We start from the raw sequence: 230686 nt of genomic DNA on the forward strand, positions 1-230686 counted from the left end.
GAATTTACGTTAAGAGCTTTCTTAAACGGGAAACTTGATTTATCTCAGGCTGAAGCTGTTGCCGATTTAATTTCGTCTGATAATGAAGCGTCTCACCAAATTGCCATGCAGCAAATGCGAGGTGGTTTCAGTAATGAAATTGCCAAATTACGTGAAGAACTTTTGAATTTTGCGTCTTTAATTGAACTGGAATTAGACTTTGCTGAAGAAGATGTTGAATTTGCAGACAGAACACAGTTTCATGAATTATTAAACCGTATTGAATTTGTTTTAAAACGTTTAATAGATTCGTTTGCGGTTGGAAATGTTATTAAAAACGGAATTCCGGTTGCCATTGTCGGTGAGCCTAATGTTGGTAAATCGACTTTATTGAATGCTTTATTAAATGAGGAACGTGCTATTGTTTCTGACATTGCCGGAACAACGCGTGATACTATTGAAGACGAATTAGTAATTGGCGGGGTTGGTTTTAGATTTATTGATACAGCGGGAATCCGCGAAACTAAAGATGTTGTAGAAAGCATTGGAATCAAAAAAACTTTCGAAAAAATTGAACAAGCGCAGCTAGTTATATACTTAATGGATAGTTTAAAGTTTCAAGTTTCAAGTTCTTCATTTATAGTTGAAATCGAAAGAATTAAAAACAAATATCCTGGAAAAGAAATTTTAATTGTCTGCAACAAAATTGATCAGCTTAATCAAAACCAACTTCAAAATGTTCAGCGTGAACTTGAAACTTTAAACTTGAAACAAATATTTTTAAGTGCAAAAGAAAACATTGGCGTTGATGAATTAAAGAATAAACTACTGTCTTTTGTAAATACCGGGGCTTTACGCAACAACGAAACTATTATCACAAATACAAGACATTATGATTCTTTACTAAAAGCTTTAGATGAAATACAAAAAGTAAAATTTGGTCTTGAAATCAATCTTTCCAGTGACTTAATTGCTCTTGATATTCGTGAGGCTTTATATCAATTTGGACTTATTACAGGTCAGGTTTCTAACGACGAGCTGTTGGGGAATATTTTTGCTAATTTCTGTATCGGCAAGTAGGCTTCACAAAACATCACAAAACAAAGAATCCCCGTTAAAACATTATAAAACAAAATTTTAACTGGGATTTATGTTTCTGTTCATATAATTTTATTTACAGTTATTGAGGACTTTAGGGAACCAGAAGAAAACTGACAGGCTCTTGACCTTAGCATTTCTGAGGAAGTGCTTGAATTCTTAGCTGAAAAAAGAATGGACAAAGAAAAAATCTTTCACAATTTAAAAAAATGGGATTTTGACCGCTTGATACCTATCTGGGTAAAAGATGCAGCTATTGAAAAACATATCACCTTTCACTGTTTTCGACATACTTATTCAACATTTTAAGTTTAGTTCAGTTTTTTTTAGAATCTCAGCTTCGATTTTCGCCAGTTGAGTCACTTTTTCAAAAACACACGCTGGCTCTTTAGCCATAGAATATATTCTACTCCCCTTTGTAGCGGCTAAAAACTGCAACGATACATAAAAGCCTCTCAAATGACACATTTAGACCCTATGTTCTTTTACATTAAAGGATACTTTTACCCCCAGCTTAATTAGTTAGCAATACGGCCCTCAATGAGCCACTTGCAATCACAAAAAATGCAGATTGCTATTTGCCTATTTACAACAGCAGAAAACAGCTGTAATAATTTTAAAGAAACTTAAAAATCAGTCCAAAGGGATAGTACATTGTATAGATCTCAAAAAACTACAAAATCACAAAACTTCTAATTATCATATAAACTATCCTTAACCAAAAAACATGAAAAAAACCACAATAGCTTTAGGTCTCTCTGCCGGATTGCTCTTGGCATCATGCGCTGTTAAAAATTACACCAAAACAGCTGACGGTGTGTTCATAGACTTGAACCCAGATATGGAAAACCAATTAAGCGGGCTGCGTCTGCAGGTTTTAGGCAATGATTTGATACATGTTGCTGTTTCAGCCAAAGAATTTCAAAAAGATTCCAGTCTAATTATTGTTCCAAACCAGAAAAGTGTTCCATTCCGCATCAATGAAATAAATGATTCCATTAAACTCTCAACCAAGACTCTGAATGTCATGGTTTCAGCTAAGGACGGCGGCATTAGATTCAAAGATAAAAACGGCAAAATACTGCTGGCTGAAAAAGCAGGCGGCGGAAGAACTTTTCTTCCTATAGAAGCCGAACAGACAAAAGGCTATACTGTGCGTCAGATATTTGAATCACCTCAGGATGAAGCTTTTTACGGACTGGGACAGCATCAGTCTGATGAGTTTAATTACAAAAATAAAAGCGAAGAACTTTTCCAATATAATACAAAGGTCTCAGTTCCATTTATTGTATCAAATAAAAACTACGGGCTTTTGTGGGACAGCTATTCCTTAAGCCGCTTTGGTGACAGCCGTCCTTATGAGCAGTTAAACAAGGTCTTCAAATTATATGGAAAAAATGGTGAGCCGAATTTCCTGACGGGAACCTACAGTACGCCGGATAAGAAAAATATGCCGCTGATTCGTGAAGAGCAGTCTATTTTCTTTGAAGACATAAAAAGCATTAAAAATCTGCCAGCGGATTTACCTTTAAAGAATGCTAATGTTACTTATGAAGGAGAACTTGAAGCTCCACAGGATGGAGAATATAAATTTACTTTATACTATTCCGGTTATGTAAAAGTCTACTTAGACAATCAATTAGTTGTTCCCGAACGATGGAGAACGGCCTGGAACCCTAACAGCTACAAATTCTCTATGAATATGAAAGCAGGCAGACGTACTGCTCTAAAAATTGAATGGAAACCAGACGGTTCAACATCCTATTGCGGATTAAGGGTTAGAACACCACAATTAGCCGAAGAAAAAAACAGCCAGGTCTGGTGGAGCGAAATGAACAAAAAAATTGATTACTACTTTATTCATGGCACTTCTATGGACAGCATAATTAAGGGATACCGAACCTTGACGGGAAAATCCCAAATCATGCCCCGATGGGCGATGGGTTATTGGCAGAGCCGTGAACGATACAAAACCCAGGAGGAAATACTAAGTACTTTAAAAGAATTCAGAACCCGCCAGATTCCAATTGATAATATAGTGCTGGACTGGAATTACTGGGAAGATGATGCATGGGGAAGCCACAAATTTGATCCTGCACGTTTTCCTGATCCAAAAGCCATGACAGACTCCATTCATTCGATGAATGCTAAAATGATGATCTCAGTCTGGCCTAAATTTTATAAAACCACAGAACACTTCAAAGAGTTTGACCAAAAGGGATGGATGTATCAGCAGGCTATTAAAGACAATGTCCGTGACTGGGTAGGTCCAGGTTATACAGGCTCATTCTATGATGCTTATGCGAGCGGTGCGCGCAAACTATTTTGGAAACAGATCTACGAAAATTTATACCCTATAGGTGTCGATGCATGGTGGATGGATGCCAGCGAACCCAATGTGCTGGACTGTACCGATATGGAATACCGCAAAAAGCTGCAGGGACCAACAGCTCTAGGGCCTGCAGCCCAATATTTTAATACTTATGCCCTAATGAATGCAGAAGCAATATACGATGGACAAAGAGCTATAGATCCAAATAAACGTGTATTTCTTTTAACAAGATCAGGTTTTGCAGGGCTGCAGCGTTACTCAACAGCAACATGGAGCGGCGATATTGCTACAAGATGGGAAGATTTAAAAGCGCAGATTTCGGCAGGTCTTAACTTTGCGGCAAGCGGTATTCCATACTGGACGATGGATATAGGAGGATTTTGCGTTGAAGACCGTTATGTAAGCGCACAGCAGCAATACGACAAAAGTGGAAAGGAAAATTCTGACAGCAAAGAATGGCGTGAATTAAATACGCGCTGGCATCAGTTTGGGGTATTTGCTCCGTTATACCGCTCTCATGGACAATTTCCTTTTCGCGAACCTTGGAACATTGCTCCTGAAGGTCATCCCGCATACGAATCTATTGTATTTTATGACCGTCTGCGTTACAGATTGATGCCTTACATTTATACGATGGCAGGTATGACGCATTTTAACGATTACACCATTATGCGTCCTTTGGTAATGGACTTTCAGAACGATAAAAATGTCCTTAATATCAGCGACCAATTCATGTTTGGATCTGGTTTTATGGTTTGTCCAGTTTACCAATATGGAGTCCGAAAAAGAGAAGTATATTTTCCTGCAGACACAAACTGGTATGATTTCTATACAGGGAAGCATGTCACGGGAGGACAGACCCTACAGGCAGATGCACCCTACGGTTTTATTCCCCTATTTATTCCTGAAGGAGCTATAATTCCTGTCGGTCCCGAGATCCAATACACCGATCAAAAACCTGCTGATACTCTGATACTGCATATTTACAAAGGACGCGACGGAAGCTTTACCCTGTATGAAGATGAAGGTGTTAACTATAATTATGAAAAAGGCCATTATACTGCCATAAGCTTCAATTACAATCAAAAAAATGAGACCTTAACCATTAGCAATCGCAAAGGAGATTTCAAAGGCATGCTAAAAAACAGGAAATTTATAATAGTAGCCGTGGACAAATCCAATCCAAAAGCATTTCTATCTAATACTTCCGGAAAAGAAATCAACTATAACGGAGAGTTTCAAATTATTAAAATTTAATCCTCTGAAAATAATCGTATCCTGCACCTGTCTTCAGGATAAACTATAGAGCAGCCCTGGATGCGATTAAAAAAACGTTCTTGAAATTAAAAAATTACATCTTTTATCTGCTTCTGCCATTTTCATATGGCATGACGGTTTGCAGATCGCTGTAAATTATTCTTCAGAAGATTACCAGATAGAAAAAATATCCAGCACTGCAAAAATGTTTTAATTGGCAGCAAAATTGTACCGCCAGGAGGCGTAACGGTTTGGCGGCAATAAAATATCTTTTTCTAAGAGGCTATGATGCTATAAGATTTCTGCAGCTTCTGCTACAGGTTTCGACACTAACTAACTATAAAATTTAAACCAATCAAAAATGAAAAAAAAATTAATCACTTTGCTTTTTGCCTTGAGCTTATGTGCAAACGCAAATGTAAAAATGCCGCTGCTTTTTAGCGATGGAATGGTCTTGCAGCGTAATAAGCCTATATCTGTATGGGGCTGGGCCGATTCAGGAGAAAAAATTGAAGTTGCTTTTAATAAGCAGATCCAGAGAACTAAAGCAGACAAAAATGGAAAATGGCTTCTCCAGCTGAAACCTGAAAAGGCAGGCGGTCCTTTTAAAATGTCTATTAAAGGAAACAATAGCATTACCATTGAGAACATCCTAGTTGGAGAAGTCTGGATATGCAGCGGACAGTCCAATATGGAATGGACTGTAGGTCAGTCACAGAATGCTGATTATGAAATCAGTCAGGCAGATAATCCTTGGATACGCCAGTTTTTAGTGGAAAAAGATTTAAGTTCGACGCCTAAAAAAGATCTGAAAGCTGGAAATTGGAAAGAAAGCAGTAAAAATAATACAGGAGCCTTTACAGCGGCAGGCTATTTTTTCGCAAAAAAAATATACAGTGAATTAAAAATCCCTGTAGGAATAATAAATGCCACTTGGGGAGGTACCTGCTCAGAAACCTGGACCAGCAGAGAAGCCTTTGAAAAAAGCCCTGAATTCAGTCCCATGTTTTCCGATCTGCCAAAAGTTCCAATGGATTCACTGCTGAAAAATAAACTGGAGGTACTGAAAAAAAATATTGAGAATATTCAAGGATCTAAAATCACTTCAGACTTGGAAAGCCAGTATAAAACTGCAGGCTTTGATGACAGCTCGTGGCCTGAAATCCATACGCCGCAGCTTTGGGAAAACCAATTAGGCAATTTAGACGGCACAGTATGGATGCGCAAATCTTTTATAGTTTCAAAAGAAGATGCTAGCAAAGAAGCTTTACTGGAACTAGGCAAAATAGACGATTCAGATCTTTCTTATGTAAATGGAATTGAAGTGGGAAAGAATACCCAATGGAACAAAAAAAGAATATACAAAATACCTGCCGGAACGCTTAAAGAAGGTATTAACGCTATTGCAGTACGAGTGACGGATTACAGTGGAGGAGGCGGAATTTTTGGCGATGCGGCTGATTTAAAATTAACTGTAGGCAATACCCAAGTACCGCTTGCAGGAGAATGGAAATTTCAGGTTACAGAAATCAAAACAGACCTGTCTCCCAACAGCTATCCTGCCCTGCTTTACAATGCTATGATCAATCCCTTGATTCCTTATTCTTTTCAAGGCGTGCTATGGTATCAGGGAGAAGCCAATGCCGGCCGTGCTGAACAATATAAAAAAGCTTTTCCTTTATTGATTAGTGATTGGAGAAGCAAATGGAATCAAGGTGATTTTCCTTTCTTTTTTGTGCAGCTTTCTTCTTTTAATGAGTTTGGCGGCACCAGCAGCATTGGGAGCTATTGGGCAGAATTAAGAGAGGCTCAAACTTTTACTCTGCACAATGTTGTTAATACTGGTATGTGTGTTACTGCCGATATTGGAGACCCAAAAGATATTCATCCAAAAAACAAACAGGATGTAGGATATAGACTGGCTGCTGTGGCATTAAATAAAGTTTATGATAAAGGAAATGTTTTCAGTGGACCAGAGTACAAATCCATGGAGATAAGAGACAATCAGGTACTCTTAACATTTGACAATGCCACAAGCGGATTAACAGTTCACGATAAATACCAATATGTAAAAGGATTTGAAATTGCAGGACCCGATCACGTTTTTCATTACGCCAAAGCCCAAATAAAAGGCAGTCAGCTTTTGGTGTGGAGCGATCAGGTACAAAACCCTGAAGCGGTCCGCTACGGCTGGGCAGATGACGCCAGCGACTGCAATTTGTATAATGTCGAGAATTTTCCAGCAATCCCTTTTAGAACCGATAACTGGAAAAGCATTTCAACTGCCATAAAATACAGTTTTGAGAAATAAGTAATTATAAAAATAGCCAAGTTCTAACGCACAATTCAATTGTCAATATCGATTCTAAAAAAATAGAATCGATATTGATTTGAAAGATCTTTACATAAAGGTGTTTTCTACTTCTATCCTGAGAAAATAGCACAAAGATGTCCCATCAATTTAAAATGTAAAAATAAAGGCTCAATATAAACAACTCTGATCTCAGATAAAAAATAGTGCAGCATATACCGCAGCTGCAGATAAATGATTAATTTAGACCGGATGAAAAAGCATAAAATCCTCCTATTGTTTCTTGCTGTATTTGGAATAATTTCTCTCCAGGGCATTCTAGCGCAGTCCAATTATATTTTTCACCAGTTAAAAACCAGTGAAGGATTCTCCAGCACCAATGTCAAGACATTTCTCAGGGACAGTTACGGATTTTTATGGATTGGTACGGAATCGGGGCTTAATCGTTATGATGGTTACGAATTCAAGCTTTACACCACAGATTCTAAAAACCCAAACAGTTTAATTTCCAATGATATTTTAGGCCTGCAGGAAGACGGCATGGGTAACATCTGGGTTAATTTTGGATATCATAATGCTATATACAACAGAGATAAAGACTGCTTTATAAACGATATAACTTTTCTGTTAAACAGATTACGTATCCGAGCTGATAGCAACTGTAAAATTTACGTGGATAAAAAAAAGAATTTATGGGTATTAAATAAGAAAAAAATATTTTTCTATGATGTGAAAAAAAAGCATACCTCAATCTTTACCGGCATCCGCATTGAAGACCCTTTCTCTATAAATATAACAGATAACGGCCAGTCAATATATTGCATTGAAAATTCTAAAAAATGCTGGCAGTTAAACAGTGCTACAGGCCGTTTTACAGCCATAAAGCTGCCGGATTTCAGCAGGACGAATGGAGCCGATGAGTGGCACAAAATTTTTCTGGACAGTAACAGCGGATTATGGGTCTATTTCAGTAATTTTCCCAATGAAGTTTCGTACCTGAATCATCAGACAAAGAAATGGAGCGCAGTACTTTTAAAATCCAGCATAGACAGCGGAATCAATTTTGTTACGAGCATTACTGAAAATAAACCTGGAGAAATATGGATAGGTACAGACCATAAAGGGCTGTTTATTTTTGACAAATCAAAAAACAGTACAACAAATTGTATTCAATCCCCAGGCAAAGATAATTCCTTATCCTCCAACAACATAACTTGCCTCTATCGTGACATCGACAGCACCATCTGGATTGGGCACAGTAAGAAAGGACTTTCCTTTTTTAATGAAAGCTTTAAAAATTTCATCAGCTATAGACATCCTGAATATTCCGATATAAGCACCCTAATGGAGGACCACAACGAGGACCTCTGGATTGCCACAGATGGGAAGGGGCTTTTTCGAAAAGAAAAAAAATCAGGAAATACTACTCAAATCCCTTTTCCAAAAGCAGCTATTACCTGTCTGATGGAAGACCGCAGCAACCGCGTCTGGATAGGCACTTATCAAAAGGGGCTTTTTTGTTGGCAAAATGGCATTATAAGCCAGTATACCAAGAAAAACAGTAAGTTAAGCAGCAATAATATCTGGAATTTAAAGCAGGACCGCTATGGAAATATCTGGATAGGGTCCTTGGGGGGAGAAGTACAGCAGCTTCCCTTTGGCTCTGCTGATTTTGATTCCCTGCTCTCCCCTTTTAAAAATGAAATTTTTACCCTTGACATGTTTTATGATTCAGGCGATGAGCTCCTGCTGGGCACCGGTTATGGGCTTTTAAGCATCGATATTACCAACAATAAAAGTGTCGTATCTTATGGCAATAAAAAAGGGACACAAAAATTCAAAAACTTTCAGATCTCTACTGTCTACAAGGATAAACATGATATTCTATGGATCGCTCACAATGATGGACTCAATATATGGGATCCTAAAAAAGACACCATTTATTACTTTAACAAATCAAACGGCCTTTGTGAGAATTCTGTAAGCGGCATCGTGGAAGACAATCAAAATAACATCTGGGTTACCACCACCAATGGGCTTTCGATTTTAACTGTTAACTATGATAAAGATGACAAATTATCCATAAGCAGTAAAAATTATTCCGTTAGAGATGGTCTGCTGGATAATTATTTTAATAAGCACTCAATATTACAATTAAGAAACGGAGATATCCTACTTGGAAATCTCGACGGATATACCATTATCAATCCAAATAAGCTGTTAAAAGAAAACAAGCCTGTTTCAAAAATTATTTTTACCGGATTAACCTTGGGAAATCAGGACATAAAAGTGGATTCTCTGTATAATGGACATAAATTGCTGCAGCATTCGACAGAGCTTCTCTCCGAGCTTACCTTAAGACACGATGACAAGCTCATTACCCTTAAGTTTACCAGTACAGATTTATTAAATGCTGATAAAGTAAGGTATTTTTACAAGATCGAAGGTTTTAATTTGGAATGGATTCCTATTCAGAACAACAAAATTATAATTTCTGCACTACCTGCAGGCAATTACAAACTTTTAGTAAAAGCATATGATAATGCTTCAGGATGGAACGAGAATATTAAAGTATTGGCGCTGCGTGTACTGCCTCCCTTTTATCTGACCCTATGGGCCTATTTAATTTATGGTATACTAATCATAATGATTATATGGTATACCGTGCGCAGGTCAAAAATCCGCCAGCATTTAAAATTAAAAGAACAGATAAACGAAATGAAACTTAATTTTTTCACCAACATAAGCCATGATCTGAGAACTCCCTTAACCCTTATTATAACTCCTCTTCAGGTGCTTCTGAATGATCCCATGGATGAGATCATGAGAAATAAAATAAATGTTATTCATAAAAATGCACAGCAGCTGCTTTCCTTAATCAACACCCTGCTTGATTTTCGTAAACTGGATGCGGGATTCGTCGGCTTAAACTTAAAGGCGGCAGAATTTGTTAGTTTCGCCGAGGATATCTGCAGTTCGTTCAATGTTTATGCCGCTGAACGTAATATCCGCTTATCTTTTCAAAGTGAAACTGATAGTCTGCTTATGGAATTTGATAAAGATAAGATGCAAAAAACACTTACCAACCTGCTTTCCAATGCTTTTAAATATACCCCTGACAGAGGAAAAATTCAGGTAGAGGTTAGTACTGACCACAATCAGGTTTGTGTCAGGGTTCGCGACACAGGATCAGGAATCAGCGATAAGGATAAACTGCATGTGTTTGAAAGATTTTATCAAGGGGAACAGAGTCAAAATGAAACCGGCAGCGGTATTGGGTTACATATTGCAAATGAATATATACATCTTCACGGAGGCAGCATAACCATTGAAGATAATATGCCTAATGGCAGTGTATTTACATTTAAGATCCCAATTAGAGAAAGCACTGAAAAGAATCTAATGATCAGTCCTGCCCATGCTGGAACTGAAAGCAATGATGATCAAAAAATAGAAAATCCTGCCCAGCAGCTAGTCCTTTTTGTGGATGACAACAAAGACCTGTGCTCTTTTATAGAGGATAATCTGAAAGATGACTTTTCGGTGCTTACGGCCCATAATGGACAAGAGGCTGCCGAACTGCTGCAAAAGCACAATGTTACTGTTATCGTAAGTGATGTAATGATGCCGGTTATGGATGGAATCGAGCTCTGCAGACTGGTTAAAACCAACATCTACTGGTCACACATCCCGGTAATTCTGCTCACGGCACGCACTGCAGAGGAATACCAGATAGACGGGTTAAAATATGGGGCAGATGATTATATCACTAAACCCTTTAATATTCATATTCTCAAACTTCGGATTAATAAATTTATTGAATGGACCAGAAAGAGCCATGCTGCATTTAAACAAAAAATAGATATTACCCCCCAGGAGATTACCATTACCTCTTTAGATGAGATTTTTATTGAAAAAGCAATAAAAGCTGTAGAGCAGCATATCAACAGTACGGAATTCTCTGTAGAGAATCTGGGAGACATTCTAGGCTTGAGCCGAGGGCATCTCTATAAAAAACTGATGTGCATAACAGGCAAAGGGCCTGCCGAATTCATCCGGACCATCCGATTGAAAAGGGGACGCCAGCTTCTGGATAAAAGCCAGCTGCAGATTTCTCAGATAGCCTATGAAGTGGGTTTTAATTCGCCAAAAAGATTTTCAAAATATTTCCGTGAAGAATTTGGCCTGTCCCCTTCTGAGTACTTAAAACTTCATAAAAAACTATAAAACAAAATTTAGGACTTTTACTTTTTTATCGGCTTCTAAAATTATGCCGCTAATTGTCATCCATGGTGTGGGCAAATCAGTAATAAAAAAAGCAGTCTTAGTCATAAGATTAAGACTGCCATCTATTCACAGACTGCAATTGTCAGTTCTATTTTGAAAGCGTTTCAAAGATGGCAATAAACTGCTCAAGGAAATTTTTATCGGACAGAAAATATGCTGCGAGAAAAAATATAGATTGTCCGTCCATTCCGTATCATCATGCGCATTGCCATCCACATGCCATACATGAAGCACTTTGTTTGCTTTGAGGCAGTCATGTATACGCTGGCTCACGGAGAAAGTCCAGTTTTTATTAGTACGAGATGCCTACAATACTTTAAGATTTTTCCTGGCTGCCTTTAATTCAGGTACAAGCTTAAGATTAGAAAGACCTCCTGCTTCATTTGCATTGGGAACAGAAAAAAAACCGCCAATGAAGGCAAAAGTATATATTTGCTTTCTAAATTTTTCGCTGTTGATCCATTTTTTTATTCCATTTTACCCGGCTTATACATAAAACTATCAAAATCAGCAAATGCTTTGGTGTTTTTATTTCCAGATGCGGCATATAGTCCAACATACACTCCTGTGAAGCCCCCATTGGTCTCAGAACTTAGATACCAAATATTGATTTTATCTAAAAAATTAAATTCCTTACCATCCAAAGAATAATAGAAGCTGTAAAAATCCTTGTTGCCTTGAACTTTCAAATAAATCGTATCTGCAGGAATTTCCACTTCGGATGCGGTATGGTTCAATACGCCCATTTTATAACGCAGCAGCAGTTTATTTCTGCTTTTTTCTATTTTTTTCAAACAAAGGTCGTAATGTGCCTTACTCGAATAGAAGATTGTCATCCCAGCTTCGTCTCCACTTTTTGCATTATTTAATGACATCACAGTAGAAGTTGAAAAATCAATATGTTCCTGTCTACGCCCTGCAAAGGTTGGCGAATCATTGTCATCTAAAAATACCGAAGTAGCTTTTAATCGCAATGAACCTTTCTTTTCGAATAAAGAATAATTATCCATGAAAGGATTTCTGAGATAGTTCCAATCGACACCCAGCTTCATTTCATCAAAATTAGTAGAGAAATCATGTGACTTTACAGCCTGTAAAGGTAAAGTAGGCACATTCATATCTATATTTACTGTGCCATTGCCATTTATTACCGGCCAAGCATCTGCATCCCATCTTACAGGAGCCAAAAATGTTTCCCGACCTAGCACATGGTGCAGCAGACTCTGCGGACGGAAACCCAGAAAGACAATCCACCAGGAACCATCATGTGCCTGAACAAAATCACCATGTCCGGTACCCTGAATGGGATTATTTTGAGCGATTTCATTGATATGGGTCAAAATGGGGTTGGCCGGGTTGGATTCATAGGGTCCGTAGATATTCCTGCTTCGCGCTATGGTTATTTTATGGCCGTATTCTGTGCCTCCTTCTGAAATAAGCAGATAATACCAGCCGTCTTTTTTATAAATATGGGGCGCTTCAGGATAGCGTCCTCCTGTCCCATTCCACACTGTTTGTCCCTTGGTGAGCTTTTTACCTGTTTTAATATCAATTTCGCAGATTGTAATGCCATTCTGATTCGATACAAAATAAGATTTTCCCTCTTCAAAATATAAGGAAGGGTCTATACCACCCTGATCTACAAAAACCGGTTCTGACCATTCACCCGCAGGATTATCGGTATATACATAGAAATTTCCTCCACCTGATACATTAGTGGTGACCATATAAAAACGGCCTTCATGATAACGCATTGTGGGAGCATAAATACCAGCCGAAGGAGCGCATTTGTCTAATTTGAGCTGAGAAGCGCGTGTGAGGCAATGCCCAATTTTGGTCCAATTGATTAAATCTTTACTATGAAAGACCGGAACTCCAGGAAAGTACTCAAAGCTGGAGGTAACCAGATAATAGTCATCTCCTACCCTGCAAACACTTGGATCGGGATGAAATCCAGAAATAACCGGATTTTTGTATCCTTGTGCATTCAAGAAATGGCAGCATCCAATGATACTGATTAATAGGATAATTATTCTTTTCATATTTTAAATTATTGCAATGCTTTATTTCAAATTAAAATCTACTACTCCTCTAATATCGGAAGCTGAAGCTCCAATCATTATTTTGAATTTGCCCGGTTCTGCAATCCATTCCTTTTTACTATCATCGTAATAAGAAAGATCTTCTTTTGTTAAGGTAAAACGCACTGTTTTTTCTTCTCCTGGTTCAAGCGAAATTTTTTCAAACCCTTTTAATTCTTTGAAAGGACGCGGCAGGCTTGATACTTCATCATTAACATACAGCTGAACGATTTCTTTTCCTGCAGTTTTTCCGGTATTTTTTACTGAAACTGTCACCAATAATGACTCGCCAGCCGTAATAAATTTTGATGAAACAGCTGGTTTCCCATATTGAAATGTTGTATAACTTAGTCCATATCCGAATGGGAAAAGCACAGAGATATTTTTAGTATCATACCAACGGTATCCTACTAAAATGTCTTCTTTATAATATACATTATTTCCATCTCCTGGATAACAAAGCTTGTCAAAAGCATGTGCTCCCACGTCTTCAAGTTTTTTAGGAAATGAAATAGGGAGCTTTCCTGATGGATTTACCTCACCAGAAATAATATCGGTCAAAGCATTTCCTGCCTCCGAACCAAGATACCACCCTTGTAGAACGGCTTTTGCTTTATTAAGCCAAGGCATCAAAACTGCATTTCCGCTCAATAAAACAACTGCAACATTTTTATTTACTTTCTGTATTTCTTCAATAAGCTTATCTTGTCCGAACGGCAGACTAAGTGATTTACGGTCTCCGCTTTCACAATCCTGAAAATAATTTTTATTCAACCCTCCAACAAAGACAACTATATCTGCATGGCGGGCAGTCTCAATTGCTGCATTTTGCAAGGAGTCAAGATTTAATTTAGATGGTTCTTCGGCACCATAAAGCGGTCGCCCCGAAGCATATCCCATACTGTAAACAATATTATTTTCGCCGTATTTATTTTTTAATCCCTGTAAAGGAGAAATTTCGTAAGCCGCTTTCAATGACGTAGAACCGCCGCCAACGATCAAGCTTTTTACGGCATTTTCACCTATCACAGCAATTTTTTTGTATCTGCCTTCGGGAATAGGTAAAAATTGTTTCTCATTTTTAAGCAATACGATTCCTTCCTGTGCTATTTTTCGAGCTGCATCGCTATGCTCGGGCGAAACAAAACGGCCATAAGGACGGTTAGCGCTCATCGTAGTGCGGAAAATCATTCGTAGAATTCGGCTTGCTTTATCGTCAAGTTTTGACATGTCGTATTTGCCTGATTTAATTCCTTTCAGAAAAGGATCGGCTAAATAATAGCTTGAAAAAGGAAAATGCCCTTGTGTAGTCAATCCGTTCGTATAAGTACCCATTTCAATATCAAGTCCGCCATTGACCGCTTCGTCAGTATTGTGGACACCTCCCCAATCACTAACCACCACACCATCAAATTTCCAGTCGGTTTTTAAGATTTGGTTGAGCAAAATGTCGTTATGGCAGCAGTGTACACCCCATATTTTGTTATATGCTCCCATAATAGACCATACGTTTCCTTCCTGAACCGCAGCTTTGAAGGCTGGAAGATAAATCTCGTGCAAGGCGCGGTCGCTTATGTTGACATTAATTTCACCACGAGCAATTTCCTGATTGTTCAGGGCGAAATGTTTTACGCACGCCGCGACTCCATTAGACTGCACGCCCTGCACGTATGGAACTACCAATTGCGAAGCCAAAAAAGGATCTTCGCCCATATATTCGAAATTTCGACCATTGAGCGGCGTACGGTAAATATTGACTCCAGGCCCTAACAGCATGGTTTTATTTCGGTATCGGGCTTCTTCTCCAATAGATGTGCCGTAAAGCTGTGCTATCTTTGGGTTAAATGTTGCCGCCAGACATGTTAAGGCCGGAAAAGCAGTACATGAGTCATTCGTCCATTGTGCTGAGTTCCATTCATCCCATAGTTTTTCATCGCTCACTCCGTGCGATCCGTCTGATGACCATACATCTGGTATTCCCAGACGCGGAACTCCTTTAGAGCTGAACTTTGACTGAGCATGGCATAGTGCCACTTTTTCTTCTACTGTCATTCTCGATAAAGCATCCTTTATACGAACCTCTATTGGCTGGCTTTCATCTAAATAAAGAGGAGATTGTGCCCATCCAAAAAACGGCAGCAGAAAAAAATATAGTAACAGTAAAACGGTGATATTTCTTTTTTTCATTATTGTATACTTTCTAATTAATTATCAGGTTACAGAATAATATTTGCTCCAATGACAAAAGAATCATTCTGAGAAATTTTAACTACTTTTCTGGATTAATTATAATTGCAAAACCGCCTCCAGGAGCCATTTGCACTTTCAGTTTACTGGTATTGGTTACTTTAATTATTTCGCGCTTGTAATCTGTTGGATCTTTTTCGGCATTCATCCCGTCTTTAAAAATTTCTGCTGTAAAGGCTCCTTTTTCAAGGAAAGATAAATCGAGTTCTATTTCCCTAGCCGACCAATTGGTTAAACCGCCTATAAACCATGTACTGCCTTTTTTTCTGGCAATGGCGGCATATTCTCCAACTTTTCCATCAAGTGCAACAGTCTCATCAAAAGTGGTTGGAATTTTAGATATAAATGTGGTGCTTTCCTGTTCTTTCATATAAGCCGTAGGACTATCAGCCATCATTTGCAGCGGCGCTTCATAAAGAACATACATTCCCAACTGATGGCATCTTGTGCCTTGGCTCATAGGCAGGGAATTGCTTGGACGAAAATCTGCTTTTGTCGCATTGCGCATCGCTCCCGGTGTATAATCCATAGGGCCGGCCAACATTCTTATAAAAGGTATGCTTGTTTCATAATGCGGCATATCATCATTTGGCGTCCATTTGGCATTTTCTAATCCTTTAACTCCTTCAAAATTTACGATATTAGGATAGGTTCTTTGAATGCCAGTTGGCTTATACATTCCGTGATAGTCAATAAGAAGTTTGTAAGAAGCTGCTTTTTTAGCAATATTATAAAGAGAATTTACCATTTTTTGATCATCGCGGTCTATGAAATCTATTTTAAAGCCTTTCACTCCCATATTAGAATACTTGGTAAACGCATCATCTAAAACCTGATTTATAGCATACCATGAAGCCCAAAGAATGATTCCGACATTTTTTTGTTTTCCGTATTCGATAAGTTCTTTAATGTTCATAGCAGGTGAAATCTTCAAGATATCGGTTTCTTCACTCCATCCCTCGTCTATCACTACATATTCAATATTGTTTTTAGAAGCAAAATCGATATAATATTTATAAGTCTGCGTATTGATGCCTGCCTTAAAATCGACTTTCGATATATTCCAATCATTCCACCAGTCCCAAGCAACTTTGCCGGGTTTTATCCAGCTCATATCGGAAATTTGTGAAGGCGAAGAAAGTTTTTGAATCATATCATTATTCAAAAGCTCACTGTCGTTCTCACTTATTATTACTGCCCTCCAAGGAAAACTATGGCTGCCGTTTGTTTCTGCAATATAATCTTCTCTCTCTGCCACCATATAGTTCATTTTATTATAGCCTCCTAAACGCTCCTGTTTTGGGTAATAAGCAAATACCCCCTGCAAACCATATTGTGCCTGAATATTGCGTGTTAAAAACATACCCGGATAGTCCTCTAGTTCGGCCTCAATGATAGCCGCTTTTTTTCCATTTCCTAAATCTACAAGAAGCGGAGAAATAGCCAACGTATCTTTGACAAATTTAGAAAGCGGAATTTCATCATAAAGTGCTTCAAAAGCAGAAGTGTACATGTCTTTTTCTCTTAAATCGCGAACATAGGGTACAAAAGCTTTATGATCTTGGCTGAAGTTAAAACTGGCTTCTTCAGATGCAATGGTAATTTTTTTATTCTTATTTGTAAAAAAGCGATAAGCTACTCCATCATTATAAGCCCTTAGTATCAAACCAAAATTTCCTTTAAAACTAACAATCAACTGATTGTATTGGTCCACAACCGTTTTCTTCTTATAAACAGGCGTTTCAAAAGTAGTGTTAGAAGCCGATTTTTTAGTGCTTGTAATTTTGGCATTGTTTCCTAAAACCTCTCCGCTGCCCAAGGTTAATGAAATAGCAGAAGGAGCAACGACTTCTGTATCTTTATGTTTCACAGACCATCGGATTTTGGTGCCGTTTTCTAAGTCCATCTCAATCTTTCCGTTTGGAGACTTGAGGTGAAGCACTTGCGCCCATCCGCTTACTGATAAAAATATAAAAATAACTGCCTGTAATAAAATCCTGTTCATTTGATGTGTTGGTTATTGTAATTAGTAATTATAAGTTTTCGGCATATTTTGAAAAAAACGTTAAAAAGTTCGCGTATGCGTTGTGTCTTTTTAGAAGGCTGTTTTTGGTATCCTACTGCATCAATTAATATTGGTGCTTTTTGAATTATAGTTTCAAAGTTTTTTTTCAACGGCAAATTTGACAAGAAAAAATATCTTACTAAGGTACGCTTTGTATTAAAAAAGGGCAATAATTGTTATAATCATCATATTCTAAAAGCATAAGGATAAATCTGCTCTATGACTTTCCAAAAAAGATCCTGCTGCAAAAAACAGATAGTGGCTTTGAAACTAAATATATCTTCTTTTAATTGATTAGACCTTTTGCTTTGAGCCATCTGCCGCATGCCAGACTCCAATCAGATTCTGTTCCGCCAGATTTGCCAAGTCCTTAACCGTGCCCTCCTTTTTTGCAGCTATGGAGTTCACAAGGAATCTTATATTTCTTTAGAGCAAGTGCATATTCCATAGAAAGTCCTAACAGAAGCTATTCTCCTATTAGGACTTCTATCAATCTATCTGGCTTTTTTAATCATTTTAAATGATTGGAGAACATTACCTCCAATTCCTTCTATCTGCACAATATAAAATCCAGCCCCAAGTGTGCTTCCCATTGATAACTGGTCTGGGTCTGAAACCTGCAGAGACTCAACATTTTTACCATTGATATCAAAAATTTGCACACGTATAGGTTCAGTGTAATTATTTATTTCAATTTTAAAACTGCTCGTAAATGGATTTGGAGAACAGATTACACTAAAATTTTGCTCTTCTAAACTTTCTGTATTAGCACTCAGCTTTAGTAGTGCACCAGATACTGCATTTAGAGACCATTGCTGGTTATAGCTTGAGCTGACACTCCACTGACTTAAATCTGCTCCATTAGCTGCATTTCCTAAACCATCCAAGTACATTCCGGTTGCCTTATTTTTAAATTTGAAATAACCCGAACCGGCATCTTCCTGTATCCATTTCTGTGCTTCACTTCCACTATAGCCCCATTGTCCTGCCACCGATGGATTTGCTATTCTACTCATTCCGTCGATATACAATCCAGTAGCTCTGTTTTTAATCATAACCTCATTGCCACTATACTCGAGAGACCATTGTTGAGCACTGCTTCCGCTGTAGTTCCACTGCCCAGCGTTACTTCCTTGTGTAGTTCTGCTCATTCCGTCCATCAATAATCCAGTACTTCTATTTGCAATGGTATAATAGGCTGCGCTTTCAGCAATATCATCCCCATAAACAATCCCTCTTCCAACTGTACTCATGTAAACGCGTCCGTAGATATTCATGTCTCCCACTATGAAGTTTCCATTCCCGGTACCTCCATACTCATGAGCATCATCGTTAACACGAGTCCAGTTACTGCCTTGATCAACAGAACGAAAAACTCCCGTAACACCGCTCACAGTACCCCATATATAAATTGTTGGATAAGAAGTGCCGGTTTTCATTTTGCCGATTCCGATTGCTGAAGCAGCACTTACAGCTGTTGAAGGCGCGGTAAAGGTGGCTCCGCCATCAACAGATCTAATCAGTCCACCAGAATTCTTAGCGATCCACAAGTGTCCCGAATACCCAGGAACTGTTCTAATTAGGCTGGATCCTCCTGCTCCAACGTTAGAAGCAGTATTGAAAGTGGCACCTCCGTCTGTACTTACTTTTAAATCTCCGTTACCTCTATTGTAGGCATAAAATTTATTGTTCGTAACTGCATCAGATACTGCAATCGTGTTAAAATTAATTCCTGTTACGGTCGTCCAGCTAGCACCATTATTGGTAGAACGGTATAATGAGCTGGAAGATTCTGGACAATGCAAAATGGTTGCTCCGTCATAAGAAAGTGCTACCGTTCCGCGTGGTCCTGCTAAGGTTGCGGATGTCTGTATCCAGTCAGTACCCTGATTGTTCGAATAGTACATTTTCTCACCAAGTCTGACAATTTTATTAGTATTTCCTGATGCATAGGCAAGCCCTGATGTGGTTCCCATTGTGGGCTTATATTGCGGCGCATATACCGAAACATCGCTATGTTTAAATCCATCATAATCTCCAATGACACTCATTAAAGCCCCTCCAGGAATGCTGATTAAATTCAGCGGCACGCTCTCTTCAAGGCCAATAGCATCGAACTTCCACGAGGTCTTTGAAGCGTTGAGATCATCACAGGTAAAAATACCATTTCCCGATATTATACTTGCCTGATTGGTGTTAAACGGATTAAACTTGATATCACCAGTCCAGTGGATGGATGCTGATGATCCTGAAATCCAGGTACAGCCGTTATCTAAGACATTGATTCCCGAATTTCCAACCAGATCCCTCCATGACACCCCGCCATTGGTACTTAAAAAAAAGCGGTCTGCATAAATTATCCTGCCCTCCGCATTAGTATACTGCGCCATATAGGTATTCATAGATGAGGCTATAAGACGCTGCGGATTGGAAGGATCAACATCGATCCCGCCAAAAGAACCCGAAAAACCTGATGGTGTAATATTCGTTAGAATCCCTGCATTTGAAAGCTTCCAAATCTGTCCTGAAGAGGCATTCCAAGGTCCTTCTTTATCGGCATAAGTGATTAGTAAAGTCCTGTTTGAATCCAGCACTGCACGCTGAGGCATATAATTTATTGTTGCTCCCGAAACAGCAGTCCAGGTATTTCCAGCATCCGAACTTTTATAAAGATTAGACGCTCCAGTTCTGGAAACGCCAGCATAAATAGTCTGGGTGATGCCTCCAGAAACCGATGCAGAATCAAAAATTACAAAACAGATTCCGTTATCATTTGCTGTTGCCGTAACCGGAAATGACGATACCTTAGACCAAGTCGAACCGCCATTAGTGCTTTTAAACAATCCATCACGTCTGGTTCCACAGAAAAGCACATTAGAATTGTTGGGATCTACAGCCAATCGCTCGCCATTAGATCTTCCCATACCGTTTCCATGTGCCTTAAATTGTGAGGTTACTATAGTTTCAGTGAAATTAGCACCTCTGTCGGTTGATTTTAAAATCGCTGTTTTCTGATTATTAAAATAATCGGTTCCCGCCAGCATATAAACCACATTATTATTCTGAGGGTCGATAGCCAACGATTCTACGCCCTGATATCCCAGCTGGTCAACACTGGTCCAGTCCAGCAATGGTACCCATCTGTTTGCCGATGCATCCCATCGATAGGCTCCTCCCACATCAGTACGGGCATATTTTAAATTAACATCCGTTTTACTAGGAATAATACCTGTAACAAAACCTGCACCCCCAATCTGAACATTTTTCCAAACGCTCTGGGCCTGGGAAACGAAAACCGATAAAATTAATACATATAATAAGTAAGCTTTTTTCATCTTGATTTGTTTTTAAAAGTTTAAACTATTATCATCCTTACAATCTATTCTTACCTGAGCCAATGCTTCTAAGTTATGAGCACTTTGACAATGATAAGAGCTGCCGCACAAGAAATGCGGCAGTATGCTTTACAAATTCTTTGTGATTCTTATTTAATACCTTCTTTCAACGCAGTAACCATAGCCTGATCCCGTATTGAATTATTTTTTCTGTCTATTACATTTCCAACTTCCCAATAGAACGGCACTACACCATTGATCTTACACTGTCTTGTCACAAAAGTAGTCCAGTAATCCACCGATTTGTTATGCAGCTCTACATCCTTGGGCTGGTGTTTTCCATTTACCGTGCGTCTCATTGCCGCATATTCTCCCAATACAACAGGAATTCCTTTACTGACAAACTTATCTTTGAGTTTTCGGAACGATTCTAAGATGGCATCTTCCTCCCCATAGGTAGGATTTCGGTCTGGTTCAAGAGTGGAATGATTACCTGAACCCCAATAGAAAACCATTTTTCCCCAGCTGACATCTTCATCCAGAAAACAGAACTGGGATGGTGTGTATTCGTGAACCTCTACCATAAGCCGGTTAGGTACAGGATCATAAGGAATTTTGTTCATCAGTTCATAAGAAAGTCCCGCATTGGTAGACGGCCCCTGGACCACTAATGTTCTATAACTGTTCTTTCCTCCTGTTTCGCGAACTGCTTTTATAAAAGTCTCATGATAGCTGTTTAGAATTTCCATTTCCTGAACATCGTCTGCTGGTGGTTCATTAGACCCAGCAAAAATCAGATGTTCATCAAAATCCCTCATCGTGGTGGCAATCTGTTCCCAAAGCGCTTTCTGCTTTGCATTTGTCACTTCCTTTTTTGCCTGAGTGATGTTTTCGTCCAGCCACCCACCGTCCCAGTGAATATTGAGTATCACATACATATCGTTGTTCACACAGTACTGCACTACATCCTTTACCCTGCTGAGCCATGCCTGGTCAATTTTCATTTTGGAAGCATCACTCAGATAGCCGTTAACCCAGGAACAGGGAATTCTAACTGCAGTAAAACCACTATTTTTTAAAAATTTTATATAATCTTCAGTGATCTTTTCATTCCCCCAAGCAGTTTCACCGCCAAGCGCTTCCATAGTATTACCGATATTAATTCCTAAAGTCATTTTGGCAGCCAGTACTGAAGCCGTGCTGCTCATTCCGGCAGCATCTGGAGCTTTAGGAGATGTGTTGTAGCTGGGATATAAATTGGCAGTCTGTGTTATTGTGATGAGCCTGGCTTGTCCGTTATCCGCTGTGACGGTCAGCACAGCCGAACGGCTGAACCCGCTATTGTTAACAGAGGCAGTGAATGCTGTTTTCTCTGTGCCTTGAATCCCGCTTGATTTACTTAACTGCAGCCAGGATGAGGCAGAATTTGTTATGGTCCATTTACTGTTTGCCGCAATGGTAATTGGTTCAGATATTCCACCATCGGGCATAAAAGAGACTGATTGGACCGAAACTGTTAAATAGGGTTCCTCTTCTGCACTTTTGGAGCAGCATAGGAAGGATGCGCTGACAATAAAGAGCAACAGCATCTGATACAAAAATTTGTGTTTCATTTGAATTGTTTTAAGGATTAAGGGTTACAATCAAAACTGCGGACACAGCTGTGCTGGCATCAAAGTCCCGCAGTGAGATTCTTATTTTTTTAATTCTGACCTGTCTTATCAAGGATCTTCACCACCATGATATTATCAACTGCAGCTCTGAAGTCCCCAGGTGCTGCGGTAACGACATCATTAATAACAAAGAATTTTATGCCTCCTGTATATGAACTGCCAACTAGTTCTGTTAAGCTTGCTGCGGAATCGCTTTTTCTATCCTTATTGTCCTTTTTAATGCGGAACTCTATTAAAGGAATTGTCAAGGTGGTCCATTTCGCTTCAGCAGTTATACCTTTGCTTCCAGAAGTTTTCCACGACTCATATCTCACTAAATACATCCAATTATAATCCTTTACGATAAAAATAAAACTGCCTTTCCAAGTTCCTGCAATGTTAATTTCAAATTTTAAGGCAAACTGGCTAAGATCCAATTTTAAGGCATCGGGCTGGATTCAGTGCTGAGCTAGCTCAATATTAATGCATTGTCCATTTTCTCACCCCGAATCGTTTCCTGCGCTTAGTACCCCTGGGTTTAAAATAGGATATACGCCTCTACTGTCTGGAAAATCAGGATCACTGTCACTGGTCAGCAGGCTTAAAATGATATTTTTATAAATTGCCTTCATATTATTTCTTTTCATTTTTTACTTTGGTTAATCCTGCATTAATTCCAAATGTAAATGTTCGGAACTGAGGATAAAAACCATTATCAATTCCCGCCTGCAAAGAGTTCCATGAACCGACCTCAGAATCCATACCTTTATAGCTTGTAATCGGAAAAGGATTGCTGACATTCACATACAGCCATAGTGACACCATAGGCAATTTTTGAATCAGTTCACTAGAAAAAGAATAGTCTAAAGTCATCTTTTATAGAGCCGTTCTCTACATAGCGGTCAGAAAAACCATTATTTCTGTTACTATTATTGTTTTTTAACCCCATTATGGATGTCTAGTTTATCACTTCAGAAAATCCACAGAGACTCGAAGCAAATTAACAATAAAACCCAGCCAAACTAAGGATCTGTTTGTATTAAAATAAGGGTCTAATTGTAACTATTATCATATTTATAATAAAAAAAGACTGATATTTATTTTATTAAAACATTTAATATCATAATTTTTTATGATATTATCAACCGCATATTATTAAAAAATTAAACCATGCAGTGGGTCATTATGGACATTCTGAACAAAGTGAACACCTAATTCTTTAAAATATAAAAACAATTCAAATAACTATAAAATGATAAAGCTGACCATTTTATAAGAGCAGGTGTCAGAAAAGTTGATAAACAAAAACTTAAATCCCATAAATAAAAAAAGATAGAAAAAAGTATGATTTTAGAAAAACAGATTGAAGTTTGTAAGGAAGAAAAACAGCAACAATGACTGAACTACAAAGAATTAAAATATCTTTAAAATCTTAATAAGTTTAGGTACTGCCAAAAACCAAGAAGAACTAGAAAACTGCTTGGGGATAATTCATGTTTTATTTTTTAAACACAAACAACACATTATAATATAAAAAAAGTTAGTTTATACTGTTTATATTTAAGGAAATTTCGTCAGTATTTGAATTTAGAACCACCCAGTTTATATCATTAAGCAATATCAAAGCTTCTAAAATCATTGCTTGGTTTCTTCTTTCATCTGATAAATAAAAATCAGGTGTAACAACATTAGTCAATTTCAATTCAACTAAAGTATAACTCATATTATAATTTTGTGTGAGAATTTTAAGTATCTTAACAAGAATATTAAAAGATGTATTCATAAAGCAATTTTATACCAAGATAAAAAAAGACTACTAAATCTACATCTATGAAATTGAATTTATTCACCTAAAAAATACAACTTTTTTACTCAGATCTGTACCTATGCTTTTCCAGGTTCTTAAAATAATCTACTTTTAAACAGAAGGAGGAACTATTATTCTACCAACAATTAATAACAAACACAAAATCAAATAATTAACAAACAAATAATCTTACCACCCACACTAGAAGTTACAATCTTGTGCTGCATTATGACAATTGTATTGCTGCGAACCTAGCTTTGTTTTTTTAAAACTAAAAACAACAATTGGCATTTAAAGTTTATATCTATTACTCAAATAAGCTGTTAAAAAAGAAGCTCTACGATGGATTTATATTGATAGGAATACCCTGGTAACCTTTCTAAATATTCTACAAAAAAAATCAAAATTTGTACTGTTTTTGTGCTAAACAACTCCCATGAGTTTTCTTATCTCAATAAGGATACTTTGTTTTGTTTTGCGATAGTTTGCTTTAAAACGGACCATAATTGTATCACTAAAGTAGAAAACACTATTAAAATAAGGACTGCTAATTTCTGTATCGGGAAATAGAGAGACAAAATATCACAAAATAAAAACAAACAAATGTCTTGTACTATTATGATTTTATAAATGATAAATATTTTTCATCGCACTGCGTAAAATGTTCATATTCATTCATTGAATTTCCATAATTCTGGATTTGGATTTTATTTTCATTGTATACGCCCCCAATTTTTCCAAAAGTCAGATAGATAACATCATCATTTTTTTGTTCTTTAAGTTTGCCTTTTGAAATTATTTTATCCCTGTCGAAAATTAAAAAGAAATATGCTCCTGCTTTCTTTTCGATTTTAATTTTAAATCTGGAATTTTCACAAGAAGTCAGAACATAGACACCGGTAATTTCCTGAGCAGTATTATAATGCATAACTGCTATAGATTTTTCTTCGGGCTTAGAAAAAGCCAAAAGTATAAATAAGTATATAGAAACTTTAATCAATTGCATCTTCCCAAATGGTTATAATTTTTTCAGAATAGTAATAATTACCTGTTCTTATAAGTGCGTTTAAGGTTGCTGTGTTAATCTCAATTTCGGGAAATTGAGATTTTGTATTGGCAATGAACCGTTTCTTTTCTTTGGTATTGCCAAGCAGATAAGCTGTAAGTATCCGCCCGATATGTGTATCTATATTTTTTTCATCAATTTTAAAAGACATTTCAAATTTAACCTGTGCCTCTTTGTAACGCTCTTCATCCAATAATAGATATCCATAGTTACTCATTTGTACAGCATCGTCAGCGTTTTTGCTTAGATATTCCTTATAAGCAGCTTCTGCCTTTTTATAATCATGAAGCTGCTGATATATGAGTGCCAGATTTGTCAATAAAATATCCTCGTTTGTATCTAGTTTTAGTGCTATTTCAAAATCCTTTATTGCTGCTAAAAAGTCTTCTTTTTGCTGATAAAGTCTTCCTCTCTGTGCACGATAACCATAAACATCTGGATGCATAACAATTAACCTGTCGTAAATTTCAAGAGCCGTTTTCCAGTCTTCTATTTGCTGATAAGCCTGGCCAGCATAGAATTCTAAGTCATCAGCAAAATCACCAGAATTATCTCCATAGTTATTTGGGCTGTCTAAGCGATATTGATAGATTTTGTAAATTTCTACAGCTCTTTGCGGATTAGGAATTTCAATTAGGCATTTTATGTAATTATGGTAAATTCTAATAATAATGTTCCTGTCATATTGAATAGCCATTTCATAGTTCTTAACAGCATTTTCATTATCTCTTAAAAAATAATAATTATTTGCCATCAACTCATACAATTCAGGATTGGCATTATCCATTTCAAGTGCATACTTTACTTCATCCGAGGATTCTTTGTATTGCTTTAGATGAGCCAGACAAAGCGCTTTTAGCTGATGATATTCAGGATCCTGAGTATTTATTACTATCGCCTTATCGATTGTTAAAATTGCATCTTCGTATTGCTGCTGATTATAAAGTTCAAGCGCAGTATCATAAAAATTTTCAGGTATCACACTGGCCGAAACTGCTGCAACAGCTGCATCATAAAATGGTTTAAGGTAATCGTATTGTACTGCCTCCGTTTTGGTCAGAACTTTGAGTGATTTTATATTACCCGTAAGTTCTTCAATTCCTATCTCGAATAAATTTTCTTTTTTATCGTATGGCTGCAATAATGTACTGTATTTGGTATAATTAGGGTTATTTTTTACCGGTATGAAACATAGTTTTGGCTTAACTCCCAACTCCACAACAATTCTATTGGGTTCTTTGCGGAAACTGCGGATATAATTGATTTCTTTTTGAATTTTATCTTGTCCTGCAGCTGTTAAGGAAGTAAAGACAAGAAACATAAAAAATATAAGCCTCATAAGTAGTATTATTTATAATTGAATTTCATATATGCAGCAAACTTGTGTAAGTGGATCGCGAAAATATCCTGAACCCTGATCAAAATCATCAGCATTACCATACCTAATGGAATTGTTTGAAGGTTTAAACCAATTTGGAGCATCAGCAGGCTTAATCCAATTGGTTTTGTCTATTAACAGGTGGTTTTTCTTTAAAAACTTATCCCACCACTCATCTGTAGATTTGAACTTAAGGTATATGATATATTCACCCGTCCAATGATCTGACTGCCAATATTGTCCTTGCAATAGTTTAATATCTGACGGTGGATTTGTTCCTTCCCAATATTTATAAATATCATTTGTATTAGTGGTGTTAATCTGTGAGCAGCTTGTCAAAAAAAACAGAAGCATTATCACTCCTGTTATGTGATTGGTTAAATAGTTTAAAAAACGCTGCAATTCTATCTTCTTTACTCTGGCTGACTGCCCGGATTGCAAAAAATTAATTCTCATAAAAATACTCATACAGGTACCTTTTTTAAATAATGAATAAGGAAACAGCAAATTAGAAGAACAAATGTGAGCCCGCCTGTTACTATTGAAGAAAATTGAAAGAAGAACTCAACAAACTCTTTGCTTTCGCCAAAACACCAAACTTCATTACCCCAAATATCAACTTCCATTGCTTCGCCGGAATTACAATTTAAACAAGCTAAATATTGAGGTAAAACAAGTCCTAAATAGAACAAAATAACCGAAGTGTAAAATATCAGTAAAATGATTTTAATAACTTTAAGTAATTTTAGTTTTTCACTTGTTGTCATTCATTTTTCATTCATTTTTATAGAAATATTCAAAAACGTTAATCAATTTTTTATTCGAATCATAATTGTATACCATCTTAGTACAGTCATTAGAATTATTTAATGATATAGTTTTTGATAAAAGCTTATCTTTATTTTTTGATATAAAAATGTCCTTGTTTCCTTCTTTATATCTTATGTTTTCTGAAAGTAATACATTGTCTTTTAGGCTGTAAACCTTCAAATTAGAATAAAAAACTTCTTGTTGATTTTTATATTCGCACAGAATCTTTTGGGTCGAACCGGTCTCTTTTATAATCCTCCCCAAATTATCATATTCAAAAAAATTAGTAAGGACTACATCTCCGCTCCCGTTTACCGTTTCGCTCTTTATGCACTGAAATTTGTCATTTAGATGAAAAATATTAGAAATCATTACATCTTTTTCATCTACAGAAATGATGGCGAATTGATTTTTCTCATACTTAAAAACAGCTTTGGACTTCACACCTTTTTCGTTTCTATGTACAATGCTGTCAATTAAATTATACGAATTTCTATAATATACATCTTCGGAGTACAGCGCATCATTGATAAAGGTCGAGTATTGTTTTGTTAAGCCGTTTTTGTCATACACGGTTTCTAATTGCATAATACTCTTTGTATTTCTGGTACTATCTGTAAAAACTTCAGCAATTACTTTTCCCTTAAGACAGCTTAAATTGAATGAGTTTTTAGGGTAATATGAGGTGTTTGAGTTTTTTATCAAAAGAGCAGCATAATTCTCATTCACTTTAAATTTTTCCTCTAATTTTTGTCGTGATTCTTTCTGACGCTTTGCTACCTCTGCTTTTCGCATATTTGTATAATAAACTTTGTCATTAAATAGAACTTTAAAATAAGATTCGTATGCTTTAATATAATTATTTGGATTGGTTTCGATAATTGGTTCATCAACACCGTTGGATAATATCATTCCAAATTTGAGTTTAACGCCATTGTTGTTAAAATAGTAATAACCATAATTCTTAAACTCCAGAGCACAATTCTCATTAATACGAAGTACATGTACCTCTTCTATTGATTCAAAAGCTTCTGCAAATCGTTTATATATCTCTAAATGCTTTCCTGGCTCATTAACCTCTCCGGAACTAAAGAAAACCAAGGTTACTTCTTCTTTATTATTAATCTCATAAAGCGCAGCATCAGGCTCTGGACTATTGGTAATTAGCTTTTTAGAACATGCTGACAATAATAGCAAACATGATACAATACAGATTAAATTTCTTGTAATTTTCAAAATATTATTTTTTTTTTCAGCCTTTCCATTTTTATAAATGATATAATCTTCTGTATCAGTTTTTTGTAAACTTATCCTTCATTTTCAATAACTTATCTATCTGTTAATAAGACCCATAGCAAGAGATTTTCCAGCATCTATTTTCGTTACAGATGCCTTCGCAGAAAAAATATCTTCAAAAAAATTTGCAGCATACTGGATATCCCCACATATCCAGACGTTTTCTTTCTTGTCTAAAAACCCCCTTTTTAGCCTCTCTCACTATGGATTTCTTTTTTGTTGACTATTTTATTTTACTGATTACAGGACATAAGAAAAGTACAGTTTAATACAATTTGGTATTTTAATTTCATAACCGTTAATTTATTACTCCCCATTACATTTAGCAGTAAAAAGACTTTTTTCTATTATTGTAAATGGTCTAACCAAAATTTTACCAGGCGAAATTTTATCATATTTATATAAGATTCCAATACTATGATAAGCATCTTGTTTTTTTTCGGGATACAGCTCTTCATTTTTTTCGTAATTATACTTTGAGATATAGGCATTTTTAGATTTGTTAAATGAGTAATTCTGTGGTATACTCATTGATGACTCGTCAAAAACACCATAAGACGGATTGCAGTAAAAGCTGTTTTTCTCTTTAAGCGTTTCACCCATCTCCATAATTTCTTTCATTTCTTTTTTTAGTTTATCATCAATTTTCATTTTTTCAAACCTTTGCCTGCCATTCAGAATTATTCCGTCTGTAGTTTTAGTAATAGAAAAAATCATTTCGTAATAGTAACGTTCCGGGTCATTGTAAACAGCAATAAAATCATTGTTTTTGTTTAATAAAAAACTAAAAGTATTTCTTTTGTTATAATCCCTGATATTCTCTGAAACTATATCAACAAAAGAAATTACATCAGTTCCTTTACTAAAATAATGTACATACTCACTTTTAAAGCAATTTGGGTTCTTGTTGAAAACCCGCTGCATTGCATCTGAATCAGCTTTTCCTATAAAGGTTTCTTTTTCGTCAAAACCATCAAATTTTATTTTACAGCCCTCCTTGATATTAGGGTTATATCTCCCGTATAATTCAAAAAAATGCTCAGGATTCTGGGGATTCAATATGATCTGATCGTTCTCTTTGTGCCAGGAACCTTGTATAAAAGTTGCATAGGCAATTATATAAAAGGCATTATTTTCTGCTAAAATCAAACGGGCATTTCCTGAACCACGATAACATCCAAGATAAGGCTGTACATCCTGAGCTAATACGCTTAAAGATGTTAACAAAATGAGTAACAAGATATTTTGTCTTTTTTTCATGTATTTATAATTTTCAAATAATTCAGTTCTGTAAGTATCTATGAGCTAAGTCTGACGTTTTTACTATGCATTCTTTGGCTGAAAAATTAAATCTTTAGAATACAAATTTTAATAAAAAAAGAATGTGAATTTAAGTAGATATATATTCGCCTGAGATGATTCGATATTTGTAAAGATCTTTTTTAAATCCGTATTAATAGCTCTGTTTTTTTTACCAGAAGAGTCAATAAAATCATAGTATATCAATTGGGCTTAATTTATTTTGGTATAGATTTTCCCCTTCCAGAACATTAATTTATCCGGATTTTCAGGATGGTCAAACTTCATATCAAATTCAGCTTTTAAAATTCCTTTCTGCATCGCTTTTTTGTCAATTTTTATATTGCCTTCATTACATTCATATATTAGTTTTCCATCAACGATGCTATTCAGTTCAATTCTTGGATTGCTGACGACATTATTAATAATATAAAAGTTTAACGTAGAATGGGTAGCTGTATTTGCGAGAGTATAACATTCAATAGTGTCTTTGCTCAATCGTTTTGCTTTCATTTCGTCGGCACCTGCATACTCATAACACCAGGCTTCACATTTCAAACTATGTTTTCGTGAAAAAGAAAAATCACCATCAAGATTTTCAACCCATTGTATATCAAAATCTTTGAAAGGAAAGAGACAAAAAACAAAGCCGAGTAAAAGGACTGTATATTTCATTTTGAAATATTGTTTTTAAAGCTTTAAGGAACATTTTGGTGCGTTGCGTTCAGATGGAAAATCAAAACCTAAAAAATGATATTATAACTAAAGTTCAATTGAAAAGCTTTGCACTTCAGCTCTCCTGATATCAAACCTTTGTTAGCGGAAGTTTTTTATGCTGTCTAATTTTTGTATTAATTCATAACTGTTTCCGCCGCCACAAGAAGAATGAATTACTTTTCCGTTTGAGTTAATAAGAATTTTTGCCGGACTGCAGTACATATTATAATTTAAGATTTCAGGTTTGTCATGCGATTTTGTGTTATCAATCTGCTCAAATAAAATTTTAGATTTTTTCAAATATTCATTCAGTTCGTTTTGGTTTTCAACATAGCCTTCAATTATACCAACAAACTTGATTTTGTCTTTATATGAATTATAAATTTCATTTAATTCTTTAGTCATATCATATGTGTCACTCTTTTTTAAATAGGATTTGTCGTAGATAAATACCACCAAATTTTTGTTTTTAAAATCCTGAGAGTTAAATAGCTTACCGTTTATGGTTTTCGCAGAAAAATATTTTGGTGTTCCATTCATAAAAAAATCAATTTGATTTTTCATTAACTCCTGAACTTGCTTTTGGAGTTTTTCTAAATTATTATCCTTTTGTTCTTTCTTATTTTGACAAGAAATCAAAAACGGTAAAATTGCAAGCAGTAATAAAATTTTATTCATCCTAAATCAGTAATTATGGTTGATATAGAGTTCTAAAATATAGATTGAAATAACTATGACAAATAATATAATGTTTGCATAAACAAAAGGTGTTCGCTTTTTAAAAAATAATATAATTGCCTCAATAATAATCCAGGCACTCCAAAGAATAAGACTTCCAAAACCTAAAATCATTTGCACGAAGTTTGAACCTAAGAAATCATTTCCGCTTTGTTTGTCACTAAAAATAATCATGGCAAACAAAAAAAGAGGAATAAGCCCTGTAACAGTTCTCCAAAATATGTGTTCAAATAATTTTTCTTTCATATTTTTCATTGATAATGGTGTGTATTTTCAAAATGACACTAACGTCCTGCGGCTTTGCGAAGTTTGGGATTTTGTTACTGATATTTATCTTCTCAATGATAATCTGTATAAATGTCAATATTTTTCATGATTTCTTAATTTGATATATTAGATGTACGTTTTATTTTTAAGCGGACTATTGTCGTTATACAGCAAGTCATTTGCAATTTGCACCATTCCATTGTTATTTGCACCACCCCAAATTGCTCTTCCAAAAATATAGCTCGTTGTGTATTCCTGCCAGGTGCTGCAGTATTTTTTTAAATCGGAGTAAGATTTTGCCAAATATTCTTTAAGTTCATTTTCTGAAAGATAACCCAATTCATAACAACAGCGTGCTAAAAAAACACCTCTTCCATAATTCCAGCCGCTGTCTTTTGTCTTTTTTAGCTGGGAAAAAGTTGTGATAATTTTCTGTTCGATTAATTCTGGAACAATATTATTTAGCTTTCTAAACAGGTTCAAATAATATTCAAATATGTCGTTTTCGTTTGGCAGGTTTGATTTTAAAATGTCAACATAATTTTCTCTATCCTCAAATGCTTTGTAAACAATATCCATATTTTCATCTTGATTCCTGTTGTGCAGGCTTTGAAGAATTTCAATCGCTTGGTTTTGATTATATATCCCCCAGTAGGTTTCGACTAATTTACCAACATCAGATTTATTTAAACCTGTTTCATAAGAATTCAGGTATGCCGATTGTTGTTCTGCATACATTGAACCTATAAGTAAATGATCTAATAAATAACCTCTAACCTCATTTTTTTTGTTTAATCTTATGTCTTCAAATGAGTTTAAAATTTTCGAAAAAAATCCCATAACTATTTACACTATTTTTAAATTAGGAACTTTGTTTTGTAAAATGGTTATAAATTTTTCGCCCACTACCTGATATTTATTCCTTGTTTCTAATTGTTTCTTCAAATTTAACATATCTGCCGGGTCGGTTCTATAATTAAGCCTGTCGTGAATTTCAAGTGATAACGGACTACCGTCAATATTAAAAGTGATAATATGTGTTTTTGGTAAGTATTCTTCCGAAGATTTGGAATAAACACCTAATTGCGATTTCAGGATACCGCCATATTCAAGTTTGGCATCTTCAATTCTGAAATTATCAAAAACAATATGTTCATCTAATTCGCCTGCTGTATTAGTACTAAAGAAATGCAAATCGTTTCCGCTCAAAGCCCAAAAACAATCCGTTTCTATTCTTCTAAGTTTTACACCAATTGCAGATAATGCTGCATTTTTTATACCATCAGTTACGATTTCCTGAACTTTACTACTTGTCGATTGAGGCACAGACGCAGAAGTAAACGCATCAATAGGTTTACCTTTCATCCACTGTTTTAATTGTGAAAAATCCTGAGTCAACAGTTCTTGTTTGTATTGGTCATATTTAGTTCGTTCAAAATCTAAATCAATTTCTGATTTTGCAGCCTTGTGTTTTTTATTCATATAAATCATAAAAAATACACCTGCAATTACCAATATAACTGGAATTAAAAATAATGGGGTCATAAATTTTTTGTTTTCTTAATTTGTTTTTAAATACTTCTTTACGTTTTTAGACTTGTCTTAAAAAAAGAAATATATAAGCCTAATAATCGTATTTAGAATACAAATTTTAAAAAAACTATAATGTAAATTTAAGTAGATATAGATTAGCCTGAGATAAATCGATATTCGTAAAGATCCTTCTTAAATTCGTATTAATACCTCTGGTTTCTTACAGGGAGTGTAAGTAAAACAACAGTTCCCTTCTCATTAGAAATAATTTCTATATTTGTCTTTATTGAGTTTTCTTTCGCTAATATCGCCAAACGTTCTCTGGCTATAGTTCCTGACAAAGACTGATGGTTAGGTTTTGCATTAGATGTACTCTCATAACCTTTTCCATTATCCGTGATTTTTACCAGCAATTGGTTTTCCTGCGAAAAGATTTCTATTATTATTGCCCCCTTATCAGAATGATTTCCAATACCATGGATAATCGCATTTTCAACAAAAGGCTGAATCAGCATAGGAGGAATTAATAATGCTGAGGTATCTGTATCTGGGGTTATTATTTCGTAAGCGAATGCATATTCGAAGCGCATTTGCTGCAAGCTCAAATAATTTTCTATAGCCTCCAGCTCCTGATCGAGCGGAACATAATTTTTTCGGCTCAATTCTAAAGAACTTCGAAGCAATTTGCTGAATTGACTTAAATATTTTATTGATTTTTCCTTTTCATCAAACCTGATAAAACTTTGTAATGCCGACAAAGTATTGAAGATAAAATGGGGTTCCATTTGTGTTCGCAGCAATTGTTGCTGCAATAAAACTTTCTCTTTTTCCTGTTTTTGTCTTTTCTGTCTTTGGAAAAAATAAAGCAGCAATACCCATGAAACTGCCAGCAGTGCCAGTAAACCAACAATAAACAGCAAGAGTTTATTACGTTCCAGACGATTTGTAGTATAATCAATAGTTTTATTTAGTCCGTAAATAGATTTATCTTTAGCCTGGAGTTCGTAAATAGTAGCCATTTCTTCTGTAGCCTGAATACCGGAATTTCGCAGGATATTATCTTTTAGTTCCAATACCTCGCTGGTTTCGTTCTGAGCTCTGAAATTATCCCCTTTAGCTAAATAATAGTGCAGTTTTGCCTGTTTATTAAGACATTTTTCATAATAAGATAATATCTGTAAATGCCGGCCTTCAATTTTATCAGCCTGTTTAATTAAGACTTCTGCTTCAGGAAATTGTTCAGCATGAACACGCAGATCAATAAGATTGGCTATAGTCGTGTAAAGATTTTTAATCGCTACCGGGCTTTCAGGATCGGCTGATAAAATTCCTGCATCGTATTGTTTTACCAAACTATAATAATGTATCGCTTCATTATATTGACTGCTCAATGTATAATAGTGTGCCGTATGCTCATTAGTAAATCTAATCTGCATAGGATCATTAGTTTTCACAGAAATATGTTTCAGCTTTTTGAGATAAAAAAGAAGCGAATCAGCCTTGTAAATATTACTTTCTTCGCAGGCTGTAAACAACTGCGAATATGCCCTGAAATTATACTTATAATGATCTTCGGGCATTTTTTTTAAAATTTTTAAAGCAAGCTGGTTTTGTTCAATTGACTTTGGGTACTGGCTGATTTTATTATTGTCCTGAGCCGCATTAAGTAAACAGATCACTTTTGCCAATGGTTTGCATTTAAGCGAATCGTCATTCATAATTATGGCTGCCGATTTATTAAAATAATAAACCGATTGGTAAAACTTACCTTCATGTTCTGAAATTAACCCGGCCCCATTGTAAACAGTAAATTTAAGGGCATTGAAACCTTTTTCTTTTTCTATTAAATTTAAAGCAATATTGATGTGATTTTTGGAACTGTCTATATTGCTTTTTGCCAAATTTTTAGCCAGATTATAATGTATATAAGCTAGAGCCGAACCCGTTTTTGAGAAATCTTTTTGTTTGAGCTTACCTGACCAAAAAGCAAGTTTGTCGATTTGAGGATTTTGATCCAGGCTATCACTCATTACTTGTAAATTCTCCAGCATTTTTTCCTGATTAATCACTATTTTCCCCGGTTTCTGCTGACAGGAAATTACAAACAGCAGCAAAAAAAATACAATTTTGTTCATTATCTTAAAGGATTTAAATGATCTATAACAAAATCTTTTCTGCGGGTTGCAACAGGAATTTCAGCAAGATTTCTCATAACTATTATGCCTGTTTTCATGTATTTATCTATAAAGTTTTTATTGACAATATATGACTGGTGTGTTTTTATAAAAAAATCGCCTGGCAGGATATCTTCATAGTATTTTAAAGGTTTAGAAGCAGTTACTATTTTTTTATTTTCCAAGTGAATTTGGGTGTAAGACCCCTCGCCGGAAAGGTATATAATTTCATTCAGCCGGACTATCTGCATACAGTCTAAAGATGTGATACAAATACTGGAACTCATATCAATAGTTTTTGCAGCACTATACTCTTTCAAAAAATTAAGCTGCGTAATATAATCAACCTGTTTTACTTTGCTGACTTTTTGTATTGCAGCTGCAAATTCATCACTGTCAATGGGTTTTAAAAGATAATCCAGTGCGCCGTACTTAATGGCTTTTATGGCAAAATGATTATAAGCTGTGATAAAAATAATATGAAAAGAAGGCTGTTCTAACTGATTCAAAATATCGAAAGCCGTACCATCTGTCAACTGAATATCCATCAAAATCAAATCAAATTCTGTATTTTTTATGATTTGCAATGATTCATTTACTGAACTCGCCATTGCTTCTAACTTTAAGGATTCTTGTTGTGAAACTAACCATTGGAGTTCTTTTCTTATCGCTGGCTCGTCTTCAATAATCAGGGTTCGTATTTTGTTCATATTATGGAATAGTGGTTAATAAATTATTACTCAGGAATTGATTTCTTTCATTTGAATAAAATTTAAGGCACGAATATATAATTTTTTATTTCAATCTTTTAAATAACCCCGCGGTGCCTGATTTTTTTTTATTTAAATCGATACGGATTTAAAAAAGACAGCACCGAATCTCCTGCAGCTTGCTGCGAATTTATATCTGTCTGAATTTACAATACTTTTTTTCTAAGATTTGTATGCCGTAATTTCTACTTTTCATTACAAATCATGATCTATAAAAACTTTATACTTGGTGTTTGCCTGAGTTTATTGGTACCTGCTTGTCAAAACAGGAAATCATCAGCTGCCACCATAAAAAAAATACCTGTGTCAAAATCAACAGATATACAGGCGGCTCAGTTACAATTAGAATCAACAGTACCAAAAAAAGATACTTTAGATGCTGAAATAACTCAATTTTTAGAAGAGAACAATTATATGATTCAATATGAAGCTGTTGGTTTTCTAAATAAGGACAACTTTAAAGACAAAGTTTTGATCTTACAGGAAAACGATGAAGAAAGCAAATCCCTTCAGCGGCTTACTATTATTTTATTAGGCAAAAAGCAAGGTTTTGAACTGTACAAAAAAAGTTATACCATAATGCCGCCTGAATATAATGATGATAATTATAAAGCATTTGATACAGAAGATGTCGAAATCGAAAAGAATAAAATAATTTTTGATTTATATGCCGTTGGTCCAAACGGACATATTTCTTTTGAATTTATTTTTCAAAATAACAATTTACAATTACATGAATTTACCGGTTATTTTATGGGAGCAGGCTCACATACAGAATATATTTATACTCCAAAAAACCAAACCAACGGCATACTTAAAGAAACCATTATTAATACAATGGAAGATGAGATGCCGTCAACAACAAAATCATATACTATAAAATTAGAATCACCGCCAACTTTTGAAAGTTTCGATTATAAAATTTTTCTGGATGAACTTTTTAGACAATTTGGCGATAAACAGTAAAATATTATAAATTTCAGATCCTAAACAGGATTAAATCCAATCTGTAAAATTAAAATTGACAATGACAAATAAACCAGCCTTCATGCAGTTAAAATGCTTTATTGTGCTACTATCCGTTTCCTTTATTTTTAATGGCTGCCAGGAAAAATTCAATGGAAAAAATGAGCAGGATTTTAAAACTTCGAGAGAGAAAATCGAAAAAAATCTCAGCCAAAGTGAAAAAATTAATTTAGAAAAAGCGCTGCGCGTGATCGCATTAGAAGCAATGAAATTAAAATGGGAAGCTCCTGAAAAGTACGATAATAAATCTTTCAACAAAATTTCTTTGGAAATGATTGATGGTTTATCATTTTCTTCGGTTATAACTTTAGCCGAAGATATTTTAAAAACCCAGAACAAAAAGGAAATTGAAAAATTAACTAATGAAATTGATCATTTAACTCTTCAAAAAAACGAAATCGCAAATACTAAAAAGACACTAAATCTATTTAGAATCAGCGAGACGAAATTAAATAAAACCAGTTTTTTTGATGAAATGGTTCCCGAATTAGAAGTCAGTTATCAATACATTGGTAAAAATAAACTCATTGGTCCTAAAACAATCCAGTTTGAAATCAGAAAAAAATCGAATAACGAAGTTCTTAAATCCGAAATTATTGTTAATGGAAACAGCGAAAGCATATTGGAAAATGGAGAAGTAATAACTGAATATATTATATTGGGGCAAACCAAAGAAACCAATCCTAAATTATGGAATGTTCAAAAATATCCCGTTGATAATCCAAATCTATCCGATTATGATTTAGTATTAAACGTTACTGTGCTGGCCTTAACTCCTAATGGAAAAAAAATCGAGATGCCAAAAATAAGTATAGAACAAATTAATAACGAAATTAAAAATAACCAGACAAAGTTAGAGGAACTAAAATCTGTAAAAGGGACTTTGGATGAGTTAGAATTGACTGAACAATAGTAAGTAAGATATCATAAGTAATTTTACAACTATTAAAAAAACCACGGCATTTCAATACAAAATACCGTGGCTTTTTAAAATTACTCTTTATGATAAGGACATCCTGATGGTGCAGAAGATCCACTTACAGCAGAAGATTTAATTGCAGGGTTTGGAAACTGCTCTTCGATTAAACGTTTTTGATCAGGAGAAACATCTTCTAATTTGCGAAGCGTATTTACTTGTATGTGCGGCCAGCTTGTAGTACCGCCGTCATCTCCAAAATCAAATTCAAAAAATATAATCTGTTCGTATTGCAGCTGAAGGATTTCTTTTCCGTTTTCTACAACAGTTTCAATCCACATTCTCATGTTCATTTCAACTGTACTAACAAAACGATTTACAAACGGAACATTTAATATACCCCCTTGCGCCCCTGTTTTATTTTTGGATGATAACTCAATAAGTACATGATTTTTTATAGTTTCTCCTTTAATGGAATCACGAAGACGTAAATCAGGTCTTACTGAATAAGGATATAAAGGATGGGCCAATATTCTCTGTGTATAGATTTTATTCTCTCCCTTATCATTTTTATCATTAAGTTTTTCAAATACCCAGGCAGGAGGCGGCTGATCTAAATTTATAGGTTTGGCTTCGCTTGCACCCGCTCCGCCCATAGTTCTTGAAATGGAAAGATGATCGTATTTCCAGGCTGCATTTCCATGTGGAAATTGAGGAGCGCCTTCAATTAAATAACCTGAATTGTCCGGACTTATATCTCCTAATAAAGTTATGGTACTTCCATGCGGAATTACGCCGCTTCGTGAAATAGAATAATCAGGTATAAAATATGGCCCTGTTTGACCGGCTCCGGGCTTAAGTTCTTTAGATGCAATAATTTCAGAATATGGTCTTCCGTTTAAATTTTCCAGCGTTACATATTCTTTCTTGCCCAGATCATTTACAATCAAAAAAAGAGTTTCGTCCTGATAGCCGCTTTTATATAAATTTTTATTCGGATTTTTTGGTGATACAGCGTGTACACCACGGTCTTCTTTAATCGTTTTTTCGGTGGCTGCATAATTAAATATATCACTTAACCATAAGTACATACCGTTTTCTTCGTGAATTGGAGTGTATTTTAAGGATTCTTTACCCGGTACAGTATTGACGCTTTTTATACTTTGCTCATATTTAACAGCCCCGCAAAATTGTTCGTTTGCACCCCCGCGATTACGAACTCCTCCCGGCACTAAATCAAATGTTAGTTTTTCTATATACTCTTCACATTCAAAACTATATTTTCCGGGAATCGTTCCTGCATTTGTACCCGGCGACGGCATAATGGTGGTATGTATACCGCTTCCTGTTAATTTTCTATCATTTTGTCCGTTATGATTGTAGCTCACCCAGGTTCCTTGTAATACTTTCAGCACACCGTAATCTACATTGTTTACAATTTGCTGCAGATTATTTTCATGAAAAGCCCTGATTGGATCCTCAATTTGAACTTTTGTATATCCATCCATCAAATCCCCTAATATTCCTTTACTGCCCTTTGCCTTTGCAGTTCCAGATAATAGTTCTTTTTTATTTACATTTAAATTTTCAGCTATATGAGGTAAATTTATCCCATCAGCAAGGTTCTTTCGTTTTAGCATAGTTTTATTTTTTTTTAATTAGCAAATCCGGGTATTCAAAAAAACAGATGTACTTTTAGAACAATATAAAAAAGCACTGCCATAAGTCTAAATTACTGGAGACAGAAAATCAATTATAAAAAAATGACACAAAACGGAAATTATTCGTCACAAAACAAATTATATAAAGGATGGGATGATATGTGGAGGTATAAAATTAGTTAGTCAAAAAAGAGAATCCTACATTTTTATATCTTGAACCTGACAGCAATTTCATTAAAAATTATCTCTGGATTTTTAACTTTAAAAAAGGGTATTTTTACCCTTTTTTCATTTCCTATATTGTGATAAATTTGAATCGTATTTATCTAAAACATTTACAATCAGTAAATTATTTATCCTCATACTCACTTACAAAGAGAATATTCTACATGCCTTTCTTTTAATGTTTAGCTTAATTTATCAAGCTGAACGATTTATCTAGTAATAAAAGAATTATAGCTGAAAAATTCAATACTGGTACAGGGCAGTAAAATAACATACTACTCTGGAACCAATAAAACCAAAGAATTGCAAACACTGCTTAATAGCGCCGAAATTGTACTAAGAGTCGATGGGAAAGCAGGCAAAAAACCTCTGACGAGCATTTTAAATTTAACAATAAGTATTTAAGAAGAGTGTAATATTTTAACCTATTCAAGTAAATAAAATGGGACTGTCTTCTAACATAAGCGATTTATTCAATAAACATATTTACACGATAATAACGGCAGTGATTATTGCTTTGTTAACGTTTGGATATCTTTCTTATATTCTTCCTAATAATCAGCAAAAAGAAGATGCCAAAAATATAGTTATTTTACAAGGTATCGAAAAACAATTAAACGCATACATCGATGATCAGGTTAAATTCGTAAGCGAAAAACAGATTGATACCTCAAGTCGCCTCTCACCCTATAGAGGCTCAACTGATACTTATATCGCTGATGTTACAATTGATAAAAACAAATATCAACAATTAGAAAACGGGACAATTAAATTATTTAGAACAATCAAATTATTAAAAAGATCAAAAAGTTCCGGTAATAATGCAGATCAAAAGGATGTGCTTAAGGATACAATTACTAATAAAATCACTATTGATCTGGTCAAATTTCTAAATAAAATTGATTCTACTACCTATTTTACTTCATTTTATATTTGTCCTGTTGAAGCAGGATTATGTCAATCTCATAAATCATTTCTATCAAAAAATGTCAGTCTTGTCGATCAGGATAGTTTGATTTGTTATAATAGAAACAATGGTCCTTTTAGTTTCAAAAATTCCTCAAAACGCTATTACACCAATCAAATCAATATTCCTCAAACCAATCATACCCTATTTTTAGCTGTTGGAATTGAAAAATATGCCTTTGACAGCAATGCTCAGCAGATCAATCCTAATCTTTTAATTTTCAGCTTAATTTCTGTCGTTCTTTTAATATTAGGTATCAATTTTATAAAACCCGTTATAAGCAGTTACAAAGAAAGACTCAACCAGTTTGATCTGGTTGGTGTCGTATTTTCTATCGGATTGCTGATCGCTATCTTAGTCATATTTGGTACATTGTCTTATTGGAGCAATACCATAAAAACCAGAACTGCAAACGATCTGGACCAGTTGGTAAACAAAATTGACAACTCATTTACCAATCAAATTACGACATATGAGCGTTGGAAAAATAATAATTCAATATTGGGAGCAGCATGGAAAAATTCAGAGAAAAAAATTGCCCGAATATATCTAGAAACTAATTCAAAAAAAACTTATTTAAATGGAGATCTTCTTCCTGAAAATGATTCTTTGGGTGACAAAAAAAATTATTTAACTCTTGAAAGTAATAAATTTAAAAAAGATACAAATAATTTAAAACTGATTAAATATTTGGACAGCTATTTTCAGATGGACAATGAAGGGATACTTACAAAAGATTTAAGCAATACAAAACCTGATATACCCAGAAAATATGCAGATAGAATGTACTTTAAAATACTGCAGCAGAAAAATGCAGGCAATATAAAAACAGGGCCTGTACTAACTGCCGTTTTTTCAAGGGATAGTGATAAATATCAATTGATATATGCCGAAAAAGATTCTCTTGATAAACCGGAAAGCGGTATTAAAGGAATTGCTTTCAGAGAATATTTTTCGGACGAGTTAGAATTGCCCCCCGGAACCGGCTATATGCTTGTAGACCGATATGGAGACGTTATTATGCAAAACGATCCCGAAAAAAATTTGTATCAAAATTTATACTATGAATCTCAAAACAATCCAGAATTTGCAAGTCTGCTATCCGGTATAATCCCGAAATCATTTGAAATGGAATATCAAGGGAAACCTTATCAAATCTGTGCAAAAAAACTAACATTAAAAAGTGCCTCACCCATCTATATTCTCGGAATTCGTGATTTGTCCCATCTTAATCGTTTATCAATATTTACATTTACTAACGGATTCTTAATTTCAGTTTTATACGGTTTCTTTATATTATTAATCAATTATATCTACTCAATAATCTTTTACAGCGGCCGTATTAGTGTATTATCAAAACATCATTTTTATTATCTTTTTCCGGATAACAGCCGAACTCATGAATATAAAAATCTATTAATTGTCAATTGCATTTCAATTTTATTGGCCGTAATAGTGGCTTTTATCTCCTCTTCTTCAATAGCCTTAATTTTCTGTATTGTGCTTGGCATTAACATAGCTTTTATCAACTTAATCACTTTAAATATTCGCACTCAAAACACTAAAGAAGAAATAGTTACATTAATATTAATTTTATTTTTTCCGGCCATTTCTTTCCCTTTGTTTCTGTTCTTTCATTGCAGTTCATTTTTTGCTGTCCTTGTCCTTTTTACTACACATATCTGCCTGATAATCTTTTATTACAGAAAATGGAGAGAAAGACAACAGGAAGATCTCAAAACATTTGCAGAGCAAAATAAAGGCGTTAACAGAAAAGCTTATACCAGATTCCTTACAGCAAGGTTATTGTATCAGTTTCTTGTATTTCCGTTTGTTTTAATTAGTACATTTTATGTTAACGAAATAAATGATTTTGCCAGCTATTACTGCGCCTCAATTAAGGCCAAAGAACAAAATATAAAAGATAAAAATGATTTTATAATAAAAGACAGGGATAGAATAACAGCTGCTTACAATTGTACTTGTCCCAAAAATAGTAAAGAAGAGCATGAAAAGGAGCCGCTTATAATATCTAAAAGCAAAGATAAAATTCTGCAAAAAGCTAATCTCGGTTTTTTTGATCGTCCTGCTGCTTACGAAATTAAAAATTTTACATTTAATGCACTCAGCAGCAAGTACTTTTTGAAAACGCAGGCAATTTTACAAGGTGAAAGTAATGTTTTTACATTTATAATCATTTCCTCTTCCTTATTGGTATTTATTTTCTTTCTCACCATTTTGGCCTATCAATTACTAAACTACTATAGTAACCGTTTCTTTTTTTATGATTTGATGCAGGCTGCCCATGAAAAATATTACCCTTTCACAAAAAATAAATTAGCAAATGACCACATTTTTATAGCCATGGTAAATAATTATGACGTAAAAAAACTAATTCAGGTTAATCATAGCAAAACAAACTTATACGATAAACGTAAAGATGTTAAAGACCACCATAACCGCAAAATCAATATCGACAAAATTTTCGATCCGGATGATCATAATGAAATATTACCTTTTTTAAGAATGGATTTTATACTTCACTTTAACCACAAGCAATTTTACAATGAGTATGAAAAAATCTGGAGATCATTGCCAAACAATGAAACCCGTTATGTTCTTTATGATTTTGCCCAGGATCACTTTGTAAATTACAAGAATAAAGATACTCTTATAAATCTTATGGAAAACGGAATAATTGACTGTCATAAATTAACAGGAAGACTTAAAATGATGAGCCTGAGCTTTAGGATTTTTATTTTATACAAAAGTAAACGCGATGAATTGTTTATCCAAAAATTTAAAGATGAAAGCAAAAATGGAACATTTAGCAAATTGAAAATTCCGATAATAATTATTGCCGTTAGTGCCTTGGTTTTACTAATGTATCTTAATAAAGACAGCTATGACCAGGTAACCTTAATGGGAGGCAGCGTCGTAACTGTACTGGCTTTAATTAATAAATTCCTCGAAGCAAACAAAAGTCTTTGATTTGATTAAAAAAAACAATTGTTTTATAAAATTAGAATATCTTTCTAAATTTGCCCACTTCACAAAAGACAGGGTTATACGAAATGACAATACAAGATTTAATTGGTGATTATTCTATTTCCGGAAGTAATCAGGAAGAGGGTAATCACATTACTTACAAAGGCACTTTAAACCTATCCTTAGACGATAATAATAGAATTGCAGCAAAATGGTTTATCAATAATGCACAAGTACAAAAAGGTCATGGTTTCTTTAAAGATAATATCCTGGTAATTAATTTTAGTTACAAAGGCGACGACAGCAAAACTTATAAAGGGGTTGCAGTTTACCGATGCATTACTAAAGATGTACTGGATGGTTTTTGGTCAGAAAAACATGGAAATCCTCTCTTTTTAGGTACAGAGCATTGTTTAAGAATCGAAACTACAGAACGTCTGAACTAAAATTTAAAATCAACAGTATATAGTTTCATTGGCTTTGCTTTTCCCCGCAAAAGTATTTCGCCCTGATGAATATAGGTTATCAAATTATTTTCTGAAAGTGTATTTTTCATAGTTTCTGAAATGACAAAATCATGGTTAAAATTACTGCATTCGCACTGAATTCTTGAAGTAGTATTTATGCCACAGCCTGAAGCTGTTACAAAAGTGGTTATAGCAGCTTCTTAAAAATAAATTCCAATATTGGAAATTTCAAATTCCAAATTGATTATTGTAACAAAAGTCTGACTATAAAGTCAGGCTTTTTTATTTAAATCAATTTTATAATGTCCTGTGTATTAATTTTTTATTAACTTTAGCATCCTATCAAAATTAGTCAACTGAATAATATAACTTTCTAAATTTAAAATTATGAAATGGTTCGTGACTTTAAAAACAAAATTTAAGGACCGGTTTTTTAAATCAAACCTTAAAGAAAGTTTAGTGAATTTAGAAAAAGGAAAAGAACTTTATTCGACCAGCCGTTTTCAGGAAGCCATAGTTCATTTAGATAATGTGGTGAATTATGAATTTGACTCGACAGCGTATGAATTAAGGGCGAGCTGTTTTCAAAAACTGGATCATCATTATAAAGCAATTGAGGATTTTGATAAAGTAATTGAATTTAATCCATTAGAGTTTTCTTACTACTACCACCGGGCGGTTTCTAAAAAAGCCATTTTTGATTTTACGGGACAAATTGAAGATCTGCATAATTGTATTCATTATTATAAAAAGAATAAAAATATAGAAATTGGTTTATTAAAAACATTTGAAACGGATTTAATAACAGCAGGAAACCATATAGAAAAACTAAAACATAATATCAGTTCTTTTCATAATAATTCTTATTTAGAAATAAAGACATTACTAAGTGACTGTCTATATCAAATAAAAAAAATAAAACTTAGGGCTAATAAAATCAGAACGCCCTTTCGCCAGATAAAAAAAGAGGAACTATCTTCTATAATAAATCCTGAAACATAATTTTCCTGTTATGATTTCTTCTCCGTTTCAGTTTTTATTTTTCTTAAATTTTTATGAATGATACTGCGGGTTGATTTTTTCTTTAGTTCATAATCTCTGGTACATTTTTGTAATTCTGCCAGTAAGATTTTAAAACAATTGTACAAAACATCGAGTTCTTCCATGTTTTGGTAAATCTTAAGGTCATCTTCTGATGTTGTTTGTACTGCAATAGTTTCATCTTTATACTTCTCAAATATTTGCAGCAATTTTCGATGCTCGATGTTATCAATTCCCTGCATAACAAAAGATCAATTTATTTATAATTTTCATGGTGTAATTTGCAAAAGCGGGTCTATATCTGTACTTATTGCACTGAGCGGCAATGACTGTACAGTTTCTGTTTTTATTTTATTTGTATTTCCTGATATGTTATTTAAAGCTCCTTGCAATAAAGTTTCAGATCGATTGCCTAAAAGATATACTTCCGGCTGCTGCAATTCATTTAAATAGATTTCGGGATTTATTCCTTTTGAATAATTACCTTCATGTCTGGCATTAAATAATTTATATATGGAAGGATATAATACCCAGCCTCTTTTGGCCGGATTGCGATCGTCTGCAATTGGAAATCCTGCTACATCTTTACCAAATGTTTTTTCGCCAATTGTAATAACTTCCATATAGGGTTTTAGATTATTAATAATAAGTTCTGATGCCGATGCTGTGCATTTTCCGCATAAAATATAAACTTTATTAATCGAAGGATGCGAATTGCGCAAAGCATCAAAACTTACTGAGAATTCATTGCTTTTTAAAGCCTCAGCAAAAGACTGGTCAACATTTCCTCCGTTTTGATTTCCTTCAAATTTTATAAAAAGATCTTCTGCTTTTATGTTTGGGGCCAAAATTATACTTAATGCTGCTGCAGATGAGATATCTCCTCCTCCATTATATCTTAAATCTAAAACAAGCTCCGTTATCGATACGCTTTTTAATTCCTGAAAAAGCTGCAAATACAATTGGGCTTGTCCAACATCAAAATGCGGAATGTTTACATAGCCAATTTTAGTATTTTTATCTTCTATTACCTGATATGTAATGGGCTGCGAAAATGTAAAACCCCGCAATAATGAAACTGATACCGGATTAGAAAATCCCAATTGAGCTGAATAGGAAATTAATTTTAAATCCAGCTGCGTTTCTGCAGTCATGGCAGTATATAGTTTGTCATAGTTTTCAAGTTTCAATTCTGTTCCATCTACATGGGTTATAAACTGACCTCTTTGAAGACCATTATTTTTTGCCGGAGAATCTTCTAAAACATATAATATTACACCATAATATTTTCCTTCAAATGCTATAAAACTTACGTCAAACCCAAATTTATTCCTCAGGCTTTGCGGTGCAGTTTCGGGCTTTTCTGGATGTAATGCGTAGGAATAAATATCTTCAGACTGCAGTAATGTTTTAAAATATTCCTTTGGATTCAATGCTAAATTACCTTGGTTTTTTATTGCATTATTCCATAAATAATATCTTTTCATTTGATTGTACATCCAGTCGTTTACATATTCATTTGAGTTTTCTTTGTACGTTATTGGCCCATCTGTGCTTTCGCAGGAAATAAGAGACAGGGCAAAAAATAAAAAAGACAGCTTACTATGCAAACAGTTTTTCATTATACTATTTTTGGAATTAATTAAATCATTTAAGTAATTAAAAATCAAAGTAATCCACTAGATTCAAGCTGGCATCTACATTCAAAAATTTTCCGCTTTCATCTTTTCTTTCATCCAATACTATTAATCTTGACTTGTTTGGTAACATCAGCATAACTGTAATTACTTGTCTGCCGTTTATATAAGATTCGGTTGTATTGTGTTTAACAAGTTCCATTCTGATAATTGGAGGCAGACTTGACGGAAATTCTATAAAATCGCTGTAAGTATCTTTACCAATATTTTTTACTACCCCTACTACTTCTCCATTTACTTTGCGCATAATTCCGTCTAGTTTTCCGGTATAACCGCTTGCAGAATATTTATTTAGTGTTGGAAAAATAAATTTAAAACCGGCATAACCAGCCTGCGTTATTTTACCGGGTTTTGCCGCCAGAACATTTTCAATCCATAAATCTTCTTTTGTATAAAAAGAGATTGTATCAATAGGTTTTGCGGTTGTTAGTTTATATGAATAAAGAAGCTGCTTGCTTACTTTATTGGTAATTTCAACCACTTTAGCTTTATCTGAATAAAATACAAATTCGTGATCTTTGGCAATTTTTTTTATATAGGCATCAATCTTAGCTTCCTTTAGGATTTTTCCGTCTACCGCTATCTGTATAGAATCTTTTTGGGCATTATAACCGCGTATTACAACTTTTCCGGGCTGCTGTTTTTCATAGTAAGGAACCATATCCTCGTTTATGCAGGCCTGGCAAAGGATAAGTACAATTGAAAATAAAAGTATTGGAACAATTTTAGTTTTCATATTTTATATTTTGTCTTTATAATTATTTCGGAAAATAATTATCTATTTATTTTTTGATAAATTTTATTTTTTTTGAAATTGTATCATTTGAAATTACCAGAAAATAGATTCCCTGCGGAAGATTCGCTACCGAAATATTTTCTTTTAAATCTGCATTACTTTTCACTAACAATCCTGCTGAGCTGTAAATTTTTGCTGAAAAATTTTCGTTTAGAAACTGCTCGCTTATTTCTAATTCTAAATTTTCGGCAGCAGGATTTTGTTTAAGGCGTATAGTATTATTTTTATCAAAATCGTCAACACCCAATAGTGCTTCGGCAGTAATCCATACTTTATCGACTTCGTATCCAACAAAATTGGTGTTTTCATTTAATAAGGAAATGTAAACGTTTTGGTTTCCTGTAAACTGCGAAATATCTACAACATAATCTTTAAATTCTGCATCTAATTGTGACACTCTTTCCAGATATATAGTTCCTAAAAGTGTCGCTGAAGCTGGGTCCGGAGATGTTCCTCCATAAATTAAAATGTTTTTGCTTCCGCTGAAAATAGCCATCTGCGCAGTAAAATTCAATTCAATTTTTCCGCTGTAATACGATAAATCTACTGCCGGCAGCATGGCCCAGTTTTGTTCTATAATTTCAAGCGGTGCGCCTGTGTTTAAGTCAATATTATAAGTACCTAATATATTTACATTACCGTCTTTAATACCGCCTGTACTTTCATCAAACTGGATGTTTTTTCGGGCACTCCAGTTACTGCCGTTACCATCTTTATCTAATAAAGTCCAGTCTGAAACATCACCATCCTCAAAATCATCTTCCCAAATTGTAAACTGGGCAGATGATACAGTTGTAATCATTAGTAATAAAAATAATAGTATAATTTTTTTCATATTTTATTTGTAAAAAGCATGGGCAGGAATGCTGCCCATGCTGAATTAAATATTGCTTAACCTTATAATTAGAAACCTGTAAACTTAGTCCAAGTATTTGTCCAAAGCGCCTCAGTTTTAAATGCACCTGTAGCACCAGTGAAGTTTAAAGCTCCATCATTAAAGAATGGCTGCGTTAATGACCATTTAGTTCCCGGGTTAACAGTTGATGTAGTATTTCCAAAACCTAAAACTGTTGTTGTTGGCAATACTGGGTTAACATATCCATGGATTGATATTGCTGACCAAGAAGAATTAGATGATAAAGAAGGGGCCTCCCAGTTAATTCCTCTGTTGTATCCAGTTACAGTAGCATCAGTAAGGCTTATTTGCCCTAATCTACGTACGTGAATACCATTTTCGTACGAATTAGCAGCAGCAGGAGTACTAACACCGATAATAGATAATTGAGAAATAACAGGACGGGTAATAAGCGCTGTAGAAGTACCTCCGGCATTGTTGTCTAATTCGATACCATTAGAATCCGGGCTTAAGTTTGGTGCAGTACCACTTGTACTATGAGTAGAATTAATATCAGCAAGTGCAATAGCTTTTGTGATTGTTCCTGTATAACCTAAATCAAAATCAAAGTTATCATCATCTGGTGCAAAAGAAACTAAGTGTGTAGCATTTACAGTTCCACCAAAAAACTCAAATGAGTCATCTCTACCGTAAGATACCTGAACATGGTTAACAACAGTAGCAGAACCAACACCGCCAAAAGTTAAACCATTGATTTCAACACCAGTTGCAGCATCCAGGATACGTCCTGCAAATTCGATACGAACATAAGAAATAGTTCCTCCGTTATGTGTACTGTTAGCCCCCCCATAGTAAAAATCAGAAACATTAGGCTGATCACCTAATCCTTCAATAATATTAGTAACAGATCCGTTATTTACCGGAGCATCACCTAAAATTACAACACCAGCAAAGTCTCCAGGGGTTGCTGTAGTTCCAGCGTTGCCATCTAATAAATTGTAACTTGTAAAAATAATTGGAGCATTTGCAGTTCCTTGTGCATTAATTTTACCAGTTTTAGTAATTACAAGAACTCCGGTAGCAACACCTGCAGCAAGAGGTTTTGCTTTAATGTAAGTACCAGCCTGGATTGTTAATGTAGCTCCGGATTTTACACGAACTACTCCGTTAATTTCCCAAACTTTGTCACTTGTCCAAGTTGTGTTTGTTGTAATATCACCGCTTACAGTTTGTACTGTTGCAGGATATCCGCTGTAGTCAGCCCCAGCAGCTTTAATAGAAAAAGAAGAATCAGCAGAAGAATCATCATTTTGGCAAGAACTCACAAGTAGAGCTACAATTGCGAACATAAAAAATTTTTTCATAATAATTTAATTATTGCTATATTTGCCGCTATTAAACTAGGCCTTTGGAGAGAGCAGCAAAATTTCTTTCCTCAGGTCTTTCTCGTTTTTGGTAAATTTGTTTTTTCAAACACATCCGTTTTACCGTCCGGGGGAGCTTACCTAACTTCCATCTTTCACTATTAGGATTTTTTTCATTTCAATGAAAGGATCAACTTCAGTTCTCTTTAAAATTTAAATACACAAAAAGATAAATGTCTTTGGATATGATAAACCTAATGCCTTCTTTACTTTTATATTTTTGGCTTAAATTGAAGATTCCGTATATCTGCAGTTTTCATTCTTTTATATGTTTAAACTTTTCGAAGAACATTTTAAATACTCTCAGCAAAAAGAGCATTTATTTTTTACCCAACCAGCTTATTTATTAGTATTAGCTTTTGAAAAAGCAGAATATCATGGGTGTTTTTTATTGTTAACTTTTTCTTAATATTCAGCAGGAAAATACTTATGATTATGAATTTAGTATTAACAATAGCTAATCTTAAAAATCATAATTCAGCGAAATACTAATCGTTCTTCCTGCAAATGATTTAAAAACTACCTGATCAATATCCGGGTCATATTTATTGGTTGCATTGGCTCCGAGGCTGTATCTTGACCTTGGATTTGATCCTACAGGAACCTCTTCTATTTTACTATAGCTGTTTGTATTGTTGTAAGTCTGAACGCCCGCATCAAACATATTTTTTATACTAAATTTTAGCTGCAGGTCTTTCTTTTTGAAAAATTTATAACTCAACTGCGCATCTGTTTGCGCATAAGGCATACGAATCTCTTCTGCCGAATAGTCAAAACCAACTAAAATGTATTGATCTCCAATGGCATTATGTCTAAGGCTGAATCCAAAACGTTCGCCTATATAATCCATTCCTAAGTTATAAGTATAAGGCGACTGCCCGTAAAGCGGTCTGTTTGCTTCATAAAGTCCGCCTGTACCATCAAGATTTACGTATGAAGTAACTTTGGTATCATTTACAGAAGCATTTCCGTAAACAAACAAATGTTTTAAAATATCACCTTCTCCTAAAAATGAAAGACTTTTATAAAATTCTAATTCAACTCCCCAAAGTTTAGCCTTGTTTGAATTAATATTATAGATATCCCTAACGCCCGATGGATTTAAAAATCCAACAGATTCTATTGGATTATCTATATCTTTATGATAAACCCCAAAAGATAAAATTTCACCGCCGGAAGGAAACCATTCTAATTTTAAATCATAGTTGTTGGCAACACTTGAAACCAATCCATCTGTATAATTGTATATTTTAGCAGCACGAAGCGGATCATAATATGGAATACTTAAACGTTCTGCAAACTGCGGACGTAAAACTGATTTATTGTAACCCAATCTTACGTTCATTTTATTAGTCGGGCTGATAATTAAACTAGCCGATGGCAAAAATTGCCATACTTTATCATCTCCCTGCACATCTGAAAAACCATCTGGAGTTTCAGACTGGCTTTCTATTTGAGTATATAAATAACTTTCTGCCCTTACTCCCCAAACAAATCTTATGTATTGACCAATTTTATCATCGAGCATTAAATAAGGAGAATGCACTTTTACGTCTCCAACATATCTATTACCATAGATGCCATATTTCTGCCAGCCAAAACCGCCATAATAATAATTTGATCCATCAAGAAATTCCGGCAATGGCTCATAAATTGTTGCAAAAGCTGTCGGTTGGCCAACCGTAATTAATTTTGCAGATTCCTGTTGATTGGTTGCTTTTTTATAAGTCCCAAAATAACCTGCTTTGATATCGTTTGTAAAAGAATCGCTAAAATTAAAAGCATACTTAAAATTTACGGCCCAGTTGTAATCTACTTCATCATTTGTAAAATAACTTCGACTAAACGGAAATCTGTTTCCGTTATTATTGACACTATAGTTTGTCACAATATCATCGCCTACTCTTTCCCTGCCTATATCTACAAATGTCGCATCTTTAGTATCTTTTGTAACATTTCCGTATGCTCCGTACCAATTCACTTCAAGTTTATCGAATTTGTGATTTCCCTCGATTTTATTTTGAATAAAAGTTGTATAAACCGGATAATTAGACTCTGATGTAGTAGGTAAAATACTGCCGCTTACTATTTCCTGAATAGAATAGGCTCCATCGGCCCAGCCGCTGATTTGTGTCAATTGATTATTGTAGATGTGCATAACGGTGTTGCGCGTTGTAATTTTATGGCTGCCAAGCTGGATTGCAGCGTTAAACATACCGCCTAATGTTGAATTATAATTATAGTTGTTTCCTGAATTTCTAAACCCATATTTTGTAAAAGTTGAATAGCTTGAGTTGTCCTTCTCTGGAGTAAACTCAGAATTCATTTGGTAACTTCCTCTTTGTGTGTGCTCAATTTCTAAGGTTTCCTGCGTGTTTTTAAAAATAAAAGAACCTACAAACCCCCATTTGTTATTGTCTTTTAATTTATAAACACGCCCTAAACCTAACTGAAGCGTAGTTCCCGGCGCTCCATACGTTTTATAAGTACTAAAATTATCTTTGGTAAATAGCTTCGAATAATCAATAAAAGGCCCAGATGCTGCCTCTGTTGTTGGCGGGTCTATTGTTGTGTGATTAGTAGGGTAATCACGTCTTCCGTCATCAAATCCCCAATAATCATAATCGCCTTCCTGTCTTGTCAGCCTTTCTTTAAAGGTACTTTTGCTATTATAAGAATTGCTGATCGAGAAATTGGTGAAATTTTCTTTTGGGATATCTTTTGTTTTTACTTCTACATACCCTCCGGCAAAATTTGCATACATATCCGGAGTTGCAGATTTGCTTACCACGATACTCTCTACCATTGCTGTTGGAATAATATCAAAAGAAAAATTTTGCTGATAAGCGTCTGTACTTGGTAAAGCGATTCCGTCCATAACAGCCTGGTTCCATCTCTCACCCATTGAGCGTACTACAACATATTTATCATTTACTGTTGTAACCCCTGTAATACGTTTTAATGAAGCCGCTACATCTCTGTCCGGCGTTCTTGCAATTTGTTCTGCCGAAATACCATCAGAAAACTGCGCCGCTTTTTTTTGCTGCAACAGCATTCCTTCAACCGAAGCCGCAGCCTGTTTATAGTTTTGTACAATGATTACTTCATTTAGCGATTGTGCATCTTCCTGCAAAGAAACAACCAGCGGTGTATCTTCTCCTTCTTGTACTTTTACATTCGTAATTTTCTGGGTTTGAAAAGAAATCACACTTATCTCTATTGTGTATTCTCCGGCTTCTAACTCTAAAATATAATTACCATCAATATCTGACTGTGTACCGAAACCTGTTTCAACAACTTTAATATTCGCTCCCGGTAACGAAAGCCCGTTGTTGTCAACTACCTTTCCAGTAATTTTCCCTCTCCTTTTTTTTTTAACTGCGTCGTTTCTTTTAACCGCAATATTATTATCCGTTCTTCTAAAATCTAAATTGGTTAAACTTTGTAAATCATTTAGAACTTCATCAATCGTTACATTATCTTTTTTTAGGGTAACAAGCGGAAAACTCAGGTCAAGATCTTTTTGATAAACAAATTGATATGGCGTTTGTGATTTTAAATTATCAATGATTTTTTGAGGCGAAGAGTTTTTAAAATCAACCGATACGGTTCCTGTTTGCGAATAAATAGTGTTTGTTCCGAGAAGAAATCCCAAAAACAAAATCCAGATGGCAGTAAAATAATGCCTGGAAAAATCATTGTTCATAGTTGAAATTGTTAGTTTATGTAATTAATTTTAATGAGATATTTTGTGTTAATTATTTTATTATTTTAAAATAATGGCTGTAAGACAGAAATTGCATTTTAAATGCTATTTACTGATTATGTAAGTACTATTTCCTGCGGGGCTTATATGAATTTCTAAAGCAAAAGCGATTGTTTGCAGTGTTTCATAAAAGCCTTGTCGAGTGTCCAGAGTCCCCTGTATTTTTAGATTTTTTAAATTGTCATCAACGTAATTCACCGTAAACTTATGATCGCGCTTAAGCGTTGTAATTACCTCATCCAGGGTTAAACCGTCAACATATAGTAAAACTTTTTTCCACTCTGGTTCGAAACTGGATGTTTTCTCTTTATTTACTACAGAAGTTTTATCAGCATATACCGCTTTATAGCCTCTTTCAAGAAAAACAGTATTTTGTGTACTTTCTACTTTTACTTTTCCTGTCCTCACACTTACCTGTGCATCATTGTCATTGTAGGCTTTGATATTAAATGAAGTACCCAAAACAGTTGTTTTTACAGCTCCCGAAGTAATTATAAACGGACGGGAAACATCTCGCTTTACTTCAAAAAAGGCTTCACCTTTTAAAGTTACGTTTCGTTCCTTTTTTGAAAATTTTGCTGGATAGTCAATTTCTGTATTTTGATTTAGCCAGACTCTTGTACCGTCAGGCAGCGATATAAGACGTATATCATCTTTAAAAGTTATTGTTGAAGTAATTTTTGGTTTAGAAAAATCCAATTGGTTTAAAGAATGATAACTTCCAATAGAAAGAACAATTACGGCACACGCCACGGCTGCCCAATTGTAAAGGTTTCTATATTTATGAATGGTTGCCTTTCGAATATTATCCCACATTCGGGCTTCTGTATCATTTGGAAGAATACCTCTGTTGGGTATAGCATTCCATTCTTCTTTTAATTTTTTATTTTTCATTTAGATTTATTTAGAATCGAAAATCATGCGCGAATCTCCCCGATTCAACTACATTAGATTTTCATTCTTCTAAATGTCACGGGGTATTGCTACTATTAACGTTTTCTTAATCTGCGAGAAGATTTGGCAGCATAAAACGTGTTTTTGTCATTTCTGACAAACTAATATGCAATAAATTCAGATTGACTGATAAAGAAAAGTGCAAACCAATAAAGCTCATGGTTCTTTATCGAGTTTTTCTTTAAAAATTGTAATGTCTTTGATATTTGGTTGGCTACGGCACTTGGAGACATATTCATTTCAACCGCAATTTCTTTATAACTGCGGTCTTCGAATTTATGAAGACTAAATATTTTTCTTCTTTTTTCAGGGATTTTATTAAGCAGGTATTCAATTTTTTCCAGCTGCGAACTAATATCTTCATCTGGTTCAGCGGCACTGTCGAGTTCCTTAATCAGCTGATCGTCTTCTACAGAAAAAATTCGGTTTTGCTTTTTATACCATTTTGAGATTTCCTGTTTAGAACTTTTAAACAGAATGGCTTCAAGCGTAACATTTGGGTCTAATTTTGCACGGTATTTCCAAAGGTGAATAAAAACATTTTGCGTTACATCTTCTGAATCTGCAAGCTGCGCAGTGTATTTTTTGACAAAACAAAAAACTTTAAAATGATACAATTCATATATTTCCTTAAAACAAGAATCATCTCCCGCACGCAACCTTAATATCAAATTAGAACTCATAATGCAATTTTAAATGTTAAAGAAGAGCCTTACAAAAGTATAATAAACATTTATTCTTATTTTTTACAATTTGGTCATTTAATAATTTATTAATATTGAAACCTCTTTCCTGAATTTAAGAGGTTTTTACAAAAGGTTTTCGCATTTCTAAAAATTGCTGTATTAGCAAATCATTAAAAGATTTGTAATTTTGATGCACAAATCAGTAAGTAATTCTTAGTAATGAAAATTCATATTTTTGGTGCATCCGGAAGCGGCGTAACGACAACTGGCGAAGCATTGTCCAAAAAATTAGACATACCTTACTTTGACAGCGATGCCTATTTTTGGGAGAAAACAGAAACTCCTTTTACAATAAGAAGAGATCCTGAAGAGAGAAATTCTACAATACAATTAGAGTTAAAAAATCAGAAAAACTGGATTCTTGGAGGTTCTATATTTGAATGGGGAGAAAATATTTTTCCTGATTTTGACTTAGTGATCTTTTTACACATTCCACCCGAAATTAGAATGGAACGTCTGAAGAAAAGAGAATTTGAAAGATATGGAAACGTAATTTATACCGAACCGGAAAGAATAAAACAATTTGAGGATTTTATAAGCTGGGCTTCAGATTATGATGATAGCAAAGGAATTGCCAGCAGAAACCTAAAAGCTCATGAAAAGTGGTTAAAAACTCTCAATTTTCCTATTTTAAAAATATCAGGAGATTTAACCGTAAGCCAAAGAATAGGACTTATATTGGAGAAAATAAATTTATAAATAAAAAGAGACTGCCTAAAGTCGAGACAGCCTCTTTATCGTTTTATGTATTTCCTTGTTCCGTAGGAACATTTCGTCGGCAGCAAAATTATATTGTTATCATGGATTACGTTCCGTAGGAACGTTTGGTTTAGACATTGTTTTTTAATAATCTGACCTATCAAACGTTCCTACGGAACGTAAATGCGGAGATCTTTATTTTTTTTCTACCTACGAAAGATTCCTATGGAATGATAAATCGGATATCAAAAAGTGACTAATTGAGTTACTAAAACAAAAAAATAATTATAGCAAAAGAGATTGTCTCGACTTTTGAGACAGCCTCTTTGCTTTTTTTAGAACATTACTTTTTAGTAATTGCTTCTATTATTTTAGCATAAATTTCTGTGTTTTGATAAACACCTGCAAAATTCTGAGCACCCGCACCGTATGCAAAAACCGGGACCGAAACTGCCGTATGATCGTTTGTACTAAAACTTCCGTGAACGTAACCTTTTTCAATACTTCCGTCGATTAACGAAAGTCCGCCAGTTTCGTGATCTGCCGTAACAACTAAAAGGGTTTCAGGATTGTTATCTACAAATTCCATTGCCTGCCCTACTAATTTGTCGAAATCAAGCATTTCGCGAACCACATATTCCACATTATTCTGATGTCCGCCGTAATCGATCTGCGCACCTTCGGCCATGATAAAAAACGGATTTTTTGATTTTGCAAAAGTACTTACTGTTTTAGCAAAAGATTTAGTTAAGAAATCTCCTCTTCCATTTTTCATTGAAACTACCGCTGCATCATCTGCAATAACAAATTTATTGTTTTTAATAGTATCTAAAGCACTGAATTTGTATGAAAAAGAATATCCTTTCTCAACCAATACTTTAGATAAATCTTTCCCGTCTTTTCTGGCTTTAAATTCTTTTGTTCCGCCGCCAATTAAAATATCTGACGGATTACTCAGGAAATCATTTGCTATAGGTTCGTTGTAACTTCTATCCGGCTGGTGTGCATAAAAAGCGGCCGGAGTTGCATCTGTAATATTTCCTGCCGAAATAATCGCTGTTTTATAATTCTTTTTGGCCAATTGCTGTGTAATTAATTCCAAAGGTTTTCCGCTTTCATCAACACTTATAAATCTGTTATTGGTTTTATGTCCTGTTGCCATTGCTGTTGCTCCGGCGGCAGAATCTGTAATATAACTATCAGAAGATTTTGTGATAGAAAGTCCCTGTGTTGGAATATTAAAAAGACTTAACTGCCCTTTATTGGCCGTGTAACCAGCATAAATCTGCGTTAATCCCATTCCGTCACCAATTAAAAGGATAACATTTTTAGGTTTCTTTTTGGCGAAAGCCGAAACATTTTTAGGAACATACGCCTGATGAAATTCTGTATTTTGATAAAACGTTGATTTAATATTATTGATAAAATGTGTCAACTCTGAAACATTATCTGTACCAATAAAATCAAGCTTTAAATTCATCAAAGTCATCCACGTATTTACGTTGTCTGCCGTGCCCCAAAATCTGATTTTTTTATTTTGATTGTGGACTTTTTTAACCACTGCCTGAATTTTTTCTAAATCGGCTTGTGTTAAAACTCCTTTACCGTTCCAAGGCGTGAACACTTTTATATCTTCACTGATCATTTCAACACGAGCTAATTGTTCCGGAGAATATTCTTCGTTAAGCCTTCCGTCAAAATAAATAAATTCAGGATAATTTTTCCATTGTGCAGGGTTTGGTCTGTTTCCTGAAATAACAACCTTAATGTTTTTATTTACAATAATATCAGGAAATGCTTTTAACTGCTGCGCAATAACATTCAGCGCAGCATCGGCATCTGATTTAATATCAATCATAAAAATCAAAGGTTTATTGCTTGGATATGCTTTACTTCCTAAACTTTTTAATTTTAAAGAAAGTGGTTCCAGATACATGCTTTTAAGTGTATTCTGAGGTGTAATATCTTTAAAGTTGTGCGCAACAAATAATTCATTATTTATTACAAAAACATCGGCTTCGATAACGCCGGTTTCGTTTGAATATGCTCCATAAAACGGAAGCGGACTTGCATAATCGTTATGCGAATGAATGTTGGAGGAAGTATATTCCTGTGCTTGTACAAACAGGAAGAATTGAAGGCAGAAAAGGGTGAATATTTTTTTCATTGAAAATGTTTTTTTATCATAATGTTTGTTTGTCATAATGTTTGTTTGTCATAATGTTTGTTTGTCATAATGTTTGTTTGTCATAATGTTTGTTTGTCATAATGTTTGTTTGTCATTCCGAGGAACGAGGAATCGCACACGCAACTCTACAAAGATTGGGGACGCTCTATACGGATTTTCTAGTGCGATTCCTCGTTCCTCGGAATAACAAACTTTATAAACACAAACCAGTCTTTCAAAAAAAGACTGGTTTTATAATATTTAATGCTGTCCATTATTTTTTTACCGCCTGCAGACTCCACAACGAGCCTGCAGCGTAAAAAAAAAATAAACAAACAAACTAATTATCAATTATTAATTAACAATTGATAATTGATAACTACCATCCTTGGTTTTGAGTCAAAGCGCCTTTACTCACTGCAATTTCATCTGGCGGTATAGGCCACACATGGTGAATAGCAGGATTGAAATTACGTGCCGGGTAAATTACGGTTCCGTTATAATGGTGAAGCGGTTTTGCGTAAGCTTCTTTAGCATCGCCCCAGCGAACTAAATCAAAATGACGGTCTGTCCACTCACCTGCTAACTCGCATCTTCTTTCTCTTTTTAAATCTGTTAATGTTGCTCCGGCAAGATCGCTAAGACCTGCACGGTGACGAATCAAATTGATTTCGGTATCTGCGTTTTGACCTTTCATTAACTTTGCTTCTGCCAACATTAAAAGCACATCTGCATAACGTAAAAGCGGAACATTTAAAGCTGTTGAAGGTTTGTCTCCATTTGCATTTACGTAACGAATATCTACAGCTCCGGAATTTGTTTTTGGATAACTAAACGGCTCCATATATTTTTTAAACTGATAACCCGTTCTGTTACTTGAACTTACAATATAACTTCCTTCATTAAACGTTACTTCTTGTCCAAAATAAACGAATTTATCTCCTTTTTGAAGTATGGTAGCGCTTCGTCTTTTATCAGCTGGGTCATAGGTATCAAACAATTCTTTTGTTGGATAAAAATTTCCCCAGCCATTATAAGCTCCCCAGCCTTTATCTTCTAAACAAACTCCAGGGAAAATTGAGCCAAGACCTGTGTTTTCTGCGCTGGAAGTTACTGACCAGATATATTCTGTAGACCAGTTGTTTTTAATTTTAAAAACATCTTCAAAATTGTCAAGCAGTTTATGTTTTCCGCTTGCTACAATCATGTTCGCATATTTTATAGCATTATCCCAATCTTTAGCATACAAATACGTACGAACTAAATAAGCCCATGCGGCAGTTTTGTGCGCACGTCCGTAATTGTCAGGCGTAAGCTCATCAAAATACGGTAATAAATCAGCAGCTTTTTTTAAATCGGCGGCGATATAAGCGTAGTTTTCTCCAACGTTTTTAGCGCGAGGAACATAAACATTAGTAAAGTTTTCTCTATCCTGAATAGGAATTCCGGCACGATCATCTCCATAATGATACGCTAATTCTAAATGCATTACAGCATGATTAAAATAAGCTTCGCCCAGCATTCCGTTTCTTGTTTTTTCATCAAGAGGAATATTTGGTATATTACGAATTACGTCGTTGCAGCGTTTCATAATTTCATAATGAAGCCTCCAGATATCTTTTGTATCAGATTCTGATCCGTCAACAATAAAGTTTTTAATACGTTCTGCATTTTGTCTTGGTTTTGTTCCAATGTCGTCGCTGGCATTGTTTAACCAAAAGAAACCACGACCGTACATATTATCATCAGAATACAACGCATAAATAGCATTTACTCCTGCTTGTGCGTCTGCCGGAGTTTTCCAGAAATTTCCGCTTGACGGCGCTCCCTGCGGAATAACATCAAGTTCACTCTCGCAAGCTGAGGTGCTTACCAATAGCACAAAACTTAATAATAAAAGACTTAATTTTTTCATTTTGTTTATTTTATATTTTTAAAAAGTAGCGTTTACACCTGTCATATAAATACGTGAAAGCGGGTATTTACCTACATCCATTCCAAAGTTTCTAAGACCAACTTCAGGATCCATTCCTGAATAATTTGTGATTGTAAACAAGTTTTGTCCAGAAATAAAGAATCTTAGTTTTGCTTTTCCGTTTAACCAATTTTCTTTAACTGTATATCCTATTGACACGTTTTTTAATCTTAAGAAAGAAGCATCTTCAATATAAAAATCTGAGATTCGGCCAAAGTTATTGTTGTTGTCTGTAGCAGAAAGAACCGGAATATTAGTATCTGTATTAGTTGGCGACCATGCATCTTTAGATTCAGCCAATAAATTGTAACCTGGGAAAGAAGCGTTTAAACCTGTATATTTAACGGCGTTGAAAACACTGTTTCCTACCGCTCCGTTAAAAAAGATATTCATATCGAATCCTTTGTATTTGAAATTGGCGTTTAAACTGTAAGTTGTTTTAGGAAACGGACTTCCAAGTACTACTCTGTCGCTGTTATTAATTACACCGTCTCCGTTTTCATCTTTAAATTTAATATCTCCGGCAACTGCATTTGGCTGATATGCCACTCCTTTCGAATTTACGTAGGCTTTTGCTTCCGCAGTGCTTTGAAATAATCCGTCTGTTGCATATCCGTAAAAAGCGCCAACCGGGCTTCCAACCTGATAAATGTTCGATAATGGTAAACTACGAACACGGCTTAAGTTTAAAGGCTCAAGTGAAGTTAAATCGTCTTTAATAGAAACAATTTTATTTGTTAAAAATGCTGCATTTGCTGTTACATCAAATTTAAATTCCCCGCGTGTTTTTTGGTATGTTAAACTTGCTTCAATACCTCTGTTTTCAACATCTCCGGAATTTACAATTCTACCCTGAGGAGTTCCTGAAACACCCGGAAGCTGGTCACGAACCAACATATCTTTGTTTGTTTTTATATAAGCATCGACAGAACCTAATAAAGAATTGTTCAACATCGTAAAATCTAAACCAATATTGGTCTGCTCTGAACTTTCCCATTTTAAATTTGGATTTGAAAGTTCTCTTTCAGAATAACCATAATTGATAACCGGAGCTGCTCCAATTAAAGCTGTTGTCTGAGTTAAAGGCACACTAAACTGGTATGGTCCAAGATTTCCTAAGTTCCCTATTTGTCCCCAGCTTGCACGAAGTTTTAAATTGCTTACAATTGGGTTGATGCTTTTCATGAAACTTTCTTCAGAAATTAACCATCCTGCCGAAACTGATGGATACACTTTCCAACGGTTATTTTGTAAAAGTTTTGAAGTTCCGTCGCGACGTACAATTCCTGATAATAAATATTTTTGATTGAAATCGTAGTTTAACCTTCCCACATAAGAAGAAATAATTTCATCAGATAAACCTGCATCGGTCTGCTGAATTAATTTAGCATTCAGTAAATAACGCTGAGACGAATCTTCGTTATCAAAACCAGTTCCTTCTACTGTATAATAATCTCTTTTGGTTTCCTGAAAGGTGTATCCTGCTAAAGCCTTGAAGTTGTGTTTTCCTAATGATTTTTCGTAAGATATAGTCTGCTCGCTTAATAAATCAGTAGTTGTCATTGACTTTTTGGTCAGTCTGTTAAAATCGAATATTTTTCCCGGTTCAGTAATTTTAACCGTAAAATCTGTTGCGTTATCTTGTATTCTGGTATAACCCCAGTTTGATTTCACTTTTAAACCTTCGATAATTTCCCATTCTGCATAAGGATTAATCAAAACCGTAGAAATTGGGTTTCTGTTATCTAATCGTTTTAAGTAAGCAACCGGATTAATAACGTCTCCATAAGAACCAATATATTTTTCAGGGACTCCTCCAAATTGTCCAGAACCATCTTCTCTGTAAACTGTTGCATTTGGCGGATAAAAAATTGCCCCTAAAATAGCTCCTGTATAGGCACTTGAGGTATTGGCAGACTGGCCATCTGTTAAGGAATAGGATAAATTTTCTCCAACTGTAAAGTTAGGAGCCAGTTTAAAAGATGAATTAGCTCTTACTGTATAACGGTTTCCAAAAGTATTTAGCAAAATACCTTCGTTTCTTCTATAGCTTCCAGAAAGAAAGAAATTTGACTTTTCTGTTTTTCCATTTATCGAAATAGATAAATCCTGAATTTCTCCTGTACGGAAAATTTCATCCATCCAGTTGGTTTTTGTTGTTCTTGCAGTTGGTTCAAAAGCTGTATCAAAAGCAGGAATTCTTGGTAAACCAGCATTATCTCTCGCTGTGTTCATGGCATCAGCATATTCTGCAGCGTTTAAAACTTCCAGTTTTTTAGCCACATTTTGAAAACCTCCCTGATAATTAACGTTTACATTAATTTTATCCGAAATTCCTTTTTTAGACGTAATTAAAATTACTCCTCCAGAAGCTCTCGCTCCGTAAATCGCAGCCGATGCCGCATCTTTTAAAACATTTATCGAAGCAATATCATTTGGGTTTATAGTATTTAATGAACCGCTGTAAATAATTCCGTCCAGAACAATTAACGGAGTTTCTGCGTTTAAAGATCCAATACCGCGAATATTGATTGTTGGCGAAGCTGTTGGGTCTCCTCCATCGTTGATAACGGTAACACCGGCCACAGTTCCCTGCAATAATTCACCCGCATTATTATATGTTCTGCTTGATGTTTCTTTCATAGAAACTGAACCAACAGATCCTAAAACTTCATTCTTTTTTACGCTTCCGTAACCCATCACCACAACTTCCTGAAGCTGTTTCATATCGGCTGCTAATTTTACAGTGATATTTTCTGATTTTGTTACTTTCACTTCTTGTGTTACATAACCAACGTATGAAAAAATAAGTACTGCCTCAGACGCGTTGATTTCCATTTTAAAAGTCCCGTCAAAATCTGTTGCTGCTGCTGCATTAGAACCTTTATCTTTAATGCCTACTCCCGGCAGCGGCATATTATCGTCTCCGCCAAAAACAGTTCCCGATACAGTAATTTTGTTTTGATCTGCTGCTGCAACTTTTACACTTTTCTTGATTACAATATTGTTGCTTACAATTTCATATCGAAGAGAAAAATTACTGCATATTTTATCTAATGCCTGCTCCAGTTTAACATTTGTAAGTTTTAAACTGATTTTCTGGTTCGTATTAACTTGATTTGATTCGTACATAAAATGCACATTAGCCTGATTTTCAATTTTTTGAAAAACATTTTTCAAGCTTTCATTTTCTACCTTTAAGGTTACTTTTTTATCAAAATCAATATTTCCGGCATTTATTAATCCGGTAAAAAACAAAGCAATAAACAGGATTACTTTTGCCCACATAGCTTTTTTAATGCTTTGAAACTTTACGACGTACCGCTTTTGTTTTTCATTCATAGTTTTTTGGATTTTAGATTTGGTTTTAATTTTAGATTTTAGAATTCAGATTTTAGATTCTTATTTTGGCTTTTAATTTTTAACTCATAATTCATAATTAACAATTCACAATTAATAATTGCTATTGTATTTTATAAACCCCGCCTTCAACTTTATACTCGGCGTTTACAATATTGCATACAAGAGCCACAACCTGATCTACAGGGAGTTCCTTGAAATAGGCGTTTATTTTAAGTGCGTTTAGATTTTTGTTTTTAATTTCGATGGCAACATTGTAGTTTCTGTTTATGGTTGCGATAACCTCCGGCATTGGCGTATCTTCAAAAACAATTATATTTTTACGCCATAACGAAATGGTATTTACAGGAACATCTTTAAAAGCCTGCAGTTTGTTGTTTTTTGATTTAAAAACCACTTTCTGACCCGGAGTTACGTATACATTTTCTTCTGTAACGGTCGATTTTACGTTTACTCTTCCGGTCATAACAGAAACTTCCTGTGTTCTTTGGTCTGGATATGCCTGAACATTAAAACTCGTTCCCAATACTTTGGTGTCCATTTTATCGGTATGGATTATAAACGGATGTTTTTTATCTTTAGCCACATCAAAAAAAGCTTCGCCGGTAAGGTAAACTTCACGCGTATCTCCTTTAAATTCTTTTGGATATTTTAAACGGCTTCCGGCATTCAGCCAAATTTGTGTTCCATCGCTTAATGTTAATTTAGCATGTTCGCCTAACTTTGCTGCATATTCTTTAGTTTCAACAGCGTTTATTGATTTTTGGTAAACAAAAAAAGAAAGCCCAAATAAAATCAGTAATGAAGCCGCAGCTGCCCAGTATTTAGTTTGAAGAAAAATAACCGTGTTTGATTTCTTTATTTGTCTTAATTCCTTTTTTAGTTTTGAACGATCTGATTTTATGGTCTCCATATTCTCAAAAACTTCATTGGTACTATCGTACCATTTATTCCACATTTCTTGTCCTTTTGGAGAATACTTCCCTCCTAAAAAATGTTTTATTTCTTGTTTTAATTTATCAGGCATTATAATTTCTTTATGTCTTTAATAGTATGTCTTGGGAATTGAAAATTCAGGTAGGTTGAAAAGGTTACGCTTTTGTTAAGAAAAAAAGTTAGCTTATCACTTCAGAAATTTTAAAATCAATTAAACTCTCCTAAATAAGTCCGCATAAATTTTAAGGCGTACGTAATATGATATTTTACCGTATCGATTGAAACGTTAAGTTCATCAGCAATTTCCTTATTAGAATAATGTTTGATCCGGCTGAGAATAAAAACCTCTTTTGATTTTTTAGGAAGTAACGAGGCTGCTTTGTCAACCGCTATTTGTAATTCATCATAAAAAATAGAATCTTCGGTTGCATTATGGCTGTTATAAGAAACGGTATTTCGGTCTAAAACTTCCTGAATATATTGATCTGTTACCGTGTGCGATTTGATATAATCTAAGGTTGTATAGCGAACTGAAGTGTAGATGTATGCTGCAAAACTTTTTTGAATTACAATTGTTTTACGTCGTTCCCAGATGGTGGTAAAAACTTCCTGAACAATTTCTTCAGAAATTGGAATTGATTTCATCCTCATGTAAACAAAACGCACCAGTGAATCACGGTATCTAAAATACAGTTCGTCAAAAGCTTTATCTTTTCCTTGTTTTAATAATTCAACAAGTTCTTCATCAGAATAACCTTTATACATAATACTTCACTTTATTATTATTGGCCAGGAAAATAATGTCTGCGAAAACATTTATTTTGTGAAGTATTCTTACTTTAAAAAATGACATATACTACAATAGTTTGTTTAATAATATGTCTTCAAAATTAAAAATGAGGGTAGGTCGGTTAGGTTACGTTTACATTAATAAAACAGCAGGATTATGAAACATTGTATTAACATTTCGTATTGTTTGTTACCAATAGAATAAAAGAAACCGGAAAGAAGAAAATTAATGGCTGTCCTGCTAAAGAAATGGAAATTAGTTCGCCTTATAATTCAGAGTTTTCTTTTTCAAAAAAAAGTTAATACATTGAAAATGTGAATTATATAACTTTTAAATTTTAAACTATAAAATTATTATGATTAACAGCCTTATATTTACCATCCCGCATTAAGTTTTGTAATATATGATAAAAATTTAAGCGGAATTATTAACCTCTAAATACTGATATCATGGATTTTGAAGTAAAAGAAAATGACCGTCGATATGATCCGGATTTTCAAAATGAAGAAACTACATTTAGAAACCAAGAATCTTTTTGTTTATATGATTCCATAACAATATGCAGTGATCAGGAAATCAGCCAATATTTTAGAGGTCAAAGCAATAATGTTTCCTGGGACGATGAAGATGATGATGACAGCCTTTATGATGAAGATGACAATTATTACGAAGATGAAGAAGAAAACCTGGAGAGCTATGACCGGCCATTATAAGCTCCCTGCTAATAAATAATCATATAAGCTATCTGAAATCAGATAGCTTTTTTTGTGGCGCAAAATAATTTCTTTATTTGAAAACAGTAACAGCGTCGGCAAGATTTTGGCTGGAAATAAAATCAGCAATAAAATCTTTTACTTCATTTCTGCTTTCTGCAGAAGTTGCAAAAGAATTGATATGATAATTTTCGTCCTGATCTAATATATGTATTATTTCAGTGTAGCCTTTGGAGATTAAACTGCCTTTTAACTTAATTACATTAAACTGCTCACGTCCGTCTAATTCTTTGCGTACTTTTAGTTTTATAGCTCGTTCCATATATTAATATTTAAATTAATCCCTTAACTATTTCTTTATCAAATATAAACATTAGCATATTTAAGTATATAGAAACCAAAGCACTAGTTATTAACTGTTTATTAGCATATTATCAACAATTAAGAATTATACTATTAAAAAATAATAGATACAAAGAGACAGAGATGCAAAGTTTTTTTTTAAAACTTTGACAAAGAAAAATCCCAAATTAGATACTAATTTGAAACCTTTGTCACTTTGTATCTCTGTCACTTTGTACCTTAAAAAAAACCTACGAATACTCTCCATCCTTAACCTTAAAAGCCCAGGCAGCCATTGCCTCAATAACAGGCAGTAAACCTTCTCCGGCATTGCTAAGTCTGTAAGTTACAAAAGGAGGTACAACTGGTTTTGCTTCTCTAATCACAAGACCATCTGCTTCTAATTGTTTTAAATGCTGAATAAGCACTTTTTCTGTAACAGCAGGAATTGCTCTTTTTAATTCGCTGTAGCGTTTATTGCCTTCTGATAAATGCCAAAGAATTATGGGTTTCCAATAACCGCCTATTTTTTCCATTACAAAAGTTACAGGGCATTTTTCCAGTGCGTACTGCTTATTTTCCTGAATTGTCGATGATACTTTAATTGCTGTCATGATACATACTATAGGGTAAGTACTTGTATAAAAGTAAGTACAAAGATACCTTTGTGACAGTAATAAAAAAATTATTTAACATGAAAATTATAGTATCAGGTTCTTTAGGGAACATAGGAAAACCATTAACCGCAAAACTTGTTGATGCCGGTCACGACGTAACCGTAATAAGCAGTAATCCAGACAGAAAAACAGATATAGAAAATCTGGGTGCAAAAGCTGCTATAGGTTCTGTAAGCGATGTCGCTTTTTTACTGGAAACATTAAAGGGTTCAGATGCGCTTTTTGCAATGACACCGCCAAATTTAGGAGGAGCAAATGTAATCGCAAATACAACTGCAGCCGGTAAATCGTTTGCAAAAGCAATTGAAGAAGCTAAGGTAAAAAGAGTTGTAATGCTAAGCAGTATTGGTGCTGATTTACCATCTGGAACCGGGCCAATTACAGGGCTTCATAACATTGAAAAATTGTATAATGAACTAAATACTTCTGTCACTTTTTTACGAGCAGGTTTCTTCTTTACTAATTTTTATAATGATGTTCCGCTGGTTAAAGGGGCCGGAATTATCGGATCTAATTATCCATCAGATATAAAAATCCCGTATGTGCATCCTGAGGATATTGCACAGGCTGCAGCCGAAGAATTACAGCATACTCCGGCTGGAAAAAATATCCGATATATTATTAGTGATGTTCGTACTCCGGGTGAAGCTGCAAAAGTTTTGGGAACTGCAATTGCAAAACCAGAACTGCCTTGGATAGAATTTACAGATGAGCAGGCCCTTGAAGGAATGGCACAGGCCGGAATACCAGAAGAAATTGCCAAATTATATGCCGAAATGGGAACCGGCTTAAGAAACGGAAAAATCATCGAACATTTTACAGCAAGCAAAGCAGCTGTTGATGGAAAAATAAAATTGGAAAATTTTGCCCGGCAGTTTGCAACAAAATTCTAATTACAAGTAAAAGCAAAAAAAAAAGCAGCAAAGATAATTTGCTGCTTTTTTTTTGCTTTTAGGAAATCTTAAATAAATCAATTCTAAAAATCACAAATTTTTCAAATACTTCCCTTCCCGTAATTTTTCTTTAGAAAAAATAGTGTTATTTTTACACTTATTGTCGTTTTTAAAACTTTATACTTTACTAACCAACCAAAATGCCACAAAAAATGAGATATCTCCTTATTAGTTTTCTTTTATTTACAATTTCAAATTCGCTTCAGGCACAGCGTCTTTCAACATTAAGCCCCGATAAAAATATAAAACTTGAAGTTTCAGTAGTTGATGGTCTTGCTTACTACCAGATATTTCATCAAAAAGAAGAATTCCTCGAACAGTCGCCTTTAGGATTAATGAGTTCCGCAGGAGATTTTACAAAAGGACTTAAATTGATTGGCAGTAAAACAGCTAAAATTCAAGAATCTTATAAACTAGATCGCTCTAAAGTTAGTCAGGTGAATTATAAGGCAAATGAAATTAAATGCATCTTTACAAATACTGCTAATGATACTCTTAATATCATTTTCAGAGTTACCAATACAGATGTCGCTTTTAGTTATTTAATACCGAAAAGCAAAAAAAACAATGGGAACTGTATCATCGAAAAAGAAATTACAGGTTTTAAACTTCCTTTAAAATCGACCACTTTTATTACACCGCAGGCTCCTCCGTTAAGCGGCTGGGAGAAAACAAAACCATCATATGAAGAAGAATATACGAGAGAAGAACCTATTGCATCGAAATCGCAATACGGATTAGGTTTTACTTTTCCGGCACTATTTCACGTCGAAAATAAAGGCTGGCTTTTAATTTCCGAAACTGGCATCAGCGGTAATTATCCAGGAACCCGATTGAGTGATGCATCTCCAGATGGAATCTATACGGCTGTTTTTCCACAAGAAGGCGAAAACAACCATAACGGACCAATAACAGCCTCTGGAGTTCTGCCTATGCAGACTTCATGGAAAACGATAACACTTGGCAAAACTTTAAAACCAATTGTTGAATCAACAGTTTCAACAGATGTTGTGAAACCGCTTATAAAAACTTCAAAAATATTCAATGCAGGCCGCGCAAGCTGGAGCTGGATTGTCTGGCAGGATGAAAGCTGCAACTACAAAGACCAAAAAACTTTTATTGATCTTGCAGCCACTATGAAATGCGAATTTATCTTAATTGATGCGCTTTGGGATGTTAATATTGGAAAAGAAAAAATAGTCGAATTAATAGATTATGCTAAATCAAAAAATGTGGGTGTACTGCTTTGGTACAATTCAAATGGAAACTGGAATACTGCCCCACAAACACCAAAAGACAAAATGAGTATGCCAGAAGCCAGACGTGCAGAAATGCAATGGCTGCAGCAAATTGGGGTAAAAGGCTTAAAAATAGATTTTTTTGGCGGAGACAAACAGCAGACTATGAAACTTTATCATGATATACTTACTGATGCTGCAGAATTTGGACTGAATATCAATTTTCATGGTACTACCCTGCCCCGCGGCTGGGAACGAATGTATCCTAATTATATGACAAGTGAAGCTGTACTTGCATCAGAAAATTTAGTTTTTCAGCAGGCATTTAGTGACAGATATCCTTCGACTGCAGCTATTTACCCTTTTACAAGAAATGCAGTAGCTTCAATGGATTTTGGTCCTGTTTTTCTTAACAAACGTTTGCATCGTGAACCAAACAAAGGTACTATTCGCCAGACTACTGATGCTTTTGAAATGGCAACAGCAGTTGTTTTCTTTTCGGCAATACAACATTGGGGATTAACACCTGAAAACTTAACTGAAAAACCAGCCTGCTTATTTGATTATCTGAGAAATGTTCCAACGGTTTGGGATGAAACACTTTTTATAGACGGCTATCCGGGCAAATATTGCGTAATTGCCCGCAGAAAAAATACAAAATGGTATGTTGCCGCAATCAATGGTGAAAATAAAGCAAAAACCATCACGGTGAATTTACCAATGCTGAAAGGCAAAAATGTTTCTATAATAACTGATGGCGAAGGTGCTGAATCAAAATTCAATAGTAAAAAACTGGAAAACGCTTCCTATAATCTGGAGCTTTCTGCAAATGGCGGAGCGGTTTTATTTATGCCTTAAACCTATAAATTTAAAATAAAAAGCGGCTCAAACGGCCGCTTATATTTTTATATTTTAGGTTCTTTTAGTCCCAATTATTCTTTTTTGAAATACTAAATTTTCCTCCTCCGGTAAAAAACAAAGCAATTGCCGTAAAGAAATACAATCCCAAAAGTTCCAGTTCCCATCCTCCGTGATCGCTAATTTTAAAAATATCCTGACTATGTGCCATTAAAACTGCAACTAAACAGTTGAAAGCTAAAATCAAAGCAGCAATTCTGGTTCTAAAACCAATTATAATTAAGATTGGTGCCAAAACTTCACCTACGATAACTCCATAAGCAAAGAAACCCGGAAGTCCTTTTTCAACAAGCATTCCGCTTATGAAATCTAAACCGCCTTTAAATTTTGAAATACCATGCAAAAGCATTAAAAATCCAATTGTAATACGAAGTATTAACAAACCAAAATCGTTGTTTTTTTTCATTTTTTTAATAATTAGGTTAATAAAACAATTCAGTATTTCATACCTAACAATTGTTCTGTATGATAGCTGCTAAGAGTAAAAATAGTAAAATTATATTTGGAATCAGCATTTGTTTATTTATGAAAAATATTATTTATAAATAAACAAACATTCATTTATTATTATATCTTTGTGATCAATTCAATATAAAAATCCTTTCATTTGAGAACAAGAGACATTAATAAAGAAGAATTAGTTAAAGAAAAAACTATAGAAATGATTGTAAAGTATGGCATCGAAGGCTTTGCAATGAACAAACTTGCCAAAGAATGCGGTATTTCTGTAGCAACACTTTATATTTATTATGCTGACAAAGAAGATCTAATTAAAAAAATTGGAACTGAAATGGGCACTTACTTTTTTAAAAGCTCGCTTAAAGATTTCTCGCCTGATATGCCTTTTGCAGTAGGACTCGCCAAGCAATGGGAAAACAGATCAGAGTTTATGCTGAAAAACACTGATAAAATTGCCTGCTGGGAAATTCTTCAAAATTCTAATTATGGTGAATATATCGTTAACGAAAGTTTGATTGAACTCAAAGAAATCATGACGAAGTTTTTGCATGGAGCAATCGAAAGAAAAGAAATCGTACCCGTATCAAAAGAGGTTTTCTGGAGTATTGCTTATGGCCCGTTGTACAATTTACTTCGTTTTCATGAAAAAGGGAAAGGACTTGGGGGCACCACTCCATTTAAATTAACAAATGAAATACAACAAGAAGCTTTTCGCTTAGTAATTAAAGCATTAACACCTTAAATTTTATGTTATGAATGTATTGATATTTGCAACTAATGTAAAAACAGAAACTTGTAAAAACAAAATCGCAACCTTTTTAGACGCAAACAAATCTATACTGCAATGGAGTATTGATCAGGAAGATATTGATTGTGTATTAAGAATTATAAGCGAAAAACTAAATGCAGATCAAATTATTGATTTATTGAATTTTCACAATTTTGACTGCAGAGAACTACAATAATATATGAACGAAAAACAAACTATCGCACCCAGTTTTAATGGCTATCAAAAACTGGTAATATTTCTTTTAGCCATGACACAATTTACAGTTGTACTCGATTTTATGGTAATGTCGCCGCTTGGGGATATTATGATTAAAACATTAAAAATTACGGCATCTCAATTTGGTATTGCCGTTTCTGCTTACGCTTTTAGTGCCGGAATTTCCGGATTGCTTACGGCTGGTTTTGCAGATAAATTCGACCGAAAAAAATTACTGCTTTTCTTTTACATCGGATTTACAATCGGAACTTTATTCTGCGCCCTGGCACCAAACTTTTTTCTGCTGGTTGCGGCGCGCGTTTTCACCGGATTATTTGGCGGTGTAATTGGTTCTATCTCTCTTGCTATTGTGGCCGATTTATTCAGCCTGCAGCAAAGAGGTAAAGTAATGGGATTTATCCAAATGGGATTTGGTGTGAGTCAGGTTCTCGGAATTCCGATTGGTTTATACATTGCAAATGCCTGGGGCTGGCACGTTCCGTTTTTATGGATCGCAGCGATGGCGGCTATTATCACAATAATTTTATATGTAAAATTAAAACCTGTTACGGAGCACTTACATTTGAAACAAGAAAAAACAGCCTTGAAACATTTGATACATACTATTTCTAAAAAGAATTATCAGGTTGGATTTTTAGCTACTGCCCTGCTTTCTATTGGAGGTTTTATGATGATGCCTTTCGGAAGTGCGTTTGCCATCAACAACCTTAAAGTAACAAATGAGCAGTTGCCATTATTATTTATGATTACCGGAATTGCAACTTTAATTACAATGCCTTTTATTGGTAAATTAAGCGATAAAGTAAATAAATTTAAAATCTTTGCATTAGCTACAATATCTGCTGTGATTCTAATAAACATTTACGCTCAATTTGGCCCAACTCCATTTTGGATTGTACTGCTTATCAATGTATTTATGATGGCAGCAATAATGAGCAGAATGGTTCCGTCAACGACTTTAACCTCTGCTATTCCAGATCCTCAGGATCGTGGTGCATTTATGAGTATTAACTCCTCTTTACAACAAATGGCCGGAGGTTTTGGTGCTGTAATTGCCGGATTAATCATTTATCAAAAAGACAGCTATGCACCGTTAGAACATTATGATATTCTGGCAATGACGGCTTCTGGAATTATGTTACTTACTATCTTTTTAGTATTTAGAGTAAGTAAAATTGTTGATACCAAAACGAATAAACTTTAATCTGAATTTTATTCTTCAGAATTAAACAAATTCACAAATAGTAAAGAGCTGCCTCAAAATTCGAGGCAGCTTTTTTGTTATAAATCTTTTGTTAGTCTTTAGTGACTTAATTGGTCACTTTTTGATGTCAGATTTATCATTCCATAGGAATGTTTCATAGGTAGAAAAAATAAAAACCAGCCACATTTGCGTTCCGTAGGAACGTTTGATAGGTCAGATTATTAAAAACAATGTCTAAATCAAACGTTCCTACGGAACGTAACCCGTTATAACAATGTAATTTTCTACCAATGAAATGTTCTTACAGAACATACAAACATCTAAAATAACATAGAGGTTGTTCGATTTTTAAAACAGCCTTTTTATGCTTATAACCCAGCCGAATAAAAACTCTTTTTACATCCGACACTAATTATAACCTCATAGAAAACTCAATTTCAATATGTTATAATCTTTAAGCTAATGTTAATTTTTCAAACTTTTAACAACTAATCTAACATTATAAAAGTTTTAGTACCAAAAAAAATCGCTTTTGTGACATAAAATCTTACTCCTATGTCAATTTATCAATAGCTCCTATAGATCTGCGGTAACTTTAGTTTAAAAAAACAAGCTCAATATAAAAACTAATACTACTGTATCGAGGCAAAGTAAAGCTGCTAATACTTATGCTTCAAAACTTGCTGAAACAGCCAATGGTACAAGCCAGCCTTTACTTTTGGAGGAATCACTGCATCTATACACAACGTACTTATGTTAGTATATTGGACTTAAACATGTTATATCAAAAAAACTAATCAATAACAACAATGTTTAACCCTTTAATTCTCAAAAACTAACATCATGGAACCTAATTCCCACATTAAACTCTTTTTAGAGGTTTCGGCGCTTCTTACGGGTTTCAGTAAAACTGAACTCAAAGCAACCGGAATGCTGGAAACCTACTACAACACGATCCAGAAAAACATGGACAAACAAGACATAGATTATTTCTTTCTTGATGTTCATGCGCTTTTAAATGACAAGTCCAAAAAAAACATTGAAGCTGCTTTAGCCTCACAATTCATGGCTGCTTCAGCTTACAACGGATTAGCAAAAAACATCATTATCCTTTGGTATACCGGAAATTGGGGCAACGATGTAGTATCATCAGCTTCTTACATTCAGGGGCTTATGTGGAATGCGGCACATACACATCCGCCGGGAGCAAAACAACCTGGTTACGGTTCATGGGCAGAACGTCCGCTTACAGTAAAAAATTCATAACAAAAAGGTAATCATCAAATGGAAAATAATTATGATGTAGTAATTGTTGGTTCTGGTATTGCCGGATCAATAATAGCAAAGGTTCTTACCAATGCAGGTAAAAAAGTTTTAATGCTGGAAGCAGGTCTTTCTGCAGGTATAGCAATGGATCAGGATGCTAATTATAAAAACTATCAGGATTATCTTAATACGTTTTATAATGCTTCTGCAAAAGTTCCGAATTCACCTTATCCGAACATAAAAGATGCTCCATCTATAAATGTTCTTGACATTCAGAAAATCCCAAAAAACGAACCTTCAACAAAAGGATATTTGGTGCAGATGGGACCGCTTCCTTTTGCAAGTGATAATACCAGAGCACCGGGCGGAACAACACTGCACTGGCTTGGAACTACACTTAGAATGCTGCCAAACGATTTTGTAATGAAATCTAAATACGGTGTTGGTGTAGACTGGCCTATCAAATATGAAGATATGTCCCGCTATTATCAAATGGCCGAAAACGAAATTGGCGTTTCAGGAAATGTAGAAGATCAGCATTATCCTATCAAAGAAAAAAACATTTTCGGTAAAGATTATGTGTTTCCAATGAAAGGCATTCCGACAAGTTACCTTGACGGCGTAATGAAAAAGGTAATTGATAAAAACAATAAAATTAAACTTAATGGCAAAACTTACGAATTGTCTTGTATCAGTACACCGCAAGGACGAAATTCAATTCCGAATCTTAATTACAATATCAGCGGTGTAGAATGGAATCCTGCTGCAAAAACATTGGAACTTATTAAAAATGATGCTGAAGATTATAACCCTGTTGGCTCAAACTGGGATCAATATACAGGTCAGCGCTGCGAAGGAAATGCAAGCTGCGTACCAATTTGTCCGGTTCAGGCGAAATACAATGCCTTAAAAACATTTAGAAAATGCGACATGGGAAATCTTGTCGTAAAAACACAAGCCGTGGCTTCTAGATTGTTAATCAACGAAACTTCAAACTGGATTAACGGTGTTGAATACAAAACCTACATCAAAGGAAGTTCTACTGAATACGAAACACATACGGCAAAAGGAACATTGTATGTAATGGCCTGCAGTGCGATTGAAAATGCTAAATTATTATTAGCGTCAGGAGCGGCAAACAGCAGCGATCAGGTTGGACGTAATTTGATGGATCACATGACGGTTTTAAGATGGGGATTATCAAAAGATCCTATTTATCCGTATCGTGGTCCGGGTTCTACTTCTAACATTCCAACTTTTAGAGATGGAGATTTTCGTAAAAACCACGCCGCATGGATTTTACCGCTGGACAACTGGGGCTGGGCATGGCCAACCGGATCGCCTGGAACTGATGTTATTAATGCCGTTAATGAAGGCATTATTGGAAAAGAACTTCGCGCCAAAATCGAAAATCTGGTTACAAGACAATTCTTTACACACTTCGAATGCGAACAGGCTCCAGATCCTGATAACCGTGTAACAATTGATCCTGAATACAAAGATAACATTGGCAATTACAGACCTGTAATTCATTATAAAGCAACAGAATATATGCTAAAAGCTTTTGAAGCATCGGGAATTGTTTCTGAGCAAATGTTCAGCCAATGCGGTATCGAAGATTTTACTTCATACAATCCGGCTTCAGATGCTGATTATGTGACTTACAAAGGCAAAGGCTACACTTTTGCTGGTGCCGGACACATTGTTGGAACGCACAGAATGGGATTCTCAAAAGAAGATTCTGTTGTTGATGCTAACATGCGTACATGGGATCACGAAAACTTGTACTTGGCTGGCTGTGGAAATATGCCAACCCTTGGAACTTCAAACCCAACCTTAACTATGTCTGCCCTAACTTTTAAAGCGGCAGAAGCTATTCTTCAACAACTTGAACAATAACAATTATGGAAAATAAATTATTTCAAAAGAACAATCCAAATCGTCAAAAGCTAATCAAACCAATTGCTGATCTGGATATTAACGAAGAGGTTTACTCCGTTGCTACAGATAATGTCTTTATTGCTGATAATGAATTCAATGCCGACGCACCTGCAATAGCCAAAAAAAGTACATTGAAAACATCGTTGAAAATGGCTAAGAAAGATGTAAAAAATTACATCAAAGACCTTAAACATCTTCAGGATTGTCTTAGAACCGCTTTACAATTAGAGCTTTCAACGATTCCTCCTTATTTATGCGGACTTTATACTATTAAAGAAGGCAGCAATGTCGAAGCGGCAGCACTTATTAGAAGCGTTGTTGTGGAAGAAATGCTGCACATGGTTTTGGTTTCAAATATTCTTAATGCCATTACAGATCCAAAAACGATAAAAAAAGGCGATAAACTTTTTAATGTAAAAGATATTATTCCAGTTTACCCTACTCCGCTTCCGGGCGGTATTGTTCCGGAAGTTCCTAAAGGATCGCCGCCTTTTGAGGTTCATCTTCTAAAATTCTCCAGAGAAGCAATAGATGAATTTTCAACAATCGAGAGACCTTCTGATCCTAAAGCTCCAATTACCGGACATTTTGATAGTATCGGCCAGTTTTATGAAGCGATTCGTTATGGTTTGCTTCGCTTAAATCAAACAACTCCGGGCGGAATTTTTATTGGAGATCCAAAACGCCAGATTACTCCTGAACATTATTATGGAAGCGGCGGTAAAATCACAAAAGTAGTAACCTATGAAGATGCCGAAGAAGCGATTGGAGAAATCGTAGGCCAAGGTGAAGGTATCGACGGAACTATTGCAACGGAGCAGGTTTTGTTTGGAGAAGATATTGAATATGCACATTATTTCAAGTTTCAGGAAATCTGTTTTGGAAGAATGTACAGCGCCAATGATACCAATTTTCAAATGCCTGTAAAAAGTATTCCAACAGGTAAGCCATTTACAGTAAGCTGGTCTTCTGTTTATAACATGAAAGCAAATCCAAAAATGAAAGATTACGAACATAATCCTGAATTGCTGGAAAAAGCCAAAGACTTTAACAAAGTATATGTACAGCTTCTAAACGGAATTAACGATGCGGTAAGCGGTGAACCTGACCTTCTTATTAAAGGAATTACAGTAATGTATGAACTTAAATACAAAGCGCTGGAATTACTAAACATTCCGCTTGAAAATGGCGAATGCGCAGGGCCAACATTTGAATATGTAGAAGTGTAATACGAATAATGGTGTAAATGTGTCGTTAGACACTCAATATCGGCATTCGCAATTGTACTTTGTTTGTAGCGTACCTACGGCACGCTGAACTTATTCTCAACTTATATTTTCTACCGATATTTTGTGCCTAACGGCACATCTACACATAACTAATAACTAATAACTAATAACTAATAACTAATAATTCAAAAAACTATGTATTACCCACTTGAAGCAAAATGGACCATTCTGCCCGGAAATGAAGAAAAAGCAAAAACTGCTTTAATTCAATTGGCAAAAGATGTTCAGGAAAACGAACCGGAAACTTTATTGTATATGGTTCACGTTCCAGATTTCAACCAAAAAAGTCTTCCGACCCCGCCACAGGGTCAGGTTATTTTTTGGGAAGTTTATGAAAATCAGGATGCCTTTTTTAAACATGTAAACGGTCCCATATTCACAGAATTTGTAAAAACTTACGGCGATTTATTTCTAAGTGATTTTAGTACACCGCCAAATGTTTTCATGACCACTGAAGTATTATTTCAGATTCAGGGATTTAGCCGAAAAGCACTTTAAATCCTCTAAACAATTTTATACCCTATCAAAAACAAAATCAATTCAAAAAAAATAAAATGGCATTAGAACAAAACAATCCGTTAGCAAATCTGAACCTGTCGGGTTTAGAAAAGCTGGAAACAAAAACAGTCAATAAAGGACTTAAATCAAAATTTAAAGCCGAAGCTGTAGAAACTGCCCCAGTTAATCTTGGTGTATTACAATCATTAGTTGGAACTTGGGTTGGCCCGGGATTCAATATCATTGAAGTTCCAAATATGAATCAGGCAAAACCGGGTCCGCCGCCGGCTGATAAATTTAAAATCATATTAAATTCAACGGCAGAAACTTTTACTTTTTCATCCATTGGAGGTGATATTATCAATCGCGGAAACGCACAATCTGATATAACTTTTCAAGGACTGCATTACTTACAGCAAGTAGACGATGTAAATCTTCCAAGTGGTCAAAACGGAATTCATTTAGAAACGGGATTATTCTTAAATCTTCCAAGCGGCACTGATCCGGCGGTACAGCCAAGTATCGCCAGATTAGGTTCAATTCCGCACGGAGATTCCATTTTAGCTCAAGGAACTTTTTTTACTGTAAACGGCCCGCCGCAATTTGAAGTGGCAGATCCTACTCCATTTTTTATTGTAAACGGAAAAAGAGTAAACGATACCAGCGAAACTTATTTATCACAATTGGTAAATGCCGTTCCTCCTCCGGGAATTCCAAAAGAAGTAATTATGAACCCGAATATCCTTTTGGAAAATGCCATTAAAGGACAAAATATTATTGAAACAGTCGTAATCTTTTTAGATGCAAACCCAATTGACGGCGTGGCAACTCCTGGCGCAACTGCTCCTGTTGGCGGGATTACAAACATTCCGTTTGTAAATGTAAATGCCAATGCCAATAGTCTTTCGGCAATTTTTTGGATAGAAACCGTTCAAAATGAAGATGGTTCAAAATTCTTTCAATTGCAGTATACACAAACCGTAATCCTTGATTTCCCCGTTTTTGCCCCAGATGGAAGCGTTGTCGAAATTAAATGGCCTCATATTTCAGTAGCAACACTTCGTCTTCAGCAATAAATTCTGAAGAAAAATCAACTAAAAACATTTAAAAGAAATTCAAAATGGAAAATTCAAATAACGCACCCATGTTGCTGCACAGCACGTACTTCAATTTGGGTACTAGTAATACTCAAGGCATTGTAGAAGCCTATATGGCCGAAGCCAGACAATACCTTTCTGAATCTGTTGGAATGATTTCGTTCTGGATTGGCATAAGAGCAGATGATATGATCCGCCCTGAAAATGATCTTAATTATGACATTGCCATGCATCAGCTTTTTGTAAACGAAGATGCTTTTAATATCTATAACTCAAATGATTCTGCACACAATCAATTTGTTATCGATGTAAACAGATGGGTTCCGGGCACAACAAGACGAGTTATGGATGCTTATGTTACGAATCTTATTATTGGCGGAAATTCATCAGAACCACAAACTATTGGTGCCGATGGAAATTATCCGCAAAGTATGTTTCATGACCTGTATTTCTCTCTAAAAGATAAATCGCCGGAAAACATTAAAAAGTTTACGGATATCTGTGTAGAATATTTATCAGGACATCCGGGAATTCAACTGTTTACAACCGGAGGATTAACAGACATTAAAAGAAATGTTTCTGTTCGAAATTTTGATGTTGCGGTTTCAATTATCTACGAAAGTAAAAAAGCGTACGATGATTATCTGACAAGCAAAAAGCACGAAGATTTTTTTCCTGCAGCAGCCGGAATGATTGACAACACGTACATTTTTGATTCTTATATAAAATATCAGTCAAAAGTGTATTCGCTTACCAGATAAAAAATTAACCAAAAAAAACTAAAATCATGATAGAAACAGCAATTCAGGAATTAGTCCGTGAACTGAGCGGCTATGTGCTTCAGCCCGGAGATTCAGAATATGAAGAAGTTATAAAAATTGATAACGGACGAATTCAATTCAGACCTCGTTTAATCATTTTTCCTGCCGTAGTTGAAGATGTGAGACTGGGATTAAAATTTGCCATCACTAATAATCTTCCATTTTCAATAAAAGGCGGCGGACACAGTGCTGCCGGATATTGTCTTAATGAAGGCGGTGTTGTAATTGCAATGAAAAATTTAAACAGAATTACATTCAATCCTAAAAAAGAAACCGTTACGGCAGAAATGGGCGTAATCTGGTACGATGTTTACAAATTCATGCAGGCAACCAATACAGGATTAATTCCTGTGGGAGGCGGCTGCCCTACTGTTGCACCTCCGGGATTTATGCTTGGCGGCGGTTATAGTTTTGTTTCCCGTTCGTACGGAATGAGTATCGATAATCTTGAAAGTTTAAAAATCGTTACTCCAGATGGCGAATTACGTCACATTGGTGTACACAGTACATCTACAGAAGATATTGATCTTTTCTGGGCTTGTTCTGGCGGTGGCGGCGGAAACTTTGGTATTGTAGTCGAAATGGAAATGAGAGTTCGTAAACCATTAAGCAAAAAAATGTTAGTGGGACAAATTCGATACCCGCTGGAAATGGCCGAAGATGTTTTAGGCTACTACAACGACTGGGTTGAAACCGTACCAAATGCAATGGCTGTTTATGGTTTTATGGGAAATCAAAAAGACCTAATTGATAAAACGACCAATGTAAAAGTGCTGGGCTTAACTCCGGTTTTTAATGGTGATGGTGCCGAAGGAATTGATTTGCTTCAGGGGCTTTTGAAACTAAAACCAATTAATGCCGATTTGTTTAATATGACGCTTCCTGATTGGGAATTCTACAACGGTTACACCACAAGAGTTGCCGGAAGAAGTTCGTACATCCGTTCTACCGTTCTTCCAAAAGGCGGAATGAACAATAAAGTAGCAAAGGTTATTGTGGATTCAATGAGCAAAGCTCCATCTGCAGAAAGTTTTGCTGTTTGGACACATGCCGGCGGTGCAATCGAAAATGTTGCTGCCGATGCAACGGCCTATGTACACAGAAACAGTCGTTTTATTCCGGAAATTAAAGCCATCTGGGATTTAGACAAACCTGGCGACACGCTGAAAAATGTTGAATGGGCTTATGAATTCTTCGAAAGATTATCTGATGCCGGAAATGCTACAGGAGCTTATGTAAACTATATTGATCCTTTGCAGCACAACTGGGCACAGCAATATTATGGAAGCAATTACAAACGTCTTTTAGAAATTAAAAAGAAAGTGGACCCAAACAACTACTTTAATTTTCAGCAAAGCGTTGGTTCACCATTTAATCCAACAAAAAAGCTTACAGACATCAGCCCAATAAACCGAACCAGAGTATAATTCCTTACTAATTCAAATCCTCGAAGTTTTAGTATAAATCTTCGGGGATTTACTATTTAAAATTAAACTAACCAATTAAATATCAATATTATGTCACCAGCATCTGAAATAATTAGACTGCTCAATTTGCAGTTAAACAGTACCGAAGGCGGTTATTTTGCCAATACTTACCCTATTCCGCCTGTAGAAAACTCTCCTTGCAGTGCCATTTATTATTTTCTGGATAATTCCCGCTGCTCTATTATGCATAAAGTTACAGGAGATATGCTGTATCATTTTTATGCCGGAAAGCCTGTAGAAATGCTTTTATTATATCCTGAAGGTCATACACCAAAATCTGAAGTCTGCATTTTTAGTAATGATATTGCCAAAGGCGGAAAACCTATGAAAGTAATTCCGGGCGGAACCTGGATTGGGTCAAGAATTAAAAGTAAAGATTCCTGGAGTTTAATGGGCGTATCGATGGCACCTCCTTTTAATCCTAATAATTACTTTTTAGGAGATCGTGATACCTTAATTGCCCAATATCCTGAACATAAAAAACTAATTACTGCCCTTACAAATCCCTCATAAACAGGCACATTTTGAAATTTTTTAAAAAATATTCTTTTTTTTTGTTTGTATATATGACCAATCGGTCATATATTTGTACCGTTAAATAAAACCTATCATGGCAAAAGGTGAAGAAACTAGACAATTTATTTTAGAAAAAGCCGCTCCTATTTTTAATACAAAAGGGATAGCAGCTACTTCTATGAGCGATATTATGGAAGCAACCAAACTGTCTAAAGGAAGTATGTACGTACATTTTGAAAATAAAGAAGTACTTGCCTGTGCCGCTGTCGATCATAATGTAAAAGTTTTAACAGCTAAACTTCAAACAGCATTAAGTAAAACCAAAACATCAAAGGAACAATTATTTGCTTATATAGATTTCTTTAGTGATGCACTTCAGCCGCCGGTTATTGGAGGCTGTCCGTTATTAAATTTTGGAACGGAAGCCGATGATACCAACCCAATCGTAAAAGAGAAAGTCAATAGCGCCATTCGTTCCGGTCAAGTGCAGCTTTCCGGCATTATCGAAAATGGAATTGCAAACGGCGAATTTAAACCTGATTTAAAACCAGCTGATTTTGCAACTGTAATCTTTGCCATGCTCGAAGGCGGACATTTAATGTCAAGAATGTCTGGAAATAATGATAAAATGCAAGTCATTATCAGGACCCTAAAAAATTTAATAGACCAAAACAGTATCTAATTTTTTTTATCAAAAAAATGACCGATCAGTCATATTTATAAATAACAATTTCAATGTCAAAAAACAAATTCAATTTCAATATCAATCGCAATAAAAATTATAATACCAATAAAAATAAGATCATTCACAATTAACAATTAACAATTAACAATTTAAGAAATCATGTCAAAAACAATTTTAATTTCCGGAGCATCAAAAGGATTTGGAAAAGCCTGGACAGAAGCATTTTTAGAAAAAGGATATAAAGTAGCTGCAACAGCGAGAAATATCGATACATTAAACGATTTAAAAGCAAAATACGGAGACGCACTTTTACCACTAAAACTTGATGTTAATAAACGCGACGATTCATTTGCAATCGTTGAAAAAGTAAAAAATCATTTCGGAACAATTGATATTTTAATCAATAACGCAGGTTATGCTTTAAACGGTGCTGTAGAAGAAACAAGCGAAGCAGAAGCAAGAGCACAATTTGAAACTAATTTCTTTGGAACTTTATGGTTAACACAAGCTGTTTTACCAATTATGAGAAACCAAAAAAGCGGACACATTATTCAGGTTTCGTCTATTTTAGGAATTGCAACTTTACCTGTTATCGGACTTTATAATGCTTCAAAATTTGCTGTTGAAGGTTTAAGCGAAACTTTGGCATCTGAAGTAAAACAATTCGGAATCAATGTTTCTTTGGTTGAACCAAATGGTTATTATACTGATATTTGGGGCAACGGATTTCACAGCGAGAGTATTCCTGTTTATGACGGAATCAAAAAAGCACTTGCAGACGGACACGATCCAGATAGTTTTGGACAAGTAAGCGCGACAGTTCCTGCAATCATTAAATTAGTTGAAGCTGAAAACCCGCCTTTACGTTTATTTTTAGGAAAAATAGCTTTACCATTTGCAAAACAAACATATGAGCAAAAACTAAAAACCTGGGAAGAATGGGCTGATGTATCTGTTGCAGCTCACGGTTAACCCTTTTTTATAAGTTAAGAGTTATGGGTTAGAAGTTGAAACTCATAACCTATAATCCATAACTCAAACTTAAAAACTCAAAACTCATATTTCAAAACACATAACTTATAATTCATAATTTAATAATAGATATGCAAAATAATATTAGACTTCGAGCTGTCTATTATTTTTTCTAATTTCTTAAAAAACGCTTCGCTCACCATTGGGCATCCGTGGCTGTTTGCTATATAATAATCTTGTTCTTCATTTGGAACTGCTGAATAAGAGTGCAATACAATTGCTCTTTTTGCAGCATTACTGTTTGTTTCATCTAAACCGGTTAATTTATAAGATTTACCAAACATTCCTCTATACGATTTACCCACAATATATTTTCCTAATGATGTACATTTTGAATTGGGTTCATTACTAAATTTTAATTCTCCTCTAACATTAGTTTCAGAACCAAAACCGTTTGCAACTAGTCCTTGGTCTATAATTTCATCTTTTTCTAAATCGTAGACAAAGAATCTGTTTTTACCAGATTTAATTCTCATATCGATAAAGAAGGCAATCTTTGTATTATAAGAAGCATTTTTTTTAATCATTGCTCTCACATCCAAAAGTTCCGCATTAAGTCTTTCCATTTCCGGGCTTAAGGGCGGATTATCATTTTTAATCTCAACAGGATTTCCAAAAAAACTAATTGTAAAAAATAAAAAAATTAAGCTGTATATTTTCATGACAAGTATTTTAATTTAATGTAAAGTCAAAATTTCATTAATTTGATTTGTTTTATTTTAAATCAAATTAACAAAGCAAAATTAGTCTGCATTAAATCAAAAAAAGACATCTAAAAGTCTGAAGAGCAACAAAATAAGACTTATTTTTTTATCTCTTTATTTTTCAATTAAATAGTAAAAGTTACAATGATTTCGGTGCCTTCGCCCGGTTTAGATTTTACTTCGAAGTTTCCTTTTAAAGAGTTGGTTCTCTCTTTTATATTAGATAAGCCAATTCCTCTTTTTGCTGTATTGATATCAAAGCCAGCACCGTCATCAATAATCGATAATTGCAAAACATCTTTATCAATCAAATCTATTTTTACATCGACTTTTAAGGCTTTGGCATATTTATGAATATTTAGAAGCGCTTCCTGAATAATGCGGTAAAAATTTATTTTATAAATATTCTGCACCTGCTCCCATTCAAATCTTTCATCTACAAAATAATTAAACTCTGTTTTACTGATCTCGTTTTGGCTTTTAATTAAATTAGATAATAACGTATTGAAGTCATTGCTTTCTAAAAAAGAATCCTGGTTTAAATCATGCGAAATAGTTCTGATTTCATTTTCAATATTCTGTAATTCAAATATATACTGCTTTCTTTTTTCTATCGTTTTTTCGTCTGTTTTAGAATTAAAGAAACCCAAATTCATTCTTACTCCATATACCTTGTTCATTACGCCATCATGAAGCTCCTTTGCAATTTTATTTTTTTCTTCTTCTTTTGCTGCATTAATTTTATTTTGCTGTTCGCTCAAAAGCTGATAGATTTCGTCACTGTCACTTTGCTGCTGTTTTACAAATCTTAATTCTTTGTTTTTATATTTTAAATAAATAGCTACCGAAATTGCCGACAAAGCGAGAAACAAAGCAAAAGAAAAGATTAAAATATAAAAGTTCTTTTTAGTCAAAACCTTATTTTCATCTTCAACCTTTACGGTTTCATATTCAATTCTGGCGTATTTATTTTTAGTTCTGCTTTGTATACTGTTTATACTGTCGCTTATTGCAATATATTGGTTGGCATAAAACAGTCTTTTCCTGCTGTCTATTCTCGTAAGCAGTTTTAATGTATTTAAAGTTTCGTTAGTATTTTTTAATTTAATGGACACTGTATAAGCCTCCTGCAGCGTTTTTAAGGATTTTAAAGAATCTTTTTGTGTCAGATAAAATTCTCCTAAATGAATTTTTTTATACATAACATCAGAAGTGTATCCCAAACTGTCTACAATTTTTAAAGACTCTAAAAACATTGATTCAACATTTTTATATTCTTTATTTTTCATTTTAGAATAAGCCAGATTAGACAAAACAATGGCATAAAACCGAGGCCAGTTCTTTCTTAAATCTTTAGTCAGCAAAGGCTTTAATTCCATTATTGATTTAGAATAATCGCCCTTTAAATCATATAAATTACAAATATTAATTACAGAGGATATATTGAAATTATTTACTTCATCACTATCTGTATTATTTTTTTTCATTGCTTTTAAATTTCGCAGCGCAAGCTGATGGTATTTTAAAGCCTGGTCGTACATAAACAGCTTTTCTAAACAATTCCCCATTAAGGTATTGCATGAATACAGCAATTTTATATTATTTGAATCTTTTAGATATTCGAGACCTTTGGTTAATTCTACTTCGCACTCTACATAATTACCATCATAAAAAAGGACATAAGCTTTATTAAAATACATTTGCCCTAACTTGCTGTAGTCGTGAATCTTTAGATAGATTTTTTGAGCCTGCAGATAAAAATAGTAGGCACTGTCTTTTTGGGTGCTTTCGTAGCAGTCACCAATAAAATAAAGGGATTTTGCTATTCTGGAACTATCGTTTTCTTCTCTGGATAATTTTAAAGCCGTTAAGCTGGATGAATGAGATTTTTTTATATTATTTAAATAATAATATTCCTCTCCTGCTTTTAAATATAAATTTCTAACAGCAGAGTCATTTTTTTGATACTTTAAATCACTAACAAGCGAATCTAAATACCTTTCTTTTTCTGTTCCTGAAATTTTGTTAAAGTATTCCGTATCAAAAGTATTTTGATTTTGATTCCTGATTTTTAATTCAATTCGTCTATTATAAAACACTAATAAAATTACTGCTGTTAATAGAAGTATTGGAATATATATTTTCGATTTAAATCTCAAAATGATACTTTATAAATTAAATTCAAATATATTATAAATAAAGAAGACTATAATACTTCAATTTCAGTATTATAGTCTTCGGAAAATAAGATAAAACATGCTTTATTTAATTTTTGGATTTAGCGGATCTCCATCTGGTGCACTCATTTGCAAATTATGGCTGACCATTAAAGAGTCAATTGTTTTTGAATTAGCAGCTTCATCTATACTGCTTTCACTCTCACTTAATTTTTTTTTTTCGGTTGAATTAAAATCTTGGTTGTCAAGATCATCAGCTGTGCAAGATAAATTCATTACTAAGGCCGTTGCAAAAAGAATACGAATTACTTTACTTTTCATGGTATGTTATTTTTATGTTTTTGCAAAAAAACATTTAAAAAAGTTGCATATTTTACGGAAAATCCGTAAAATTGTTTACTTTTTCATAAATTTTACTGTAATGTCACTTAATATCTTAATTGTTGATGATCATCCTATGACGGTAGACAGTTATGTTAACCTTCTGTCTGATGAATGCTTTGATACAATTGAACCCACCTTCCTAAAAGAATACAATTGCGAGACAGCCTATAAAAAAATAATGCTGCTTAAAAAGCAGAACACCAAACTCGATTTTGCAATTCTGGATGTTAATCTGCCTCCCTATGAAGAATTTAATATTGCCAATGGTATTGATTTGGCTTTAATAATTAGGAAAGCACTTCCTTCATGCAAAATTTTATTACTAACAATGCATACAGAAGCCTTTATAGTAAACAGAATTGTAAAAAGTATAGCACCCGACGGGTTTATATCAAAAAGTGAAGTTAATTTTGAATCCTTCCCTGCTATTTGCAAAAAGATTCTAATGGGAGAAATGATCTACAGTGATGAAATTGTAAAATCTCAGAAGAAATTAACGCATCGAAACCTAAATTGGGATGAATATGACAGCCAGATTTTAATTCTTCTGTCGCAAGGCGTTAAAACCGTTAATATTCCAAATCATATTCCGCTTTCAATGAGTTCAATTGAAAAACGAAAAGCAAATATTAAAAGCCATTTATTATTAGAAAAAGGCGGCGATACTGAGCTTATTAATAAAGCGAGACAGTTAGGCCTAATATAAGCTTCAAAAAGAAAATTTGAAGCACAAACAAAAACACATGAGGAACCGCACTAGAAACTCCGTATAGAATATCGACAATCTTTGTAGAATTACGTGTGCGATTCCTCATTACTCAGAATGACAAATATTGATTAACCTTTATACAAACTAAAAAAACCTGTGTTTCTATATATTTAAACATTCAATATAACTTAAACCATTCATTTACTTCTTCGGCTATAGTTTCTTTAATTTCAGGGTTTTCAAATTCATTTGTTGCCGAATTATATTCGTAATCTTTCTGCCATTTTTTATAATGCAAAGCAACCTGCTCAATTGCATCGCAGATAAATATAAGCTCGTCATTTGTCATAATCGGATGCAGTGACAAACGTACCCAGCCCGGTTTATTGATTTGATTTTTCTCCAAAAGTTCATTTGTAATTACGGCTGATTTCTTTTCGTTTATATTAAACAAATAATGCGCATAAGTACTTGCACATGACCAGCCGCCGCGAACCTGAATGCCGAAACGGTCATTTAAAAGCCTCACGATTAAATTATAATGAATATCTTCGATTACAAAGGAAACACAGCCGATTCTTTCTGTTTTTAAGTCTCCTAAAATAGATAAACCCCTTATTTTTTGAAGTCTTGAAAAACAAACGGCAAGCAGTTCTTTTTCTCTGTTTTTAATGTTTGTAACTCCCATTTTATCTTTTAATTCTAAAGCCAAAGCTGCCCTTATTACTTGTAGAAAACCTGGTGTCCCGCCATCTTCTCTAACTTCTATAACCTCACTATAACAATATCCCCCTAAAGGATTTGTCCATTTTACATTTCCGCCGCCAGGATTATCAGGATAATCTGCTTTGTATAATTTTTCGTTAAAAACCAAAACACCGCAGGTTCCCGGTCCGCCTAAAAATTTATGCGGAGAAAAGAAAATAGCATCTAACTGTTGTTCTGGGTCTTTTGGATGCATATCGATTTTGACATACGGTGCCGAAGCTGCAAAATCAACAAAACAAAGTCCGCCGTTTTGATGCATGATTTTGGCTAATTCATGATAAGGCGTAATAATTCCCGTAACATTTGAACAAGCCGTAAACGAACCTATTTTTAAGCTTCTGTGAACATATTTTTTAATTTCTTCAGAAAGAATTTTGGGGTCGGCTAAATTATTTTCATCTGGAGGCAGAATCACAACATCGGCATTAGTTTCATACCATGAAACCTGATTAGAATGATGCTCCATATGTGTTATAAAAACAACAGGTTTGTCTTCTGCATCATTCGTTCGCAAACCCATTATTCTTTGCAGTTTTGACAAAGCCGCCGTCATTCCGCTTCCTGTTGTTACCAAAACATCAGAACCATTGGCATTAACAGATTTTTTAATTATATCTCTCGCATATTGATAAGCATAAGTTGATGTTTTTCCTGTCTGGCTGGAAAGTGAATGCGTATTGGCAATCATTGGGCCAATTTTGTTGAGCATAATTTCCTCAATTGGTGCATATAATCTTCCGCTGGCAACCCAGTCTGCATAAAGCAGGTTTTGCTTTCCATAAACCGATTTAAAGCGGTGATCTACTCCTATTGTATTTTCTCTAAATTTAGAGAAGTAACACTCTAATTCTACTGGCTTTGTTGTTGTTTCAATACCATTCATTTCCTTTATCATTTTAATTAACTAAATTTATTATTGATTGATTTTTTTTAAACACATCCAAACATAGTTTTTCTTTGTGTTCAAAGGCGTTTCACTTGTTTTAACACACATAGAACATAGCTATGTGTGAAAATCTAAATTTTTTATAATCTCTTTTTTTTAGAATATAATCTATGTTTCTATGTGTTAAAAAAACTAATCTGTCTGCCCTAAAAGTGATTTAAGCGTTGATTGCAATTCTTCTTCATGAAGATTTTTGCTGCAATTATTCCTCTTGAATCGACTAAATAATTTCCCGGAATAACTCTTACGCCATATAGTTTAGCAATGGCGCTGTTCCAGAAAAGTAAATCAGAAACATGCATCCATGTTAAATTATCATCCTGAATTCCTTTAGGTCAATATTAAAAAGCCTTCAGCAAATGGTGTTTAAAAGAAATTAGAGAGAAATTAATGCTTTCGCATTCGGAAACCAGTAAAACTATATTCTTCGAAAATTGAATTCAAAAGTTCGTCACTGTCTTGTAAAAAATGTAGTTTGGTTTTCATTTTAAAAAATAAATAATTTCAACAATGATGACCTTATTCAGATTTGCGCCAATCTTTCTTATCTGTCCCGCAAGGCGGGAAGGATTTAGCACCTTATTCGGCAACAGGTTGCTAAGACTTCACAGGGCCTATTCCCTCAGTCTTTCTGGATAAGTATCATTCAGAATTTTTCTGTGATACAAATATATACTAATTCTACATAATTAGTAGTATTTTAAATTACTTTTTTGCTTTTTATTTAAAAAAACTTTTTACAGCCAATACAAGATATTGATTTTCAGTAAATTAAAAATTAATTCAAATTTTCAAACGTAGTACGATCTGTGATATCTTATAAAACCTTATTCTTTTGAAGCTTTCACCGAAATTCCAAAGACAATTTTGAGCATTATTGAAGCTTAGGTTTTCATTTCCATTTTATATATTCGTATTTGATTTTTAAGGAGCTGATTCCTGCTCTACGCTGTATCTTTTGTGCCGAACCCCGGCACAAAAGGATGTCGCTTCGATCAGGGCTAGAGCACTCATTTTCATAAGAACATTTTGTGGAAAATTGATTTAGAAGAAATATTTAAAATGTATTATTTTTCTTATAATAATATTTTTAATTATATTTGAACTTCTTAAATCTTCACATTAAGACGACATTAAAATTTGCCCTTGTGCTATGTAGTAAAGTTCCGAAAGGACTTTGACGCCGTGAAGAAGCGTAAGACTGCTAAGGTATGAGGGTTTTTATTCTTAAATTCTTCACTTTATGAGTACCAAAACCCTTTCCAAAGAAGCCGAAATCAGGCTTACTAATTTCTTCAATCAAACCGTAACGCCAGAAGAAATGGCAAAAGCCTTAAGGCAGGCAAATTTTGTTCTTTCTTTAAGTTTAATAAGAGAAAATGAAACCCTGCAGCAAGAAATCATCAAATTAGAAAACAGCTTTTACTGGCTCAATGAATTGGCTGAGATTTTGAATCCTTATTTGGATGTGGAGTAAAGGTTATTTTGCTTTTGAAATTAAAAACCCTTGATCATTTTTTTGATTGAGGGTTTTGTTTTTTTTTATTGGGTTTGTGAAAAATACCGTATAAGTACGCGTTGTTTTGGTATTGGAATATTAATATACTTGTTGAGAATAAATTTCATCAGATTACGGTTTACCGTAAAATAGTAAATAATTAAAGAATAATCTTTGTTTTAATTACAATGAAACACATTTTTCAGTAATCAAACCATATCTAAAATAAATAAAAATCATTTAATTGAGTCACATATTAATCGAATCATGTTATGGAAAAAAAATCCAAATTAGAATATATTAAACTTGAAGATTTAAAACTTGATATAAATAATCCAAGATTTGCAGAATTATATAAAGGAAGTACGAAAGAAGAAGATCTTATTTTATACTTACTAAATGAGGAAGCTGCTGAAGAAATAGCAAAAGCCATAGTGAAAAAAAATGAATTCTATGAAGATAAAGCACTTTGGGTTATTAAAGATATAGATGGGAAATATTCTGTTCGTGATGGAAATCGTCGTTGCGCAGCGGTTAAAGCCTTACAATTACCTGGTAGGTATTTGCTTGCAGAAAACAAAATGCCTATAGAAGAACTTCCAGTATACATTTATGAAGATGAAGTCGAATTAAAGTCAAGAATTGCCGAAGAACATGCAGCATCATTATTTCGTAGTTGGGAAAGAATAGCAAAAGCTTTGCATATATTAGATCTCGCAAATAGTGGTAAGAGCGAAGAAATAAGCAGTTTAGATTCAAAACCAGGAGATTTTATTAAATTAGGATCTTTTTATAAAGAGGCCGTCATTCATGGTGATGAAGAATTCAGGAAACAAATAAGAAGGGGCCGAGGAAAAACCGGAGGTAAAACTATTATCTATGAGCGTTTATTTAGAGATGCAAAATTATGTGGATATAAATTTAAAAATTCACCATCTTTTAAAATTGAAATTACTGATGAAAAAAAATTTAAATCTTACATCATAGCTTTAGTAAAATATATTAAAGATAATCCTGATATTAAAACGTCAGATGTCGATAATGATCGAAATTTTATAAAAAAACTAAAGGATTATGGATTTGATAGTGATCCTAAACCTTTAGTCCTTCAACCATCATCCAATGATAATTCTGAAACACCTAGTACAGGAACACAGACTTCAGAAAATCCGTCTGAAACAAATACAGGAACATCACAGTCTCCAAATAATTCATCTGAAACTCCAAATGCAGAGCCATTATCTGATACTAATATTCCAAATTCAAATGATAACTCTACGCCTGATTTAAATTCTGGAAATTCTGCACCTGCTTCTAGTTCACCAAATAAACGTGGTACAGTAAAAAAATATCCCGACATAAAAAGGAAGCAGCTCCCTTCGGGTTTAAAAGCTCGAATTGATGAATATTTTGATATTGACAGTAATAAAATGCCTAATTCTAAGATTGCTATGGCACGTGTTACTTATGAATGTGTGATGAAATATGTTGTCGAAAACACCAAACATTCCAATATACTATTAAGTAATTCTGGTCATTTTGGAACTGCCTATAAAAAAAGGCCACACACTGATTTCGATGAATTAAATAAAAAGTTTATTGAACTAATTTTAAATGTAGGATTTAAAAAAGCTTTTACTAATTTCGACTTTGAAAAAATGCATCAAATAATACATAATTATCACGTATCAGGAACTTCACATATTGCTGAACAAATTAAAAATAATTTAATAGTATTAATTGAGTTTATGTTACAAGATATCACAGATTTAGTGAATTCATTAGATATATCAAAAATCAAATAATTATGTTTTACTCTCCTTTAAGATATCCTGGTGGAAAAAATAGACTTTCTGCTTTTCTTGCTAAAATTTGTATCGATAACAATATTCATAATCATTATGTTGAACCATATGCTGGTGGAGCATCAGTTGCTTTATTCCTTTTAATAGAAGGATATGTGAATAAAATTACAATTAACGATAAAGATCTTTCTATTTATGCTTTTTGGTATTCAGTAAAAAACAATTCTGCTGAGCTTTGCAAACTTATTGATGAAACTGAAATTACTGTAGAAAATTGGTATCATCAAAAGGAAATTCAAAAGAGAAAAGAAACTGTTGACTTATTGACATTAGGCTTTTCAACATTATTCTTAAATAGGACAAATCGATCAGGAATTATCAAGGGTGGTGTAATTGGAGGTTTTAAACAAGAGGGTAATTATAAAATTAATTGTCGATTTAATAAAGAAGAGATTAAACAAAGAATAAAATTAATAGCAAAATATAGTACAAATATTGAAATACTAAATGATGATGCTATTGATTTAATAGATAAAATTCAACTTGCCTCAAAAAATGATGACACTATATTTTACTTTGATCCTCCATATTATCTTAAAGCTGATCAATTATATATGAATCATTATTTGGATGAGCATCATAAAGGAGTTAGTGAAAAAATAAAATCAATTCATAATATTCATTGGATCGTTTCATATGATGATAACATAAATATTGAAAAACTATATCAAGATCTACCTACTAAGAAATATTCTTTTAACCATTCTGCAGGACAATCAAAATCTGGAAAAGAGATAATGTTTTTTAGTGACAATTTAAAACAACCAAGTGTAGAAAATTATAATCCTGTTAATTTTAAGATTAAAATAAATAGAAATCGCAAAGAAATCATTTATAAAGATATTTAAAAAATTACTCGAAATAATAAATGAAAACATTCTTATATTTTATAGTAATTATTTCTATAATTGCTGGAATAGCAGTTAGTATTTATTTCTTCTATGCTTTAAAATTTGAATATGAAATAAAACTGGGTAAAAATATTTTACTTCCCGAAACTGGACAAGTTGGAGATTTTATTGGAGGTGTTGTAGGAACGTTATTTTCTTTAGCTGGTTTTATTTTAATAGTTATTTCAATTTTTGATCAAACAAGATTTGTAACGAGAGAAAGATTTGAAAACAAATTTTTTGATTTATTAAAATTACATAGAGAAAATGTTCTTGAACTAGGAAATGATAATAATAACGGACGCAAAGAAATTCACGATATTTTCAATCAATTTTTAGAATGTAAAAAAGAAATAATGCCTTTTTTTAAATTAAAAAAAATTAAATCTGTTTACACACCAGAATATTTAAACGAACTTGAAAATACCATAAAAGTTACACATCCCGAAATTGATTTAATTCAATTAGCTAAATTAAATATTCCATATATAATAGTATTTTATGGTATTGGAGCTATAGGGAAAGACACTATTAAAGATATTTTTGAAAACAAATATAAATCTACATTTTATGAACCAATACTTGACTTCATATCTATGAAACCAATAAAGAATAGTGTTTTTTATTCTAAATGGGAAACTATTGATAAAATGTCAAGTCATACTAAGAAAGTAACAGCTTTTAAAATTATAAGAGAACTAAGGAATAATCAAAAAATTAGCTCGTCTCATGAGTATTATATTACAAAAAAAGCTACTGAAAATATGTACTCAAATAGTTTTGTTAAGTACTATGGAGGAAATCAATATAAATTAGGTCATTACTTCAGACATCTCTTTCATACATTCAATTTTATTAATAATAATTCTAAACTTGCAAAAAATGAAAAATATTTTTATGCAAAAACTTTACGTACTCAACTTTCTACACATGAACAAGCACTGCTTTTTATAAATAGCTTATCTTTTTTGGGTTTGTCATGGGAACTTTTACCAAAAATCAAAAAATCAAGGTATTCTTGGGTTAATAAAAAACGAATGGAAAATTCAAAACTTATTACAAATTTCAATTTAATAAAAAACCTTCCCGGAAAAGATATTTTTGGTATAAAGTATAAAGATTATTATCCAAAAATTAAATTTGAGCTTGATAAAGAATAGAGAAAGAAAACTCTAACGGGAGCGAATAAAACTAAAAACTCAATCCTCCACCCTCAAATAATTACCATCAAAACTAATCACAACCTTTTCAAATTGTCCCAATACATCTTGCCCAATATTTCCAAAATTTACTTCGCCATAAACACCATAATCCTTTTGGTCAATTTCCATTTTTGGGAGTTTGATAAGTTTTTTTCCAAGATATATTTGCTGGTCTTTTAAAACCAAAACTTCTGTAGAAACAACTTCTGCGCCAGCGCCGGAGGATTTAGTCGTTTCTAAAGTACCCATACGGTCAAGATCAGTTTTGAAGGTTTCGTAAAACGCTTTGTTAAAAAGGCTTTCTTTGGCCCCGCTGTCAAAATTAAACGGCAGGGTTTTGCCTTTATACTTCAGCATTACAATGGCTCTAAGTTCGTCTACAAACAAGTTTTTTTCGTTTGTATTGGCCTCTAATTCTTTAGAAAAGGTCAATTTGTCTTTTTCAATCGTAATCGTTCCTAACTCTTTTACTATAGGAAAACCAATAATTCCGTTAATGACATAAGCGCCGTCTGCAAATGTAAAAGCCTTATCAGGATAAACTAAAAACACTGCATTATGAATTTTCAATTCGCCTAAATTAATTTCGGGTGCAGCACCTATACTAACTTTGTTTTTTTGTCCCGTAAAACTCGCCACAGAAATATTATTATCCGGCAGAATTTTAACTCCCATTTTCTTCGCCATACTTTCGGTAATGCAGCTAATTCCGGCTCCGGTATCAAAAACAAAACTGGACTGCATTCCATTTGCGGTAACTTCTGTTGTAATTAAACCTGCTTTGTCTTTTACCGCAGCAATTGAAATTTTCGAAAATTTATCAATTGTCTGCACATGCATATTGCGTAAAGTCTGCCAGATTCGCTGTGTGTTTAATTCGTCCTGAAGTTCGTCTTCGGTATATTGTTTTTGAAATTTAAGGGTTAAAACTTTAGAAGCTGTATAAGCCAAATTGTAATTAAAGAGTTTTATATAGTTATCATTTTTCAGCTTCGCAAATTCGTAACTATTGGTCAGTTCGTTGTTTTTCAAACTGTCTAAATACATATTTGACAACTTGGGTTTATTGCAGACATTGGCATATAAGCCTTTATAGAAATAATAATCTTTACTTTTTACTTTATTGTTCAAACTATCCATTTTAGTAAACTGATGCTGTTTACTTAATTGTTTTAAACTGATATCCGGGTTTGTCTGTCCCAATACTATTGGTCCTGTAAATAAAAGACAAAATAAAAGTTTTTTATAGTTCATTTGTCTGATTTTTTAAATGTTAAATATAGGGAATTTGTTTTGTTTCAGGTTTTATGTTTCAAGTTTTCACAGTATTGTCATTTCGACGGAGGAGAAATCGCACTTGTATATCGACAAAGATTGGCGCTTTTCTTTGCGGAGTTTCTAGTGCGATTTCTCGTTCCTCAAAATGACAAGATTGCGTTGGAATTTGGAATTTAAAAATTGGGATTTTTAATAAATGCCGCCAATCTTTGTAGAGTTTCTAGTGTGATTTCTCGTTCCTCGAAATGACAAGGCTGCGTTGAAATTTGGAATTTTTAATTGGAATTTTTAATAAAAAAAATCAGGTCTGGCATATTACTGCCATTCCTGATTTTCCTAATTGTAATTAACCATGAATCTTATTTATCTTCTTCCTCTAAAGCCTCCGCCGCCTCCAAAATTACCACCGCCTAAACGGCTTCCGTCTCTTTGGAAGTTTTGAAAATTTCGGGTTTGCGATTCTCCGCGATCTCTGGATAAAGCTGATCTATCCAGGTCGTTTGTTATATCAGAATGGCCTGCTTCTCCAAGTGGTTTACTCGGCTGTCCAAGTGTTTGATCTGGTCTTGAAAGGTTATCACGCTGAGCGCCTTCACCTAAACGGTTTTCTCCACCAAGGTTTTGATTATCGCGCTGAACTCCTGCCCCATTTGCACCAAGTCCTTGACTTGGTTTAGTATGTTCAACAGCTCCGCCAGATTTGCTTGTAGAACCCAGAGTACCAGCTTGTGACCAGCCTCCGTTTCCGTTATTGTAATGGCTCCAGTTTCCGTTAGCATCTTTTTTATACACATGCCCATCATGACCTGCATATACATTATTATTGGTATGAATTGTGGTTCCTCCGCCTCTGTGATGCGTAATTACACCTTCTTTTCCACCAGAAGTTTCATAACCAATTGCTGTTCCGCGTCTTGTAGTAACGTGACCGGTCTGCACCCATTGATTGCCATTTGTAGCTGCAGAATGTCCCCATTGCGCATACGCATTATGGCCTTGATTGGTTCTGGCATAATTTCCAGTCCAAGGGTTATAAGTACTTGCAGCAGTACGACCGCCATACCAGCCCTGAACACTTGCAGAACGTCCGTATCTTCCTGTTGCCGGATTATACCAAGCTGATGTTCCTGCAGCGCCGTAAGGCCCGTATACACTTCTTCCGGCCGCCCAGCCACCTGTCCACGGATTGTAAACAGCGCCTGCGCCATAACTGCAAGGCCACGGATGATAAACAGGATATAAGCCTCCATAATAAACATAAGGTGGATAGTAATATCCAGTACCATACGTTAATATTGCACCCACTGTTGCGCCTACAATAAAAGCTCCAAAATAACCTGCTGTTGTACTGCTCTCTACAGTTGTATCGGTTGTAGTTTGTGTAACATATGTTACATTATACACAGGCGAAGTTGGCGGAATGGTGTAAATTTCTTTTGGTACAGAAGCAGCTGTTTCCCAAGGTCCGTTTGGACTTGTAGACATAAACCAAACTGCCTGAAAACATAAATAATACAAATCGCCTACTTTTATAACTTTGTCTTGTGTATTGCTGGCATATTGCATTTTTGTACCTTCAATAGGTTTAAACTGCGGGGTTCCGTCATAAGTAACTTTTGCCTTTGCTTCGGCATCTGATTTCTTTATAATGGCAGTTGTAGGAACCTGCGCCAGCATTACCGCATCTTTGGCTTCCTGTGTTCCCGGTACTGATGACAGTACATTTGCACGAGGTGAATTTTTAGGGATTTTGGCAAAATCAGCAGGCAGGTTATTACCTGCATAAGTCCAAGGTCCTGTTAATTCTTTAGATTTAAACCATCTGCCTGATAATAGAACATAATATTGACCATCGGCTTCATTGGCAAAAACATCATTTTCGGTATTGTCGATGTATAACAATTTTGTCCCGTCTATTTTAACAAATTTAGGGTTTCCGTTTACTGCAATTAATTCTGCTGGTTTATTGCTGTAAAAAACCTGTGGTGCAGCACCAGATGACGGGGGCGGTATCATTTTTTTGACATCATCAAAATTTTGCCCAGATGGAAGATTACTTAAACCAGAAGGAAGTTTAGTAGTTTTTACCCAGTCTGAATCTATTTTTTTTGAAGTAAGCCAAACATTATCTGCCAGTAAATAGTAATCTTTTGCTGTTTTATCAAAAAACAAATCCCAATTTGTATTTACTACATATTGTATATCTGTTTTTTCTACAGGTACAAAAACTGGTTCGCCCTGCACTATAACCAAAGCAGCCGGATTTGTGCTGTAAAAAATTGTTGGGGCATCATTTTTTGCCGCAATTCCTTTTGAAGGACTTTTGGTTTGGCTTAAATCTGCCATAATACGATCTACCGAAACTGGGTCGCCGCCTTTTGGCAGTGTTTCTTTAAACAATTTTTCCATTTGAGGAACTGCTTTTTCATCCAGGGAAGGAAATCGTACATCAGTTACTTCAATATTTCTAAAAAAAACGTTTCGGTTATCTTTATCTACCAGTGTTGAAGCTTTTAAAGAAGCTACTCCTAACACTTCTTTCCCGTCTTTTGGAGTTAAAGAAAAAGCCAGTCTGGCCGTAATTTCTTTATAATCATTCCAATCATCAACCTGAGGCTGATAATAAACCAGTTTTGTGCCGTTATTTTCTGCTTCCCTCGGCCAGCCGTTATCAATAAGTGTGTTAGCATCTGTCTGAGCAGTTTCAGAACCTAACTGATCAGAGTTTTGATCTTTCTTACAAGAGAAAAAAATTGAACTAACACTGCATACAACTATTAGAAATGTTTTTTTCATAAATTAAAAATTTGATTACTATTTATTGAAAAATTTACTTTTTGTAGGATTCTCGTAAAAATTATAGGTCTAAATTAAGTTGACGGAAACTATAAACCTAAAAATCAAACATCTACTTGGTTTCATATTCTAAAATGAAACAAGATAATAAGCCGTTTTCTGTCTTAATTAAAATTAAAGAGCAAAACTGAATGCTTAATTTAATGCTACTAAAATTCGGAAAAAGAAAATCACTAAAACAAATATAAATATTTTTCTTACAAATAAAAACGATATTGGAACAAAAAAAAGCATAATTCGTACAAAACATTATACTGTATTATTTTAAGAGGTTTCTAAAATCATTGTTATAAAATTATTTTATAATGGTTAAAAATTATTAATTTGATTAATAAACATCATCACCATAACTTTGTCTCATCAAAATCAAAGAAATGATTTGATAGTTTTAAAAAATAATTTATAAAAATAGAAATCATGAAATTTACAAGAAGAGCAAATGCAAACTGGAAAGGTACTGGAATGGAAGGAAAAGGAACCATTAGTACACAAAGCACAACACTAGATAATGCACAATTATCATTTAAAACCCGTTTTGACCAAGGTGTAGGAACAAACCCGGAAGAATTAATCGCAGCAGCACATTCTGGCTGTTTTACAATGCAGTTAAGCTTTTTATTATCTGAAGCCGGATTTGTTCCCGAAGATTTAGACACAACAGCAAAAGTAACTTTTGAAGATGGTACAATTACTTTAATTCAGTTAGAACTTAACGGAAAAGTTCTGGGGATTTCTGAAGAAGATTTTCAAAAAACAGCTCAAAAGGCAAAAGAAATCTGCCCAATTTCAAAATTATTAAACACCGAAATTACTTTAGCTGTAACATTAAGCTAATTAAATATCAAGAACTTTAGATAAATTCCAATATCTGAAATTCCAAATTCCAGGCCTCATCAAAATTTGGAATTTGGAATTTCAAATATTGGAATTTAATTTTTTAGGCAGACTTACTTACTGATTTCAAAAAATAAGGCGAATCGTTCCAGCGTATTTTTCGATAGGCAAAATCTTTTTTAAGCGAATCAGGAAGGCAGTTCCAAATGGCTTCGTTCATTTTTTCGAGTAATAATTTCTTCGAAAATGAATCTGAAACTACTAAACTGATTTCTCTTACCGGAATAGGCTCTTTAAAAGGTTTAAAAAGTCCCGATGCTGCTTCGTTTAAAATAGAAAGCTGCGGAATAATCGCAAATCCTAATTGTGCACGGACCAGATTTTTTAAGGTTTCTATTGAACTGATATCGTACGTAAACTGTTCTTTTATTTTATCAGAAGTTTTTAGTCCGCAGATGTCCAATAACTGAGCATTATAACAGAATTCATGATGAAGCAGTAACAATTCGGCTTTATCGGTTGGCTGAAGTTCGTAAAATTCTTCATTTGCCATTGGATGTAATTCATTTAAATATGCCACAAAAGGTTCTTTAAAAATAGGATGTTCAATTAAATTTGGGTTTCCGGCTGGCGTTGCCATAATAACAACGTCGAGCGTTCCGGTTTCTAAATCCTTCATTAATTGTCCGGTATTGGCTTCTCTTATAATGAATTTTACTTTTGGAGCGGCTTCTTTCATCGCTTTAATAAACAGCGGAATTAGATAAGGCGATAAAGTAGAAATAATGCCGAGCTTGAGCTCACCTTCTAAAAGATTTTTTTCATTCACTACAAAATCCCTAATTTCATCGGCTTCGCGAAGAATTTTTCTGGCTTTATTGATAATCTCGATTCCGGGAATTGTAGGTGTTAATGGTACTTTATTTCTATCGAAAATCTTGATCCCAATTTCTTCTTCGAGATTCTTTAACTGAATCGTAAGTCCGGGTTGTGTCACCATACAAGCTTCGGCTGCTCTAGCAAAATGGCGTTCTTCGTCTAAGGCTACTATATATTTTAACTGCTGAATAGTCATAATTATAATTTTATTTTATAAAGATACGTAAATATCAATTTACAGTTATAAAACAAAAATATAGTGATTCTGCAAGATTTTAAAACCGCAGATAAACCTTGTCAAAGTTCAAAACTTTAACAAAGTTGCTGCGAATAAAAAAATATTTACAAAATTTAACAATACATTTAAATCTAAATTGTAGCTTTTATCGTATATTTAATAAATGATATTTGTAGAATGGAGTAAATTCAAATGGTATTTGTTTTTGGAGCATGTTGAGTTTATCATTCTTAAAATATTGTTTTGTTCCACTTAAATGTTTTAACCAAAAAAAGCGATCCTAATAAGATCGCTTTTTCTTTTTTACTTCTCCCCTTCACTTTTTAACTGCAGAGCACGCTGTAAAAAGCTTTGATGCATTATTTTATTTTCGGCTTCATTAATGGCCTTAAGCAGATTATTCTGGTTATCGGCAATATCACTTAAGGCTTTTTTCATAACATCCCAAACGGGTTTCATTTGTTCGATTAGTTCCTGCCCTTTTGCGGTAAGCTGAATAAGTCTTTTACGTTCGTCGATTTTATCTTTTTTAGAACGAATCAGTTTTTGTTTTTCCAGTTCTTTTAATAAACTTATTGTTGATGGATGTGTATAACCAATTTCGTTAGCGATTTCAACTACACTTAAAACCTCTTTATAATGCAGGGTATAGATTACAGGGAACCATTTGGGTTCAAAATCAATCCCGTACGATTTATAAAATAAAGCGCCGTCTTTCCGTAATTGTTCACTCAATCGCTGCAATCGGGTCGAAATAGCCAAAATACCTGATTCGTCTATAATGTTCATCTTTATTTCTTTAAAGTTAAATGACAGAATATATTGTCTGGTGCCATTAACGGAAAGGCTTCCGGAAGCTTTTCTTTTTCGATTCGCACAAAATCATTTTTTTCATAAAAACGCAATGCTGCTTCTAATATTGAAACGGTTCCCAAATATAAATCATTGATTCCGTTTTCTTTGCAATATGCGGTTAAAGTCTCTAATAATTTCTGCGCGATCGAAAACTCTTTTCCGCGAAATTCTTTCTTTACAAACATTTTTCTTATCGCCGCTTCAGTATCAGAAAATTTTACCAAAGCAATCGTTCCCACTAATTCGTCATTTATAAAAGCTCCCCAAAAACCTCCGCCCGTGGCATAATAAAAATTATTGATATTAAACAAATCAGGCTGGTCTTCAATAGTTATGGGTACATTAAATTCTTTTTGCTGAATGTTTAATATTAAATCGACAATGGTGTTTGAATATTGGTTTTCTACAGGTTTAATTTTTGGCTCCATGATATTTAAATTTTTACTTTACAAAACTACGTAGTTAAATACATAAATAAAAACATTTCTTCATTTTTATGATTTAATTTAATATTTTTGTTTATAATGCAGCTAAGATGGTAAGGCATTAAGTTTTATTTATAAAACTGCTATTTGTTTCACGCAGATTTAGCAGATTCTTTATGGATAAATCTGTGTGAAACAAAAAAATTGTGTCTTTGTAGATTTTAAATAACTGGAAAACTTAGATTACCATATATAACTTATATGATTTCATGAATATGGAAAGAAATCGAAAAAACGAATTCATATAGAAGTCATATTAAAAATAGAGAAATTAAGATTTAATCTTCTGTAACAAACTCCCCTTTTTCGATTACTACCTGATTTCCCCAGCTGGTAATCGCTTCGAGTGCCGGAATAAAAGTTTTTCCAAAATCTGTCATTTCATAAATTACTTTAATCGGTGGTTTTTCTCCATAGACTTTTCGGGTTACTAAACCATCTTTTTCAAGCTGCTTTAGCTGTAAACTCAAAGTCATTTCGGTCACTAACGGGATTTCTTTCCGCAATTCGCTGAATCGTTTTTCATTGTCTTTTAAATGATACAAAATTACGGCTTTCCATTTTCCTCCAATTAAATCCATTGCCAGACTTACTGTACACGGATAACTTCTTCCGTCAACTTTTACATAATTTCCTGTACATTCATTTCCTTTTGCCATCGTTTATTTTTTTATACCTATCCTATTTGATAGTTATTGCAAAACTAATTAACTATAAATAATTTTGCAACTATAATTTTTATAGTATTAATAATAAACATTTTAAAGATGCAAAATTCAATTCACTGGCCAGAGGAATACCTTCCGGGAACGACTGATAATTATTGTTCAAATGAAGTTATTGCGGCGGGATTAACCACAAACGAAATTTGGCCGTATTTAAGCAATCCTTTTGCCTGGCCTAAATATTACAATAACTCAGCAGATATCGAATTTATTAATAAAGAAGATAAAGTGCTTTACGACAACGCCCGCTTTCGGTTTAAAACTTTTGGTTTTCCTGTAGAAGCACAGATTACGGAATTTACTGCACCAAAATCAGGGCAGCCGGCGCGAATAGCATGGCACGGCTGGGCCGGAAGTGATTTAGAAACAAAAATAAATGTTATTCATGCATGGCTTATTGAAGATTTGCCCGGAGGAAGAGTACGTATATTAACTCAGGAATCGCAAATTGGAAAACCAGCCATAGAATTAGCAAACACTAAACCAAATCCAATGATCAACGGACATCAGGATTGGCTGGATGGTCTGGTTAAAGCGGCTAAAGAGAAAATGATAGTCTGATAATACGGGCTAAATCTGAGTATAATATCATAACTTACATTGGCAGGAATTGTTCTTTTTTTATCAAAACAGGAATTATTCCGAGCATAATTTCATCGGTTTTTGTGTTTTTTTTTTAATGAAAGTTAATATCCTTTTTATATCGAATTATTTTTTGCCATCACTTCGGTTATATCACAAACAATAATTTCTATCAGAAATAAAAAATCTATAAGCCTCTTCTGTTTTTGTAAGAGGCTTATTTCATTTTTTTTTGTACTATATCGATTTCTTAAAATTATTCTAAAATATACTGATTATTTAATTTTAAATTATTTGTAATTAATCTAAATAAATATAGATTTGCAGCATAAAATCAAAATAATTACCAGCCATGAAATTTATTTATTTATTTTTTCTTCTTGCCTTTTTAAATTTAGGTCAGGCGCAAAATGCTAAAATTACCGGAAAAATAACTTCCGAAAATAACGAAGCTGTTTCTTATGCTTCAATCTCTATCAAAAATCCTAAAAAGAGTGCTGCCTCTGACGATAAAGGAAATTTTGAAATCAATAATCTAACACCAGGAAATTATACTATTTATTTTTCGGCAATGGGGTTTTCTGTTCAGGAAAAAACAGTTGAATTGCATGAAAATGAAAACCTTGACCTTTCTATAGTTTTACAAGAAAACATTAATACCTTACAGACTGTAGAAATTACGGGAAGAAAAGAGAAATCGTATAAAAACACGAAATCTTTTATTGGTGCCAAAACAGAAATTGCTTTAAAAGATCTTCCTCAGGCAGTGTCGTATGCCACAAAAGAGTTAATCGCAGACCAGGGTTCTATTCGGGTAGGCGAAGTTGTAAAAAACTTCAGCGGTGTGAGTCAGTTTACTTTTTATGATGATATTTCGATAAGAGGTTTTAGAATTAATGGAGGAAGTAATACACAGCTGCTTAACGGAATGAGGACTTCTACAGGGTTTTGGAAACAACCTCTTGCAAACTATTTGGAGCGTGTTGAAGTTTTAAAAGGGCCTTCATCTGCTTTATTTGGAAATGCTTCACCTGGCGGGGTTTTAAACAGAGTTACTAAAAAACCTCTTGATCAGGCTGCTAACAGCATAAGTTTTTCAACTGGAAGTTTTAATACTTTAAGGGCTTTAGCCGATTTTACTGGACCGCTAACAGAAGATAAATCACTTTTATACCGTTTGAATTTAGGTTATGAAAACGCTAATTCTTTTAGAGATTTACAATTCGACAAAAATATTGTCATTGCTCCTTCCCTTTCGTTTCTTCCAAATGATAAAACAAGTGTAAACTTCGACTTGATTTATACAGGTTCGAAAAGTAACTTAGACCGCGGGCAGTCGACTTATGAAAATAATTTATATTCGACAAAAATTTCTAATTCATTAAACTCAACAAATGATTATTTAAATGAAGAAACATATATTGTTACAACTTCATTGAATCATCAGTTTACAGATCGTTTCTCGTTTTCTGCTTCATACATTCGTACAGGTTATACAGAAGATCTTTTGGAACATCGAGGGGCTAATAAATATGCTTCTGCCGGAGACGGATCAACAATTCCGACGGCAATTGAAATGCAGGTTTTTCAACGCAAACGCAAACGTTATATTGATAATCTTTCTGCTTTCTTTAAATATCAGGCAAAAACAGGGGCTTTAGACCACAATTTAATTGCCGGTTATGATTATGCACAAGAACATGTTCCGCCTGGAGGTTCTCAATTGCAGGCAACGGGATATAGAAATGCAGCTAATAACGGATCAATTGCAACGTATGACCCGACAAAAAAGAATCTATATTTATTAGATTCAAAAGGAAATCCGGTTCCAAATGTGGCGCATTTTGATTTAACAAACCCAATGGCTTCACAGCAGTTAAAAGATATGAGTAAATATTTTTATGTTGCTCGTCCGTTTGACCCGACTTATTATTCTTTATATGGAATCTACCTTCAGGATCATATTAAATTTGGTGCTTTTCAGGCTTTAATCGGAGTTCGTTATGATGAATATACTGATAAGGAAAACTACAAAAAAGCCACTGAAAAGAAAGTAAAACAGCATTCGTTTCTTCCTCGTTTTGGATTGACTTATACACTTAATCCGAACATTAATTTATACGGAACTTACGTAAAAGGATATAATCCGCAGACAGCATCATCTTTATCAAATCCAAATGCGGGAGGTCCGTTTGATCCGTTAGAAAGTAATATGGTAGAATTTGGAGGAAAATCTTCTTGGTTTAAAGAAAAACTTTTTGTGACTGTAGCTTTATTTAAAATTCAGCAGAAAAACACTTTATATCCGGCCAACGATCCAACAAATCCAGATTTAATGAGATCAATTGGTGAAGAAGAATCAAAAGGTATTGAAATTGATGTAAACGGAAGCATCACACGTAACTGGAGTATTTCTGCAGCTTATTCTTACAACGAAGCGGCAATTACAGAAAGTCCTACAGCTACTGAAATTGGAAGACAAAAACCTAATACTCCAAAACAACAAGGAAATGTTTGGACACGTTATAACTTTACAGACGGTGCTTTGAAAGATTTTGGTCTTGCTTTTGGGAGCAATTTCGTAACTACCCGTAACTTAAGCCAGACTGTAACACAGACAATTCCGGGTTATACTTTATTTAACGCTGCTTTGTATTACAGCATTAATAAATTTAAAATTCAGCTGAATGCTAACAACATAACCAACAAAACGTATTGGGTTGGAGGTTACGATTATATTCGTTTGTTTCCTGGTGCGCCTTCGAACTGGCTGCTAACGCTAGGATATTCGTTTTAATAAATGCTTTATTTATATTTTGAAAACACTTTTGAAATTACCTATTTAATATGAATAAAACGTTTAAGAAAAATATTGGCTTATTACACCTTTGGCTCGGACTTGCATCCGGGCTAATTGTTTTTATTGCCGCACTTACCGGAAGTATTCTTGTTTTTGAAGATGAAATCGACGAATTTGTAAATCCTGAATTCTATAAGGTTTCGGAAATTGGAACAAAAAAAATGATGGTTGATTTTTATATTAAAAATATTCAGCAAAAATATTCAATCAAAAAATTAGATCGTGTCCAGACTTTTGATGATCCTGAAAGAACGGTAATTATTACCGGAACTGATATGGATAAGAAAGATCAGATTTTTTCTGTTGATCCTTACACTGGAGAAGTTTTGGGTAAAATGCCTGAAAAAAGCAGATTCTTTTCGGTGGTTTTAGATTTACACCGTCATTTAATGTTAGGCGATGTTGGAAAATTTATCATTGGCTGCAGCTGCCTGATCTTCGCATTTATGCTGATTTCAGGAATCATTTTATGGTGGCCGAAGAAAATGAAAAACCTAAAACAACGATTAACCGTAAAATGGGGTGCTTCATTTAAAAGGGTCAATTGGGATTTTCACTCGACTTTTGGATTCTATGCTTTTCTTTTTCTTCTCATAATCTCCTTAACGGGTTTAACATGGTCTTTTAAATGGTTTGAAAGTACGATTTATTTATTGGCGGATGGAACCACAAAGAAACCTTCGGCCAAAGTAGAAAATCCAACGAAAATTGATCCTAATCTCGATAAAACTTATTTCTATCAAACCCTGTTTTCTAAAACAGACAGTATTTACAAATATAAAGGTGATACGCAGATTAGAATTCCATCTGATACGATAAACAGTATTATGGTTATCAAATTAAACCTCGAAAAATCGATACCAAATATTTCAAGTATAGTCTATTTTGATAAATATACCGGTGAAATCCTGAAAACCAGGCCTTACGAAAAATTAAGCAATGGTGATAAAGTAAGACGTTTAATTTTTCCAATTCATACCGGAAGTATTTACGGTTATCCAACAAAAGCTCTGGCTTTTTTGGTTTGTATTTTTGCAGCGACACTGCCAGTTACCGGTTTTTTAATTTGGCTTGGAAGAAAAAAAAACAAAAAAACAACCATAATTCATTACTAACATAACTAATACTATTTCAGTTTCTTATAGTAGAAATAGTTAATTATATTTGGCTAAAAAATTTTATTTTTTGAAAAAATGACAAACTTGATTGTCATTTTAAACGTTTGCAGCAAAGAAGTTAAATTAAAAAGATTCGGCGTGGATAGATTAAGCATTCAAAGATTAAAAAAATCACTAGCTTACCTTGAAAGTAAACAGCGTGAGCTGAAAAAACATAATAACAGTGATACAAGAAGCATTGAATCGCTGATAAAGTATTTAAAAAAAGATATGCTTGAACAGTTTAATTTAACTAATTATGATATCTATATTAAAGAAGAGATTATAGATACTGAAATTTTTATTCGCAGTGTTAAAAATATAATAGACGAACATTCTGCTTAAATAGCACAAAGCATCCAGCAGTTTCGTAAATACCAGTTTTACCTGAGTAAAATTTCTTGATTAAAGCTCAAAAAAATAAACTGTCAGCAGCTTACATAATCCTTAATAATAAGGTAACGAGTATATAGCTGCTGACAGTTTATTTTTGTTTTTACTGTAATTCAATCAATTAGTTTGTAAATACTTTTTCTTGACAGGCAAAAATCTGATAAAAAACTTGTTTTTGTTTGTAAGTTTTTATCTACCTTTATTATATTCTTTTCCTGAAAGATTACTTCAAACTAAAAATTACAAGTTAAGCCGTTTGTTTTTTCACTTTATTTTACACGAAAAAACCTTATAAAATTAACCTTACACGCCTTCGTTAAAATGCAATTTCATGACAAGAAAAACCTGTTTTATGACAAATTTTTCCTTGTTAAGCCTATAGAGATCTAATTTTAAACTTGAATTAAACCACAAAAAATTTAGTGATTTAATTTAAAAATGCAGGGGATTTGCTTTAACAAAAATATATCCTGTATAAAAATCAGGTATAAACACCTGTTTTAAAAATAGTTACATAAAGTAATTTAGCGTCGTATTAAAAAAATTGTCAGAGTTTTTAACCAGACCCGACAAATCATTAATAATTCAAAAAAACTAACATTAACCTATTAAATTAAAAAATTATGGAAGAGTACTTAGGAGTAATCAAAATTTTTGCTGGAAATTTTGCGCCAAGAGGTTTTATGCTTTGTCAAGGACAAATATTGTCTATTGCCCAAAACACTGCTTTATTTTCAATTTTAGGAACCACATATGGTGGAAATGGTACAACTACATTTGCCTTACCTAACTTACAAGGTATCGTACCAATTGGACAAGGAAACAGCCCACAAGGCGGCAGCTATGTTCTAGGCGAAACAGCTGGTACTCCAAATGTGAGCCTGTTAACTTCTAATTTACCTGCCCACGTACACGCAGGGCCTGGTACAATTGGTGTAAGCGGTGCAGATTCAACATTATCTGTTCCGGTAGATGGTGCTTCAATTTCAACACCCGGGTCATCAGTAGCAAGAGCTTTTGCTCCTACATTAGGTTTTACAACGGCAACTCCAAGTGTAAATTTAGCGAGTACTATTACTACAGGTCCAACTGGCGGTAATATTCCAATATCTGTAATGCAGCCTTATTTAGCAATAAACTATATTATTTGCGTTTCAGGTCTTTTCCCATCAAGAAATTAATATTCAAACTTAGATCATTCTTTCAATTTATATGACCATTGCGGTATTTCGCTAAAATCATATATCAATTGAATTTCTGAGTAATCTTTGATACTGTACATAGATACAAGACAATAAGGATTTGTTATGTAAGACTCTGCAGTTTTTAACTCTATGTCTTCATATATCTTAACTTCAGTAAAAAGGCATACATCAGGATGATCGGCAAAATTATCCGGCAGAATATAAAAACTACTTTCAATTATTGAATTTGGATTTTCTCTGCTGAAATGTTCTTTGTTTATTGTAAATAATCTATCAACAAATACATTATGTGAATAGGGCTGCAATTGTTTGCGGCCCTTTCCTTCATATACAGCTTTTTTAAGGTAAGGTTCAAAATCAAAAAAACTAAAAGCAAGATCGATCTTTATTTCTTCTGGAATAAATAAGGAATGGGATGATAACTGCTGCATAATATTTTTTGTAATAGCGACTTGCGGCTCTCGGGTTAATGCATAATGCATAGTTTCAGAAATGGCAAGATCGATACTAAAATCTTCCGGCTTTATATAAGTTGTGGCATCTGCTTCTACTAGTTGCATTTTATAATCTTCCAGATTAAAAATTGACAAAAGATTTTGGACAGATTTAATGGATGAATTATTAATATCTATTAAAACAGCATTAATCCTCTCTTTATTAAATAATGGAAGTAAAGGCAGAATTAAAGTTGCATAAGGCCCACAGCCGGCATATAGTACATTAATACTTCTCTCCGGAAAATCTGCACATAATTTAATCAAAGCTTTGTAGACACCTTTAATAAAAAAAACAGTACGCAGATAATCATCAACACAGTCTGCTGCCCCTGAACTTGATAAGGCAACACCACCTTTAATAGAAATTTCATTGCTTTCTGAATGTTTGAACTTTGTATTTTCATTATAAAAATCTGAAAGTTTTTGAGCACTTTTTATATGCTCATTAACCGTATTTGACGCAATGATAGATTTAACAATAATCGTAAGTTCTTCTTTATACATGTTTTATAACTTCTAAGAATGTGTTTTTTGAAGTTAGAAATATAAGTTAAAAATATAATGCCACAATGTTAACAGATAAAATTTAATATCGTAATTATGAAAAAACTCTACTTATTATTAATTCTGCTATTTTTTGCGATACAGCATATTAATTCGCAGACAACTGACACATTTGAAAGTTATACTGCGGGGGTTTCAACTTTTACAAATGGAACCAAAACATTTAATCTAACGAGCACTTTTATCAGCTTTACTGTTTTTCAACTAGCAGGCCAAGGTTATAATAGCTCAAATAAGTTCATTCAAGTTGCTGACGACAATGTAACTGGTGGTATGGGGCAGACTGGAACTATCACAGATGCTACTGGAAGCTTTAAGGTTAGCAGCTTATGGGTATATGTTTCAGGTAATTCTGGGCTGAACCCTGGAGTCAGTTTTAATGGAGCTCCTGGGTCCGTGACTTTTACAGGAAAACTCGCTGGAGTTACAAAATATACTATAGTAAAAAATACTACTGGAGCCGATATAGGAAATGCAGCCCCTAACAAAGGATTTTTTAATGTAAATTTTGCCACTGATGGAAGTGCTGATTACACTAATATAATAATAGATCAACTTGATATTCAACTAGGTAGTAATTATGATTATTTTGCGGTTGATAATTTTGCGTTCTCAAACGGAGCGGTTGCACCTACTGTAACTTCTACTGCAGCTTCAGCCGTCAAATCGGTTTCGGCAACACTTGGAGGTAATGTAACTGCTGATGGCGGAGATGCTTCTATAGAAAGAGGTATAGTATGGGCTACAACAGCAAATCCAACTACGGCAAATAACAAAGTTCAAATTGGAACTGGTACAGGAACGTTTAGTAATGCAGTAACAGGACTTCCTGCTGCAACAACTATTCATTTTAGGGCCTATGCCATAAACAGCGGAGGAACAAGTTACGGAAATGATTTAACTTTTACTACTGGAGCTGCATTAACTGCTCCTGCACTTTCAAAAACAGACGTAAGCTGTAATGGAGGCAGTAATGGTACTGCTACAGTTACCCCTTCTGGAGGAACAACTCCTTATACTTATTTATGGTCTAATAGTGCTACAACTGCAACTACAACTGGTCTAATAGCAGGAAGCTATAGTGTAACGGTTACAGATGCTGAATCAACACAAATAACAAGAAATGTTATAATAAACCAGCCAACAGTGCTTAATGGTACAGCTTCAGTAACTTCTGTTTCATGTTTTGGAGGTTCAAATGGTACTGCAACTGCCACTCCAACTGGAGGAACTCCGTCATATACCTATCTATGGTCAAATGGCGCTACAACTGCAACTGCAACTGGTCTTACAGCTGGAACCTATAGTGTTACAATTACTGATGCTAACTCCTGCCAAAAAGTAATAACCGGTATAGTCGTAGGCGGACCAGCCGCAGTATTAAGTGCAACACCTTCTACAACAGGCGTTATTTGTTTTGGAGGATCTAATGGAACTGCTACAATTACACCGTCTGGAGGCACATCTCCTTATACTTATTTATGGTCTAATGGTGCAGCAACACAAACGGCCTCTGGACTTACTGCAGGTACTTATAGCGCAACTATTACAGACAATAACTCTTGTACTTTAACTGTAAATAATATCACAGTTCTTGGACCACCTTCTGCAATGGCTGCAACAACTGCTGCAACTCCAGTTTCTTGTTTTGGAGGTTCAAATGGTACTGCAACCGTTACTGCTTCTGGAGGTACAGGCCCTTATACATATGTATGGACTCCATCTGGAAAAACCACTGCTATTGCTACTGGTCTTACAGCTGGAACTTATAGTGTTACAATTACCGATAGTAATACATGTACTTATACTGTAAATAATATTATAGTAGGCAGCCCTGCTGCTGCATTGAGCGGTACACCGTCTTCAACTCCGGTTTCATGTTTTGGCGGAGCTAATGGTACTGCTACAATTACAGCTGCCGGGGGAACATCTCCTTATACTTATTTATGGTCTAATGGTGCTGCAACTGCGACCGCTACTGGTCTTACTGCTGGAACTTATAGTGTTACAATTACTGACAATAACTCATGTATTGCAACGATAAATAGTATCGTAGTAGGCAGTCCGGCTGCTGTATTGAGCGGGACACCGTCTTCAACTCCGGTTTCGTGTTTTGGAGGAACTAACGGTACTGCTACAATTACAGCTGCTGGGGGTACAGGTCCATACACTTACTTATGGTCTAATGGTGCTGCAACCGCTACTGCCACAGGTCTTACCGCTGGAACTTATAGTGTTACAATTACTGACAATAACACATGTACTGCAACTATAAATAGTATCGTAGTAGGCAGCCCTGCTGCTGCACTTACAGCTACTGCGGGTGGGTCTACAAACGTTTCATGTAATGGAGGGTCTAATGGTACTGCAACCGTAAATGTTACAGGAGGAACAGCCGCATATACTTATTCCTGGGCGCCTTCTGGAGGAACTGCTGCAACCGCAACTGGACTGGCTGCTGGAACTTATACTGTTACTGTTACTGACGCTAATTCATGTCAAACAACTCAAAGCTTTACTATTACTGAACCTGCTGCTCTTACTGCAAGTTTTGGTTCTCAAACAAATGTTTCTTGCAACGGAGGAACTAATGGATCTGCAACTGTAAATGTTACAGGAGGAACCAGTGCTTATACCTATTCATGGTCACCATCAGGAGGAACTGCTGCAACAGCAACTGGATTAAGCGCAGGGACTTATACTGTTACAATAACCGATGCAAATTCATGTCAGGCTACACAAAGTTTTACTATTACTGAACCTTCAGCTTTAGCAGCATCACCAGTCGCACAAACTAATGTAGCCTGCTTTGGTGGTACAACAGGATCTGCGACTGTAAATGTATCTGGAGGAACTGGAGGATATACTTATTCCTGGGCTCCTTCTGGAGGAACTGCCGCCACTGCTGCAGGATTAGGAGCGGGAACCTATATTGTTACAGTTACCGATGCTAACTTATGCCAAACTACTCAAAGTTTTACAATTACTGAACCTGCAGCGTCACTTACAGCAAGTTTTGGTTCTCAAACGAATGTTTCTTGCAACGGAGGAGCTAATGGATCTGCAACTGTTAATGTTACTGGAGGAACAGGTGCTTACATATATTCCTGGGCGCCTTCTGGAGGAACAAGTGCGACTGCCTCTGGACTTACTGCAGGTACTTACACTGTTACTGTAACAGATGCAAATTCATGTCAAACCACACAAAGCTTTACTATTACTGAACCTGCTGTCTTAGCAGCCACACCATCTCAAACGAATGTTTTATGTAATGGAGCTTCAACGGGATTTGCAAGTGTTGCAGTAACTGGAGGAACGGGTGCTTATACCTATTCATGGTCACCATCAGGAGGAACTGCTGCAACCGCAACTGGTCTTGCTGCAGGGACTTATACTGTTACAATAACCGATGCAAATTCATGTCAGGCTACACAAAATTTTACTATTACTGAACCTGCTGCTTTAACAGCATCACCAGTCGCACAAACTAATGTAGCCTGCTTTGGCGGGAACACTGGATCGGCGACTGTAACTGCATCTGGAGGAACAGGAGGATATACCTATTCTTGGGCACCTGCTGGAGGCACTGCCGCTACAGCTGCAGGATTAGTAGCTGGGACTTATACTGTTACAGTTACTGATTCTAACTTATGTCAAACTACTCAAAATTTTACAATTACTGAGCCTGCCGCTGCTCTTACAGCTACTGCGGGTGGATCTACAAACGTTTCATGTAACGGAGGAGCTAATGGATCAGCAACTGTAAATGTTTCAGGAGGAACTGGAGGATATACTTATTCCTGGGCGCCTTCTGGAGGAACTGCTGCAACAGCTTTTGGACTGGCTGCAGGAACTTATACTGTTACTGTTACTGACGCTAATTCATGTCAAACAACTCAAAGCTTTACTATTACTGAACCTGCTGCTCTTACTGCAAGTTTTGGTTCTCAAACAAATGTTTCTTGCAACGGAGGAACTAATGGATCTGCAACTGTAAATGTTACAGGAGGAACAGGTGCTTACACATATTCTTGGGCGCCTTCTGGAGGAACTGCTGCAACAGCTTCTGGATTACCTGCGGGAACTTATACTGTTACCGTTATAGATGCCAATTTGTGTCAGACTACACAAAGCTTTACTATTACAGAACCTGCTGTACTATCTGCTGTACCATCACAAACCAATGTTCTTTGTAATGGAGATGCGACTGGTACAGCTACAGTAAATGTATCTGGAGGCACATCCGGATATACATATTTATGGTCTCCTTCTGGAGGAACTGCGGCAACAGCTATTGGATTATCAATAGGAAATTATAGCTGTCTTATTACTGATGCTAATGGATGTACTATTACAGAAAACTTTACGATCACGCAGCCATCAGCTTTATTAGCTACACAAAATCAAATAAATGCAACCTGTTCAACAAGTGGAGAGGCTTCTGTAAGTGTCAGCGGTGGTACAGCTCCATATTCTTATTTATGGTCACCATCTGGTGCTGCAACTGCAACTGCAACTGGTTTAACTGCCGGAGCTAATAGTGTCGTAATTACAGATGCTAATGGTTGTACAATAACCAGAAACTTTACAATTACTACAACAAATAGCTTAGCAGCAATTACTTCACAAACTGATGTATCATGTTTTGGTGCTAATACAGGATCTGCCTCTGTAGTTCCAAGTGGAGCACCTGGACCTTTCACTTACGTATGGACACCATCTGGCGGAAATGCTGATACAGCAACTAATCTTACAGCTGGTAATTATTCTGTAACGATTACATCTTCTAATGGCTGTTCTATTGTAAAAAACTTTACTATTACAGAACCAACTGAAATTATAGTAACTCCAAATCCACAAATAAATGTTTCTTGTAATGGAGGAGCAAATGGATCTGCAGGTGTTACTGTTACAGGAGGAACCGGAGCTTATATTTACTCTTGGGCTCCTTCTGGAGGAACAGCAGCAACAGCAAATGGTCTTGCTGCAGGAACCTATACTGTAACAATACAAGATTTTAACTTATGTACAAAAACACAAAGTTTTACTATATCTGAACCAGCAATTCTTTCTGCTGCAACATCACAAACAGATGTTTCCTGTAATGGAGGAGCTAACGGAACGGCAACGGTAAATGTAACTGGAGGAACTGGAGCATATACATACTCTTGGGCTCCTGCAGGAGGAACTGCTGCAACTGCAACTGGATTAAGCGCAGGAACTTACACTGCTACAATTACAGATGCTAATTCATGTCAGACAACCGCAGCTGTTACAATTACAGAACCGGCTATTCTTGCTGCAACAGCATCTCAAACTGATGTTACTTGTAATGGATTAAATAACGGAACTGCTACAGTAATTCCAACTGGAGGTACTGTACCATATACTTATTCTTGGGCTCCTGCCGGAGGAACAGCAGCTACTGCTTCTGGATTAAGTCCTGGAACTTATACAGCAACAATTACAGATGCTAACGGATGTACTACTACTCAATCTGTTACAATTACTGAACCTTCTGTACTTGCTGTAACTCCATCTCATATTGATGTTTCTTGTAATGGAGGAGCTAACGGATCTGCAACAGTAAATGTTACAGGCGGAACCGGAGCTTATACTTATTCTTGGGCGCCATCTGGAGGAACAGCTGCAACAGCAACTGGATTAAGCGCAGGAACTTATACTGCTACAATTACTGATGCTAATGGTTGTTCTACTACAGAAACTATTACTATTACACAGCCTGCTGCCCTTTCTGTAACTTCATCTAAAACAGATGTTTCTTGTAATGGAGGGGCTAACGGAACGGCATCTGTAAATGTAACCGGAGGAACCGGAGCTTATACTTACTCTTGGGCGCCAGCCGGAGGAACTGCTGCAACAGCAACTGGATTAAGCGCAGGAACTTATACCGTAACAATAACTGATGCAAATGCATGCCAAACAACACAAAGCTTTACTATTACTGAACCAACAATCCTTGCCGCAACTATATCCAAAACAGATGTTTCCTGCAACGGAGGAACTAACGGAACCGCAGCTGTAACAACAGCTGGAGGAACTGCACCATATACTTATTCTTGGGCACCAGCCGGAGGAACGGCAGCTACTGCTTCTGGATTAAGTGCAGGAACTTATGCTGCTACAATTACAGATGCTAACGGATGTACTACAGCGCAATCTGTTACTATAACTGAACCAGCAATTCTTGCAGCAACAATATCTAAAACAGATGTTTCTTGTAATGCAGGAGTTAACGGAACTGCAACGGTAACTGCAGCTGGAGGTACAGCACCATATACTTATTCTTGGTCCCCTTCTGGAGGAACAGCTGCAACAGCTGCAGGATTAAGCGCAGGAACTTACACTGCAACTATTACGGATGCTAACGGTTGTACTACAACGCAATCTGTTACAATTACTGAGCCTTCTGTCCTTTCTGTAACTTCATCTAAAATAGATGTTTCTTGTAATGGAGAAGCTAATGGATCTGCAGCTGTAAATGTAACCGGAGGAACCGGAGCTTATACTTACTCTTGGGTGCCATCTGGAGGAACAGCTGCAACAGCAACTGGATTAAGCGCAGGAACTTATACTGCAACTATTACAGACGCTAACGGTTGTATCGCAACTGAGTCTATCGTAATTACTGAACCAATTGTTCTTACTGCAACGTCTACTAGTACAGATGTTTCATGCAATGGAGGGGCTAACGGAACTGGGACAGTAATTGCTGCAGGAGGAACTGCACCTTATACTTATGCATGGTCACCTTCTGGAGGATCTGCTGCAACTGCTGCAGGATTAAGCGCAGGAGAATATTTTGTAACAGTTACAGATGCTAATGGTTGTACAACAGTAGAATCGATTTCAATTACAGAACCAAATGCTCTTGCGGCAACAATATCTAAAACTGATGTTTCTTGTAACGGAGGAACTAACGGAACTGCAACGGTAACTGTAACCGGAGGAACTGGAGCTTATACTTATTCTTGGACCCCTTCTGGAGGAACAGCTGCAACAGCAACTGGATTAAGTGCAGGAACTTATACTGTAACTATTACAGACGCCAATGGTTGTACTGCAGCACAATCTGTAGCTATTATTACAACTCCAGACGTAACGGCGCCAGTACCAACTGTAGCTAATCTTCCAGAAATTACTAACTATTGTTCAGTATTAGCAGCAGAAATCGCTATTCCAACTGCTACAGATAATTGTGCCGGAATTCTAAATGGAACTACAACTGATCCTTTAAGCTACAATGCTGCAGGAACTTATGTAATTACATGGAAATACGATGACGGAAATGGAAACATTACAACACAGCCGCAAACTATAAAAGTAATTGCTTCTCCATTGAATGCAGTAACTTTCAGCAACGCTCAATTTACGTATGATGGAAATGCTCATACACTGCAGGTTGCGAATCTTCCAACAGGAGCAACTGTTACATATTCTGCAAATAATACGTCAACAAATGCTGGTACTTATGTAGTTACTGCTACGATAACACCATCTGCTAGTGCGCCAAATTGTACTGTTGTAACTCTTACGGCAAATCTTGTTATTAATAAAGCTGCACAGCAAATTACATTTGGTGCAATTCCGGTTAAAACACTTGGAGCAAATAATACTTTTAATTTAACAGCGGCTTCAAATTCAAATTTAGCTGTTACTTACACATCAACTTACAATACACCGCTGGCTCCTGCCACAGTTTCTGCTGCTGGTGAAGTAAATATGTTAAGATCTGGTGAAGTATTAATTACTGCTCATCAGGCTGGAGATAATAATTATCTTCCTGCTGCCGATGTTTCACAATTGTTAGTTATCTTAAATAACAATATCGATGTTAAGAGAATCACTATAGGAACAAAAGCTTTTGAAAACCCTGGAAAAACAATTTTTTATGTTCTGCCATGCGGAGAAACAAATCCAACTGTTTCTGTCTTAAATGAATCGGGTGCAGTTATAACTCCTTCTGCTAATTTTACAATTCAAACTCCTAAACCGGGAATTTACAATCAGAATGTAACAATTACATCACAAGACGGAAGTTTATCTGCAACATACACTATCATAATCGTGAAACCATTTAATTTCTTTGACATTGTTAAACAGAAATTTAATAACGTACTTCTTGTAAATAACAATCCGCAGACAAATGGCGGTTATGAGTTTGTTTCTTACGAATGGTTCAAAAACGAACAGCTAATAGGAACCGGTCAGTATTATTCTGCAGGAAACAGCATTACTTCGTTATTAGACCCAACGGCAGATTATAGTGTAAAAATGACAACTAAAGATGGAAAAGTACTGTATGCATGTGCTTCTAAAATTACATTGACAAATACTCTGCAGGCAAAACTTTATCCTAACCCAATTGAAATTGGAAAAGTAATTACTGTCGAAGCAGATTTCCCTGCAGAAGAATTAGAGAAAATGCAAATTAGTCTTTACACAGTTACCGGCCAATTGGTAAAAACTGTACAATCATCTACAGCTAAAACCGAAATACAATTACCTCAAACAACTGAGAGCAATATGTACATGGTAGTTCTTGAAACACCAAATATCAAAAAATCTTTCAAGGTAATTGTAAAATAAATAAACCCTGCCAGTACTAGATAAAAATAGTACTGGCATAATATAATAACTTAAGATGAAAAAAAATATTAACAGCTATATCACATCGATTGCCATTTTTACGGCATTTCTCGCAGCGTCTTTAAATAGTTATAGCCAGGATAAAAAACAAGAATTCTCGATTTCTTTAGGAGGGCCTTTTTCCTATATCGATTCAAATTCAGCAGGAAAAACAGTACCCGGAAACGGTGTAAGCGCAGGTTTTCGTTATTCTTATTATTTAAATGAAGGATTAAGCATCGGAATTGGAGTTGAATATCAAACCTACAGTTCTGATTTAAAATTCAATTCCTTAGGAGGATCATATGCAGCTACTGACGCTGAAAATGAAAATTTCCAGTTTAGATACAGAGCTGCTAATTTAAGAGAAGAACAAAAAATGGATTATATTAATGTTCCAATCACAATACAATTTGAAACTCCGGGTACATCAAAATTTTATATTGCGGCCGGTGGTAAAATTGGTTTCGCTTCAGGCGGAAGTTATCAAACGACTATTCAAAATGTAACAACGAGCGGTTATTATCCACAATACAATGCAGAATTGTTCTCACCAGCCTTTGCAGGTTTTGCAAGCACTGATAATTTAGTCACAAACAAACACGACCTTGATACCAAAGTTTCATATTCAGCAACTTTTGAAACAGGTTTGAAACAAGTTATCGGAAACAGAAATTCAATATACATTGGTGTTTATTTTGATTACGGTTTAAATAATATCTACGATAAAAGCGGAGATAAACATCTTGTACAATACAATCCTGAGCTGCCTGTAGAATTAGGATACAACAGCATATTTGATACAAATTTGAGCAGTAATGTTAGACTTGTTTCATATGGTCTTAAATTAAGATTTGCACTGCGATAATTGCTTTTGACCAATTAAAAAAAGCTATTCAGTATTGAATAGCTTTTTTTGCTTTATAAAGGTCTAAATCCAGAACAATTATCCTTACTTCTTTTGCTGACCCGGAGCGTAAGCTTTTGCACTTTTACTTCCTGACATTTTTTTGGCCTGTCCAGGAGGAATTTTTCCTGATGATGAATGTGAATGATGAATACTGCAGCTTGCAATACACAATGTCAATAAAGCAAAAGAGAAAAATTTAATAAAATTAGTAGTTTTCATAAATTAATTTTTTTTATGACCAAAAATACAGTTTTGAATATAAAAAAACTTTATAACCATTATAAATAACGAGAACCTGTAAAAGATTTTTTCCCTTACAGTTTTTTTTCATTTATAATATTCAATTCTACTTTTTAATAGTATCAGTTTTAACAGCTCTAACTGTGTCTGTTACAGTTGTGTCAATATCTGGCCCTACCGTATCAATAATCGTTTTAGTCGAATCTGCATGATCTGGAGACTCAGTTTTAGTCTCGTTCTTCTTGCATGAAAATGCTAATCCCGTTAACAGTACCAGCATTGCAGTTTTAGTTTTTAATAGCGTTTTCATAATTATACTTTTTCTGTTTGCATTCGTTTTAATATTTCAAATTTAACTTTCTGAATATCAAAACCATTACATAATTACAGCTATCATTTATATGAATCAAAGAAATAAGTATAAAACCCTTAAAAATTTGATTTTTAAAGCCTGAAAATTTTATTCCTCATACATTTCCATCCAAAGCCGGGTTTCTTCAAGATCAAGTTCTTTTTCTATTTTGCGGAAAATCTCCTCGTTTACTGAACCCGCTTTATGCATAACTTCGAGTTTGCTTCGTTCTACATTCAAAAGATCAATTTGAATTTTGGTAAAATCATTAAAAATTTCATTTCCAAATACTTTACCATTTCCAAAAAAATTCGCCGGAAGTTCGGTCTTCTGCAAACGATTAAATTTTACTTCATATTTACTTTTAATATTATGCAGTAATTCATCATCCAGCAGCGAAAAATTATCTTCGATATGCGCAATAGTTTCAGAAACAATAATATTTCGAATATCATATTCTTCAGCCAAAATAGAATAACGCTCAATTTTAAGCTTTTTAATAAGCCACGGAAGCGTAAGTCCCTGAATAACCAAAGTGGAAAGAATCACACAAAAAACCAAATAAATAATCAGGTTACGAAGCGGAAATTCTTCAGTTTTATTCAGCATTAACGGAAGTGCCAGAGCCGCTGCCATAGAAACTACACCGCGCATTCCCGACCATCCAAAAATAATCATGTTTCGATAATCAAATTCTTCTTTCATTCGAATTTTTTTACTGAGCATTCTCGGAATCATCGTTGCCGGAATTACCCACAAAAAACGAACTATAATCACAACAATACTAATCACGGCACCCCAGATAAATAACAAATCTCCTGAATAATTACTGATTCCTTCAATAATCTGCCGGAGCTGTAATCCAATTAAAATGAAGATTAAACCATTAAGAATATTACTTAAAACATCCCATATTGTATAAGACATGATGCGGCTTTCATGAGAAAAAATAGTACCTGATCTTGCAGCCAAAAAAAGTCCGGTAGCTACTACTGCCAAAACTCCCGAGCCATGAAAATGTTCGGCAATCAGATAAGACGAAAATGGCGTCAATAACGTAAGTGTTACCTCAATAATGTCATCGCAAACAAATCTTTTATGAATATAATACATTATAAAACCAACAGCCAGACCTATTGCAATTCCCAAAACCGACATCAAAACAAAGTTTAATCCAGCCTGCCACAAAACGAAATTTCCTGCTGTAATTGCAGTTAAAGCATATTTATACGCCACAAGACCGCTGGCATCATTTACCAAACTCTCTCCTTCAAGAATTGCAATTAATCTTGGATGAAGACCTAAACCTTTAGTAATTGACGTCGCAGAAACTGCATCAGGAGGCGAAACAATAGCGCCAAGTAAAAAAGCTAACGGCCAGGAAATATCATCTATAAGCCAGTGTGCAACAACAGCAACCAGTCCTGTAGTAAAAAAAACCAAGCCAACGGCTGCTAAAGTTATCGGGCGGATCGTCTGTTTAAAATCAGACCAGCTTGTATGCCATGCTGCGTGATACAAGAGAGGCGGCAAAAATACAATAAAAACAATTTCAGGATTCAGCGCAATAACCGGCAGTCCTGGTACGACACTGATAATTACACCGCAAAGCACCAGTACAATAGGAATTGGAAAATTATACCTTTTACTTATTAAACTAAGAAAAGCTACGCCAAAAAGTAACATTATAATTACTGTAATATTTTCCATTTACTGCGGGTATTTATTTGTTTTGGATGATAATTTCTGGTTGCTAAATTAAGATTTTATGAGAACTAAATTAAATTCTCAATAAAAAGAATGCCTAATTTATTGGTATACATCTTTAATTTAAACACATAAAAAAAGCCCCAAATAGTGTCTAACTTTTTGGGGGCAGTTCAAAATAAGATTCGGCTTTTTTATCTTTTACGATTCGCAGCTGCTGCAGGTAACTAAACTTGTTACCAATTCTTTAGAAACACTTTGGCTTCTTTGGTAATACAAACTTTTTACGCCTAACTGCCAGGCTTCGATCATTAAACGGTTTACTTCCTTAATTGGCAGTTCGGCCGGAATATTAAGATTCAAACTTTGTCCCTGATCTACAAATTTCTGACGAATAGCTGCTTGCTGTATAATTTCAAGCTGACTGATTTCTTTAAACGTTTTAAAAACATCCTTTTCAATTTGAGAAAGCTGAGACATATGCTGAACACTTCCACCGTTCAGCATAATTTCTCTCCAGACTTCTTCATTATCCAAACCTTTATCTTCCAGTAATTTTTTAAGGTATTTGTTTTTACGCATAAAATTACCTTTACTCAAACCAGCCTTATAATAATTACTGCTAAAAGGTTCAATTCCCGGAGAAGTCTGTCCTAAAATTGCCGAAGACGAAGTTGTTGGTGCAATTGCCATCGTTGTGGTATTACGTCTTCCATAACCTTTTAACAATTCCGGTTCACCATAAATTCTGGCTAATTCCTGAGTAGCTTTATCCGCTTTATTACTTATATGTTTGAAAATTTCTGTCGTTTTCAATTTAGCTTCCATTCCTTCAAACGGAATCATATTTTTTTGCAGATAAGAATGCCATCCTAAAACGCCTAAACCTAATGCACGATGTCTTTTAGCAAATTTGTTCGCAGCAGAAAGATAATAGTTTCCTTCTGTTTTTTCGATGAATTCCTGTAATACGGCATCAAGGAAAAAGATGGCCAGTTTTACCGCTTCTGTATCTTTCCATTCTTCATAAAGCTCCAAATTCATTGACGATAAGCAGCAAATGAACGATTCGTCCTGAGTTGACGGAAGCATAATTTCACTGCATAAATTACTTGCGTTGATTCTTAGATTTTGATCTTTATAAACCTGCGGCTTGCTTTTATTTACATTATCACTAAAAAAGATATAAGGAAGCCCTTTTTGCTGGCGGCTTTCTAAAACTTTTGCCCAAATTTGTCTTTTATCATTGTCTCCGTCAATCATTTCCTGCATCCAGTAATCAGGAACACAAATTCCGGTAAACAAATTCTGGATTGGATTACCAATACTTTTAATTTTCAAAAACTCTTCAATATCCGGATGATCTATATCTAAATATGCAGCAAATGCACCGCGACGCACACCGCCCTGCGAAATCGTATCCATAGCCGTATCAAAAAGCCTCATGAAACTTACGGCTCCGCTGCTTTTTCCGTTATCCGTTACGGCACTTCCGCGCTCACGTAATTCCCCAAAATAACCCGATGTTCCACCGCCTATTTTAGTCTGCATGATAACTTCGCCCAGTTTATGTGTAATTCCTTCAATTTTATCTGGAACATGTACGTTAAAACAAGAAATAGGCAAACCTCTTTCGGTTCCCATATTAGCCCAAACCGGCGAGCTGATACTCATCCAGCCGCGTTCGATCATTTCTACAAAAGATTCTTTTAATTCCGGTTTATACAATCTTCTTGCAGCTGCAGTACAAATTCTGTCAATTGCACCTTCTACCGTTTCACCTTTTAAAAGATAACCGCGATTTAAAATTTGCTCACTTTCAGAGTTCTTCCACCACATTTTGGTTCCTGCTTCATTTTGCGGAAGATTATTTACTTCATTTGTATCTATTGTACTCATACTGTTTTTCTTTTAAAAAAGGTCGTTTGCCGTAATACTTTTATCATGTTTGGTATATTCTACAGGACGTTTTGCAAAGAAATCATCGAGACTGTTCGCAAAAACTTCTTCTTCAAACCAGGCCAAAGCTTTGTAATCTTCAATATTAACATTGAAAATTGTTGGAATACCAATTTGTTTTAAACTTTCGTCAATTCTGAATTTCATAAAATTAACCAAATCACCTTTTTTGATACTTTCGATTTCACCTTCTTCAAATATCCAGTCTAATATGTCTGATTCGACTGCAATAGAATCCTTAACCGTTTCTCTTACTAATTCTAAAGTATCAGCATCAAAATAATCCGGGAATTCTTCTCTGATTTTATTGATAATGTAAATTCCGCCATTAGCATGAATCTGTTCATCGATAGAAGTCCAGGCAATAATATTGCTTACATTTTTCATATAGCCTTTAAATCTTGTAAAAGAAAGCAGAATAGCAAACTGACTGAAAAGTGAAACATTTTCGATCAGGATACTAAACAAAATCAATGAAACCATATATTTACGGTTGTCCTGAGAGCGAGTATCTTTTAGAACATTTGAAAGATAATCTACACGTCTGCGAATAACAGGTACGTTAAGAAGTTTTTCAAATTCATCGTTATAACCTAATACTTCAAGAAGACGCGAATAGGCTTCAGAATGTCTGAATTCACACTCTGCAAAAGTGGTACCTAAACCATTAAATTCAGGTTTTGGAAAGTGTTCATAGATATTTCCCCAAAAGCTTTTTACAGCTACCTCAATCTGAGCAATTGCCAACAGACTGTTCTTTACAGCAGTTTTTTCTGCAGTTGTTAAATGAGCATGAAAATCCTGAGTATCAGCAGTAAAATCAACTTCTGTATGAACCCAATACGCTTTATTTATCGCTTCTGTAAATTGTAAAACCTCCGGGTATTCAAAAGGTTTATAATTGACTCTTTTATCAAATATAGACATATATATAGTATTTAACGGTGACTAAGTAAGAATAGAAAACTACAGGATTTGAGGTGGGAATTACTGCTTTTTCTATATATACAAAATTAACCCGCCATTCATCTTTTGTCTAGGTTTTGATGTTAAAAATCCGAGCAATTATCAACAGGGAAAAACTGGGTCGAAAACCATTAAAAAACAATTTATTAACAGGCACATAATTTTTCGTAGTTGCCCATATACCAGTTATTTAAACTGAATCTAAATAAAGTTGTCAACATAAAAAAAGAAAAAAAAACCAAAAAAGAAAAAACAGTTATCAACATACAAAGTTCAATTTTGGACTTTTTTGATCCAATTTTAAGCAAATGTAAACGTCAAATCTCGTCTTAAAAGAATCCGTTTTTAGTAAAAAAGAAAAACCGATTTTTAAAAATCGTTCTACTTACACAAATGCTAAATGTCTAATTTTTAGAATTTTAAATTTAAAAACAATAAAAAACATTAAACACTAATTAAACCAAAATATAAAACTGCAGTCTTACGGTTTTAAAAAATAGTTGTTCCATAAGAAGATAGCTGTCAATACAGGATTTAAATAAAAAAATCATTAGAATTAAATTTTTAAAAGCAATAAAACTTGCTATAAAAATATTAATCTTTACATTTGCTATTATTTTGATTTATTCTAAATAGACAATTGTCTCATCAATAATTTTTGGAACTAAAACTCCAATAAACAACATAACATAATATGAAAAAGAATCTTTTTATTTCTTTAGCATTTGCAGCAACTTTATTTGTTAGTGCACAGCAAAAAAATACACTTTTAGAACCGTCATTTTGGAAAACGTCCCCTAATGTTGAAACTGTTAAAGCAGAAATAGCAAAAGGAAACAATCCTGCTGAAACCAACATAAATGCTTTTGATGTTACTACACTGGCAATCAATAACGATGCTCCAAATGAAACTATCAAATTTTTAATTGACCAGCCCGGAAACTCAATTACTAAATTAACACACGATAATCGTATATATTTACACTGGGCCGCTTACAAAGGAAATACTGAATTGGTAGAATATTTAATTGGAAAAGGTTCTGATGTTAAGTTTGAAGACAGCCACGGTACAACTCCTGTAGATTTTGCAGCTTCAAACGGACAATCAAATCCTGCTTTGTATGATGCCTTTTTTAAAGCCGGAATCGACCCAAAGAAAAAATATGCAAACGGTGCTAACTTATTACTTTTGGCAATTCCTTCTGATAAAGATTTAAAAGCTGCTGAATATTTTACTTCAAAAGGATTATCACTTAAAGATGTAGACAATGACGGAAATACTGCTTTTACATATGCAGCAAGATCTGGAAACATTCCTTTCTTGAAAAAACTTCTTGAAAAAGGAATAAAACCAAATGATAATGCTCTTTTTACTGCAGCTCAGGGTAACCGTAGAGAAACTAATACAATTGAAACGTATAAATTTTTAGTTGAAGAAGTAAAACTGAAACCAACGGCACAAAATAAAGCCGGACAAAATGTATTGCACATTTTAGCAGGCAAACCAAATCAGGCTGAAATCGTTAAATATTTTTTAGGTAAAGGTACCGATGCTAATAAAGCTGATAAAGAAGGAAATACGCCTTTAATGGCAGCAGCTGCAGCCAAAGAAACTGCAGTTTTAGAAATTTTACTTCCTGCAGTAAAAAACATAAATACCCAAAACTTAAAAGGAGAATCGGCCTTGGCAAACGCAGTACGATCAGGAACTCCAGAAGCTGCGGCTTTACTTTTAGGCAAAGGTGCTGATGTAAATGTAAAAGACAAAGACGGAAATAATTTAGGAGTTTATCTGGTTCAATCATATAAACCAGCCGGAAAAGGAACTACTGCTGATCCTTTTGATGCTAAAGCAAAATTACTTCAGGACAAAGGATTAAACTTAGCAGCTGTACAAAAAGACGGAAACACTTTATATCATTTAGCAGTTACGAAAAATGATATCACACTTCTTAAAAAAATTACAGATTTAAAAGTAGATATAAATGCTAAAAATAAAGATGGTTTAACAGCTTTACACAGAGCTGCAATGGTTGCTAAAGATGATGCTGTCTTAAAATATCTTATTTCTGCAGGAGCAAAAAAAGACATCAACACTGAGTTTGACGAAACTGCTTATGCTTTAGCTAAAGAAAATGAACTGCTTACAAAAAACAACGTTTCAATTGATTTTTTAAAATAGCATTTTTTAAGTTATGAGTTTTGAGTTATAAGTTATGAGTTGTATACTACTTATAAATTATATCTTAACTTATAACCCCAAAACAAAACTCATAATTCACAACTCATAATTCACAATTAATTAAAATGAAATCTATACTTAAAATCGCTCTTATCTGCCTTGTTTCTTTTCAGTCAAATGCACAATCAAGCAAATACAAATGTATGCTGCAAATGGCAAATTATATGGGGGAAGGTGCATATATTGTGGTTTCGCTTATTAACCCGACTGGCGGATACGAAAAAACACTTTATGTAATGGGTGACGATAAAAAATGGTACAGCTCTTTGAAAGAATGGAATAAATTCCATGCCCAAAAAAAAGAAGACATCAGTGCCAAAACAGGTGCATCTGTTACTGGCGGCGATCGCAGCGTGACCACAATAGAAATTGAGGATTCAAAAATTAATAAAGGCTACAAATTGCGTTTTGAGTCTGCAGTTGAAGACCAGAAATATTATGTAAGTGATCTTGAAATTCCGCTTTCAACAGAAGGCCTTGCTGACAAAACAGACGGAAAAGGTTACATCAAATACGTAAGGCTAAACAAAATATAATTTTTGGTAATTATTTCTTAACCTCATTATAAGCATGAATATTATTTTTTCTGCTTAAACTTGAATCCAGGCTTTGTCAAAGTTTTAATTTTGGCAAAGCTTTAAACATTTTATTACATTTCTAGAATACACTAAATGACTCTTTCTTTTTGGCGTTACGCTCACTTGGCTTTGGCCTTATTTTCTTCGATATTTCTGCTTTTAGCATCTGTCACCGGAATTATTCTGGCAGTCGATGCAGTACAGGAAAAAACACTTCCGTATAAAGCAGCCAATTTTGATAAAATAACGCTGGGAGAAATACTGCCAATAGTAAAGAAAGAATACTCAGAAATTACAGAATTGAGTGTCGATTACAATCAATTTGTAACGCTTCAGGCAATTGATGCAGATGGAAATGATGTTAATGCTTACATTGACCCAAAAACCGGAAAAACATTAGGAAATCCTAAAAAAAAGAGCAAATTTATTCAATGGGTTACAAGTTTCCATCGTTCGCTGTTTCTTCATGAAACCGGACGTTTTTTTGTGGGCGTAATCTCTTTTTGTTTATTGTTGATTTCCATTTCGGGTTTTGTACTTGTTCTTAAAAGACAACGAGGAATTCGTAATTTCTTTTCGAAAATCATAAAAGAATATTTTGCTCAGTACTATCATGTGCTTTTAGGGCGTTTGGCTTTAATTCCAATTTTCATTATTGCACTTACGGGAACTTATTTATCGCTCGAAAGATTCAACTTTTTTATGGGTGAAGAAAAAGCAAAACCTGTAAAAACAGAACTTTCGGCGGAAGCCAAAAAAACTTCGGTCTTAAAAACTACACTTCTGTCTGACGTAAAAAAAATCGAATTTCCTTTTACCGATGATCCGGAAGAATATTATATCATTGAACTTAAAGATCGTGAAATAGAAGTAAATCAGGTTGATGGAACTTTGATTTCAGAAAAACGTTCGCCGCTTGCCGTTCAGTTATCTGCTTTAAGCCTTGACCTTCATACGGGAAGAATAAACGGAATTTGGGCGGTTATTTTAGCCATTGCCTGTATCAATATTCTTTTCTTTATTTATTCAGGCTTTGCAATTACTTTAAAAAGAAGATCAAGCCGAATTAAAAATAAATTCAAAGCCAATGAAAGCAAATATATTCTTTTAGTTGGTTCTGAAAACGGAAGTTCTTTTAGATTTGCCAATGCCATTTTGAAACAATTAATCGGTCACGGAAAAAAAGCTTTTATTGCGGAGTTAAATAGTTTTTCGGTTTACCCGAAAGCAGAGCATATTATTGTTTTTTCGTCAACACACGGTTTGGGAGACGCACCTTCTAACGGAACTAAATTTAAAACGCTTTTACAGAAACAAAATCAAGAACAAAAAATTAAATTCTCTGTCGTTGGTTTTGGTTCAAAATCATATCCTGATTTCTGTGGATTTGCAATTGAAATCGACCAGTTTTTGGAAACTCAAAGCTGGGCAGAACGTTTTTTAGATTTACAGACTGTTAATGATAAATCGGCAATAGAATTTGTAGAATGGATAAAATTATGGAGTGCCAAAGCTGAAATTCCGTTAGCCGCTACTCCATCTTTATACAATCACATTCCTAAAGGTTTGCAGAAATTAATGGTTTTAGATAAAACACCAATCTCTGATACCGAACATACTTTTATATTGACTTTATGCGCCAATAGCAGAGCAAAATTTGCATCAGGTGATTTACTTGCAATTTACCCTGCAAATGATTCCAGAGAACGCCTCTACTCGATTGGAAATCATTCAGGAAACGTACAATTGGTTGTAAAACTGCATCCAAACGGATTAGGATCAGGGTTTCTAAATAATTTAGAAATTGGAGATACAATCAAAGCCAGAATTATCAATAATAAAGCTTTTCATTTTCCAAATAAAGCACCAAAAATCGCTTTTATTTCAAACGGAACCGGAATTGCCCCCTTCTTAGGAATGATCGAACAAAATAAGACTAAGAAAGAAATACATTTATACAGCGGATTTAGAATGGAAACACCAACACTTCAGGCTTATAAAAAGTTTGCAGGGATAATGATTCAAAAAGAACATTTGGATAATTTTCATGTAGCTTTATCGCGCGAAGCTGAACATATTTATGTAATGGATTTGATAAAAAGAGATACTGCTTTTTTTATTGATTTATTGAAACAAGGCGGCGTTATTATGATTTGCGGATCTCTTACGATGCAAAAAGATGTTGAAACAATTCTCGATGAATTGTGTTTGGCAAACGGAAATAAAACACTATTAGATTATAAAAATAACGGGCAGTTATTAACTGATTGCTATTAAACATTTGAGTTATTATTAAACACATAGAAACATAGATTTAAAGCTGAAGAAAAGAGATTGAAAAAAAATCAAGATTTTCACACATAGCTATTATGTTTGTCGCTTAAAAAGTTTCACGCAGATTCTGCAGATTTGAGCAGATTAAATAAAAAATCTGCGTTTATCAGCTTAAATCTTTTTAAAATCTGCGTGAAATACCCGTTAAGCTATGTTTGTTGAAACAAGTGAAACGTATTTATACATAAAAGAAAAACTATAGTCCCAAAGCTTCGGGATGTGTTTAAAAATTATAGATTATTAATATAAGCTTATGAATTTATTTCTAAATAAAGTTTTATGTGTTTTTGCAATTAGCTGTTGTTTATCAGCGCATTCGCAAATATTACGAAAAAGAACGACTTTGCTTATGGGAGGTCGTTTTGATATTAGTATTGTAGCTAAAGACTCTTTAACTGCAGAACAAAATATCAATGAAGTAATTACAGAAATTACGCGAATTGAAAATTTAATATCCGATTGGAAACCAGATTCACAAGTTTCACAAGTAAATCAAAATGCTGGAGTTAAACCCATAAAAGTCGATCGCGAAGTTTTTGAACTTACACAAAGAGCCATAAAATTTTCTGAAATAACAAACGGCAGTTTTGACGTTAGTTTTGCCGCAATGGACAGAATCTGGAAATTTGACGGATCAATGACCGAAATGCCTTCGGCGGAAGCCATAAAAAAATCGGTTGAAAAAGTGGGCTATAAAAATATTATTCTGGACAGCGTTGAATCGACAATCTTCCTAAAATTAAAAGGAATGAAAATTGGTTTTGGCGCTCTTGGCGAAGGCTACGCAACCGATAAATGCCGAGCGATGATGATCGCAAAAGGTATTCAAGCCGGAATTATAAACGGTTCGGGAGATATGAGCATCTGGGGAAAACAACCCAACGGGCAGCCCTGGAAAATAGGAATTACAAATCCGTTTAAACCTGAAAAAGTTTTAGCCGTTGTACCTTTAAATCAAGGTGCGGTAACAACATCCGGCAGTTATGAAAAATTTGTTGTTTTTAACGGAAAACGATATTCACACATTATAAATCCCGCAACCGGATATCCCGCAACTGGTTTATGCAGCGTGACAGTCTTTGGTCCCAATGCCGAAACTGCAAACGGATTAAGTACTTCATTAATGGTTTTAGGACAAAAGGAAGGTTTGCTCCTGCTCCAAAAATTCCCTGAATACAGCTGCGTAATGATTACAGATAATGGAAAAGTAATCAAGTCTAAGAATTTTGCTTATAAGTTATGAGTTATGAGTTAAGCTTTTATGTTTTTAATCTCGCAATCCCGATAGCCATCGGGAGCTAAGTCGCAAAGTTTTAATTGCCTCCAGCTTTAGCTGGAGGATTTATAAAGTCATATAAAAGGCTTTAGCCGAACTCTACATTTTGGCTAAAGCCTTTTATTATTGCAATTTGTTACCTCCAGCTAAAGCTGGAGGCAATTGAAAATTCTCTTTTAATACTTATCCTTTAGAAAATACTTTGCGACTTAGCGTCTTTGTAGCAAAAAAATACCCAAACCTTAAATTAACTTATATAACTTATATGGTTCAAAAAAAACTTTGCGGCTCTGCGACTTTGCGAGAAACCATTTACTGCACTTTAATCTCAATTACTGAAGTTTGTAAACCAGCCGTAGAAGCCTTCAACTGAATTTTTTCTTTCTTCCCGTTCGATTGAATAATTGCAATACATTTTCCGCTGAAAAGCTTGCAGGAATTCGCTTTAAAAGAATCCAAATTAGCCTGATAACCATTATCAACTCCAACTAATTTTCCTCCGCCTGTAACTTCAAAATTGATTAAATCCATTGCGTTTGGCACTAAATTTCCATCTTTATCAGTCATAGAAACTGTTACGTAAACCAAATCGTAAGTATCATTTTTAATTGTTGTTTTATCGGCTTGCAAGTCTAGTTTTGAAGCTTCTCCTGCTGTGCGGATCTCTTTCTCTAAAACTACTTTTCCGTTCTTTCTAGAAACAGCTTTTAATGTTCCAGGCTCAAATTTCACTCTCCAAGAAATATGCAAATCATCATTTTGTTTTGCTTTTTTTCCTAAAGATTTTCCATTTAAGAATAATTCTACTTCATCAGCATTATTATAATACGCCCAAACTTCTACTTCCTGATCTTTTTTCCAGTTCCAATGCGGTAAAATATGCAGAACCGTTTTATTCGACCACTCGCTTTGGTACATATAATACACATCTTTAGGAAGTCCAGCTAAATCAACAATTCCGAAATACGAGCTTCTTGCAGGAAACGGATACGGATCTGGCTCTCCGATATAATCAAAACCTGTCCAGATAAAAGTTCCTGCCATGAAATCCTGACTTTTGATCGTTTTCCAGTTTTCTTCGTGCGTTGCTCCCCAATACGATTTCACCTGATCATAAGCCGAAACCGTCCAATCGGCATTTCCATCAAACGCAGCGCCGTGTTTGGTTGGCCAGGCTTTAATTCCGTCAGGAAAATCATAATGTCCACGCGTTTCTAAAGCCGAAACACTTTCTGAAGCCAATATTTTCTGTCCTTTAAATTTCGTTGGAAAATCTTTATAATCTTCGTGTTTGTAATTAAATCCCAAAAGATCTAAAGCACCAGATTGGTAAATAAAGTTTTTCTCAATTACATTTTCTGTCAAAGCCGAAGTTACTGGACGTGTCGTGTCTAAGGATTTTACAATTTTAGCCAATTCTCTGGTAATCGAAATTCCAGTCGAATCAAACTGTTCTCTAATTTCATTACCAATACTCCACATCATAACCGATGGATGATTGCGATCTCTTTTAATAAAATCTTCTAAATCCTGTTTGTGCCAAGCATCCCAATCTTTATGGTAATCGTTGGTTACTTTTTTCTTTTTCCAAACATCAAAAGCTTCATCCTGAACAATAAATCCCATTTCGTCACACAATTGCATCATTTCCAAAGAATGTGGATTATGAGACATTCTGATAGCGTTGGCTCCCATTTCTTTCATCAAAGTCAGTTTTCTTCTAACCGCATGAATGTTTTCGACCGCTCCCAAAGCACCATTATCGTGATGCAGACAAACGCCGTAAATTTTAGTTGGAACTCCGTTTAAAGAAAATCCTTTCTCCGAATCAAAATTGAAATATCTAAATCCAAGAGGCGTTTCGTAATTATCAACCAATTTCGATTTCTCATACAATTTTGTAATAACTTTATATAAATACGGATTCTCTGTACTCCATAATTTTAGCTGTTTTACTTCTAAATCATGAACCGTTTTTTCTGATGTTTTAGCACCAATTTTTTCTGTCGAAGTATAATTCGCAACTTCTTTATTCTCAGAATTTACGACCGAAGTAACCAGCTTAAATTCTTTAGCAGAAGTATTATCATTATCAATCGTAACTTCTAAATGTATTTTTGATTTTTCTGCTGAAACTTCTGGCGTTGTTACAAAAGTTCCCCACTTACCTACATGCAGTTTTTCACTGGCAACCAAACGTACATTTCTGTAAATTCCAGAACCCGTGTACCATCTGGAATTGGGTTGTGCATCGTTATCTACTTTTACAGCAATCGTATTTGATTTTCCAAAGTTTAAATATTGCGTCAAGTCATATCCAAAAGAAATATATCCGTTTGGACGAATTCCTAATGATTTTCCATTAATGAAAACTTCGCTGTTTTTAAAAACACCATCAAATTCAATTGAAACCGTTTTGTTTTTCCAATTTGCAGGAATAGTAAAAACTTTGCGGTACCAGCCTTTTCCAGCGGGTAAAAATCCTTGTGCTTGCTTGGTTTTCGCATCTTTATCAAAAGCTCCTTCAATACTCCAATCATGTGGCAATTGAAGTACTCTCCAATCTGACACATTATAATTAGCATTGACTGCTTCAGGATAATCTCCCAATTTGAAGTTCCATTTTTTATTAAAATCCTCGACAATTCTGGCTTGTTTCTGTGCAAAAATGGATACCGAAAACAATAAGGCAATTGTAATTTTTTGAAATATGTTTTTATGTTTTATCATAAATATGTTTTTATTCTAATCGTTTTTTTGACACCATTTTGTCAGGCTGAGCGAAGTCGGAGCCCACACAAACTAAATCTCCAATCTTTGTCGAGTTTCGAGTGTGATCCTTCGTTCCTCAGGATGACAAACTGAACGTTATAATTGCAACGTTTTAACGTAGAGACGCACAGCAGTGCATAACACACAGTATGGACAATTGGGGCGTAGACGCACTGTGGTGCGTCTCTACAATAAAAATTCGTTAACAAATCTTCGCGTCTTTGTGCCTTTGTGGCAAACCATCATTTACTGAAATTCGAAATTATCCAGCATTAATCCCTTCAAATCATCACCTTCCAATGTAATTTTATACGTTCCTGCGTTAATATAACCCCCAGAAGTTGTATTCAAAATCTTCCATTTTTCAGGTGATGGAAAAAACTCAATCGTATCATTTCGCATTAAAATTCCGTACGCATCTTCCATTTTGAATTTCACTTTCATCGGAGTTTCATTTTTATTCATAAATCGAAAACGCATTAAATAAATTCCAGCAACTCCGGGTTTTACTTCAAACTCTATGCTGTTGTTTGTCTTTTTTGTAAACTCGATATAATCAGCTTTTTTGAAATTTCCTTTCTCGATTCCTGTTCCCGTTGTTTTTGTCTTTTCTGCTTCTATAATTACAACAGATCTTGAATCGTCTTTTTCTCCCATGTCATAAGTTGGAACGACAGCAATTGTGTTTATGTTTTCCGAATTATCAAAAAGAACCTTCTCGCCTTTCTTTACTTTTTTAGTGAAAACATCAAACGAAATTCCATTGTTGTTTTTCGCTTTTTCCTCTATTTTTTTATAATCCGAAAGCCCTTTTAATGTCTTCTTTTTATCGTCAACTAAAATATAAACTGTCGATTCTTCTTTAGCAGTAAACGAACCATTATTTTTAGAATGAGAAGAAAACTGTAAATAATCTGCTCCAAAAACCTCAGAAGGCAATTCGGTAAAAACAACATCAGAATCAGAATATTGTTTTGAATTAATATCCAGCCATGAAGCTATTCTGTTGGTTTTATCATAAGAATCTAAAAGCAAATTCTGAATGTTTTTTAAAGATTCTGAAGCTGGTCTTGCATGAATATCTTTTGTTGCAATCGCAATCGCAGAAATAATCGCTTGTGAAGCTTTTACATTTGGAAACGAAATCACAATTTTTCCATCTATGCTTTTTACTTTGAATGTTTTCTTCAACGCATTATCATGTCCTGCTTCTGCCCAAATATCGAAATCTTTTAAAACAACATTATCATTGATGGCAACATCAAACAAACGCCACCCTTTGCAATCCATTCCACCACCAGTTCCGTACCAAGGTTCTGTGAAATATAATTCTACTAAATATTCTCCGTCTGGTGCAGGAAATTCGTAACGCAATTTATCAACACCATATCTAAAACTTTGAAATAACTCAGAATCTTTTGTGCCATTAATTGGATCAAAAGTAGTTCTTTGACTGGCAAAAAAATCAGGCAGCTTTTCAAAATTATCTGTCCATGATAAAGAGCCCCAAGTATTTTGTCCGTTCTTATGAGTATCCGTTAACCAAGTATTTCCAGCAGAATCTGTCAATTCAGAACCTCCGCAATTTACTCTGTAAATATAATTATACCCGCTTTGGGCTTTTGTAATATCAGTTTTATCAGATGTTAAAGCATCAAAACTTGGTGCTTTTGGAAAGTTATTTAAAACAATATAATCTTTAGCAACAGCTTTTCCGTTTACATAGCCAACAGCATACAAAACATTGTACTGAATATTGACATTATAGAATTGAAAATGCTGTCCAATTCCTGGATTTTTTAGTTTTCCTAAAGAAGTTTTATTGACATCATTAAACAATTCTACTTCGTCACAATTGGAATAAATATCGATTCCGTTTTTGATTCCCGGCTTTTCCCAACGGCTTGGCCAAGTATGCGAAACGATATACACCATCGGATTGGTTTTGTTCGAAACATAGTTTGCGCGGTACATATAAAACGCATCCAGAGGTTCGCCCCAAATCGTAAAAAGTCCTTTGTAATTTACCGGACCAACTTTATCAATATCTCTAAATCCTTCTCCATTTTGTACTCTTCCCGGATTTTCATGTGAAGCAAAAAGCCAGTTGAATTGTCCCGCAATTTTATCTCTAACCGATTCGGCTTCACGAACTTTAATTTCCATTAATTGAGAAAAACGATTTTCGCTCAAAGTTCCTTTTTGGTCAAATTCTCCTTCTGTATGCAAATCGGCTGAACGCCAAGCGCCGTATTCTCCGTTTAATAACTGAGTGGTCATTTCCAGATGGTATTTTAACGGATCTCCGCCATACGTTCCCGACCAGTTTTGAACGACATTCCAATCGGTTCCTTCTCCGCCATTACAAGTTGTTACAATCCTTTGAGAAGCTGATAACGGATCCATTTCTCGGATAATCTGCGTGCATTCTTCAGCAAATTCTTTCGGAATCGTACTTTCATTCTGCAATCCCCACATGACAACAGATGGACTATTTCTTCGTTCCTTAATCCATTCTCGTAATAAGGTTTTGAAGTTTTCTTTAAACTCAGGCGTATCGTACCAAATATGTGCTGAAAACTGACTCCAAAATAAGATTCCGTTTTCGTCTAATTCTTTTTGATATAATAAATTATGAGGCTGATGCGCTTCTCTAAAAGCGTTAAATCCGCCTGCTTTGATTTGTTCGATTCTGGAATGAATCATTTCGTCTGAAAACGAATGACTTTTTCCAATTAAATGTTCGTATTCGCAAACGCCGTTTATAAAAACAGGTTCGTCATTTATGAAAAAACGATTGTCTTTTCCATCACGGCTAACCGGCCAGCTTACCCAGCGAATTCCATAAGGCGTTGTTAACTGATCGATTATTTTTCCATTTTCATAAATTGAAGTCACCAATTTATACAAATACGGATTGGATGGCGACCATAATTTTGGATTCTTAATCTCAGGAAGTGTCTGTGCTATTTCCTTTGTTTCTCCCGAATTTATTTTTTTATCGCTTTTATTGATAGCAACTTTCTTTCCTGAAGCATCCAAAAGGATATTTTCGACAATTAAGTTTCGTTGTGAAGTGCTGTAATTCTTGATTTCTGTAGTGGTATGAAGAATCGCTTTTTGTTTGGAAACCGATTTGTCGTTCCAAATATGAACGCCAAACGGCTGAATTCTAACATCGTTTGTAATTACCAAAGAAACTGGTCTAAAAATTCCCATTGGCTGAGAACCTTCAGAAAATCCCCATTCTCCAGAACAGCCTCCGCAAACCCAAGGCAAATCGGCAATAAATGATGGATGTGATGCTTTTACTACAATTGTATTTTCTTTGTCGAAAGAAACTGCTTTGGAAATGTCTAAAGTGAAAGTAGTTCTTCCGCCTTTGTGTTCGCCTACTTTTTTACCGTTTATCCAAACCGTTGCATAAGAACTTACACCTTCAAAATAAAGAAAATGTTGTTTTGAACTGTCTTTTTTATCGAGTTTTAGTGTCTTTTTATACCAAGCAGTACCATGCAAATTTCCATGTTTTGTTCTTCTGAAACCATAATACTGATCCCAATTGTGAGGCACACTAACCTTTTGCCAATTGGAATCAGTTTTTGGATTTTCTACAAAATCTTCTTCTTTCAGCGGAAGATTATCCAGTATTACGGTTTCCCAAGACGAATTCAGTGAAATTTCTTTACGAAACTTCCCCGAATCTTTGCTCTGACTCCAAACAAAGCAAAGACTTGAAAAAAAACAAAAAATAAAAAAAACTATTCTATTCATATTTTCTATGTCCTGCAAGGTTTTCAAAACCTTGTAGGTTTACTTTTAACGTCCATTTATAATACCTACAAGGTTTTGAAAACCTTGCAGGAACGCATAGGCTAATAAAACAACCAATCAATAGCTGCTTTTTCTCCTGCATTGATATACCCAACATCACGTGGTGTTATGGTTTGATCTGCGTCGATGAAACCTAAAATTAATACTTTTCCTTTACCTAAATCTAATTTATTCTCACCCGGCTGAAAAGTATAAGTATGAATGTTTACACGTGGCAAATCTTTCAAATTCATGGCACTTGCCAGAATCACTTCGGCTTGACCGTGCGCATTTCCTGCTGCATCTGTCTCCAAACTTGGTGGTAATAAGAATCTCTTCTGATCTGAATTGAAATATCCTACCACTAATTTAACCGCTTTTGTGTTTCTAAACTTCAAATGTGTTCCTTTTTCATTTTGATCGTTTTCTACAAATGAGAATCCTCTTAGGTTTTGAAGTTCAGGAGCAATTTTAGTTAACTCCGAAATATCTGTTCCGTATACTTTTGTTCCCGTTTTTACTAAATAAGTTCCTGGCTTTTCATTGATAAAAGTTACTTCGACAGGTTTCCACGGTTTTCCTTCTTTGGTTTCAATTTTTCCGTCTTTTGAAGATTTTAATTTCTCCAAATTTCTTTTAAAATTAGCTAATTCACGCTCGTAATGCGGTAATAATTCAGCCCAGGTTTTGTTGTTTCCGTCGTCTCCTCCAATTGGGATTCTGCGTTGAGCGGTCTGCATACTGTTGGCATAGTAATACGTATCTTTCGTCAGGTTTACCAATAATTCGTAATACTCGATACTTTTCTCCAAATGAGGCATCGCTTTGTCTAAATCGGTAATATCGTTTGAATAACTGTATCTTAAAACCAATAAAGCTGCTTTTACTTTTTCTGAGAAAAAATCGGCGAAAGCCTTATAAGCATGGATATCATTTTTAAGACGTCCAAATTCTTCTTTGTCTTTCGTTACACTTGCTTCTGCTTTATCAATGGCTTCAACAGCTAATCTTCCGTGTTCAGTAATTTCAGCAATAATCTGAGTAGGAAGTTCTCCTGAATGTGGTTCTTTGTTCCATTCTTTTTTGGCATATTCTAAAAGTAATTCGCCCGCTGGCCCGCAAGATTCATGGAATCCAGGATAAACTCTCCATTTTGACGGATTCATCAATTGGCTTTCGAACATTCCTAGCAATAAAGTTTGACGGTTTCCTTCTGTGATTCCGAAACGTCTTAAGGTTTTTGGAGCAATCTCTCCAGTTTCTTCGTAAGCTTTTAGAATGTTATTTGCTGCTTCTTGAGTTGTTCCGAATTTCGCAGCTAAATCATTATCCCAATATTTAACTTCTTCGTTTCGATCTCTTTTACTGTCCCAAGCGTATCTTGCCCAAGCTTTGTACCAAATCCAGTCACGATCCATTTCTAATAAACGTTCTCCTGATTTTGTTTTATCTGCCGAGTAAGGCCAATCCCAATAAGATGCCTGCGGATATAAATGTAGCGCATTTGCTCCATGAACACTATGCATCGCTTTAACCGTTTTTTGAATAAAATCTGGAGAACCATATCTGAAAGGCTCTAAGTTTGCCAAAATATGAACATTTTCAATATGAATTGATTTTAAAGCACTTAATTGTTTATGCGTTTCTCCCCAAGGTCCACCCGGCGTATAAGTCGTTAAAGATTCTCCTGTATATTTGCTTTCTGTATATAAGTTTTTATATAATGGAAGTGATTTTTCCATTACCAAAGGCCCGTCTGTATCGTGAGAACGAAGGATAATTGGCGGTTCTTCTGTTTTTCCTAATGCCTGTAAACCATCACGAACACCCGGAATAATCGTTTTGGTAAACCATTCTACATCATCATCAACGGTATTAATGGCTTCGCCCAAACAAACCATTAAACCTACGTTTGGATATTTTTCGATAAAAGCAGCAATAGATTTTCTGGTATAATCTGAAAGTAACGGTGTAATTGGACGCGAACGATCTTGAGTTTTAATATTGTAATGTTCTGCAAAAGGTTTAGAAACAATAATATTGTAAAACATCTGGATTACCCAGATTCCACGTTTGTTTGCTTCAACGGTTAAGAATTTATAGATTTCTTCATTCTTTTTGAAATCTTCGTCGCTTACTTCAACAGCAAACGGATATTCTTTTAGTTTTACCAAAGAAGCAAACGGATGTCCGTTCCATAAATACAAAGAGTTCATGCGGTTTTCTACCAACATATCTAAGTATTTAATCCAAAGTGCTTTATCATAAAACCAAGGAAAAGTTTCTGGCGTATACGGATATTCGTAAACGTCACGTCCTGGAAGATAAACTGGTTTCTGCATTCCGATGCAAGCTCCTCTCAAAACCATTTCTGGACTATCATCAATATTGATTTCTGATGGAAGCTGACCTGAAGTTTTAATGCGATCTGCCAATTCAAGCGCGCCGTACAATGTTCCGCTAGCATCTGTACCTTCAATATAAATTGCATTATTTTGAGTACGAATCTGGAAACCTTCTTTCTTCGTTAATTTACTGTCATCAATTTTAGCACTTTTAGCATTTTTCTTCCAGAAATCGGTTCCTTTCTCTCCAATTACAATTACTTTATCCTTTGATTTTTTGAATTTATCAGAAGAAGTTACACTGAATCCTTTTGCTGAAAGCATTTCAGATAATTTGGCTGCTCCAAACTTTGCTCTAGGCGAACTCGGATCACTTACAACTGTGATGTTCTGCGCTGTCGCGAAAGAGACGTAAAGACATAAAAAAAGTAATTGTAAATATTTCATGGTATTTTAATTTTATTCATTAAAAATCCCCATCTAGTTTGTCATTTCGACGAAGGAGAAATCACACTCGGGAATCGACAAAGATTGGCGATATACTTGGCGGAAATTCTAATGTGATTTCTCCTTCGTCGAAATGACAAAAGTGAGATTTTATTCTTTAGCCACAGATTAAAAGGATTTTCACAGATTTAAAAAATCATTTTAATCCTTTTAATCTGTGGCTATAAATTAATTCTGGAAGATCTTTTTCAAATAAGCTACGTTTGCTCCGTAATTAGCTTTTACATTATGCACTTGCGTTACATCACGAGAACGCTCTACAATTAGCCATCCGCTCCATTTCATTTCGTCCAAAGTTTGTTTGATTTTTGGCATGTCGATCGCTTTGTCATTTTCTAACCAAAACTGATCGGTATTTGAAGCGTGAATCTGCGCCAAATATTTCTTTCCTAATATTTTTAATTCGGATGAAATATCTCTTTTATTATCTAAAGCATTTGCAAAATTGAAAGAGCTTTTAATGTATTTTGAACCGACTTCATCTAAAAGTTTTTTCTCTTCTGTAGCACTCAAAGAAGTTTCAATAGCAATAACTCCTCCAATTTTACCGACTTCTTTTCCTGCCCATTGCAGTCTTTTAATTACCTCTGGACGCAATTCTGGATTTTTAACCAAATCGGTTTGAGTTCCTAACGGAAGATAAGCCACTTTTACATTCATGTTTTTCATTGCCTGAATACAATCCGTAATCATTGGTGTGATTTCTCTTGTGGCAAAAGACTGCGCATAAAATCCAGACATCGCAATCGAGCTGATTCCAACCCCAGTTTCTTTCGATTTATCTAAAAACTTTTGTCTCTCAACTGGGTCGCCCAATTTGCTGTCAAAAGTTGGTCTAGTTCCTAAACCTCCCATGTCTAGTTCGATTCCGTCAGCTTTTATTTCAGCAGCCAAACCAAAAGCACCTAATTTTTGTCTTTTCAAAATCATCCAATCGCAAACTGCCACTTTGTATTTTTGCTTTTTGTTTGAAGACTGAGCCGTTACACAACTATTGAATGTTGTCGATACAACAATAAGCATTGCAATAAATAAATTTCTTTTAGATTTCATGGTTATATTTTTTTGCCACTGATTAAAAGGATTAAAATGATTTTTTTTCTAATCCATCCATCTCCAAAATCTGCCAAATCTGCGAGAGTATTTTTTTTCACGCAGATTTGGCAGATTGAGCAGATTTTTTTTAATCCATTTAATCCTTTTAATCTGTGGCTATATCTTTATTACTCTTCTTCCGCTTTTACAGCTGTAACTACTTTACCTTCTTCACCCGGCCAGATTCCGTTTTTGATTGGAAGCGCAACCAGTTTACTCGGATCAACTTTTACATATTTCAGCTTTTCTCTTCTCCAAGTATAAACGATATGAACCATTCCGTCTGAGCTTTGAATCATTGAAGGATAAGAATACTGACTGATTTTTGAATCTTCTAAAACCAAAGCGGCATTCCAATTGATTCCATCTTTAGAAACCGAAACATTCAAAGGTGTTCTTGGCCCTTTCGCTTCTTTTCCTGGAGGCAAAACATGATTGTAAACTAACAAATGTCTGCCGTCTTTAAGTGTAACAGCATCAGTTCCTGAGTTGTTATTTGGAAGTCCTATTAACTCTACATCCGACCAAGTTTTTCCGTTGTCTTTTGAGAATGTACTAAAAATAGCTCTGTTTCTTGTTCTTCCGATAGCCTGAATACTTCCATCTTTATGAAATAAAATACTTGGCTGGATTGCATTGATTTTCTGTTTTCCTCTCGGAAGCGTATCGCCCATTACCCAAGTTTTTCCAAAATCTGGAGTCGATTCCATACGAAGTCTCCATCCGTCGCCTTCAATACTTGACGGGCACAATAAAGTTCCGTTGCTTAATAAAACTGGTTTATTTTTGATTGGCCCTAAGAAACCGTCTGGCATTTTTTGAGCTTCAGACCACGTTTTTCCACCATCAGATGAAGTTCTGATTACGCCCCACCATTCTGATGGTTTTGGTCCTATTTTGTAGAATAACATTAAATCGCCACCCGGAATTTGATACAAAACCGGATTCCAAGTTGGTAATCTCGGCCCGTCTTTCATGACACCGTCGGCAACTTTTACGCCTTCGTTCCAAGTATCGCTTCCTTTTGGTTTGATGGCTACATAAATGCAAACATCAGGATTTCTTTCGTGCGTTCCTCCAAACCATGAGGCAACTAAATCACCATTTGTAGCTTCGACAATTGTAATGGCGTGACAAGACGGATAAGGTGCTTTATCGTAAACAAATTGATCTACTAAAATTCCTTCTTTCCAAGTCTTTTTCTCTAAAGCCGATTTACAGCTTCCTAAAAGGAAAAGTCCAAACAAGACAAATGCTAATTTTGCTAACTTCATTCTTAATTAAATTATGAATTATTTTTTTTGACTATAAATACATACCCAACATTTTTTTAGGTAAAAATATTTAATAAGTGTAAAAATAACACCAAAAAATTAACAATGCATCCTGTACTGTCCCGAATTATTAAAAATGCAGATTATTTAACGCTAATAGCAAAATTTCCTGACGAAAACGTAATATCCGAAATCTCATTTATTTTTTTATTGCATCAAAGTAATATTTCTAAGAGTTCATTTTTTGAGAAAAAAAAATATTATTTCTTCCTAGGTAAAGTCTTTTTCTCGTCTGCAGGAGGCAAAAAATTCTCATTTGTCACTACATTTTTGCCCGTTTGCTGTTCCAGTTCAACTCTTGCATTTTTTGCCACTGCTCCACCCTTTTTGCTTGCCACTGCATTTTCGATTATTCCTTTTGCTTCATCGTTTTCGGCTATTTGTCTTGTTGAAAGTTCAGCCAGCGCAGTAAAAATAAGTTCAGCCTCGCTCATGTGATCTCTAAGATTTTGTGACTTTAAGCCTTTTGCTTCTTTATGTTCTTTCACTGAAAGACCAGTCCATTCCTGATGAATAATATTAGTTAGAATTGCAAATTCATTTTTCTCTTCAATACCCGCTTCTTTCCAATAATCAGTTAGCTTATTTCGGGTTTCTTGTCCCATCATGCGTTGCTGAATCCACTTTTCGCTTCTTCCATGTTGTTTCCAGTTTTCTCTCGCCCGATCAATGCTTTGCACCGGATCTTGAATTTCCTGAATACGTTCATAACCAACTTTTGCTAGCCATTGTTTAAACGGTTCAGCTTTAGGAGATGGAATGGATTGTACTATTCTAAAAATATTCTCAACGTTGCCTGCCAATGTTTTACGCTTTTTCCCATTAGTCAGCATTGTTACCTGGGGACAATTTGTCCCTATGTAACTTCCAAGTTCAACATCTCTCTTTCTGATTTTTTTTAAATAATCTGTCGGGTTTTTAGAATCTGTTAATGCCTCAACAATATCCACTATAGAAAAATACCAAATTTCATTATCGGTATCATAATGGCTTCGTACTTTTTTATCTTCAAAAACTTTAATGGCATCCATGAATTACTTTTTACAATAGTCTACAATAGTACGAAAAAACTTCCTTATTTTACACTCAAAACATAGGAACCCGATGGTAATGTTACAACAGTATTATTATCCGTTTTAATAGAAGTAGAAAATTGAGTTAACTTTTGCTTATTCACTGTTATTGCTGAAACATTTGTTGTTGGTAAATACACTAAAGCTGAAGCATTTGCAGGAATCGTAATATTCCAAACCAAAGCTTTTTTATCTTTTTTCCAATCACTTTTTATCAATCCGTAAATCGATTCATATGAAGCATTTACATAAGTCAATCCGGCATTAAAATCTGGTTTCATGATGATTTGTTTGAAGCCCGGAGTTTCTGGATTGCTCTTGATTCCTGCCATATTTTCGTAATACCAAATCAATAAATCACCTAAAAGCATGACGTGGTTTTGCGAATTCATTGCTGGATCTGCGGTGTTTCCGTTCCAAAGTTCCCAAATGGTCGTGGCACCGTTTTCGACCATATAACCCCAGCTTGGATAGGTTTTGTTTGATGCTAATTTGAAAGCCAAATCGCCACGTCCAAAATTGGTTAAGGTTCGCATTAAAAACTGGGTTCCAATAACACCTGTACTTACATGGCCATTTTTTGTTACTTCCACTTCATGCACCAGATTTTCGAAAACTTTTTGCTCTAATTCTTTTGCAACCATTCCGAAAGTTAAAGGCAGTAAATTGGCCGTTACTGTATTATTGGCGTAACCATTTTTTGATGAATTAAAATATTTAGCGTTGAATGCTTTTTTTATTCTTGAAGCTAATTCGTCATAATGTTTAATATCATTTTGCGAATTGGCAATCACAGCAAACTTTTTCATGATATTTAGAAGCTGATAATAAAACGCGCTCGAAATCAATTCACCATCGGTTAAACGAGAAGGATCTTTGGAACGAATTAATTCCAAGGACTCTGGCGGAACGCACCAATCGCCGTATTTATCTTTGGTCATGATATCATCAACCAGATAGTTTTCTTCCATATAATCCATCCATTTTTTCATCGACGGATATTGTTTTTCAACCACTTTTTTGTCTCCAAACTGCTGATAAAGCATATCAGCGACCGTAATATACGTTCCCGGCCAAGTTACATTATCGCCATAATAACGCCAGAAAGCTGGTGCCACATCTGGAATTCCGCCATCGATAGTTTGCGAGTTTTTAATATCATCTAACCATTTTGCATATAAAGTCTGATTATCAAATAAGAAACTTTCTCCATAAGCTCCCGTTGTTCTGTCTCCCAACCAAGGCTGACGCTCATTTCTCTGCGGACAATCGATTGGCATTCCTTTATAATTCCCGCTGATTCCCCACCAGGCATTGTTAAAAATCTGATTCATAATTGGGTTTGAAGAATCGAAAGTTCCTGTTGTGGCGATATCATCGTAAACGACTTTTCCAACGAAATTTTCTAAAGTCGGTTTGGTTTTAAAACCCGAAATTTCAACAAATCGGAATCCGTGAAAAATAAAACGAGGTTCCCAAATTTCTTCTCCTTCTCCTTTTAGAGTATAAATATCAGTTGTTTTGGCATCACGTAAATTCGCAATATATAACGAACCATCTGGCTGTAAAGATTCAGCAAATTTCATGGTAATTTTATCGCCAGCGTTTCCTTTCGCTTTCAACTGTAGCCAGCCCACCATATTTTGTCCCATATCTAAGATATAAGTTCCTTTTGATGTCTGTTTGATCGAAATCGGTTTTACTTCACGTTTAATTTTCATATTCGCCGACATCTGCCCTTCGTAAAATCCGCCCGGTTCCTGAACATATTCTGCCGAAAGCCATTTTTTATCATTGAAATTAATGGTATTCCAACCTTTCATTTCTTTACGGGCATCGTATTCTTCGCCATCATATTCGTTGTTGGATAAAATCGGACCATCGGTTGTAATTTTCCAAGTGTCATCTGTTCTAATCACATCTTTACTTCCATCTGTATATTCTACAAACATCTGCAAAGCCATTTTCGGATACCCAAAAGTTTTGATTTTGTAAGGTTTATAATCCTGACGCATGGTAAAAAAACGTCCATTCCCTAAAATGGTTCCCAATGCATTTTTTCCTTCCTGCAATTGCGAAGTCACATCAAAAACATTGTATTTTACATTCTTGGTGTAATCCGTAGGAACGGGCGCTAAAACCTGATCGCCAATTTTATTTCCGTTAATATATAACTCATACAAGCCCATTCCCATGATATAAACCTTGGCACTTTTGACTTTCTTTTTTAAGTCGATTTCTTTTCTTAAATATCTGGCAGATAATCGAGAATACTGCGAAACAATATCTCCCGGAGACGTTTTTTCGTATCCAATCCAGCGAGTTGATTTCCAATCTGCATAAGTTAAAATTCCGATGCTGAAATATGCTGTTTCTTTTGATTGAGCCTCGCCTTTATTCGTAAAAACCGTTACTTTCCAGTAAACATCTTGTCTGTCTTTTAGCTTTTTTCCACTATAAATTACATTTACAGAAGCGTCACTTTGTACTTTTCCGCTATCCCATAAATCTCCGTTCCCGGCATTTAACTTTTCTAAACTTGAAGAAGCTGTTATTTGATAAGCCGTTTGTTTTACATCATTTATTTCTGCTTTAATTTTCCAGCTTAATCTTGGCTGCAGAACGTCAATTCCTTCCGGATTGGTCAGCATTTCGCATTTTAAATCGCTCACAATGATTTTGTTTTGGGCTTTCGCCGAAATTGTGAAAAGTGAAATGATTAAGGTAAGATGTAAAAAAAACTTTTTCATGATTTTATTTTATTGTCTTTGTGATAATTTTTGTTTCACGCAGATTTGGCAGATTTAAGCAGATGTTCACAGATTTTTATTATCATTTTACAGATTAGATTATACATCAAAAAATCTATTCTAATCTGCTAAAATCTGTTTAAAATCTGCGTGAAAAATTCTACGTAACAATTTTTAATTTTATTGAGAAACTAACTTCACCAATCTCTCAGAAACTGCAATTTCTTTCCCATTTTTGAATATCCTAAAACCTTTTCCTTTTTTATATTTTTCTCCCGTTTTATCCCAAAGAATCGTAATAATATTACCATGATATAAAACATTATCCAAACAAAACCAATCCCATTTTTCTTGTGGAATCAACGGATTTACCTCTATTTTTTCATCTGCTCTTGGGCGTAAACCAACCAATCCTGTAATCACTAAATCATTGAAAGTGGAATGATTATAATAACGGCTTCTTTCCCTGTCGCCCATTAACCAATACCCTGTTGTTTCGTCTAAATATTCGCCAACATACGGTTTCCCTCTGTAATACTGCGACTGAACGTACAATTCCATTTGCTTGAAATAATCCGGTTTGGCTACAAAATTCTGATTGTAATTATTCAAAACATTAGCTAAAGCCGTTAAAGTCTGCGAACTTGCAAATGGCCAAATCGCTCCATCCCACTCACAGGTTCCAGTTCCGTGCGTTCTAAAACGTGAATTTCTTCGTTCTGCCGTAGTCAAACCAAATGGAGCCGAAAATCCTTTTTCATCTTTAATTTGTTCCCAGGCTTTTTCAAAACCTTTTTCTTTTTCAGGAAGATTAAAATACCACGGAATAAATCCGATCGCTTCTCTAACCTGTGCTAAAGTATCTTTTTCAGTCAAAGTTTCAAAAAATTCGCTTTTCTGATTCCATAATTTCGTTTCTACCAATTGCTGTAAAACGTTAGCTTTCGCTTTGAATTTGGTTTCTGTTTCCTTATCGCCTTTCAATTCAGCCATTTTAGAAATCGCTACAGCATTTCCGTACATATAACTGTTTATCGTTGGTCTTGCATTTTGTACTTTTCGTCCGCCACTTAAAGATTCTTCCATTCCATCTTTCACATCATGCTGCCAAAACAAACCATCTTTACGTTGGCGGTCTTTTTCCCAAACGGTATAATCTGTAACCATGTCCGAGTACAAATCCAATAAGAATTTTTCATCCTTATTTACCAAATAACGATTGAATAAAGCATCGGCTGTCCAACTGCTGAATTTATACAATTTATTCATTGGTTTTCCATCATTGCCTCTATACCAAAGTTTCACATCTTGCTCAATATATTTCGGATCATGAACCCATCTGAATTCATTGATATGATGTCCCAAAGCACAACTAATCATATTGTATTTATCGGCATACGAACGGTCAACCAAAAACTCTGTAATAGCAAATCCTTGCGGAGTATTTTTGATATGCTTACGAACACTCCACCATCTGAAATAATAGATTTCCTCAAAATTCTGTTGTGGACATTCAAACAGCGGAATATTCTTTTCCATCCACGCCCAAGCACTGTCATTGGGAATCGCAAATTTTAAATTTTCATCTTCCATTGTGTTGAAATAATCAACATAATGTTTGAAATTTTTTTCTTTTAAAATAACAGATTTTCCTTTTTGAGAATGTCCTACACCTGATTTACAACCGCTATTTATACAAGCGATTAAAATTGAAAGTGTTATTATTTTATGTTTGAAATGTTGTAACATATTCTATTTTTATTTTATTATTTTGGTACTGTTTTGTCATTTCGACCGAAGGGAGAAATCACACGCGGGATTCGACAAAGATTGGTGACATTCTGTGCGGAGTTTCTAGTGTGATTCCTCGTTCCTCGGAATGACAAACTAGACTTATACTTTATTTAAAATATTAATTCCCCGAAAAAGTATAAGTCTGCCCTGCTTTCATATTCACATCATAAATATTATAAGTTGGCAATTGAACTTTAGGCAATTTTGCTTCATTTGAAATAATCGGTTTCTTTACTTCTACATCGTAAAACAACGGATTCGGATTTTTTCCTTTTGCTTTTTTAAGCGAAGAACCTTTTAAAGTATTCTCAACTTTCAATCTACAATTTCCTCCTATTTTCGAATAGATTTTTAACTCTGAAACTTTATTGTTTTTCCAAGTCATATCAATTACAAAACCACCTCTTGCAACCAAACCTTTAATACTTCCGTCTTTCCAAACCGTTGGCAAAGCAGGCAATAAATGAATCGCATCTTCCTGACTCTGCATCAGTATTTCGGCAAAACCGGCTGTGCATCCAAAGTTTCCATCAATTTGAAAAGGCTGATGAGCATCTAACATATTCGGATACGTGCCTCCACCTTTTCTTTGGTCTGCTGTCACCAAATGCAATTGATCCTGAATCAATTTATACGCATGATTTCCGTCCAATAATCTCGCCCACAAATTCACTTTCCATCCCATTGACCAGCCTGTAGACTCGTCTGTTCTATAAATCAAAGATTGTTTAGCCGCTTCAAATAATTCAGGTGTTTTAATGGCCGAAATCTGATTACTCGGATACAATCCGTACAAATGCGAAACATGTCTGTGATTGTCTTTCGGATTATCCCAATCTTCCTGCCATTCCTGCAACTGATTGTGTTTTCCCACTTTCATTGGAGGCATTTTGGCCAAAGCATCGCTTACTTTTTTCGCATAAACAGCATCTGGAGAAACCAAAGCCGAAGCTTCAATAACATGCGTAAACAAATCAAAAACCAACTGATTATCCATTGTTGTTCCCGATGCAATTGTTGCTTTTCCTGTTCCGCCCGCGTGTATGTTTTCAGGCGAACTTGACGGAACAACCACTAAATATTTTGTGTTTGGATCGATAACCATAAAGTCAAGAAAGAAATCAGCAGCGCCTTTCATAATCGGATAAATTTCTGCTAAATATTTTTTATCGCCAGTATACAAATATCTTTCCCATAAATCCTGACAAACCCAAGCGCCACCAGTCGGCCACATTCCTGATGCTGCTGAATCTACCGGAGCGGTAACTCGCCAAATATCGGTGTTATGATGCAAAACCCAACCGCTAGCATTGTACATTGTTTTAGCCGTTTCTGCGCCTGTTACAGCCAATTCTTTTGCCATTTGCACAAAAGGTTCGTGCATTTCTTGCAAATTGGTTACTTGTGCGGGCCAATAATTCATTTCGGCATTGATGTTTGTTGTGTATTTACTATCCCAAGGCGGAGTTACCATATCATTCCAAATTCCCTGTAAATTGGCTGGCTGTCCGCCTGGCTGTGAACTCGAAATTAGAAGATAACGACCAAATTGGAAATATAAAGCAGCCAATTGCGGATCGAATTGTTTTGAAAAATCTCTAATTCTTTCGTCTGTTGGCTTTTTAACTAAATCATTTGAACCTAAATCTAAAGAAACTCTGTTGAAGAATTTTTGATAATAATCAACGTGAGCTTTCTTAATCGTTTCAAAATCTTTGGTTTCTGCTTTCGCTAAATAGTCTTTGCTTTTCGCAATTTCATCACCCGAAATATCCTGATAGTTTTTGAAATTGGTTGCAATCGAAATGTATAAAGTCGCTTCATCGGCTTTGTTGATACTTAAAACACCGTTGCTGGCATCAATTTGTCCACCTTTATTTTTCGCCGTTAATCGGCCTTGAAATTTTACTTTTCCTTTTACGCCTTCAAAGTTAGTTCCAACTCCCGAAAGTATAATCTGGTTTCCTTCTGTCGAAGCAACCGTTTTATCAATCGGACTGTTCATGAAAACATTACAAGTAATCTGTCCCGGCTGACTTGCAGTAAGTTTTACTACAATAACCTGATCTGAAAATGCAGTTAGAATTTCTCTTGTAAATTCAACGCCGTTTACTTTGTATTTTACTTTCGCTGTTGCATTACTGATGTCTAAATCACTGTAATAATCGGTATATTTTTGATGTCCGTTGAATGAAATATAAACGCTTCCAAAAGTCTGATATGGCATTCCGTCATTGGTTTGCGACATGATATCCTGCGTTGCCAAATCCTGAGCTTCATCAAATTTTCCGTCAAAAATTAACTGACGAACAATTGGTAATGCTTTTATCGATTTGGAATGTGCATTGCTGTTTGGAGATCCTGCCCAAATGGTTTCTTCATTTAATTGCAAACGTTCCACTGCAGGATCGCCAAAGACCATTGCCCCCAAACGTCCGTTTCCTAAAGGTAATGCTTCGTTCCAGATAGACGCAGGTTTATCGTACCAAAGTTTTAGGTCACTTTGTGCTGTTGCTGTCAAGGAAAAAATTCCAAAACAGATTGCCGTTATTTTAATTTTTAACTTCATAGTATATTTTTTTTTGCCACGAATTACACGAATTGCACCAATTTCTTTTTTTAATTTTTAATTCAATTTCTCTAATTTGTTTTGCCACAGATTAAATGGATTATTTGGATTTTTTTATCTCCATAATCTGCTAAATCTGCGAGAGTAATTTTTTCCGCAGATTTAGCAGATTTTAATCAGTGGAAATCCTTTAATCTGTGGCAAAAAAAATAATTCGTGCCAATTCGTGTAATTAGTGGCAACTTCTATTTTACTTCTTAACCTCGTAAACTTTCAGATTTTTTTCTCCGAACATTTCATATAATTTGTTGATGTCTTTTAAAGCATTTTTTGGCAATTTTTCACCTTTATCTCCAAAGACAAACAACTTTTCTTTTGGTTCAATTACACAAGTCGATTCGTCGATTTCGCCTTTATCATTCTTCACTTTATTCAAATCTAAATTTAAATATTTTGCCATAAACGGATACAAAGCCATACGTTTCGAGATTCCGAAATCGTGTCCTTCTTTCGCAAAATGAGCATTTTCAACTAAATCTTTCTTTCCGTACAATTCATAGGTTCTTTGAATAAAAGGAAATTCCAATTCCGGAACCGCCAAAGTCCAGTCTTTTCCATCAGAAACAATCAATTGTGGTTTTGGAGCCATCATAGCTGAAATTTCCGCGTTGTTTGTTCCGTTTCCACAAAGGTGAATTCCGCGTCCGCTTTCACATGGACAACCACCTGAAAAATGAGAAGAAACCATTACAACCGGAGCCGAAACTTTTACTCGATCATCAATGGCAGCTAAAAACATGGTATGTGAACCACCGCCAGAACCTCCAGTAACACCAACTCTCGACATATCAGCATTTTTTACGGTAGCAAAATAATCCAATAAACGAATTCCAGTTAAAACCTGAACCGTCGATGCAATGCTGTTTCTATGCGTTTCTTCCGGAAATTGTAGTAATGATTCTCCCCAGGCAAATAGATCATAAGATACAACAATTGCTCCCATTTTAGCCATGATTGCACATCTGTACTGTTCATCTTTTCTATATCTTCCATCTCCAAAATGTCCGTCAGGCGTTAAGATAACTGGTGCTTTTTTATTTAACGGATACGGCTTGTAAATCGATCCTGTTGCATAAACACCTGGCAGAATTTCTAAAGCAATATTTTCAACACTGTAATCTTTATAAATTCTTTTTGGAGTTAAAAGTGGTTTAGATTTTGGCATTGGGGGCGCCTTTTCTAATCCAAATGATGCAATCATACAAGCTTTTAACTCCGTTTTGCGTTTCTCCCATTCTTCTTTGGTCGAATAAAGGCTTTCTAAGTAAAACAAACGCTCTTTTCCTTTATCTACCGAAACTTTATGGTTTTCATACTTGCGTATGATGTAGGTTCCATCGGGTTGTTTGAAATACATCAATTCAAACGGTGCCAAAATATTGGTCAGTGAAAGCGCTAAATTTCCAGGTTCAATTCTCCAATCGGCGTAATCAAGTCCTTTTCCTTTTAATAAACCTCTATCGTCGTTGATAGTTACGTTAAAAACAGATTCTATTTTTTTCAATGTTTCTGATACCGGTTTTCTAAAATTAGTATCAGAAGTCCTTTGTGCATTGGCAAATGTCAAAGCAAAAAATAAAATTGTTATATATATGTTTTTAATTTTCATTGTTTCGTTGTGTTAAACTAACTTAAAATTGAACGCTGATGACACGGATTTACTTCGTAAAGACGCGGATTAAAGCGGATTTTTTTATTTTTTTTAATTGCCTCCTGCTTTAGCTGGAGGAAAATATTATTGATTTCTACATTGGCTTTAGCCGAACTTAGTCGTTTGGCTAAAGCCCTGCGGCTTGTCTTGTTTTCTTAAACCTCCAGTTAAAACTGGAGGCAATTCAATTTTACATCTTGAAATAGAACAAAAAAATCCGTATAAATCCGCGTCTTCGCGATAGCGAATCCGTTTCATCCGTGTCCCATTATATTGTGCATTCTATTGTATAAATTCCTGATCCTAATTCCAAAACAGGCTTTTGGGCTTTTTCATCAAAACCTGCCCTAAATCTTTTGCCATCCATTTTTATTTCCGAATTTTTAGCAACCGGTAATTTTACTGTCGCTGTTGTATTCACCGGAATCTGAACCGTCAAAATAAACTTACCGTCTTTCTTTTCCCAAAAAGAAGCAATTTTTCCATAAACCGATTGATAGTCCGCTTTCGCGAAAGTCATATCTCCAACTACTTCCGGCTGAATAAAGAAATGTTTGAATCCATGTTTTTCAGGATCTGACATAATTCCTGCCAAGCTTTGGTAAAACCATTCTTCAATTTGTCCTAACATAAAATGATTCCATGAATTTCCTTTTCTCGGATCCCATTGTTCGGTTAAAGTGGTCAAGCCAAATTTAATCTGAAAACCATAACCCGGCGCATCGTAATGATTGTGCATTTTATACATCGTTTCGTTTTCTCCGTTTCTTGCCAAAGTCTGGAATAAATAACGATTTCCAACATCTCCCGTTGTCAAACGATCTCCTTTTTCTTTGATATCAGCTAAAAGATTTTGCATTACTGCCTCTTTATATTGCGGTTCTACGATATCCATAAATATCGGAACGGCATTGCTAAACTGGCTGTTTGTTCCGTATTGTTTAGTTTCTTCGTTGAAAAACTCCTTATTGAAAGCCGTTTTAATCTCTGAAGCCAACATATTATATTTCTCAAAATCTTCAGTTTTACCTAATAATTTTGATGCTTTTGCAACTAAATAAGCGCCATAGTAGTAATGAGAAGTCGCAGAAAGCGCAATCGGACTGTTTTTAGAATATCCCGCAGGATGCGTTCCGTAATCGTACCAATCGCCCAATCCGTGCGAAACGATATGGTTTGTTGCTTTTGTTCCTAAATAATCCACGTAATTCTTCATTACAGGAAAATATTTTTCTAATAATGAAGCATCTCCATAATATTCATAATACATCCAAGGCAGAATTACACCTGTTACACCCCATTCTGGAGAATCGGTAAAATCACCTCCAAAAATTACATATTCAGGAACAATTGTCGGAATTAAACCATTTTCTCTTTGTGAATCAGAAATATTCTGCATCGTTGCTGGAAGGAAAGTTTGAAGATTATAATTGAACATCAAACCGGGACCATTTAACTGAATTTCTTCCAGCCAGCCTAATTTTTCACGTTGCGGACAATCGGTAAAAACGCTTTGGAAATTGCTTTTTATGGAGTTGTTAATCAGTTCATGTGTCTTATTAAAAATCTCATTGGAGCATACAAAACTTCCTGCTTCTCCAGCCGAATTATAAATGAAATTCGATTTTAAATCAACCAAAGTTGGAAGATCTTTATTCTTATCTTCTTTATAATTAATATTTTCAATCTGAACATACTGATAACCGTAGAAACTGAATTTTGGCGTCCATTCTTCTGTTCCGTCTCCTTTTAAAGTGTAATCATAATAATACGGTTTTCCAGATCTTCCTTGCGCGATTGTTCCTTCTTCATTTAAACCTTCGGCAACCCAAACACGAATTGATTGTCCTTTTTTTCCTTTTACTTTGATGGTTGGAAATCCCGAAAGATTCTGTCCCATATCAAAAACATAGAAATTTGGTTTCAGTTCTTTTACGGTTTTAACCTCGTATTGCTTCTGAATAATAACTGGTGGTGCTGTCTGTGGTCGTAAAACTCCTTTTGGCGCTTCCTGAACCACAACCTTTTTCCAATCTCTGTCTTTGAAACCTTTACGATTCCAGTCTTTTTGCTCTAAATTGGCATTGTAATCTTCTCCTCCAAAAATACTGTTATAGGTAATAGGACTTTTGCTGTATTTCCAAGTTCTATCTGATTTTATAATTTCTTCTGATCCGTCATTATATTTGATTTTCATTTTGAAGAACAAAGTCGGAGGACCAAAACTTACGAAGAATTTGGTATATCTTTCAGCAAGCGTATTGTACATTCCGTTTCCTAACAAAACGCCAATTACGTTATCGCCTTTTTGAAATTCTTTTGCGCTTAACTCGTAAACATTATAATTAACCGTTTTATCATAATCTGTCCACAAAGGCGCAAATTGGCTGTTACCCACTTTTTTCCCGTTGATGGTTAATTCGTAATGTCCCAGACCTGAAATATAAACTACAGCTTCTTTGACTGCTTTTTCTACTTCGAAAGGTTTACGCAACATAATACTTCTGCGTGCCAAAGAATCAGAAGCATTGATAAACGAATTCTTTTTCTCTCTGTTAAAAGTCGCTGTATGATAATTTCTTCCTTCTGGCAAATGGCTGTCGGCTTTGGTAATGGCACCAATCCAAGTCGGATTTAAATCTGATTCTAAAGAAGCGGTTCTGAAAGTAGCCGTTTTACTCCATTTTGAAATTTTTCCTTCCTGATTCCATACTTTAACTTTCCAGAAGTATTTGGTTTCGCTTTTTAAAGGTTTTCCGTTATAAACAATATGCAGGTTCTTATCTGTATTTACTCTTCCCGTATTCCAGATATCTCCATCATCATTATTTAGTTTTTCTTCTGACGAAGCCACCAAAATAATGTAAGCGATTTGTGATGCATCAGATTCTTTTGAAATCAATTGCCAGCTCAATTTCGGCTGATTCTCGACAACTGCTAATGGGTTTTCAGCCATTTCTGTAGTTAAATGTACAGGCAGAATTTGTCCATTTGAAATGAACGTGATTAAAAAGCTAAGTCCTAATAATATGTTTTTGAAATTCTTCATTATTATTTGTTTGGATACAGAATCCTTATTCTCATTTTTTGTCATCCTGACGAAGGAAGGATCACACTAGAAACTCCTCAAAGTTAATCGACAATCATTGTCGAGCTACTTGTGTGATCCTTCCTTCGTCAGGATGACAAGATTACGGTTATTCTACTCTACAACTTCTTCGTAATCAACGATTCGATATTGAATACTGCTTCTGGAATTAATTTTCCTGTTTGAGGCAGATCATCGTAATCGTCTGTGTCTGGCGCTGTGTCTGGATCTGGCGAATGTCTTTGCTCTCCTGTTCGGAACATGATTCGCTCAAAACCGTCTGTTGGCGCATAAAATATCTTTGTTGATTCTTTTCCATCGTTTACTTTTATAGTATACTGACGGTTTTTAGCATCTAATTTAACTGTGATTGTATATGCTTTGTTTGCTTCGTACTTTGTAACCGAACTCAAACGCGCACCATTTTTTACCTTTAATTCTCCATCCGAATCAAAAATTAATCTTACCGATGGTAAACCTTGCTTATTTTGAAATTCAACTTGTAATAAACCATGATTATTTTGTTCTGGTTTTATGGTGAAAACAGCTTCCATTTTTGATGCAAAAGGAATAACTCTTTCAGCACGTGAATAGTCAAAATAATCCTGATCTCTTAAAGTCAGCCATTTCTTACCATCAGCTTTCTTTTCGATTTTTGTTGATGCCCAAGAAAGGTCGTACGTATTCCATAATTTTAATTCTTGTCCGTCTGGAAGATTATTGAAAACGTCATTTACATTTTCGGTTACTACCGAAGTAACAGGAACGGGAATCGATGCCACCCAAATATCCTCTTTATTCATACTATAACCCACCCAGATTTTTCCGTCTGGCGGAGTTCCGTTCTTTTCTGTAATTCCGCGAACGTATTGAGGACCTGCCGATTTGTAATTTCCACCATAACGCATCGGACTTACTTCTCCGTGCACCAACAATAAATCTTTATAATTTAAACCGTCGTCACTTGTAGAAATTGCCAATGGCCAACGGTATTCTGATGGATTATAAAACGTTGCATAACGATTGTCTGACGTTTTTTGTCCCCAGATTTTAGCATTGCTGTTTACAAATCCTGGCGCACGCAATGGCATATAATCCCAAGATTTTCCGCCGTCTCTACTGATGGATGTTAAAGCATGTTTCCATAAACCAACGACATTTCCGTTTGGCAAATGGTAATAACTAAACGCTTTGTACGGTTTCTGTAACGGAATCAATTCATCATCACGATCGGCTTCTTCTACCCATTGCTGTAGAACCAAAGGTTCTGATAAGATTTCTTCGCAAGCTTTTTTCAAACCTTTGTCTTTTGATGCGGTATAAAATGGGAATTTCGATTTCGATTTGTCCCAAGTTTTGTTGTATCTAATGAAATAAATTTCGCCGAAACTTCCGTCTTTCTTGATTTCACGAATTACACGTCCAATTCCTTTTCCGTCATTTGGATCGTCTTTTTTATCCATTGCGATTCCGTAATATGCCAAAGCAAAAAGTCGATTGTCTTTTGAAGTATAAAATCCCATTCTTTGATGCATAATCGCATCCAAGTTTTTGGCAACGCCTTCGACTCCTTCTTTCTTCCATCCGTCAGGAATACGGTAAATTGGAAAAATAACTTCTGGTTTTGTCCACGTTACGCCGTCTTTAGAAGTCATTAATAAAGTCTGGCTTGGCGGAATATGTTCGCCCGAAGGATCGCTTAAATAATGCAGATAAAAAGTATTATTCCAATACGCCATCATCGGCTGGTGGTTGTATGTCCATCCAAATCCATCTGCTTTTTCAGGGTGTTCACGACTTGCACGCATAATTTGCGTAGCGTGAACCCCAACCGCTGGACTTAACTGTCCGTGATGATAATCGATGTTTGAAAGTGTTTTTCCAACATAACGCACTGTGTCGTTCTGCGCATTTACAGCCGTGCTAGCCAAAAGGATTGTGGCTGTGATGATGTTGGTTTTTATGTTTTGGAAAGCAATCATTTTATTTATTTTTTTGCCACAGATTACACAGATTAAAAAAGATTATTTTTTATCTGCTTGATCTGCTAAATCTCCGGGAAGAATTTACTCTCGCAGATTTAGCAGATTATGCAGATTTATATTTTTAATTCTCAGATCTTAAAAAAAATCCTTTTAATCCGTGTAATCTGTGGCTATATAATTTATTTTCTATCAATTAATCCTTTTAAAACGTCCGCAGAGATTGTTGTAATCGTTCCGTGCTTGTGTCCTTCAGGAAGAGTTATTTTTGATGAAACATCTTCAAAATGAACAAAATCTGTTGTACTTAACGCTTTATAATTTTTTGAACCGTAATTGTCATAATATAACAACCAGTTTTTACCAACTTTAACTACCGTTGGACCTTCAGATAAATATTCGGTTAAAGGCTTTGAAGGTTTTTCAAATGGCCCTAAAGGCGATTTCCCGAAAGCTACTTTTATGTTTCGCATGGGTCTTGTATTGTCTTTCAAAACCAAAACGTAATCTTTCTTTCCTTTTTTAACAATTACACAATCAATTACGCTAAAACCCGGATCGTAATATAATTTGGTATCCGAAAACGTTTTGAAATCTTTTGTCGTTACATAATACATTCTGTGGTTATTTTTTTCCTCTTCAACTCCTTTTGGATATCTAAATGGAATTGTTGATGCCCAAATAATGATGTATTCTCGTTTTACATCATCATAAAAAATTTCCGGCGCCCAAACATTTACGACTTCTGGTTCGTTTTTCATAACCGGAATATATTGTTGTTCTGACCAATGAATCAAGTCTTTTGAACTTGCGTAACCAAAACCGTTTCCACCTTTCCAGTCGGTTGTCCAAACCATGTGATAGGTTCCGTCGGCTCCTTTTGTGATGGACGGATCACGCATGATTTTACTGGCTCCGATTTCGGGTTTTAAAAATGAACCTTCTAACCCTTTCCAATTGTAACCGTCTTCGCTATATGCCAAATATAAACCTTCTGTTGCAGGTTCTCTAAACGACGTAAAAAGATATAAATCTTTCTTTTTCTGCGCATAAGTTATGGCAAAAAGTGAAAGGGTTACTATGATGAATATTTTTTTCATGCTTTGTTTATCTTTCCTGCAAGGTTTCCAAAACCTTGTAAGTATATTTTATGTTTAATCCAGAATCTCACTGATTGCAAAAAAAGCCTAATCTTTCTCTTTAGCCCCGATTGCAGTGAAAATCCTTTTGTACTGGGGTTCAGTACAAAAGATTGTAACGGAAAGCGGGACGATGTTTCCTAAAATGCCTATTGTTTCTGCTTCTAAAAATAATTATTAAATACCTACAAGGTTTTGGAAACCTTGCAGGAACACACTATTCTATAATTGCTTTTTTATCTATAGAAGCTCCTTTTTTGATTTTCGTTGTTACGTTGTTTAAAACATTGTTTTTTAAGAAAATGTTTTTAGTGTCTTTTCCATCCGCTTCGATAAAAATATCGGTTGGATTGAATGGAAAATTATTGTTGATCAACGCATTCGAAACATTATCTAATTTGATAACGGGAACTCCTTTTATAGCTGTTGAAGATCCAACGTTGTCTAAAATGATGTTTTTTGAATCTGATATTTTGAAAGAAGAACCTACAGTTGCGTTTACTTTTACATCGTGAAATTCTACATCTGTTGCCGTACTTACCGTAAAACCTTCTTTTCCGTCCATATTGATGTTCGAGAAAGTGATGTTTTGAATTGGCATTTCCGTAATTCCTAAAATTTGTCCAGCTTTGTTTACGTTTGAAGCCGTAATGTTGCTCATGTGAATGTTTCTGAAAATCGGCGTTTTCTCAGTTACAGGTTCAACTGTAGTTCCTTTATCGTAGAAAAGGCTTAAAACGATTGCTTCTTCTTTAATGTTTTTCATAACGATATTATCAACGCGAATATCTTCTACAACGCCGCCTCTTCCACGAGCCGATTTGATACGAATTCCGCGATCTGTTCCGTCAAAAACACAGTTTGAAATCGTGATTTTTTTTATTCCACCCGACATTTCACTTCCAATAACGACTCCGCCGTGACCGCTAAGCATGGTGCAATTTGTGATAGTTACATTTTCTGTCGCTTTCCCATATTTACGTCCGTCACCATCTCTTCCTGATTTGATTGTGATACAATCGTCTCCAACGCTAATATGGCAGTTTGAAATATGAACGTTGGTGCAAGAAGAAGGATTGATTCCGTCTGTATTTGGCGAATGTGGATTAAAAATCGAAATTCCGGTAACGGTTACATTATCACAAAATTCTGGGTTGATTGTCCAGAAAGGTGAGTTTTTAAAGGTTACACCTTCAATTAAAATATTTTTGCAGTTGTAAGCCTGAAAGAAAGATGGTCTGAAGAATTTCTTGTCAACAGTTCTTTTATAATACGGTTCTGTGTAAAGGCCTTTGTTTTGCTCTTCCCACATGGTTTGATATTTTGTTGGAGGAAGCGGTTCTTTAGCCGTTTCGATTCTGTATACCTCATTCCACCACGCTTTTCCTTGTCCGTCGATTACGCCTCTTCCTGTAATGGTGATATTTTCTGCATCTTTTGCGTAAAATAAAGGTTGGAAACTTTTCATGACAATTCCTTCGTAACGCATTTCTACATACGGAAGAAAATCATCAAAATTCTCTGAAAACTTTAAAAGTGCTCCAGAATCTAAGTGAATCGTAATATTGCTTCTTAGTGTTAAAGCCCCAGTTAAATATTCTCCCGCAGGGAAAAAGATAGTTCCTCCGCCGTTTTTAGATGCTTTTTCAATGGCATTCTGAATGGCTTGTGTACATTTTATTCCTTTGTTGTTTCCGCCTTCGTTTAGGATATTCAGCCAGCCGTCGTTTGCGAAAGCCGTGTTCAATCCGGTTATAAAGCAGAGTATTATTAGTATATTTTTCATAGTTTATTTTTTGGTTTCACGCAGATCTTTCAGATTTTAGCAGATTAACGCTGATTTATATTTTAAAAATATCTGCAGAATCTGCTTAAATCATTTTAAATCTGCGTGAAATATTGTATTCTCTTTTTGTGAATCAAAGCATTTTACTAATCACTTTTTACTTTTCACTAATCACTTAAATAGATCTCAAAATCAAAACCCAGTCATTACCATCTTCTTTTTTACCTTCTGGCTGAAAATTTTGAGTTCCTTTATTATCAAATATTCCGATTTTGGTTTTCTTGCCATTTCTTGGATTGTACCAAGTTGCTTCGAATTTATCCCCTAAAATTTTTCCAAGTTTTACTTCTATTATTCTTCCGTTGTACGTGTATAATAAAGCGTATTTTTCACCTCTTATAGCCGGAATATAATCGTATTTCTCACCTTGATTCACCACTAAAGAAACATCTGGAGTTCCTTCTAAAAATGGGAATTCTTCCATTAATTTCTTAATATAAACCATTTGTTTTGCTCCAGGTGCATTAATGGCTGATGTCCATAACTCTTTGTTTCCGTAAGCGGGTTTATCGCCTTTTCTGAACATTTGCATTACGGCATTGTGTCCGTATGTGTATCCAGCTCCACCTGATAAAACCGACCAATATCCGTAACGGCGAACATCGCTTGCTGTCCATTTTGGCTGTAAAGTGTCGTGCAAACCGTGTGGAATTCCTTCGTAAGATGGTTCCCCGTCAAGTGTTGGTTTTGTTGGTTTTAACTCGAAATCTCTTAGGACAAATTTGTAATTGTCTTCTTTGAAATTCGTTTTTACTGAATCCTGATCGTATCTTCTGTGTCCTGACTGGAACATATTGAAATCCAGCCATTTTTCGTTGTGGAAATTCTCTGAAGAATCGGTTCTTCCAAACGGGTGGAAAGTCACTAACTGATTTGGATTATTTGTTTTTAAAGTGTTTCCGATAGCATTCCAGATGTCCTGAAATTCGTTCCCGTGAGTATCTCCTCCGTTTAACCAAATTACGTTGGTTCTGTTTTTATATCGGTTAGCTAAAAACTTCGCATATTCAGTTGCCTGTTCCTTACTTACTTTATTTCCTTTTGAAACGTTGGTTCCCCAAACTGGAACCATTGCTAGATAAATTCCATTTTTCTGAGCTACATCTAAAGTGTAGTCGACGTGATCCCAGTAATCGTATTGCTTCGCATCTTTGAAATCATTTCCTGCTGTAATCAAAGGTTTTGAAACGTCTTCGTTAATTAAAGCTGCGTCACCATAAACATTTACTGCATTTATATTGTGCAAAACCATTACCTGAACAACATTAAATCCTTTTTCTTTTCTGTCTTTGAAATATTTCTCAATTCCTGCTCTGTCCAGTTTTCCGAATGCCAGCCAGCCTGTGTCGCCCAGCCAGAAAAATGGTTTTTCGTTGTCGGTAACAAAATAATGCTGATTTTTAGATACTTTGATTTCAGGCAGAGATGCTTTTGTTTTGGCAGATTGCGAAAATCCGCTTTGTGCTGTAAACATAAAGCTTATACAAAGAGCGTATAAAGATTTAATTTTCAGATTCATTTTGGTTTGTTTTTGAATTGTGTTCTTATTTTTTTGCCACAGATTTCACTGATTTAATGGATTTTCCAAGCTTTGTCTTTATATTTTTTCCCGCAGATTTTACTGATTTTGGCAGATCTACGCAGATTAAAATTTAAAAAATCTACTAAATCTGCTTAAATCTTTTTTAAATCTGCGTGAAAATTTACTCTCGCAGATTTTATTTTAATCCTTTTAATCTGTGAAATCTGTGGCTAACTATTTTTTCACTACAAAAAGCACTTTTTCTTTTATTTCTGCTTGTGGGATTGTGACTTGTTTTCCTCCACTGATATTGGCTTTTTTTGTTATATTTCCTGTTGTTGCGTTGATTGCAAATACTTCAAATGTTCCTTTTTCGTTTGATAAATCGATTGTGATATCTTGGTCGGTTTTCAAATAAAAAAGATAGCTTTTTCCTTTGTTTTCGAGTTTCCAAAGATTGTCTGAAAAGGTATTTCCATCAACTAATTTCATTTCGCTTAAAGCGGCATAAAATTCAGGAAGTTCGATTTTTGGAATGTTGGGCATTGAAGCTCCCGCCATTAAAGCCGGCCATCCAAATCTTGAAGAACCGTCTGTTGAATATAAAATGACTTTTTCTGGATATTTTTCTCGGTATTCACGAACGGCGCGATATACTTGATTATCTGTTTCTTTTCCAGTTTTTAGTTTTCTGGCGTGCTGTCTCGGTGCTAAATTTACGCCTCCTTGCGGAGCGTATGCTGAACCATCTTCTTTGTAATACCAATAACGAATATCGATTATATCAACGGTTTTTACTCTTTTATCATCATTTAAAATCGCGTCCTGAACGTCTTTAGTAGCACTTAATCCAATTAAGCCTTTCTTACCTGTTTCGTCTTTCCATTTTTGAGCTTGGTCTAACCAAAATTCCATGAAATGTAACGGACCTGTATATTCGGCACTTGTTAACTGAATTACGTTGCTGTTTTCCTGAAAGTTCTCAAATGATTTTCTAATGAAACCTTCATGCAATTTTCTTCTTTGAGCATTGGTAATATCGTAAAACTGCTCCGCCATAAAAATACGTTTGTCTCCTGCGTAAGGCGGTGGCTCTGGAAATCCTGTGCTGTTGATATTATTTGCTGAACGCCAAGGTGAACTTGCCCAGTGCGCTCCAGCTTCTAAAATATTGTGCTGGAAATATTGCTGATTGATTAACAATTGTCCGTTTGGTTCTGCAAGCGTTGCAAACTGCGCTAAACGGCTCCAATACCAATCGTTGAATTTTGTTAAATCATATTTACTCAAATGATCCCAAGCGAAATCTTTTCCGCTTCTGGCGAAAGGCTGTTCATAAAACGGAGGCCAAACATCATCATCAACTCTGCGAACACGCTCGTGATCGTCCATTCTTCTGTCGTACCATAAACCGTAATTGTGTTCTAAGGCAACGATATTGTTTTTAGTTAAATAATCTACCGTTTCTTGTACTTTATCGGTCAATCCGTTTCCTGTTCTTCCGGGTACAAAACGAGTGATGTGCGGGGTAGATTTGTTTACGAAATCGTCCGTTAAATCTCCTCTCCACCAAGCTACGTTGGTTTGTTTTCCTGCAATTACTTTTCCTTCAAAAGTTAACCAGCCGTTTTCTGTAGTTACTTTAGAAGTTAATTTTTCAGTTTTATTTGAAGCAACTTTTAAATCGTTTGCATTTTTTAAACCTTTACTATCCGTATTAATGGGATTTGCTTTTGAAGCTTCTGCAATCCATTCTTGTAAACTTTTTGCCGTTGTAGCAGCATTTTTAGTCAATTCTCCAGCAACTTCTACACTCGGACTTGAAGAAGCTTCTGAACCTAAATCATAGATAAAAGGCTGAACAGGAAGTTTTCCTAATCTGGCTTCTAGTTGTGTGTAGAATAAACTTCTTGGACTGATATGTTCGTTTACGTTTTTCCAGTGTCCGTTTCCTCCAAATTGTCCCCAAACTCCAAAAGCCCAGTTTTGTGCAGTTGGCGGACTGTAACATTCTACTTTAGAGGCTGATGATTCCCAGATTACAGAATTAGCTGCTGTCCATCCTGCGCCTCTTCCGCCTTGTTCTCTGTTGTTATAACTTAATGCTTTTCCGTCGATATTGGCAATATCAAATAAAACTCCTGTTGCCCAACTTCCGATTGCGCCACTGTTTTTGAATGGTAAATGAGATTCACATTGTACGAAAGCATTTGGTCCAGTTGTACCGAATCCGCCCACAGCGAAATCATGATATCCAAATTCTGAGTAACAACGCTGGAATAAAGTCTGCTGACCTTCGGTATAAAAAGTGTGTCTTCTGAATGAAGCGATTTCTGAAATTGGTTCTGTGGCAATACAATCTTCAACTGTAATTTGCTGACTTGTTTTTAAAATCGTAACAGCTCCACCTGCAAAGTGTCTAAAATTAACTTGTTTTACCCAAGCATTTCTAGTGTTTTCAATACTGATAGCCTGCCAACGGTGTTCTTCGTCTTTTAAATTTGAAGAATTATAAGTTGATTTTATTAATATGTTTTCAATTCCAGTATTTTCAATTCTTCCTAACCAAGAATAAACGGTTACTTTTGAAGTTCCAAAAACATCATCCAAAGACATAGTGATTGGTGTGTTTAAAGTTACTTCGTTTCCGTTTATTTTGGTTACAACGCGATTCCAAGTTGTAATCCAATCGCCTTTTTTCCAGCCAATCCAAGAGGTTTCTCCGCCGAAATCCTGCATGTTTACTTCTTTAATGAAATTATCCGTTAAAGGTTTACTGATTTCGATTTCGTCGCCAACTTTTAATTTTAATGTATTTTTTAATTGGATTTTCTGCGTTCCAAGTGGTGTATAAGCGTTAGCGAATTCAAATGAATCTTTATACACTTTATCGTTTACACCTAAAATTCTAATTAAGGCTTCTCTTTCTAATCCTGTTCCTAAAAGTACGGTTCCGTTTTCGGAATTTCCGCTTCCTCTTAAAACTACTCCTGATTTTCTGATATATAATGTTCCGCTAATTTTGAAAGTTCCTTTATCTAATAAAACGGCTCCACGAAATCCTGATTTATCTGGTTTTAATGCACTGACATAATCAATCGCATTTTGGATTTTCTGCGTTGCATCTTCTTCTTGTTTCGAAACAAAAATTTTGTTGTCTAGATTTGGAAGGACAACTTCTGAGTTTCTGTATCCTGCGAAAGAAAAATCTGGAATTTGATTTCCTTGATTATCGGTTGTGAAAGAAAGTTTTCCTTCTTTGGTTTTGATAATATCTGGGAAATTGTTTTGGGCTGTGATGTTTATACTGAAAAGCATCGCCAAACCAGATAAAACTATTTTATCTTTTTGAAGAGAGATTGTATTTTTTAACTGGATAAAATTCACCTTATTATTTTTTTAGACTTTAAAATTAAACCATATAAGTAATATAAGCTCATATATTTTTTAGGTTTGTCTTTTTCCACAATCTTGTCATTTCGACGAAGGAGACCCGAGCGATAGCGAACAGGCGAAGCAAATCTCACGCGGGATTTACACACTGTTGCGGAGTTTCTAGTGTGATTCCTCGTTCCTCGGAATGACAAATTAGATGGATATTCTTTGTGTACTTAAACCTGACAGGTTTTAAAAACCTGTCAGGTTTGAGTTGAAAATACTTAACTATTGTAATAATGATTTCAGCTTCGCTAAAGTATCTGTATTGTTTTCATCTTTCGTCCAATCAGTTTTACTAGTTGGATCTATTCCGTTAAAATATTTCTCGATGTTGGTATATCCGTCTCCGTTTGCATCTTTATTCGCATCTGAAGCATCATTTGGATTTAAGCCATATTTCTTTTCCCAAGCATCTGGAATTCCGTCATTATCCGAATCTTTATAGGCTTTTCCTTTGTAAGTCGGATATCCGCCAACTTGGTCAGGATGTGTTATAATTCCTTTTTTATATGAATCCGCTGGTAATCTTCTTTTGATATATTCTTTTCCGATTGAATTTTCTAAACCGTCTTTTACTTCGATTTTTCCAGTTTTAACTTGTTTGATAATTCTCTCATCGACAGCATCTCTTTTCGGAATTGTTGCTCCAACATTCGTCAAAACAAAATCATAAGCTTCTTCTGCCGACATGATATTGAATTTTGGCATTGAAAAAGGTTTTGGCTGTTTTATTGCTTCTAAAAATTCTTTTCTTTCTGCTTCTGGAAGGTTTTCCAATTGCACTCCGCCATTCCAGTTGTCAGCTGTGACTTCAGGAGAACCAACAATAAAGTTTCCTGAAACATAAGCTCTTCCGTATTGTTTTGGTTCAATATAACCTGATTCTGGTTTTACAATTCTGTGTGCAATAGGTTCATTTTGTGGTGTAATTGGGCCAGGCTTAAAATAGTTGTTGATGATGTTCAACATTGAACGATAATCACCGCCGTCAAGTGTACGATTCCACCAATTAAATACTACGTTATTCACAAAATTAAAGTCTCCATACATTCCGATAGAAGCATTTCTTGAAATGTTGTCCGCCCATAAGTTGCGCATAAAAGTACTATTCAATCCGCCGATTGTACTTCCGAAAGCGTGATTATACGTGTCTAAACCTTCTGATGAAATAGTGTTTTGAATTGTGATATTACAAGCTGGTAATTTCTCCAGTTTCGATTTCGCATTAGCTGCAAATTGATGTCTGTATAAAGAAATATTTTCGTCCAATCCCCAGCTAACAGAGCAGTGGTCAACAATGATATTTCCCATTGGGTTTCCGCCTAATGCATCATCTCTTCTAGTAACTTCTGTAGCGCCACGACGAAAACGCATATGTCTGATAATAACGTCATGAGTATCAATTTCTAAAGTTTCTCCGGCAATACAGATTCCGTCACCGGGAGCCGTTTGTCCAGCAATGGTTACGTATGGCGCACGCATGCTAATTCTTTTTTTCAATTGAATAATTCCCGAAACGTTGAAAACAATTGTTCTTGCTCCAACCGCTTCACAGGCTTCACGGAAAGTTCCTTTTCCGCTGTCTTCTAAACTCGTAACCACAAATATTTTTCCACCACGTCCACCTTGTGTGTATGCGCCACCACCTTCAGCACCAGGGAAAGCTGGAATATCAGCAAAAACAAAATCTTTTGGATAGGATGCCCAAGGTAAATATGGTTTTCCTAGTTTTGCTTCTTCTTTAATAATATGAAGATTAGTATTCCATATTTCGCTCAGCCTTTTTTCTTCGTCAGCTAAAATAGCATCCGCTTTTTCCTGAACAGGTTTTGGAATTACAGGATATTGTGCATATGCCGATGATACAAGTGAACAAAATGACAACGCCATAAATGTTCTCTTTAAAGTATGTTTTGGGAAAATATTTTGCATTGAATTGTGTGGTCTAGTTAATAGTTTTTGGTGTAAAGTTTCGGAGTTTATTCTTTTACAGTAGAATCTTTTACTTTATTCTTTTCTCTTTGCTCAACACGTTCGTGCCAGTCTTTGCTTTCTTTATTTAGATCATAACCTTGTTTTGATAAATAATTGTTGATTCTTCCTTTATATTTACCAAACCAGCCGTGCTTTTCTTTAGATGAACCTGCGTCCATTGCATGTTCTCTGGCTTCAACTAAAGCTTTGTAGATGTAGTCTTTTTGTTCTGCTGTTAAATTTGGAAGCATGTCGTTGTAACCTGCAACTGTGATTGGAAGTACGCCATAAGTCATTCCGTCTTTCACTTCAGTGATTTTGTCTTCTGATAATTCTTTACCTAATTTTTTGATGTAAGATTTATGCAGTTTTGCAATTGATTCGTCTGCTTTTGCTTTCAGTTTATCAATCTTTTCGTTTTGCTTTTCTTTGGTTAAAGAAACATCTTCTTTAACTTTTTTGATTTCAGTATCTCTTCCATCCTGAATTTCAGTTAAGTCTCTGAATTGCTGCGCTATTATATTTGAAACTGCTTTTTCTTTTGCTTCGTTTTTCAAATCTAATTTGGTAACGATTTTCGCAGCTCTTTCATTAGTAACTTTTACATATTCAGGATCTAAATGCTGTTGCGCATTTAAACTTGAAAATGCGAAAACCAGCGATAATAAACCAGCATTTATTTTACTTAGTGCCATTGTCTTTCCTTTTTTAGTTATTTTTTTTAACTCAATCATAAGGCCAAAGGCCTTTAAGCAACACCATAGGATAACATCCTATGACTCACAAATCATGTAGACATAGCCCTGACGGGGCGTAAGCCTTTATAAGCTGCACATCATTAATTGCTTTCGCCCTTTCAGGGCTTTTTTCTTTCCTTATTCTATACCATAGGACGTTGTCCTATGTTATTGCTTTGAGCCTTTCAGGCTCTTTTTTAAAAACATTCCTGCTTCTTAAAACAGGAATGTTTTCAAAAATTGTTCCTTATTTTAAATCTAATAAAGGTCTAACTAATGTTTCTTTGTTATTAGCCAAATCTTTCCAGTCTACTTTTATCGCAGGATTTACACCGTTGATATAATCTTCGATATTAGAGTATCCGTCACCGTTTAAATCTTCTTGAGCATCAGATGGATCATTTGGATTTAAACCGTATTTTTTCTCCCATGCATCTGGCATTCCGTCTTTGTCTGTATCTACATAAGGTTTTCCTTTGTATTCAGGATATCCTCCCACTTGAGAAATATCAGTAATGATTCCCTTTTTATAAGAATCCATCGGTAAACGTCTGTGTTCGAATTGATAGAAAGTCTTTTTCTCTAATCCTTTTGCATATTCAGGTACTCCTGTTTTTACTGTTCTTACGATTCTTTCATCCACTTTATCTCTAATTGGTAATGTTGCTCCAACGTTTTTAAGTACGAATTCGTAAGACTCTTCAGCAGTCATAAATTTATTAAACCAAGGCATTGGGAAAGGTTTAGTCGCTTTCATTTTTGCAAAGTATTCTTTTGCTTCATCATACGTCATTAATTCCCCTTTTTTATTCTCTAACTGAATTCCACCATCCCAGTTGTCTTTAGTTACTTTTTCGTTACCATTAACAACGTTCCCATTTACATATGCTCTACCAAAAACCAAATAAGGCAATTTACTTCTTCCTGATTCTGGTTTTAAAATTCTGTAACTGATTGGCTGCGTTAAGTCGGTTACTGGACCTGGTTTGTAGAAATTGTTGATGATGTTGTAGTTTGCAGTGTAATCTCCACCATCTGTAGATCTGTTGTACCAGTTGAAAACTACGTTGTTTACAAAATTAAAAATTCCATTCCACCCAATAGAAGGATTTCTTCCTGCATTATTAGCCCACATATTTCTCATGAAAGAGCAGTTTTCTCCACCCAAAGTACTACCAAAAGCGTGATTATAAGTATCCAAAGCTTCTCCGAATAAACTGTTTTGAATGGTAATATTTACCGTTCCCACTTTAATATCTGGGTAACCTGGTCCAGGGTTGTACATATGTCTGTAGATTGACATATTTTCGTCTAATCCCCAAGTTGCAGAAACGTGATCGATCATGATATTTCCAACAGGATTTCCTCCAATTGCATCATCACGACGGCCTACGAAAGTTTCTCCACGACGGAAACGTACGTGTCTGATAATTACATCATGCGTATCAATCCAAGTTGATTCTCCTGCAATACAAATACCATCACCTGGAGCTGTTTGTCCAGCGATTGTAATGTAAGGCGCACGAATAATCAACGGACTTTTTAATCTGATAATTCCAGCAACATTAAATACCACTATTCTCGCTCCTCCTTGTTCGCATGCTTCGCGCAAAGTTCCCGGTCCTCGGTCTTCTAGACTTGTTACCGTATACACTTTTCCGCCACGACCACCAAATGTGTACATTCCGCCGCCTTCAGCACCTGGAAATGCAGGAATTTCTGCCTGAGGCAAATCTGTTGGCCTTGCTGCCCACGGAATATAAGGCTTTCCATGTTTTGCTTCTTCTTCAATAACAACTAAAGCTTTTGTCCAAGCTTCATCAGAGAGTCTTTGAGCTTCTTCTTTAATTGCTTTTTCCTGAGCCTGAACTTCTGGACTTATCTTCGGATATTGAGCAAAACATTTTGCACTTCCTAAAAAAAGCAGAGATGATGCGATAAATAATACGGAATTTTTCATGTTAATTTGTAGTTGTGGTAATTCTTTTTAAACAAATCACCTGTATCTGAACAGAATACAGGTGAAAATTGTCATATGTTTTTTATTCTATAGAAATTCTTTATTTGGGGCATTAAAGATTTATCTATTCCTGGTAGTTATAATCTCCTGTTCCTCCAGAAGCATCACTCCACCCAATTGTTTGTTTCAACCAAGGATTTTGTGTAAGAACTGCAGTCTGCAATCCCATGATGTAATAGTTTGGATTAAATTTGATTTTAACTGCTGCATTATTAACGTTATCCATAGGTGTTGGAGGCGCTGCCAATACAAAATTATCATTATAGAAAGTTGCTAAAGCCGCTAACTGTGTCTGGAAATCAGCTGCATCAGGATCTGCTGAAATACTTGCACGAGCTGAAGCTAAAGGATCTGCAGATGTTGCTGGATTTTTGTATTGCAGATAATTACCTGTTCTTTGAGTACCGTTAATTGGTGTTAATCCCAATTTAGTAACAGTTCCACCAGTAGTACCCGGAAGTGCTGCGTTATCATAAAGCATCCATCTTTGTACGTCCCAGTAACGTTTTCCTTCGTATGCTAATTCAACTCTACGCTCGTATAATACAGCTTCAATAGCAGCATATTTATCTGCTAATATTCCAATTCCGTAATTATTAGCTGAAGAAATACCTACACGGTTTCTGATTTTCCCTAAATAAGCAATAGTGTTTCCTGTTTGTCCTAATGCAGCATAACATTCTGCGATGTTTAATAATAATTCTGCATAACGATATTCTAATATATCATTTCCTGAATATTGAAAATTACTTGAATTTGTTGCCGTTACATCTGTCATTTTTCTTACTAATGCAGGGCTTGTTTCATTATTTGAATCACTATAGAAAGGTTTATTTCCATTTGTACCGTCTAACCAACGGTAAGCCCAAACAGTTGGTTTGGCAGCTTGTTTTTCATCTTTATAATCCCATTTAACACCTGAAAAAGCAAATGTTCTGTAAAATCTTGGGTCACGTTTTATAAAGAAAAGAAATGAATTATAGCCATTTGCAGTTGTTGGTCTTGCGCCATTTTCCATTGGAAATAAATCAATCATTTCTTTTGGAGCCTCCATAGCACCTGTTCCTCCCTGACTGATTAAACGAATTCCTTTTTCCCAAGAGTTATTTACTCCAAGATTGGTATTGTTTGATGATAAAAGCTGTGTTGTAATTGCTTCAGAGCAAAATGCATTGTTACCTAGAACAAACATATTCTGCCAGTCTTTTGCTGAACTTCCGTATAATCCGTATCCTGCTCCAGATAATTCTGTTTCTGCTGCTAATCCGGCTTGCAGCGCTGCATTCCAACGCTCATTCGAACTATCCCAGCTTTTATTAAATAATGGACTTGCATAAGTTAATAATACTCTTGATTTTACTGCAAGAGCTGCGCCTTTTGTAACACGTCCATAATCTGCAGAATTCCAATTTCTTGGCAGTAAACTTGCAGCCATATCTAAATCTTTTACAATTTGAGCAACTACTTCGCTAACTGTCGCTCTTGGCAATTTTATAGATTGATCGTCTGTACTTGGAGTCTGAACTTCTGTTACAATTGGAACACCGCCATATACACGCATTAAATCAAAATATTGAACTGCACGTAAGTAATATAATTGCCCTTTTGCCTGATCCCGAAAAGTTTTATCCAAACTCGCTCCTTTAACATCGATATCTGCAATAAAGGCATTACAATCTCTGATTCTGTTGTAGGGAACGTTATTGATTTTATCTTCAAGCTTACCTCCGTAATAACCAGATGCGTCTGCTGCATTTGTATAGGTAATTGTTGGGTTTATAAGAGGCTGAATTCCTCCTATTTCTTCAGTCATTTTTGAATACGTATCTGTATAAGACCCCACTAAACTTTGTCCAGGAGATTTAAAAGCAGAATAATAATCAAAATAAACGTTGTTGATATACGCTGTAGCTCGTTCCTGACTTTCGTAAAACGAATCGTCAACACTTCCGTAATTTTTCTTTTCTTCCAAAAAATTATCGCTGCAAGAAGTACCAAGCACTGCAAGAAGTGCTATAGTTATATATTTATTAATTTTTAGTTTCATCTTCTTATTGAATTAAAATTAGAATGTAATGTTTAAGGTAACAGCCCAAGTTCTAAGCGTTGGATAATTCTCAGATGAACTATCGTACATATTACGGTAATGATTCGGGTATGGATTGTATAAATCCCAAAGGTTATTACCTGTTACGCCAACTGACCATTTTGAAATTTTAATTTTATCTAAAAGATCTTTTGGTAAATCAAATCCTAATGTTAGGTTTCTTACTGTACAGCGGAAAGTATCTAACTGCCAGAAATCAGAAGGTACTGCAATATAATCCTGATTTGCTAAGTTAGGGTATCTGCCATCTACATTATCATCTGAATACATGTCATTCCAGAAAGTTTCGCGTGCCCACATATTGTGTGTTGATGAAGTTCCTTGTTTTACAACATCAATTGCTCGGTAGCCTCCCCAAGATGTTGCAATCTGCGTTTTGAAGAAAAATGACTTATACCTTGCGCCCAGATTAGTTGTAAAACCGTATGTTCTGTTTCTTTTTACCAATTTCACATAATCCTCGTTTTTAGTAATTTGTCCGTTAGGACCTGCCTGAGTACCATCTGTACTATTAAACTGTCCTGCGGCATCCTCATAAGCCAGCATTCCTTTTCTCATATTTGAAACATTAGAAATACCCATATAATTTGGACTGACACCTGCAGCGGCAGCACGTTCTGTTAAATATGACCAGTAATTTGCAACATCTTCATCTGTACGTAAAATACCGTCACCTGTTGAAGTCCCTTTCCATGTTCTGAATCCCCATTGTGGAAAAAACATAGAACGTCCTGCTTCTGTTAAATTATTTGATGGATGCATTAAAGCAGGTTCCGGAAATTTTTTAACTTCATTATCAGAAAGACCAAAGTTTACACCAGCATTATAAGTAAAGTTTTTATTTACATTATCTTTCCACGTTATACTTATCTCTGTTCCCCAAGAATCTACAGCTGCATAATTTTCTTCGGCAAAACCGCCGCCTACAGAGATTGGAACTCCTACAGCTCCAGCCATACCTGTTAGCATTTCTTTAGATTTGTCGTAGTAAAAATCAGTTGTAATAGACAGTCTGTTTTTTAGTAAAGCCAAATCAAAACCTAAGTTGTTTTTTATTGTTGTATCCCAGCCTACGTTTCTGTTTGGTTCTACTCTAGGCGTTATACCGCTTCCTAAAACTCCTCCGTTAGATCCAAACTGGAATCCTTTATCTGCAATTACATCATAAAGTTTCATCCATCTCCAGGCATTGATATTATCGTTTCCAGTTTTACCAATAGAATAACGAATTTTAAAGAAATCTATAAAAGATACATTATTAGTAAACCAGTTCTCTTTAGATACAATCCATCCTGCCTGAACTGATGGAAAGAATCCCCAATAGTTTTCTGGTGCAAATTTTGTAGAAGCATCACTTCTAAAAAGAAACTGAAGCATGTATCTTGATTTATAACTGTAATTAACACGTCCTAAATAAGATAAAGTTCCCTGCTCACCTTTTAATGCAGTCGAGTTAGTACTTAAAGTACCTGCTGTCTGATATGATCCGCCGTAATCTTTACCTGTATTTTCAAAAGCTAAACGCGTACTTTTAAATTCTGATTCTGAGCGCTCTACAGAGAACATCGCTCCAACTTCATGATTATCAAATGTTCTGTTATAATCTGCAAAGAAGTTGGCCTGAATAGATTTAGAGAAATTGCTATCATAATATACTCTTGCATTACGAACATTAGTTTCAAGTAAATAATCGCCATCAGGATTCGTATTTATATTATAGAAAGTTGGATTTGCTTCACTTGCAAGATGACTATCCTGAAGTTCATAATTTCTTATTCTTACTAAATCGTATGGAAGCTGAACTTGTTCTGTACTTACAGAAGTCTGGCTTCTTGAATATGTTCCTTTAAGTGATAACCCTTTTATAAATGGAACTTTATAATTTAACGACATGTTTACGTTATATGAAAAATCGTTGGTCGTTTGTTTTGAACCATTATTTATCGAAGCAAAATAATTCCATCCTGCAATTGTATTATTTGCATTTGCAGATCCTAAAGTACGATCTGTTCTTGGAAATGGAGACATATAATATTCCTGGCCATTTACCGTAGTCTCCCACGGAATGTATTTTGGCATATGAAGTAAAAATCCGTAATCTGCCTGTTCACCACCTGCAGCAGAACCATAACTGCTGTCATTAATATTTGCAGAAGCTTTAGTGAATGATTTTTCGATATCACCGGAATTACCAGAAACTGCTGCAGAAAAATCTAAAGAGTTGTTGATTTTTGCTGTCATTCCTGTACGGAAATTCCATTTGTTATAATCCTGTCTTCCTAAATTTGCTCCTTGTGTAAAGTAATTAATACCTGCAAAATAAGTTGCTTTTTCAGTTCCTCCGCTTACACTTAAAGTGTGTTTTTGCTGAATTGCCGGTTTCCAGGCTTCTTTTAACCAGTCATAATTCAGATCTTTCATTTCTTCTAATTCAGCATCACTAAATAGATTTGATCCATTAGCACCAATATTGTTAGATCCTCTAAAAAATCTATTAGAGAAAACACCATAATCATAAGCAGACATCGTTTTACTATGACTAACAGCATCATTTACAGCAAACTGACTAAAATATGAAAATGTTGGTACACCGCTTTTTCCTCTTTTAGTTTTAACTACAATTGCTCCCTGAGATGCACGAGAACCGTAAATAGCCGCAGAAGCATCTTTTAAAACCGTCATACTTTCAATCTCCGAAGGATCTAATCTGTTAAATGCATCTAAAGATGGTCTGCCGTTAACCGGGTCAACCTGTATCATATCGTCAATAATGATTAAAGGCGTTTTTGAACTGCCGTCTTTTGAGAAACCATAAGTTTGGCGAATTTCTAAAGAGGATTGATCGCCAGGACGTCCGCCGCCATCAATAACGCTCAAACCAGGAACCTGGCCTCTCAAAGCTTCAGATAAATTTGAAACCGGAAGTTCCTGAATATCTGATGCATTTATTGTAGCAATTGCACCGGTAAGTTTTTCTTTCTTTTGACTTCCGTATCCTACAACTACTATATTTTGTAATTCGTTTGAATCCTCTGTTAGTTTAACATTTACTGTTGTACGGGTTCCAATTGGCACTTCTTGTTTTCTCATTCCGATAAAAGAAAAAACTAAAGTGGCATTTTGTTTTACTTTAATTTGGAACTGACCATTAAAATCAGTCGTAACTGTATTTTTTGTAGATTTCTCAGTTACGTTTACCCCTGGAAGCAATCCAGATACATTATCAGTCACAGTTCCTGTTACTGTTACTTGATTTGAGTTTTGAGCGTAACTCATCACTGTAATCAGGGTAAACAAAAGAAAACTACATCTCTTTAAAAGTGCTTGTTTCATAAATGTTTTGTTTTTTTGGTTAGGTATTAGTGTTAGTTTAGTCATGTTAAATGTGATTCATTTAAATATCATTAAAATTTAAAAAAACTTTAATAGAACTTAAATTAAATGTTAAAAACACATTTATTTTACATACCAAAAATATAACGACGACGAATTAGAACCGTCCTGTTCTATCCTGCTTTACTGACATTATCTAAAAAAAAACGACTCAAAAAAACAATATTAATAAAAAAAAGAAAGAAAAAATGGACGAAATAGAAAAAACAAGTAATAAGTTTGAGTATAATAAAATAGAAGATCCGCTTTTAAAACAAAAACAGAAGAATTAGCATCAAAAACAAAAAATTCTTGTTTTTTATTCAAAATTCGACAGTCAAGTTCTGTATTTTAATGAGTTAAGTTTATCCCTAAAACACAAAAAATGACTCTCTCTTTTTTCAGAAAAGTCATTTTTTAAAGTATAAATCTTACAACATGAAAACGTTTTCGCTTTACAAAATATTCCTTAAATATTTACTAAAAAAATATTTTTTTTAAACGTAAAATCTGACCAATATTATTTTTATAATTATTTTATAAAAGAATTTGTGATGCCTAAAAGAAGAAATTTAATAGCAGTTTTGGGCTATAGTCTAGTTATGATTAAGGCTGTTATTTTGAAGCTTATTTATTTGGATTCCATCCGTTTAAAACTAAATCTCTATCATATCTTTTAATATCCTCTTTCTTTAATTGATGCGACCAAGAAACACGCTGAGACACATCTTTTGCACTTGAACCTTTACTCCCATATTCAGCATAATAAGCCGTTTTATCTTTATCAGGAAAACGCGTATCGATCCAAGCATTCCAACCTTCAGCAATGATATGCGAACCTAAATCTGTATTAATGAAAACAGTTTGCGCATAAGGTCTCCACGGTCTTCCTAAAAACACTTTATCTACCAATTTGTCTTTTGAGGTAAGTTTACAATCCACAAAAACAAAACCGTAAGCTTGTCCTTGCGGGGTTGAAGCAGCTGTGATATAAGAATTCGTTAAACTTTCGATAATACATTTATAAAAATAAGCCGTCGCAGCGCCAAAAATAAAATCGGTTGTTCCGTTGATAAAACAGTTTTCAAAGTAAGTTCGCGTATTTCCTTCAGATAAATAAAGCGTATCTTGATTTGCTAAAAGATTGCAATTCTTTACAATTACTTTATCTCCTTTAATGTGAAGAGCTACCGCCTGTCCTACTCGCCCAGCTGTATTTTCGACAGTTAAATTTTCAAGCGTACAATCATTTCCTTTAATAATAAAAGAATACGAAGTTCCTGTTCCAAATTCTTTTTTGCCTGATGGATCTGGTTCCCGAAGCGGTTTCCCTGAATAATCATCAAATGAAATTATGGTTTTATTTCGATCAAGACCTTTTAAAGTAATAAAGGGTTTTGAATCTGGAATTTCCAATTTCTCGACATACTTTCCAGGCTTTATAGTAATTATAACACGTTTCTCCGAATTATCTTTGACATTATTCACCGCTTCTTGAATGGTTTTAAAATCTCCAGAACCATCTTGAGCAACGGTCAATGCCAATTTGTTATCGAGCGTTTGGGCTGATATTGAAAGTGTTGTTATTAAAAATAAGGTTAGAATATATTTCATGTTTTTCAATTTACTTGTTTATCTTGTTTTGTCATCTTGACGAAGGAAAGATCACACTAGAAATTCCGCAATCTAAATCGCCAATCTTTGTCGAGTTACGTGTGTGATTGCTTCGCCAATTCGCTCTCGCTCGTGTCTTCGTTCCTGAATGACAAACTGAACGATTAATATCTTTGACAAAAATTAAAATCCGTTTTTAATCCGCGTCTTTACGAAGTAAATCCGTTTCATCCGCGTCCAAAATTTAATGCGACATCCAAACCGTCATTTCTCCTTTACCTTTATTTCCCCACGCAAAATACGGAATTAATTTTACTGATACTGCAGTCGCATCTTTAGAAGAAAGCGGTTTGTATAAAGATTTATTCCAAGAATTATTAGAATTAATTACAGCTTCTGCATCAATGCTAACCAAGTTTCTATTATTCAATAAGAAATTGTTAGTTGTAAATTTTGATTTCAAATTCAAAGCCACATCGTTTACACTTGTTTTCGCAGGAAGCTGATCTGATTCTAAACAATAAACCAAAGGCCCTCTCTTTACGGCTACCTGATTTTTAACTTCTTCAACCAACGGATTCGCTTCCATCAATTCAACCGGCATTGGAAGATTCAATTCGATCACATCTCCTTTTCTCCATTTTTGATTTAATTTCAAATAAGTTCCAGAAACGATTTTATCAGTAATCTTTGCATTATTCACCGAAACTTCCGCATTCTGACTCCAGCCTGGAATTCTTAAAAAGAAGTTCTGTAAGTCTTTTGGAGCTTTTACAATTTTCAGCGTTATTTTTCCGTCCCAAGGATAATTAGTCTGCTGTTCAATTTCGATTTCTTCACCGTTTAAAGATTTTGTTTTTAACTGATTACTTCCGTATAAATTGACATACAAACCTTCTTTCGAAATATTGTAAGCATAATTTCCAACTTCGGCAATGGTTCTGGTTACGTTTGGAGCGCAACAGTTTGATAAGGCAATATAACCTTCACGTTCATTTCCCCATCTTTGGTGAAATGGCAAATCGTTAGAAACATTCAGCGGATTATTATAAAGAAATTTTTCTCCTTCTAAATCCATTCCAGAAAGTACACTGTTATACAATGCTAATTCCACAATATCAGCATATTTAGCATCGCCAGTAATCTGAAGCATTCTCCAGTTCCATAAAACATTACCAATATTAGCACAAGTTTCAGTATGAGCAGTTGCATTTGGCAATTGAAAAGGTCTTCCGTATGCTTGGTGAATTTTCTGAACGACAGATGGATCATAAGAAGTTCCGTCTGGTGAAACGCCGTCGTATAAAGAACCACAGCCGCCAGTTATGTACATTTTACGATACGTTACATCATCCCAAATCGACTCTAAATTATCTAATAATTTCTTTTCTCCTGTTTCAGCATACAAATCGGCAACTCCTGCGTATAAGTAATTGGCTCTTACAGCGTGTCCCATTGCGGTTGTCTGCTCCCTAAACGGAACTCTATCCTGATTGTCATCGGTTCCGTCATTTGTCGTTCCACGAATATCGATTAGATTATTGGCTAATTCTAAGTATTTCGGATTTTTAGTTGTTCTGTACATTTCGACAATTCCCATATAATGAGACGGACAAATTGCATTTCGAGCCAATTCTGGTGAAGCTTTTTTGTAGAAATCATACAAGAAATCAGCAACACCTTTTGCAATATTCAAGAAGTTCGTTTTTCCTGTGGCACGATAATGAATACAAGCTGCAGTCATTAAATGTCCCATGTTGTATTTCTCAAAACCCAGTTGTTTTTTCACTTCTTCTGGCCCTAAAGTTCCCCAGCGTTCATCAATTAAAACTGGCGTATGAATATAACCGTCCTTGCGCTGTACTTTTGCGAAAAGCGCAATCGCTTTATCCATTTCAGCATCGAGTTTTTTATCTTTTGTTACGGCATAGGTTGCAGCCATTCCTTCAAAAATCTTATAGAAATCACCATCATGAAACGAAGGGCCTTTAAAAGTTCCTTTGCTTAAACCTGCTGCAATTTCGAAGTTTTTGTAAGCATGCGAAATCTCATCGTTATGATACAAATCCCACATGTATGGCAATGTGTTTTTGGTTTCTACATCAAATTGTTCTTTCCAGAAACCGTTTGTCCATTTTACATCTTGCAAACCTACACTCTGTAGTTTAGAATACGGACTTTCTGAATTGGCAACCAAACCTTTATTCTGTGCAAAGATTACGGTTGAAAGAAATAAACTTGAGATGATGATATTCTTTTTCATTTTGATATTAATTTTATCTGCCTAATCTGCAAAATCTGCGAGAGATTAATTTTTCACGCAGATTTAGCAAATTTTAGCAGATTATTTTTTGATTTTTACTCTTTAAAAATAAAATCTGCGCAGATCTGCCTAAATCAGCTAAATCTGCGTGAAACCTTTTTACTTAACAAAGAAATTAATGGTTCTGCTCATTGAATCTCCATCTGCATCTTTTACCGTTAGAACGAAAGAAGCAAATCCTTTTTCAACAGCTGTAAACTGAATTTCTTTTCCTTTTAAAACCACTTTTCCATTTTTAAGATCAGAGAAAGTATAAACTGGCTTATTTTCATAACCTTTGAAATAATCTGCAGTACTTAAAGTCTTTTTATCTTTTAAATTGATAAAATAATGAGGTTGAGCCAGCCAGTTTAAATAATTATCCAACTGAGTGAATCCGTCTTTATCAGCATCCTGATTCGCATCTGAAAAATCTCCTGATGCCGAATTTTCATTTAAACCAAAAGCTTTTTCCCACCAGTTTGGCAAACCGTCATGATCGGTATCCCAATCGGTCGGACGAGTTTCTGAAGCAAAATTTGGCCAACCGCCTGCATCTTGTTCGTTATCAATCATTCCGCCTAAACCGCTTTTACTTCCTTTGTAAGTGAAAGTTCCTTTTAAAGTTTCCTCTACAATTCTATTATCGTGTTTGTCAAAAAACGGCTGATTAGCACCAACATCCGAAAGTACATTTTTATATGCCGCTTTCGCTGATTGCGTTTCTACATAAGAAGGAAAAAATGGTTTGTCAACGAAAGTTTCATAATCTACTTTCTCATTATGGCTTATAGTCGATTTTCTGCCTTTTTCCTGAGATTTCTCATCAAAGTAACCTGGCATGATATTTCCGTTAAAATAATAACGCTGCATTCCTTTTCCAACTCCTTCGTGCTGTGCATTTAACGCGACAAATATTTTAGTTGAAGCTCCTGGTTTGTAAAAATTGTTTACAAAATTTACCTCGTTTGCACCGCCGTCTGTCGTTCTTTGTCCCCAGTTGTAAACTACATTGTTTGTGATATCCAGTCTTCCTGTGTAATACCCATCACCATTTAAACCACCGCCAATACTCCAGTTACGCCCCTGATTATGTGCCAATAAATTATGGTGAAAACTACCAATATCTCCACCAATTGTTGCTGCAAAACCGTGCATTTTTCCTGCAGGATATTTATCATGTCCCGCCACATTTAAAGCTTCAGAAATTAAAGTTCTTTGCAACGAAATATGATGCGCGCCACGCGAACTAAACGATTCATCGATCGTCCAGCTAATAGAACAATGATCAATAATACTGTAATCTGCGCCTGTTAATCCCATTCCGTCAAAAGTAGTTCCGCCTCCGATTCTCACTTTTAGAAAACGAATCACTCCATCATTTCCTGTCAATCCAATTGGCGCTCTGCTGATCGTAATTCCTTCTCCCGGAGCTGTTTGTCCTGCAATAGTAATATAAGGCTGATTTGCTACTAATCTCGAAGCCAATTTTATATTTCCCGAAACATTAAATACAATCGTTCTTGGGCCAATTTCCTGATTAATAGCATCACGCAAACTTCCCGGTCCGTCATCATTTAAATTAGTTACTTCAATTACTTTTCCTCCACGTCCACCAACAGCATAACGGCCATAACCTTCAGCTCCTTTAAATGCTAATTGTGCAGGTTTAAATGACCAAACGTTTCCTAGTGTAACTTCGCCATTATTATCCACTTCATCGACTCTCCAATAATAAGTTGTTCCCGAATATAAATCAGAAACTGTAAAAGATTTCTCCGTTAATTTTCCTTTAAATTCTTTTGAAGATTCAGTTGCGTTTTCTACCGCATTTTTATCTTCACCGAAATATATTTTATGCGATGCTACGTTTTTTACAGCATCCCATTTTAGAGTTAAAGTTTTACCCACTTCAACATGTTCGTCTCTGTTTTTTGGTTCTGGAGTTCTGGCCTGATTCATTAAATTTGGCGTATCAATTTCAAAACCGTTGATCACAATCTGCTTTATAATATCTGGATTTGAAGTTGGATCAATTTCAAAACGAACTATTACATCTTTGCCTTTTTCAGCACTAAAAGTAATATACGCCATCGAAGCATCAATTTTAGCATTGGCTCTCTGACTTGCATTTACTGTTTCCTGAAGTTTTCCGTTTACGAAGATTTTTATCGGAGAGAAAGTTTTTCCTGTAATGACATCAAAAGCGTTATGAAACGTCAAAAGTGTATGTTTTCCTGCTTCCAATCCGCTTATTTTCAATTCTAAATTTTCCGCAGTAACCAAACCGTCACTTCCTAATTTGTTGTAAAACGGAGCGCTCATTCCAACTTTGTACCATTTAGAAGTAAAGTTTCCTTTTAACTTAAAAGACACATTATTAAATGATTTTTCGGCTTCTTTTCCTTCATTTATCACCCATGAATCATAACTCGGATCATGAACTTCTTCCAGTCTTCTTTGAAAAAAATCAAAGTCAACTTTTACAATTTGTTTATCTGTATTTGCGACTGATTGTGCTTGTCCATTTGTGGTCAAAAGCATGGACAAAACAGCACCGCTTATTAATTTCTTTATCATTTTTGCTTGGTAATAGTTAGTTTAATTTCGTTTTCTCTGCTTCAGATTTTCCTAGCAGATTTATCATGTCTTTTTTTCTTTCTTCTGGAATTACTTTTAAAACCTTCAATTCTCCATTTAGGAGTTCGGCTTCAATTGTTGTGTTTTGTTTGGCATGTAATTTAAAATGAACGTTCCAATCTTTTGGCCAGGCTGGGAAAAGATAGATTTTCTCGTCTGCTTCCTGCAAAAGCATTTCCTGCATACCAATCATCCCTGATCCGCCCCAATTATGATCTGGAACCCAGTCAAAACCCGGTCCCCAAAAAGCTGGGAAACGTCTTTCTGAATTCGCCATTTTTAGTGTATTATATTTCATCGCTTCTTCGGTTAATCCCAAACGAGCCGAAAAAATATTATCTTGTTTCCATCCAATGTGGCTTCTAAATTTTAAAGCATCTGCATCGTACTTCCATGTATTCAAGGCTGTTTCTAAATCAGGTTTTCCAATACCATAAATTCCCCACGGATAAACAAGATACAATTGTGGAACTTCTGAATTATTGACTCTTTCCCAAGTTTTAGCAGGAAGTAAAACTTTATGATTTTCAATCTGTCCGAAATTCAAAGGCGGAATTCTCGTTTGAAATGCTTTTAAATATTCAACGTCTTCTTTTGACAACTGATTTCCTGAAAGGTTTAAAAGGTTTTCTGTAATAACTTGCAACGCCGAAATTGTGCTATTGGCATTATTCGCCATTTTATAAGTTTCTGCTCCCGAACCTGGAAAAAGAATTAATTTTCCGTTTCCATCCAAAGCTTTTCTACCTCTTTGTTTGGCTAAATATTGATAATGTTCATCAAAAAATCGAAGACAACTGATGATGAATTGATTGTATTTCTGAATGTCTTCTCCAGCATATTCCTTTTGTTGCAACATCATTTGGCAGAATTCTAAAACCGTATCCCATTCGTATTCGAGCCATGCGTTATATTCCATTCCTGGATCGTAATCTGCGGGACGTTTCCATTCGTATTCGGCTGGATTTGGCAAGCCGAAGTTTTCTAATTGTTCTGTGAATGAAGCGCCGTTATGTTTCCAGTAAACTTCGCTTCTTAATTCAGCATTTTTTTGAAGACTTACGTAATAATCCAATTGTGATTTCATCATATCAAAATCACCACTTTTTACCATCGGAAAATAAACCAATCGCTGGTTTTGAGCCGTCATCGTTCCTCCTCCCCAATTTCTAAAATCGGGCGTAAAATTTAAATCTTTATTGGTATAAACAGGATCAACGGTAAAAAGTCCGCCGTTGAATTTTGTTGGGTATTTTCCATATGCATTGCATCCAAGCATGTATCGAAACAACTGATAATTCTGCCCAATCTGATAAACCGAATCTTTAGCATTCGATTGATTTTTTTGAGTGAAAATAAAACTGCGATTCCAGAAAGAATTCCACCATTTTTGAGTGTTTTTTTCTGCTTGTTTTGAATTATTTTTATTGGATAAAATCAAACTTTTTAATTCATTATTCCAAGTAGAAAAATCAGATTGATTGGTGTTTAAACAAATTTCTAAAGAGTGTTTTTTGGATGGTTTAATGCTTGTTAAATTAAACCCTTTAAAATCGGTATCCTGATATTTTCCAAGATATGTTCCGTCTGGTTTTAAGTTATCGCCTTTCATGAATCCGCCAAAAGTTAAATTGGCAATCGGGTTCAGCATTTGGTCTTTTACCAATTCCATTTTCTGCTGTTTTACAGCAACATCAAAAACAGTATTTTCTCTATTTCTATGATAAAATTTTATACCATTATTTTCAAACGAAATAGAATCTTTATATGTAATAAGTTCTCCTTGAGGCGCCCATTTATAAGAGTTAGCATTATTTTCTTTTCCTTTTGGATAACGATTTTGATAACGCCAGCTTTCATAAGAAGCTGTCATTTTCAACGGATTTTTACTTTCTAAATCAACATGAATAATCGGTTTAAAAACATCCACCCAAAGTTTGATTTTAGTATTATTCTGTCCGACTAAAACATAGCCATCTTTCAGTTTTAATTCCTGATGAAAACCATCTTTTCCCTCAAACGGATTTGGTGTTAAAGTCACTTTTACCCGTCCTAATTTCAGTAAAGTATTATGTTCGTCGAAAGTTCCGCTTCTCGAAAAATAGAAATACAAATCACCTTTTTCTACCCAGACATTCATACCAATATCACTGCCTCCCAAAGGCATAGATTCTGATGAATTATTGCTCTGCGTTGTCCAAACCTGATTGTAATTATCGAGCGTAGGAATTTGCGCTTTGAGGCAAAGCATTGTGAAGAGAAAGATGTATTTTATGTATTTCAATTTATCTATTTTTTTTAGTTCTTTTTGTCATTTCGACTGAAAGGAGAAATCACACTAGAAACTCCACACAGAATGTCCTCAATCTTTGTCGATTTACGCGTGTGATCCCTCGTTCCTCGGGATGACAAACTAGACCTTAAACTCATAATTCAAACACCTACAAGGTTTTGAAAACCTTGCAGGAGCACCCGTGTATTACCATTCATCCGTTCTAAATGAAGAAACCGGTAATCCTCCTGCGCTAAACAATTCCGCTTTAGCGAAATCTTTCCATAAATAGCGAACTGCAACTGGATTTTTCACTTTATCCGAAGTCAAAACCACTGATTTTCTTCTTACTACTGTTTTCGCTGGATAAAAAACTTTGTCTGCTCCTGCTATTTCAAAACCTAAAACCTCTTTGTCATAAGACGTAATTCCGTTATTAACATCATCAAAAGAAACCGTTACAGCGCCATCTTTTATTTCCATCGATTTATATTTCGGACTTTCAAATTCGAAACCTTCAATTCCATAAGTTCTTGCCAATGCTTGAAAAGCCAAACGGTTTCCTCCTTTTTCTTTGTCCATTGGATGAATGTTATTTTCTTCTCCAACATCCATTAAAACTGCCATTGCTGCATTCGGAATTTCCTTTGAAGCCTTAAACTGCGCTTCTCTCAAATAAGCTGAATTGTATTTTTCCTGATAATCTTTTGGATGAAATGAAGCATAATTAAACGGTGCGATTTGAGCGAAATAAAAAGGGAAATCTCCTTGGTTCCACAGCGTTCTCCAACTGCTTACCATTTTTTTCATTAAAGCGGTATATTCGTTTGCTCTTTCGTAATTTGATTCTCCTTGGTACCAAATACAGCCTTTAATTCCGTAACCAATTACAGGCGAAAGCATTCCGTTAAACAAAGTTGTCGGAACACGATTTGGATCTTTTGCCAATTCTTCTTTTGTGGTCGGAATTTTAGCGCTTGCGAAATCTTTCAGCATTTCCTGATTCATCCAAGCTTCCATGCTCGAACCTCCGTAAGAAACATGAATCAATCCCACAGGAACATTTAAAACTTCTTGTAAAAGCGATCCAAAATACCAAGCCGTTGCGCTAAAATTTGAAGTCGATTTTGGAGAAGCTTCTTCCCATTTTCCTTCAAAATCTTGTAAAGGCTCTAAAACTGTTGCTCTTGGAATCGTAATTAAACGAATGTTTTTATTAGTTGATCTTACGATAATTTCATTTCCGTTTTTGACAGGCTGACCTTGAAAGCCTTTTAAAGGCATTTCCATATTCGACTGTCCGGAACAAAGCCAAACTTCACCCAACAAAACATTTTTGATGGTTACTTTTTCATTTCCTTCCGATACTTCAATCGTGTATGGTCCGCCAAAAGTAGAAGTCTGTAATTCTGTTTTCCATTTTCCAGAAGTATCAGCTTTTACTTTATAAACTTTAGAATCCCAAGAAGTTTTGATTACGACATTGGCGTTCTTTTCTGCCCATCCCCAAATTGGTGCGTTGGATTTTTGCTGTAATATCATGTTGTCAGTAAACAATGCTGGCAGTTTGATTTTTGCATTGATTTGAAGAGTTGCTAAAATCGTTAATAATGCAATAATTGATTTTTTCATTTTTTTATTTTTTTGCCACAGATTAAAAGGATTATTTGGATTATTAATCTCTTAAAATTCTTTGATCTATTGATATTTTTCTTTTCAATTGCCTCCAGCTTTAGCTGGAGGTCATAAAGTATTTGCATTTCTAGGGCTTTAGCCAAATAATTAGTTTGGCTAAAGCCCAATTCTTATCTTCTTCTAAACCTCCAGCTAAAGCTGGAGGCAATTCATCTAACCCTTCTTTTATCATAGATTAAATAATCCTTTTAATCCTTTATCCCGATAGCTATCGGGAGTGGCTAACTTTTATTTTTCTTTTACAATACTCACTGGCCCTAATAAACCCGCTTTCAACAAAGGTTCTCCCTCTAATCGAAACGGCGCTGTTGTCCATGTTAATCTTTCTTCTTTTGGCAATTTTTGATCGCCGATCAATCTATTTGCCCACGTATTTGTAACTTTTATTTCTATCGTATTTTTTCCTTTTTGCAAAGCTTTTGAAATATCTGTTTTGAAAGGAAAAGTCCAAAGTGTTCCGCAATCTTTTCCGTTGATTTTGATTTCGGCAATATTTGAGATTTCTCCTAAATCCAACCAAATTTTATTGTTTTCTTTTCCTTTCCAAACGAACTCTTTTTTGTAAACTACAGTTCCAGAATAATACTTAATTTGATCATTCTGAGAAGTACTCCAATCAAAAAGTTTGTTTGTTTTTACCACTTCTTTAGGGCCTTTAAATTCAGGATCAAATTGTAATTCCCAATTCTCATCTAAAGTCTGCACTTTCTCAAATTGCGATACTTTTTTGTAATTTTCATTTTTAAGTTCTTTTATCTCATCTTTAAAAATCACAAAACCAGATTCGTTGGCCCCTAATGTTATCGTAACAATTGTTCTTTCATCTAAAATCATCCAACTGTCTAAATCTGACATTTGATCTGTTACAGGATTGTACCATTGCGGAACTTTTCCAGAAATTCTGAAAGACGCCTCAAAAGAACGTTTCTCTGCTTTTTGGTTGGAAATAAAATAAATATCTTCAGTATCTGATTTTCGATGTGCCCAAGCCAATGTTTCTGAATCAGCACGATTTAAATTTGGAAAACAAACGTCTTGTGTGATTCCAATTGAAGCAAAATCATTTTCTAAATACGGTAATTTGATAACTGTTCCTTTTTCGATTTTCCATGTTGATGAATCGCCATTATTCCAGATTTCATCAATTACATTTTGCCATTTCTTTTGATCTATTTCTGATTGAATTCCTGGCTGAAGATTCGGTTTTTCATCTACAAAAATCGTTGCACCGTCTTTTAGCAATTGCAGGATTTTTTCGGCGGAGGCCAAAGAAAGCATCTTATTTGGTGCCATTTTATGACTTCCCGGAAAGAATAAAGCTCCATATTCAATTCCGCCTTCAAATGAGATTTTTCCGTTTACTACTTTCGCTCTATTAATTAAAACATCGGCATTGAAAGAATCATATTGATAACCATTTAGTGGATTGATCCATTGTGATAAAGCAGTTATATTTTTAGAATAGGTCACTTCTTTTGGCATTTTTGCCGTTGGCTGACCTTCATTTTCTAAACGAATTTTCTCGCTTTCCAATCTTTCTTTTCCAAACACATTCGGAATAAAAGGCACCAAACGATCCGGAACAAAAGAACGGGAAGGAAAATTTTCGCCAATAAAAACGGCTAAATCAATTACTGGTTTACCTTTTTGCAATTGAAACTGCACTCTTTGACAATAATCAAACCAAGCTTTTCCGGGTTTCCACCAAGTTTGGTCTCTCTGGAAAAAAGTTCCGATATCGTCTAAAGTCATTCCGGGTTTTCTGTCCGTCCAAGGATTATGCACAAAAACGTGATAGAATAAACGGTTGATTCCTAAAGCGTAATTGCGGTCTGCCGTTGTTTTTAGATTTCCGGGATGCTCGTCCCAATCCATTCGTAAAGCGGTAAAAGATTCTGCCTGGATAATATCTTTTCCGTAAATATGTCCGCCCGAAATAGCATCGACCATATCAAAAGGTTTGTCGTGTGTGGGGCTTTTCAGCCAAAATTCTCCACCTGGATAATCGACATATTTATAGTGTAACAAAGCGTCACTCATCATGGTTGGCGCGACGTTTTCTGAACTTAACTTAACGTTATATTCTTTTGCAATTTCAGCGACAGTTCCGTAGAAATTATCAGCTACTAAATCGGCAATTGTTTTTCGAACATCGTATAAAACTTTCTCTGAAAAATTGGCACTTTCTACAGGAATTCCCGCCATAACTGGAAGATATTCTACAAGATCGTAGCCACGTCTCTTTTTAAATTCAGCCTGAAAAACCGAAGACCAATTTTGGCTTCCACATTCCCAGCTGTCAAAATGAAGAATTTCAAGCACTTTTGAAGCCAATTCAGGTTCAGCAGAACGAACGGCTTCTCCAAACCAATGATCCAACTGAAAACGGATTAATTCGGGATTAAATTTATCAACTTCCAACCCTTTTCCTGCTCCTCCGGTTGTATTTTCATGCCCTGTCGAAGTATGTCCCATTCGGATAATTTTCCATTTTCCGCTAGGTGCTTTCCAGTTTAGGTTTCCATCGGCATCAACAAAATTGGATATATTGATAATTTCTGATTTTTTAAATGCATCAGAATTGGGAATTTCTTTCTCAGTAGTCTGTGGAGTTAAACGCCAAATTGCTCCTGATTTTCCTTCATAATTATTAATCAACGATTGATTTGAAAGGGTTATTTTACTCACTTTCAGATTTTGTTTCCATTTAGCAAAATCCAAATCTTCCGCTCCGGGTTCTGTTCCCTTTGGATCATAAACAAATCGGAAATATTTTGCCGTTACAGGCGTAATAGTATGTGTATTCGGGAAATCCATGTCCTGCCAGCCGTGACGCGGTGCGATCATTCTTTCGTGGAATCTAAAATTAACTCCGTCGTCACTTACTTCTACAATTAGGCGCTGTGCCTGAAAATCTCTTCCTTTGGTTTCAATTACAATAGATTTACAGGTAAAAGGCTGTGCAAATTCGTATTGAATCCAACCTGCATCGGCAAATTTGAAGTTTTCATCTTTTTTAGGATCAGCCAAAAATGATGCATCAGTATTGTTTGATGTGGTTACTTTTGGCAGTTGCATCTGCGAAGTAATTTGGTATTCTTTAATCGGAATAGCAAAAGTTACAATGTCTTTATAATAATCTTTATAATGTTCTGGAACTGGCAATTTCGACGCAACTTTTTTTCCTCCTAAAATTTCAGTTGTTGACCAGACTACTTTCTGCATCGACATTTCTGGCGTAATCCACGGCCCGCCTGCAACGGCAAATCCGTCTGCTCCGTGAAAAGCTAATTTCAAACCTAAACGATCTGCTTCTTTAAATGCCCAATGAATCATATCCCAAAATTCAGGCGTCAACTGTAAAACCGGCGGATCTATCAATGGCGGATTGGCTGGCCCTTTTATGGTCATTAAATAAGCGCCCGCAATTCCTGCTTGTTTCATAGCTTCTAAATCGGCTGTAATTCCTGCTTTAGAATACGCAGATTTCATCCAATACCAATATACCCAAGGTCTTGAGGATTCTAATGTTGGCTGAAAGTTGGTTTCTTTTTTATGGACTTCTTGTGCTGAGACGATGCTTGCAAAGAATAAAAAGAAAACAGTCGAAAGTTGGAAAGTCCAAAGTCGAAAGTCTTTTTTGAAAAGAAAAATGTGGTTACGGTTAGACATTATTGTTATTATTTTCTGTTCGTAAACCCGACAGGTTTCAAAAACCTGTCGGGTTTGTGTTGTCGTTTTTTTTTGTCATTTCGACGTAAGGAGAAATCACACTAGAAACTCTGCAAAGTTTTTCTCCAATCTTTGTCGACATACGTGTGTGATTTCTCGTTCCTCGAAATGACAAACTGTATTTTTAAACTTTAATTAATTTTACAAATCTGCCTAATCTGCAAAATCAGCGGGAAAAATTTACTCTCGCAGATTTCGCTGATTTTGCAGATTCCTTTTTAATTTTTAATTCTTAATTTTTAATATTTAAACTTCTTCAAACTGTTTTCTAATTCATTTTTTGAACCACTGAAAGGTGTCAAATAAAAACTATACTCATAATTTCCAGATTTAATTTGATACTGTTCTAAAGGCTGTGCTACAATTGTCCAGCTGTCATTTCCACCAACTCCCATTTGGATTAAATCGATGTTTACCGTCAAGAATCCTGGATCTTTCAAATCGTATGTATGTCCAGATGCGCTTAGATTTTCTTGTGTGTATGGCCAAGCGCTCATGCTTAAGACTTTAGTATCATTTACTACTAAGAATCCATTGTTTTTCTGCGGAGTGCTTAATGCCATCCATCTTACATCACATCGGTTTCCGTTTTCTTGCGGTTTTGGATAATGTTCAATGAAATCATTTATTGGAAGTGAATATTTCCCAACAAACGAACCAAAACTTCTGTCACTGTAATTTTCCAGTTCCCCTTTTCCGTACCACGAAATCTGATCGAATTTTCTCTGAACTCCCATTTGCATTCCGATTTTTGGAATGTTCGGCAATTTATCTGACGCTTTTAAACTGTAATCTACTTTTATTACTCCATTCTCATTAATTTTATAGACGACTTGTACTTTCGCACTGTCTTTTATAATTTCATATTCACTTGTAATTACAGTACCATCAATTGCAATTCCCATCGTAGTACTAATCACTTTTGGTTTTGCTTTATACCATTGTTTCAACAACTTTTGCGATTTCCAACCTCTTTTATCGTTATCCGTTAAAGGTCTAACAAAATTTGGAAGTAAAGGAGCAAAAACCTGTTCTTCTCCATTGAAAATATAAGAACTTAAAGCTCCATTTTCTTTGTTAATCTTAATTTCAAAAGATTTCCCTTTAACTTGAAAATCAAAATTTGTTTCGGTTGTTTTATATGCTGAATCTTTTTCATTTCTAAAATCAATTGAAGCTTCTTTCTTTTTCAACACAAACTGATCTTCCGCGACAGCGTAACCTTTTGAAGCCCAAAGCTCATCTTTTGAAAGCTGGAATTCTATATTTAAAATATACTCGGCATCGGCTTTCATTTTTGGAAGATAAGAACTGATATCTAATGTTGTTGATTGTCCTGCTTCTACTTTGAATGGTTTTAAAATCTGAGTTTTAATTACATTTCCATTTTCCAACACTTTTAAAACTGGAATATAACCTTCTAAAGATTTAACGGCCTGACGATTTTTGATTTCTAATTGATTTCCGTTTAAAGTTGAAATCGCTGACTGATACACCCATTTATTTTCAAAAATCGAACCTTTTGGTTTTCCGTTAGAATCTACAATTCCTTTTGTATTGAAGTTTCCGTCATGGTATTTCTCGCCAAAATCTCCTCCGTGAGCAAAATAATTCTGACCAGATCTTGAATCAAATTTCAAGATTCCCTGATCTTTAAATTCCCAAATACAACCTCCAATAACTCTTGGAAGCGAACGGAATTCATCCCATAATTCTTTTAAATTTCCAACTGAATTCCCCATCGCATGAGAATATTCAACGAAAATAATCGGACGTGTATCTTTCTTTTGATCTACTAAAAATTTTGGTGTGAAAACGCCTGGATAAAAACGGCTGACCATATCGACATACGAATCATCCTGCGGGTTTTCGAATCGATAAGCATGGTCGATTGTTTTTGGATATCCTGGATCAAGCGGATCAATATATCCGTCTAATTTTGCATTTCCCTGCGCTGGCTCGTAATGCACAGGACGTGTGATATCGAAATCGTGAACCCAACCTGACATTGCAGAATGGTTTGGCCCTTTTCCGCCTTCGTTACCTAAACTCCACATTACAACCGACGGATGATTTTTATCTCTTTCAACCATTCGAATCATTCTTTCCATATAAGCATTTGTCCAAAGCGGATCGTTGCTTAATTTTCCGCCAATTCCGTGTGTTTCCTGATTGGCTTCATCCATTACCATAATTCCGTATTGATCGCATAATTCGTAGAAATAAGGATCGTTTGGATAATGGCTCGTACGTATAAAATTGAAATTGAACTTTTTAATCGTAGTAATATCTTGCTTGATATCTTCTCTCGTAACGGCTTTTCCTCTTGTTGGATGATGATCGTGACGGTTTACGCCATACACATAGGTTTCTTTTCCGTTGATAAGCATTTTTCCGTTTTCTTTCGAGAACTCAATTGAACGGAAACCAACTTTACAGCTTTTGGCTTCGGTAACATTTCCGTTTTTATCTTTTATAGAAATAACCATCGTGTATAAATTCGGCTCTTCTGAACTCCATTTTTTTGGATTTTTGATGGTTTCTTGGAAGAATCCAAAACGAACATTATCCAAACGAGGATAACTTTCGTTAATTAAATCAATCACAGGTCTTTGAAGCGGTTCTTTGAACATTGCCATATTATTGGCATCATACAACTGAACATTCATTGTATAATCTTTGATTTTTGCTCCTGTTAAATTCTCCACTTTTGGACGCAATTTGAAAATCGCATCTGTATATTGTTTATCTAATTTGGTTTGAACAAAGAAATCCTGAATACGTAATTTTGGTTCGGCCATAATGAAAACTTCACGCTGGATTCCGCTCATGCGCCAGTGATCCTGATCTTCTAAATAAGAGCCATCTGTCCAACGGATTACACGAACAGAAACTACATTTTCTCCCGCTTTTAAATAAGGCGAAATATCAAATTCCGATGGCAGAAAACTGTCTTCGCCATAGCCTAAAAACTCTCCATTTAACCAAACTTCAAAGCCTGAACTTACGGCTCCAAAATGTAAAGTTATCGTCATATCTTTCCAATTTTCTGGAACGGTAAAACTTCTTTGATACGAACCAACTCCATTATAATCTTTAGGAATATAAGGCGGGTTTATGGGTCTAAACGGATAAACGGCACTTTTGTAAATCGGGTTATCATATCCTTTCATTTCCCAATTCGAAGGCACTTCGATTTTATCCCAGCCTGAAACGGTATTTTTATAGAAATCTTTTGAAGCTTCTTTTAGATTTACAGCATATTTAAAATCCCAATCGCCGTTTAACATCTGGATTCGGCTTTTGGTTCTGTCGCCTTTTAAAGCGTCTTCAACAGAACTATACGAATAAGCTGTTGCTCTTGAAGGCTGTCTGTTAATGCTTGTAACTGTTGGATCTTCCCATGGAGCGAATTCGTATTTTTTATGCAATTCTGGAACTCCCGCTGGCTCTCCTGTTACGGATTGTCCCTGCGTGTAAGTTGTGAATAGTAAAATGTAAAATGTAAATACAGATTTGGGAATCGAAATTCGAAACCTTGAAAAGTTATTATTTTGAATTGGTTGAAACATTCTTTTATTTTTAGTTTTTTTGTCATTTCGACGAAGGAGAAATCGCACTAGAAATTCCGCAAAGAGAATCGCCAATCTTTGTGGTTACGAGTGTGATTTGCTTCGCCTATTCGCTATCGCTCGGGTCTCGTTCCTCGAAATGACAAACTGGGTCTTTATTTATCTTATGGTTATTAAACCTGACAGGTTTAAAAGGTACTATATCTTAATTCTTTGTACTTTGTACTTTGTACTTTGTACTTTGTACTTTGTACTTCCCTCTTAATTCTTCTTCTTTTTCTCAGGCGGTGCCACAAAATTTAATTTGCTTTTTCCTAAATCTTTAGAAGTTGCAATAGCAATTCCTCTTTGTTCCGCTTTGTTAACCGCACAATAAAAATGATACACAACGCCATCATGTTTTACCACAAATGATTTATGCGCAAACATATCATCGTAAGGTTCAGAAGATTTAACTAAATCGTCGCCTTTCCAGTCGGTCCAGTTTACTAAATCATTTGAAACCGCAAAACGGTTAAATGCACCTTGATTCCAACCTGTCCAAAAAGCTCCAAAATAGAACATTACCCAAGTATCATTAATACGCTGAATATAAGCATCGCCCGAAATTCCTTTATGATGATTGATTAAAGGTTTATTACCATAACGTTTCCAGGTCTTCATGTCGTTTGAAACTGCCATCGCAATGCGCTCTGCTCCTTTAGCAGGATTTATACTATCGCCACGGGCATTATAATACATGATGAAATTGTGTCCTGTAACTTTGTCTTTATCACGGATCACGCTGTTTTTGTACATCGTACTATTATCCCACCATGTGGCATCTTTGTCTTTTGGAGTCAAAACCGGATTTTCTAATCTTTGAAATTCATGTGGTTTTGTTGGCGCTTCTTTGGTATACGCCATTCCGATTGACAAAATGCCTGCTTCGTAACCTTTACTATCTCCGCCAAAATAACTCATCCAGTATTTGTCATCGTATTTTTCCCATTCGTAACTTCCGCCCCAAGTTAGATCTTGCAGCGAAATATATCCTGCTTTTTGGTTGACATCCCAATGTTTTTCATTTTCTGAAAATGACATTACTTTTCCCAGATGTTTCCAATCTAATAGATTATCGCTTTCTGCTAGCCAGGTTTCGTAACCCCTTCCGTCATAAATTAAATACGTCATGTACCATTTGCCATCTTTCCTAAATACACTAGGACAATCCATTTTGTATGAGTTGTCTGTCGGAACCATTACCAAACCGTATTTATAAGGTGTTTTAATTTCTTCGTAAATCTCCTGCATTACACTGTCAGTAATTTCTCTTTTCTTGTATTTGGTTGCACAGCTGGTTATGGCTAGTGCTGAAATGGCTACGATTAGATATTTAATTTTCATTTTTATGTTTTTTTTGCCGCGAAGGCGATATCCCGATAGCTATCGGGACTAAGTTTTTTTTATTTTTTATTTCACGCAGATTTTGCAGATTTAAGCAGATTATTAATTGATTTTTATCTGCGTTAATCAGCCAAAATCTGCAAAATCTGCGTGAAATTATTTTTTCAATTCTTTTAATTTAGATTCCATTACGTCTTTATTCAATTTTACTTTTACCATTCCTGTTGGATGAAATCTTCTTTTTAGGTCGATGGCGTTATACACGATTGTGTACACATCATTCCCTTCTGGGATTAAACACAAAGGCGTTCTCATAATATCCCACCATTTATCGACTTTGGTTTCTATTGGTAAATAATGTGCTTCTGCCCAATTAATTCCGTCTGCTGATAATGAATACGCAATCATATTCGGTAAATGATGTCCCCAGCCGTCTGGACCTCCGTCGAAAATCGCGATGTACATTCCGTTTGGCAACTGACTTACAATTGGATTTTCTACAAATAATGGATGCATGGTTTTAATTGGTTCCAGACCTTTGTTCATTCTTAACCAAGGGCCTTCTAAACTTTTGGATTCGGCTAAAGCCACAAACCAGCCTTTTCCTGATTTCTTTGGATAATCTGCCCATGAATTGAACGGATACGCACCGCTGTAAAACCCGAAGTATTTATCTCCAACTTGGTACGGAAAAAATGATGCTACGCCCTGACGTCCTTCCCAAGGCTGAGAATCTAATCCTGGTTCCATAATGATTCCCATATCTTTGTATGGCCCGCCAATTCCGTTGATTCCTTCTACAGTTGATTCACAACGCCATATTCTTCCGAATGAATGATTTGGTTCTATTGTTTTACTTACCGTATAAGCTAAATAATAGCCGTACCATTTGTTTGCTTTTTCATTAAAAACCGGCATATACGACCAAATTGCAGCACGACGATCGTTCATTGGGTTATCGTCTTCGGTAACCGCATAAGTTCCACTTGCTTGGTAGATTGTAGATTCTCTTTTCCAATGGATTGCATCTTTACTTGTCCAATGTCCAATTTTGGTTTTTACACGATCATAATAGTAATCTACTCCTTTTTCTCCTGCTCTTTCAGTTGGAAACATATGATACGTATCGCCAACTTTTACTACTCGTCCGCCTTCAAAACCGCCTTGAATTCCTTCTGTTCCAGACATTCCTTCATCGATAACGGGTTTATTTTCTCCGCCAATAATTTCGAAAAGAGGTTTTTCATCTGAATATCCTTCAACAATAAAAGTTGGATTCCAAAGTTTTCCGTCTGGGAAATTGGCATTTCTTGGTTCAAGTTTTTCTAAGGCTTTTACAACTCCCAAAACAGCAAATAATCCTTTTCCAAAATTTATAGTTTGAGTTCCTTTCGGAAAAGAAACCGCATAAACATTTACGGAAGGCAAACCTGTAATCGTTAATCCGTTTTCTAAAATTAATTTGGCATTTTGAAGTTTATCTGCCTGCAGATATTCTGAATTATTTTCCTGAAAAACTCCAATTAAAACCTGAACTGGTTCTTTAAATTTTAATTGTAATGGAGTATTGGTTCCATTTTTATATTTATCTAAAGGAAGTTCAATCCCCATTAAACCTTGTAATTCTGGGGCTAAACGAACAATATTGTGTTTGCTTCCTGAAAATACATGAGCGTATTGTGTGGTTTTGAAAGTTTTATAATTTGATTTCACAATTTCAAATGATGCTGGTTTCCATGCAGTGCTTTGTGCTGTGGCTTGGATGCAAACAATGAACAGCATTAAGAATGCGGTTTTTAATTTGAAGTTGTGTATTTTATTTTTTGAAAACATTGGTTTTATTTTTTTGTTTTTTTGTCATTCCGACGGAGGAGGAATCACACTAGGAATTCCGCAACAATCGTCGATAATCTTTGTGGTTACGAGTGTGATTCCTCCTTTCAGTCGGAATGACAAACTGAATGTTATAAACTATAGGCTAATCACTCATAACTCATAACTTATAACTCATAACTTATAATTCACAAAGCCTTATAACTCACCTTATACTCTACATTCGGTTTTACAATCAATTGATATTTATTCTTTGCTAATTCTGTAATGGTACCTGAATTTGTTTTGGGTTTGCTGGCACTTTCAAAAATCAATTTTCCTTCTCCCTCACCTGCTTTTACTTTGATTTCTTTGGTACTGCAATACACGGCAACTTCTCCGTTTGGTGTTGGCACTTTTCCTTCCATCCATTTTAAACCTCCTAAATTTGGTTTAATTTCATATTGGGAATAACCTGGAGCGGTTGGTTTTACACCTAAATAATATTTTCCTAATAAATAAATCGGACTTGCGCCCCAAGCGTGGCAAAGGCTTTTTCCGTAAGGACGTCCGTACATCGTTAAGTGCTCCGTTCCTTTTTTATTTGGATTGTATTCTTCCCAGAAAGAAGTTGCGCCTTCATTCAGCATTCCGCCCCAATAATCTTTCATTTCTTTTAAAACGTAATCCTGCTCGCCCATTGCGCACAAGGCTTCCAATTCGTAAAAACGCATGTATGGAGTTGTAATTTGAAGAACATCTTTATTGAGCAACACTTTATTTTTTACACTTTGCATTTGCTCCTCAGTAAAATAATTGAAGAAAATACCGAACATATTAGCGTATCTCGTTACGATGTTTTGGATTTTTCCATCGATACGCTGGTGTTTCATTACGTTTTCCTTTTTATCCCAAAACACATCAAACAATTTTGTTTTTAAGTCATCACCTAATTTTTGATATTGTTTTTGATTCTCAGTTTTTCCTGCAATTTCAGCACTTACCGCCATTGCTTCAAGGCTTCTTGCTAAAAGCATTTGCTCAAAACTAACTTCTCCTGTTTTTGGCAATCCGTCTGCCCAGTCAATAAAAACCCAGTCGCCTTCTAATGGTTCGAGGAATCCGTTTTTGTTTCTTCTTTCTAAACAGAAATCCATCAACGATTTCATTCTTGGATAAAAAGTTTTGATGAATTTCGTATCGCCTGTATGTAAGTAGTAATCGTAAACACCCACAAACCAATACAACGAATAATCCATTATGATATTTACGTGAGCCGTTACAGGATCTTTTCCGCGAAGTGCTAACAAGGTTCTTTCTACCGAAGCCGAATCAAAGAACAAATAATAATTCATTAAATAACTCTGATAAGCGTCGCCAGACCAAACCCAACGGTCGCGTTTGATTCCGTCGATAAAAAATTCACGAGAGGTTAAATGCATCGTGTAAGCCGACACATCCCAAATTTTATTCAATTGTTCATCCGAAGATTTGAATGCGCCACGATAATCTAATGGCAGATATTCATAAAGCATCGAAATAGAATCGTATTTGACACCTGCATCTGCTTGTACCTGCACATAACGGAATGCTTTCGATCCATCATGTGTGTAGGTTTCAGATTGTTTTCCATCAAAAGATAAATGATCTAAGGTTTCGCATTTGGCAGAATCCAACGCTTCTTCACGAGATTCACCATAATACAGTGCTAGTTTACCTTTTCCTTTTAAACCGTGAATTTTAATGTAACCAAAAGTTTCTTTACCAAAATCTACTAATTGACCAGCCCCTATTTTTTCTGTTTTTTTAGCGCTTAAAGGTTTGGTTGTTAGTTTAAACTCAGAAGGTTTATTTTCTGGAGAATTAAAATTCCAAGAACCAACAGGAACCCACGGCGTACCAGATTGCTGTGCTTTTCCAGTTTCATCAATCCAAAGTTTATCTTCGTTGGTTACGTTCCAAGATGCATCAGATTTAACGTATTGACCTGAAATATAAAGAGCCGGCAATACTTCCTGATTATAAACTTTAAAAGAAATTTTGTGTTTTCCCGCAGGAACTTTAATCGATTTTGGCTGTCCGTAAATTTGAACGCCATCTAAAAGTAATTGAAAAGGTCCTTCTGAGAAGATTTTTACATCGTCTGGTTTTGGAATATCTACTTCTGTCTGAAAAGTGACCAAAGCATATGGACTGTAATACTGCCAAAGTGGTGGAAATACTGCTTCACGTTCTGTACGTCTCACCTGCATTTTATTGCTTAACCAAACTTCGAAATCTCCTGGATACCAGATCCATGTCGCTTCTTTTGGTTTTTCTTGTGCTGAGGACAGCGAACAACAAAAAAGGGCAACAAAAAGAAGTAAAGTCTTAAAAATGGAAAAATGGTTTAGCATAGTAAGTGTATTTTGGGACTAAAGATAAATGTTCTCTTTACATTTCACACCCTGCACTATCCTGCTATTTCATAAAAAACAACACTTTTTGATAATTTTTTAAGGGAAAAATTATGGGTTATCACTTTTTTAGTACTAAAAAAAATGATGTTAGAATTTTATGGGACACGGATGAAACGGATTCGCTATCGCGAAGACGCGGATGAAAAACGGATTTTAATTATTGTGCATTTTTGTCATTTCGACGAAGGAGAAATCACACGCGTATGTCTACAAAGATTGGACGCCATACTTTGCGGAGTTTCTAGTGTGATTTCTCCTTCGTCGAAATGATAATGATTGTGGTTAATTTGAATAAAACTAAAAGAAAAAATCCGCGTCAGTCCGCGTCTTTACAAAGTAAATCCGTTTTATCCGCGTTCTAATTTAGACTAACAATCTAAGCAATCATTCTCTCAGATTCGTTTTCATCTTCTAAAATATAGTTAGAAGGCGTTTTACCTAAATGTTTTTTAAACATATAAATAAAGGCACTTGTAGTCTCGTAACCTAAATTAAAGGCAATTTCCTTAATAGATTGTTTTTCACCTAAACGTTTTATGGCTTCCAACAATTTTAAACGAGTGCGCCAATCGCTGAAATTCATTCCCAATTCTTTAATGAATAATCGGGATAACGTTCTGGTGCTCATAAAAGAAAGTTCGGCGTAATACTCTATCGTATTTTTGCTTGAAACATCTTCCATTAAAAGCTCCACTACTTTTTGAAGTCTTTCATGATTGGTTGTTGGGAGAAATGTTGCACTTGGTTCGATTAAAGCTAATTCGTCTAAAAAAACGTCACTAATTCTTTTTTGAGATGGCGTAAGATTTCCTTCTACTCCAAAAGAAATGATTTTAAAAACCAACTGCTTTAAAAACATCGGAATATCAAAAGAGAAACTGTTTGTTGGCAATCCCTCCATAAAAGATGGGTCGATAAAAACGCTGTAATAATTAACGTCTTTCTGAAAAGTAACCTGATGCTCTACTCCGCCCGGAAGCCATAAGCCCTGCAACGGATTCACCACCCAAATATGATTACCTACCACAACATTCATTACGCCGCGAGTTGCATAAATAAGCTGACCTCTTGGATGTGAATGTGAAATACACATTTCATTGGTTACCATTTCCCTATAGCCAATAACAGGAATCGATGGATCAACTCTGTATCCATGCTCCTGTGCCATTCGATATGTCCGAATCTGGTTATTCATTGTCCAAATATAGCAATTCTGACATTAGTATTCTTTTAATCTTTGCAAAAAAATAATACAGCTGTTGTTTTTTAACCTAATTTAAAAATCAAAAAATATCTCATGGACACTATTAAAGCAAATCCTGACATAGTTAAAAAAACCACTTATTCGATCTTATTTATCATTAGTTTTTCTCACTTAATTAATGATCTTTTACAAGCTGTTGTTCCTTCAATTTATCCGCTTTTAAAAGATAATTTTAGTTTAAGTTTTACTCAAATCGGAATTATTACGCTAACTTATCAAATGGTAGCGTCTATTTTACAGCCATTTGTGGGAATGTATACGGATAAAAACTCAAAACCATACTCGCTGATTGTTGGAATGTGTTTCACAATGGTTGGACTTTTTCTGGTTTCGATTTCCTCAAGCTTTGTTTACTTATTATTATCAGTAAGTTTAATCGGAATTGGATCTTCAATTTTCCATCCTGAATCTTCGCGTGTGGCGCATTTGGCTTCGGGCGGAAAAAGAGGTTTGGCGCAGTCTATTTTTCAATTGGGAGGAAATGCCGGAAGTGCTATCGGGCCTTTATTGGCGGCGTTTATTGTAATTCCTCACGGACAATCTTATATCGCTTGGTTTTGTATTATTGCGTTAGTTGGTGTTTTTGCTTTGTATAAAATTGCGATTTGGTACACGGCACATTTATCTGAAAGAAATGCTAATAAAGCTTCTCACCAAATAGAAACACATCATCTGTCTAAAAACAGAGTAATTGCTTCGTTGATTATCTTATTGGTTCTGATTTTCTCTAAGTATTTCTACATGAGCAGTATTACAAGTTATTATACTTTCTTCCTTATAGATAAATTCCACATCACGATTCAGCAGTCACAAGTGTATTTATTCTTGTTCTCGGGTGCTGTTGCAGCAGGAACTTTGATTGGAGGGCCAATTGGAGACCGTTACGGCAGAAAATATGTAATCTGGGTTTCTATTTTAGGGGTTGCTCCGTTTACTTTGATGCTGCCTTACGTTTCTTTATTCTGGGTTGGAACTTTATCTGTAATCATTGGATTGATTCTTTCTTCTGCATTCTCAGCGATTCTGGTTTATGCAACTGAATTATTGCCTGGCAAAGTCGGACTTGTAGCTGGTCTTTTCTTCGGGTTTGCTTTCGGAATGGGTGGTTTAGGTTCTGCTATTTTAGGAAAAATTGCAGATGCTACAAGTATTGAATATGTATTTAAGATTTGTGCGTTTCTGCCTCTAATTGGTATTATTACTGGGTTCTTGCCTAATTTGGAGAAGAAAAAGAAGGTTGAGTAATTTTTTTATGCCACAAAGTCGCTAAGACGCAAAGTTTTTATTAAAAAAAATAAGATTTAATTGCGTCCAGCTTTAGCTGGATGAACAAATTAATTTGGAAGCTCAAAAGGCTTTAGCCAAAATATCTACAATTTGGCTAAAGCCTTTTTCTATTCTTGTTACATATACCTCCAGTTAAAACTGGAGGCAACTTATAAAATAGCTTCGCTTTATTATTTATGATCTTTTTCAAAACATAGCCCGTGTTTTCAACCACGGGAAACGTATTTTGGTAAACGGAATGTTATATATTGCGTCCCCGTGGTTGAAACCACGGGTTATGTTTAAATTGATGATTTTTAATTTGCATAAAATATCAATAAATCAACATTGTGTCGAAACTTAAATTAAATAGAATAAAAGTTGTTTTAGTAGAAAACAATCGAACCAGCAAGGAATTAGCCAATCATTTAGGTAAAACAGTATCGACTGTTTCTCGTTGGTGTACAAATGAAGCTCAGCCTTGTATTGAAACGCTTTATGAGGTTTCTAAACATTTGAAGGTTGATATTCGGGGTTATTGGTTTCGACAGGAACAAATCATAAAAAAACGCTTTCTTATTAGGAAAGCGTTTTTTACATTTTTATATTTTTTAAGCATTTAGCTTTTTCTTTTCCGTTTTCTTTTTTATTGCTTTTTTCTTTTGAAAAAAATCACTCAAAGCTTTCTCTTCCTCCAATGTCAGAGAGCTTAATCCACCTATTGTGTCAATTTCTAAATCTAATTTTTTAGTTTTCATAATTACTTATTTTGAAAATACTTATTAATCAATTTCAATGCCGATTTTGTTTCAATTATCATAATTCTACCTCCAAAATGAAATGCTCCAAGCGTTTTTTCATAATGCTCAACTAATTGTGATTTTGAAAGAAATGAAACATTTCCGTCGTGTCCACGCTGAAAAGATAATTTACAAGCATAAGCAACTAAATTACCTGCAACTCCCACATAAACTTTTCTTTCTCCTTTATTAAATGGTGCATTTTCCAATAAATGCATATAAACATGATCAGCTTTAACTTCTAAACTAACAAGACCTTGAATAATTTTTGAATTCCCGGAAATTGTAAGTTTATAAACATCTCTAATTGGATTTTTAAATTCTTCACTTCAATTAAAAAGCCAGCCATTTTTCTTTGTTACAGATTTTAGATCCGAACTTTGAAGAATTGAAATTTCTGTTTGAAAACTATCTCCAGTAATTACATTTTCTATCGAGTTTGTTAATTTATCTATTTTAAAATCTAAACCTATTTCCTCGCCTTTATTCATTCAGCTAATTTAATGAATATAATCTAATTTTGGAAATATTATATACTCCCGATTTTTAAGGTACTAACCTTATGCAGTTAATTAGAAAATTATAACACCTTTATTTTCATACCTAATTCCCATTAAAAACCAAATACAAAGCCAAAATCGTCAATCCTAATAACCCAAATAAAAGCTTAACCTTTTTACTCGTTTTAGGAATATCCGTTTCGTCTGAAACATTAACTTCAGGATTTTTATCGGTTAAAGAAATAATGACTGCCGTAATTAAAAGCACGGCAAAAATGTAAAACGAAATCAATAAAAAGTGAGGCCAAACTGGATATTTATCTGCAGGAAAAATCCATAAATACAAAACCCCAATAAACAAACTAAAAGCAGAACCCCAAGAAAGCGTTGCATTTACGGCTTTTTTGGTTGTGCGTTTCCAGAAAACACTCAAAAGGAAAACAACAGATAACGAAGGCGCCAGGAAACCCAAAACCGCCTGAAAAATGTTGAATAAATTTTGTCCTTTGATATTATCAATCGCAACGGCAATCAGAATCGCAAACACACATCCAGCAGCAATTGTCAAACGACCAATTCTAATTTGATCCTGAATCGTCGCCGTCGGGTTGATTTTCTTTACATAAATATCATTCGTAAAAACGGTGCTTAAAGCATTTAACGAAGAACCAATTGTTCCCACCAAAACCGCAATCATCACGCAGATTACCAAACCGTTCATGCCGCTTGGGAAAAGATTCGTAACCATTGTCATATAAGCCAAATCAGAATTGCTTCCTAATTCAGGATATAAAGCATAACACAAAATTCCGGGAAGAATAAACAACGGCAAAGCCATAACTTTTAACCATCCAATAAAGTTTACCCCCAATTGTCCTTGCTCCAGATTTTTCGCTCCTAAAACACTCTGAACCATCGATTGATCGGTACAGAAAAAAGCAACAGCCGCTACAGGATATCCTAACAAAATAGCAGGCCACGGATAATGCGCATCATCTGAAGGACGGACTAAATTCCAAAAATTAGAAGGAGTTTTGGCAATTAAAACATCTATTCCTCCTAGTTTTTGTAGACCTAAAAAAGAAAGTGTCAATGAAACTACAATCAGTAAAATCATCTGAAAAACATTCACTTTTGCAATTGCTTTTAATCCTCCAGCAAACGTAAATATTCCAGAGAAAATCACTAAAACGGTAACGCTCTGCCACATCGGGATTCCTAAAATCTGACGCACTAAAACGCCTCCGCTGAATAATCCTAAAGACAGCCAGCTTACTAATATTTTTACCAAAGCATACCAAGCCAAAATATTCTGCGTACTGTCACCGTAGCGTTTTCCCATGTATTCGGGCATCGTGCTTACTTTACTCGCAATATATCTCGGTGCAAAAACCATCGCTAAAAGCAGTAAAAATACAAAAGCGTACCATTCGAAATTTCCGGCTACAATTCCCGTAGCGTAACCAATACTCGCAAAAGCCAATAATGATGAAGGACCAACATTGGTTCCCCACATATTAAATCCGATGCTGTACCAGTTTAATGAGTTTCCTGCCAGAAAAAGTGTTTCGCTTTTCTTTCTCTGTTTCATACTTACCACATATCCAATGACTAATAAAGCCACTAAATAACTGGCAACAATTACAAAATCGAGCGTGGTTAATTTATTGTAGATACTGTTCATAGTCCGTATTCGTTAAGAATATCGGCAATTTTAACCGGCATTCCAGTTTGCAAAGATTTATCCATTGCTTGTAATAAAGCCACGGTTCCAATTCCTTCTTCCATGTTTGGATAAGCTTCAAAACCTTGCTCGATGCTGTCTACAAAATATTCTAAATAATTCTGATATTCCCCGCCATGATGACTTTGTCCTTCAAAACGGAAGTAATATTTTATCGTACTATCGCCCCAAGTAATTACTTTTTCTTCACCTGTTTTATCTGTAACGGCATAACGCAATTCATGATAATCGGCTTGGCTTGCTCCCTCTGTTGCTCTTAAAATTGTACTCATGCCACTGTCTCGCTGCGCTGGCTGAGTCGGCGAAGTATACACACCGCTAACACGTGCAATTCTTCCATCGGTAGCTTTGAAGATAAAATGCATCGTATCTTCATTCTTTAATCCTGCGTTTTGTCCGTTACTGCTAATCATTCCGTAACCCATCACTTCCTGAATATTTGGCAAATACCATCTGATGAAATCTACAGGATGACTCAAACCTCCGTACAACCATTTAAACGATTGCAAAAGCGACCATTCTTTCTTTAAAAACCATCTGTGATCGGCGTGATATTGTGCTTCAATCGTAATCAAATCCCCAATTAAACCCGCTTCATAATCAGCTCTTTGTCTTTTTGCTGGTTCAAAGAAACGAGAACTTTGCCCGATGAAAACTTTCTTTCCTGCTGATTTGCTTAATTCTAATAGTTCTTTTGCATCCGAAAGATCATCGATAAACGGTTTTGTACAAACAACATGTTTTCCATGTAACAAAGCTTGTTTTACATGTTGAGCATGCAAATGATCAGGCGTATAAATCGCAATAATATCAATTGATGCATCGTTTAATAAATCGTCGTAATTGGTTGTGTACGAATGAAAATCGAATTCTTTTGCTCGCTGTTTACACAATTCTTCGTTTCGGTCGCATATTTTAACGAGTTCTAGTTTTGAACTTTCTATAGCTGCCGACATTGTACTTCGTCCTTCTCCAAGTCCTAGAATGGCTATTTTTAACATGAGGTGTGGTTATTTTAGATTGTTGATTTTGTTTTTTTTTGCCACAGATTAAAAGGATTAAATGGATTTTTTAATCTGTGGAAATCCTTTCAATCTGTGGCAAAATATTATTTCGTTTCTACTTTGTTTAAGAAAATCCAGGTTTCGTCTGGTTTTGCGCCTTGGATTCCCGATTGGTATTTTTTCATTAAAGCATTCCAGTCGTCTACACGAGGATTATTTTGTGTTGTTTTCGGATTTAGTTTATCCAGATTTTCTCCTTTCGGAATACTGATTACCAAGATCAATTGTCTGTCTTTTTTGAAAACCTGTAATTGCTGGAAATCGGCATTACAGAAACCTTTGGCAACTTCTGGCCATTTTTCGAATTGCGTTTTATGATACTCCATATATTCTTTTTGTAGTTTTTCATCGGCAGGAAGATTTGCTGTTAATACAATATTTTCCCAATCCGATGCTGGTTTTGAATCTTTACATCTTTCGAAGTTTTGGAAATCATAAACCAAATCTTCATAGATTTTAATTTCTAAAGAAGGAAAAGCGCCTGCCAGTTTTCGTTTTGTTCTTTCCGGCTGATTCATTTTTCCGTAAATCACCAAATGATTTTTCCATTGGTACAATTCCTGACCTACAATTCTAAAACCGGTTAAAGTCGATTTGATTTTTTCGATATCAAAATCAGAACCTATCAATTCGATTACATATGGTTTTGGCATTTCCTGCAAGCCCCATTTTTCATCGATTACGACTTCTTTTTCTAAATCTTTATAAGGCGCTCGAATTCCGGCCGCATCTTTTATTTTAGTGCTTACATACGGATCATTGTGTTCCCAAATATTTCCTTTTGGGCCGTTATGGTTTTTAAGGATTTTCTTTTCGGCAATCCAGTTGTTTTTAATCGTAAAACCTTCGCTACCTTCATCGGTATACAAATACAGCCATAAAAACGGATCGTGCGCATATGGACTGTTGTAAACCTTGTCAATATAATTTTCTTCAATTCGACTTCCTGGCTGAGCCGAAAGTGTATAAATTCCAGCCACATCATGTAAATGTTTGGCATAATGATGAATTTTATTTCCTAGAATTTTATTGTTCTGCATCACGTTTGGCGTGTGCGTCCAACCCCAGCCCATTGCCATTCCAGAATACGATACATCCGAAATTTCGTTGTGTTCAATTGTAATATTTCGAACAAAACCTGCGCTGATTCCCAGAGTTCCCCAATCTTCATTGGTAACGTTTGTGATTAAATTATCCGAAATAACTTCATCCGAACACATTTCTCTTTCATCTTTTATGATCAAAGGCAAATGTGCTTCGAAAGCTTCTTCAGAGAAAATACCAACGTTGATAGCACTTCCGCCAATATCTTTAAATAAATTTCCTTTTACCGTATTGTGATTCGTTCCTTTATTTAAATCTAAACCAGTCGAAGCCAAATGTTCAAAACGACAAGATTCAAACTGAATATTATTAGCATAATTTACTTCAACCGCCGAACGTGGTCTTCCAACCCAAGCCTGATTTTCTAAATTCGCCTGATTTGGCGTTCCCGGCTGTTTCAATTTATAAGCATCTAATAAATACAAACCGGACTGCAACGGCACATGACCTTGCTGCGAAGGACGAAGCCAGTTACTGTACTGAAACGAAATTCCTTTAAATTGAAAATGATGAACCGGCGAATCGATTGTCCCTTTTACTTCCAACAGATTTTCTAAAACAGGTGCAGTTACAATTACCGAATTAATCTCTTCACCAGCTCTTGGAACATAATAGATTTTAGCATTTTTCTTATCTAAATACCATTCTCCCGGCTCGTTTAAAAGTGAAAAAGCATTGTTTAAAAAATAAGCCGAATTTCCATTATTTTTAGAAATCCACGGTGCTGGCCACGGATGTTCGCTTTGAATACGGCTTTCCGGTTCTTCAAACGAAAGTTTCGTGCTGTCTTTTTGTACTTCGATATTTTTAATACGCAAGTTGGCATTCGACCACCATTGCACAATAAACATTTCCATTCCTGGTTCGAACTTTACCGATTTATCTTTAAACGGAATCCAACAAGTTTGTTCCTGATGATTCCAAGATAAAATGCGTTCCATTGCAGTTCCTGCGGTATTTTTGGCTCTTACGGCTTTCTTGCCATTTACCCACAATTGTCTGAAATCAATAAGGCTTCCTGCTTTTTTAGGCGCATCAGCTACCCAAACAGCACCTTTTTTTAGTCCGTTGATAACGGTTGTCGATTTTGTCCAGTTTTTAATTTCGATTCCACCACTTACAATTGGTTTTGCATTTACATCGGCTTCAATTGTTGTCGGACTTTCTGCTGTTCCAGAATCTTCAGGACGCACAAATAATGGTTCGTTTAAATAATACGTTCCGTTCATTACTATGATTCGGATTCCGTCTTTTATAGATGGATCTTTTAAACGACGAAGTTCCCTCGCTTTTCGCATTGCCATATGAATCGTAGCCAACGGATTTGATTTTGTTCCGATGTTCGAATCTTTTCCTGATGGCGAAACCCAGATTTCAGCACCACTTGCCGAAATTGTGAATACTAGTAAAAAAACGACTAGTAATTTGTTGAAAGGAATTAAACGCATTATTTATAGTATTGATTTTTTTCTTAAACTAAAATTACGAGGCATTTATTTAAAGCGCTATAATTTTTACAAATAATTGTATTTTTAACACTTTTACCAAATGACAGGGACAATTTAGAAGAATATAAAATTACATGTATCCTGTACCCTCCTGTTTAAGTTTTTTTTGCCACGGCTCGAGCGATAGCAAACAGGCGAAGCAATTCACGAATTTTATTTTTAAAATCTTTGCGATTATTTATTCGAATTAATTCGAATACTATTTTTAGATAAAGTATTAAAAAGAAAATTCGTGAATTCGTGGCTATCTTTTAAACTTTTTTAATAGATTTGTGTAATCGATTACATTTAAATATTATTATTTATGTGAGAAGTAATTTTTCACATCTATAAAAATAACACCCAAAAATTACTAACAATGAAAACCAACCGATTAAATCTTTTTTCTCTTGCAATGGCAGTTATGCTTTGTGTGAGTTCGCAGACTGGTAATGCTCAAAACACAACTTCGGCAGATACTTATGCGAATATTGAGTTTAAAATGCCAAAAGTTAATGAACCTGTAATTCCTGCTAATACAGTAAATCTGAAAGATTTCGGGGCTGTAAATGGCGGTTACGTTTTAAATACAAAAGCTTTTGCAGATGCTATTGATGCATTGTCTAAAAAAGGCGGTGGAAAACTGATTATTCCGCCAGGAATTTGGCTGACTGGTCCTATCATTCTAAAAAGCAATATTGAACTTCATGCAGAAAGAGGTGCATTAATCAAATTCAGTACCGATAAATCTTTATATCCAATAATTGAAACCAGCTTTGAAGGTTTAAATACTTGGCGTTGCATCTCTCCTATTTATGGTAAAAACTTAGAGAATATAGCTTTTACTGGAAATGGTGTTTGGGATGGTTCTGGTGAAGCCTGGAGACAAGTTAAAAAGAGTAAATTGACAGATGAACAATGGAAGAAATTTGTAGCTTCTGGCGGGGTTTTAAATGAAAAAAAAGACAGTTGGTATCCATCTGAACAATATTTAAAAGGAGCTAAAGGTGCTGACCAAAATGTTCGCCCTGACTTAAAAACAAAAGAAGATTTTGAAGCGATTCATGATTTCCTGCGCCCAGTTTTGGTAAGCATTCAAAACAGTAAAAGAGTGCTATTTGACGGACCTGTTTTCCAAAATTCTCCTGCTTGGAATATTCATCCATTATTAATTGAAGATTTAATTGTTCGAAATATTACAGTTCGCAACCCGTGGTTTTCTCAAAATGGTGACGGACTTGATGTGGAATCTTGTAAAAATGTAGTAATCGAAAATTCAAGTTTTGATGTGGGTGACGATGCAATCTGCATTAAATCTGGTAAAGATAAAGACGGACGTGATAGAGGTGTTCCTTGCGAAAATATCATTGTAAAAAACAATATCGTGTATCACGGTCACGGCGGTGTTACAGTTGGAAGTGAAATGTCTGGCGGTGTAAAAAACCTGCACGTTTCTAATTGTACTTTTATGGGAACTGATGTTGGTCTACGTTTCAAGAGTACTCGCGGGCGTGGCGGTGTTGTAGAAAATATTTATATCTCAGACGTTTTTATGACTGATATTCCGTCTCAAGCGATTTCTTTTGATTTGTATTATGGTGGAAAATCTATTGCTGAAACTTTAGCTGAAGGTGGAAATACGGTAAGTACCAAAGCAATTCCAGTAAACGAAGAAACGCCTCAGTTCAAGAATATCGTAATCAAAAATATTACGATTAAAGGCGCACAGCAGGCCGTATTTTTACAAGGTCTTCCTGAAATGAATCTTGAAAATATCGAAATTTCAAACCTAATTGCTAAAGCACAAAAAGGTTTTTCTATAATTGACGCTAACGGAATTAAAATCAGCAATGTACAATTGGATATCGAAGCTAAAAATGCTTTCGAAATTTACAATACCAAAAACCTTTCGCTGAAAAATATCGAGTTTAATCCTTCTTCATCAAATGCAATTACGATTAATGGTGAAGCGAGCAAGAATATTGATTTGAGCGGTTCTTCGGCTAATTTTTCTAAGACGACAACTATTGATAAAAACGTTCCTAAAAAAGCGGTTAAGTTTTAATTTGAAATTTTCAAATTCCAAATTTCAAAACATAGCCCGTGGTTGAAACCACGGCTATGTTTTTTTTGTCATTTCGATCGAAGGGAGAAATCACACTAGGAATTCCACAAAGATGATAGCTAATCTTTGTCGAGTTTCGTGTGTGATTTCTCCCTTCGATCGAAATGACAAACTTTGGGTTTATCTTATCTTTACGGAGTCACTTGCGAAGATTCTTCGTTCCTCAGAATGACAATATTGAGGTTTATTATAAGCTGTAAAAAAAATTCGCATTCTCAAACCAAATCTTATTCTGATCTTCAACAGAAAACTTCGAAATATAATCTTCTAAAGTTTTTACCACCTCATTATAATCTGAAGCTACATTAAGAACTGGCCAGTCAGATCCATACATTAATTTATCAACTGGAAAATTTTTAAAAATAACATCTAAATACGGTTTTAAATCTTCTGGTTTCCAATTTTTCCAGTCGGCTTCTGTAACCATTCCAGAAATCTTACACCAGACGTTTTCATGCTTTGCAATTTCTTCGATTCCTTTTTTCCAAGAATCAATATTTCCTGATTTTATATCTGGTTTTGCAATATGATCGATTACAAATTTTTGGTTTGGAAAATCCTTTACCAAACTTATTGCAGCCGGTAATTGACGTTCAAAAATTAAAATATCATAAGTATAATTGAATGGCTTTAAAGCTGCAATTCCGTTTCGGAAATCCTCTCTAAACATAAAATCATCAGCTTCACCTTGCACAACATGTCGGAATCCTTTAATTGTTTTATTCGAAGAAAAATGACGTAATCGTTCTGATATATTTTTATCCCGAAGATCAACCCATCCCACAATTCCTTTTATAAAATCATTTTTTGAAGCCAGATCAACAAGAAAATTGGTTTCCTCTTCAGACTGACTTGCCTGAACCGCTACACAACCCGAAAATTTATTCTCTGTAAGCAATGGCAATAAATCTTCCAGCAGGAAATCTCTTTGAATTACAGCCATCGTTTCATCAATCCAGCTGTCTCTAACGGGATCAAATTTCCAAAAATGCTGATGAGAATCTATTCGGTTATTCATTCTGAATTAGTTTACATCGTTGATTAAAGCACGATCTAAGTGTACATAACCGCCATCCACAAAAACAAATTGTCCTGTAGTATGCGATGAACGATCAGAAATAATGAAAAGCGCTGTATCTGCAATTTCTTCTGTTTTCGTCATTCTGCCTTCAAACGGAATACTTTTGTTAATTTTCTTTAAAACGGTTTCTCCATCTGCCAGTGTTTTAATCCAGTCTTCGTATGCCGGAGTATAACTTTCAGCAATAATTATGGCATTTGAACGTATTCCGAATTGGATTAAATCTACCGCCCATTCTCTGGTAAGTCCTAAAACTCCGCCTTTTGCAGCAGCGTAACCAGAAGTTCCGCCCTGCCCGGTTAAAGCTACTTTTGAACCAATATTCAGGATATTCCCTTTTGATTCTTTTAAATACGGAAGTGCATATTTAACTAACAAAAAATAACTTACTACATTTAGTTTCAAAGAATCCATAAATTCTTCATAAGAAGCATCTAAACCTGCTCCGTCATTTACACCAACATTGTTAATAACAGCATCAATTCTTCCGTATTTTGCTGCGATTGTTTTAACCGCATTTTCAATTTCTACAGGATCTGTTACATCGGTCTGTACAAATAAAGAATCTATTCCTTTCTTTTGAAGATTTTCCGCGTAAGCGAAACCTCTTGCATTTCTGTCAACCAAAACCGGAATCGCACCTTCATCTGCAATTCGGTTAATAATTGTTTCTCCAATACTGCCTTCCTTTCCAGCCGAACCGGAAACGACAACAATCTTATTTTTTAAATTTAAATCCATTTTTGTGGTTATTTAAGGTTTTCAATAGCTTTATTTTTTTTTAAAACACATAGAAACATAGCTACAAAACGTGCAAAGAGGCGTTTCTCTTGCATTAACAAACATAGCTATGTGTGAGAAACTAGTTTCATTTTTACTCTCTTTTACGAACAAAAAAATCTATGTTTCTATGTGTTTAAATCATTTATTCTATTTCAATTAATGCTTTGATTACATTATTTTTAGGATCAATTAATTGTCCGAAATCAGTAATCATTTCTAAGAAACTTGTTCTGTGTGTAATGTATTTTTTGGGGTCGATTTTGCCTTCTTTCAAACATTTCATTACATATTCGAAGTCTTCAATAGTCGCGTTTCTGCTGCTCATTAAAGTAGATTCTCTTTTATGGAAATCAGGATGACTGAAACTCAATTCTCCTTTTTGAAGCCCTACTAAAACAAATCTTCCGCCATGCGAAATATAGTTAAAGGCACTGTTCATCACATTTCGGTTTCCGGTTGCGTCGATAACGACATTCGCCATATCGCCGTTTGTCAATTCAGCCAATTTCACCGCTACATCATCGTTAAGCGGATTAATGGTTTCATCAGCATTCAATTCGGTTTTACAAAAGTTTAATCGGTAATCGTTGATATCCATTACGATAACTTTTGCTCCGGCAATTTTAGCAAACTGAATCAATCCAATTCCAATTGGCCCTGCTCCCATTACCAAAACAGTATCAGTTGATTTAACAGCCGCTCTTCTAACTCCGTGAGCTGCAATTGCAAGCGGTTCAACCAAAGCAAGTTCATCATAATCTAATCCCTGACCATGAAGTAAATACTGTTCCGGAATTGAAACATATTCAGCCATTCCGCCATCAATGTGAACCCCAAAAACTTTAATATTTACACAACAGTTTGTTAATCCGTTTCGGCACGCAACACATTTTCCGCAGTTGAAATACGGAATAAAAGTTACTTTATCGCCCGGTTTAAAACCTGCCGCATTTCCTTTTACATATTCTGCCGCTAATTCGTGTCCCAAAATTCTGGGATATTCAAAATAAGGCTGCGTTCCGCCAAAAGCATGAATATCAGTTCCGCAGATTCCAATTCTTTTAATTTTTAAAAGAACCTCTCCTTCTTTTGGTTCCGGAATTTCTTTTTCTTTTAGTTTAAATTCCTGCGGCTTTTCGCATACAATAAATTTCATATTTAATTTTTTTTAACTACCTGCAGAACACACAATTCGTAAAAATTTTATTTAACACATAGAAACATAGGTTTTTCCTTTTTTATAAGTAGACTAAAATAAATAATATATCATTTAAACATAGCTATGGCATTTAGGCAGGTGAAATGCCTTTTTTTGAGCATAGAATATCTATGTCTCTATGTGTTTAAATAATTATGCTCAACGAGATAATAATTACTTTTTATATGCAGCCGCAGTCTGCTTGCTTGTTCCTAAACCTTCAATTCCAAGTTCTACAACATCGCCCGCTTTTAAGTAAATTGGATCTGGTTTAATACCCAAACCAACTCCCGGAGGCGTTCCTGTACTAATGATATCGCCAGGAAGCAAAGTCATAAACTGACTTAAGTAATGTACTAAATATGGAATTTTGAAAACCAGATTTAATGTGTTGCTGTCCTGATATTTTTTACCATTTACACTCAGCCACATCGATAAGTTATCGACATCTTTTACTTCATCTTTTGTAGCCAAAAATGGTCCAAGAGGCGCAAATGTATCGCAGCCTTTTCCTTTTGCCCATTGTCCGCCGCGTTCAATTTGAAATTCTCTTTCGCTGTAATCATTCAATAAAGCGTAACCTGCAACGTAGTCTAAAGCTTCAGCTTCTTCAACATAACTTGCTTTTTTACCTACAACAAATGCCAATTCCACTTCCCAGTCTGTTTTTACACTGTTTTTTGGGATAATCACATCATCGTTAGGACCGCATAAAGAAGTTGTCGATTTAAAAAAGATGATAGGCTCTGTAGGGATTGGAGCGTTTGTTTCTTTACAGTGATCCACATAATTTAATCCGATGCAGATTATTTTTGAAGGTCTCGCAACAGGAGAGCCTAAACGTACGCTGGCATCAACTTCTGGTAAAGCCGGATTGCTTTCTAATGCTTTTTGCAGTTTTTCTAAACCATTTTCTTCAAAAAAACTTTCGTTAAAGTCTGAAACGATAGAAGAAACATCATATCTTTTTTCATTAATTAAAACTCCTGGTTTTTCTTTTCCGATTTCTCCAAAACGTATTAATTTCATTTTTTTTCTATTTTTTGATTAATTATTTTTTTTAGGTTCTAAGGTTTCTTAAAGTTACTAAGTTGCTAAGATTCTAAGATTCTGAGTTTTTCCTTAGCATCTTAGAATCTTAGCAACTTAAACTAGTTATTTAACTTAATGAATCCTCCGTCAATTGGGTAATCACATCCTGTGATGAATCCGGCTTCTTCGCTGCATAAGTATAAGGCCAGAGCGGCAATTTCGTCTGGTTTACCCATACGGCCAATTGGTTGTGATTTAGAAAGTTTATCAAACATTTCTTCTTCTTTTCCGGCATAATTTTTAGAGATAAATCCGTCTACAAAGGGTGTATGAACCCTTGCCGGAGAAATAGAATTACATCTGATATTTTCACTTAAATAATCTCTTGCTACAGATAAAGTCATCGCCATTACAGCTCCTTTTGCAGTTGAATAAGCAAATCTATCAGAGATTCCAACCCAGGCAGCAATTGATGCCATATTTAAAATTACACCACCATTTGAAAGTCGGAATTGTGGAATGGCAGCAAACAAACAGTTGTAAACTCCTTTTACGTTTACATCCATTACCCGGTCAAAATCAGCTTCAGAAGTAGTGTCTACTTTTCCAACATTGGCAATTCCGGCATTATTAATCAAAATATTGATGTTTCCTATTTTTTCAAAAGTCGCTTTTACATCAGCCTGACTGGAAACATTACATGCATACGAAAATACAGTTCCTCCTGCATTTTTAATTTCATCGACAGCATCTTGTGCGCTTTCAATAGATAAATCAATAATATGAACTTCTGCTCCTTGCTTTGCAAACAAGACTGCAATTGCTCTTCCAATCCCGCTGCCTCCTCCTGTTATGACTGCTTTTTTACTTTGTAATGAAAACATTTTATTATAATTTAATATTTAAGAATCTCAATTAATTTAATCAATAGTGCTTATAATTTTATAAATGTAAAATACACAATTACAAATGTAATCGATTAAATATAAATTTGCATTTTATTTTTCTACTAATACAACAAAATGATCATTCTTTAATAAATTATAACATTTTTTATTTGCTTTGTAAAAAATAAAGTCTTGCGTAAAAGTTTTATCAAAAAAAATAATGTAAAAAGTTACATTTTCTTGCCCAATTCAATCTTATTTCTAATTTTGTAATTGTGATTTTTACATTTATTTTTTTCGACTATAAAATAATTTCGACAGAAAGTAACCCTTTCTGATTCACTTTACGAAAAATACAAAATGTAATTCAAAAAATTATATAAAATTATGAATATTCCATATAAGCCTTTACTGCCCGAAACCAAACAGCCAATTATCATAATTGGTGCAAGCGGAATTGTAAAAGATGCTCATTTGCCAGCTTACAAAATGGCTGGTTTTACGGTTTTTGGCATTACTAACAGGACGATTGCAAAAGCGCATGATTTAGCCAAAGAATTTGAGATTCAGCATGTTTTTGAAAACGTTGCCGACGCAGTTAAAAATGCACCATCAAATGCCGTTTATGACATTACGGTTTTACCAGATCAATATATTGAAATATTAGAGCAATTGCCTGACGGAGCAGCAGTTTTGATTCAGAAACCAATGGGAAATGATTTGGCTCAGTCCAGAGAAATTGTAGAAGTCTGCGAAAGAAAAAAACTTGTTGCTGCAATCAATTTCCAGTTACGATTTTCTCCATTTGTAAGCGCTGCAAGATATTTAATTAATAAAGGTTTTGTAGGTGATTTGTACGATTTTGAATTTAAAGTAACGGTAAATACGCCTTGGGAATTATTTCCGTTAATTAAAGAACATCCCAGATTGGAAATTCTTTTTCATAGTGTTCACTATATTGACTGCATTCGTTCGTTTCTTGGAAATCCAAAAAGTGTGATGGCAAAAACAGCTAAGCATCCGCTTAAAAAATTATCATCAAGCCGTTCTTCAATTATTTTAGATTATGGCGAAGACAAACATGTCGTTATCAATACGAACCACGATCATCATTTTGGGCCAGATCACGAAGAAAGTTACATTAAATGGGAAGGAACAAAAGGTGCGATCAAAACCAAAATGGGTTTATTAATGAATTATCCAGACGGGCTTCCTGATATTTTTGAATATGCCATTGAGGATGAAAAAGGCAGATATGAATGGAAAAAAATCGAACTTGAAGGTTCGTGGTTCCCGGAAGCTTTTATTGGAACTATGGCAAATTTAATGCGTTTTAAGGAAGGTTCAGATTCTAAATTATTAACAAGCGTACAGGACGTTTTAGATACCATGAAAGTTGTTGAAGCCTGTTACATCAGCAGCAAAAATCCAGGAATTTCATTTGCAGAATTATAATTAACTTGAAGTGCAAAGGTTCAAAGCGGCAAAGGAACAAAGATTTATAAACTTTGAATATCATCTTTGAACCTCAGTACCTTTGAACCTCAGTAACTTTGAACCTTAAAAAAACTATCTAACTAATGCAAGTAACAAACCAAACAGGCGATCAGCACGAAGTGCCGACAGAAGGCGGAAAAACAAACTATCTTCTGCCATTTATTTTAATTACCAGTTTGTTTTTCCTTTGGGGAATGGCACACAACCTGGATTCTATTTTAATTCCGCATCTAAAAAAGGCATGCGAATTAAACAACCGTCAATCGACATTGATTGATACTTCTGTATTTTTTGCTTATTTTATAATGGCTATTCCGGCGGGAATGCTTATTAAACGATTTGGTTACAAAAACAGTATTATTACCGGATTATTAGTTTTTGCTGCCGGAGCATTTCTATTTGTGCCTGCAGCAAATACAAGAACTTATGAATTGTTTTTATTTGCATTATTTGTAATTGGCTGCGGATTAACAATTTTAGAAACAAGTGCCAATCCGTATGCTGCGATTTTAGGTCCGGCAGAATCTTCTTCTAAAAGATTAAATTTAGCAGCTTCTTTTAACGGATTAGCCGCAATGGTTGCACCAATTGTAGGTTCATTATTTATACTTTCCGGAAAAAACCATACTCCGGAACAAATGGCTGCAATGCCCGAAGCTGAAAAGGCATCTTATTTATTAGGCGAAGCAGCTGCGGTAAAAATGCCATATATTATTTTAGGAAGTGTGCTGGTTTTAGTTGCAATTATATTCTATTTCATGCATCTGCCTTCGATGAAACCACAACATACCGAAGCTGAAATAAAACCCGGATTTTTCTCTGTTTTAAAATTTCGTCATTTAAGCTGGGCTGTTGCTGCGCAGTTTTTTTATGTTGGAGCACAGGTTTGTATTACGAGTTTCTTTATCAGAATTGCACAGCAAGGTGCTGGTTTAGACGAAAAAACAGCAGGGTATTATCTTGGTATTTATGGCTTCTTGTTTATGGCGGGACGTTTTATTGGTACTTTCTTCCTGAAGTTTGTAAAAGATTATATCTTGCTTTCTATTTACTGTGCTGCCAGTATTGTACTTTGTTTATTGGCCATTTACGGAACCGGAATTGTAGTTATTTATGCTTTGGGCGGAATCGGTTTTTTTATGTCCATTATGTTTCCAACAATTTTCTCTTTAGGATTGGTTGGTTTAAAATCGAATACTGAAACGGGTTCTTCATGGCTTGTAATGTCAATCGTGGGCGGTGCAATTCTTCCGTACGGAATGGGAACTTTAATTGATATGAAACATGATGATATTCAGTCTGGATATATTATTCCTCTACTTTGTTTTGTTATCATTTTATCGTTTGGTTTGTATGGTCACAAAGTGAAAGCCTTGAAGTAGATTTTAGATTTTAGATTTTAGATTTTAGATTTTAGATTTTAGATTTTAGATTTTAGATTTTAGATTTTAGATTTTAGATTTTAGATTTTAGATTTTAGATTTTAGATTTTAGATTTTAGATTTTAGATTTTAGATTTTAGATTTTAGATTTTAGATTTTAGATTTTAGATTTTAGATTTTAGATTTTAGATTTTAGATTTTAGATTTACTAAAAAACGCCTCATTCTGAGGCGTTTTTTAGTCATGTTTAATTTTAATTAATGGTGATCATGGCCTTTACCGGATTGTTTTTTGGAGTTGTTTTTATTTTTATTGTCATGTTTCTGATCCCCTTTATATTCTTTATTTTTTCCCGGTTTTTCTCCTCTGTTTTTTTGAGGTTTTCCATGATACCCTTTAGGATAATCGGCTCTGTGTTTTTTATGATAAGTATACGGAGAGTTTCCTCTATAATCAGTTAAAACTACTTTATATCCAGAATACAAATCATAATATCTGTATCTTGAAGGAAGTCTTTTTTCACGAATCCATCTTCCGTTGTTGTCGTAAATAAACACACTTAGGTTTACATCATAGTATACATCGATGTCCGGTATATAATAATATCTGCTGTCATCATAACCTACTGGTCCCCAGCTTGGAGGTGTTCCAATATTTACATTAACTGATACTTGCGCCTGAGCAAAAAATACACTCATAAATAATACTGAGGCTAATACTAACTTTTTCATGATTTTGAGTTTTAAATATTAATTTTAGTAGATATTAATCTAAAGTAGTGCCAATTTTTACATTTACCGCATTTAATAGATAAAATTACTAAACTAATCGACGAAAGGTATTTTTTAAACGACATGCATTTAACTAAAAAACGCCTCATTACTGAGGCGTTTTAAGTCATGTTTTAATTTAACTTTATCGGCGGATACTAATATTTTTAACCACTCAAAAATATATACTTTTTTTTATACTAAATCATTATTTAGACCAAGGTCTGTTTTTTAACGACGAACGTAAAATATTTAAATTAAAACAATTTTATTTCCAGCCTCCTCCCAAAGCTCTGTATAAGTTTACAACGGCTTGTAATTTCTGTAAATTATCATTGATTCCGCTTAACTGTGCTGCTAAAAGGTTTTGTTCAGAAGTTAGTACATCTGTATAATTGGTAGCAGAGCTGTATTCTAAAAGCTGCTGTGTAAAATCGACTGCTTTTTCTAAAGCTTCAATCTGCTTTTGTCTCGAATCTTCTTTTTCAACTGCCATTTGATACGAATACAAAGCATTAGAAACTTCCTGACCAGCCGTTAAAAGACTTTGCTGGAAATTATTATAAGCCTGTAATTGCTGCGACTGAGCTGTTGTTAATCTTAACTTGTTTTTACCCTGATTAAAAATTGGCTGTGTTAATCCCCCAATTATCGAATAAAAAATAGAATTGCTAAAAAAGTCTTTTAATTCTAAATTCGAAAATCCGCCGCTTGCTGTAAGCGTTAAACTTGGATAGAAATAGGTTTTAGCTAAATTCGTAGATTCAAAAGCAACCCTGAAATTAAATTCGGCCTGACGAACATCCGGACGGTTTTGCAGCAACTGCGAAGGCATTCCAACCGCAATATTCTCCGGTATAATCTGTGTTCCTAATTCTCCTCTTTCAATTGGTCCAGGAGCTTGGCCTAATAAAATATTCAAAGCATTTTCGGTTTCACGAATACTTTGTTTTAAATCCGGAATCAAAACTTCTGCCGCATGCTGGTTGGCTTCACTCTGCACAACCGCTGCTCCGGTAACAATAGCCCCTTCTTTTAAATCTTTTATTGTTGCCACATTTTTAATACGGCTTTCCAGTGTTTCCTGCGTAATTTTCAACTGTTTGTCATAAGCCAGTAACAAGAAATAGTTATTGGCAATGTCTGAAATCAACTGCGTCTGAACCGCTTGTTTTGCAGCATCTGTCGCTAAATAAGTGGCCAAAGCTGCTCTTTTAGAACTGCTTAATTTCCCCCAGATATCAGCTTCCCAGGACGTACTTAAACCTAATTTATAAGTCGTAGTTAAAGTATTGATATTTGCTCCTCCAAAATTCAAAGAAGCTTCTGACTGTTTTGAATGTGTTGTACTGGCATCCAGCTGTAAAGTTGGATAATACACTAATTTACTTTGACGAAGCGAAGCACGTGCCTGTACAATATTCTCAATTGCATTTTTCAGGTCAAGGTTTTGATCTAATCCTTTCTGAATTAATGCATTCAGCTTTTCATCTTTAAAAACACTCTGCCACGGCATATCAGCAATCGTAGCCGAATCGGTGGAAGCTTCATCACGATAAAGCCTGTCTGTCGAGAGCGTTGTTGGGCGTTCGTACTTTTTGGTAATCGAGCACGCACTTAAAAGTACGGCTGCAATTACCATAAGAATATATTTATTTGAACTATTAGTCATCTCTGTTTGAATTTAATTTTACTCTTTGTGAGCTTCTATTAACTGAATTTCCTCATCATCATCTTCATCATAACCATCTTTTGCAGGGCCGCTTACTCTTTCTTGCAAAGTCTGGAAAATGATAAACAAAACCGGAATAACAAATACTCCTAAAATGGTTCCAATTAACATACCTCCAACTGCTCCTGTACCAATCGATTTGTTCCCGACAGCTCCTGCTCCGGTAGCAAACATTAACGGAACTAATCCTAAAATGAAGGCGAAAGAAGTCATTAAAATTGGTCGTAAACGTGCCACGGCTCCTTCAATTGCTGCTTGTACAATTGGCAGGCCTTTTCGCCTTCTCTCCAAGGCGAATTCAACAATCAAAATACCATTCTTGGCAAGAAGTCCAATCAGCATGATTAGGGAAATCTGCAAGTAAATATTACTATTCAGTTTAAAAATGATTGAGAATAAATACGCTCCTGCTAAACCAAACGGAATTGAGAATAATACAGCAAATGGTAAAATATAGCTTTCGTATTGTGCACTCAGTAAGAAATAAACGAAAACCAAACACAAAATAAAAATGAAAATCGTTTCGCTTCCAGAAGCTAATTCCTCACGAGTTAATCCTGAAAATTCATAACCATAACCTGTCGGCAGATTTTCTGCTGCAACTTCCTGAATTGCTTTGATCGCATCTCCTGAACTAAATCCAGGATTTGGTGCTCCGGTAATCGAAATAGAAGAGAAAAGGTTAAATCTTGAAATAGATTCCGGCCCAAAAACTCTGGTCATTTTTACAAACTCAGTAATAGGCGCCATTGTCCCGGCACTGTTCCTAATAAAGATTTTATTCAGTCCTTCTGTATTCGTACGGAATTCCGGAGAAGCCTGAATCATAACACGGTATTGTTTTCCGAATTTATTAAAATTCGACGCATACAATCCGCCATAATAACCCTGCATAGTTGATAAAATCGAGTTTATGGAAACTCCTGCATCTTTGGCTTTTGCCAAATTAATATCCATCATATATTGAGGGAAACCAGGATTAAACGGCGTTGTTGCGTATTGTATTTCGGGACGTTTAGATAGCTTTTCTAAAAATTCTGTATTCACTTTAAAAAATTCAGCAGTCGTGTGTCCGCCTTTATCCTGAAGCTGGAATTCGAATCCGCCGCTTTGTCCAAAACCTTGGATTGTTGGCGGTGAAATAAAGAAAATATTAGCTTCGCGAATACCGCTTGTTTTAGCAAAAAGCTGTCCAATAACATCATTAACACTTAAATCACGCTGATCCCAAGGATACAATTTCACAATAACCATACTGTAGGCACTACCCGCTCCGGCTGTAAAGTTCTGCCCCACGATACGAAGTGTATTTTTTACTCCCGGAATAGTTTTCGCAATACTATCAACTTTCTTCGCAATTACATCAGAACGTTCCATCGAAGCCGATGGCGGTAAACTAATATTAGCAAAAACAGTTCCCTGATCTTCCGCAGGAACGAAAGCAGACGGCGTGGTTTTCATCATATAAAATAACCCCGAGCCGGCAATTAAAATAGCAGCCAATACAATCCATTTTTTTACCGAAAGAAAACTTACAGAACGTTTATATCTTTGGGTTACATTCTCGAATGCAACGTTAAACGATGTGTAAAATCTTTGCAGATAACTTTTATGTTTATGATCGTCTGCGTGTGGTTTTAAAAGCAAAGCACACAAAGCCGGACTCAAAGTCAAAGCATTTACTGCCGAAAGAATAATTGCAACTGCCAGTGTAATACCAAATTGTTTGTAGAAAACCCCAGTTGATCCATTGATAAAAGTTACCGGAATAAATACCGCCGCCATTACCAATGTAATCGATATGATTGCTCCCGAAATTTCACTCATTGCATCGATCGTAGCTTTCTTAGACGATTTATAACCGTGATCGAGTTTGGCATGCACTGCCTCGACAACCACAATTGCATCATCGACCACAATACCAATGGCAAGAACCATTGCAAAAAGTGTCAATAAGTTGATCGTAAACCCAAATAAACTCAGGAAGAAAAATGTTCCTATAATAGCAACCGGAACCGCAATTGCCGGAATTAATGTTGATCTAAAATCCTGAAGAAAAATAAATACTACGATGAAAACCAATATAAAAGCTTCTATCAAAGTGTGGATTACTTTCTCAATAGAGGCATCCAGGTTTTCGTTAACGTCTACCAGAATCGTATATTTTACACCTTTTGGAAAACTCTTCGCTGCTTCTTCAATCAGCTTTTTAGAGTTGTTGATTACGTCACGTGCATTTGATCCCGGAGTCTGACTGATCGCCATCGCTGCAGATTCTACACCGTTTGTTTTAATAGTTGATGCATAACTTAAAGATCCTAACTCAACTTTAGCCACATCTTTAAGGCGGAGCATTTGTCCGTTTCCAACTGATTTTATAACAATGTCCTCAAATTCCTGGGCGCTTGTTAAACGTCCTTTGTATTTAATTACATATTGAAAAGCCTGATTTCCATTTTCACCAAATTTACCCGGTGCAGCTTCGATATTTTGTTCTGCCAAAGCAGCCGAAATATCACTTGGAATCAGTTTGTATTGCTGCATTACATCTGGTTTCAGCCAGATTCTCATGGAGTAATCTTTGGCGCCAAAAACGGTTACATCTCCTACTCCAACTACACGCTGGATTTGCGGTACAAGGTTAATCTTCGCATAATTTTGAAGAAACGTCTGGTCGTAAGCTTTATCTTCACTGTATAAAGAGAAAATTAATAAGTTACTACTCTGGCTTTTAGTTACTGTAACCCCCGCCTGAGTTACCTCTACTGGCAGTAAACTTGTTGCTCTTGAAACCCTGTTTTGAACGTTTACTGCGGCTAAGTCAGGATTAGTTCCAACTTTAAAGAAAATTTTGATCGAAGCATTACCATCATTTGTTGCTGTAGAAGTCATATACGTCATGTTTTCTACACCATTAATCTGCTCTTCAAGCGGAATTACAATACTTTTTAGTACCACGTCTGCATTGGCACCCGTATAACTTGCCGATACGTTTACCGTTGGCGGCGCAATATCCGGATATTGAGAAATAGGTAACTCAATTAGGCCCAAAACACCTAAAATGACAATAATAACAGATATTACTGTCGAGAGTACAGGTCTTTGTATAAATTTTTTAAACATTTTTTTTATTTTAAGTCGGCGTATACTGTTTCTGCTTTTTGATTTTGAGCTTTAATCTCACTTCCTTCTTTTAGAGAAGCAACTCCTTCTAATACAATTTCATCACCTGCGTTTAAGCCGCTTGTTACCACATAATAATTCTGTGCTGTATTTTCAAGTACAGTGATATTGGCATTTTTAGTTTTACCGTCTTTTCCTAAAACAACTGCAAAAATTTTATCCTGAAGTTCAAATGTCGCACTCTGAGGAACTATAATAACATCTTTAACCTCATTTGGGATTCTTACTGTTGTACTGCTTCCGCTTCTGATAATTCCTTTTGGGTTCGTAAAACGAGCTCTTATATTTACCGTTCCGGTTTCGGTATTAATTAATCCGTTTACCGTTTCTATTTTTCCTTTTTGATCGTATGCAGAACCATCTGAAAGCAATAAAGAAACTGCCGGAAGGCTTTTGATTTTTTGATTTAATGAAGCTCCTGAATCTTTAGTAAAATTTAAAAGGACTTTTTCATTCATAGCAAAATAAGCATACACATTTCCAATGCTTGAAACTGTTGTTAAAGGTTCAGTTGTATTTGAACTTACCAAACTCCCTAAACGAAACGGAATTGAACCTACAACGCCGTCAACCGGGCTTGTTACGGTTGTATATCCTAAATTGGTTTTAGCATTTACCAAAGCAGCATTTGCCTGAGCCAAAGAGGCTGCAGCAGATTCATAAGTATATTGTGCTGATTCTAAATCGTATTTACTTATAATTCCTTTTTCAACCAATGGCCTCACTTTGTTTACAGCTAATTTTGCTGCACTTAAATCGGCCTGAGCGCTTTTGATACTTGCCGATGCTGTACGAACTTGCTGCTCATATTCTGGCGCGCTTATTTTAAATAAAGGCTGGCCTGCTTTTACAACAGCACCTTCATCAACAAAAATCTTATCAATATATCCTTCTACCCTTGGGCGGATTTCTATATTCTGCTGTCCTTGAATGCTGGCTGGATAATCGCTGTTTAATGTAGCAGATTCCGGCTGTAAAATCAGCGTTTTATACTCTTTAACCTGCGGTGCTCCTCCGGCCTGAGCCGATTTATCATTTTTACCGCAAGATGCGATAATAACTGATGCTGCGAGAATGCTTAAAAATGATTGCTTATTCATTTGAAATAATATCTAATTATCGATTATATACCAGCAAAAGAAATAAAATATAGCACACAAAAAATTTGAAATAGACGAAGAGCAAATGACAATCGATAAAGATGACCTGACACACGATGGGATTTTTTAAAAATTAAACAAGCGTTTAATTTTTAAACTCATCGGTTCTAAAATGGTTTTTAAGGACTGTAATTCTCTTTTTAGCGATTGGATAAAAATTGCATTCAAATAAACTGTAATATTGTCAAAAAAAGATAAAATTCGAAATGGCATCAAAAGTATACAGACCTTATTATTTTACCGGACTTCATATTTTGAGCTGGTTATTATTGGGATTCATCATGTTATTTTATATGCCTTTAACCTGGAATGTAATTCTTCCGGGGGTATTTTGGCTTTGGCAGATGATTGTATTGCTTCTGCTTATCATCATTTTTTATTCTAATGCCAAAATCATAGTTCCAAAAACCATTATAAAAGACAATACTTCTCCGTTTTTGATTTGGGCTTTTCTCACGGTTTTTGCTATGCAGGTTATTGCTTATTTTTATACTTCTCAAACGGATCTTCACAATAAAATCAGTTTAGTTTTAGGGTTTAAAAAATACCGAAATCCTTATTTTGACAATTATGTTTTAATGCTCACTTTATTGGTTTTAGGAATCAGTACGAGCTGGGCAATGTTACAGCATTGGCAGAAAGCTGCACAGCATAAACAAAAACTGGAACAAGATAAAACTATGGCCGAACTGGCCATGCTGAAAGCACAGATTAATCCGCATTTTTTCTTTAATTCCCTAAACAGTATTTATTCGCTTACTTATACTGATATTGAAGATTCGAGAAATGCACTTCATACTTTAAGCCGAATGATGCGTTATTTACTGTACAGTACCGAAGAAAGAACAACATTGCTTAAAGAAGCCGAATTTATGAGAGATTTTATCGCGCTCATGAAGCTTCGTGCAAACAAAAAATTGACGATTACAACCGACATTCCGGAAAAGATACACGATTACCCAATTGTTCCGATGTTATTGCTGCCTTTAGTAGAAAATGCTTTTAAACATGGTATTCATGCTACTGATAAAAGTGAAATTTATATTTCGCTGAGACAAGACGGAAGCAATCTTGAATTTGAAGTAAAAAATACCTATTTCGAAAAAACATCAACTACTGATGAAGGCGGAATTGGTTTAACGAATACAAAACGCAGACTTCATTTAATTTACCCAAATAAACATATGCTGACAGCCGGCATTGGTAAAAATGGAATGTATGATGTAAAACTGCAAATAAACTTAGAGTAATGGCAGTATTAAAATGTATAGCAGTAGATGATGAACCTCTCGCATTAAGACTTGTCGAAACTTTTATCGAGCAAACTCCTTTTTTGCAATTAACGGCAAGCTGTGACAACGCAGTTGAAGCGATGAGTTTAATAAGGGAAAAACAGCCTGATCTTGTTTTTTTAGATATTAATATGCCTAATTTAACGGGAATGGAACTGGCGAGACTTTTACAGGAACAGCCGGGGCAAATACCTAAAATCGTTTTTACAACTGCTTACAATCATTATGCTATTGAAGGTTATAAAGTAAATGCTGTCGATTATCTTTTAAAACCTTTTAGTTATGAAGAATTTCTGCGTGCTGCAAATAAAGTATTGCAAATAACAGAAGAAGCTTCAAATAACTTCCAGACCGTTGCGGCAGATGATGAATTTATTTTCTTAAAAGTAGAATACCAATGGGTTCGAATTGCGCTTAAAGAAATTTTATATATCGAAAGCTTGAAAGATTATGTAAAAGTACATCTTGATGATTCTCAAAAAGGAGTGCTTTCACTGATATCCTTAAAAGCTTTAGAAGAAAAACTGCCATTGGCAAAATTTATGCGCGTTCATCGTTCGTTTATTGTTTCCCTTGACAAAATAAATGCCATTACCAAAAATTCAATTTTCATTGGCAAAACTGAAATTACCGTGGGCGAGCAATACAAAGAAACGTTTAAAACTATTGTCGATAAATGGCTGAAATAACATTGAAACATAGAAATAATCCTTTATTTGATAAATTAAACGAAGTGTTTCCAATTTTCATGAAGAAGTTAAAGAGTCTTTAAACGCAGGTTTACAGTCGCAGTCACAGTTTTCAGTTTCTCTAGCAAAAACTATCCAGGAAGGAATATTTATAATTCATAATTAACAATTAACTTTTTATTCCCTAATTTAGTTATCCCAAAAAATCAAGATCATGGATAGCAAAATAACCAAAGAAGATATCAGTCAGGAAGTATTTGATTTGTATGATGATTATGCCCATAATAAAATTAACCGAAGACAGTTTGTAGAAAAACTTTCCATATTTGCTGTTGGTTCGCTTACACTTCCGTCACTTTTAAGTTTTATGACGCCCAATTATGTCGACAGTATTTTAGTGCAGCCAGCAGATCCCAGATTAAAAACAGGTTATATAAACTATGATTCTCCAAGAGGCGGCGGTTCTATTAAAGGGCTTTTATCACAGCCTGCTCAAGTCAAAAAGAAATTACCAGGAATAGTTGTAGTACACGAAAACCGCGGACTTAATCCTTATATTGAAGATGTGGGCAGAAGAGCGGCAATTGAAGGATTCATTACTCTTGCGCCAGATGCTTTGTCTCCATTGGGCGGTTATCCCGGCAATGATGATGAAGGACGTGAATTGCAAAAGAAACGTACCAGAGAAGAAATGCTCGAAGATTTTATTGCTGCTTACGAATATCTTAAATCACACAAAGACTGTAACGGTTATATTGGCGTTGTCGGATTTTGTTTCGGCGGATGGATTTCGAATATGATGGCAGTTAAGGTTCCTTATTTAAAAGCAGCGGTTCCATATTACGGCGGGCAGCCGACGAAAGAAGAAGCCGAAAAAATAAAGGCTCCGCTCCTATTGCATTATGCAGGTTTAGACACACGTGTAAACGATGGATGGCCGGCATTTCAGGAAATTTTAAACAAAAATAAAGTCGAAAATACGGCTTATTTTTATTCAAATGTAAATCATGGATTTCATAACAATACAACGCCAAGATACGATGAAGCGGCGGCGGCACTTTCGTGGACAAGAACCATCGATTTTTTTAAAACAAAACTAAAATGAGAATATTGCTGAATAAAGCCTAATTTTGCACCAAATATAATCTCAAATGAATCTGTACGAACTTGTTGTAAATGATACTGAAAAAATTGTATTGGAAGATCTGCTTTTCAGCGAAGAAAATAAATCTGCACTGCTTCAGACCATAAAAGAGCATAAATACATCGAAGAATTAAAAAAGTACAACCTCAAAGTTGATAATAAGATTCTGCTTCACGGACATTCGGGCTGCGGAAAAACGACAACTGCAAAAGCTATTGCAACGGCATTAAATAAAAACATTGTTATTATTAACCTTAGTACTTTAATCAATGCTAAAATTGGCGAAACATCAAAAAATGTAAAAGCTATTTTCGATAAAGCAATTCGCGAAAAAGCCGTTTTGTTTCTGGATGAATTTGACCAGATTGGAAAAAGCCGTGAAAGTGACGACAAAGATGTTGCGGAAATGAGACGTTTGGTAAATACTATTATTCAGTTAATTGATTATTTCCCAACGGATAGTTTATTGATTTGTGCTACGAATTTTTACAAAAGTATCGATACGGCTTTGCTTCGAAGATTTCAAATCAAGCTAAAGTTTGAAATGCCAGACGAAAAAGTACTGGATATTTATTATGATAAATTACTGGCTGGTTTTCCAGTACATTTTCAGGATATCCCACGTAAATACAGCATTTCGTACGCTGAAGCAAAAGATTATGTGCAGACAATAATGAAAAAACAAATTATTGCTGAATTGGAACTTAAAGACCTAAAATTCATCGAAACTATTTTATAAAAAACGCCTCAATATTGAGGCGTTTTTTATACAAATTAAATTCTGATAATTAAGCTTTTGCTTTTCTTTTTACGGTACAGCCAATTTCTTTAGTCTGCGTTATAGCCGGTTTTTGATTACTTTTTAAAGCAGCAATTACATCTTCGGCATATTTTACTTTTTCGGTTTTTGTTCCTTCCGGATCATTATCAATTGCGCCAACATATTCTACAACATTTCCTTTTGCTGTTTTAGAAACGATAAAAATGTGAGGTGTACGTTTTGCTCCGTATTCGTCTGTGATTTTTTGTCCCGCATCAAATAAATATGGGAAAGGATATTTTTTCTCTTTTGCCAAATCCTGCATTTTGTTAAAAGTATCTGCTGTAGAAGCTTCGGGATCATTTGGATTAATCGCAATTACCGGATATCCCTGCGGTTTGAATTTTT

General features: G+C 35.0%; 156 protein-coding genes and 1 riboswitch (2 of these 157 cut by a window edge). Of the genes, 53 read left to right on the plus strand and 103 right to left on the minus strand.

Annotated features, from left to right (window positions below):
- The 4 genes from mnmE to AABD74_RS17085 form a co-directional block, all read left to right on the plus strand.
- Positions 1-1059 carry the 3' portion of a tRNA uridine-5-carboxymethylaminomethyl(34) synthesis GTPase MnmE gene (gene mnmE / locus AABD74_RS17070; protein WP_232681903.1) on the plus strand. The gene continues 342 nt to the left of window position 1, outside the view, so only the last 1059 of its 1401 coding nucleotides appear in the window; its start codon lies off the left edge, out of view; the stop codon is at positions 1057-1059.
- A 745-nt stretch (positions 1060-1804) separates the two neighbouring features.
- Entirely contained in the window at positions 1805-4666 is a 2862-nt protein-coding gene (locus AABD74_RS17075) for a TIM-barrel domain-containing protein (RefSeq protein WP_406843672.1), read from the plus strand.
- A 361-nt stretch (positions 4667-5027) separates the two neighbouring features.
- On the plus strand, positions 5028-6977 hold the full coding sequence (locus tag AABD74_RS17080; RefSeq protein WP_406843673.1) for a sialate O-acetylesterase: 1950 nt from the start codon (positions 5028-5030) through the stop codon (positions 6975-6977).
- Between the two features lie 252 nt (positions 6978-7229).
- A complete protein-coding gene (locus AABD74_RS17085; protein ID WP_406843674.1) occupies positions 7230-11204 on the plus strand; it encodes a two-component regulator propeller domain-containing protein in 3975 nt (1324 codons plus the stop codon).
- A gap of 527 nt (positions 11205-11731) precedes the next feature.
- Here AABD74_RS17085 and AABD74_RS17090 read toward each other — a convergent pair.
- The 22 genes from AABD74_RS17090 to AABD74_RS17195 all read right to left on the minus strand — a co-directional run bounded on the left by AABD74_RS17090 (position 11732) and on the right by AABD74_RS17195 (position 36439).
- The gene (locus AABD74_RS17090; protein WP_406843675.1) at positions 11732-13306 is read right to left on the minus strand and encodes a glycoside hydrolase family 43 protein; all 1575 of its coding nucleotides are present in this window, start codon (positions 13304-13306) and stop codon (positions 11732-11734) included.
- A 21-nt stretch (positions 13307-13327) separates the two neighbouring features.
- Positions 13328-15532 (minus strand): beta-glucosidase family protein, encoded by a 2205-nt coding sequence (locus AABD74_RS17095; protein WP_406843676.1) that lies wholly within the window; start codon positions 15530-15532, stop codon positions 13328-13330.
- 82 nt (positions 15533-15614) lie between these two features.
- Positions 15615-17597: a glycoside hydrolase family 97 protein gene (locus AABD74_RS17100; protein ID WP_406843677.1), complete on the minus strand. Its 1983-nt coding sequence runs from the start codon at positions 17595-17597 to the stop codon at positions 15615-15617.
- Positions 17598-18151: 554 nt separating this feature from the next.
- Complete coding sequence (locus AABD74_RS17105; RefSeq protein WP_406843678.1) at positions 18152-20992, minus strand: RICIN domain-containing protein; 2841 nt, start codon at positions 20990-20992, stop codon at positions 18152-18154.
- A gap of 149 nt (positions 20993-21141) precedes the next feature.
- On the minus strand, positions 21142-22605 hold the full coding sequence (locus AABD74_RS17110; RefSeq protein ID WP_406843679.1) for a cellulase family glycosylhydrolase: 1464 nt from the start codon (positions 22603-22605) through the stop codon (positions 21142-21144).
- An 89-nt stretch (positions 22606-22694) separates the two neighbouring features.
- Positions 22695-23081 carry a glycan-binding surface protein gene (locus tag AABD74_RS17115; protein WP_406843680.1) on the minus strand — a complete coding sequence of 129 codons (387 nt, stop codon included), beginning with the start codon at positions 23079-23081 and terminating at the stop codon, positions 22695-22697.
- A 63-nt stretch (positions 23082-23144) separates the two neighbouring features.
- Entirely contained in the window at positions 23145-23291 is a 147-nt protein-coding gene (locus AABD74_RS17120) for a hypothetical protein (protein WP_232681943.1), read from the minus strand.
- Positions 23278-23469 carry a hypothetical protein gene (locus AABD74_RS17125; protein ID WP_406843681.1) on the minus strand — a complete coding sequence of 64 codons (192 nt, stop codon included), beginning with the start codon at positions 23467-23469 and terminating at the stop codon, positions 23278-23280. The genes AABD74_RS17120 and AABD74_RS17125 overlap by 14 nt, the downstream gene beginning before the upstream one ends.
- 715 nt (positions 23470-24184) lie before the next feature.
- Positions 24185-24367 (minus strand): hypothetical protein, encoded by a 183-nt coding sequence (locus AABD74_RS17130; RefSeq protein ID WP_232681947.1) that lies wholly within the window; start codon positions 24365-24367, stop codon positions 24185-24187.
- Between the two features lie 700 nt (positions 24368-25067).
- Positions 25068-25457 carry a hypothetical protein gene (locus tag AABD74_RS17135; protein ID WP_406843682.1) on the minus strand — a complete coding sequence of 130 codons (390 nt, stop codon included), beginning with the start codon at positions 25455-25457 and terminating at the stop codon, positions 25068-25070.
- Positions 25444-26856 carry a tetratricopeptide repeat protein gene (locus AABD74_RS17140; protein WP_406843683.1) on the minus strand — a complete coding sequence of 471 codons (1413 nt, stop codon included), beginning with the start codon at positions 26854-26856 and terminating at the stop codon, positions 25444-25446. The genes AABD74_RS17135 and AABD74_RS17140 overlap by 14 nt, the downstream gene beginning before the upstream one ends.
- Before the next feature lie 12 nt (positions 26857-26868).
- Complete coding sequence (locus AABD74_RS17145) at positions 26869-27363, minus strand: hypothetical protein (RefSeq protein WP_406843684.1); 495 nt, start codon at positions 27361-27363, stop codon at positions 26869-26871.
- The gene (locus AABD74_RS17150; protein ID WP_406843685.1) at positions 27360-27662 is read right to left on the minus strand and encodes a hypothetical protein; all 303 of its coding nucleotides are present in this window, start codon (positions 27660-27662) and stop codon (positions 27360-27362) included. Before AABD74_RS17150 ends, AABD74_RS17145 begins: the two co-directional genes overlap by 4 nt.
- Positions 27663-27669: 7 nt before the next feature.
- On the minus strand, positions 27670-28941 hold the full coding sequence (locus AABD74_RS17155; protein WP_406843686.1) for a hypothetical protein: 1272 nt from the start codon (positions 28939-28941) through the stop codon (positions 27670-27672).
- Between the two features lie 366 nt (positions 28942-29307).
- On the minus strand, positions 29308-30261 hold the full coding sequence (locus AABD74_RS17160) for a hypothetical protein (protein ID WP_406843687.1): 954 nt from the start codon (positions 30259-30261) through the stop codon (positions 29308-29310).
- Positions 30262-30513: 252 nt separating this feature from the next.
- Positions 30514-30975 carry a hypothetical protein gene (locus tag AABD74_RS17165; protein ID WP_406843688.1) on the minus strand — a complete coding sequence of 154 codons (462 nt, stop codon included), beginning with the start codon at positions 30973-30975 and terminating at the stop codon, positions 30514-30516.
- Between the two features lie 141 nt (positions 30976-31116).
- Positions 31117-31695, minus strand: a complete 579-nt coding sequence (locus AABD74_RS17170; protein ID WP_406843689.1) for a peroxiredoxin family protein — start codon at positions 31693-31695, stop codon at positions 31117-31119.
- A gap of 6 nt (positions 31696-31701) precedes the next feature.
- Positions 31702-32010: a hypothetical protein gene (locus AABD74_RS17175; protein ID WP_406843690.1), complete on the minus strand. Its 309-nt coding sequence runs from the start codon at positions 32008-32010 to the stop codon at positions 31702-31704.
- Positions 32011-32148: 138 nt separating this feature from the next.
- On the minus strand, positions 32149-32862 hold the full coding sequence (locus AABD74_RS17180; protein WP_406843691.1) for a DUF1266 domain-containing protein: 714 nt from the start codon (positions 32860-32862) through the stop codon (positions 32149-32151).
- A gap of 6 nt (positions 32863-32868) precedes the next feature.
- Positions 32869-33567, minus strand: a complete 699-nt coding sequence (locus AABD74_RS17185; RefSeq protein ID WP_406843692.1) for a hypothetical protein — start codon at positions 33565-33567, stop codon at positions 32869-32871.
- A gap of 191 nt (positions 33568-33758) precedes the next feature.
- On the minus strand, positions 33759-35690 hold the full coding sequence (locus AABD74_RS17190) for a sensor histidine kinase (protein WP_406843693.1): 1932 nt from the start codon (positions 35688-35690) through the stop codon (positions 33759-33761).
- On the minus strand, positions 35690-36439 hold the full coding sequence (locus tag AABD74_RS17195; protein ID WP_232681964.1) for a LytTR family DNA-binding domain-containing protein: 750 nt from the start codon (positions 36437-36439) through the stop codon (positions 35690-35692). Before AABD74_RS17195 ends, AABD74_RS17190 begins: the two co-directional genes overlap by 1 nt.
- A gap of 363 nt (positions 36440-36802) precedes the next feature.
- On the opposite strand from AABD74_RS17195, the gene AABD74_RS17200 reads away from it, so the two are divergent.
- On the plus strand, positions 36803-37465 hold the full coding sequence (locus AABD74_RS17200) for a hypothetical protein (RefSeq protein ID WP_406843694.1): 663 nt from the start codon (positions 36803-36805) through the stop codon (positions 37463-37465).
- Positions 37466-37526: 61 nt separating this feature from the next.
- The gene (locus AABD74_RS17205; RefSeq protein ID WP_406843695.1) at positions 37527-38438 is read left to right on the plus strand and encodes a DUF6694 family lipoprotein; all 912 of its coding nucleotides are present in this window, start codon (positions 37527-37529) and stop codon (positions 38436-38438) included.
- Between the two features lie 80 nt (positions 38439-38518).
- On the opposite strand, the gene AABD74_RS17210 is transcribed toward AABD74_RS17205, so the two are convergent.
- Positions 38519-40081, minus strand: coding sequence for a peroxidase, FMP-type (locus AABD74_RS17210; protein ID WP_406843696.1), 1563 nt, complete (start codon positions 40079-40081; stop codon positions 38519-38521).
- Between the two features lie 688 nt (positions 40082-40769).
- Here AABD74_RS17210 and AABD74_RS17215 point away from each other — a divergent pair.
- The 3 genes from AABD74_RS17215 to AABD74_RS17225 all read left to right on the plus strand — a co-directional run bounded on the left by AABD74_RS17215 (position 40770) and on the right by AABD74_RS17225 (position 45751).
- Entirely contained in the window at positions 40770-44285 is a 3516-nt protein-coding gene (locus AABD74_RS17215) for a hypothetical protein (RefSeq protein ID WP_406843697.1), read from the plus strand.
- A gap of 83 nt (positions 44286-44368) precedes the next feature.
- Positions 44369-44728 (plus strand): hypothetical protein, encoded by a 360-nt coding sequence (locus tag AABD74_RS17220; RefSeq protein ID WP_406843698.1) that lies wholly within the window; start codon positions 44369-44371, stop codon positions 44726-44728.
- 408 nt (positions 44729-45136) lie between these two features.
- Positions 45137-45751, plus strand: coding sequence for a hypothetical protein (locus AABD74_RS17225; protein ID WP_232681985.1), 615 nt, complete (start codon positions 45137-45139; stop codon positions 45749-45751).
- Between the two features lie 8 nt (positions 45752-45759).
- Here AABD74_RS17225 and AABD74_RS17230 read toward each other — a convergent pair whose 3' ends face one another.
- From AABD74_RS17230 to AABD74_RS17265, 8 genes are all read right to left on the minus strand, one after another.
- Positions 45760-46032, minus strand: coding sequence for a hypothetical protein (locus AABD74_RS17230; protein WP_232681986.1), 273 nt, complete (start codon positions 46030-46032; stop codon positions 45760-45762).
- A 27-nt stretch (positions 46033-46059) separates the two neighbouring features.
- Positions 46060-47412: a S41 family peptidase gene (locus AABD74_RS17235; protein WP_406843699.1), complete on the minus strand. Its 1353-nt coding sequence runs from the start codon at positions 47410-47412 to the stop codon at positions 46060-46062.
- Between the two features lie 37 nt (positions 47413-47449).
- Positions 47450-48223: a hypothetical protein gene (locus AABD74_RS17240; protein ID WP_406843700.1), complete on the minus strand. Its 774-nt coding sequence runs from the start codon at positions 48221-48223 to the stop codon at positions 47450-47452.
- 46 nt (positions 48224-48269) lie between these two features.
- Positions 48270-49118, minus strand: a complete 849-nt coding sequence (locus tag AABD74_RS17245; RefSeq protein ID WP_232681989.1) for a T9SS type A sorting domain-containing protein — start codon at positions 49116-49118, stop codon at positions 48270-48272.
- 68 nt (positions 49119-49186) lie between these two features.
- Positions 49187-50503, minus strand: a complete 1317-nt coding sequence (locus AABD74_RS17250) for a hypothetical protein (RefSeq protein WP_232681991.1) — start codon at positions 50501-50503, stop codon at positions 49187-49189.
- A 523-nt stretch (positions 50504-51026) separates the two neighbouring features.
- The gene (locus AABD74_RS17255; RefSeq protein ID WP_406843701.1) at positions 51027-54269 is read right to left on the minus strand and encodes a TonB-dependent receptor domain-containing protein; all 3243 of its coding nucleotides are present in this window, start codon (positions 54267-54269) and stop codon (positions 51027-51029) included.
- Positions 54270-54374: 105 nt separating this feature from the next.
- Positions 54375-55223 (minus strand): FecR family protein, encoded by an 849-nt coding sequence (locus tag AABD74_RS17260; protein ID WP_406843702.1) that lies wholly within the window; start codon positions 55221-55223, stop codon positions 54375-54377.
- Positions 55224-55384: 161 nt separating this feature from the next.
- Positions 55385-55966 carry an RNA polymerase sigma factor gene (locus AABD74_RS17265; protein WP_232681994.1) on the minus strand — a complete coding sequence of 194 codons (582 nt, stop codon included), beginning with the start codon at positions 55964-55966 and terminating at the stop codon, positions 55385-55387.
- A 222-nt stretch (positions 55967-56188) separates the two neighbouring features.
- Between AABD74_RS17265 and AABD74_RS17270 the strand changes: the two genes are divergently transcribed.
- Complete coding sequence (locus tag AABD74_RS17270; RefSeq protein WP_406843703.1) at positions 56189-56728, plus strand: AAA family ATPase; 540 nt, start codon at positions 56189-56191, stop codon at positions 56726-56728.
- 343 nt (positions 56729-57071) lie between these two features.
- Here AABD74_RS17270 and AABD74_RS17275 read toward each other — a convergent pair whose 3' ends face one another.
- From AABD74_RS17275 to AABD74_RS17295, 5 genes are all read right to left on the minus strand, one after another.
- Positions 57072-58895, minus strand: a complete 1824-nt coding sequence (locus AABD74_RS17275) for an alkaline phosphatase (RefSeq protein WP_406843704.1) — start codon at positions 58893-58895, stop codon at positions 57072-57074.
- A 379-nt stretch (positions 58896-59274) separates the two neighbouring features.
- The gene (locus AABD74_RS17280; protein WP_406843705.1) at positions 59275-60810 is read right to left on the minus strand and encodes a RagB/SusD family nutrient uptake outer membrane protein; all 1536 of its coding nucleotides are present in this window, start codon (positions 60808-60810) and stop codon (positions 59275-59277) included.
- A gap of 18 nt (positions 60811-60828) precedes the next feature.
- A complete protein-coding gene (locus tag AABD74_RS17285) occupies positions 60829-64212 on the minus strand; it encodes a SusC/RagA family TonB-linked outer membrane protein (RefSeq protein WP_406843706.1) in 3384 nt (1127 codons plus the stop codon).
- Positions 64213-64333: 121 nt separating this feature from the next.
- Positions 64334-65257, minus strand: a complete 924-nt coding sequence (locus AABD74_RS17290) for a FecR family protein (RefSeq protein ID WP_406843707.1) — start codon at positions 65255-65257, stop codon at positions 64334-64336.
- Positions 65258-65373: 116 nt separating this feature from the next.
- Positions 65374-65931 carry an RNA polymerase sigma-70 factor gene (locus AABD74_RS17295; protein WP_232682000.1) on the minus strand — a complete coding sequence of 186 codons (558 nt, stop codon included), beginning with the start codon at positions 65929-65931 and terminating at the stop codon, positions 65374-65376.
- Between the two features lie 474 nt (positions 65932-66405).
- Between AABD74_RS17295 and AABD74_RS17300 the strand changes: the two genes are divergently transcribed.
- The gene (locus AABD74_RS17300; protein WP_232682001.1) at positions 66406-66669 is read left to right on the plus strand and encodes a hypothetical protein; all 264 of its coding nucleotides are present in this window, start codon (positions 66406-66408) and stop codon (positions 66667-66669) included.
- 73 nt (positions 66670-66742) lie between these two features.
- Here the strand turns inward: AABD74_RS17300 and AABD74_RS17305 are convergent, their stop codons facing one another.
- Both AABD74_RS17305 and AABD74_RS17310 read right to left on the minus strand, forming a co-directional pair.
- A complete protein-coding gene (locus AABD74_RS17305; protein WP_232682002.1) occupies positions 66743-66991 on the minus strand; it encodes a hypothetical protein in 249 nt (82 codons plus the stop codon).
- A 271-nt stretch (positions 66992-67262) separates the two neighbouring features.
- Positions 67263-67625 carry a winged helix-turn-helix transcriptional regulator gene (locus tag AABD74_RS17310; RefSeq protein WP_406843708.1) on the minus strand — a complete coding sequence of 121 codons (363 nt, stop codon included), beginning with the start codon at positions 67623-67625 and terminating at the stop codon, positions 67263-67265.
- 80 nt (positions 67626-67705) lie between these two features.
- Here AABD74_RS17310 and AABD74_RS17315 point away from each other — a divergent pair, with 80 nt between their 5' ends.
- Positions 67706-68581, plus strand: coding sequence for an NAD(P)H-binding protein (locus AABD74_RS17315; RefSeq protein ID WP_406843709.1), 876 nt, complete (start codon positions 67706-67708; stop codon positions 68579-68581).
- A 212-nt stretch (positions 68582-68793) separates the two neighbouring features.
- Positions 68794-70737 carry a glycoside hydrolase family 97 catalytic domain-containing protein gene (locus AABD74_RS17320; RefSeq protein ID WP_406843710.1) on the plus strand — a complete coding sequence of 648 codons (1944 nt, stop codon included), beginning with the start codon at positions 68794-68796 and terminating at the stop codon, positions 70735-70737.
- Positions 70738-70801: 64 nt separating this feature from the next.
- Here the strand turns inward: AABD74_RS17320 and AABD74_RS17325 are convergent, their stop codons facing one another.
- Positions 70802-71203, minus strand: coding sequence for a DoxX family protein (locus AABD74_RS17325; RefSeq protein ID WP_232682007.1), 402 nt, complete (start codon positions 71201-71203; stop codon positions 70802-70804).
- Positions 71204-71404: 201 nt separating this feature from the next.
- Here AABD74_RS17325 and AABD74_RS17330 point away from each other — a divergent pair, with 201 nt between their 5' ends.
- From AABD74_RS17330 to AABD74_RS17390, 13 genes are all read left to right on the plus strand, one after another.
- Positions 71405-71998 (plus strand): TetR/AcrR family transcriptional regulator, encoded by a 594-nt coding sequence (locus AABD74_RS17330; protein WP_232682008.1) that lies wholly within the window; start codon positions 71405-71407, stop codon positions 71996-71998.
- 10 nt (positions 71999-72008) lie between these two features.
- Positions 72009-72221 carry a hypothetical protein gene (locus AABD74_RS17335; RefSeq protein WP_232682009.1) on the plus strand — a complete coding sequence of 71 codons (213 nt, stop codon included), beginning with the start codon at positions 72009-72011 and terminating at the stop codon, positions 72219-72221.
- Between the two features lie 3 nt (positions 72222-72224).
- Entirely contained in the window at positions 72225-73466 is a 1242-nt protein-coding gene (locus AABD74_RS17340; protein WP_406843712.1) for an MFS transporter, read from the plus strand.
- Between the two features lie 843 nt (positions 73467-74309).
- Entirely contained in the window at positions 74310-74732 is a 423-nt protein-coding gene (locus AABD74_RS17345; protein ID WP_232682011.1) for a sugar dehydrogenase complex small subunit, read from the plus strand.
- Positions 74733-74750: 18 nt separating this feature from the next.
- Positions 74751-76631 carry a GMC family oxidoreductase gene (locus AABD74_RS17350; RefSeq protein WP_232682012.1) on the plus strand — a complete coding sequence of 627 codons (1881 nt, stop codon included), beginning with the start codon at positions 74751-74753 and terminating at the stop codon, positions 76629-76631.
- 5 nt (positions 76632-76636) lie between these two features.
- A complete protein-coding gene (locus tag AABD74_RS17355) occupies positions 76637-77902 on the plus strand; it encodes a ferritin-like protein (RefSeq protein ID WP_406843713.1) in 1266 nt (421 codons plus the stop codon).
- 195 nt (positions 77903-78097) lie between these two features.
- Entirely contained in the window at positions 78098-78460 is a 363-nt protein-coding gene (locus AABD74_RS17360; protein WP_053472730.1) for a putative quinol monooxygenase, read from the plus strand.
- A gap of 56 nt (positions 78461-78516) precedes the next feature.
- A complete protein-coding gene (locus AABD74_RS17365) occupies positions 78517-79536 on the plus strand; it encodes a heme-binding protein (RefSeq protein WP_232682015.1) in 1020 nt (339 codons plus the stop codon).
- A gap of 44 nt (positions 79537-79580) precedes the next feature.
- The gene (locus tag AABD74_RS17370; RefSeq protein WP_406843714.1) at positions 79581-80318 is read left to right on the plus strand and encodes a hypothetical protein; all 738 of its coding nucleotides are present in this window, start codon (positions 79581-79583) and stop codon (positions 80316-80318) included.
- A gap of 26 nt (positions 80319-80344) precedes the next feature.
- Positions 80345-81805 (plus strand): FAD-binding oxidoreductase, encoded by a 1461-nt coding sequence (locus AABD74_RS17375; protein WP_232682017.1) that lies wholly within the window; start codon positions 80345-80347, stop codon positions 81803-81805.
- Positions 81806-81895: 90 nt separating this feature from the next.
- The gene (locus AABD74_RS17380; RefSeq protein WP_406843715.1) at positions 81896-82378 is read left to right on the plus strand and encodes a cupin domain-containing protein; all 483 of its coding nucleotides are present in this window, start codon (positions 81896-81898) and stop codon (positions 82376-82378) included.
- A gap of 97 nt (positions 82379-82475) precedes the next feature.
- Positions 82476-83063: a TetR/AcrR family transcriptional regulator gene (locus AABD74_RS17385; protein ID WP_232682019.1), complete on the plus strand. Its 588-nt coding sequence runs from the start codon at positions 82476-82478 to the stop codon at positions 83061-83063.
- Between the two features lie 162 nt (positions 83064-83225).
- The gene (locus tag AABD74_RS17390; protein WP_406843716.1) at positions 83226-84038 is read left to right on the plus strand and encodes an SDR family NAD(P)-dependent oxidoreductase; all 813 of its coding nucleotides are present in this window, start codon (positions 83226-83228) and stop codon (positions 84036-84038) included.
- A 119-nt stretch (positions 84039-84157) separates the two neighbouring features.
- On the opposite strand, the gene AABD74_RS17395 is transcribed toward AABD74_RS17390, so the two are convergent.
- The 3 genes from AABD74_RS17395 to AABD74_RS17405 form a co-directional block, all read right to left on the minus strand.
- Positions 84158-84760 carry a murein L,D-transpeptidase catalytic domain-containing protein gene (locus tag AABD74_RS17395; RefSeq protein WP_232682021.1) on the minus strand — a complete coding sequence of 201 codons (603 nt, stop codon included), beginning with the start codon at positions 84758-84760 and terminating at the stop codon, positions 84158-84160.
- Between the two features lie 167 nt (positions 84761-84927).
- The gene (locus tag AABD74_RS17400) at positions 84928-86961 is read right to left on the minus strand and encodes an ATP-binding protein (protein WP_406843717.1); all 2034 of its coding nucleotides are present in this window, start codon (positions 86959-86961) and stop codon (positions 84928-84930) included.
- Positions 86962-87063: 102 nt separating this feature from the next.
- Positions 87064-87300 (minus strand): hypothetical protein, encoded by a 237-nt coding sequence (locus AABD74_RS17405; RefSeq protein ID WP_232682023.1) that lies wholly within the window; start codon positions 87298-87300, stop codon positions 87064-87066.
- A gap of 100 nt (positions 87301-87400) precedes the next feature.
- On the opposite strand from AABD74_RS17405, the gene AABD74_RS17410 reads away from it, so the two are divergent.
- Entirely contained in the window at positions 87401-88069 is a 669-nt protein-coding gene (locus tag AABD74_RS17410) for a response regulator transcription factor (protein ID WP_232682024.1), read from the plus strand.
- Positions 88070-88250: 181 nt separating this feature from the next.
- Here AABD74_RS17410 and AABD74_RS17415 read toward each other — a convergent pair whose 3' ends face one another.
- Positions 88251-89723, minus strand: coding sequence for an aminotransferase class V-fold PLP-dependent enzyme (locus tag AABD74_RS17415; RefSeq protein ID WP_406843718.1), 1473 nt, complete (start codon positions 89721-89723; stop codon positions 88251-88253).
- A 604-nt stretch (positions 89724-90327) separates the two neighbouring features.
- Positions 90328-90428, minus strand: a riboswitch (SAM riboswitch).
- Between the two features lie 601 nt (positions 90429-91029).
- On the opposite strand from AABD74_RS17415, the gene AABD74_RS17420 reads away from it, so the two are divergent.
- The 4 genes from AABD74_RS17420 (at position 91030) to AABD74_RS17435 (ending at position 95199) form a co-directional block, all read left to right on the plus strand.
- The gene (locus AABD74_RS17420; RefSeq protein WP_406843719.1) at positions 91030-91263 is read left to right on the plus strand and encodes a hypothetical protein; all 234 of its coding nucleotides are present in this window, start codon (positions 91030-91032) and stop codon (positions 91261-91263) included.
- A 293-nt stretch (positions 91264-91556) separates the two neighbouring features.
- Positions 91557-93089 (plus strand): hypothetical protein, encoded by a 1533-nt coding sequence (locus AABD74_RS17425; protein ID WP_406843720.1) that lies wholly within the window; start codon positions 91557-91559, stop codon positions 93087-93089.
- Between the two features lie 2 nt (positions 93090-93091).
- Positions 93092-93997 carry a DNA adenine methylase gene (locus AABD74_RS17430; RefSeq protein WP_406843721.1) on the plus strand — a complete coding sequence of 302 codons (906 nt, stop codon included), beginning with the start codon at positions 93092-93094 and terminating at the stop codon, positions 93995-93997.
- A 20-nt stretch (positions 93998-94017) separates the two neighbouring features.
- The gene (locus tag AABD74_RS17435) at positions 94018-95199 is read left to right on the plus strand and encodes a putative phage abortive infection protein (protein ID WP_406843722.1); all 1182 of its coding nucleotides are present in this window, start codon (positions 94018-94020) and stop codon (positions 95197-95199) included.
- Between the two features lie 39 nt (positions 95200-95238).
- Here AABD74_RS17435 and AABD74_RS17440 read toward each other — a convergent pair whose 3' ends face one another.
- Together AABD74_RS17440 and AABD74_RS17445 are read right to left on the minus strand one after the other, a co-directional pair.
- Positions 95239-96495: an aspartyl protease family protein gene (locus AABD74_RS17440; protein WP_406843723.1), complete on the minus strand. Its 1257-nt coding sequence runs from the start codon at positions 96493-96495 to the stop codon at positions 95239-95241.
- Positions 96496-96882: 387 nt separating this feature from the next.
- Positions 96883-99315, minus strand: coding sequence for a hypothetical protein (locus tag AABD74_RS17445; RefSeq protein ID WP_406843724.1), 2433 nt, complete (start codon positions 99313-99315; stop codon positions 96883-96885).
- A 477-nt stretch (positions 99316-99792) separates the two neighbouring features.
- Here AABD74_RS17445 and AABD74_RS17450 point away from each other — a divergent pair, with 477 nt between their 5' ends.
- Entirely contained in the window at positions 99793-100209 is a 417-nt protein-coding gene (locus AABD74_RS17450) for an OsmC family protein (RefSeq protein ID WP_406843725.1), read from the plus strand.
- Between the two features lie 103 nt (positions 100210-100312).
- Here AABD74_RS17450 and AABD74_RS17455 read toward each other — a convergent pair whose 3' ends face one another.
- From AABD74_RS17455 to AABD74_RS17470, 4 genes are all read right to left on the minus strand, one after another.
- Positions 100313-101284 (minus strand): LysR substrate-binding domain-containing protein, encoded by a 972-nt coding sequence (locus AABD74_RS17455; RefSeq protein WP_406843726.1) that lies wholly within the window; start codon positions 101282-101284, stop codon positions 100313-100315.
- Between the two features lie 345 nt (positions 101285-101629).
- Positions 101630-102115, minus strand: a complete 486-nt coding sequence (locus tag AABD74_RS17460) for a MarR family winged helix-turn-helix transcriptional regulator (RefSeq protein WP_406843727.1) — start codon at positions 102113-102115, stop codon at positions 101630-101632.
- Positions 102116-102117: 2 nt separating this feature from the next.
- The gene (locus AABD74_RS17465) at positions 102118-102609 is read right to left on the minus strand and encodes a GNAT family N-acetyltransferase (RefSeq protein WP_232682042.1); all 492 of its coding nucleotides are present in this window, start codon (positions 102607-102609) and stop codon (positions 102118-102120) included.
- 335 nt (positions 102610-102944) lie between these two features.
- On the minus strand, positions 102945-103325 hold the full coding sequence (locus AABD74_RS17470) for a helix-turn-helix domain-containing protein (protein ID WP_232682043.1): 381 nt from the start codon (positions 103323-103325) through the stop codon (positions 102945-102947).
- 108 nt (positions 103326-103433) lie between these two features.
- Between AABD74_RS17470 and AABD74_RS17475 the strand changes: the two genes are divergently transcribed.
- From AABD74_RS17475 to AABD74_RS17495, 5 genes are all read left to right on the plus strand, one after another.
- Complete coding sequence (locus AABD74_RS17475) at positions 103434-103952, plus strand: hypothetical protein (RefSeq protein WP_232682044.1); 519 nt, start codon at positions 103434-103436, stop codon at positions 103950-103952.
- A 373-nt stretch (positions 103953-104325) separates the two neighbouring features.
- Positions 104326-106770: a TonB-dependent siderophore receptor gene (locus tag AABD74_RS17480; protein ID WP_406843728.1), complete on the plus strand. Its 2445-nt coding sequence runs from the start codon at positions 104326-104328 to the stop codon at positions 106768-106770.
- A 50-nt stretch (positions 106771-106820) separates the two neighbouring features.
- A complete protein-coding gene (locus tag AABD74_RS17485) occupies positions 106821-107948 on the plus strand; it encodes a PepSY-associated TM helix domain-containing protein (protein ID WP_406843729.1) in 1128 nt (375 codons plus the stop codon).
- A gap of 78 nt (positions 107949-108026) precedes the next feature.
- The gene (locus AABD74_RS17490) at positions 108027-108335 is read left to right on the plus strand and encodes a hypothetical protein (protein WP_232682047.1); all 309 of its coding nucleotides are present in this window, start codon (positions 108027-108029) and stop codon (positions 108333-108335) included.
- 671 nt (positions 108336-109006) lie between these two features.
- On the plus strand, positions 109007-109564 hold the full coding sequence (locus tag AABD74_RS17495) for a phage tail protein (RefSeq protein ID WP_232682048.1): 558 nt from the start codon (positions 109007-109009) through the stop codon (positions 109562-109564).
- A 14-nt stretch (positions 109565-109578) separates the two neighbouring features.
- Here AABD74_RS17495 and AABD74_RS17500 read toward each other — a convergent pair whose 3' ends face one another.
- A complete protein-coding gene (locus tag AABD74_RS17500) occupies positions 109579-110589 on the minus strand; it encodes a hypothetical protein (RefSeq protein ID WP_406843730.1) in 1011 nt (336 codons plus the stop codon).
- A gap of 96 nt (positions 110590-110685) precedes the next feature.
- Here AABD74_RS17500 and AABD74_RS17505 point away from each other — a divergent pair, with 96 nt between their 5' ends.
- The gene (locus tag AABD74_RS17505) at positions 110686-119259 is read left to right on the plus strand and encodes a T9SS type A sorting domain-containing protein (RefSeq protein WP_406843731.1); all 8574 of its coding nucleotides are present in this window, start codon (positions 110686-110688) and stop codon (positions 119257-119259) included.
- Between the two features lie 55 nt (positions 119260-119314).
- Entirely contained in the window at positions 119315-120166 is an 852-nt protein-coding gene (locus tag AABD74_RS17510) for an outer membrane beta-barrel protein (RefSeq protein WP_232682051.1), read from the plus strand.
- Between the two features lie 84 nt (positions 120167-120250).
- Here AABD74_RS17510 and AABD74_RS17515 read toward each other — a convergent pair whose 3' ends face one another.
- From AABD74_RS17515 to AABD74_RS17535, 5 genes are all read right to left on the minus strand, one after another.
- A complete protein-coding gene (locus AABD74_RS17515) occupies positions 120251-120427 on the minus strand; it encodes a hypothetical protein (RefSeq protein ID WP_232682438.1) in 177 nt (58 codons plus the stop codon).
- 127 nt (positions 120428-120554) lie between these two features.
- Entirely contained in the window at positions 120555-120758 is a 204-nt protein-coding gene (locus AABD74_RS17520; protein WP_232682437.1) for a hypothetical protein, read from the minus strand.
- Between the two features lie 150 nt (positions 120759-120908).
- Positions 120909-122510, minus strand: coding sequence for a Na+/H+ antiporter (locus AABD74_RS17525; protein ID WP_232682436.1), 1602 nt, complete (start codon positions 122508-122510; stop codon positions 120909-120911).
- A 198-nt stretch (positions 122511-122708) separates the two neighbouring features.
- Positions 122709-124406 (minus strand): ribonucleoside-diphosphate reductase subunit alpha, encoded by a 1698-nt coding sequence (locus AABD74_RS17530; RefSeq protein WP_406843732.1) that lies wholly within the window; start codon positions 124404-124406, stop codon positions 122709-122711.
- Positions 124407-124418: 12 nt separating this feature from the next.
- Complete coding sequence (locus AABD74_RS17535) at positions 124419-125393, minus strand: ribonucleotide-diphosphate reductase subunit beta (RefSeq protein ID WP_232682434.1); 975 nt, start codon at positions 125391-125393, stop codon at positions 124419-124421.
- 733 nt (positions 125394-126126) lie between these two features.
- On the opposite strand from AABD74_RS17535, the gene AABD74_RS17540 reads away from it, so the two are divergent.
- From AABD74_RS17540 to AABD74_RS17555, 4 genes are all read left to right on the plus strand, one after another.
- Positions 126127-127614, plus strand: a complete 1488-nt coding sequence (locus AABD74_RS17540; RefSeq protein ID WP_406843733.1) for an ankyrin repeat domain-containing protein — start codon at positions 126127-126129, stop codon at positions 127612-127614.
- 125 nt (positions 127615-127739) lie between these two features.
- Entirely contained in the window at positions 127740-128210 is a 471-nt protein-coding gene (locus tag AABD74_RS17545; RefSeq protein ID WP_232682432.1) for a DUF2271 domain-containing protein, read from the plus strand.
- Positions 128211-128345: 135 nt separating this feature from the next.
- Positions 128346-130529, plus strand: coding sequence for a PepSY domain-containing protein (locus AABD74_RS17550; protein WP_406843734.1), 2184 nt, complete (start codon positions 128346-128348; stop codon positions 130527-130529).
- 310 nt (positions 130530-130839) lie between these two features.
- Positions 130840-131829 carry an FAD:protein FMN transferase gene (locus AABD74_RS17555; RefSeq protein WP_406843735.1) on the plus strand — a complete coding sequence of 330 codons (990 nt, stop codon included), beginning with the start codon at positions 130840-130842 and terminating at the stop codon, positions 131827-131829.
- Positions 131830-132174: 345 nt separating this feature from the next.
- Here the strand turns inward: AABD74_RS17555 and AABD74_RS17560 are convergent, their stop codons facing one another.
- The 32 genes from AABD74_RS17560 to AABD74_RS17715 form a co-directional block, all read right to left on the minus strand.
- Positions 132175-134592: a sugar-binding domain-containing protein gene (locus AABD74_RS17560; RefSeq protein WP_406843736.1), complete on the minus strand. Its 2418-nt coding sequence runs from the start codon at positions 134590-134592 to the stop codon at positions 132175-132177.
- Between the two features lie 288 nt (positions 134593-134880).
- The gene (locus tag AABD74_RS17565; protein WP_406843737.1) at positions 134881-138408 is read right to left on the minus strand and encodes a malectin domain-containing carbohydrate-binding protein; all 3528 of its coding nucleotides are present in this window, start codon (positions 138406-138408) and stop codon (positions 134881-134883) included.
- 101 nt (positions 138409-138509) lie between these two features.
- The gene (locus AABD74_RS17570) at positions 138510-141239 is read right to left on the minus strand and encodes a glycoside hydrolase family 20 zincin-like fold domain-containing protein (RefSeq protein WP_406843738.1); all 2730 of its coding nucleotides are present in this window, start codon (positions 141237-141239) and stop codon (positions 138510-138512) included.
- A 228-nt stretch (positions 141240-141467) separates the two neighbouring features.
- Complete coding sequence (locus tag AABD74_RS17575) at positions 141468-142352, minus strand: sugar phosphate isomerase/epimerase family protein (protein WP_406843739.1); 885 nt, start codon at positions 142350-142352, stop codon at positions 141468-141470.
- Between the two features lie 170 nt (positions 142353-142522).
- Positions 142523-143668 carry an exo-alpha-sialidase gene (locus AABD74_RS17580; protein WP_406843740.1) on the minus strand — a complete coding sequence of 382 codons (1146 nt, stop codon included), beginning with the start codon at positions 143666-143668 and terminating at the stop codon, positions 142523-142525.
- A 260-nt stretch (positions 143669-143928) separates the two neighbouring features.
- Complete coding sequence (locus tag AABD74_RS17585) at positions 143929-144759, minus strand: BRO family protein (RefSeq protein WP_111376745.1); 831 nt, start codon at positions 144757-144759, stop codon at positions 143929-143931.
- 44 nt (positions 144760-144803) lie between these two features.
- Positions 144804-147551 (minus strand): glycoside hydrolase family 78 protein, encoded by a 2748-nt coding sequence (locus AABD74_RS17590; RefSeq protein WP_406843741.1) that lies wholly within the window; start codon positions 147549-147551, stop codon positions 144804-144806.
- A gap of 180 nt (positions 147552-147731) precedes the next feature.
- Complete coding sequence (locus AABD74_RS17595; protein WP_406843742.1) at positions 147732-149300, minus strand: MGH1-like glycoside hydrolase domain-containing protein; 1569 nt, start codon at positions 149298-149300, stop codon at positions 147732-147734.
- A 163-nt stretch (positions 149301-149463) separates the two neighbouring features.
- The gene (locus AABD74_RS17600) at positions 149464-151914 is read right to left on the minus strand and encodes a glycosyl hydrolase family 95 catalytic domain-containing protein (protein WP_406843743.1); all 2451 of its coding nucleotides are present in this window, start codon (positions 151912-151914) and stop codon (positions 149464-149466) included.
- 250 nt (positions 151915-152164) lie between these two features.
- Complete coding sequence (locus tag AABD74_RS17605) at positions 152165-153583, minus strand: acetylxylan esterase (protein ID WP_406843744.1); 1419 nt, start codon at positions 153581-153583, stop codon at positions 152165-152167.
- A gap of 310 nt (positions 153584-153893) precedes the next feature.
- Positions 153894-156674, minus strand: a complete 2781-nt coding sequence (locus AABD74_RS17610; protein ID WP_406843745.1) for a glycoside hydrolase family 78 protein — start codon at positions 156672-156674, stop codon at positions 153894-153896.
- 158 nt (positions 156675-156832) lie between these two features.
- Entirely contained in the window at positions 156833-158695 is a 1863-nt protein-coding gene (locus AABD74_RS17615; RefSeq protein ID WP_406843746.1) for a six-hairpin glycosidase, read from the minus strand.
- A gap of 182 nt (positions 158696-158877) precedes the next feature.
- Entirely contained in the window at positions 158878-159795 is a 918-nt protein-coding gene (locus AABD74_RS17620; RefSeq protein ID WP_406843747.1) for a glycoside hydrolase family 43 protein, read from the minus strand.
- A gap of 256 nt (positions 159796-160051) precedes the next feature.
- Positions 160052-161620: a glycoside hydrolase family 28 protein gene (locus tag AABD74_RS17625; protein ID WP_406843748.1), complete on the minus strand. Its 1569-nt coding sequence runs from the start codon at positions 161618-161620 to the stop codon at positions 160052-160054.
- A 175-nt stretch (positions 161621-161795) separates the two neighbouring features.
- Entirely contained in the window at positions 161796-163199 is a 1404-nt protein-coding gene (locus AABD74_RS17630) for a glycoside hydrolase family 140 protein (RefSeq protein ID WP_406843749.1), read from the minus strand.
- A gap of 237 nt (positions 163200-163436) precedes the next feature.
- Positions 163437-166589, minus strand: a complete 3153-nt coding sequence (locus tag AABD74_RS17635) for a DUF6298 domain-containing protein (protein ID WP_406843750.1) — start codon at positions 166587-166589, stop codon at positions 163437-163439.
- Between the two features lie 276 nt (positions 166590-166865).
- Positions 166866-168572 carry a polysaccharide lyase gene (locus tag AABD74_RS17640; protein ID WP_406843751.1) on the minus strand — a complete coding sequence of 569 codons (1707 nt, stop codon included), beginning with the start codon at positions 168570-168572 and terminating at the stop codon, positions 166866-166868.
- 47 nt (positions 168573-168619) lie between these two features.
- Positions 168620-169309 (minus strand): DUF3826 domain-containing protein, encoded by a 690-nt coding sequence (locus AABD74_RS17645; RefSeq protein WP_406843752.1) that lies wholly within the window; start codon positions 169307-169309, stop codon positions 168620-168622.
- 289 nt (positions 169310-169598) lie between these two features.
- Positions 169599-171311 carry a polysaccharide lyase gene (locus AABD74_RS17650; RefSeq protein WP_406843753.1) on the minus strand — a complete coding sequence of 571 codons (1713 nt, stop codon included), beginning with the start codon at positions 171309-171311 and terminating at the stop codon, positions 169599-169601.
- 124 nt (positions 171312-171435) lie between these two features.
- Positions 171436-173418 carry a RagB/SusD family nutrient uptake outer membrane protein gene (locus tag AABD74_RS17655; protein WP_232682409.1) on the minus strand — a complete coding sequence of 661 codons (1983 nt, stop codon included), beginning with the start codon at positions 173416-173418 and terminating at the stop codon, positions 171436-171438.
- Positions 173419-173436: 18 nt separating this feature from the next.
- Positions 173437-176811 carry a SusC/RagA family TonB-linked outer membrane protein gene (locus AABD74_RS17660; RefSeq protein ID WP_406843754.1) on the minus strand — a complete coding sequence of 1125 codons (3375 nt, stop codon included), beginning with the start codon at positions 176809-176811 and terminating at the stop codon, positions 173437-173439.
- A 666-nt stretch (positions 176812-177477) separates the two neighbouring features.
- Positions 177478-178464, minus strand: coding sequence for a pectinesterase family protein (locus AABD74_RS17665; protein WP_406843755.1), 987 nt, complete (start codon positions 178462-178464; stop codon positions 177478-177480).
- Between the two features lie 244 nt (positions 178465-178708).
- Entirely contained in the window at positions 178709-180727 is a 2019-nt protein-coding gene (locus AABD74_RS17670; protein WP_406843756.1) for a glycoside hydrolase family 127 protein, read from the minus strand.
- 159 nt (positions 180728-180886) lie between these two features.
- The gene (locus AABD74_RS17675) at positions 180887-183346 is read right to left on the minus strand and encodes a T9SS C-terminal target domain-containing protein (protein ID WP_406843757.1); all 2460 of its coding nucleotides are present in this window, start codon (positions 183344-183346) and stop codon (positions 180887-180889) included.
- Positions 183347-183362: 16 nt separating this feature from the next.
- Positions 183363-185690, minus strand: a complete 2328-nt coding sequence (locus AABD74_RS17680) for a DUF5703 domain-containing protein (protein ID WP_406843758.1) — start codon at positions 185688-185690, stop codon at positions 183363-183365.
- A 195-nt stretch (positions 185691-185885) separates the two neighbouring features.
- Positions 185886-187310: a sialate O-acetylesterase gene (locus tag AABD74_RS17685; protein WP_406843759.1), complete on the minus strand. Its 1425-nt coding sequence runs from the start codon at positions 187308-187310 to the stop codon at positions 185886-185888.
- A 291-nt stretch (positions 187311-187601) separates the two neighbouring features.
- Positions 187602-191045, minus strand: a complete 3444-nt coding sequence (locus AABD74_RS17690) for a glycosyl hydrolase (protein ID WP_406843760.1) — start codon at positions 191043-191045, stop codon at positions 187602-187604.
- 299 nt (positions 191046-191344) lie between these two features.
- Positions 191345-194677 carry a glycoside hydrolase family 2 TIM barrel-domain containing protein gene (locus AABD74_RS17695; protein WP_406843761.1) on the minus strand — a complete coding sequence of 1111 codons (3333 nt, stop codon included), beginning with the start codon at positions 194675-194677 and terminating at the stop codon, positions 191345-191347.
- Positions 194678-194938: 261 nt separating this feature from the next.
- Positions 194939-196063, minus strand: a complete 1125-nt coding sequence (locus AABD74_RS17700; RefSeq protein ID WP_406843762.1) for a glycosylase — start codon at positions 196061-196063, stop codon at positions 194939-194941.
- A gap of 156 nt (positions 196064-196219) precedes the next feature.
- Complete coding sequence (locus tag AABD74_RS17705) at positions 196220-197845, minus strand: hypothetical protein (protein WP_406843763.1); 1626 nt, start codon at positions 197843-197845, stop codon at positions 196220-196222.
- 239 nt (positions 197846-198084) lie between these two features.
- Positions 198085-200271, minus strand: a complete 2187-nt coding sequence (locus AABD74_RS17710; RefSeq protein WP_406843764.1) for an alpha-L-rhamnosidase C-terminal domain-containing protein — start codon at positions 200269-200271, stop codon at positions 198085-198087.
- Positions 200272-200710: 439 nt separating this feature from the next.
- Positions 200711-201502 carry an AraC family transcriptional regulator gene (locus AABD74_RS17715; RefSeq protein ID WP_406843765.1) on the minus strand — a complete coding sequence of 264 codons (792 nt, stop codon included), beginning with the start codon at positions 201500-201502 and terminating at the stop codon, positions 200711-200713.
- A 129-nt stretch (positions 201503-201631) separates the two neighbouring features.
- Here AABD74_RS17715 and AABD74_RS17720 point away from each other — a divergent pair, with 129 nt between their 5' ends.
- Together AABD74_RS17720 and AABD74_RS17725 are read left to right on the plus strand one after the other, a co-directional pair.
- Entirely contained in the window at positions 201632-202843 is a 1212-nt protein-coding gene (locus AABD74_RS17720) for an MFS transporter (RefSeq protein WP_406843766.1), read from the plus strand.
- Positions 202844-203214: 371 nt separating this feature from the next.
- A complete protein-coding gene (locus AABD74_RS17725) occupies positions 203215-203487 on the plus strand; it encodes a helix-turn-helix transcriptional regulator (RefSeq protein WP_406843767.1) in 273 nt (90 codons plus the stop codon).
- On the opposite strand, the gene AABD74_RS17730 is transcribed toward AABD74_RS17725, so the two are convergent.
- The 6 genes from AABD74_RS17730 to AABD74_RS17755 all read right to left on the minus strand — a co-directional run bounded on the left by AABD74_RS17730 (position 203476) and on the right by AABD74_RS17755 (position 209524).
- Positions 203476-203622 (minus strand): hypothetical protein, encoded by a 147-nt coding sequence (locus AABD74_RS17730; protein WP_406843768.1) that lies wholly within the window; start codon positions 203620-203622, stop codon positions 203476-203478. The two genes, AABD74_RS17725 and AABD74_RS17730, sit on opposite strands and share 12 nt — an antisense overlap.
- Before the next feature lie 2 nt (positions 203623-203624).
- Positions 203625-203882, minus strand: coding sequence for a hypothetical protein (locus AABD74_RS17735; RefSeq protein WP_406843769.1), 258 nt, complete (start codon positions 203880-203882; stop codon positions 203625-203627).
- A 111-nt stretch (positions 203883-203993) separates the two neighbouring features.
- Positions 203994-204155, minus strand: coding sequence for a hypothetical protein (locus AABD74_RS17740; protein ID WP_406843770.1), 162 nt, complete (start codon positions 204153-204155; stop codon positions 203994-203996).
- A 112-nt stretch (positions 204156-204267) separates the two neighbouring features.
- The gene (locus AABD74_RS17745) at positions 204268-205848 is read right to left on the minus strand and encodes a sodium:solute symporter (protein WP_406843771.1); all 1581 of its coding nucleotides are present in this window, start codon (positions 205846-205848) and stop codon (positions 204268-204270) included.
- Positions 205845-206909 (minus strand): Gfo/Idh/MocA family protein, encoded by a 1065-nt coding sequence (locus AABD74_RS17750; RefSeq protein ID WP_406843772.1) that lies wholly within the window; start codon positions 206907-206909, stop codon positions 205845-205847. Before AABD74_RS17750 ends, AABD74_RS17745 begins: the two co-directional genes overlap by 4 nt.
- Positions 206910-207016: 107 nt before the next feature.
- A complete protein-coding gene (locus tag AABD74_RS17755) occupies positions 207017-209524 on the minus strand; it encodes an L-rhamnose mutarotase (RefSeq protein ID WP_406843773.1) in 2508 nt (835 codons plus the stop codon).
- 418 nt (positions 209525-209942) lie between these two features.
- On the opposite strand from AABD74_RS17755, the gene AABD74_RS17760 reads away from it, so the two are divergent.
- On the plus strand, positions 209943-211628 hold the full coding sequence (locus tag AABD74_RS17760; protein WP_406843774.1) for a glycoside hydrolase family 28 protein: 1686 nt from the start codon (positions 209943-209945) through the stop codon (positions 211626-211628).
- A 247-nt stretch (positions 211629-211875) separates the two neighbouring features.
- Here the strand turns inward: AABD74_RS17760 and AABD74_RS17765 are convergent, their stop codons facing one another.
- From AABD74_RS17765 to AABD74_RS17785, 5 genes are all read right to left on the minus strand, one after another.
- A complete protein-coding gene (locus AABD74_RS17765) occupies positions 211876-212706 on the minus strand; it encodes an amidohydrolase family protein (protein WP_406843775.1) in 831 nt (276 codons plus the stop codon).
- A 6-nt stretch (positions 212707-212712) separates the two neighbouring features.
- Positions 212713-213510, minus strand: coding sequence for an SDR family oxidoreductase (locus AABD74_RS17770; RefSeq protein ID WP_406843776.1), 798 nt, complete (start codon positions 213508-213510; stop codon positions 212713-212715).
- Between the two features lie 184 nt (positions 213511-213694).
- Positions 213695-214708 (minus strand): zinc-binding alcohol dehydrogenase family protein, encoded by a 1014-nt coding sequence (locus tag AABD74_RS17775; RefSeq protein WP_406843777.1) that lies wholly within the window; start codon positions 214706-214708, stop codon positions 213695-213697.
- 216 nt (positions 214709-214924) lie between these two features.
- Positions 214925-215779: a fumarylacetoacetate hydrolase family protein gene (locus AABD74_RS17780; protein WP_406843778.1), complete on the minus strand. Its 855-nt coding sequence runs from the start codon at positions 215777-215779 to the stop codon at positions 214925-214927.
- Between the two features lie 122 nt (positions 215780-215901).
- The gene (locus tag AABD74_RS17785; protein ID WP_406843779.1) at positions 215902-216666 is read right to left on the minus strand and encodes an SDR family NAD(P)-dependent oxidoreductase; all 765 of its coding nucleotides are present in this window, start codon (positions 216664-216666) and stop codon (positions 215902-215904) included.
- 390 nt (positions 216667-217056) lie between these two features.
- Between AABD74_RS17785 and AABD74_RS17790 the strand changes: the two genes are divergently transcribed.
- Complete coding sequence (locus AABD74_RS17790; RefSeq protein ID WP_406843780.1) at positions 217057-218124, plus strand: Gfo/Idh/MocA family protein; 1068 nt, start codon at positions 217057-217059, stop codon at positions 218122-218124.
- A gap of 125 nt (positions 218125-218249) precedes the next feature.
- Positions 218250-219548 (plus strand): L-fucose:H+ symporter permease, encoded by a 1299-nt coding sequence (fucP, locus tag AABD74_RS17795; RefSeq protein ID WP_232682383.1) that lies wholly within the window; start codon positions 218250-218252, stop codon positions 219546-219548.
- A 257-nt stretch (positions 219549-219805) separates the two neighbouring features.
- Here the strand turns inward: fucP and AABD74_RS17800 are convergent, their stop codons facing one another.
- The 4 genes from AABD74_RS17800 to AABD74_RS17815 all read right to left on the minus strand — a co-directional run bounded on the left by AABD74_RS17800 (position 219806) and on the right by AABD74_RS17815 (position 226333).
- The gene (locus AABD74_RS17800; RefSeq protein WP_232683211.1) at positions 219806-220279 is read right to left on the minus strand and encodes a hypothetical protein; all 474 of its coding nucleotides are present in this window, start codon (positions 220277-220279) and stop codon (positions 219806-219808) included.
- 307 nt (positions 220280-220586) lie between these two features.
- The gene (locus AABD74_RS17805; protein WP_406843781.1) at positions 220587-221990 is read right to left on the minus strand and encodes an efflux transporter outer membrane subunit; all 1404 of its coding nucleotides are present in this window, start codon (positions 221988-221990) and stop codon (positions 220587-220589) included.
- Positions 221991-222008: 18 nt separating this feature from the next.
- A complete protein-coding gene (locus AABD74_RS17810) occupies positions 222009-225173 on the minus strand; it encodes an efflux RND transporter permease subunit (protein ID WP_406843782.1) in 3165 nt (1054 codons plus the stop codon).
- Between the two features lie 5 nt (positions 225174-225178).
- A complete protein-coding gene (locus tag AABD74_RS17815; RefSeq protein WP_232683208.1) occupies positions 225179-226333 on the minus strand; it encodes an efflux RND transporter periplasmic adaptor subunit in 1155 nt (384 codons plus the stop codon).
- A gap of 266 nt (positions 226334-226599) precedes the next feature.
- Here AABD74_RS17815 and AABD74_RS17820 point away from each other — a divergent pair, with 266 nt between their 5' ends.
- From AABD74_RS17820 to AABD74_RS17840, 5 genes are all read left to right on the plus strand, one after another.
- A complete protein-coding gene (locus tag AABD74_RS17820; RefSeq protein ID WP_232683207.1) occupies positions 226600-227643 on the plus strand; it encodes a sensor histidine kinase in 1044 nt (347 codons plus the stop codon).
- The gene (locus AABD74_RS17825) at positions 227643-228374 is read left to right on the plus strand and encodes a LytTR family DNA-binding domain-containing protein (RefSeq protein ID WP_232683206.1); all 732 of its coding nucleotides are present in this window, start codon (positions 227643-227645) and stop codon (positions 228372-228374) included. Before AABD74_RS17820 ends, AABD74_RS17825 begins: the two co-directional genes overlap by 1 nt.
- Positions 228362-228457 (plus strand): DUF3861 family protein, encoded by a 96-nt coding sequence (locus AABD74_RS17830; RefSeq protein ID WP_369010205.1) that lies wholly within the window; start codon positions 228362-228364, stop codon positions 228455-228457. Before AABD74_RS17825 ends, AABD74_RS17830 begins: the two co-directional genes overlap by 13 nt.
- Before the next feature lie 131 nt (positions 228458-228588).
- On the plus strand, positions 228589-229479 hold the full coding sequence (locus AABD74_RS17835) for a dienelactone hydrolase family protein (RefSeq protein ID WP_406843783.1): 891 nt from the start codon (positions 228589-228591) through the stop codon (positions 229477-229479).
- 46 nt (positions 229480-229525) lie between these two features.
- Positions 229526-230257, plus strand: coding sequence for an AAA family ATPase (locus AABD74_RS17840; RefSeq protein WP_232683203.1), 732 nt, complete (start codon positions 229526-229528; stop codon positions 230255-230257).
- 49 nt (positions 230258-230306) lie between these two features.
- Here the strand turns inward: AABD74_RS17840 and AABD74_RS17845 are convergent, their stop codons facing one another.
- A protein-coding gene (locus AABD74_RS17845; protein ID WP_406843784.1) for a redoxin domain-containing protein crosses the window boundary here: on the minus strand, positions 230307-230686 show its 3' portion. 235 nt of this gene lie beyond the right edge of the window; the window shows 380 of its 615 coding nt (coding positions 236-615); the start codon falls outside the window, past its right edge — the gene reads right to left on this strand; the stop codon is at positions 230307-230309.

The sequence above is a fragment of the Flavobacterium soyae genome, from assembly GCF_045348165.1.
GTDB classification, from domain to species: domain Bacteria; phylum Bacteroidota; class Bacteroidia; order Flavobacteriales; family Flavobacteriaceae; genus Flavobacterium; species Flavobacterium soyae.

Bases quoted from the DNA above. Each gene is read 5' to 3' on its own strand.
- AABD74_RS17720 (WP_406843766.1), top strand. From the start codon at position 201,632: ATGGACACTATTAAAGCAAATCCTGACATAGTTAAAAAAACCACTTAT.
- AABD74_RS17420 (WP_406843719.1), top strand. From the start codon at position 91,030: ATGAGTACCAAAACCCTTTCCAAAGAAGCCGAAATCAGGCTTACTAAT.
- AABD74_RS17610 (WP_406843745.1), bottom strand. From the start codon at position 156,674: ATGAAGAATTTCAAAAACATATTATTAGGACTTAGCTTTTTAATCACG.
- AABD74_RS17260 (WP_406843702.1), bottom strand. From the start codon at position 55,223: ATGAAAAATAAAAAATTAAAAGAAGAATGGAATGCTATACCCAACAGA.
- AABD74_RS17525 (WP_232682436.1), bottom strand. From the start codon at position 122,510: ATGGAAAATATTACAGTAATTATAATGTTACTTTTTGGCGTAGCTTTT.
- AABD74_RS17625 (WP_406843748.1), bottom strand. From the start codon at position 161,620: ATGAAAAATATACTAATAATACTCTGCTTTATAACCGGATTGAACACG.
- AABD74_RS17135 (WP_406843682.1), bottom strand. From the start codon at position 25,457: ATGCAATTGATTAAAGTTTCTATATACTTATTTATACTTTTGGCTTTT.
- AABD74_RS17130 (WP_232681947.1), bottom strand. From the start codon at position 24,367: ATGAGTTATACTTTAGTTGAATTGAAATTGACTAATGTTGTTACACCT.
- AABD74_RS17715 (WP_406843765.1), bottom strand. From the start codon at position 201,502: ATGGCACAGGAGCATGGATACAGAGTTGATCCATCGATTCCTGTTATT.
- AABD74_RS17840 (WP_232683203.1), top strand. From the start codon at position 229,526: ATGAATCTGTACGAACTTGTTGTAAATGATACTGAAAAAATTGTATTG.
- AABD74_RS17730 (WP_406843768.1), bottom strand. From the start codon at position 203,622: ATGAAAACTAAAAAATTAGATTTAGAAATTGACACAATAGGTGGATTA.
- AABD74_RS17650 (WP_406843753.1), bottom strand. From the start codon at position 171,311: ATGAAAAATTCCGTATTATTTATCGCATCATCTCTGCTTTTTTTAGGA.
- AABD74_RS17480 (WP_406843728.1), top strand. From the start codon at position 104,326: ATGAAATTTATTTATTTATTTTTTCTTCTTGCCTTTTTAAATTTAGGT.
- AABD74_RS17290 (WP_406843707.1), bottom strand. From the start codon at position 65,257: ATGCCTGATAAATTAAAACAAGAAATAAAACATTTTTTAGGAGGGAAG.
- AABD74_RS17395 (WP_232682021.1), bottom strand. From the start codon at position 84,760: ATGAAAATATACAGCTTAATTTTTTTATTTTTTACAATTAGTTTTTTT.
- AABD74_RS17770 (WP_406843776.1), bottom strand. From the start codon at position 213,510: ATGGATTTAAATTTAAAAAATAAGATTGTTGTCGTTTCCGGTTCGGCT.
- AABD74_RS17475 (WP_232682044.1), top strand. From the start codon at position 103,434: ATGCAAAATTCAATTCACTGGCCAGAGGAATACCTTCCGGGAACGACT.
- AABD74_RS17265 (WP_232681994.1), bottom strand. From the start codon at position 55,966: ATGAGTTCTAATTTGATATTAAGGTTGCGTGCGGGAGATGATTCTTGT.
- AABD74_RS17430 (WP_406843721.1), top strand. From the start codon at position 93,092: ATGTTTTACTCTCCTTTAAGATATCCTGGTGGAAAAAATAGACTTTCT.
- AABD74_RS17105 (WP_406843678.1), bottom strand. From the start codon at position 20,992: ATGAAAAAAGCTTACTTATTATATGTATTAATTTTATCGGTTTTCGTT.
- AABD74_RS17110 (WP_406843679.1), bottom strand. From the start codon at position 22,605: ATGAAACACAAATTTTTGTATCAGATGCTGTTGCTCTTTATTGTCAGC.
- AABD74_RS17460 (WP_406843727.1), bottom strand. From the start codon at position 102,115: ATGAACATTATAGACGAATCAGGTATTTTGGCTATTTCGACCCGATTG.
- AABD74_RS17555 (WP_406843735.1), top strand. From the start codon at position 130,840: ATGAATTTATTTCTAAATAAAGTTTTATGTGTTTTTGCAATTAGCTGT.
- AABD74_RS17595 (WP_406843742.1), bottom strand. From the start codon at position 149,300: ATGTTACAACATTTCAAACATAAAATAATAACACTTTCAATTTTAATC.
- AABD74_RS17645 (WP_406843752.1), bottom strand. From the start codon at position 169,309: ATGGCACTAAGTAAAATAAATGCTGGTTTATTATCGCTGGTTTTCGCA.
- AABD74_RS17275 (WP_406843704.1), bottom strand. From the start codon at position 58,895: ATGAAAAAAATATTCACCCTTTTCTGCCTTCAATTCTTCCTGTTTGTA.
- AABD74_RS17425 (WP_406843720.1), top strand. From the start codon at position 91,557: ATGGAAAAAAAATCCAAATTAGAATATATTAAACTTGAAGATTTAAAA.
- AABD74_RS17185 (WP_406843692.1), bottom strand. From the start codon at position 33,567: ATGACCCCATTATTTTTAATTCCAGTTATATTGGTAATTGCAGGTGTA.
- AABD74_RS17455 (WP_406843726.1), bottom strand. From the start codon at position 101,284: ATGACTATTCAGCAGTTAAAATATATAGTAGCCTTAGACGAAGAACGC.
- AABD74_RS17360 (WP_053472730.1), top strand. From the start codon at position 78,098: ATGTATTACCCACTTGAAGCAAAATGGACCATTCTGCCCGGAAATGAA.
- AABD74_RS17570 (WP_406843738.1), bottom strand. From the start codon at position 141,239: ATGAAATATTTACAATTACTTTTTTTATGTCTTTACGTCTCTTTCGCG.
- AABD74_RS17520 (WP_232682437.1), bottom strand. From the start codon at position 120,758: ATGAAAACGCTATTAAAAACTAAAACTGCAATGCTGGTACTGTTAACG.
- AABD74_RS17675 (WP_406843757.1), bottom strand. From the start codon at position 183,346: ATGATAAAGAAATTAATAAGCGGTGCTGTTTTGTCCATGCTTTTGACC.
- AABD74_RS17660 (WP_406843754.1), bottom strand. From the start codon at position 176,811: ATGAAACAAGCACTTTTAAAGAGATGTAGTTTTCTTTTGTTTACCCTG.
- AABD74_RS17735 (WP_406843769.1), bottom strand. From the start codon at position 203,882: ATGCATTTATTGGAAAATGCACCATTTAATAAAGGAGAAAGAAAAGTT.
- AABD74_RS17535 (WP_232682434.1), bottom strand. From the start codon at position 125,393: ATGTCTATATTTGATAAAAGAGTCAATTATAAACCTTTTGAATACCCG.
- AABD74_RS17365 (WP_232682015.1), top strand. From the start codon at position 78,517: ATGGCATTAGAACAAAACAATCCGTTAGCAAATCTGAACCTGTCGGGT.
- AABD74_RS17320 (WP_406843710.1), top strand. From the start codon at position 68,794: ATGAGATATCTCCTTATTAGTTTTCTTTTATTTACAATTTCAAATTCG.
- AABD74_RS17695 (WP_406843761.1), bottom strand. From the start codon at position 194,677: ATGTTTCAACCAATTCAAAATAATAACTTTTCAAGGTTTCGAATTTCG.
- AABD74_RS17700 (WP_406843762.1), bottom strand. From the start codon at position 196,063: ATGAAAATTAAATATCTAATCGTAGCCATTTCAGCACTAGCCATAACC.
- AABD74_RS17340 (WP_406843712.1), top strand. From the start codon at position 72,225: ATGAACGAAAAACAAACTATCGCACCCAGTTTTAATGGCTATCAAAAA.
- AABD74_RS17780 (WP_406843778.1), bottom strand. From the start codon at position 215,779: ATGAAATTAATACGTTTTGGAGAAATCGGAAAAGAAAAACCAGGAGTT.
- AABD74_RS17125 (WP_406843681.1), bottom strand. From the start codon at position 23,469: ATGGTGTCACTATGGCTGTATGTGAATGTCAGCAATCCTTTTCCGATT.
- AABD74_RS17470 (WP_232682043.1), bottom strand. From the start codon at position 103,325: ATGGCAAAAGGAAATGAATGTACAGGAAATTATGTAAAAGTTGACGGA.
- AABD74_RS17690 (WP_406843760.1), bottom strand. From the start codon at position 191,045: ATGTCTAACCGTAACCACATTTTTCTTTTCAAAAAAGACTTTCGACTT.
- AABD74_RS17605 (WP_406843744.1), bottom strand. From the start codon at position 153,583: ATGAAAATTAAAAACATATATATAACAATTTTATTTTTTGCTTTGACA.
- AABD74_RS17095 (WP_406843676.1), bottom strand. From the start codon at position 15,532: ATGAAAAAAAGAAATATCACCGTTTTACTGTTACTATATTTTTTTCTG.
- AABD74_RS17080 (WP_406843673.1), top strand. From the start codon at position 5,028: ATGAAAAAAAAATTAATCACTTTGCTTTTTGCCTTGAGCTTATGTGCA.
- AABD74_RS17485 (WP_406843729.1), top strand. From the start codon at position 106,821: ATGAATAAAACGTTTAAGAAAAATATTGGCTTATTACACCTTTGGCTC.
- AABD74_RS17745 (WP_406843771.1), bottom strand. From the start codon at position 205,848: ATGAACAGTATCTACAATAAATTAACCACGCTCGATTTTGTAATTGTT.
- AABD74_RS17835 (WP_406843783.1), top strand. From the start codon at position 228,589: ATGGATAGCAAAATAACCAAAGAAGATATCAGTCAGGAAGTATTTGAT.
- AABD74_RS17550 (WP_406843734.1), top strand. From the start codon at position 128,346: ATGACTCTTTCTTTTTGGCGTTACGCTCACTTGGCTTTGGCCTTATTT.
- AABD74_RS17500 (WP_406843730.1), bottom strand. From the start codon at position 110,589: ATGTATAAAGAAGAACTTACGATTATTGTTAAATCTATCATTGCGTCA.
- AABD74_RS17630 (WP_406843749.1), bottom strand. From the start codon at position 163,199: ATGAATCTGAAAATTAAATCTTTATACGCTCTTTGTATAAGCTTTATG.
- AABD74_RS17465 (WP_232682042.1), bottom strand. From the start codon at position 102,609: ATGGAGCCAAAAATTAAACCTGTAGAAAACCAATATTCAAACACCATT.
- AABD74_RS17085 (WP_406843674.1), top strand. From the start codon at position 7,230: ATGAAAAAGCATAAAATCCTCCTATTGTTTCTTGCTGTATTTGGAATA.
- AABD74_RS17235 (WP_406843699.1), bottom strand. From the start codon at position 47,412: ATGAAAAACTGTTTGCATAGTAAGCTGTCTTTTTTATTTTTTGCCCTG.
- AABD74_RS17310 (WP_406843708.1), bottom strand. From the start codon at position 67,625: ATGACAGCAATTAAAGTATCATCGACAATTCAGGAAAATAAGCAGTAC.
- AABD74_RS17790 (WP_406843780.1), top strand. From the start codon at position 217,057: ATGAATATTCCATATAAGCCTTTACTGCCCGAAACCAAACAGCCAATT.
- AABD74_RS17295 (WP_232682000.1), bottom strand. From the start codon at position 65,931: ATGTATAAAGGTTATTCTGATGAAGAACTTGTTGAATTATTAAAACAA.
- AABD74_RS17375 (WP_232682017.1), top strand. From the start codon at position 80,345: ATGATAGAAACAGCAATTCAGGAATTAGTCCGTGAACTGAGCGGCTAT.
- AABD74_RS17505 (WP_406843731.1), top strand. From the start codon at position 110,686: ATGAAAAAACTCTACTTATTATTAATTCTGCTATTTTTTGCGATACAG.
- AABD74_RS17450 (WP_406843725.1), top strand. From the start codon at position 99,793: ATGAAATTTACAAGAAGAGCAAATGCAAACTGGAAAGGTACTGGAATG.
- AABD74_RS17220 (WP_406843698.1), top strand. From the start codon at position 44,369: ATGACAATACAAGATTTAATTGGTGATTATTCTATTTCCGGAAGTAAT.
- AABD74_RS17405 (WP_232682023.1), bottom strand. From the start codon at position 87,300: ATGAAAAGTAAAGTAATTCGTATTCTTTTTGCAACGGCCTTAGTAATG.
- AABD74_RS17805 (WP_406843781.1), bottom strand. From the start codon at position 221,990: ATGACTAATAGTTCAAATAAATATATTCTTATGGTAATTGCAGCCGTA.
- AABD74_RS17240 (WP_406843700.1), bottom strand. From the start codon at position 48,223: ATGAAAACTAAAATTGTTCCAATACTTTTATTTTCAATTGTACTTATC.
- AABD74_RS17410 (WP_232682024.1), top strand. From the start codon at position 87,401: ATGTCACTTAATATCTTAATTGTTGATGATCATCCTATGACGGTAGAC.
- AABD74_RS17315 (WP_406843709.1), top strand. From the start codon at position 67,706: ATGAAAATTATAGTATCAGGTTCTTTAGGGAACATAGGAAAACCATTA.
- AABD74_RS17495 (WP_232682048.1), top strand. From the start codon at position 109,007: ATGGAAGAGTACTTAGGAGTAATCAAAATTTTTGCTGGAAATTTTGCG.
- AABD74_RS17270 (WP_406843703.1), top strand. From the start codon at position 56,189: ATGAAAATTCATATTTTTGGTGCATCCGGAAGCGGCGTAACGACAACT.
- AABD74_RS17190 (WP_406843693.1), bottom strand. From the start codon at position 35,690: ATGAACAAAATTGTATTTTTTTTGCTGCTGTTTGTAATTTCCTGTCAG.
- AABD74_RS17335 (WP_232682009.1), top strand. From the start codon at position 72,009: ATGAATGTATTGATATTTGCAACTAATGTAAAAACAGAAACTTGTAAA.
- AABD74_RS17165 (WP_406843688.1), bottom strand. From the start codon at position 30,975: ATGAAATATACAGTCCTTTTACTCGGCTTTGTTTTTTGTCTCTTTCCT.
- AABD74_RS17710 (WP_406843764.1), bottom strand. From the start codon at position 200,271: ATGCTAAACCATTTTTCCATTTTTAAGACTTTACTTCTTTTTGTTGCC.
- AABD74_RS17575 (WP_406843739.1), bottom strand. From the start codon at position 142,352: ATGAAATCTAAAAGAAATTTATTTATTGCAATGCTTATTGTTGTATCG.
- AABD74_RS17830 (WP_369010205.1), top strand. From the start codon at position 228,362: ATGGCTGAAATAACATTGAAACATAGAAATAATCCTTTATTTGATAAA.
- AABD74_RS17435 (WP_406843722.1), top strand. From the start codon at position 94,018: ATGAAAACATTCTTATATTTTATAGTAATTATTTCTATAATTGCTGGA.
- AABD74_RS17615 (WP_406843746.1), bottom strand. From the start codon at position 158,695: ATGATTGCTTTCCAAAACATAAAAACCAACATCATCACAGCCACAATC.
- AABD74_RS17160 (WP_406843687.1), bottom strand. From the start codon at position 30,261: ATGAAAAAAAGACAAAATATCTTGTTACTCATTTTGTTAACATCTTTA.
- AABD74_RS17225 (WP_232681985.1), top strand. From the start codon at position 45,137: ATGAAATGGTTCGTGACTTTAAAAACAAAATTTAAGGACCGGTTTTTT.
- AABD74_RS17545 (WP_232682432.1), top strand. From the start codon at position 127,740: ATGAAATCTATACTTAAAATCGCTCTTATCTGCCTTGTTTCTTTTCAG.
- AABD74_RS17825 (WP_232683206.1), top strand. From the start codon at position 227,643: ATGGCAGTATTAAAATGTATAGCAGTAGATGATGAACCTCTCGCATTA.
- AABD74_RS17305 (WP_232682002.1), bottom strand. From the start codon at position 66,991: ATGGAACGAGCTATAAAACTAAAAGTACGCAAAGAATTAGACGGACGT.
- AABD74_RS17440 (WP_406843723.1), bottom strand. From the start codon at position 96,495: ATGAACTATAAAAAACTTTTATTTTGTCTTTTATTTACAGGACCAATA.
- AABD74_RS17765 (WP_406843775.1), bottom strand. From the start codon at position 212,706: ATGAATAACCGAATAGATTCTCATCAGCATTTTTGGAAATTTGATCCC.
- AABD74_RS17775 (WP_406843777.1), bottom strand. From the start codon at position 214,708: ATGAAATTTATTGTATGCGAAAAGCCGCAGGAATTTAAACTAAAAGAA.
- AABD74_RS17215 (WP_406843697.1), top strand. From the start codon at position 40,770: ATGGGACTGTCTTCTAACATAAGCGATTTATTCAATAAACATATTTAC.
- AABD74_RS17670 (WP_406843756.1), bottom strand. From the start codon at position 180,727: ATGAAAAAGAATATCATCATCTCAAGTTTATTTCTTTCAACCGTAATC.
- AABD74_RS17170 (WP_406843689.1), bottom strand. From the start codon at position 31,695: ATGAATAAAATTTTATTACTGCTTGCAATTTTACCGTTTTTGATTTCT.
- AABD74_RS17665 (WP_406843755.1), bottom strand. From the start codon at position 178,464: ATGAAATATATTCTAACCTTATTTTTAATAACAACACTTTCAATATCA.
- AABD74_RS17100 (WP_406843677.1), bottom strand. From the start codon at position 17,597: ATGAACAGGATTTTATTACAGGCAGTTATTTTTATATTTTTATCAGTA.
- AABD74_RS17580 (WP_406843740.1), bottom strand. From the start codon at position 143,668: ATGAAGTTAGCAAAATTAGCATTTGTCTTGTTTGGACTTTTCCTTTTA.
- AABD74_RS17210 (WP_406843696.1), bottom strand. From the start codon at position 40,081: ATGCTAAAACGAAAGAACCTTGCTGATGGGATAAATTTACCTCATATA.
- AABD74_RS17300 (WP_232682001.1), top strand. From the start codon at position 66,406: ATGGATTTTGAAGTAAAAGAAAATGACCGTCGATATGATCCGGATTTT.
- AABD74_RS17810 (WP_406843782.1), bottom strand. From the start codon at position 225,173: ATGTTTAAAAAATTTATACAAAGACCTGTACTCTCGACAGTAATATCT.
- fucP (WP_232682383.1), top strand. From the start codon at position 218,250: ATGCAAGTAACAAACCAAACAGGCGATCAGCACGAAGTGCCGACAGAA.
- AABD74_RS17600 (WP_406843743.1), bottom strand. From the start codon at position 151,914: ATGAAGTTAAAAATTAAAATAACGGCAATCTGTTTTGGAATTTTTTCC.
- AABD74_RS17390 (WP_406843716.1), top strand. From the start codon at position 83,226: ATGTCAAAAACAATTTTAATTTCCGGAGCATCAAAAGGATTTGGAAAA.
- AABD74_RS17285 (WP_406843706.1), bottom strand. From the start codon at position 64,212: ATGAATGAAAAACAAAAGCGGTACGTCGTAAAGTTTCAAAGCATTAAA.
- AABD74_RS17620 (WP_406843747.1), bottom strand. From the start codon at position 159,795: ATGAAAAAAATATTCATCATAGTAACCCTTTCACTTTTTGCCATAACT.
- AABD74_RS17255 (WP_406843701.1), bottom strand. From the start codon at position 54,269: ATGAACAATGATTTTTCCAGGCATTATTTTACTGCCATCTGGATTTTG.
- AABD74_RS17140 (WP_406843683.1), bottom strand. From the start codon at position 26,856: ATGAGGCTTATATTTTTTATGTTTCTTGTCTTTACTTCCTTAACAGCT.
- AABD74_RS17820 (WP_232683207.1), top strand. From the start codon at position 226,600: ATGGCATCAAAAGTATACAGACCTTATTATTTTACCGGACTTCATATT.
- AABD74_RS17245 (WP_232681989.1), bottom strand. From the start codon at position 49,118: ATGAAAAAAATTATACTATTATTTTTATTACTAATGATTACAACTGTA.
- AABD74_RS17385 (WP_232682019.1), top strand. From the start codon at position 82,476: ATGGCAAAAGGTGAAGAAACTAGACAATTTATTTTAGAAAAAGCCGCT.
- AABD74_RS17540 (WP_406843733.1), top strand. From the start codon at position 126,127: ATGAAAAAGAATCTTTTTATTTCTTTAGCATTTGCAGCAACTTTATTT.
- AABD74_RS17180 (WP_406843691.1), bottom strand. From the start codon at position 32,862: ATGGGATTTTTTTCGAAAATTTTAAACTCATTTGAAGACATAAGATTA.
- AABD74_RS17755 (WP_406843773.1), bottom strand. From the start codon at position 209,524: ATGCGTTTAATTCCTTTCAACAAATTACTAGTCGTTTTTTTACTAGTA.
- AABD74_RS17585 (WP_111376745.1), bottom strand. From the start codon at position 144,759: ATGGATGCCATTAAAGTTTTTGAAGATAAAAAAGTACGAAGCCATTAT.
- AABD74_RS17760 (WP_406843774.1), top strand. From the start codon at position 209,943: ATGAAAACCAACCGATTAAATCTTTTTTCTCTTGCAATGGCAGTTATG.
- AABD74_RS17560 (WP_406843736.1), bottom strand. From the start codon at position 134,592: ATGATAAAACATAAAAACATATTTCAAAAAATTACAATTGCCTTATTG.
- AABD74_RS17350 (WP_232682012.1), top strand. From the start codon at position 74,751: ATGGAAAATAATTATGATGTAGTAATTGTTGGTTCTGGTATTGCCGGA.
- AABD74_RS17785 (WP_406843779.1), bottom strand. From the start codon at position 216,666: ATGTTTTCATTACAAAGTAAAAAAGCAGTCATAACAGGAGGAGGCAGC.
- AABD74_RS17355 (WP_406843713.1), top strand. From the start codon at position 76,637: ATGGAAAATAAATTATTTCAAAAGAACAATCCAAATCGTCAAAAGCTA.
- AABD74_RS17590 (WP_406843741.1), bottom strand. From the start codon at position 147,551: ATGAAAAAGTTTTTTTTACATCTTACCTTAATCATTTCACTTTTCACA.
- AABD74_RS17250 (WP_232681991.1), bottom strand. From the start codon at position 50,503: ATGAAAAAATTTTTTATGTTCGCAATTGTAGCTCTACTTGTGAGTTCT.
- AABD74_RS17120 (WP_232681943.1), bottom strand. From the start codon at position 23,291: ATGAAAAGAAATAATATGAAGGCAATTTATAAAAATATCATTTTAAGC.
- AABD74_RS17195 (WP_232681964.1), bottom strand. From the start codon at position 36,439: ATGAACAAAATACGAACCCTGATTATTGAAGACGAGCCAGCGATAAGA.
- AABD74_RS17175 (WP_406843690.1), bottom strand. From the start codon at position 32,010: ATGAAAAATATGAAAGAAAAATTATTTGAACACATATTTTGGAGAACT.
- AABD74_RS17510 (WP_232682051.1), top strand. From the start codon at position 119,315: ATGAAAAAAAATATTAACAGCTATATCACATCGATTGCCATTTTTACG.
- AABD74_RS17515 (WP_232682438.1), bottom strand. From the start codon at position 120,427: ATGAAAACTACTAATTTTATTAAATTTTTCTCTTTTGCTTTATTGACA.
- AABD74_RS17565 (WP_406843737.1), bottom strand. From the start codon at position 138,408: ATGAATAGAATAGTTTTTTTTATTTTTTGTTTTTTTTCAAGTCTTTGC.
- AABD74_RS17205 (WP_406843695.1), top strand. From the start codon at position 37,527: ATGACAAATAAACCAGCCTTCATGCAGTTAAAATGCTTTATTGTGCTA.
- AABD74_RS17655 (WP_232682409.1), bottom strand. From the start codon at position 173,418: ATGAAACTAAAAATTAATAAATATATAACTATAGCACTTCTTGCAGTG.
- AABD74_RS17530 (WP_406843732.1), bottom strand. From the start codon at position 124,406: ATGAGTACAATAGATACAAATGAAGTAAATAATCTTCCGCAAAATGAA.
- AABD74_RS17345 (WP_232682011.1), top strand. From the start codon at position 74,310: ATGGAACCTAATTCCCACATTAAACTCTTTTTAGAGGTTTCGGCGCTT.
- AABD74_RS17815 (WP_232683208.1), bottom strand. From the start codon at position 226,333: ATGAATAAGCAATCATTTTTAAGCATTCTCGCAGCATCAGTTATTATC.
- AABD74_RS17415 (WP_406843718.1), bottom strand. From the start codon at position 89,723: ATGAATGGTATTGAAACAACAACAAAGCCAGTAGAATTAGAGTGTTAC.
- AABD74_RS17150 (WP_406843685.1), bottom strand. From the start codon at position 27,662: ATGACAACAAGTGAAAAACTAAAATTACTTAAAGTTATTAAAATCATT.
- AABD74_RS17445 (WP_406843724.1), bottom strand. From the start codon at position 99,315: ATGAAAAAAACATTTCTAATAGTTGTATGCAGTGTTAGTTCAATTTTT.
- AABD74_RS17640 (WP_406843751.1), bottom strand. From the start codon at position 168,572: ATGCAAAATATTTTCCCAAAACATACTTTAAAGAGAACATTTATGGCG.
- AABD74_RS17800 (WP_232683211.1), bottom strand. From the start codon at position 220,279: ATGAAAAAGTTAGTATTAGCCTCAGTATTATTTATGAGTGTATTTTTT.
- AABD74_RS17075 (WP_406843672.1), top strand. From the start codon at position 1,805: ATGAAAAAAACCACAATAGCTTTAGGTCTCTCTGCCGGATTGCTCTTG.
- AABD74_RS17325 (WP_232682007.1), bottom strand. From the start codon at position 71,203: ATGAAAAAAAACAACGATTTTGGTTTGTTAATACTTCGTATTACAATT.
- AABD74_RS17280 (WP_406843705.1), bottom strand. From the start codon at position 60,810: ATGAAAAAATTAAGTCTTTTATTATTAAGTTTTGTGCTATTGGTAAGC.
- AABD74_RS17370 (WP_406843714.1), top strand. From the start codon at position 79,581: ATGGAAAATTCAAATAACGCACCCATGTTGCTGCACAGCACGTACTTC.
- AABD74_RS17380 (WP_406843715.1), top strand. From the start codon at position 81,896: ATGTCACCAGCATCTGAAATAATTAGACTGCTCAATTTGCAGTTAAAC.
- AABD74_RS17685 (WP_406843759.1), bottom strand. From the start codon at position 187,310: ATGAAAAAATCAATTATTGCATTATTAACGATTTTAGCAACTCTTCAA.
- AABD74_RS17740 (WP_406843770.1), bottom strand. From the start codon at position 204,155: ATGAATAAAGGCGAGGAAATAGGTTTAGATTTTAAAATAGATAAATTA.
- AABD74_RS17750 (WP_406843772.1), bottom strand. From the start codon at position 206,909: ATGTTAAAAATAGCCATTCTAGGACTTGGAGAAGGACGAAGTACAATG.
- AABD74_RS17230 (WP_232681986.1), bottom strand. From the start codon at position 46,032: ATGCAGGGAATTGATAACATCGAGCATCGAAAATTGCTGCAAATATTT.
- AABD74_RS17090 (WP_406843675.1), bottom strand. From the start codon at position 13,306: ATGAAAAGAATAATTATCCTATTAATCAGTATCATTGGATGCTGCCAT.
- AABD74_RS17705 (WP_406843763.1), bottom strand. From the start codon at position 197,845: ATGCTGTTCATTGTTTGCATCCAAGCCACAGCACAAAGCACTGCATGG.
- AABD74_RS17490 (WP_232682047.1), top strand. From the start codon at position 108,027: ATGACAAACTTGATTGTCATTTTAAACGTTTGCAGCAAAGAAGTTAAA.
- AABD74_RS17145 (WP_406843684.1), bottom strand. From the start codon at position 27,363: ATGAGTATTTTTATGAGAATTAATTTTTTGCAATCCGGGCAGTCAGCC.